The sequence below is a fragment of the Flavobacterium quisquiliarum genome (assembly GCF_019308285.1).
Classification (GTDB): domain Bacteria; phylum Bacteroidota; class Bacteroidia; order Flavobacteriales; family Flavobacteriaceae; genus Flavobacterium; species Flavobacterium quisquiliarum.
The window spans coordinates 1-230,686 of sequence record NZ_WWEM01000012.1; the positions used below are offsets into that span (position 1 = coordinate 1).

174 protein-coding genes and 1 pseudogene (1 of these 175 cut by a window edge) are annotated in these 230,686 nt (G+C 33.9%); 55 read left to right on the top strand and 120 right to left on the bottom strand.

What is annotated here, in order from left to right; all coding sequences use genetic code 11:
* The 3 genes from GSY47_RS03885 to GSY47_RS03895 all read left to right on the top strand — a co-directional run.
* On the top strand, positions 1–531 hold a 531-nt coding region (locus GSY47_RS03885; protein WP_219071107.1), incomplete at its 5' end, for a helix-turn-helix transcriptional regulator.
* 90 nt (positions 532–621) lie between these two features.
* Positions 622–1,635 carry a ferrochelatase gene (gene hemH, locus GSY47_RS03890; protein WP_219071108.1) on the top strand — a complete coding sequence of 338 codons (1,014 nt, stop codon included), beginning with the start codon at positions 622–624 and terminating at the stop codon, positions 1,633–1,635.
* Positions 1,636–1,783: 148 nt separating this feature from the next.
* Complete coding sequence (locus GSY47_RS03895) at positions 1,784–2,338, top strand: fasciclin domain-containing protein (protein WP_095955070.1); 555 nt, start codon at positions 1,784–1,786, stop codon at positions 2,336–2,338.
* A gap of 437 nt (positions 2,339–2,775) precedes the next feature.
* Here the strand turns inward: GSY47_RS03895 and GSY47_RS03900 are convergent, their stop codons facing one another.
* The 6 genes from GSY47_RS03900 to GSY47_RS03925 all read right to left on the bottom strand — a co-directional run bounded on the left by GSY47_RS03900 (position 2,776) and on the right by GSY47_RS03925 (position 7,359).
* Positions 2,776–3,222, bottom strand: a complete 447-nt coding sequence (locus tag GSY47_RS03900) for a hypothetical protein (protein ID WP_219071109.1) — start codon at positions 3,220–3,222, stop codon at positions 2,776–2,778.
* A complete protein-coding gene (locus GSY47_RS03905) occupies positions 3,215–3,811 on the bottom strand; it encodes a hypothetical protein (RefSeq protein WP_219071110.1) in 597 nt (198 codons plus the stop codon). Before GSY47_RS03905 ends, GSY47_RS03900 begins: the two co-directional genes overlap by 8 nt.
* A gap of 137 nt (positions 3,812–3,948) precedes the next feature.
* Positions 3,949–4,476: a TetR/AcrR family transcriptional regulator gene (locus GSY47_RS03910; RefSeq protein WP_219071111.1), complete on the bottom strand. Its 528-nt coding sequence runs from the start codon at positions 4,474–4,476 to the stop codon at positions 3,949–3,951.
* A 198-nt stretch (positions 4,477–4,674) separates the two neighbouring features.
* Positions 4,675–5,088: a nuclear transport factor 2 family protein gene (locus GSY47_RS03915; protein ID WP_219071135.1), complete on the bottom strand. Its 414-nt coding sequence runs from the start codon at positions 5,086–5,088 to the stop codon at positions 4,675–4,677.
* 230 nt (positions 5,089–5,318) lie between these two features.
* The gene (locus GSY47_RS03920) at positions 5,319–5,732 is read right to left on the bottom strand and encodes a nuclear transport factor 2 family protein (protein ID WP_219071112.1); all 414 of its coding nucleotides are present in this window, start codon (positions 5,730–5,732) and stop codon (positions 5,319–5,321) included.
* A gap of 757 nt (positions 5,733–6,489) precedes the next feature.
* Positions 6,490–7,359 (bottom strand): LysR family transcriptional regulator, encoded by an 870-nt coding sequence (locus GSY47_RS03925; protein WP_219071113.1) that lies wholly within the window; start codon positions 7,357–7,359, stop codon positions 6,490–6,492.
* Positions 7,360–7,487: 128 nt separating this feature from the next.
* Here GSY47_RS03925 and GSY47_RS03930 point away from each other — a divergent pair, with 128 nt between their 5' ends.
* The 4 genes from GSY47_RS03930 (at position 7,488) to GSY47_RS03945 (ending at position 11,059) form a co-directional block, all read left to right on the top strand.
* Positions 7,488–8,426, top strand: coding sequence for an alpha/beta fold hydrolase (locus tag GSY47_RS03930; protein ID WP_219071114.1), 939 nt, complete (start codon positions 7,488–7,490; stop codon positions 8,424–8,426).
* 193 nt (positions 8,427–8,619) lie between these two features.
* Positions 8,620–9,483 (top strand): helix-turn-helix domain-containing protein, encoded by an 864-nt coding sequence (locus tag GSY47_RS03935; protein ID WP_219071115.1) that lies wholly within the window; start codon positions 8,620–8,622, stop codon positions 9,481–9,483.
* A 113-nt stretch (positions 9,484–9,596) separates the two neighbouring features.
* Positions 9,597–10,010 carry an OsmC family protein gene (locus GSY47_RS03940; protein ID WP_219071116.1) on the top strand — a complete coding sequence of 138 codons (414 nt, stop codon included), beginning with the start codon at positions 9,597–9,599 and terminating at the stop codon, positions 10,008–10,010.
* A 5-nt stretch (positions 10,011–10,015) separates the two neighbouring features.
* The gene (locus tag GSY47_RS03945) at positions 10,016–11,059 is read left to right on the top strand and encodes an alpha/beta hydrolase (RefSeq protein ID WP_219071117.1); all 1,044 of its coding nucleotides are present in this window, start codon (positions 10,016–10,018) and stop codon (positions 11,057–11,059) included.
* Between the two features lie 1,012 nt (positions 11,060–12,071).
* On the opposite strand, the gene GSY47_RS03950 is transcribed toward GSY47_RS03945, so the two are convergent.
* Positions 12,072–13,178 (bottom strand): S41 family peptidase, encoded by a 1,107-nt coding sequence (locus GSY47_RS03950; protein ID WP_219071118.1) that lies wholly within the window; start codon positions 13,176–13,178, stop codon positions 12,072–12,074.
* Between the two features lie 854 nt (positions 13,179–14,032).
* On the opposite strand from GSY47_RS03950, the gene GSY47_RS03955 reads away from it, so the two are divergent.
* From GSY47_RS03955 to GSY47_RS03965, 3 genes are all read left to right on the top strand, one after another.
* Positions 14,033–14,608: a Crp/Fnr family transcriptional regulator gene (locus tag GSY47_RS03955; RefSeq protein WP_026729722.1), complete on the top strand. Its 576-nt coding sequence runs from the start codon at positions 14,033–14,035 to the stop codon at positions 14,606–14,608.
* Between the two features lie 68 nt (positions 14,609–14,676).
* On the top strand, positions 14,677–15,129 hold the full coding sequence (locus GSY47_RS03960) for a carboxymuconolactone decarboxylase family protein (RefSeq protein WP_066034741.1): 453 nt from the start codon (positions 14,677–14,679) through the stop codon (positions 15,127–15,129).
* A 1,145-nt stretch (positions 15,130–16,274) separates the two neighbouring features.
* Entirely contained in the window at positions 16,275–17,846 is a 1,572-nt protein-coding gene (locus tag GSY47_RS03965; RefSeq protein ID WP_219071119.1) for an arylsulfatase, read from the top strand.
* Between the two features lie 421 nt (positions 17,847–18,267).
* Here GSY47_RS03965 and GSY47_RS03970 read toward each other — a convergent pair whose 3' ends face one another.
* A complete protein-coding gene (locus GSY47_RS03970; RefSeq protein WP_179003754.1) occupies positions 18,268–19,182 on the bottom strand; it encodes a helix-turn-helix domain-containing protein in 915 nt (304 codons plus the stop codon).
* 175 nt (positions 19,183–19,357) lie between these two features.
* Between GSY47_RS03970 and GSY47_RS03975 the strand changes: the two genes are divergently transcribed.
* Genes GSY47_RS03975 through GSY47_RS03985 form a run of 3 tightly spaced genes read left to right on the top strand, consistent with a single transcriptional unit; the run spans position 19,358 to position 21,688 of the window.
* The gene (locus GSY47_RS03975; protein ID WP_179003753.1) at positions 19,358–20,119 is read left to right on the top strand and encodes an SDR family NAD(P)-dependent oxidoreductase; all 762 of its coding nucleotides are present in this window, start codon (positions 19,358–19,360) and stop codon (positions 20,117–20,119) included.
* Between the two features lie 36 nt (positions 20,120–20,155).
* The gene (locus GSY47_RS03980) at positions 20,156–20,599 is read left to right on the top strand and encodes a hypothetical protein (protein ID WP_179003752.1); all 444 of its coding nucleotides are present in this window, start codon (positions 20,156–20,158) and stop codon (positions 20,597–20,599) included.
* Between the two features lie 33 nt (positions 20,600–20,632).
* Complete coding sequence (locus GSY47_RS03985) at positions 20,633–21,688, top strand: aldo/keto reductase (RefSeq protein WP_179003751.1); 1,056 nt, start codon at positions 20,633–20,635, stop codon at positions 21,686–21,688.
* A gap of 667 nt (positions 21,689–22,355) precedes the next feature.
* Here the strand turns inward: GSY47_RS03985 and GSY47_RS03990 are convergent.
* A complete protein-coding gene (locus GSY47_RS03990; RefSeq protein ID WP_179003750.1) occupies positions 22,356–23,852 on the bottom strand; it encodes a S41 family peptidase in 1,497 nt (498 codons plus the stop codon).
* Positions 23,853–23,907: 55 nt separating this feature from the next.
* Here GSY47_RS03990 and GSY47_RS03995 point away from each other — a divergent pair, with 55 nt between their 5' ends.
* Positions 23,908–24,288 (top strand): hypothetical protein, encoded by a 381-nt coding sequence (locus tag GSY47_RS03995; RefSeq protein WP_179003749.1) that lies wholly within the window; start codon positions 23,908–23,910, stop codon positions 24,286–24,288.
* A gap of 182 nt (positions 24,289–24,470) precedes the next feature.
* Here GSY47_RS03995 and GSY47_RS04000 read toward each other — a convergent pair whose 3' ends face one another.
* The 4 genes from GSY47_RS04000 to GSY47_RS04015 all read right to left on the bottom strand — a co-directional run bounded on the left by GSY47_RS04000 (position 24,471) and on the right by GSY47_RS04015 (position 28,308).
* Positions 24,471–24,923: an Lrp/AsnC family transcriptional regulator gene (locus GSY47_RS04000; RefSeq protein ID WP_047775354.1), complete on the bottom strand. Its 453-nt coding sequence runs from the start codon at positions 24,921–24,923 to the stop codon at positions 24,471–24,473.
* A 219-nt stretch (positions 24,924–25,142) separates the two neighbouring features.
* A complete protein-coding gene (locus tag GSY47_RS04005) occupies positions 25,143–26,135 on the bottom strand; it encodes a bile acid:sodium symporter family protein (RefSeq protein WP_179003748.1) in 993 nt (330 codons plus the stop codon).
* Between the two features lie 58 nt (positions 26,136–26,193).
* A complete protein-coding gene (locus tag GSY47_RS04010) occupies positions 26,194–27,225 on the bottom strand; it encodes a methionine synthase (RefSeq protein ID WP_179003747.1) in 1,032 nt (343 codons plus the stop codon).
* A gap of 30 nt (positions 27,226–27,255) precedes the next feature.
* Positions 27,256–28,308, bottom strand: coding sequence for a DUF1852 domain-containing protein (locus tag GSY47_RS04015; RefSeq protein WP_218651406.1), 1,053 nt, complete (start codon positions 28,306–28,308; stop codon positions 27,256–27,258).
* A gap of 268 nt (positions 28,309–28,576) precedes the next feature.
* Here GSY47_RS04015 and GSY47_RS04020 point away from each other — a divergent pair, with 268 nt between their 5' ends.
* On the top strand, positions 28,577–29,206 hold the full coding sequence (locus GSY47_RS04020) for a nitroreductase family protein (protein ID WP_179003746.1): 630 nt from the start codon (positions 28,577–28,579) through the stop codon (positions 29,204–29,206).
* A 330-nt stretch (positions 29,207–29,536) separates the two neighbouring features.
* The gene (locus GSY47_RS04025; protein ID WP_179003745.1) at positions 29,537–31,690 is read left to right on the top strand and encodes a TonB-dependent receptor; all 2,154 of its coding nucleotides are present in this window, start codon (positions 29,537–29,539) and stop codon (positions 31,688–31,690) included.
* Between the two features lie 394 nt (positions 31,691–32,084).
* On the opposite strand, the gene GSY47_RS04030 is transcribed toward GSY47_RS04025, so the two are convergent.
* Complete coding sequence (locus GSY47_RS04030) at positions 32,085–32,978, bottom strand: helix-turn-helix domain-containing protein (RefSeq protein ID WP_179003744.1); 894 nt, start codon at positions 32,976–32,978, stop codon at positions 32,085–32,087.
* A gap of 160 nt (positions 32,979–33,138) precedes the next feature.
* Here GSY47_RS04030 and GSY47_RS04035 point away from each other — a divergent pair, with 160 nt between their 5' ends.
* Both GSY47_RS04035 and GSY47_RS04040 read left to right on the top strand, forming a co-directional pair.
* Entirely contained in the window at positions 33,139–34,866 is a 1,728-nt protein-coding gene (locus GSY47_RS04035; protein WP_179003743.1) for a carboxymuconolactone decarboxylase family protein, read from the top strand.
* A gap of 36 nt (positions 34,867–34,902) precedes the next feature.
* A complete protein-coding gene (locus GSY47_RS04040) occupies positions 34,903–35,319 on the top strand; it encodes a cyclophilin-like fold protein (protein ID WP_179003742.1) in 417 nt (138 codons plus the stop codon).
* 76 nt (positions 35,320–35,395) lie between these two features.
* On the opposite strand, the gene GSY47_RS04045 is transcribed toward GSY47_RS04040, so the two are convergent.
* The 9 genes from GSY47_RS04045 to GSY47_RS04085 form a co-directional block, all read right to left on the bottom strand.
* Positions 35,396–36,430, bottom strand: coding sequence for a sulfite exporter TauE/SafE family protein (locus GSY47_RS04045; RefSeq protein WP_179003741.1), 1,035 nt, complete (start codon positions 36,428–36,430; stop codon positions 35,396–35,398).
* A gap of 235 nt (positions 36,431–36,665) precedes the next feature.
* Entirely contained in the window at positions 36,666–37,070 is a 405-nt protein-coding gene (locus tag GSY47_RS04050) for a cupin domain-containing protein (protein WP_246611253.1), read from the bottom strand.
* Positions 37,071–37,264: 194 nt separating this feature from the next.
* Positions 37,265–38,116 carry an aldo/keto reductase gene (locus GSY47_RS04055; RefSeq protein WP_179003739.1) on the bottom strand — a complete coding sequence of 284 codons (852 nt, stop codon included), beginning with the start codon at positions 38,114–38,116 and terminating at the stop codon, positions 37,265–37,267.
* A 273-nt stretch (positions 38,117–38,389) separates the two neighbouring features.
* Positions 38,390–38,806: a putative quinol monooxygenase gene (locus tag GSY47_RS04060; protein ID WP_179003738.1), complete on the bottom strand. Its 417-nt coding sequence runs from the start codon at positions 38,804–38,806 to the stop codon at positions 38,390–38,392.
* An 11-nt stretch (positions 38,807–38,817) separates the two neighbouring features.
* Positions 38,818–39,486 (bottom strand): carboxymuconolactone decarboxylase family protein, encoded by a 669-nt coding sequence (locus GSY47_RS04065; protein ID WP_246611254.1) that lies wholly within the window; start codon positions 39,484–39,486, stop codon positions 38,818–38,820.
* 72 nt (positions 39,487–39,558) lie between these two features.
* Positions 39,559–40,053 (bottom strand): (R)-mandelonitrile lyase, encoded by a 495-nt coding sequence (locus tag GSY47_RS04070; RefSeq protein WP_246611255.1) that lies wholly within the window; start codon positions 40,051–40,053, stop codon positions 39,559–39,561.
* Positions 40,050–40,409, bottom strand: a complete 360-nt coding sequence (locus GSY47_RS04075) for a cyclophilin-like fold protein (protein WP_179003736.1) — start codon at positions 40,407–40,409, stop codon at positions 40,050–40,052. The genes GSY47_RS04070 and GSY47_RS04075 overlap by 4 nt, the downstream gene beginning before the upstream one ends.
* A 104-nt stretch (positions 40,410–40,513) precedes the next feature.
* The gene (locus GSY47_RS04080; RefSeq protein WP_179003735.1) at positions 40,514–41,269 is read right to left on the bottom strand and encodes an SDR family NAD(P)-dependent oxidoreductase; all 756 of its coding nucleotides are present in this window, start codon (positions 41,267–41,269) and stop codon (positions 40,514–40,516) included.
* Positions 41,270–41,280: 11 nt separating this feature from the next.
* On the bottom strand, positions 41,281–42,477 hold the full coding sequence (locus GSY47_RS04085) for an NAD(P)-dependent alcohol dehydrogenase (protein ID WP_179003734.1): 1,197 nt from the start codon (positions 42,475–42,477) through the stop codon (positions 41,281–41,283).
* 219 nt (positions 42,478–42,696) lie between these two features.
* Between GSY47_RS04085 and GSY47_RS04090 the strand changes: the two genes are divergently transcribed.
* On the top strand, positions 42,697–43,602 hold the full coding sequence (locus GSY47_RS04090) for a helix-turn-helix domain-containing protein (protein ID WP_179003733.1): 906 nt from the start codon (positions 42,697–42,699) through the stop codon (positions 43,600–43,602).
* Positions 43,603–44,118: 516 nt separating this feature from the next.
* Here GSY47_RS04090 and GSY47_RS04095 read toward each other — a convergent pair.
* The gene (locus tag GSY47_RS04095) at positions 44,119–44,517 is read right to left on the bottom strand and encodes a ribonuclease E inhibitor RraB (RefSeq protein WP_179003732.1); all 399 of its coding nucleotides are present in this window, start codon (positions 44,515–44,517) and stop codon (positions 44,119–44,121) included.
* A 574-nt stretch (positions 44,518–45,091) separates the two neighbouring features.
* Positions 45,092–46,294 (bottom strand): helix-turn-helix domain-containing protein, encoded by a 1,203-nt coding sequence (locus GSY47_RS04100; RefSeq protein ID WP_179003731.1) that lies wholly within the window; start codon positions 46,292–46,294, stop codon positions 45,092–45,094.
* 220 nt (positions 46,295–46,514) lie between these two features.
* Here GSY47_RS04100 and GSY47_RS04105 point away from each other — a divergent pair, with 220 nt between their 5' ends.
* A complete protein-coding gene (locus tag GSY47_RS04105; RefSeq protein ID WP_246611256.1) occupies positions 46,515–49,418 on the top strand; it encodes a TonB-dependent receptor in 2,904 nt (967 codons plus the stop codon).
* 25 nt (positions 49,419–49,443) lie between these two features.
* Positions 49,444–50,259, top strand: a complete 816-nt coding sequence (locus GSY47_RS04110) for a tyrosine-protein phosphatase (RefSeq protein WP_179003730.1) — start codon at positions 49,444–49,446, stop codon at positions 50,257–50,259.
* Between the two features lie 104 nt (positions 50,260–50,363).
* Here the strand turns inward: GSY47_RS04110 and GSY47_RS04115 are convergent, their stop codons facing one another.
* From GSY47_RS04115 to GSY47_RS04130, 4 genes are all read right to left on the bottom strand, one after another.
* Positions 50,364–53,480: an efflux RND transporter permease subunit gene (locus GSY47_RS04115; RefSeq protein ID WP_179003729.1), complete on the bottom strand. Its 3,117-nt coding sequence runs from the start codon at positions 53,478–53,480 to the stop codon at positions 50,364–50,366.
* Positions 53,481–53,484: 4 nt separating this feature from the next.
* On the bottom strand, positions 53,485–53,784 hold the full coding sequence (locus tag GSY47_RS04120; protein ID WP_179003728.1) for a DUF190 domain-containing protein: 300 nt from the start codon (positions 53,782–53,784) through the stop codon (positions 53,485–53,487).
* A 67-nt stretch (positions 53,785–53,851) separates the two neighbouring features.
* Positions 53,852–54,862, bottom strand: coding sequence for an efflux RND transporter periplasmic adaptor subunit (locus GSY47_RS04125; RefSeq protein WP_179003727.1), 1,011 nt, complete (start codon positions 54,860–54,862; stop codon positions 53,852–53,854).
* Between the two features lie 52 nt (positions 54,863–54,914).
* Complete coding sequence (locus GSY47_RS04130) at positions 54,915–56,168, bottom strand: TolC family protein (protein WP_179003726.1); 1,254 nt, start codon at positions 56,166–56,168, stop codon at positions 54,915–54,917.
* 185 nt (positions 56,169–56,353) lie between these two features.
* On the opposite strand from GSY47_RS04130, the gene GSY47_RS04135 reads away from it, so the two are divergent.
* Together GSY47_RS04135 and GSY47_RS04140 are read left to right on the top strand one after the other, a co-directional pair.
* On the top strand, positions 56,354–56,866 hold the full coding sequence (locus GSY47_RS04135) for a hypothetical protein (RefSeq protein WP_179003725.1): 513 nt from the start codon (positions 56,354–56,356) through the stop codon (positions 56,864–56,866).
* A 122-nt stretch (positions 56,867–56,988) separates the two neighbouring features.
* Positions 56,989–57,528, top strand: coding sequence for an NAD(P)-binding domain-containing protein (locus tag GSY47_RS04140; RefSeq protein WP_219071120.1), 540 nt, complete (start codon positions 56,989–56,991; stop codon positions 57,526–57,528).
* Positions 57,529–57,618: 90 nt separating this feature from the next.
* Here GSY47_RS04140 and GSY47_RS04145 read toward each other — a convergent pair whose 3' ends face one another.
* The 9 genes from GSY47_RS04145 to GSY47_RS04185 form a co-directional block, all read right to left on the bottom strand.
* Positions 57,619–58,839 (bottom strand): ABC transporter permease, encoded by a 1,221-nt coding sequence (locus GSY47_RS04145; protein WP_179003723.1) that lies wholly within the window; start codon positions 58,837–58,839, stop codon positions 57,619–57,621.
* Entirely contained in the window at positions 58,826–59,587 is a 762-nt protein-coding gene (locus GSY47_RS04150) for an ABC transporter ATP-binding protein (protein ID WP_179003722.1), read from the bottom strand. The genes GSY47_RS04145 and GSY47_RS04150 overlap by 14 nt, the downstream gene beginning before the upstream one ends.
* Before the next feature lie 29 nt (positions 59,588–59,616).
* A complete protein-coding gene (locus GSY47_RS04155) occupies positions 59,617–60,867 on the bottom strand; it encodes an efflux RND transporter periplasmic adaptor subunit (protein WP_179003721.1) in 1,251 nt (416 codons plus the stop codon).
* A 10-nt stretch (positions 60,868–60,877) separates the two neighbouring features.
* Entirely contained in the window at positions 60,878–62,218 is a 1,341-nt protein-coding gene (locus GSY47_RS04160) for a TolC family protein (RefSeq protein ID WP_246611257.1), read from the bottom strand.
* Positions 62,219–62,457: 239 nt separating this feature from the next.
* Positions 62,458–63,186: an alpha/beta hydrolase gene (locus GSY47_RS04165; RefSeq protein ID WP_246611258.1), complete on the bottom strand. Its 729-nt coding sequence runs from the start codon at positions 63,184–63,186 to the stop codon at positions 62,458–62,460.
* A gap of 164 nt (positions 63,187–63,350) precedes the next feature.
* Positions 63,351–63,923, bottom strand: a complete 573-nt coding sequence (locus tag GSY47_RS04170; protein ID WP_179003719.1) for a Crp/Fnr family transcriptional regulator — start codon at positions 63,921–63,923, stop codon at positions 63,351–63,353.
* Between the two features lie 31 nt (positions 63,924–63,954).
* Entirely contained in the window at positions 63,955–65,676 is a 1,722-nt protein-coding gene (locus GSY47_RS04175; RefSeq protein ID WP_179003718.1) for a tetratricopeptide repeat protein, read from the bottom strand.
* Positions 65,677–66,015: 339 nt separating this feature from the next.
* Positions 66,016–66,849, bottom strand: coding sequence for a hypothetical protein (locus GSY47_RS04180; RefSeq protein WP_179003717.1), 834 nt, complete (start codon positions 66,847–66,849; stop codon positions 66,016–66,018).
* 71 nt (positions 66,850–66,920) lie between these two features.
* Positions 66,921–78,929, bottom strand: coding sequence for an MBG domain-containing protein (locus GSY47_RS04185; RefSeq protein WP_179003716.1), 12,009 nt, complete (start codon positions 78,927–78,929; stop codon positions 66,921–66,923).
* 684 nt (positions 78,930–79,613) lie between these two features.
* On the opposite strand from GSY47_RS04185, the gene GSY47_RS04190 reads away from it, so the two are divergent.
* A complete protein-coding gene (locus GSY47_RS04190; RefSeq protein ID WP_246611259.1) occupies positions 79,614–81,617 on the top strand; it encodes a GAF domain-containing hybrid sensor histidine kinase/response regulator in 2,004 nt (667 codons plus the stop codon).
* A gap of 52 nt (positions 81,618–81,669) precedes the next feature.
* Here the strand turns inward: GSY47_RS04190 and GSY47_RS04195 are convergent, their stop codons facing one another.
* The 3 genes from GSY47_RS04195 to GSY47_RS04205 all read right to left on the bottom strand — a co-directional run bounded on the left by GSY47_RS04195 (position 81,670) and on the right by GSY47_RS04205 (position 83,829).
* Positions 81,670–82,044 carry a DUF2141 domain-containing protein gene (locus GSY47_RS04195; protein WP_246611260.1) on the bottom strand — a complete coding sequence of 125 codons (375 nt, stop codon included), beginning with the start codon at positions 82,042–82,044 and terminating at the stop codon, positions 81,670–81,672.
* A gap of 305 nt (positions 82,045–82,349) precedes the next feature.
* On the bottom strand, positions 82,350–83,000 hold the full coding sequence (locus GSY47_RS04200) for an outer membrane beta-barrel protein (RefSeq protein ID WP_179003715.1): 651 nt from the start codon (positions 82,998–83,000) through the stop codon (positions 82,350–82,352).
* A gap of 268 nt (positions 83,001–83,268) precedes the next feature.
* Positions 83,269–83,829, bottom strand: a complete 561-nt coding sequence (locus GSY47_RS04205) for a hypothetical protein (protein ID WP_179003714.1) — start codon at positions 83,827–83,829, stop codon at positions 83,269–83,271.
* A 181-nt stretch (positions 83,830–84,010) separates the two neighbouring features.
* Here GSY47_RS04205 and GSY47_RS04210 point away from each other — a divergent pair, with 181 nt between their 5' ends.
* Complete coding sequence (locus GSY47_RS04210) at positions 84,011–84,418, top strand: helix-turn-helix domain-containing protein (RefSeq protein WP_179003713.1); 408 nt, start codon at positions 84,011–84,013, stop codon at positions 84,416–84,418.
* Positions 84,419–84,536: 118 nt separating this feature from the next.
* Here the strand turns inward: GSY47_RS04210 and GSY47_RS04215 are convergent, their stop codons facing one another.
* The 16 genes and pseudogenes from GSY47_RS04215 to GSY47_RS04290 all read right to left on the bottom strand — a co-directional run bounded on the left by GSY47_RS04215 (position 84,537) and on the right by GSY47_RS04290 (position 99,457).
* Positions 84,537–84,704 carry a hypothetical protein gene (locus GSY47_RS04215; RefSeq protein WP_179003712.1) on the bottom strand — a complete coding sequence of 56 codons (168 nt, stop codon included), beginning with the start codon at positions 84,702–84,704 and terminating at the stop codon, positions 84,537–84,539.
* Between the two features lie 328 nt (positions 84,705–85,032).
* Positions 85,033–85,332 (bottom strand): toxin-antitoxin system YwqK family antitoxin, encoded by a 300-nt coding sequence (locus GSY47_RS04220; protein WP_179003711.1) that lies wholly within the window; start codon positions 85,330–85,332, stop codon positions 85,033–85,035.
* A gap of 104 nt (positions 85,333–85,436) precedes the next feature.
* The gene (locus GSY47_RS04225) at positions 85,437–85,961 is read right to left on the bottom strand and encodes a hypothetical protein (RefSeq protein WP_179003710.1); all 525 of its coding nucleotides are present in this window, start codon (positions 85,959–85,961) and stop codon (positions 85,437–85,439) included.
* 62 nt (positions 85,962–86,023) lie between these two features.
* Positions 86,024–86,485 carry a hypothetical protein gene (locus tag GSY47_RS04230; RefSeq protein ID WP_179003709.1) on the bottom strand — a complete coding sequence of 154 codons (462 nt, stop codon included), beginning with the start codon at positions 86,483–86,485 and terminating at the stop codon, positions 86,024–86,026.
* A 104-nt stretch (positions 86,486–86,589) separates the two neighbouring features.
* Positions 86,590–87,143, bottom strand: a pseudogene (locus GSY47_RS04235) (REP-associated tyrosine transposase).
* A 573-nt stretch (positions 87,144–87,716) separates the two neighbouring features.
* Positions 87,717–88,178 carry a hypothetical protein gene (locus GSY47_RS04240; RefSeq protein ID WP_179003707.1) on the bottom strand — a complete coding sequence of 154 codons (462 nt, stop codon included), beginning with the start codon at positions 88,176–88,178 and terminating at the stop codon, positions 87,717–87,719.
* Positions 88,179–89,132: 954 nt separating this feature from the next.
* The gene (locus GSY47_RS04245; protein WP_179003706.1) at positions 89,133–89,717 is read right to left on the bottom strand and encodes an O-methyltransferase; all 585 of its coding nucleotides are present in this window, start codon (positions 89,715–89,717) and stop codon (positions 89,133–89,135) included.
* Between the two features lie 212 nt (positions 89,718–89,929).
* On the bottom strand, positions 89,930–90,568 hold the full coding sequence (locus GSY47_RS04250) for an MEDS domain-containing protein (RefSeq protein ID WP_179003705.1): 639 nt from the start codon (positions 90,566–90,568) through the stop codon (positions 89,930–89,932).
* A gap of 27 nt (positions 90,569–90,595) precedes the next feature.
* Positions 90,596–91,294 (bottom strand): DUF1826 domain-containing protein, encoded by a 699-nt coding sequence (locus GSY47_RS04255; protein WP_179003704.1) that lies wholly within the window; start codon positions 91,292–91,294, stop codon positions 90,596–90,598.
* 143 nt (positions 91,295–91,437) lie between these two features.
* Positions 91,438–92,115, bottom strand: coding sequence for a hypothetical protein (locus tag GSY47_RS04260; RefSeq protein WP_179003703.1), 678 nt, complete (start codon positions 92,113–92,115; stop codon positions 91,438–91,440).
* 49 nt (positions 92,116–92,164) lie between these two features.
* The gene (locus tag GSY47_RS04265) at positions 92,165–93,592 is read right to left on the bottom strand and encodes an amino acid permease (protein ID WP_179003702.1); all 1,428 of its coding nucleotides are present in this window, start codon (positions 93,590–93,592) and stop codon (positions 92,165–92,167) included.
* A gap of 85 nt (positions 93,593–93,677) precedes the next feature.
* Positions 93,678–94,628 carry an aldo/keto reductase gene (locus tag GSY47_RS04270; protein WP_179003701.1) on the bottom strand — a complete coding sequence of 317 codons (951 nt, stop codon included), beginning with the start codon at positions 94,626–94,628 and terminating at the stop codon, positions 93,678–93,680.
* Between the two features lie 129 nt (positions 94,629–94,757).
* Positions 94,758–98,033 (bottom strand): AsmA family protein, encoded by a 3,276-nt coding sequence (locus GSY47_RS04275; protein ID WP_179003700.1) that lies wholly within the window; start codon positions 98,031–98,033, stop codon positions 94,758–94,760.
* Positions 98,034–98,145: 112 nt separating this feature from the next.
* Positions 98,146–98,547, bottom strand: a complete 402-nt coding sequence (locus GSY47_RS04280) for a response regulator (protein ID WP_179003699.1) — start codon at positions 98,545–98,547, stop codon at positions 98,146–98,148.
* 183 nt (positions 98,548–98,730) lie between these two features.
* Positions 98,731–99,243 (bottom strand): PRC-barrel domain-containing protein, encoded by a 513-nt coding sequence (locus tag GSY47_RS04285; RefSeq protein ID WP_179003698.1) that lies wholly within the window; start codon positions 99,241–99,243, stop codon positions 98,731–98,733.
* A gap of 49 nt (positions 99,244–99,292) precedes the next feature.
* The gene (locus tag GSY47_RS04290; protein WP_179003697.1) at positions 99,293–99,457 is read right to left on the bottom strand and encodes a hypothetical protein; all 165 of its coding nucleotides are present in this window, start codon (positions 99,455–99,457) and stop codon (positions 99,293–99,295) included.
* Between the two features lie 273 nt (positions 99,458–99,730).
* Between GSY47_RS04290 and GSY47_RS04295 the strand changes: the two genes are divergently transcribed.
* Complete coding sequence (locus tag GSY47_RS04295; protein WP_179003696.1) at positions 99,731–100,684, top strand: hypothetical protein; 954 nt, start codon at positions 99,731–99,733, stop codon at positions 100,682–100,684.
* Positions 100,685–100,704: 20 nt separating this feature from the next.
* On the opposite strand, the gene GSY47_RS04300 is transcribed toward GSY47_RS04295, so the two are convergent.
* On the bottom strand, positions 100,705–101,076 hold the full coding sequence (locus tag GSY47_RS04300) for a DUF4440 domain-containing protein (protein WP_179003695.1): 372 nt from the start codon (positions 101,074–101,076) through the stop codon (positions 100,705–100,707).
* Between the two features lie 219 nt (positions 101,077–101,295).
* Between GSY47_RS04300 and GSY47_RS04305 the strand changes: the two genes are divergently transcribed.
* From GSY47_RS04305 to GSY47_RS04315, 3 genes are all read left to right on the top strand, one after another.
* Positions 101,296–102,273, top strand: a complete 978-nt coding sequence (locus GSY47_RS04305) for an SDR family NAD(P)-dependent oxidoreductase (RefSeq protein WP_179003694.1) — start codon at positions 101,296–101,298, stop codon at positions 102,271–102,273.
* Positions 102,274–102,689: 416 nt separating this feature from the next.
* Positions 102,690–103,508, top strand: coding sequence for a helix-turn-helix domain-containing protein (locus tag GSY47_RS04310; protein ID WP_179003693.1), 819 nt, complete (start codon positions 102,690–102,692; stop codon positions 103,506–103,508).
* Between the two features lie 90 nt (positions 103,509–103,598).
* On the top strand, positions 103,599–104,423 hold the full coding sequence (locus GSY47_RS04315) for a hypothetical protein (protein ID WP_179003692.1): 825 nt from the start codon (positions 103,599–103,601) through the stop codon (positions 104,421–104,423).
* Positions 104,424–104,481: 58 nt separating this feature from the next.
* Here the strand turns inward: GSY47_RS04315 and GSY47_RS04320 are convergent, their stop codons facing one another.
* The 15 genes from GSY47_RS04320 to GSY47_RS04390 all read right to left on the bottom strand — a co-directional run bounded on the left by GSY47_RS04320 (position 104,482) and on the right by GSY47_RS04390 (position 135,251).
* The gene (locus GSY47_RS04320) at positions 104,482–105,822 is read right to left on the bottom strand and encodes a hypothetical protein (protein ID WP_246611261.1); all 1,341 of its coding nucleotides are present in this window, start codon (positions 105,820–105,822) and stop codon (positions 104,482–104,484) included.
* Between the two features lie 11 nt (positions 105,823–105,833).
* The gene (locus GSY47_RS04325; protein ID WP_179003691.1) at positions 105,834–106,442 is read right to left on the bottom strand and encodes a hypothetical protein; all 609 of its coding nucleotides are present in this window, start codon (positions 106,440–106,442) and stop codon (positions 105,834–105,836) included.
* A gap of 181 nt (positions 106,443–106,623) precedes the next feature.
* Complete coding sequence (locus GSY47_RS04330) at positions 106,624–107,628, bottom strand: glycoside hydrolase family 43 protein (RefSeq protein WP_179003690.1); 1,005 nt, start codon at positions 107,626–107,628, stop codon at positions 106,624–106,626.
* Between the two features lie 40 nt (positions 107,629–107,668).
* Positions 107,669–109,027 (bottom strand): serine hydrolase, encoded by a 1,359-nt coding sequence (locus GSY47_RS04335; RefSeq protein ID WP_179003689.1) that lies wholly within the window; start codon positions 109,025–109,027, stop codon positions 107,669–107,671.
* Positions 109,028–109,092: 65 nt separating this feature from the next.
* Positions 109,093–111,105 carry a DUF2264 domain-containing protein gene (locus GSY47_RS04340; protein ID WP_179003688.1) on the bottom strand — a complete coding sequence of 671 codons (2,013 nt, stop codon included), beginning with the start codon at positions 111,103–111,105 and terminating at the stop codon, positions 109,093–109,095.
* A 58-nt stretch (positions 111,106–111,163) separates the two neighbouring features.
* On the bottom strand, positions 111,164–112,192 hold the full coding sequence (locus GSY47_RS04345; RefSeq protein ID WP_246611262.1) for a glycoside hydrolase family 43 protein: 1,029 nt from the start codon (positions 112,190–112,192) through the stop codon (positions 111,164–111,166).
* 38 nt (positions 112,193–112,230) lie between these two features.
* Positions 112,231–113,358, bottom strand: coding sequence for a glycoside hydrolase family 43 protein (locus GSY47_RS04350; RefSeq protein WP_179003687.1), 1,128 nt, complete (start codon positions 113,356–113,358; stop codon positions 112,231–112,233).
* 2 nt (positions 113,359–113,360) lie between these two features.
* Positions 113,361–114,215 carry a glycoside hydrolase family 16 protein gene (locus GSY47_RS04355; protein ID WP_218651405.1) on the bottom strand — a complete coding sequence of 285 codons (855 nt, stop codon included), beginning with the start codon at positions 114,213–114,215 and terminating at the stop codon, positions 113,361–113,363.
* A gap of 301 nt (positions 114,216–114,516) precedes the next feature.
* Positions 114,517–118,398 (bottom strand): glycosyl hydrolase, encoded by a 3,882-nt coding sequence (locus GSY47_RS04360; RefSeq protein WP_219071121.1) that lies wholly within the window; start codon positions 118,396–118,398, stop codon positions 114,517–114,519.
* 414 nt (positions 118,399–118,812) lie between these two features.
* Positions 118,813–120,795 carry a RagB/SusD family nutrient uptake outer membrane protein gene (locus GSY47_RS04365; RefSeq protein ID WP_179003684.1) on the bottom strand — a complete coding sequence of 661 codons (1,983 nt, stop codon included), beginning with the start codon at positions 120,793–120,795 and terminating at the stop codon, positions 118,813–118,815.
* Between the two features lie 13 nt (positions 120,796–120,808).
* A complete protein-coding gene (locus tag GSY47_RS04370) occupies positions 120,809–124,141 on the bottom strand; it encodes a SusC/RagA family TonB-linked outer membrane protein (protein ID WP_179003683.1) in 3,333 nt (1,110 codons plus the stop codon).
* Between the two features lie 699 nt (positions 124,142–124,840).
* Positions 124,841–125,995, bottom strand: a complete 1,155-nt coding sequence (locus GSY47_RS04375) for a glycoside hydrolase family 88/105 protein (RefSeq protein WP_179003682.1) — start codon at positions 125,993–125,995, stop codon at positions 124,841–124,843.
* Positions 125,996–126,264: 269 nt separating this feature from the next.
* Complete coding sequence (locus GSY47_RS04380) at positions 126,265–130,362, bottom strand: hybrid sensor histidine kinase/response regulator transcription factor (protein WP_179003681.1); 4,098 nt, start codon at positions 130,360–130,362, stop codon at positions 126,265–126,267.
* A 185-nt stretch (positions 130,363–130,547) separates the two neighbouring features.
* Positions 130,548–133,661 carry a glycoside hydrolase family 2 TIM barrel-domain containing protein gene (locus GSY47_RS04385; protein WP_179003680.1) on the bottom strand — a complete coding sequence of 1,038 codons (3,114 nt, stop codon included), beginning with the start codon at positions 133,659–133,661 and terminating at the stop codon, positions 130,548–130,550.
* Positions 133,662–133,916: 255 nt separating this feature from the next.
* Positions 133,917–135,251, bottom strand: a complete 1,335-nt coding sequence (locus GSY47_RS04390) for a BNR repeat-containing protein (protein ID WP_219071122.1) — start codon at positions 135,249–135,251, stop codon at positions 133,917–133,919.
* A gap of 357 nt (positions 135,252–135,608) precedes the next feature.
* Here GSY47_RS04390 and GSY47_RS04395 point away from each other — a divergent pair, with 357 nt between their 5' ends.
* Both GSY47_RS04395 and GSY47_RS04400 read left to right on the top strand, forming a co-directional pair.
* On the top strand, positions 135,609–136,604 hold the full coding sequence (locus GSY47_RS04395; RefSeq protein WP_179003678.1) for an SDR family NAD(P)-dependent oxidoreductase: 996 nt from the start codon (positions 135,609–135,611) through the stop codon (positions 136,602–136,604).
* Positions 136,605–136,633: 29 nt separating this feature from the next.
* A complete protein-coding gene (locus GSY47_RS04400; protein ID WP_179003677.1) occupies positions 136,634–137,452 on the top strand; it encodes a helix-turn-helix domain-containing protein in 819 nt (272 codons plus the stop codon).
* A gap of 64 nt (positions 137,453–137,516) precedes the next feature.
* Here GSY47_RS04400 and katG read toward each other — a convergent pair whose 3' ends face one another.
* Entirely contained in the window at positions 137,517–139,793 is a 2,277-nt protein-coding gene (katG, locus tag GSY47_RS04405; RefSeq protein WP_179003676.1) for a catalase/peroxidase HPI, read from the bottom strand.
* Between the two features lie 593 nt (positions 139,794–140,386).
* On the opposite strand from katG, the gene GSY47_RS04410 reads away from it, so the two are divergent.
* Entirely contained in the window at positions 140,387–141,181 is a 795-nt protein-coding gene (locus GSY47_RS04410; RefSeq protein WP_179003675.1) for a polysaccharide lyase, read from the top strand.
* A gap of 89 nt (positions 141,182–141,270) precedes the next feature.
* Here GSY47_RS04410 and GSY47_RS04415 read toward each other — a convergent pair whose 3' ends face one another.
* The 7 genes from GSY47_RS04415 to GSY47_RS04445 form a co-directional block, all read right to left on the bottom strand.
* The gene (locus tag GSY47_RS04415; protein WP_179003674.1) at positions 141,271–142,701 is read right to left on the bottom strand and encodes a virulence factor family protein; all 1,431 of its coding nucleotides are present in this window, start codon (positions 142,699–142,701) and stop codon (positions 141,271–141,273) included.
* A gap of 26 nt (positions 142,702–142,727) precedes the next feature.
* Positions 142,728–143,381, bottom strand: a complete 654-nt coding sequence (locus GSY47_RS04420) for a DUF998 domain-containing protein (protein ID WP_179003673.1) — start codon at positions 143,379–143,381, stop codon at positions 142,728–142,730.
* A 17-nt stretch (positions 143,382–143,398) separates the two neighbouring features.
* The gene (mprF, locus tag GSY47_RS04425; protein WP_179003672.1) at positions 143,399–146,026 is read right to left on the bottom strand and encodes a bifunctional lysylphosphatidylglycerol flippase/synthetase MprF; all 2,628 of its coding nucleotides are present in this window, start codon (positions 146,024–146,026) and stop codon (positions 143,399–143,401) included.
* 197 nt (positions 146,027–146,223) lie between these two features.
* Complete coding sequence (locus GSY47_RS04430; RefSeq protein WP_219071123.1) at positions 146,224–147,249, bottom strand: NAD(P)-dependent alcohol dehydrogenase; 1,026 nt, start codon at positions 147,247–147,249, stop codon at positions 146,224–146,226.
* Between the two features lie 134 nt (positions 147,250–147,383).
* On the bottom strand, positions 147,384–148,787 hold the full coding sequence (locus GSY47_RS04435; protein ID WP_179003670.1) for an alkaline phosphatase: 1,404 nt from the start codon (positions 148,785–148,787) through the stop codon (positions 147,384–147,386).
* A 116-nt stretch (positions 148,788–148,903) separates the two neighbouring features.
* Complete coding sequence (gene eptA / locus GSY47_RS04440; protein WP_179003669.1) at positions 148,904–150,424, bottom strand: phosphoethanolamine--lipid A transferase EptA; 1,521 nt, start codon at positions 150,422–150,424, stop codon at positions 148,904–148,906.
* A complete protein-coding gene (locus tag GSY47_RS04445) occupies positions 150,411–151,238 on the bottom strand; it encodes a phosphatase PAP2 family protein (protein WP_219071124.1) in 828 nt (275 codons plus the stop codon). The genes eptA and GSY47_RS04445 overlap by 14 nt, the downstream gene beginning before the upstream one ends.
* 362 nt (positions 151,239–151,600) lie before the next feature.
* Between GSY47_RS04445 and GSY47_RS04450 the strand changes: the two genes are divergently transcribed.
* From GSY47_RS04450 to GSY47_RS04485, 8 genes are all read left to right on the top strand, one after another.
* Entirely contained in the window at positions 151,601–152,278 is a 678-nt protein-coding gene (locus GSY47_RS04450) for a response regulator transcription factor (protein ID WP_179003668.1), read from the top strand.
* On the top strand, positions 152,271–153,536 hold the full coding sequence (locus GSY47_RS04455; protein ID WP_179003667.1) for a sensor histidine kinase: 1,266 nt from the start codon (positions 152,271–152,273) through the stop codon (positions 153,534–153,536). Before GSY47_RS04450 ends, GSY47_RS04455 begins: the two co-directional genes overlap by 8 nt.
* A gap of 72 nt (positions 153,537–153,608) precedes the next feature.
* Positions 153,609–154,034, top strand: coding sequence for a PepSY-like domain-containing protein (locus GSY47_RS04460; RefSeq protein WP_179003666.1), 426 nt, complete (start codon positions 153,609–153,611; stop codon positions 154,032–154,034).
* 10 nt (positions 154,035–154,044) lie between these two features.
* Positions 154,045–156,456 carry a TonB-dependent receptor domain-containing protein gene (locus tag GSY47_RS04465; RefSeq protein WP_179003665.1) on the top strand — a complete coding sequence of 804 codons (2,412 nt, stop codon included), beginning with the start codon at positions 154,045–154,047 and terminating at the stop codon, positions 156,454–156,456.
* Positions 156,457–156,737: 281 nt separating this feature from the next.
* Complete coding sequence (locus GSY47_RS04470) at positions 156,738–157,079, top strand: helix-turn-helix domain-containing protein (protein WP_179003664.1); 342 nt, start codon at positions 156,738–156,740, stop codon at positions 157,077–157,079.
* 10 nt (positions 157,080–157,089) lie between these two features.
* On the top strand, positions 157,090–157,851 hold the full coding sequence (locus tag GSY47_RS04475; RefSeq protein ID WP_179003663.1) for a phosphatase PAP2 family protein: 762 nt from the start codon (positions 157,090–157,092) through the stop codon (positions 157,849–157,851).
* Between the two features lie 155 nt (positions 157,852–158,006).
* A complete protein-coding gene (locus GSY47_RS04480) occupies positions 158,007–160,388 on the top strand; it encodes a TonB-dependent receptor (RefSeq protein ID WP_219071125.1) in 2,382 nt (793 codons plus the stop codon).
* 168 nt (positions 160,389–160,556) lie between these two features.
* Positions 160,557–161,225, top strand: coding sequence for a hypothetical protein (locus GSY47_RS04485; RefSeq protein ID WP_179003661.1), 669 nt, complete (start codon positions 160,557–160,559; stop codon positions 161,223–161,225).
* Positions 161,226–161,340: 115 nt separating this feature from the next.
* Here the strand turns inward: GSY47_RS04485 and GSY47_RS04490 are convergent, their stop codons facing one another.
* Together GSY47_RS04490 and GSY47_RS04495 are read right to left on the bottom strand one after the other, a co-directional pair.
* Positions 161,341–162,036, bottom strand: coding sequence for a LytR/AlgR family response regulator transcription factor (locus GSY47_RS04490; protein WP_179003660.1), 696 nt, complete (start codon positions 162,034–162,036; stop codon positions 161,341–161,343).
* A complete protein-coding gene (locus GSY47_RS04495; RefSeq protein ID WP_246611263.1) occupies positions 162,033–163,679 on the bottom strand; it encodes a histidine kinase in 1,647 nt (548 codons plus the stop codon). Before GSY47_RS04495 ends, GSY47_RS04490 begins: the two co-directional genes overlap by 4 nt.
* A 126-nt stretch (positions 163,680–163,805) precedes the next feature.
* On the opposite strand from GSY47_RS04495, the gene GSY47_RS04500 reads away from it, so the two are divergent.
* Positions 163,806–166,187 (top strand): outer membrane beta-barrel family protein, encoded by a 2,382-nt coding sequence (locus tag GSY47_RS04500; protein WP_179003658.1) that lies wholly within the window; start codon positions 163,806–163,808, stop codon positions 166,185–166,187.
* 103 nt (positions 166,188–166,290) lie between these two features.
* Complete coding sequence (locus GSY47_RS04505; protein WP_179003657.1) at positions 166,291–167,511, top strand: DUF763 domain-containing protein; 1,221 nt, start codon at positions 166,291–166,293, stop codon at positions 167,509–167,511.
* 78 nt (positions 167,512–167,589) lie between these two features.
* Here GSY47_RS04505 and GSY47_RS04510 read toward each other — a convergent pair whose 3' ends face one another.
* Together GSY47_RS04510 and GSY47_RS04515 are read right to left on the bottom strand one after the other, a co-directional pair.
* Positions 167,590–167,784 (bottom strand): hypothetical protein, encoded by a 195-nt coding sequence (locus GSY47_RS04510; protein ID WP_179003656.1) that lies wholly within the window; start codon positions 167,782–167,784, stop codon positions 167,590–167,592.
* Between the two features lie 122 nt (positions 167,785–167,906).
* A complete protein-coding gene (locus GSY47_RS04515) occupies positions 167,907–169,301 on the bottom strand; it encodes an MFS transporter (RefSeq protein ID WP_246611264.1) in 1,395 nt (464 codons plus the stop codon).
* 192 nt (positions 169,302–169,493) lie between these two features.
* On the opposite strand from GSY47_RS04515, the gene GSY47_RS04520 reads away from it, so the two are divergent.
* A complete protein-coding gene (locus GSY47_RS04520) occupies positions 169,494–170,126 on the top strand; it encodes a DNA-3-methyladenine glycosylase (RefSeq protein ID WP_219071127.1) in 633 nt (210 codons plus the stop codon).
* A 180-nt stretch (positions 170,127–170,306) separates the two neighbouring features.
* Positions 170,307–170,483 (top strand): hypothetical protein, encoded by a 177-nt coding sequence (locus GSY47_RS04525; protein WP_179003655.1) that lies wholly within the window; start codon positions 170,307–170,309, stop codon positions 170,481–170,483.
* Positions 170,484–170,667: 184 nt separating this feature from the next.
* Here the strand turns inward: GSY47_RS04525 and GSY47_RS04530 are convergent, their stop codons facing one another.
* The 3 genes from GSY47_RS04530 to GSY47_RS04540 all read right to left on the bottom strand — a co-directional run bounded on the left by GSY47_RS04530 (position 170,668) and on the right by GSY47_RS04540 (position 172,894).
* Positions 170,668–171,690: an LLM class flavin-dependent oxidoreductase gene (locus GSY47_RS04530; RefSeq protein ID WP_179003654.1), complete on the bottom strand. Its 1,023-nt coding sequence runs from the start codon at positions 171,688–171,690 to the stop codon at positions 170,668–170,670.
* A 101-nt stretch (positions 171,691–171,791) separates the two neighbouring features.
* Positions 171,792–172,160, bottom strand: a complete 369-nt coding sequence (locus GSY47_RS04535) for a helix-turn-helix domain-containing protein (protein ID WP_179003653.1) — start codon at positions 172,158–172,160, stop codon at positions 171,792–171,794.
* 104 nt (positions 172,161–172,264) lie between these two features.
* Positions 172,265–172,894 carry a Crp/Fnr family transcriptional regulator gene (locus tag GSY47_RS04540; RefSeq protein ID WP_179003652.1) on the bottom strand — a complete coding sequence of 210 codons (630 nt, stop codon included), beginning with the start codon at positions 172,892–172,894 and terminating at the stop codon, positions 172,265–172,267.
* 301 nt (positions 172,895–173,195) lie between these two features.
* Between GSY47_RS04540 and GSY47_RS04545 the strand changes: the two genes are divergently transcribed.
* Positions 173,196–174,107, top strand: coding sequence for a hypothetical protein (locus GSY47_RS04545; RefSeq protein ID WP_246611265.1), 912 nt, complete (start codon positions 173,196–173,198; stop codon positions 174,105–174,107).
* Between the two features lie 90 nt (positions 174,108–174,197).
* Positions 174,198–174,659 carry a VOC family protein gene (locus GSY47_RS04550; RefSeq protein WP_179003650.1) on the top strand — a complete coding sequence of 154 codons (462 nt, stop codon included), beginning with the start codon at positions 174,198–174,200 and terminating at the stop codon, positions 174,657–174,659.
* A 120-nt stretch (positions 174,660–174,779) separates the two neighbouring features.
* Here GSY47_RS04550 and GSY47_RS04555 read toward each other — a convergent pair whose 3' ends face one another.
* The 7 genes from GSY47_RS04555 to GSY47_RS04585 all read right to left on the bottom strand — a co-directional run bounded on the left by GSY47_RS04555 (position 174,780) and on the right by GSY47_RS04585 (position 187,215).
* A complete protein-coding gene (locus GSY47_RS04555) occupies positions 174,780–177,572 on the bottom strand; it encodes a M16 family metallopeptidase (RefSeq protein ID WP_179003649.1) in 2,793 nt (930 codons plus the stop codon).
* Positions 177,573–177,659: 87 nt separating this feature from the next.
* Positions 177,660–178,790 carry a TlpA disulfide reductase family protein gene (locus tag GSY47_RS04560; RefSeq protein WP_179003648.1) on the bottom strand — a complete coding sequence of 377 codons (1,131 nt, stop codon included), beginning with the start codon at positions 178,788–178,790 and terminating at the stop codon, positions 177,660–177,662.
* A 30-nt stretch (positions 178,791–178,820) separates the two neighbouring features.
* Positions 178,821–179,855 (bottom strand): TlpA family protein disulfide reductase, encoded by a 1,035-nt coding sequence (locus GSY47_RS04565; RefSeq protein WP_219071128.1) that lies wholly within the window; start codon positions 179,853–179,855, stop codon positions 178,821–178,823.
* A 158-nt stretch (positions 179,856–180,013) separates the two neighbouring features.
* On the bottom strand, positions 180,014–181,426 hold the full coding sequence (locus GSY47_RS04570) for a RagB/SusD family nutrient uptake outer membrane protein (RefSeq protein WP_179003646.1): 1,413 nt from the start codon (positions 181,424–181,426) through the stop codon (positions 180,014–180,016).
* Positions 181,427–181,436: 10 nt separating this feature from the next.
* Positions 181,437–184,919: a SusC/RagA family TonB-linked outer membrane protein gene (locus GSY47_RS04575; protein ID WP_179003645.1), complete on the bottom strand. Its 3,483-nt coding sequence runs from the start codon at positions 184,917–184,919 to the stop codon at positions 181,437–181,439.
* 124 nt (positions 184,920–185,043) lie between these two features.
* A complete protein-coding gene (locus GSY47_RS04580; protein WP_179003644.1) occupies positions 185,044–186,195 on the bottom strand; it encodes a FecR family protein in 1,152 nt (383 codons plus the stop codon).
* Positions 186,196–186,666: 471 nt separating this feature from the next.
* Entirely contained in the window at positions 186,667–187,215 is a 549-nt protein-coding gene (locus GSY47_RS04585; RefSeq protein WP_179003643.1) for an RNA polymerase sigma-70 factor, read from the bottom strand.
* Positions 187,216–187,966: 751 nt separating this feature from the next.
* On the opposite strand from GSY47_RS04585, the gene ilvN reads away from it, so the two are divergent.
* Both ilvN and GSY47_RS04595 read left to right on the top strand, forming a co-directional pair.
* Positions 187,967–188,479 (top strand): acetolactate synthase small subunit, encoded by a 513-nt coding sequence (gene ilvN / locus GSY47_RS04590; protein ID WP_179003642.1) that lies wholly within the window; start codon positions 187,967–187,969, stop codon positions 188,477–188,479.
* Between the two features lie 150 nt (positions 188,480–188,629).
* Positions 188,630–190,093, top strand: coding sequence for a glycoside hydrolase family 125 protein (locus tag GSY47_RS04595; protein ID WP_179003641.1), 1,464 nt, complete (start codon positions 188,630–188,632; stop codon positions 190,091–190,093).
* Positions 190,094–190,148: 55 nt separating this feature from the next.
* Here the strand turns inward: GSY47_RS04595 and GSY47_RS04600 are convergent, their stop codons facing one another.
* From GSY47_RS04600 to GSY47_RS04650, 11 genes are all read right to left on the bottom strand, one after another.
* Positions 190,149–190,967, bottom strand: a complete 819-nt coding sequence (locus tag GSY47_RS04600) for an alpha/beta fold hydrolase (RefSeq protein WP_179003640.1) — start codon at positions 190,965–190,967, stop codon at positions 190,149–190,151.
* A 22-nt stretch (positions 190,968–190,989) separates the two neighbouring features.
* On the bottom strand, positions 190,990–191,760 hold the full coding sequence (locus tag GSY47_RS04605) for an alpha/beta hydrolase (protein ID WP_179003639.1): 771 nt from the start codon (positions 191,758–191,760) through the stop codon (positions 190,990–190,992).
* Positions 191,761–192,174: 414 nt separating this feature from the next.
* A complete protein-coding gene (locus GSY47_RS04610; RefSeq protein WP_179003638.1) occupies positions 192,175–193,542 on the bottom strand; it encodes a sensor histidine kinase in 1,368 nt (455 codons plus the stop codon).
* A gap of 146 nt (positions 193,543–193,688) precedes the next feature.
* Positions 193,689–195,113 carry a SusD/RagB family nutrient-binding outer membrane lipoprotein gene (locus GSY47_RS04615; RefSeq protein WP_179003637.1) on the bottom strand — a complete coding sequence of 475 codons (1,425 nt, stop codon included), beginning with the start codon at positions 195,111–195,113 and terminating at the stop codon, positions 193,689–193,691.
* A 12-nt stretch (positions 195,114–195,125) separates the two neighbouring features.
* Positions 195,126–198,314, bottom strand: coding sequence for a SusC/RagA family TonB-linked outer membrane protein (locus GSY47_RS04620; protein WP_179003636.1), 3,189 nt, complete (start codon positions 198,312–198,314; stop codon positions 195,126–195,128).
* A 794-nt stretch (positions 198,315–199,108) separates the two neighbouring features.
* A complete protein-coding gene (locus GSY47_RS04625; RefSeq protein WP_179003635.1) occupies positions 199,109–199,630 on the bottom strand; it encodes a DUF3347 domain-containing protein in 522 nt (173 codons plus the stop codon).
* Entirely contained in the window at positions 199,627–202,065 is a 2,439-nt protein-coding gene (locus tag GSY47_RS04630) for a zinc-dependent metalloprotease (protein ID WP_179003634.1), read from the bottom strand. The genes GSY47_RS04625 and GSY47_RS04630 overlap by 4 nt, the downstream gene beginning before the upstream one ends.
* 5 nt (positions 202,066–202,070) lie before the next feature.
* Positions 202,071–203,495, bottom strand: coding sequence for a RagB/SusD family nutrient uptake outer membrane protein (locus tag GSY47_RS04635; RefSeq protein ID WP_179003633.1), 1,425 nt, complete (start codon positions 203,493–203,495; stop codon positions 202,071–202,073).
* A gap of 4 nt (positions 203,496–203,499) precedes the next feature.
* Positions 203,500–207,147, bottom strand: coding sequence for a SusC/RagA family TonB-linked outer membrane protein (locus GSY47_RS04640; protein WP_179003632.1), 3,648 nt, complete (start codon positions 207,145–207,147; stop codon positions 203,500–203,502).
* 135 nt (positions 207,148–207,282) lie between these two features.
* On the bottom strand, positions 207,283–208,419 hold the full coding sequence (locus GSY47_RS04645) for a FecR family protein (RefSeq protein ID WP_179003631.1): 1,137 nt from the start codon (positions 208,417–208,419) through the stop codon (positions 207,283–207,285).
* 200 nt (positions 208,420–208,619) lie between these two features.
* A complete protein-coding gene (locus GSY47_RS04650; protein ID WP_179003630.1) occupies positions 208,620–209,189 on the bottom strand; it encodes an RNA polymerase sigma factor in 570 nt (189 codons plus the stop codon).
* Positions 209,190–209,376: 187 nt separating this feature from the next.
* On the opposite strand from GSY47_RS04650, the gene GSY47_RS04655 reads away from it, so the two are divergent.
* The 3 genes from GSY47_RS04655 to GSY47_RS04665 all read left to right on the top strand — a co-directional run bounded on the left by GSY47_RS04655 (position 209,377) and on the right by GSY47_RS04665 (position 212,707).
* On the top strand, positions 209,377–210,255 hold the full coding sequence (locus GSY47_RS04655; protein ID WP_179003629.1) for a helix-turn-helix domain-containing protein: 879 nt from the start codon (positions 209,377–209,379) through the stop codon (positions 210,253–210,255).
* Positions 210,256–210,329: 74 nt separating this feature from the next.
* Positions 210,330–211,160 (top strand): Rossmann-fold NAD(P)-binding domain-containing protein, encoded by an 831-nt coding sequence (locus GSY47_RS04660; RefSeq protein WP_179003628.1) that lies wholly within the window; start codon positions 210,330–210,332, stop codon positions 211,158–211,160.
* Between the two features lie 119 nt (positions 211,161–211,279).
* Positions 211,280–212,707 carry an FAD-dependent oxidoreductase gene (locus GSY47_RS04665; protein WP_179003627.1) on the top strand — a complete coding sequence of 476 codons (1,428 nt, stop codon included), beginning with the start codon at positions 211,280–211,282 and terminating at the stop codon, positions 212,705–212,707.
* A gap of 137 nt (positions 212,708–212,844) precedes the next feature.
* On the opposite strand, the gene GSY47_RS04670 is transcribed toward GSY47_RS04665, so the two are convergent.
* The 7 genes from GSY47_RS04670 to GSY47_RS04700 all read right to left on the bottom strand — a co-directional run bounded on the left by GSY47_RS04670 (position 212,845) and on the right by GSY47_RS04700 (position 218,772).
* Positions 212,845–213,294, bottom strand: a complete 450-nt coding sequence (locus GSY47_RS04670; protein ID WP_091495261.1) for a hypothetical protein — start codon at positions 213,292–213,294, stop codon at positions 212,845–212,847.
* A 166-nt stretch (positions 213,295–213,460) separates the two neighbouring features.
* Positions 213,461–214,096 carry a hypothetical protein gene (locus GSY47_RS04675; protein ID WP_179003626.1) on the bottom strand — a complete coding sequence of 212 codons (636 nt, stop codon included), beginning with the start codon at positions 214,094–214,096 and terminating at the stop codon, positions 213,461–213,463.
* A 220-nt stretch (positions 214,097–214,316) separates the two neighbouring features.
* On the bottom strand, positions 214,317–215,393 hold the full coding sequence (locus tag GSY47_RS04680; RefSeq protein ID WP_179003625.1) for an adenylate/guanylate cyclase domain-containing protein: 1,077 nt from the start codon (positions 215,391–215,393) through the stop codon (positions 214,317–214,319).
* 99 nt (positions 215,394–215,492) lie between these two features.
* Positions 215,493–216,317, bottom strand: coding sequence for a DJ-1/PfpI/YhbO family deglycase/protease (locus GSY47_RS04685; RefSeq protein WP_179003624.1), 825 nt, complete (start codon positions 216,315–216,317; stop codon positions 215,493–215,495).
* Positions 216,318–216,353: 36 nt separating this feature from the next.
* Positions 216,354–217,115, bottom strand: a complete 762-nt coding sequence (locus tag GSY47_RS04690; protein WP_179003623.1) for an antibiotic biosynthesis monooxygenase — start codon at positions 217,113–217,115, stop codon at positions 216,354–216,356.
* A 12-nt stretch (positions 217,116–217,127) separates the two neighbouring features.
* On the bottom strand, positions 217,128–218,162 hold the full coding sequence (locus GSY47_RS04695) for an alpha/beta fold hydrolase (protein WP_179003622.1): 1,035 nt from the start codon (positions 218,160–218,162) through the stop codon (positions 217,128–217,130).
* 22 nt (positions 218,163–218,184) lie between these two features.
* On the bottom strand, positions 218,185–218,772 hold the full coding sequence (locus GSY47_RS04700; RefSeq protein ID WP_179003621.1) for an NAD(P)H-dependent oxidoreductase: 588 nt from the start codon (positions 218,770–218,772) through the stop codon (positions 218,185–218,187).
* 185 nt (positions 218,773–218,957) lie between these two features.
* Here GSY47_RS04700 and GSY47_RS04705 point away from each other — a divergent pair, with 185 nt between their 5' ends.
* Entirely contained in the window at positions 218,958–219,758 is an 801-nt protein-coding gene (locus GSY47_RS04705) for a hypothetical protein (protein WP_179003620.1), read from the top strand.
* A gap of 28 nt (positions 219,759–219,786) precedes the next feature.
* Here the strand turns inward: GSY47_RS04705 and GSY47_RS04710 are convergent, their stop codons facing one another.
* The 3 genes from GSY47_RS04710 to GSY47_RS04720 form a co-directional block, all read right to left on the bottom strand.
* Positions 219,787–220,884 (bottom strand): hypothetical protein, encoded by a 1,098-nt coding sequence (locus tag GSY47_RS04710; RefSeq protein WP_179003619.1) that lies wholly within the window; start codon positions 220,882–220,884, stop codon positions 219,787–219,789.
* Between the two features lie 50 nt (positions 220,885–220,934).
* The gene (locus GSY47_RS04715; protein ID WP_179003618.1) at positions 220,935–221,354 is read right to left on the bottom strand and encodes a hypothetical protein; all 420 of its coding nucleotides are present in this window, start codon (positions 221,352–221,354) and stop codon (positions 220,935–220,937) included.
* A 65-nt stretch (positions 221,355–221,419) separates the two neighbouring features.
* The gene (locus GSY47_RS04720; RefSeq protein WP_179003617.1) at positions 221,420–222,010 is read right to left on the bottom strand and encodes a Crp/Fnr family transcriptional regulator; all 591 of its coding nucleotides are present in this window, start codon (positions 222,008–222,010) and stop codon (positions 221,420–221,422) included.
* Positions 222,011–222,132: 122 nt separating this feature from the next.
* Here GSY47_RS04720 and GSY47_RS04725 point away from each other — a divergent pair, with 122 nt between their 5' ends.
* The 3 genes from GSY47_RS04725 to GSY47_RS26125 all read left to right on the top strand — a co-directional run bounded on the left by GSY47_RS04725 (position 222,133) and on the right by GSY47_RS26125 (position 225,357).
* Positions 222,133–222,978, top strand: coding sequence for a chromate resistance protein ChrB domain-containing protein (locus GSY47_RS04725; protein ID WP_179003616.1), 846 nt, complete (start codon positions 222,133–222,135; stop codon positions 222,976–222,978).
* A gap of 86 nt (positions 222,979–223,064) precedes the next feature.
* Positions 223,065–223,559: a hypothetical protein gene (locus GSY47_RS04730; protein WP_179003615.1), complete on the top strand. Its 495-nt coding sequence runs from the start codon at positions 223,065–223,067 to the stop codon at positions 223,557–223,559.
* Positions 223,560–223,752: 193 nt separating this feature from the next.
* Positions 223,753–225,357 (top strand): class I SAM-dependent methyltransferase, encoded by a 1,605-nt coding sequence (locus GSY47_RS26125; protein WP_246611266.1) that lies wholly within the window; start codon positions 223,753–223,755, stop codon positions 225,355–225,357.
* A gap of 123 nt (positions 225,358–225,480) precedes the next feature.
* Here the strand turns inward: GSY47_RS26125 and GSY47_RS04740 are convergent, their stop codons facing one another.
* From GSY47_RS04740 to GSY47_RS04755, 4 genes are all read right to left on the bottom strand, one after another.
* Entirely contained in the window at positions 225,481–226,968 is a 1,488-nt protein-coding gene (locus GSY47_RS04740; protein ID WP_179003614.1) for a DUF1254 domain-containing protein, read from the bottom strand.
* 270 nt (positions 226,969–227,238) lie between these two features.
* Positions 227,239–228,858: an arylsulfatase gene (locus tag GSY47_RS04745; protein ID WP_179003613.1), complete on the bottom strand. Its 1,620-nt coding sequence runs from the start codon at positions 228,856–228,858 to the stop codon at positions 227,239–227,241.
* 104 nt (positions 228,859–228,962) lie between these two features.
* Positions 228,963–230,447, bottom strand: coding sequence for a DUF1254 domain-containing protein (locus tag GSY47_RS04750; protein WP_179003612.1), 1,485 nt, complete (start codon positions 230,445–230,447; stop codon positions 228,963–228,965).
* Positions 230,448–230,639: 192 nt separating this feature from the next.
* A protein-coding gene (locus tag GSY47_RS04755) for a cytochrome-c peroxidase (RefSeq protein ID WP_179003611.1) crosses the window boundary here: on the bottom strand, positions 230,640–230,686 show its final stretch. The gene runs 970 nt beyond the window's last position; 47 of the gene's 1,017 nt are visible here — the last part of the coding sequence; its start codon lies off the right edge, out of view — the gene reads right to left on this strand; its stop codon occupies positions 230,640–230,642.

A 230,686-nucleotide genomic window follows, 5' to 3' on the forward strand; every position in this document is an offset into this window, starting at 1 on the left:
GAAGGGAACATCAGTCCTTCTATGGCTGTTGTTTTGAGCCAGCTGTTTCATTACAGCCTTCACCCTTCCCTAAAGAACCTTTATTACAAAGGAAAAGGATATGAATTATTGAGTCTGTATTTCAATAAAATGGAAGATCCAAACGCAGTGCAATGTCCATTTTTGACTGATGAAGATAACGTGCTGAAAATCAAAAAGGCCAGAGAAATACTTATCGCCAATATGGCCGAACCGCCAGGACTGCAGCAGTTGGCAGATGAAATTGGACTGAATATGAAAAAATTAAAAACAGGCTTCAAACAAATTTATGGTGATACGGTATACGGTTTTCTGTTTGACTACAAAATGGATTTCGCCTTAAAACTATTGGACAGCGGTTCTTACAATGTAAATGAAGTCGGGCTGAAAATAGGATATAGCACCGGAAGCCACTTTATTGCGGGATTCAAGAAAAAATTTTCCACAACCCCAAAAAGATATCTAATGTCCATTAACACCAATCATAAAAACAGTATCGCTTTTATAAATTAGAGCATAAATAAAATATATTGATTAATTTCTAAGAAACGGCAAGCACTTAGTTTGAGGAAAATTAAAACAAAGCTTAAAACAAAAACAATAATGAAAGGCGTATTATTAGTAAATTTGGGATCTCCAGAAAGTCCAACTCCAAAAGATGTAAAACCTTATTTAGATGAATTTTTAATGGATAAATACGTGATCGACGTTCCGTATTTATTGAGAGCATTATTGGTTCGCGGTATTATTTTAAGAAAAAGACCGGAGGAATCCGCACATGCCTATTCAAAAATCTGGTGGGAAGAAGGTTCTCCATTAGTGGTCCTTTCCGAAAGAATGCAGAAAAAAGTGCAGCCTTTGGTAAACGTTCCAGTTTCTTTGGCAATGCGTTACGGAAGTATGACCATCGAAAAAGGACTTCAGGAATTAAGTGATAAAGGGGTTACAGATGTAATGCTTTTTCCTTTATATCCGCAATATGCAATGGCTTCAACTTTGACTATTTTAGTAAAAGCAGAAGAAATTCGCAAGAAGAAGTTTTCACACATGACTTTTACAGATGTTCCGGCATTTTACAATAAACCGGATTACATCAAGAATTTAGCAGATTCAATTCAGAAACATTTAGCCGGATTTCAATACGATCATTTGTTATTCTCGTATCACGGAATTCCAGAGCGTCACATTCGCAAAACCGACGTTACAAAATCACATTGTAAAATTGACGGTTCCTGCTGCAGCACGCCATCTCCGGCGCACGATTTCTGTTATCGTCACCAATGTTACGAAACAACAAGACAGGTCGTAAAATTATTAGGACTTCCCGAAGATAAATACAGTCTGACATTTCAATCGCGTTTGGCGGGAGATAAATGGTTAGAGCCTTATACTGATATTGAAATTGACAAAATGCCGGCAAAAGGAATTAAAAATCTGGCTGTTGTAACACCTGCTTTCGTTTCGGATTGTTTAGAAACGCTCGAAGAAATCGCCATGCGCGCCAAAGAAGATTTTGAGAAAAATGGAGGGGAAAATTTCCTGGCTATTCCCTGTTTGAATGACGACCAGAAGTGGTGCCAGACCGTTAGCAACTGGATTAATGAGTGGGCTGAATAATGCTAAAATAACAATAGGGAATATTGGAGCTTTCATTATTAATATATCAATTCGCCTCTTGTATTCATTTTAATTTATTTTTTTACCTCTTTTAAAACCAAAAAGAATATTAAAGCGTAAATGACTTTATAACTTAAAAAAAGTAATTATGAAAACTAGAAAATTTTTAGCAGCAGCAATCCTGGCATTAGGATTTGGATTGACATCATTTGCACAAAAAACAGTAATGGTTGGTGGAGCAGCTATGTATCCTAATAAAAATATTATAGAAAATGCGGTAAACTCAAAGGATCATACCACCTTGGTAGCAGCAGTAAAAGCAGCAGGATTAGTTGAAACTTTACAAGGTAAAGGGCCATTTACTGTTTTTGCACCAACAAATGAAGCATTTAGTAAATTGCCGGCTGGAACTGTTGAAACATTATTGAAACCTGAGAATATTAAATCATTACAAACTATATTGACATATCATGTAGTGGCCGGTAAAATGAATAGTTCTGATATTGCAAAAGCAATAAAAGCTGGTAAAGGAAAAGCTTCTTTAAAAACAGTTAGCGGCGGAACTCTAACTGCCTGGATGGATGGAAAAGATTTGTACATTAGTGACGAAAGTGGCAATAAAGCTAAAGTTACAATTTCAGATGTAAATCAATCTAATGGTGTCATACATGTAGTGGACACAGTACTGCTTCCAAAAATGTAGTTTGCTGAAAATAAATTACAATTAAGCCCTGAAATTTCAGGGCTTTTTATATAATTACTATGCGACAAAATAGTAATAGTCAATTGTATTAGAGATTTTGATTACCATTTTATTGCCAGCTCAAAACTTTAAATATAAGGAATTGATATCTTTTTTTACAAAAGATTAAGGCTGTCTCTTTTTATTTTTGGTAAAATAATACATAAAACTAAATATATTTTTGCTTCAATCCCCAACAGGACATTTAAAGCAAATTTACAAAGCCAATGAAAGACAGACCTTACATGTAGTGCTGCGCCAATCTCTTCAAATCATCCAAAAATGATGTTGTAATTTGTCCCATCGAGGTCACAAAGCCAAATGGCGCCAATTGAAGACAATTGGCGCCATTTTTTTTAGGGAACACTTATTCCTGTTCAAAAATTAGGTAAATATTTCTATACCCTCTTTATTCTAAAGATCGTTTTTCTAAATAATGCAAATCCATTAGTTAATCTATGCTTTTTAGTAACGATTGGAATACTCAAAATGGTGAGAAGGGAAATGCATGCGGCTGTACCCAGCGCACCTCCATAACCATTAAAAAACCTGCTTGCATTGAGAAAGATGATGCAGAAAACCGCACCTCCCGCTCCTATTGCCCAGTAATTCGAAACCAGTCGGCTTGAAACCATGCCGACAAATGATGATCCGATAAAAACCAAAGGGATATTTTGGGCTAAATACACTTCAATATTTAGAGCATTTAAATGAAAAATGAGTGCAACAGAAAGCGATAAAATCGCAGAGGAGCGAACGGGTCCCTGCTTCCTTTCTTCACTTACATAAAAAGTCATAACTGCGCCGGTAAAACCGATCATGATCAATACTAAAACATCAGACATAATATGAAATAAGATAATAAACAAATGAAGTTATTGCCACCCCTGTGAATGCCAGGGTGCCTAATTTGCCGCCGACTCCCGAAAAAAGACTTTTGGAAACCAGGATCAATACAGCTGTAAAAAAGCTTGCCGCTAGGATAAAAAAGATATCCGGCGCCACACGTGTGTTGGACATTCCAATGAATGCACCGCAGTACATTACTGCCGGCACCTGCTTTAGATAATTAGAGTGCTTATTGATTTCAGGAACAAAAGATCCAAGAGTTCCAATTGCCGCCGCCGCAATTACAGGACCCAATCCCAGATAATGATTAACATAAAAGGACGATACCGCCCCTATAGGAATCCAGGATACAACCAGTATATGTTCGTACTGATGATCATAATGATGAATCTGTCCCTTCAAATAAGTTACCATGATTAAGGGACACATGACTATGATAGAAATCGAAATCCACAATGACTGGAAATTCTCCCTAAAAATAGCAGACAAAAAAGTAATCTGGATAATCAAAAGTATTAAAATGCTTGTCTTCCTGACAAACTTGCTTTTCTTAGCATGATGATAATTTTTATTGATTTCCGCCATTTAATATAATTTAATGAGTGAACGGGAATTTTGACACTGCTTCCAATTGCATTTCAATTGCTTGCTAAAACTTTACCATATTCGCAATTACAGGGTTCAGAAAGCAAAATGGATTGTGGATTAGCTTTTTGATTTGCCTAATTAATCAAATTATTGACAATCACTTTTGATTTCTCTATCAGCTCGTTAGACTTAAACATTTGGCTTTCTATAATAGAGCTTTCAAACAGCATATAAATATGGTCTGATAAACCTTCTTCAGATATGAAATTTGAAAAAAAATGTCGCAGGTCTTTCTTGTGATCCTGAATTACATTCAATATCTTTAAATTATCGGCTGGAATTTCAGATAAAATATTTAAGAAGCTGCAGCCTCTGAAGTTTTCCTTGGAGTTCATATAAATCAAATAATCAAATGAGGAAAGAATCTTTGATTTCATAACTTTTTTATCACTTATAAAGTTATTAAGTTCATTGAACCAATAGACATGCCTTGCATTTAGAAATGCAACGCATAAATCCTCTTTAGATTTAAAATGCTGATAAAAACTGGCCTTGGCTACATTTGCTTCTGAAATAATCTGATTAATACCAGTTGAATTATAACCTTGGCTAGCGAACAGGACCATGGTGACGTCCATAATTCTTTCTTTTGGAGATATCATAAATTAAATTTTAGATAGCAAATATATAAATTAAACTACAAACATACAAACTTGTCTGTCTGCAAAATCCTGTAGAGTGCCCACTTCAAAACTTCTAAAAGCAAGACTTTACTGTAATGGCACTTTTTGTGACAAATCAAGAGTAGAATTAGCCGTCATAAGAACACGACTAATTCTACTTTCCAATAAAGTTTTAGCTTACTTAAACTTTCGATCACTCTCTTTGATTGGCAGATCGTTAATGCTGGCGTACCTTTTCGCCATTAGGCCATTTTCATCAAATTCCCAATTTTCATTTCCGTATGCCCTAAACCAATTACCCTTCTCATCCATGTACTCATATTCGAACCTCACAGCAATACGGTTGTCTGTGTGTGCCCAATACTCCTTTTTAAGTTTGTAATTTAGCTCCTTCTTCCATTTATCAGAAAGAAACTTGACAATTTCCTCTCTGCCGTTGACAAATTTATCCCTATTTCTCCATTCACTGTCAATAGTGTATGCTTTAGAAATTTTCACAGGATCTTTAGAATTCCAGGCATCTTCAGCATATTGTACTTTCTGTAATGCGGTTTCCAATGTAAAAGGCGGTACTGGATACTTTTTTTCTATTTGAGCATTCGAAGAGCTTTGTGCACTTGCCAACCCTGCGGTTAGAAATCCAACTGTTAAAATTATGTGTTTAAAGATTTTCATAAATCGTTTTTTTATTTTTAAATTAAGTGGTAATTATTTTTTGAAGCTCCATAATAAAGCTTTGCTATTCTGCCGGAAATAGACAAAAACGGAATCAGCAAATTCGATAATCGCTAATTACCGATCCCGCTCATCAAAAGTTTAGCTTATTTAAACTTTCTGTCTTCTTCATTGATTGCTAAATCATTAATACTGGCATATCTCCTAGCCATCAGGCCATTTTCATCAAATTCCCAATTTTCATTTCCATATGCCCTGAACCAATTGCCATCAAGGTCCATGTACTCATATTCAAATCTAACTGCGATGCGGTTGTCCGTGTGAGACCAGTACTCCTTTTTAAGCTTGTAATGCAGCTCCTTGGTCCATTTGTTGGCAAGGAATTCGACAATTTCGTCTCTCCCATTAACAAATTTATCTCTGTTCCTCCATTCGCTGTCGATGGTGTAGGCTTTAGAAATTTTTACAGGGTCTTGAGAGTTCCATGCATCTTCAGCAAATTGAATTTTCTGAAGTGCGGACTCCAATGTAAAAGGCGGTAGTGGATGTTTCTGTTCCATTTTTTATAAATTAAATTGTTAATAATCAGTGTGATCTTTTTGATCGATACGTGAAGTACTTTTTTTATAGGACAAACTTATAACAAAATAATGATATAGACAAACCTGTCTGTCTGTTTTATTTTATTTTATTCCTTACTGATATTTTAAGTTTTTACCGTCTCGCTTATAAATATAAAAAACTAAAAAACAGATAGTTATACATAAATAAAGCCTCGTTTATTTATCATAAATAATATTTTAAAAAAAATATGAATTATTAGAAATTACAAATACTATAACAAGATTAATCATTCAAATAATTGGAATCTAATGCAACTTTACTTTTTAATATTAAACTTTCGTGCGAATCAGAACTTGGATGATATTGTCATTTCCAGATCCTGATACTATTCCTTGTCCAATATTATGGTCGCCCTTCCAAATCTAATAGATAATCTTAAGTTGATTTGATCTTGCTTTTGAAGAAAGTTTTTTTTTTAATGTTTTGTAAGCTGCTTAAACTTTTTAAATCACAATTCGTAAATTGGATTAAACAAAACATATCATCTTATTCTGAAGAATAATTAAGGAATGATGGGAATCAGTAGAGTACTCGCAGCCTGCTGGAGAAGATAAGTTTTTAGAAATAGTAAAAATGCTATATATTACTATAAAAAATGCAGGTTTTATCTAGACTCGCTGCAAATATGACAATGGAGCGCGGCAGCAAATATAATTGACTGCACAAAGGCTTTTAAGAAGTTAAATATTGAAATTAAAATGCATCATTTTTACATAATGTTATAAATGCATTTAGTGCTGGTGTGGGTGTAAGATCTTTTCTGTATATCAAAACGGTGGTCATTAAACCTAATTCAGCAGGAAGGGCAAATGTTTTTATAGTTCTTCCGCTGTAAAATTTAGAAATAATATCCATCGGGAGTACACTGATCCCAATGCCAGATTCTACAAAATTAATTACCCCTTCTACGGAGTTCATTACTGTGCTGTGAAATTGAAAAATTCCTTTACTCAGCAACCAGGCCTCCAGTTTTGCTCTAAACACACATCCTTGGTCAAAAACAATAGTCTTAAGCGGATTATTCATTATTGCATCGTCAAGGCTTTTGCAATCTGCAGGAGCCACAATAACAATCTGATCATCCTTAATTTTTAACTGTTCCAATTCTGGTATATGCACAGGAGCAGGAACAAAAGCCGCGTCTAGTTTATGCATTAAGACATCGCTTACAAGTTTTTCCCTCATACCGGACTGCAAAATTAAATCAACGTATGGATATTGAACTGCCAGATAATTGATCAGTTCTGGGCCTTTAATAGTCATCATAGTTTCCAGCGAACCGATTTTTATCTGTCCTTGAACCGTATCATTTTTCACGATTGAACGTTTAGCTTCATCAATAAGATGACTGATCTTTTTACTGTAAAGCATAAGCGTTTCTCCCGATGCTGTAAGCGCTACTTTTCGGTTGGAACGAGTGAATAATGAAGCTCCGAACTCTTCTTCCAAGTTTTTTATGCGTGCAGTAACGTTGGACTGCACGGTAAACATGGCTTCTGCAGCTTTTGTAAAACTTCCATGATAAGCAACTGCCTCAAATAGCTTTAAGTCATTAGTATTCATAAATCACTAATTATGATTTATAGTATCATTATAAATCATTTTTAACGATCAAATATATGCTATACTTTTGAAAAAAAAAAAAAATATGAATCAAATAAAAAAAAATAAAATGGACAGCCTTAATCATTATGGCTGTTGTAACAATGAATTCTTCAATTATGGGACAATCAAAAACAAATTCAAACAAATCAGCAGGCAGTTCAATTACTAATATTCATTATCAGAACACTAAAGTGGATGGCCTAAACATTTTTTACCGTGGAGCAGGTCATAGCGGTGCGCCAGTAATCTTATTACTGCATGGTTATCCGACATCATCGCATATGTTTCGCAATCTTATTCCAATATTAAGCGAAAAATATCATGTAATTGCTCCTGATCTGCCAGGTTTCGGCTTTAGCGATATGCCTGACAGGACTCAATACAGCTACACTTTTGACAATCTGTTCAAGACAATGCAGGGTTTTATTGAGCAGCTTGCCTTGAAAAGATTTGCAGTCTATGTTTTTGATTACGGAGCACCAGTAGGATTTCGCCTTTCTGCCGCAAATCCAGAAAAAATAACAGGGATCATTTCACAAAACGGAAATGCCTACGAAGAGGGATTCAGTGCAGTATGGAATCCTATTCAAAAATACTGGAATGAAGACACACTGGAAAACAGAAATGCGCTTAAGAGCAGTTTTGCTATTGAGGGCACTAAATTTCAATATTTTCATGGGGTTACTGATCATTCATTAATCGCGCCAGAAGCATATACCTTGGATCAGTACTTTCTAAATCGCCCTGGAGCAATTGAAATACAGCTTGATTTGTTAAAAGATTACAAGTCAAATGTAGCTATGTATCCAAAATTTCAGGAATATTTTAGAAATTGCAAACCAAAATTTTTAGCTGTGTGGGGCGACAAAGATCCTTATTTCTTACCTCAGGGCGCAGAGGCATTTAAACGTGACATACCAGATGCATCTGTCACATTTTATGATACCGGTCATTTTGCATTGGAAACTCACGCAGTAGAAATCGGAAAAGAAATCTTAAAGTTTTTACAAGCTCTTCCTAATTAGCAGTGCTGAATTGCATCTGATGCAATATGACCGGGCTGTTCCAAAATTCGCATTGATAATATTATTTTCAATGCGAATTTTTTAGATTAGCATCCTTACATGGTTCACAACACCGGCGAATTTGAAGATTTCTATCCAATTTGATCCAACCAAATCTTAAAAGTTGTAATCTTGCAAAAATAATTTCCAACAAATGAGCAGCTCCACTCCGATTTTTGAATCACACCATAAGAAATTAGGCTTTATTTCTTTCAATTCAAATACTTTGGATTCTGTAAATGGTGAAATTTTCCGGCACTACATCAAAGTCATATTTATACCTGCCGGTTATTCTTTGACAGTTGATTTCAATTTATATCATACTGCCAGTCCCGCACTTTTTTTTGTAAATACCAATCAGCATCTGGATATTCATACTGCAAATAATGAAAATGCATTTCTGATTCACTACAACAGAGATTTTTATTGCATTCAGATTCATGATGAAGAAGTGGCCTGTGACGGGCTGTTATTCAACAATATTTTTGAAATACCCAAAGTTGATCTTTCAGAAGAGGAATTAAATGCGGTTTCCCAACTATTCGGCAATATTAATGATGAGCTGATTTTTCAAGATCTTTCATCAGAGGAAATGATCAGAACTTATTTGAAGCAGATCATTATTCGTGCGACAAGACAATGGAAAAAACAGAATCTTAAAAACCAGCATTCCAATCTCATAACTGCGGAACAGGATTTTTTTCGCAATTTCAGCCGATTAGTCGACATACATTATAAAAAAAAACATAGCGTTGCAGAATATGCTGACCTTTTAAATCTTGCTCCAAAAACAATTTCCAATAAATTTCATAAGCTTAATCTGGAAAATCCTAATGAAATGATTAAAAACAGGATTATCCTGGAAGCCAAGAGATTAATGCTCTACAGCGATTTGAGCATAAAAGAAATTGCTTATGAGTTAGGTTATGAAGACCCCGCCTATTTCAATCGCATCTTTACACAGAAATCAGGCAAAACACCAGCCGTTTTTAGAAAAGAAATTAAAAAACAAACATAATATCTTTCAAAAAGGAAAAAAGTACAATTTTTATCGACTTTTTCATCTTTATTTAGACTGTACAGATGGCATACCTTTGTCTCATCAAAATATAACAATCTAAAAGAAAGATTATGAAACGCAATGCAACTGCCGTTTGGAACGGCTCTATAAAAGAAGGAAGCGGACATCTGACTACTCAAAGTTCCGTTCTAAACCAGACTCAATATTCGTTCAACAGCCGTTTTGCCGATGGAATCGGAACTAATCCGGAAGAACTTCTCGCTGCAGCTCACGCCGGATGTTTTACCATGAAATTGAGTTTGGACTTAACCGAGGCAGGATATTATCCAGAGCATCTGGAAACAAAATCCATCATTACACTTGACAATGGAAAAATCATTCAGTCTAAATTGACGCTGAATGCAAAAGTTCAGGGAATCTCAGCTGAAGAGTTTGAAAAAATTTCAAAAGAGGCAGAAAAGACCTGTCCTGTAAGTTCAGCATTTAACTTCGAAATTATCTTAGATCTTAACCTTCAAAATTAATTATCATGAAAACTATTTCTTTAAAAATATTCGCTTTAGCATCATTATTAAGTTTTAACTCAATCGCAACAGCTCAATCTCTTCCCGCGTCTCAAGACCCTAACATTGGAAAACAGACAAGAGAATTTTTACAAGCATTGAACAGCGCTGGCGGCAAACCGCTAGAAACTTTATCTCCCATTGATGCTAGACTAGTGCTGGTAGGCGCTCAAAAATCTGTAAACTATGTTTATTCTGATATTGAGGAATCTGAAAAAACCATTACAGAAGATGGACAGACAGTTAAAATTCATATTATAAAACCAAAGGGCGCAAAAGCCGGTCTGCCAGTATTCATGTTTTTTCACGGTGGCGGCTGGGTTTTGGGAGATTATCCTACCCATAAGAGATTAGTGCGCGACTTGGTTGTGAAAAGCGGTGCAGTTGCAGTTTTCCCGGATTACACGCCTTCGCCTGAAGCAAGGTTTCCAATTGCTATCAACCAGTCATATGCGGCAACCAAATGGGTATCTGAACATGGAAAAGAAATTGGTGTAGATGGCAGCAGGCTTGCTGTCGCAGGTAATAGTGTCGGTGGAAATATGGCTGCAGTTGTGGCGTTGATGGCAAAAGATAAAAAAGGTCCTAAGTTAGTGCAGCAGGTGCTTTTATGGCCAGTTACTGATTCAGATTTCACCAGAGCTTCATACATTAAATTTGCTCAGGAAAGATTTTTAACTACCCCTTTAATGAAATGGATGTGGGACAATTATCTGCCTAATTCTAAAGATCGAAACAATAAATACGCCTCTCCCCTACAAGCATCATTAGAAGAGCTTAAAGATCTTCCTCCTGCTTTGGTACAGGTTGCTGAAAATGATATTTTACACGATGAAGGTGTTGCTTACGGCAGAAAACTGGATGATGCTGGGGTTCCGACTACACTTACAGAATATAAAGGTTTTATCCACGATTACGGCATGCTAAACCCTTTAGCTCATATTCCAGCAGTTCAGCAATCTGTTTTGGATGCGGCAACTGCTCTAAGAAAAGCGTTATTTGAAAAATAACAGCTTATAAATTACCCTGATTTTTATAAAAAACTTAGTCAATTCCCTTTTATTAATTTGGGATTAAACTGGAGTTCACAACCTTTGGGCGACAAGTCCAAGTTCCATTACATTACATCTAAAAACTGACGCTTGATAGAAAAACGAAGCGTCAGTTTTTATTTTGCACTTTTAAGTTGCATTATAACATAATAAATCTGTGCTATTTACTGTTATTCAATTGATTCGTTAAATTAGTTTATTTCTGAATTTTTACTGTAAAATTTAATGAGGACTCATTTAATCAAACAAATTGTAATTTTCTTTTTTTAAGTTTCGAAAATCAAACGAATTAATTTTAAGACCCCGAAGTAATTCATAAAGCCAAAGAAAGACAATTCTACCTTAACTATAACAATCTTTTTAAATCCTTTATAATATTTGTAGAATTGTATGTAAGTTTAATTCCATAAACCAATTGAGTTTTTATATTTTTTTGCATCAATCCCCAACAGGACATCCAAACCAAATTTACAAAGCCAATGGAAGACATACCCTACATATAGTAAGCCAATTTCTTTAAATCATCCAAAAATGATGTAGAAATTTGTCCTGTCCCTCACTTAAGGAGACAACTAGATATTAGTTGTCTCTTTTTTTATGCCCAAACATATAGATTTTTCAAGCCTTCACAGCCTGATATTTGTGGTTCGAATATTTCACAGGAAATTCTTAGTCTGTTTGAAATAAACAGTCTTAAAGTGGCGCTATCAGAGATTTAATCGAAGCTGAACGTTGGTTCTAAATCCCGTTAAGGATATAGGTTTTCGTTAATCTCATCTTCAATTACTAGCGGTTTTAAAATCCGACAACGTTCGGTGTCTTTCCGATAGGGACAGTCTTCCGGAGATTTTTCTCTCCACCGACTATAAAAGAATTAAAATTAATGTTTTGCGGCTTAAAAATTGTATGTTTTTGCTGCCTCAAGTTGCTACCATGGCGGGAAGCCTCTGTTTGGCATTAATTTATTTTATCACGGTTTTAATAGTTCTTTGATAGCCGTATCTAATACAGGGTCATTCATGTTTAGCAAATCATTTTGGGTATTTAGAACATGAATGTCAACAGGTGCGCCAATTCCTTCATAACAAATCATTTTGTTGTCGTAGTATCGCTCATTAGAGAGTGAAATAAGCCACCCATTTGGAAGCGTAAAACCATACATATTTGAGTAAATGCCGCGTGTGTTTGATCCAACAATTTTTACATTGGGCAGTTCTCTCATTATCGAAGCAAATAAATCTCCTGCGCTTACTGTTTTGTCATTTGTTAGGACTACTACAGGTTTTGTAAATTGAAAAACACCTTTAGGCTCAGTGTACCATGTTTCAAGTTGTCCAAAATCTTCATATCCTCCCTTTCTTATTCTTGTTTTTTTATGCATCCCAATTACTTTATTAGTTGTAAATCTGCCAGCAACTTCATAAGCAAATTCATCATTGCCCCCAATATTATCTCTCACATCTACGATAATTGATTTCAAATCTTTAAAACGTGCAAAAAGTGTATCTAATAGTTTACCTGCAACCACAGCATCAGGCACATTATCGGAATCTTGATCAACGAAGCATCTGTTAAAACGCAGGTATCCTAAACCGTTTGAAGTCGAATAAGCAAACAGATGTACATTATTAAATTCAGGACCTGCGTATTGCAATGCTGTAAAATGTTTTTGCGATAAGGAAGAATTTACCATTTGCCAAAACTTATTACGCAAACTATCCGTTGGGAACTCTTTTACGAACTGCGAAGGTTTCACGGATTTGAATTGTTTTATTCCCGGAACGATAACATTGATATGATTGTCGTTAAAAGGAGCCAGCATCTGAGAAAAAACCGTATATAAAGAATCATCAGAAGTATTGGCGTTTATCAGTGGTCTATATTTTTTATAGGTGGCATGCCAGTCAATATTCCTTAACTTAAAGAAGGCATAGTTGTCTTCGAAAGTATGCCATAACACTTCAAAGTTTAATTCCGGTTTTGAAATAGCAGTGTCTTTGGGATAAGAAATTGGATTTTGAGCGTTAGTTATATTTGCGGTGAAAATTAACAAAATCAAATAGCTAAAAATTTTCATATTTTTTTTAATGATTAAATTTAAGATGGTGTTGATTCAAATTAGCGATAACGTTCTGGCGCTAAACGAGTTTTGGAATTAAAGATGCGAGATTTTTCCCTTATTCACAAATTTTACAAGTACAAAACCAATAAATAAGTTAATTTTAGCCTCAATGGAAACTCTAATATCCTCACCAAATTTTAATCTCAATGATCTTCGATTTAATGCATAATTTTACTAAAAACCAACTCGTTTTCTTTAACAGTAATAAATTTTATTTTCGAGTTTTTTAAAAAACTATTAAACTTCAACATGTTTAAATATACATGTGTTTTAACATTTTTAACTTTTAACCTCTACAGGACAACCAAACCGCTTTTGCATAAAAACTTCAAATAATTATCTTACAAATTCACTTGGAAATAGGCCAATTTCTTTAAATCATTCATAAAATGGTGTGTAAATTGTTCAGTAAGGGTCACTCAGCCAGATGGCGCCAATTGAAGACAATTGGCGCCATTTTTTCATTTACACTAATAAATACGGTGGCTTTGAGTCATTTTTGCTTTTATTTTCTTTCTCTAAAATAATAGAAAAATTGCTTCAGCGTGTATATTTAGATGAAAAATAATACAAATAGTTAATTTATCATTCGATAACTTAACAGGATTCGAACCCCAGAATATTATAGAAATTGACTCTATATAATCTCCAAATTGCTTTCAATTACTATTTAATGACAAATAATGAAATCTGATTTCAAAACGTATTTAAGTATATTATTGCTATATTTGCTTAAGAGCCTGCCAGCGATGCCATTCCGATTAAAAAAGCTGGCCGAACAGTCAAAACCAATATGTCATTTACTCCAGATGTCCAATATACTCAAAAACCATATAGCCAAATTTGCACAGGTATCAGACAATGACTTTGAGCAAATCAAAAAATTCTTCGACATAAAACAAACGTGTAAAAAAGAGAACCTGCTAAAGGAGGGACAGATCTGCCGTCATCATTATTTTGTTTTGGACGGCCTGCTTAGAAAGTTTTATATTAACGAGAAAGGTACCGAACAAACCACGGAATTTGCCATAGAAACATGGTGGCTTACCGATAACTTTGCCTACGAGAACCAGCTCGCGACAGAATTTTATATTCAGGCAGTAGAGAAATCAACATTGCTTTACATCACTTTGGAGAAGCAGCAGAAGCTGCTGGAAGAGTTTCCGGTAATGGAGCGCTATTTCCGTTTTGTCTACCAGAGGGCTTATGCAGCCGCACAGAAACGCATCAAATTTCTTTTCTCGTTCTCTAAGGAAGAGTTTTATTTCCAGGCAGTCAGAAACCACCCCGAATTCATCCAGCGTGTTCCCCAATACCTCATCGCTTCCTATCTAGGATTCACGCCCGAATACTTGAGCGAAATACGCAAAAGGCTTCTTTCTTAAACCAGTTTAAGTTTTTTCCTTTCCCTATTATTGAATTTTGCATTGAACAATTTTAAAAGAATAATACAATGCAAAAACGACTTAACATTAAGCAGGCCGCTCCGGATGCACTAAAAGCGATGATAGGACTTGAAAGCTACCTTTCAAAAATTTCCATATCCAAGACAGCCAAAGAACTCATAAAGATACGTGCCTCGCAGATCAACGGCTGTGCCTACTGCATCAACATCCACACTCAGGACGCCGTTAAAAACGGCGAGTCAAACCAGCGCATTTTTCTCTTGAGTGCTTGGAGAGAAGCTGGGGACATTTTTACAGAAGAGGAAAAAGTGGTGCTCGCGGTAACTGAAGAGATAACATTAATTCATGAGAACGGATTAACGGATGAAACCTATACAAAGGCCTTACAGTATTTCAGTGAAAGCCAGATAGCAGATATAATAACGGCCGTCATAACAATCAATCTTTGGAACAGGGTTGTTCTCAGTACCCATCTCCGAATAGGAGAAAGTCTTGCATAACTTGCAAAAAACTAGTTTAATTACGATGCATCCAAAAGTTTAGAATTATAATTAAATTTGAAGACAATAAGCCCGATTTGTTTCGGGCTTATTGCTTTTACGAAAAACTCATTTAAAAGCACCAATTAGGATAGAAATGCTCCAGTGGAACAACAATCAAATAATTCATACAGCCAAAGAAAGACAATCCTGCCTTAACTTAAACAATCTTTTAAAATCCTGCATAAATTTTGTAAATTTATATATCAGTTTAATGCGATGGATCAATTGAGTTTTTACAATTTTTGCATCAATCCTACTCAGGACATCCGAACCAATTTTTTAACGCCAATGAAAGACAGACATTACATATAGAAAGCCAATCTCTTCAAATCATCCAAAAATGATGTTGAAATTTGTCCTGTCCCCGTCACTCTTAAAAAAAAGTTAAAACGAAAGTTTTAGCTTTTTTTTTGGTCTTTTCTTACCTATTTAATCAGTTAATACCTCTAAAAAGAAGCGGTTTGGTTGTCCTGTAGAGTTAACTTCACAGAACACAAACCACAGTTAAGCAATTGATAATTTGAAAGTTAAAACTTTTAATTATCTTCACATTAACAATAATTTAAGTTTATGGATTTCGATGAAGAATTTACTTTACAGATTTACTTAAGATGCCCCACCGGCACGTTTAGAAAAAGTAAAATTAAGATCAAAGAATTTTCATGTTAATCACCTTGTGAATAACTCCTTTCTCAATTCAGCTTTATAGCTTTTTTCATCACAGATATTTTTACTTTATTATATCCCTGATAAATTTGTTGCATATTATAATTTGCAACCAATTATTTGTAAGGCTCTTATCCATTTTTGATAATTTTATAAATCATGATAAAACTGTTTTATCCAAAACTAAAATTTCAAAAACTAAAATTCCTGACACATTTTACGCAATTGTCAAATTGGAAGTAGAAGACTTAAAAATTTACTGATATTATTTTAGCAGTTTTTGACATATTTAAAATCACTCCGCTGTATGGCTATACTAAAATCATCGCAAGTAAAGCAGAAGCTTCATTAACTTTTAAAAAGCATAAACCTTAGTTGAATTAAAAGATAAACATTAGCGGGCGATAGAATAAGTATTAACAAAAAAAATAGAAATTATGAGTTTGAGAAAAAAAATTAAATTTCGTAGTAAGAATTTTATTGCGTTCACAATCCTAGCTTTAGGAATAATTACAGCTCAGAATACTGCAGCTCAGCAGAATGCTAAAAATGGAAAGCCAAACATTCTTATTATCTTGGGGGATGATATAGGATGGTTTAATCCAAGCTGCTATAACCATGGTATGATGCGTTATAAAACCCCAAACATTGATAGGATAGCTAAAGAGGGCGCATTGTTTACAGACTGGTATGGACAGCAAAGCTGTACAGCAGGTCGTGCTGCCTTAATTACTGGTCAATCGCCTATACGTACGGGGCTGACCAAGGTTGGAATGCCTGGTGCGGATATAGGTCTGCGTGCAGAAGATCCTACCATTGCAGAATACATGAAGGTATTAGGATATGCCACAGGACAATTTGGAAAAAACCATTTGGGCGACAAAGATGAATTTCTCCCTACAAATCACGGCTTCGATGAATTTTTTGGAAATTTATATCACCTGAATGCCGAAGAAGAGCCAGAGCGGGCAGATTATCCTAAAGATCCCGCATTCATTAAAAAATTTGGTCCAAGGGGAGTTATTCGTTCAACAGCAGGCGGTAAAATAGAAGATACTGGACCATTGACTAAAAAAAGGATGGAGACTGTAGATGAAGAATTTACTTCAGCTGCGGTGGATTTTATTGATAGACAAGTGAAGTCTGGCAAACCATTTTTCTGTTATTATAATTCAACCCGAATGCATTTGTTTACCCATTTGAGTCCAAAATACGATGGTAAAACTGGATTGGGAATATCCGCAGATGGTATGACAGAACATGACGATAACGTAGGGGTATTATTAAAAAAACTGGACGATTTAGGAATAACTGACAATACTATCGTTGTGTATACAACCGATAATGGAGCTGAGATCTTAAGCTGGCCTGATGGAGGTGTAACTCCTTTTCGAGGTGAAAAAGCCACAAACTGGGAAGGCGGTTTCCGTGTACCAACTTTGATCCGCTGGCCTGGGGCGATCAAACCAAATACAGTTTATAATGATATTTTTGCGCATGAAGATCTTCTTCCTACATTATGCGCTGCTGCTGGTGACCCCGATGTTGTCCGTAAAACCCTTACCGGATATAAACTTGCAAATAAGACAGTAAAAGTTTATTTGGATGGTTACAACATGCTGCCTTTCTTTAAAGGCGAGATGAAAGAATGTCCGCGTAAAGAATTTGTTTATTGGAGTGATGATGGTGATTTATTTGCTATTAGATACGACCGTTGGAAAATAGTCTTTGTCCAGCAGGAACATGAGGGTTTGGATATTTGGGCCAAGGGTTTTACCAAGCTCCGGGTTCCAATGGTTTATGATATTTTTGGAGATCCTTTTGAACGTGCTAATACCTCAATATATTGGAGTGCATGGCAGGTAGAGCATGCTCCTTTCATCTACCTATCACAGGCCTTAGCATCCAGATGGTTAAAATCATTCAAGGATTTTCCTCCAAGGCAGAAACCAGCTACATTCAATCTGACTGAAATAATGGATAAATTGAATGAGCCAACAAGAAATTGATATTTAAAATTCGATATAAAATTATTTAGTTCAAGACTGTACAAAGCTCATTTGGCAGTCTTGTTTATTTTTTATCCGTAGCTGCCTCCGTTCTTGCTAAAAAAATTAATGCGTTTTTTAAAGATATTTTACTATTCTAAGTTTTATGGTAAATTGTGGCACTTAATTTATTAAAGGTTTGCACTTTTGAACCAAATTAAAACATATGCTTTAACTATTTTAACATTTAACCCTTACGATACATACAAACCGCTTCCAAATAGAAATTCAAAATAATTATCTTACAAATTCACTTGAAAATAAGCCAATTTCTTTAAATCTTGCATAAAATGATTTGTAATTTGTATCGTAGAGGTCACTACATTCAAAATGCGCCAATTGAAGACAATTGGCGCATTTTTTTATGCATAAACTCACCACCTTAATTAATATTAATTTTTATTTTTCCTCTATACTCATTGGGTGTTTGCCCTAATTTCTGCTTAAAAAGTTTAGAAAAATGAGATGCACTTTTAAAGCCTAACTCATAAGCTACTTCACTTATGGATCTGTTAGGATCAGCAACTTTTTGTTTAGCAATGTTTAAAATAACATTCTGTATATACTCCTGAGCAGATTTTCCTGTTTCTTTTTTTATCAAATCACCAAAATAATTTGCAGACAAAAAAAGTTGAGATGCGCAATACTGTACTGTTGGCAACCCTAATTTTAAAGGTAAATTATTCTGATAATAATTTCGAAGTAAATCTTCAAATCGTTCTAAAACACCATAGTTCATTTTTTCACGTGTTATAAACTGACGGTCATAAAAACGAATACAGTAACTAAGCAGCAATTCTATCGCTGCAATAATTACACGTTTACTATGATTATCTATAGGCCTCTCAATTTCTTCTTTTACTTTAGCAAAACAATCCAATATAGCAGCCTGTTCGTTTAATGATAAATGCAATGCTTCTTTCATATCGTAATTGAAAAAACTGTATTCAGATAGGTTCTTTCCTAAAGTTGTTCTGTGAAGAAAATCTGGATGAAAAGCCAAAGCATACCCCATAGGCTGATGCAGTTGTTCAGAATCATCCAGGGTAATTACCTGTCCTGGAGAAAAAAACAATAATGTGCCTTCATTATAATCATAAGAGCTGCGTCCATAACCTAGAGATCCGCAATGTCTATCTTTGAATATAATTGCGTAAATACCCATGTACATCTTTTTGACAGAACTTTTAGGTGCCTTAGATAAATCAATGATACTTACTAATGGATGCAAAGTTTGTTGTCCTCCATAATCATTATATTTTTCAACACTGTCGAAATTTGCTTCTTTTTCATCCATCGTACAATTATTTAAATCTAATCACAAATGTATCAATTAGATAAAACATCTCATTGCCTATACTCGAAAAACAGTAAAACAGGACAGTAATCAAGTAATCTGTATAAGGCATACCTTTTATTATGCTCTAATTTTGCATTTATAAAATATGACATATAATAAAACAACATAAATCATGATTTACAATTTTGAGAGTAAGGTAGTTCTTATTACAGGTGCGGCCTCAGGAATAGGGCTGGAAACTGCAAGGTTATTTGCAAAAGCTGGTGCTGCTGTTACAATGGCAGACTTAAACTTTGGAGCTGTTTCAACGGCGGCAGAATCATTAATTCAAGATGGTTTTAAGGCACTTGCTATCCATTGTGATGTTACGAACGAAGAACAAGTCGCATTGATGGTGCAAAATACCGTTTCTAAATTTGGCAGACTTGATTTTGCCTACAACAATGCAGGAATGCATGTTCCTGTGGCAGAAACTGCGGATGCGCTTTCTACGGATTTTGATAAAGCAATTGCCATAAATCTAAAAGGCATCTGGCTATGCATGAAATATGAATTACAGCAGATGCGCAAACAAGAGAATGGAGCCATTGTAAACTGCTCTTCACAAAGCGGTGTAGTTGGCACTGCAAATCTTGGTGCTTATACTGCAGCTAAACATGGCGTTATTGGACTGACTAAAGCATCGGCACTAGAATACGCCGCGAGAGGTATTCGTATTAATTGTATTTGCCCTGGAACCAGTGATACGCCGATGGTCGCTGATGCAGTTGGTGATCATCCAGAGCATATGGATTCCATTATAAGTTCTATACCACTGGGAAGAATGGGCAAGGCTGAAGAAATAGCAGGAACCGTACTATGGTTATGCAGCCCCTCTGCAGGTTTCATGATTGGACAAGCTGTAACACCTGACGGGGGGTATACCATAAAATAATAAAGTATTATGATTTTAGCCCACAAAATAAAAATTATGAAAAAAATATTTTGTTTCTGTTTTTCACTTTTCTTCCTGATCACTGCTCATTTTTCATACTCCCAGCAAAGCAAGGTAAAGAAAAATATAGAACAGCTGGTGCGTAATGCAAAGATTAAAAATGGTCATGTTGACCTGAAAGCACAAAAAGCTATTTATATTGAAATTCCAACAAGAGGTGGATATCTAGAATTTAAAGCTGATAGTTATAAAGAAATTGTAGCCCTTTTAAAAGAAGTTTTGATTCAATATAAGCGTGAATTTGCTTTTAAATCAAATCTAACACACTCGCCAAACTGTAAATGGAATGCTATACCCAATGCACATCCTTCTACGGCACAGTACCGCTATTGCCAATATTCAGATGTTTTGTGTTATTGGCAGACCTCTAATTGTGCTATTTGTTGTGACAATGAAGAGCCTCCAGTTAAAAAGAAATGAGTTGAAAATTAAATATTAATAAAATATGGAATTATGACAAACCGAAGAGATTTTTTAAAAAAAACAGGTCTTGCCTCGGGAGCTTTGGCGATTTCCGGTGTTTTTACCAAATTGACAGCTTCAGAAAACAGAATTAAAAACAATACTATTATGGAAAATAATAATCCCATAACTTCAGCAAAATCGCCATTAGTTAAACTCAACAACGGTCTAGATATGCCGTTGCTGGGGGTCGGCTCATTTGCGCTGCCTACCATTCAGGCTGCCGATGATATCAGTTTTGCTCTTAAAAATGGTTACAGACTTGTAGATACGGCTTCTAATTATGGAAATGAGAAAGAAGTTGGCCAAGGTATAGCCCGCAGCGGCGTTAACCGCTCAGAGCTTTTTATCACAACTAAACTATGGATTGAAGATTTTGGTTATGATAATGCTCTGAAGGCATTTGATAAGAGTTTGAAATTACTAGGCGTGGAATACCTTGATTTATACCTGCTGCACTGGCCGGTTCCTACAGATTTTGAAAAAACAATAGAAGCATATAAAGCCTTAGAGAAACTTTACGCAGACAAACGAATACGCGCTATTGGAGTAAGTAATTTTACACAGGATCATTTAACCCGTTTAATGGATAAAACAATAATTGTACCTGCCGTTAACCAGATTGAATTACATCCATATCATAACCAAAAGTTGTTAAGAGAATTTCATGATAAAAATGGAATTAAAACGCAATCATGGTCGCCAATAGGTGGAATCTTTACAAATGGAATGGTAAATCCAACTGATCCACTAAGACTGCTGCAGGATTTTACTATAGTAAAATTGGCAGAAAAGTACAAAAAATTTACGTCACAAATTGTTTTACGTTGGCAGATTCAAAATGGATTAATCGCAATCCCAAAGTCTCAGCACTATGAGCGCCTTTTAGGTAATATTGATATTTTTGATTTTGAACTTAGTATTGAAGATATGACTGTAATTGACAATCTTGACCGTAATCTTCGCGGTGGTCCGCAACCTGAATATTTTAACATTCCTTTATTCAAGCAGTTAATTTCAAAAAGGGGGCAAAAGCTTCAACAATAGAGGAATTTTCACAAGAGAAATAGATCAATTTTTTAACTTCAGAGTAACAACATTTAATAAGTTAAATTGATTTTTTTATATCGAAAATTAGCAAAATTAACCATCGTCTTTTGATCTGAATAATCTCCAGATTATTATATAACTTTACAATAAATTAATTCGTTTTTTTTAAATTATACTAAATTTTATTGTCTTGAATTCTATCAAAAACTATTGACTCCAAATAAATTAAATTGCATCTGTTTTAACATTTTTAACTTTTAACCTCTACCACACAAATAAACCACTTCTTGAATTTTTTAAAGGTATTTTCTTATAAATTTACTTGAAAATAGGCTAATTTCTTTAAATCCTGCATAAAATTTGTGTGAATTTGTATCGTAGAGGTCACCAAAAAAGACAACTATTATATAGTTGTCTTTTTTTTATGCTCTAATATATATTTATTTTTCAAGCCTTTACAACCAAACATTCTGTCGATCAGGTTTAAAAGTTGGGGATTATTCAAAAAGATTTGATAATCGGAAGAGAAAAAAATCTATTTTTCTTACTTCTTTAAATGCTTTTATTTTTGCATTAAAGGATTCTGCAGGAGCACTTGTGCTAAATTGAAATAGATTTAGTTGAGATTGATAACTTTAATTTCTAAATTTAGTTTCGTTGTTATTTATTGTTTTTTCAGCCTTGTAAAATCCTGGATATATAAACCTTTGGCAGTATTTGTAGGATTGAATGCAGTAAGATTGTCAATTATTAAGGGCAAAGAAGGATTGTTTGATTTTGCTGTGGTTCTTATAGTTTGGCCCGTAATTAATTCGAGAGCTTTATTCAAATAAGGATCTTTTATATTTCCAAATTCAACCAGATTTAAGAAAGTGCTATATGGATTAATTTCGTAATCAGGTTCAATATTCGCTGGATTTGCGTCTTTGTCTTTGTTGTAATATGAAAAAGTAATGGGTTGCAATTGCCATTTGTGTTTAGTATTTCGATTGGAATAGGATATATAATCATAAGCAGGAGAATCGTATAGTGTGTTTGAGCCTACAAATTTGCCCACGGTTTCTTCGCCTATTGTGATTACATTAATGTATTTTTTTAGACATTGTATGGTGAGCTCGCTGGCGGAAGCGGTTTGAAAACTCACCAGCACATATATTTTTGTCAAAGCAAGACTGTTTATACTTTCTTCTCTCAGAAAAGTTGGTTCGTTATCAACCAAGTTAAAAATGTTTACTTTTTCGGAAAGATTTTCATAGCCGTCTTCACTATTATGTTTATTATTGAAGTCTAAATAAATATATGGTTTATTGGTAAAACTGCCATTAATCATTTGAGCCAGAGCAACTGCCGTTTCTAATGAACCACCTCCATTGTATCTTAAATCTAAAACCAATTCGTTAATTCCATCCGATTTCATTTTAGCAAAAGCCGCATTGAGTTCGTCATTATAATCGGATTTGAAAGCATTAAAAACCAGATAACCAATGTTTTTTGCTCCATATACTTTCTTTTCGTAATAAGCAACCGGGTTCTCATCAATATCAGCTTTTGTTACAGTTACAGTTCCTGTTTTATCTGTGGTTACTAAACTACTGCTTGTAAATTGCACACTTGCTGCCAGGGTAATAGTGACTTGTGTATTTTCTAGCTGGTCATAATTACTTGCAGTAAGCTGGTTTCCATTTATTCTTGTAATTACGTCGCCTCTTTTCAATCCCGCTAAAGCTGCTGGTGAGCCAGGTACAATGTAGTTAATTAAAGCTACCATATTTGTATTGGATGCGTCTTTAGGATAAATTGCATAACTAAAACCACCTTTTTTTTCGACTTCTGCAATTTTTGAAACCCGCACTATCTCATTACTATTTTCAATCCAAGAAAATCTATCGACAGTTCCTCTTTGATATAGGAGTGAATAAAAAAGCGCATCGGGAGTTTTTCCGTTAATAAGATTGTTATATGCTGCGGTAGAAGCGATTTTGCTGTCAGACAAATCGGCAACATTGGGTTGCCAGTAGTACCAAGAATTCATAGCTTTCCAAACAAAGTTGTTAATCTCGTCTGACTCGGTACTTGTATTTTCATTAGAACCAGAATCCTTACTGCAAGCTGTAAAAACCAATCCTATAAGGAATGTCTTAACAATATATTTTAATTTCATTATTTTTTCAATCGTTTAATTTAAGTTAAATTTGTGGGTGTAAAACGCTAAAAGTATGAAAAATAGTATTCCTAAATCCTTCTTTTTATTATTTTATTTTGGACTTTTTTTTCTTTTTTCCTGTTCCGCACAACTTTTAGATATTAAAAACCAGACATATAAAAGTTATAACAGGAATAGTGAGAGAGGATATGTAGTTAGTTTTGAATTAAATGATACTGCTGTTGTTCCTAAATCGATTGTGATTAATGGTATTGTTCAGGATATATCCAAAGCAAATAAAACAGGACATACTTACGAGGTAAATGTGATTGCACAAACTACCATAATTCATAATTACGAGGTAAAATTAGATAAAAGAGAAAACGGAATTTATTTTGAGAAAAATTCAAATATATTTTTTCAACCTGTAAAATTCAAATTAATCACAGATTAATTGAAAAGTTCAATCGAACCCGTTGGGTGTAATATTACAAACATCAGTTCTGTTTTTTTTTGTGGAGAGTAACGGAATAAAAAATGTATCAAAAATCTTTAATAATAATTCCAATATTGTACTTAATACATTTTTCATCACAAAAGCTAAGTAAAATTTCAAATAACTAAGCCATCGCGGCACTATCCATACATATTTTTTATCTCAGACATAACAAAGGTACTTTGGGTACTCCCTATGCTTTCAACTGATCCCAATTTATTAAATACAAAATCCTGATAATGCTTCATATCTTTGGCGGAGACTTTCATTAAAAAATCGTAATCTCCTGAAATATTGTAACATTCCACAACTTCTTCTATTTTCATAATATCACTAACAAACTGGTTCCCAATATTACGATCGTGCTGTTTAAGTTTGATATTACAGAAAACAATGAAACCTCTATTTAATTTTTCTGCATCAAGCAGGGCAATATATTTTTTAATATAACCATTGTTTTCTAATCTTTTAATTCGCTCAAAAACAGGCGATGCCGAAAGATTTACCATTTTAGCTAGCTCTTTTACAGTGTATTTAGAATTATCGTGTAGTATATTTAATAACTGAAGATCAATATCATCTATTTGTTCCATAGAATAATTTGGTTTAATTTATTTCGAATTCAGAATAAAATTCTTCAAATATAATCAAAAACAATACAAAAATCTTATTTTACGCAAGTTAAAAACATAACATACTGTAACGTTTATCTTCACAGTATAAAAATCTAAAAAGCACTATTTTATAGCGGGAACGTTATTCTTGATACCTTTTACAGAAAAAAAGATAAATTGCCACGCCATAAATAAAAATTACACTTCTTTTCGCCGAGCCATACCCTGAGCAATGATGCTCGCAGCAATCAATTGCAAGGCGTGATAAAGCATGAGTGGCAATAATACGATGCCGGTGATGGTACTGTGCTGAAAAAGTACTTTTGACATAACGGTACCGTGTACCAATGACTTTTTAGACCCACAAAATAAGACCGTAATACGGTCTTCTTCTGAAAAACCAAGCAGGCGGCTAAGTAGTCCGACACAAAAGAATACGGCAAAAAACAACGTCATCATCCCTGCCGCTAATCCGACAAGTTCAAGTACAGTAAAGCCTTCGAAAAGATGTTCGGAAAATGACTTGCAAAACGACGTGTAAATAATCGTCAGAATAACTGCCTGATCGAAGTATTTGAGCTGTTTCTTGTATTTTTCGGCAATGGCGCCGAAACGGGAATTGAGGCTTATACCAATGATGACAGGCATCAAGACTTGAAGAATCAACTTTATGACGATTTGAGTAACATCGAAATCGCCTGTCGCAGAAGCTATAAACAGCCCAACCCAAAGCGGCGTAACCACTACTCCAATCAAACTGGAAATACTTGCATTGAAAATGGCTGCGGGAATGTTTCCCTTGGCGATGGAAACCATGACCACGGAAGAGGATACTGTAGACGGTAAAGCTGCCAGAAAAAATACACCCAGCCAAAGCAGCTCGAAGCCGTTATTGATAAACAACGGGCGAAATGCCAAAACAATGAGCGGAAAAAATAAAAAGGTTGTCAACTGGACGACAATGTGCATTTTCCAGTTGGAAAGCCCGACTTTTAGTTTCTCAACACTTAATCGCATGCCATAAAACAAGAAAATCAAGGAAACACCAGTATTGGCAATCTCTTCAAGCGAAACAGGTTCTTTGACCATGCCCGGTTTTGGCAAAAAATAAGCCATCAGAATCATGGTGACTATCATTAAAAGGAAACCGTCGAAACCTGCTTTTTTTAATACTTCTAATAATTTCTTCAATGTGTTTTAAATATTATTCTTCCGTGGAGGCACGGACTCCATTATTAATACATTGGGACTAAATCCCAAGTTCTTTACGTATAATTTCTGCTCCTGCGCTTAAAGCACTTAACTTGCCTCTAGCTACGTTTCGAGATAGCGGGGCCATACCGCAGTTTGTTGAAGGGTAAAGATTTTCGGCATCTACAAACTCAAGAGCTTTACGCAGGGTATTAGCTACTTCTTCTGGTGTTTCGATAGTGTTTGTTGCCACATCAATGGCACCGACCATTACTTTTTTACCACGAACAAGTTCCATTAAATCCAAAGGCACATTGGAGTTGTGACATTCTAAAGACACCACATCAATTTTGGATTTTTGAATTTTCGGAAAAATTTCTTCGTATTGTCGCCACTCAGAACCTAATGTCTTTTTCCAATCCGTATTTGCTTGTATTCCATAACCATAGCAAATATGAACCGCAGTCTGACAGTGTAAACCCTCAATAGCTCTTTCTAATGCAGCCATTCCCCAATCGTTTACTTCATCAAAAAACACATTAAATGCAGGCTCATCAAACTGGATAATATCTACCCCTGCGTCTTGAAGTTCTCTTGCTTCTTCATTGAGTGCTTTCGCAAACTCCCACGCCAATTTTTCACGACTTTTATAATGATCGTCGTACAAAGTATCTACCATCGTCAGCGGGCCTGGCAATGCCCATTTTATAGGCTTATTAGTCTGTTTACGTAAAAATTTAGCATCTTCAACAAAAACGGGTCTTTGACGTGCAATCTCACCTACCACCACAGGAACACTCGCGTCATAACGGTTACGGATTTTTACTGTTTTACGATTTTCAAAATCTACACCGCTTAAATGCTCGATAAAAGTCGTTACAAAATGCTGGCGTGTCTGCTCTCCGTCACAAATAATATCCAGATCTGCCAATTGTTGTTCCTGCAGAGAAATGCGTAAAGCATCTTGTTTCCCTTCAAGCAGCTGATCGCCTTCTAATTTCCATGGTGACCAAAGTTTTTCGGGTGGTGCAAGCCAGGCAGGTTTGGGTAAACTTCCAACAATAGAAGTGGGTAATAATATTTTTTTCATAATAGTATAATTTTAATGCGTTGTAATCAATTAAAGGGTAAAACTAGCAGACCATTGTTCCAGGAGACTTTTGTAAGGTTTAATGAAATGTTCTTCTGCATATTTACCTTGTTCAACAGCCAATCGGCTGCGCTCTTCGCGGTCATAATCCACGCGAGTCAGTGAATAATCTTCGTGTTTAAGACTAGGTTGATAAATTTTCCCAGCCACTGAATTTGCATTGTAAATTTCAGGGCGATAAATCTTCTGGAAAGTCTCCATTGTACTGATTGAGCTGATTAATCCAAGATCAGTATAATCAGCAAGTAGATCTCCAGAATGATAAAAAGCCATTGGTGCCAAGCTGTTTGGAGGCATGAAAAATCGAACTTTTAAACCCATTTTAGAGAAATATTCATCAGTGAGAGAATACTCATTCTGCAGATACTCAAAACCCAGAACTGGATGCTGGTACTCAGTACGAGTATAAGTTTTATTGCTCGAGACACTTAGACAAATGATCGGTGACATCTTAAAGTGCTCTTTGTAAGTATCTGAATTCACAAAACACTTATAAAGTTTTCCATGCAAATCACCAAAATTTTCAGGGATAGAAAAGTTAGCTTTATTTTTATTGTGCTCGATCAATAAAATACTGAAATCATAATCCCGAACATAAGAAGAATAATTATTTCCGGCAACCCCTTCGATTTGCTGGCCAGTCTTACGGTCAATAATATTTGTTTTTAAAACTTCAATCATCGGTAGATCATTACTACCATTCTTATCATCAATACTCATTGTTACTGTCAGGATTTCAAGTTCCAGATGGTAACGATCTCCTTTTGGATTATCCAAATGAGCTAATGCATTAAATCGATTGTTAATCATATTTAAGGCATTGCGCAAGTTTTGCTGGCGATTAGCTCCTCTAGCCAAGTTTGCAAAATTGGTTGTCAGACGCGTTTTACTTGAGGGTTGATAATTTTCATCTAAACAGGTACTCTTTAGTGTGAATCCAAAATCATTCTTGATTGTATTCTGGGAGTTTTCAATATCCTGCTTTTCACTTATTCTTAAATCTTCTTGTATGTTCGCTTTCATCTGATGACAAGTTTTAGTTTTTTTACCCTGCAAATTTTAAAATAAAAGATTTAATATTTTGCTAAACAAAAAAAATCAGATAATTATTCTTTTTTAAATCAATTTTAAAGATTATTAATCTTTTTTAAAATATAATAATAAAGGAAAACAGATAATTATTCTTTAGAGAACCAGAATATGACTGATTTGAAGTTTTTCATGGCACTTCAAAAACTCGAAAACAAAAACTAATAATTTATATTTGCTGAAATTTAAGATAGATATAGTAATGAATTTAATAGAAAATTTAAAATGGCGCTACGCCGCAAAAGCTTACAATAACATTAAAGTAGCAGAAGAAAAGGTTGATCAAATCTTAGAGGCTATAAATCTTTCAGCATCTTCTTGTGGTCTGCAATCTTATCGTGTTTTTGTTGTAAGTAACCCAGAAATCCAAAAAAAAATAGGTGCTGATTCATATAATAAACAGATTAGCTCCTGCTCTCATTTGCTGGTCTTTGCAGCCTTCAATGACATGTCTTCAACTTACATTGACAATTACATCGCAATGACAGAAAAACAAAGAGGTCTTGATGCTGGTGCCTTATTAGGATTTAGGAATGGACTGCATGCCTATTTTGGCGCTATTGACGCAGAGCAAAAAGCTATTTGGGCTTCCAAACAGGCTTACATTGCATTAGGAACTGCGCTTATTGCTGCAGCAGAATTGAAAGTGGACGCCACTCCTATCGAAGGATTTAATGCCGCCATTATTGATAAGGTTTTGGGTTTGAAAGAGAAAGGGTTACATTCAACAGTTATCCTCGCTTTAGGATATCGTGATTCTGAAAAAGACTATATGGCAGCTACGAAAAAAGTTCGTTTGCCTATAGATGAAATGATAACGAAAGTTTATTAATATTTACTCCAAATTATTTTACAATTTTAATAAAAACTAAGTCATTTTCGTTGGATTGTACCATATTTTATTATCAAAAAATTCATTAAATATGCTTTAACATTTTTTAAGTTTTAGCCCTTGCTTTTCCTTAAGATTTCCTTAAGATATTTCATTTTTTTTAAAACCAAATCAACCACAGTAGCAAGAATACTTCTAAATATCAAATACTTACACTTTATATTTAGATAACTGATGGCAACTGTAATCCAAATATCATGATTTTAAGATTGTGTGAACTACTCTATTTGTTTATTTTTGATTATTTTAATTAAGTCTAAATAAGTAAAAATGAAATTCTACCTACCCTTTATGCTGCTTCTTATAGCAGCAAATTCTCTATCCGCACAGACAAACAATAATAATTCAGAACAACAGACTGTTCAAGATACAATCAAAGAAAAATCAAAATCTGATAATGAATTGAACGAAGTTGTAATCTCTGCCACCAGACAGCCTGAAAGTTTGGATCAAGTTCCTTCTTCGGTAACCCTTATTTCTAAAAAACAGCTCCAACAGCAGCTAAGCATAAGCACCAATCTAAGTGACATCTTAGGGGCTTCTGTACCAGGACTTGGATTCAGTACCAACAGGACTTCAAACCTCGGACAGACTCTCAGGGGACGCCGTGTTCTGGTCATGATTGATGGTATTCCCCAATCTACTCCATTAAGGGATGGCGCTAAAGACATCCGTTCACTGGATCCCGCAGCGTTGGACCGTGTGGAAGTCATCAAAGGAGCTACCGCTATTTACGGTAACGGAGCTGACGGTGGTCTAATTAATTACATTACTAAAAAGGCAGACCAGATTAAAACCTTCAGTGGTACCACCGAAACTGGAAGCGCTTTTTCACTGATCAAACCAAAAGAAACCGCTGGATTCTTTGTTTCGCAGCTTTTCAGCGGAAAGGTAAATAAATTCGACTATGTGGTCAGTGGCCGTTATGAAGAAACGGGTCTTTACCGCGACGCAAAAGGAAGAATTCTTTCACCTGAATATGGTATGAATGATCTCAAAAACTGGAATGCATTTGCTAAATTAGGCTACGATTTCAATGCAGATAACCGTCTGGAAATCATGTATAATTATTACAAAAGCACTCAGGTTACTGATTATATAGCGCAGGCTGGTGTTTATGGAAACTTTGACAGGCCGACCATCGGGGTAAAAGGCCAGAGACCAGGAGAACCTGAAGGAACTCCGTACAACCATAATGCAAGTCTGACCTATACATCAAAGAATATTATAGGCCGTACAGATCTTAGTGCTATTTTATATTTCCAGGATTATCTTACACTTATTAATTACAGCGACTTTTTCGAAAACAATGGGCAGCCTGCAACTCAAAGTAAAAAACTAGGATTCCGCCTTAATATGAACAGTCCTTATGAAATGAGCCCCCTTATTAATGGAAACGTAACCTATGGGCTTGACATTCTCTCAGATATAACTGATACCCATTTGACTGACGGCAGACTGGTTATTCCGGAAATGAAAATGTCCAATCTAGCTCCTTATTTCCAGATCAAAAATATGTTTGGGCCAGATTTAGTACTAAAAACCGGCTTAAGACTCGAGAATGTTCATATATCTGTGCCGGATTACACGACAATTGCAATCCGAAATTATGTAACCAGCACTTATGTAGGAGGTGGCATTGCTGTTAGCGGCGGAAATTTGAATTTCAATACGCTTATGTTCAATGCTGGCCTTCGCTACACTAAATGGAATGCCTTCAAACCTTTTGCCAGCTTTTCGCAAAGTTTCAGTGTTGCTGATTTAGGTCTTGTCCTGCGTGCCGCTAAAGAAAACACAGTCAGCAACACCTCAATAAAAGCAGTAGTGGCTAATAACTACGAAGTGGGTTTCTCAGGTGCTGTTTCGGATTTATCCTATGAAGGAGCTGTTTTTTACAGTACTTCTAAACTGGGGGCCTCTTATGTGTATATAGACGGAAACCCGCAGATTTCCCGCTCACCGGAAAAAATATACGGTTTTGAATTTGGAGCTAAATACAAATTCCATCCAAAATTTGACCTAGGCGCAAACTACTCCTATACCGAAGGTAAACGTCAAACTGCCACAGGTGATGTATATCTTGGAGGAGACCGTATCAATCCGCCTAAATTAACTGCTTTTGCTGTTTACAGACCAATTGAAAACTGGTCAATTTTTACCCAGATGATAAATACTTCGGGTAGGGATAGATTTAAACCTGTAAACGGTTCATACACTTACGGCACAGGTCCTATTAAAGCTTTCACGGCTTTTAACCTTTCCACAAGCTATATTTTTAGAAAAAAAACAACCCTTCGTTTGGGAGTAGAAAACCTGTTTAACAAAGACTACTTCTCAGTTATTTCACAGTGGCAGGTCAATAATATGAGTTATGTCAAAGAAAACGGAACCCGTATGACGGTAAGTCTTTCACATTCATTCTAGAATCAATTATTCTCATATAGCGATTTTAAAAGTAATACTTAGTAATTGTTACCTTGTTTTTTATTTTTTTTTGATCAAAAGCTGTCCCTACGGACAGCTTCTTTTTTTTAGGTAATCTACGCCTTTTTAGGATAGTGATTAAACAATCATCCGTATTTTGCATTCAGACTATATTCAGGGCCACAACTTTAACTTTATCCTGTATAATAGAGCATTATATTTAAAAACAACTCAGGACAACACCTATCATATAATACAAATTAAACTGCAGTCTGCCCATAACCATAAAGGATATCTTATTGCAATTCAAGAATAATTCAAAATTGGATTTCTGAAATTTCCGAACCTTAAAATACTACTTTGTTTCATGTGCTTTTGTACCAACATTGTTATTCTAATTTAAAAGCCTATATTCTTTAGGAGCAACACCCACCCGTTGTTTAAATAAACGCGTAAAATGCTGGGGGTACTTAAACCCCAGTTCATAGGCAATTTCACTCAAGGATTTGCTCTTGTCAAATACTCTCTCTTTTGCAATCTCAATAACCTTGGTCTGGATATATTCCTGAGCTGTTTTACCTGTTTCTTTTTTAATTAGATCACCAAAATAATTGGGTGATAAATGAAGATTTTCAGCAAAATATGCAACGGCTGGAAGTCCCAACTTTAAAGGCTTTTCTGAAGAAAAATAACTATTTAAATGTTCTTCAAATTTCTCTAAAACACTTGTATTAACAGTGTCCCTTGTAATGAACTGCCTGTCATAAAAACGTGTACAGTAATCTAAAAATAGCTCAATATTAGCTGTTATCAAATGCTTACTGTGTTTGTCAATTGCATGACGAAGCTCGTAATTTATCTTAGCAAAACAATCTAGAATTATCTGCTTCTCTACTTCGGATAAATGAAGAGACTCATTTGAAGAATAAGAAAAAAAATTGTAGTTCTGTATCTTTCTCCCCAACGATGTACCATGTAGTAGATCAGGATGAAAAACCAGTGCAACACCCTGAGGCTGATAGTATTCATCACTATTCTGTCCTATAACCTGCCCTGGTCCAAGAAAAATTAATGTTCCTTCTTCATAGTCATAATTACTCAACCCGTAACGTAAATCGCCACAGTATATTTGTTTTAAAAAAACGGTATAAAAACTGTAATGCAGCTTTCGATGTTGCCTTGGGGCTGCTTTATCTAGGTACACCAAACTTATTAATGGATGTAGGGTTTCCTGCTTATTAAAAGCATTATATTGGCTTATTGTATCAAATTTTATAATATCCTCCATCTTAAATACAGTTTGATTTACTACAAAGCTATAAAATAAAAGCCCTCATTTTTCTTATATGGAAGCTAATCGGTAATATTGGTAGGTAACTCCGTAATTAATATAAGAATGAGTTCTTTTAATATGCGGAATTTTGTATTATCAATTTAAATACAAACATATGAAACAGCTAAAAGCATTATCCCTCTTGGTATTACTTACAGTTCAATTTGGAAATATAATATCGTTACATGCACAGACCAATATGAAAGCAGACCACCCATTGAATAGTAAAGAGCTAAGTCTTGTTCCAATAGCTGGATTTACAGCAAAGGGAGATATGCCCCAACTGCGAACTTCACTAAACAGCGGATTAGACGCAGGATTAAGCATTAATGAAATCAAAGAAGTACTGATACAGCTCTACGCTTATGCTGGATTTCCACGCGCTTTAAATGCTTTAGGCACATTTAGAACTGTACTTGAGGAACGTAAAAAAAATGGAAGGAACGACTTGGCAGGAAAACCTTCCGCTACATTCATTACCAATGAAAATAGATTAAAGAAAGGCACAGCAATACAGGCCAAACTACTGGGCAGTGACATGAAAACCAGTACTGCTGATTTTGTGCCAATCATAGATGTTTTCCTAAAAGAGCATCTTTTCGCTGATATCTTTGGCCGTGATCTGTTAGATTTTAAAACTCGCGAAATTGTCACTATAGCAGCATTAGCCAGTTTAGGAAATGCTGATCCCCAGCTACGCTCTCATATCAATGTAGGCATTTATAATGGACTGACAAAAAATCAATTATACAGCATTTCTGAACTGCTAAAGGACAAAATAGGTCCCGCAGAAAGCAGTTTAATGAAAGAAATTTTAAAAAATATTTATATGAAAGAAAATGAAAATACAAAAAGCCAGAATAACCCATTTACTTTGGTCTATGACGGAGCAATAACTGAAAACATAAAAGGAAGGGTTAATATTCATCCCGTAAGTTATAAAATTAAAGACATTACTATTGCTGCCAACGTTTATACACCTTCTAATTATAATTCTACCGCTAAATATCCCGCAATAGTTATTGCACACCCTAACGGCGGTGTAAAAGAACAGGTAGCTGGTTTATATGCCCAGTATCTTGCTGAACAGGGATATATAACCATTGCAGCAGATGCAGCATATCAAGGCGCAAGCAGTGGTTTTCCAAGAAACGTGGATAAACCTGCCAACCGAATCGAAGATATCTACGCAATGGCAGATTATATCTCAGGATATGCTGGCGTTGATTCAAAAAGATTGGGCTTGCTAGGTATCTGCGGAGGAGGCGGTTATTCTTTAAAAGCAGCGCAGTCAGATAAACGATTCAAATCAGTTGCTACATTAAGCATGTTCAATTCAGGACTTGTAAGACGAAATGGATACATGAATTCTCAGCTTTCCACCATTCAGGACAGATTAAAACAGGCTTCAGATGCCAGAGCACAGGAAGCAGCAGGTGGTGAAATTTTATATTCAAACAGTAATGCGAAACCATTTACAGATGAACAAATTGCAAAAATGCCCGATTTATATCGTCAGGGTATGGAATATTACGGAAAAACTTATGCTCATCCTAACTCAACAGGCAATTATACTTTGAGCAGCCTCCTTGATTTAATGACCTGGGATGCTAGTACCAATATGGATTTAATTGAACAGCCACTGCTTATGATTGCAGGAAGCAAAGCAGATTCTTACTATATGACAGAAGATGCTTTTGGAAAGGCTGTTAATGCTAAAAATAAAGAACTTTTTCTCATTGAAGGTGCAACCCATATAGAAACATACTGGAAACTACAATATGTCCGTCAGGCGGTCGATAAATTAACCGAGTTTTATACCAAATTTTTGCAAACAAATTAAGGCAATGAACTGCAGGAATCTGAATTATAAATTGATATGAAAAATCTAACAGCCACTCTATTTGCATTCTTATGTACCGTCTCTGTATTCTGCCAGATCCAGAAACTAAAAATAACGACAGGCGAAAATCTATTATATGCCCAGCTTACTGATAATCAAACTACAAAAGACTTTATAAAACTCTTACCCCTGACTTTAAATATGGGTGATCTTGGAAATAGGGAAAAATACAGCGGTATTTCAAGTGAGTTATCCACAAAAGGTAAAGTACAAAATACCTTTAAAAAAGGAGATGTAGCATATTGGCTCGGCGGCGGAATTGCAGTATTCTACAATCAGGACGGTCATGAGATAAAAGCTGGTCTAGTTGTTCTAGCAGAAATTGAAAAAGGAATTGAAATTTTTAAAGAGTCAGAATCTATGAACGTTACCTTTGAACTTATCGATAAATAAAAGCAGAAGCCCTCCATAGTAATGGAGGACTTCTGCTTTTAGTACTACCTGGCTCTAATTTAGATCAAAATTACATTTACTCAAAATCAATTTTATGAATCAGTTCGTTATTTTTAATATAATATGCTTCATAAGAGGTTTTGTTAATTGTATAAACTGCTTCAATAATTATTCGATCTGCTTTGTCATAACTGCTTTTTACAAATAACTGCTGTTGAGCTGTCAAATCTTTCATTGGAATAACCTGTTCAAATTCAAAACCTTCATCATAAGTAAACTCCATTGCAAAATGTGCATCCTGCCATTTTAATTTTGCTTCGAGTCCCTTAGATATAGTAGTTGCAGTAAAGTCTCCGCCCTTTTCCATTGCCAAACTGGAGGTAGTCTTTCCTAGTATTACGAATCCTGAAAGCACCATAGCGTAATAACCTATCTTCTTGAAAATAAATTCACTTAATTTAGGCAGAATCCATTTCATTGAAAAAGATGATAATACCGCGGCAACTGCCACTACAACTCCAATTGAAACTACTTTTATAGATATCAATCCAAAGAGTGTGTATAAAACTATTTTTATTAAGTGAAGAATAATTTCGTTGGCTGCCCTAGTAGCTATTATTTCTTCTTTTGTTAATCCATGGTTCAAGTAAAATTTGTTGAATAGCAGACCTACTACGCCTGTAAGCCCTGATAGAAATCCAGCAGAAAATCCAATTACAGACAAAAACCAGTCTGATGCTTTTTTTTCAGAATTAAGCGCTTCTGGCTTTTTAAAAACAAACGGGAGATTACTTATCAGAAAAAGTCCCATCGCAATTTCTAAATACAATGGGTTTAGGAATTTAAGAAGCCATGCACCTAACCAGACTGCAGGTATAGCGGCCGGAACAAAATATTTAACGATATGCCAGCATATATTTTTCTTAAACAAAATGATTCTTGAAGCAGAACTTGTAAATGTTCCTATTGAAAGAGCAGCAGGAACCTGATTCATCGGCAAAAGCGCACCAAGAATTGGAATAAGCATAAGTCCTGCACCACCACCGCAGATTGCACTTATTGCAAAAGCTAAAAAACTGCAGATAAATATTATTATTAAACCTGTTTCCATACTTATTTATATTGAATTTATTTGACACTAATTCCTTAATACGGAAAAATTAAAGCAAATGTATAAGCGAATCTTGAATAAAACTTGAACACAGTTTTCTATTAGTTAAGTGGTCGCAAAAACCTTAAAAAAATCTTTTCAATCAAAAAAACCTTCAGAATCATTTTGATTCTGAAGGTTTTATTTTTAGAAGTATTATCTTCTGCCTTTATTCTAAGACTTCAAGTATTCTTTATTATTTAACATAGTCCTCTTCACTTACAGGTTCGAGCCAAATTGTCTCTCCTTTTTCTCTTCCTGTTATTACAACTTGAATAAATTTAGCATCTACACTAGCACCATGCCAGTGAGGAATATCAGCTGGACATTTTATAACTTCTCCTTTTTTAACTACCACCTTGGGACTTCCTTTTTCCTGATAATAACCAACTCCATCAAGAGCCAAGATAATTTGTCCGCTAGGATGGCTGTGCCACTTGGTTCTTGCTCCAGGCTCAAACGTTACACTCCCTACAGCATTTTGATTTATACTGTCGGCCTGAACTAAGTTATTCAACCAGACATTACCTGTAAAATTATGACTCGTAATTTTTTCGCCTTTTGAGAAAATTAAATTTTCAACTCCAGACTTATTCGCCATATTTTGATCTTCTTTATTTTTACATGATATCAAACAGATGGCTACGAGGAACAGAAAAATAATTTTGTTTTTTTTCTTTGAATTATTCATTACTCTTATGTATTAATGTTTGGTTATTTAAAAAACTACTGATCTTGACGAAGACTATTCAGAGTTAATATATTTATTTTCAAAAAAATTAAACTAAAAACAATTTATCTATCTAATTTTACCTCACTAAGCCACTTTACCATATTTGGATCTCTGTGGTCAAAAAACAAACTTTCATTTCTATCCAAAGTTTGAATCATCTGCATATCTTCGATAGTTAGATCAAAATCAAAGATGTTGAAATTTTCTGCCATTCTATCCTTACGAACTGACTTAGGAATAGCAACTACTCCTCGTTGAGTCAACCATCTTAATATAATCTGGGCTGTAGATTTGTCATATTTATTAGCAATTAAACTTAAAATTTCATTTTGGAAAATATTATTCTTTCCTTCTGCAAAAGGCCCCCATGATTCAATTTGAATATTATTTTCCGAAAGAAATTTTTGCGATTCGTTTTGCTGATGAAATGGATGCGTCTCTATCTGATTTACCACCGGAACAAAACCAGTATTGACTACTAAGTCAATAACCCTATCAGGATGAAAATTAGAAACTCCAATAGCCTTAACCTTTCCTTCATGATACAATTCCTGCATCGCACGCCAAGAGCCGTAAATATCGCCGTACGGCTGGTGGATTAGATACAAATCAAGATAGTCCAACTGAAGAAGCTCAAGTGATTTCTGAAAAGCTGCTTTTGTATTTTCATATCCGGTATCACTAACCCAGAGCTTTGTTGTTATAAAAAGTTCTTCTCTTGCAATACCGCTTCTCTTTATTGCTTTTCCTACTGCCTTCTCATTCATGTAAGAGGCTGCTGTATCAATTAATCTGTAACCTATTTCAATTGCATCAACTACAGCCTGTTCGCATTCGGCCATATCCTGCATTTGAAATACGCCAAAGCCTAAAACTGGCATTTCAACACCATTGTATAATTTTACATTTCTCATTATCAATAAGTTTAAATTTTTTAAATTTTCCCTTTGCAAAATTCCGAACTAAATAAAATGAAAGTGTTATACAAATTACGGAATCTCTTACCAAGATTACTTATTGGAACAAAAAATTGATTAAAATATATCTTATGGATATTAAGCACTTATCAACTAAATTATTGCTTTAAAAAAAACATCAAAAACTATGAAATTTTAGTACTACTCATATCTATTTAATACAAATTAAAGTGACCGCAGACCAAATTTTTAAAGTCCTGTAATCAATAATTAATTGTATTTTTTGAACATTTCCGGCATTGCTTCTGCATCAAGAGGATCCATATCTACAAGTTTTAATGATTTAACCATTTTAAGTGTAGAAGTTTTGTAAACCAGAAAATGCGGTGTTTTTAAATGTGACTGGTACGATTCCTTATTAGCGTAAATCTCTAAAATTCTTAGCTGATTTGGGTTTTCCTTTTGAAACATCGGGAAAATTGCAATTACTCCAGGTTCTAGCCGAACAGAAGCTTCTGACTCTTCTTTGAGGATCGCTTTATATTCTTCTAGATACTCTGGCACTATTTCAATTTCTGACATACGAACCATTTGATCTTTTTTTTGTGCAGAAATGATGTTACTATTTAACAAAGAGAAAAATAGAATAAGAAACAATCCTTCTGGCGTTATCAATGACTTTTTCATAAACTAATTATTTATTTATTTTGCCTTGCTATAATCACTTTCGCTAAAACTTCTCTAGCTATAATAGCCTGCTGTTTTCCAATATTTTTCTCAATTAAATCGAAAGCTTTCAATATTTGCGTTTCAGTAATTCCAGTGTTCATCCCCATTCCGATATGTGCCTGTAATTGAGGTGTCACGCCAGACATTGAAGCTAGAGCTGCTATAGTTGTCAATTCTCTCTGCTCAAAATTAAGTACATCACGATTAAAGATATCTGCAAATAAGTGTTCTTTTAAAAATGTATCGATTATTGGTGTAAAGGCATTGGCTCCTTTTAATTCCTTTTCTTCAATACCTGTAAGTTGCTGCAGATTTTGTTTTCCCGATTGATATTTATCTAATTTACTATCAATTATAGAGGCTTCTTGACCTTTTTTATCCTGAATACCTTTTATCTTTCTTTCCTCAAGGACAGCCATGAGAGCATTGATTCCGTTTAAACTTCTCGGAAAACCGCAGTAAGCATAAAGTTGAACCAATATCTCTTTGATTTCATTAATAGTAAGACCAGCATCGAGACCTTTATTAAGCTCTATTTTTAAATTATCAATATCACCAATTGCAGTCAGCGCTGCTATAGTTACAATACTTTGTTCTTGAATACATAGCGATTTATTAATAGAATTTTGTGCGTTCATTGTATTTCCAATTAACATGAAAACAAAAAATAGTATCATCAGAAATTTTCTTTTGTTTGTCATGATTTACTATTATTTATTTACATCTTTATAATCTTGATCCGAAACTGGTTCGAGCCAAACCACATTGGTATCACCCTCATAATTTGTAATGGCAATATGAACCAATTTATTTTTTGCCGACGCACCATGCCAGTGTTTTACATTTTCTGGAATGTTTACCACATCTCCTTTTTTAATATTTACCGCCGGTTTTCCTTTTTCCTGATAAAATCCTTCTCCTTCTGTAACAATTAAGACCTGTCCTTTCGGATGAGTATGCCAGTTGGTTCTTGCTCCTTCTTCAAAAGTTACGCTTCCCATTGCAAACTCGTTGTTTTTATCTTTTGCTAATAATGGTGTCAGAAAAGCATTTCCTGTAAACCAGTCATTTGATAATTTATCTCCTTTTGGAAAAATTGGATTGTTGTCTTGATCTGTCATCTCTTTTTTATTTTTATTGATACTGCATCCCAATGATAGTAAAGCTCCGCTTATAATCAGGCATGCTAAAATTGTTCTTTTCATAACTGTTTTTTCTCTAATTCTATTTTTACTACAACCGCATCTTGTGTACTAAAAGCTTCGATGCCACTTGTTATTTTACCTATAGAAATCAAACCAGTGGCATAAGTGTAATTTTTATAAAACAAGGCAAGGTTACCCCAAGGGGCATAGTAAGTTAAATCTCCAACAAATGCGGCATAACCGTTTGGCGCGTTCTGAATCGTAAGCCTTTTATTTAAATCACTTACTTTTTCTGTTCTATTATAATCCCTTAAAGTCAATGTCAAAGGTAGTAAAGCAGCAAAGTCCTGACTTGTTGGATTGTTATACAAAACTGCTTCAACCTGTTTATCTCCTATCTGTATTTTTAATTTCATCACTTATTTGATTTGAATAAAATCCGTTTTTACAGTACAAATTCTATTGATTAAATTTACTAAATATTTAAAAGCCAATAATAATAGAATACAAACAGCTTAAGTTACTGCACTGTGTAACCTCCATCAACAGCGATAGCCTGGCCTATAACATAGGTAGATTCTTTACTGCAAAGCCAAAGTACAACATCGGCAATTTCCTCAGCTCTACCTAGGCGTTTTATGGGAAGCTGCTCTACCAATGCATCCATCGATTCCGCTTGATTAACCATCATATCTTCGACCATAGGTGTTACAATAATTCCTGGACAGACAGCATTGATTCTTATACCCTTAGGTGCAAATTCGAGTGCGGCACTTTTTGTCATGCCTAAAATTCCATGCTTTGATGCATGATAAACAGCACGTTCTGGCAAGCCTACAAGTCCACCCAAAGAAGAGTTGTTCACTATTGCGCCGTTGCCTTGTTTTCTCATCTGTTGCAGTTCATACTTCATAAAATTCCACACCCCTTTTAGGTTTACATCCATAACTCGGTTGTATATTTCATAGCTTACATCTGCAAGCTCCTGTGGTGGCGCCTGTATGCCTGCGTTATTAAACGCAAAATCAATACTGCCAAACTGCTCCACAATTTTCTCTACAGTTTTTTTTGCCTGTTTTTCATCCGCTACATCACAGACAAATGCCTGTGCTTTATAACCAGCCGCTTTTAGTTCTTCTGCCTGCACACTAGCATCTAATATATCTACCAAAGCTACATAAGCACCTGATTCTGCAAATGCTTTTGCTGTAGCAAGTCCCATGCCCATAGAAGCTCCAGTGATGACTGCCACTTTATCTTTAAATTCTTCTTTCATTTTTTTATTTTTTAAAAAGTTGAAGCATCAATTACATAACGGTAACGTGCCTGTTTATTTACTACTTTATCCCAAGCTCCATTAATTTCATCTGCCTTTATAATCTCTATCTGGGGATAAATCTTATTAAGCGCACAATAGTCCATTACTTCCTGAGTTTCAGGAATACCGCCAATAAGCGAGCCATTGAAATTAACACGATTGAATATCATATTGAAATTATTAATTATCAGTTCGCCATTTATGGGCTGGCCAACCTGAGTAAAAAAACCGTTTGGCTTAACACAAGAAATATAGTTTGACATCTCATAAGCGTAAGGAACTGTCGAAATCATATAATCAAGTTTTCCAAAAAGCGGTTTAAGCTGATCCTGTTTTCCATTTACAATAATTACTTCTTTAGCACCAAATGATTTTATATCATTTACTTTATCTGAAGATGTTGTAAAAGCGTACACATCAGCACCTTTTGCTACTGCTATTTTCACGGCAAGATGTCCAAGTCCTCCAATTCCTATCACACCGACTTTATCCCCTTTTTTTATTCCTGTTTTCATCATAGGCGAATAAGTTGTGATGCCCGCACATAATAATGGTGCTGCATATTTTAAGTCTATGTTTTGGGGAATCTTAATAGCAAAATGTTCTGTTACAACAATATTGTTTGAATATCCTCCTTGTGTAATACCGCTTGGTGATGTAGGGTCTGACGCTCCATAAGTACCTACCATTCCAGTAGTTTCGCAATGATGCTCTTCTCCATTTTTACAGCTAGTACATTCCATGCAGCTATTAACCATACATCCTACCCCAGCCTTATCTCCAACTTTAAATTTGGTAACCTTTTGTCCAACTGCTGCAACTACTCCCGCAATTTCATGACCAGGCACCTGTGGGTATTTTTGTGTTCCCCAATGTTCCCTTATAACATGAATATCTGAGTGGCATATCCCAGAGAATTTGATATCTATAAGAATATCATAATCGCCTATTGCTCTTCGTTCGAAATCCCAAGATTTAAGGGGTGATTCTTTATCAATTCCGGCATACCCTTTTGATTTTATCAATTTATTATTCATAGTAACATTTTTAGTTTCCTTATTTTTATTATCGCTTTCGTTTGCAAGCAGACTTGAAACATCTGCAAGCGCTAAACCAGTTCCGGCCAATGCAGTCTGTTGTAGAAACTTTCTTCTTGATTTTTCCATATTGTTTTTTAATTTCTTTTATTTCTGGTACTCGTATCTATCTTAAATTTATACAGAGCACCACCGTAATTCAATGTTTATTTAACTTTTACAAAATTCAGCATTAGCTAAAAGACAGTGCTTATACATACTACGGTTCTACCTACCACTTTTACTGATTCGTTATTAGAAACATAAAAAGGCATATTAGATTCAATACCTTTGCTTAAAATTACTTTTATGAGTTCTGTAGAAAGATTTGATACAGTAAAGCAGTACAATGATTCGGTGGGTGCTGATACTCTTCATCCACTTGTAACTGTGGTAGATTTTAAGAACATCCCGCCGTTTAGCTATTTTCGCCGATACATGGGGGTTTACGCTGTATTCCTAAAAGAGGTAAAGTGCGGTGATATAAGATATGGCTGCCAGCCTTATGATTATGATGACGGAACATTAGTTTTTATTGCTCCGGGACAGGTTTATGGTATAGATACCAAGGGAGAGAAAATTACCCCTAAAGGAAAAGCATTGGTTTTCCATCCGGATCTGATTGCAGGAACTAATCTTGGAAAAACAATAAAAGAGTATTCATTCTTTTCTTATCAAGTTAATGAAGCACTGCACCTTTCTAAAAGAGAAAGCGCAATTATTAATGACTGCTTCTATAAAATTACAACGGAAATTGAACTAAACATTGACAAACACAGCAAAAGCTTAATAGTATCAAATATTGAACTTTTTCTTAAATACTGCATGCGTTTTTATGACCGCCAATTTATTACCCGTACACATGCTAACAATGATATTTTAACTCGATTTGAAAATCAGCTGAGCGAATATTTCTTATCAGACAAACCTGCCTTGATTGGACTGCCATCTGTAAGTTATTTTGCCGACCAGCTAAACTTATCTGCTAATTATTTTGGTGATTTGATTAAAAAAGAAACCGGCAGCACCGCATTAGATTATATACAGTCAAAATTAATTGAACTCGCTAAAGAAAAGATATTAGAGGAGAATAAGACGATCACCGAAGTGTCCAATGAACTTGGTTTTAAATACCAACAGCACTTTACAAGACTTTTTAAACAAAAAGTAGGAATGGCACCTGTCGAATTTAAATCCTCCAATAAATTGAATTAGTAGAATTATTTTAAAACACAATTGTGGCGCAGCATTATTACCAAAATCTAAGGCAAGTAAAACTAGTCTGTCCTAACTTAAGGTTATAATTGCAGATCATCTCTTAGATCTAAATAGAGATTATAAGATATATTTATTTCTTCCCAGCTAGCTAGCCCCACTCACCAAAATAAAAATAAAAAAATCTGGATAAACAAATAAGCTTTAGCCATCTGTGGTTCAGCAGTAAAAGTTAAGGTGCTTTTGATGATATTATGTAATATAAATTTCTATGCCACAATCTTGCATCAGCGTTACTTGAAGCAATTCCTCTCTACCGTAAACTATTGTGGTTATAAAAACTGTCAAAGGTTTTGAATCTGATAATTATGCCCGAAATTATTTTCAGATTAAAGCAGATTGCATAGACTTTTATAAACTGAAAAATCACGATGAATTAGAAATTATAATAAAAAAAAGATGCCATTAGTAAAGGCGCCATAAGATTTCTACAATATTTTCTTGTATTCTAATATTTTATTTCAATTCAGAATCAATGCTCCAGCTATCGAAAATACAGTCATACTCATATCCTAATTCAGACATTTCAGTGACCCATTTACTTAAAGTTTCATGCATCATTTTAATCTTTCCTGTTTTCCCGGAAATTATAAAAAGATTTTTATCATGCAATGCTGTCTCAAAATTTGCGGTAAAATCCTTCTCTTGAATTTCCATTTCTAATGTCTTCGCTTTCTCGCGGGTATTAGCATAAAAAAAGAAATCTATTCTTAATTCATCTTCTTCTTCAATTCCAGCGTCTCGCAGACTTACCAGAGATTCAGTTGCAAGTCTGTAGTGCTTAACTAAATTCGCATTAAAATCATTTTTAGAAACTAATCTTTTTTCCTTTTTAGGCTTTAGAAAACTTAACATAGTTATTTTATTGGCTTATTATTAATATTACTTTTTTAAAACAAACATAGACAAATATCATATCACAAAAATGTTAGTAATAAAAGCTTAACAATGAAACAAATAGAATATAAACTAATCTGATCACATCCTTAAGTTTATTTCGTATTAGATAAAAAAATTTAAATCAATTTAAAACATTAAAAGTCTATAAATAAACACTTTACAAAACAGGTTGCTTTTTAAATAATTTTATCCTTTACACCTTAAACATTAGAGCAAAGTTGTAATACTATTATTGAAAAGTTCCAAAACCAACATTTACATTGATTTTTCTAATCCAGACATACTTAATTAACTATATAACAAGCATTTGTAACTTAATATTTCATTTATTGGATATAATAAAATGATCTGAAATATTAAATTTTCTTTCTTAAAAGTTAAATATTAGTAAAGTCTATAAAAATTAAAACCATTTTGTCCCTTTTTAATAAGGTTATGATTGTAGTATATTTTCAAAAAAACATACCAAAAACATATCCAACTAAATTTATAATCAAAAAAATTTAAACAATAAAAAAGTAAGATTTTTCTAAGACGTTAAAGCATCTGTCATAATCAAGCTGATATATTCTCTAGGCGTATAGGTAGTAATTTCTTTAAAATATCTATTAAATGATGATTTAGAATTGAACCCAGCTTCATAAGCCAATTCAAGAATATTAATACTGATATTTTTTTCAGATAATTTTTTTAGATTCCTTTTAACATGTTCTATACGATATTCATTAATAAAGGTATAGAATGGTTTATGAACGAAATGGTTTAAGGTTTCACTTATATGATATTTACTTAGACTGCTGAGCTTGGCAAGTTTATCTAAAGTAAGATCACTCTCCATATAATAATGCTCTTTTTCCATTGCTTTTTCAAGCTTAAGGAGTATTTTAAACATCTCGCTATGGCTGAGTATTTCTCTTCTTTTTTGTGGCTGTAAAATTTTCTTTTTTTCATCCAAAATATCTTCCATGTCCAAATTACTCTCCGTAAGAGAATTCATCTGATTACTAATTTCTGGCAGAATATTAGAGTCTCCAGCCGATAACAGGAAATCATTATCAACATCTGCCGAAACTGGTTCTATAATCGCTCCATATTTATATGTAATTATTCTAATTGTAATCACTACAAGAAGCGTGTAAATTATAGATCTACTCAAATAATTCAAAGAAAGCATTGAAGAGCTAAAAATCAAAAATAAAACACTAAGCAGACCTATTCCCAAAAAAAGCGAAGCAAGCTGTATAATCAGTATTTTTTCCTGGCTATTTCTTGGCAATTTAGTAATCGCCAGATAAATAATCCCGCCAGAAACGATAATATCTAAAGGCAGTAAAGTATAAAGACTGATAGTGTTGTACCAATATAAAACTAAATAAGCTTTTGGCGATGTAACTGTTAATACACAAACCGTAGAAAAATAACCAATTGCGCCAATAAAAAACGGAATAAAAAGATACCACTTTGAGGCGGCAACCAATTCAGGACGAATAGTTTTTAAGGTATAAAGATATAATAACGGAATATAGCAAAAACCAATAAAGGTATTCATCATATTAAGAACCTGCTGATCTTCCACAAAAGTGAAAATGAAAAATTTTATAGAAAGATGGAGTCCTATACAAACTACAAGAGAAATTAGTAGATCATCTGCATTTTTTCGGTACCTGCTTCTTAAAAGCAATACAGCGGCCAGTAGAGCCTGAAAAATTCCGATAGCGATAATGTATTTCATCTTAAAAATCTTTGTGCTAAAGTACCATGAGACTGTTAATTTAATGTTTAGGAATTGCAAAACAATTGATTCATAACAATTTAATAACAAATTATAAGGCTTTAAAAATCAAGATCTTACACAACAAACAAAAGATTGACACTTCAAAAAAGTACTCCTCAATCGACAAAGTCGTTTCATAGTTTGTTTCGTAGCAATCTTTGCAAAAAAACTATAAAACATGACACCTAAAATTATTCTAAAATCAATGTTCAGAAATGAAAAGATATTTAAAAAATTACTTCTCACTTCTGTATTCATAGTCGGTTCAGTACTATCAGCAAATGCTCAGACCATAAAGGGAGTTATTACCAGTGATGCAGGAACACTGCCGACTGCTAATATTATGGGAAAAACGTTTAATAATTCTGCTATTTCAGATTTACAGGGCGTTTTTACTATTACCGCTCCAGGAGAAGGAGAAGCGGTTATTGAAATAAGCTATATCGGATTTGAGACAAAATCGCTTACCATAAACCTAAAAAAAGGAATAAATGACCTAGGATTAATCCAAATGACGCCAGACGGTTCTGCTGCATTAAAAGAAATTGTAGTAAAGGGTACTATGGCGCCATCACAGGCAAAAGCTTACAGTATCAAGAAAAACTCACTAGCAATTATGGATGTTATGGCCGCAGATGCTATTGGAAAATTACCAGACCGAAATGCTGCCGAAGCAGTACAACGTATGCAGGGTGTTGCGGTAGCCCGTTATCATGGTGAAGCAGATCAAGCAACTGTAAGGGGAACTCCTTTTGCATGGACTTCTGCTCTATTTAATGGAAATCGTCTTCCAAGTTCAAATGTTATGGGGAATCGCTCTTCAGTTTTAGATGCTGTCCCTTCAGAAATGATTCAATATGTGCAGGTTGCCAAAGCGATTACTCCAGACATGGAAGGTGATGCAATTGGAGGTTCTATTAATTTTATTACGCGTACTGCGCCAACAAAACGTGTATTGAATGTGAGTGCAGCAGGCGGTTATAACACTTTCAGTGAAAACGGAACTTATAATGCATCTGTAACTTATGGAGACCGATTCTTTAATAATAAATTAGGTATTATTGTTTCGGGAGCAATTTGGAGCAGACAATGGGGTTCTGACGAATTTGCTGCAACTTATAATACTGGTGCCGCTGTTGTTGAACAAAAGAAATCATTAAATACAGTTCTTTTTAAACGTTATATGGGAGAACGTGAAACTAAAGGTTTAAATGTAGGAGCTGAATATAAACTTACACCTTCTGATAAAATATTCTTTAGAGGAATGGCAAATAAATTTGATGATATACGTCCTGTTTATGAATCTTATATTGATTATACTAATTCCCGTTTCCAATACAATTACAGATACTCTCACTACCAAACAGCTTTAAATGGTTTTGAAGTGGGTGGTGAACATCAGATGAACGAAAAATTCAAACTGGACTGGAGTTACAGCAATCATAAATCTGAATATTATTTGGATACTCCTCCAACTTCAGGCAATAAAGGACTTCCTATTGCAACTTTCCGCCAGAGAATTACTGGAGGTTTCAATGATCTTTCGAGCGATGGAAAACGTTACTGGGGATTTGACTCTCCAAACGGAGTTGGTGGCACGGTAGAAAATTTTGAAACTGGTCTAGCCAATCCAAGCGAGGTAATGGATCCTTCAAAACTCTTATTAAACCAATTGGTAATTGCACAGCTGAATAACAGTGAAAGAGATCAGATTGCACAATTAAACCTAAAAGTTGAAGTAAGCTCTAAAGTAAATTTAAAATTTGGCGCAAAATATCGTCATAAAGACAGAACAAATACTTACGGTTCTAACTTTGTTTATCTCCCAGGAGCCGCTGTTGGGATACCAAACTCTCCAGCTTTAGTACCTCTTTCTTCTTTACAGACTACTAATTTCCCAAATGGAAGCAAATTCTTTGGAAACATGAATGGAGATTTCAGCCAGTTCATTATAAATCCGTTAACTAAGGATCAGTTGTTTAATATGTACGGACAATCGTTCCAAACATCAAATGGTTTTATGGATTTTACTTCTAAAACAAATGCAACCTCATTTTACACAGGCGATGAAAATGTGATTGCTGGCTATGCAATGGCTGAAATTGATGCTACAGAAAAACTGAAAATTATTGGAGGTTTGCGCAACGAATATACTGCTATGACTTTAAACGGAACCAAAGCAACAACTGAAGGAACTCCAGCTGTAATTACATTAAGCCCATCTGTTGTAGAAAACAATTATAATTCGTTTCTTCCGATGCTACATTTGAAATATCAGTTAACAGAAAAATCAAATCTGCGAGCAGCTTACACGCGTACATTTGTTCGTCCAAATTTTGGAGACATGACACCTGGAAGTTCTACCAATACAACTGCTTCTCCTAATACTATCACACAGGGAAATCCTGATCTTAAACCTACTTTCAGTAACAATTTTGATTTAATGGGAGAATATTATTTTGAAAATGTTGGACTTCTTTCTGGAGGTGCGTTCTACAAAAACATTACAGATGTAGTATTTACAGATGTAAGTATGCAGAATATTGACGGGAATGATTATTTGGTTACACAGGCAAAAAACTTAAACAAAGCTTCTTTAGTAGGGTTTGAAGCTGGAATCAATAAAAGATTTGATTTCCTAAATGGCTTCTGGAGCGGATTTGGAGTTGAGTTTAATTATACATTTTTAGATTCAAAAACAGAAGTCCCGCGTGTTAATGGAACAACTGTTGTTAATGATAAAACAAGTCTTCCAAACCAATCTAAAAACCTATTTAATGCAATTCTTTTCTATGAACGAAATGGTGTAATGGTTCGTCTTGCAGGTAATTACCGTGGTAATTCAGTAGAAACTATAAATCAGCAATTAGGCCCTGATTATTACATCTGGTCAGATTCTAACTTCACAATTGACGCTTCTGCAACTGTCAATATCAATAAAAAACTTAAAGTTTTTATCGAGTTGAATAATCTAAGCGATTCTCCAGTTAAAATGTACATGGGGAATGACAAACGCCGCATTACTTCACAAGAGTGGTACGGAAGCCGTGGGCAGGCAGGATTACGCTACGACATCTTATAAAAAAAATAAATTAATTCAGTATAAAATGAAAAAAACAATAATCATAGGTGCAATTTTAGTGCAGGCATTAGCAAGCGCTCAGCTTACAGACAGTATAAAAAGATTAGTTCCAGTAAAAGGAGCATTAAATTTTAGAGATGTTGGCGGTTATAAAACAACAAATGGAAAAGAAGTGGTTTGGGGAAAAGTATTTAGAAGTGCCGGTATTGATAAATTGACCCCTGAGGATATAAATCTTTTAGATAAAAAGAAAATCCATACGATAGTAGATTTTAGAGGTGTTGCCGAATCAAAAGCAGCTCCAGATCGTTTACCCCAAAATACAGATTATACCTTAAGTCCAGCCGGAAGCGACAGTATTCCAAATCCAGCGCAGATGGTTAAGCTTTTGAAAGAAGGAGGTTTTCTTGAAAAATTTTATGGCATAGATGCAGTAAAATACAGTGGAGATCGTTTTCGCCCTTTATTTGTAAAACTGTTAACTGCTGATAAAAAAGAAGCTGTAATGTACCATTGCACAGGCGGACGTGATCGTACTGGTATGGCTACTGCATTGTTCCTCTATGTTTTACAAGTTCCGCAGAATACTATTGAAGAAGACTATGTAGCTTCTAATATTTATTTAAAGAAAATGAACAAAGGCATGATGGCACCTCTGGCAAAAATGAGCGGTTTAACTGAGGCCCAGATTGAAAATGAAATGGCATTAAAACCAGAACTTATCCGTTCTTTTTTTGAAGGGATTAAAACTCAGTACGGAAGTGTAGAAAACTTCCTGCAGCAGGAAATGGGAATTGGTCCAAAAGAAATCAATATTTTAAGAAAAAAATATACTAAATAGTCTTTTCAAATTATTGTTTTTGTTTTGTAAAAGCGATTGAAACATTCAATCGCTTTTATTTTTAAAACATATAATCAAATTTCAAACTTATAAGTATCAAATTTTTATTTCTTTTTTTTCTCATTCAACCAAAAATATAAAGGAGGGATTAGTATTGGTGCAAAAAATAAGGTACTTGTTAATCCGCCTATAATTACCGTTGCAAGTGGTCTTTGCACATCTGAACCAATTCCAGAAGATGTAGCAGCAGGGATAAGACCTACGATAGCCACAACCAAAATTGATAATAGGGCTCTTAACTGCTCCTTTGAAGCCATTAATACGTTTTCCTGCAAATTATCCTTCTTAAACAATGTTTTTCTGTTGAGAGCCGATACAAGAAGTACACCTGACATAACCGAAATTCCAAAAATGCTGACAAATCCAACACCTGCAGAAACATTAAAATAATACCCTCTAAGAAGTAAAGCCATAATACCACCTCCTAAAGCAAACAAAATACAGCTCATGGTAATCATGGTGTGCTGAAAATTTTTATAAAGCATAAACAGAAATAAGAAAACCATAATAATTGTTAGCGGAATAGTGAATGCCAATTGTTTTCCTGCTCGTTCCAAATTTTCGTATTGACCTCCGTAAATGATACTATATCCTTTAGGCACAGTTACGTTTTTCCCAACTTTTGCTTGTAATTCTTTCACAAAACTTCCCTGATCTCTCCCCCTAATATTCGTTCTAACCGTAATCATTCGTTTACTTCCATAACGATAAATATTCGTTTGTCCTTCAACAAAATGTATATCTGCCAATTGATTCATTGGTATTAAAGCACCATTAGAAGAAGGTACTAAAATTTCTTTTATTGCATCAATAGAATTTCTGTATTCTGGTAAAAAACGAACCACAATATCATAACGTTTTGCTCCATCATATAAAGTCGAAACTGTTTTTCCGCCAATTGCTACCTCAATCATATTTTGAATATCGGCCACATTAATTCCGAATCTCGCAGCCTGTTCTCTATTAATATCAATTGCCAATTGCTCTTGTTCACCCTCCTGTTCAATATTAACATTCTCAGCACCTGGAGTATTTTTAGCAATTTGTGCAATGGTTTCTGCCTTTTTTCTCATCATTTCCAAATCGTCGCCTACGACAGAAACTGCAAGGTCTGCGGCACTTCCGTTTACAATTTCCATAACCTGATCAATAATAGGCTGTCCTGAAGAAAATTGTACTGATGGAATTTGCTGTTGCAGATCTTTTTTAATTATTTCGACCAAATCTTTTTTAGCAATAGTATCGCTCCAGAGTTTGTAATCTTTTAATCCCACTAAAATTTCATTTCTATTAGCAGGAAACGGGTCTGTACCATCATCATTACGTCCGGTCTGAGTTATTACGTAAGATATTTGAGGATACTTAGCGATAATTTTTCTGATTTTAGGAGCATACTTTGCATTTTCCTGTATCGAAATTCCGGCTGGAAAATTTCCTCTTAAAAAGATCGATCCTTCATCTAATGTTGGTAAAAATTCAGTTCCTAATTTTAAGCCACATAAAATGAATATTGCCACAATCGAGAAACCAATTATTGTCGTTTTTTTATAACTATTTAAAAACCTTGATAATGTTTTTTCGTATGATTTCGTCAAATAATCCAATACCACATTTTTGTGTTCTTTTATGGGTTTATCTACATCGAGCATTGCCTTTCTGTAAACAAACGAAATTAACACAGGAATAAAGGTAAGCGCTCCCAGCATTGAACCAATAACGGCAAAAGCCAAAGTTAAAGCCATCGGAGAAAACAATTTACCTTCTACTCTAGTCATTAAAAGTATTGGCATATAAGCCAATATAATAATAGTTACAGAAAAGAAAATCTCTCTTCCAACTTCCTGAGCTGCCTGAAGGGTAATTTGCACAATTCCCTCTTGTTTTTCTTCTGGTGTCGCTGTTCTGTATTTCCTTATAAGATGTTCTGCCATTAAACAAGCACCATCTACAATAATTCCGAAATCTATTGCTCCAAGTGAAAGCAAGTTGGCAGGAATACCCGTAAGTCTCATTAAAATAAAGGCAAATAGTAATGCAAATGGAATAGTCAAAGCTACTACTAGTGCACTTCTGAAACTTCCAAGAAACAGAATCAACAGTATAATTACGATAGAAATTCCTTCAAATAAGGTATGCGCAACAGTTTCAAGCGAATGATCAATTAAAAACGTTCTGTCATACATAGGGCGCAGTTTTACGCCTTGAGGCAGATCATTTTCCTGTAGCTCGGCCATTCTTTCTTTTAACAATTTTAAAACCTCGCTTGGATTTTCATATCGCCTTAAAAGAATAATACCTTCAACACCGCTGCTTACATCTTTTTTGTCCTGGGTAACCGTATATCCCATAACACCACTCGGCGGTGGAGGCGTGATTTCGACAGTTGCTACATCACGAACAAAAACCGGTACCCCATTTTCAGATTTAAGAACAATGTTTTGAATATCCTGCTCTGTTTTAATCGCACCTAAACCACGCACTGCAAAACCTTGTCCGCCTCTTTCAATTATATTTCCCCCTGTGTTTAGATTATTTGCATCTACTGCATCCATTACATTTTGCAATGTAAGATTGTATTTTCTTAACTTTTCCGGCGAAGTAATAATATGAAACTGCTTTAATGGTCCTCCAAAAGTAGTTACATCAGCAATTCCTGGAACTTGAAGCAAAGCAGGTTTTATAACCCAGTCCTGCAAATCTCTAAGCTCGGCCTGACTATAGTTTGAAGGTGCTTCTACAACATATCTGAAAATCTCGCCAACAGCGGTAGAAAGCGGTGCTAATGAAGGCGCAACACCATCTGGCAGTTCAGCCTCTGAAAGTCGTTCTGTTACTTGTTGACGTGCAAAATAATCATCGGTACCATCTTTAAAAGTAAGCTGGACTACTGACAAACCAAAAATAGTTCTGCTTCTGCGATCTAAAACATTTGGCGTATTCTGCAAAGCTCTTTCAATGGGAATAGTAACCTGCTGTTCTACTTCCTCAGCTGCTCTTCCATCGTATTGTGCTACTATGATGACATTGGTATCTGCAATATCTGGATAAGCTTCTATTTTTAAATTGGTAAAACACCAAAAACCTATTGCCATTAAAACAACACTGATTGCAATTATAACCCAACGGTTACGAAGACTGAATATGAGTAAATTTTTAATCATCTGTTTACCATTTTTCTACTTGATTCGTAACTATAAAACCTCCTTTATATACTTTTCGCAAAGCTGTTAAAACAGATTTTACTTTTTCATCTTCATCTATAAAATTGATCAGTAAAGGTATTTTATCAAAACTGAACAAATCATGAGGCCTATTAAGATACCGACTGGCTCCATATCCTAATTTACCATGAAATACAGTTGCTCCCATAATTTTGTGTTCAATCAAAAACCTTAAAATATATTCATACAAAGGCTGGGTTCCTTTTAATTCATCTTTATCTATATATACTTGTGCTTGTGTCATTGTTTTTTCTTTAAAGTGTTAGTAAATACTGTTTTTCACTCTCATCTTTTAAACAGAATCTTTGTTTTCAATATCCAAAACTGAGTCCTTTCAGCTGCATGACACCTTTTACGGCTATAGCATCACCACTCATTAAACCATTATACACTACGACTCTGTCTCCTATCTGATTTCCGATTGTCACTTCTGTACGTTCGAATTCTTTATTGCCTTTTTTTACAAAAACATAATTTTTTGCCTGAACCGTAACCAATGAATTTTTATCAATACTGATGTTGTCCCCTTCGCTTACGCCAAAAGAAACTGTCGCAAACATACCAGCCTTAAATTTTCCGCTTGAATTATTCAAGCTTATTCGCAGTTTTACCATTCTGGTTGACTGATCAATCATATCGGCAATGTCATCAATTTTTCCGGAGAATTTTTCGTTAGGAAAAGCTGTAAACTGTACGATACAATTATCACCGTTTTTTATTCTGCTGATCTGATTTTCTGGAATATCGCAAATAATAAATGATGTGCCTGCTCTTGCTTTTTTGAGTGCTTGAGGTTCAAAACCGCCAGCTTTCAAGTCTGTTTCGTATTCAATCAAAGCCGCTTTCTCATTAGCCAAATTGGTCTGTTCTACAGATAATGCTGTCTGTGCTTCCAGTAGGTCTTTGCCTGTTGCCGCGCCATGAGCCAGCAAGTCTTTAGCACGATCCACTTCTATTTGTTTTTGTTTTATGTTTTTATTCTGAATTTGATTAACATTAGCTAAGTGCTGAATAAGCTGTGTATAACTGGCTGCCAAATCTGGATTTTCAAATAAAATAATATTCTGCGATGCTCCTTCTTGAGATTTCATGACTGTTGCAGAAACTTTTGCAGGTGCCATAATTTGATTATTAAGAACAGAATTTCCTATGGATTCTGTTTCGAAGAAAACAGCACTGCTGTCAGTAGGAAATACAATGGTCTTTCCATTATTTGTTACCTGTGGTAAGTTGTTTACTACCTGATCTTGTTTCTTTTCTTTTCCGCTGCAGGCGTAAAGAAATAGAACTATAATACTGCTATACTTTATTAAATGTTTCATATGTAGATAGTATTTATTTTTTTATGAATCTTGAGATGGTTATCTCAAAGCATTATTGTGCGATTTGATTGATTAACCCTGAAGCATAAAGCAGTGTGATATAACTTTTTCTATATTCCTGCATAGAATCGTAATACTGCTGCTGTATGTCGAGCCAGCTTCGCTGTGCTTCCAGAAAATCAATAATGGTAGTACCGCCTCTTAAATAAGAATATTTTACACTCTTTAAAATATTTTCTGATCTTGTCAATAGTCCGATAAAATTCTCCAGATTACTTTTTTGAATTTGATAAGAATTATAGGCATTTGTTATTTCTGTTCGAATTAAACCCTGTGTAGCTGTCAGATTTTGCTCGGCCTGTTGTTTTAGGTAATTTGACTTTTTTATTTCTCCTTGATTTCTTGAGAAAAAAGGAAGCTCAATTGTACCATATAAACCGATATATGGAATCATGTTTTGCGGATTGTAAATCAGTCCCATTTCAGGCTGTGGATAAGCTAATGATTTTTGAAGGTTAATATTGGTATTAGCAACATCAAGTATTGATTTAGAGGCCAAAACATCTGTTCGTTTATCTAAAGCTTCCTTTAACAAATCTTCTAAATTAGAAGGGAGTACAAATACAAAATCATCAGCCGAATCAATATTAATTTCTTCCTGAACACCTAGTAAATATTTAAGACTGAGCAATTCGTTTTTTAAATTTTGTTCCGATTTTTTTATTTCTAATGCATATTGATTCGCCAGCAACGAGGTACGATTAAAATCTGTCTCGGTTATTACCTCATTTTTTAAACGTACTTTATTTATAATAACTAAACTGTCTAAGTTACTGCTGGCTTTTTTAACTATTTCCAATTGTTTTTGTGCTGCCCAGACATCAACCCATTTCAAGCCTACATCCTGAAAAAGATTGCGTTCTATTTCATTATAGTTTTTTTGTGTTAAAACCGAATTCTGACTCGCAAAATCAATTTTATTCTTGCGTGTTCCAGCCAACTGAAAAACTTTACCTAGTTGTAAATTCGTTTGAGTATTAGCGTTATTAAAAAAACCGGTATTGGGTGCATAATTTTTTTCTGATGCAATACCAATATAATTAAATCCTAAAATAAGATTAGGCCTCAATTTCGCCGTAACAATATCACTTTGGGCAATATCTACATCATAATATTGGCCTTTGAGTACGAGGTTGTTTTTTTTGGCTGTTTGAAGGGATTTTTGGAGGCTGTAGTTGGTTTGTGAAATACCATTGACTAAAGGTAAAGTCAACAAAACAAATAAAAGAAAGTAATGTTTTCGCATAGTTTATTCTTTATTTATTATATCCTAAATATACGAAAAAACTTAATTATTAAATAATTATATGTTTAAAAAAAACAGCCTAAAAAAACTGATTTTCAAAAACTTAACCAAAGTCAATTTTATTTCGCTTTCTTCTCTTTAGTTTTGACAGTATCTGATATGTATTACTTAACAAATTAATCCAAATGAGAAAAATCAACAGCATTATAACCTTAACGATTATATTCTTTATAACATCTTCCTCAAATGCTCAGGGGAATTCACAGCAGCTTATTGAAGACTTTCAAAAAGTATTAGGAAACTGGAAAGGAAGTCTGACTTATCTAGATTATTCTTCCGGAAAACCTTATACAATGGCAGCTGACATTGAAGTTAAAAAAATTGACGGTACCAACGATTTTAACTTCATTAATACTTATCCTAAAGAAAAGAGTGCTAACTCCACTCAAACGATTACCATTTCACAGGATGGAAAAAACATTGGAAAAGAAGAAGTGGTCTCAAGAACAGAACTTCCAGATGGCCAAATACAAATTGTTACTCAAAGACAGGGAAAAGACGGTAATGACAATAAGGAAGCCCTGATAAAACAAACGTATACAATAAGTAAAAATGTGTTTTCTATACGTAAAGATGTTCTTTTTGCAGAGGATAAAAAATGGGTACAAAGACACGAATATGTCTATTCAAGAGACTAAAAAAAATCATTTTTATTTAAACTATTTAAAAATTTTATACGCCCTAATCTTTCTAAAAAATAATTTAAATTTTGAAAGTTTTAATATTTAATTTAGTGCCACTTAACCTCTATTTTAAATTAATGAACAAAAAAATTACTGTCGGAATTATTGGAATTGGAATTTTCAGTCTGGATTTTGCCCAAAGAAGCGCTGATGCCGGTTATAAAGTTTTTATTAGTTCATTAGACAGCCCACATACCTTTAAAAATGCTGTAGAGAAAATGGGAAAGAATGACCAGACGGCAACCATTCAAAAAGCGGGATCGGCTGATTTTGTTTTTATCTTTACAGCTAAGGAAAAAGAAGAACTGCTCATGAAGTCTCTTCCCAATCTAAAAGGAAAAATAGTCGTTTATCATCGTTATTTGACTCATAAAGATGATTACACCTCTGAGTTACTAAATATTGCTTCTCCTGTATTAAGACATCCCTCTATTGAAGAAAACAATATTATAAATATATACAGCAATATCGCTAAATCAAACGGTTCTGAAACTGATCATTCGTCACTATATTATGCAGCGCGCACTAAAGCAATAGCCGAAAAAGCAAAGTTTCTGCTTCTCTCTTTAAATTTTACTGCGTTGTATCTCGTAAATATATTAGAAGACTTCTTTTAAATATTTTATTGGACGGAAGCTTAGCAATAACAATGTCAATGTCAATGTCAATATCAATGTCAGTAGTAAGCTAAGCAATAATGCCTGAAGTTATTCATAATGCAAAGCTTCAATAGGATCTAGTTTAGATGCTTTTAAAGCAGGGTAATAACCAAAGAAAATTCCCGTAATTGCACAAACTAAAAAGGAAAGTATTACAGAAGACTCAGAAATTAAAGTTGGCCACTGCAAAAAGAATTGTATAAGTTCAGATGCTAGAATTCCTAATAGAATTCCAATTAATCCTCCTGTTAAACTGATCAATATTGCTTCGACTAAAAACTGCAATAAAATATCTCTTCCGTTTGCTCCGATCGACATGCGTAAACCAATTTCTTTGGTTCGCTCTGTAACGGAAACATACATAATATTCATGATTCCGATTCCGCCAATTAATAACGAAATTCCTGATATTGCGGTTAACAAGACGGTTAACAGCTGACTTGTTGAGCTAAAAGTATTGATTAATTCTGCTTGTGTTCGTACTGAAAAATCATCTTCATCTTTGGCTTTTAAACGATGTGCAGTACGCATAATTTGTTCTATTTCACCTGTCGCAGCTTCTGTATGGCTTTCATCTATTGTTGATGCATATATATTTTGAAGATAAATAGAATTTGTTATTCTTTTTTGCACTGTACTAAAAGGCGCAATAATAATATCATCCTGATCTTGTCCAAATGCATTTTCTCCTTTTGATTGTAAAACCCCTATAATCCTGAACGGAATTTTATTAAATCGGATGATCTGCCCTATAGGATTTGCTCCATACGGGAATATATTGTCTACAACTGTTTGGCCAACCAGGCAAACTTTATTGGCTGTATGTACATCAGACTCTCTAAAAGCAATTCCATCCTTGAGCGGCCAGTCTCTAATTTTCAGATAATCAACACTTACTCCCTGCATACTGGTAGGCCAGTTTAAAGCACCATTAATAGCCTGTCCTTTACTCGATACGGCAGGAGAAATAGCATTTAAATATTTTGATTCTTTTTTAAGTGCATCCACATCACTAAGAGTCAGTGTCTGAACACTTGATATATCCAGACGTGCTCCAGCCGTCACATTACTATTAGGACGAATTGTAATCATATTGGATCCCATGCTGGATAATTGATCCTGAATGCTTTTTTTGGATCCCTGTCCTATTGCAACCATTGCAATTACAGAAGCTACTCCAATAATGATTCCGAGCATTGTCAACAAAGCACGAAGTTTATTACGACGCAGCGCTTTTAAGGCGATTAGAAAAAGATTAGCTATTTTCATATTTATAATCTTCATCCACACGAAAATCGGCCAGCATTTGTTTAGCCGATTTTATGTTTTGGTTATTAAAGTCTTTTGTTACTCTTCCGTCACGAAGTGTAACTGTTCTGCTACTAAATGCTGCGATATCTGGCTCATGGGTCACAAAAATGATTGTTTTTCCCTGCGTATTCAATTCCTGAATTAAAGCCATGATTTCGTATGATGTTCTCGTATCCAAGTTTCCTGTAGCTTCATCAGCCAAGATCATTACCGGATCATTTACTAAAGCTCTCGCTATAGCCACACGTTGTTGTTGTCCACCCGAAAGCTGATTCGGAAAGTGATCCAGTCTGTCGGCTAGTTTTACAGCTTCTAAAGCATTTACGGCTCTTTCCCTTCTTTCTTTGGCAGAAATTTTAGAATTATACAGCAATGGAAGTTCTACATTTTCTATGGCCGAAGTTCTGGCTAAAAGGTTGTATGACTGAAAAATAAAACCAATTTTCGTATTTCGTAATGCTGCTAATTCATTTTTAGATAAAGATTTAATATTTACTCCATCCAATATATAATTTCCCTCTGATGGTTTATCCAGACAGCCGAGAATATTAAGCATCGTTGTTTTGCCTGAACCGCTGCTCCCCATAATGGTAATAAATTCACCTTCTATCACATCAAAAGAAACTCCTTTTAGAGCTCTAACAGTTTCTGCTCCCATAGTAAATTCTCTTTTAAGGTCTTGTATTTCAAGAATCTTTTTTCCCATCGCAATTTCTTTTTTATTCTCACCAGTTATCATCTTTTTCCGCCACCGCCACCACGTTTCGGCATAAACGGACTTGAATTTGTTCCTTTTGATTCTTTGGACTGATTTAATGCATTAACGCCTGTGATAATTTCATCCTTTTCCTTTATTCCTTCAACAACCTGTACATTGATATCATCATCTAACCCTATTCGAATATGTTTTGGAATTATAGAATCGCCTTCTTTTTTCCATACAATCGCTTTCTTGTGGTCAATAGTATCTGGGCTTTTGTTATTCGATTTAGAATTGCCTTCATGCTTATTCTTATTTTTGCCTTTACGATTTCCCAAAAACAGTTTTCTGATTTTATATTGCTTTCCCAAAGTAGAATCCGGCTGAAAAGCAATTGCTTTTGCTGAAATAAGCAGGGTCTTTTTTACTTCATTAGTGTAAATAATAATATTGGCAGTCATTCCTGGCTTGAGTTTTAAATCAACATTCGGAGCATTTATAATTGTGGTATAAGTAACAACATTGGATGAAATTGCTGGCTGTAATCTCACTTCGATCACGGTACCTTTAAATACATCATCTGGAAAAGCATCCACAGTAAAAGTGGCAGTTTCTCCCGCTTTTACATTTCCAACGTCTGCTTCATCTACTGACGCCTGAACCTGCATTTTGGTTAAATCCCTCGCAATACTAAATAAAGTTGGTGTATTTAAACTAGCGGCTACAGTCTGCCCTTCACTAACCTTTCTCGACAAAACGGTTCCGTCTATAGGCGAAAAGATATTGGTAAAAGAAAGATTCTTTTTTGCAGAACTTAACTGTGCAGTTACACTGTTTACATTATCCTTTGCAACATCATAAAGATTCTTTGCAGTTTCAAAATCAGCCCTGCTGATCCCTCCTGCTTTATATAATTCACTCTGTCTGTTAAAATTAGACTGTTGGTAGCCCAAGTTATTTTTTGCTAATTGTAAATTTGCTGTAATTTGTTGTACCTGCGCAATGAATAAAGACTGATCTATCTGAGCCAATAGTTGTCCTTTTTTTACGACTGAATTAAAATCAACAAAAACTTTCTGTATAGTGCCGGAAACTTGTGTTCCAACCGCAACGGTGTCTACGGGTTGTATTTTTCCAGTTGCCGTTACACTGGTTGCAATGTCTCCATAATGTGGTTTTTCTGTTATCAATTCTACTTTATTGTCCTCTTTGTGAAAAATAAAATAGCCTATACATCCTATAAGTAAAACTCCAATGATGATAATTATTAATTTACTTTTTTTCATTTTGTCATTTTTATAGTTTGATTGCGTCACCTTTATAGAAATCGTATATTTTTAAACTTATAACAGCATTATACTTTGCCTGAGTAAAATTCTGAAGTGCCTGAACATATAAATTCTTCTCCAGTAAATAATCTACTGTATTAATGCCTCCTAATCTTAATTGTTCATTTGCTATTCGATAATTTTCTGTGTTTGCATCAAGCTGTTCCTGAGCGGCTGTAAACTGAGATTGTGCATTAAGTACATTAATATAAGCCTGCTCTACTTTTTGAGCAAGTACTGTTTTTGTATTTTCTACATTCAGATTAGACTGATCGATAGCAATTTTTGACTTTTCTACCACTGTTTTAGCTGTTCGGTTATTAAATATCGGAACGCTCAGGGAAAGTCCCAAGCGCTGGTAAAAGTTATTATCTAATTGTGTTGGATAAGGTGTACTTTGATTATCTGAATATCCAGAAGCCAAACTTCCGCTCGCACTAAGCGTAGGTAAAAAACTGGCTTTAGATTTTTGTAATTCTAAATCGGCGGCTTCTTTTTCCAGTAAACTGCTTTTTACTTCAGGTCTTTGTTCCAAGGCTATTTTTTGAGCTTCTTCCAGTTTGATTACCGGCAAAGTTGTTTCCAGGGTTTCTGGTTTCTGAATAGTAAGATCATATCCGGACGGAAGCTGCAGTAATTGTTTTAAAGTCAAGGTATTTTGACGCTCTGCATTTTGTGAAGTAATCAAATTAAAATTATCTGTAGCCGATTGTGCTTTCATCAAAACAAAATCTTTTTTAGCAATACTTCCCGCATTATATTTTAGTTCTCCTAACTTAAGCTGTGCTTTAGAAGTTTCCAAAATCTCATTTAAATACACGCTATTTTCCTTAGCTAACAAAATATTTAAATAAGCCTGAGTAATTTGAATTGTGATATCATTTTCAGCAGCTTCGGCATTAAACTGGGCAGATTTAATAAAGAGATCTTTTTGTTTAATGTCATTATTCAGATAGCCTCCATTATACAAAACCATAGAAGAATTTAATGCATAGTTCCCCGCAAAACTGGCCTGGGTTTGAAAACCTCCTACAACCAAATCTGCATTTTTTGCATTAGTAAAAGATTGCGAAGCATTTCCTAAAAGATTGGGAATCTTTGCTGCTTTTGATAATAGTAAATCCTGTTCTGTCGACTTCGTAGTGAGCCTTAAGGTATTAATCTGAATATTTTGCTGTTTTGCATAAGCGATACACTGTTCAAGATTCCATACTTTTGGCAATTGATTCTGTTCAGTCGTTTGTGCAATACTATCTGACGTATGAACAAACAAAATCACCATTAAAGTATTTATCATAAATAACCTCATACTGAATTTAATTTAAATTGAAAAAATAAATTATAACCTGAGACTTAAATAATAAAAAATGCTTTAAAAGGTATTATGAATTTGATTAAAAGGGGGATTCAAAAAATTATTCATAAATTTTGGTAGGAAAACGAATAACTCTATCAAATATAGTGATTATTTGAATACTCTTAACTATTTAAAGCTAAGTTTTTTATCCTAAAAAAGTAGGATTAAATATGTAATCCTAAGCAATTGCTTTATAGTTTCTGATTATTGAAGTAATTTTCGAAGAGCACCAATTGATTTGACAAAGCTTTGCTCCAATATTCAGTATCGTGTTTTCCTAAAGATTCTGTATAAGAATGTTCAACTCCATTTTTAGTCAACAAGAAATGAAAGTTTCGATTCATATCAATCATTTGTTCATCTTCGGTACCACAATCAAAAATATAATATTGTTCAGAAGTCTTCATCTTCTCTGCCCTACTTTTTACTAAATATTCTGAAGGAAGTTTTTCAAAAGGTCCCAACACATCTTCTACCTGATAGTTTTTATAATTAACACCAAAATAAGTCAGATCTAAAGCACCGCAAGTACTCCCTACAATCGAAAAATTCTGCGTGTAATTTAATCCTACATTCAAAGCTCCAAATCCCCCCATGCTCCAGCCTAAAATTCCGCGCCATTTTCGATTTTTCATTGTTGGAAAATTTGAATCTATATAAGCAACAAGCTCTTTTCCAATAAATGTTGAATACTGAGATTTTTGATTGAGATTACTATCAACATACCAGCTGTTAAAATTACCATCGGGTAGTATGTAAATTGTCTGAAACTTTTCGGATTTCAGTAATAATTCAGGAATGTCTTCTTTATAAGTTCTGTTGGGATTTCCGCTGTATCCATGAAGAATATAAACGGTTTTATAAAGTTTTTCCACTTTTATTTCAGGAGTAATAATGATCGTTTCGATCTCTTTTTCCATTTTTGGACTATAAATCTTTTTCGAAACAATTCTCTGTGCCGACAAAAAACAGGAAACAAAACTAAAGATGATAATAAATATTGCTTTCATCATAAAATATTTTAAAATTAGAAAGCAAAGTTCGTCCTCAAAAAAATGAAAAGAATTTACAAATGTTGACGAAACTATAAATTTAATTCTTTACGAATCCGGCTTAATTGTGTGGGAGTAATACCAAGATAGGAAGCAATTTCATGTTGTTTAAGACGATCGAAAAGTTTTTCGTTTTGATACAATGTAATGTAACGCTGTTTTGCGGTTTCTGATTTTAAATTAATCTCCAGAGGTTCCTTTTTTACCACCCAATTCTTTTCAAGATAAGCTATTTGAAATAATGCAAGATCGTGATGTTCAGAAATCAATTTCCTAAATGTTTCAGCTGGATACATAATTACCTCTGAATCTTCCAATGCTCTGATTGAAAAATGGCTAGGAATTCCTTGTATAATAGAAGAAACTGAAGCACAGAAACTATTCTCTTCAAAAAACAGCTTATAAATTATTTTGCCACCTTCATCAATTGTATAATACCCCAATAATCCTGATTTTACAAAATAATAGTATCGGGCAAGATCTCCCTCCCTTAATATAATTTCATTTTTCTTGAAAGATTTCTCAGAAGAGATTCCTTTTAAAATTTCAATAGTAAGAGGAGATAATTGATGGTAAGAGTTTATTTGACTAATGAATTCATCCATAATTTTAGGATTATATGCTTCAAGATTTTCTTTAACTGTTATAATCAATTATTTCAAACAAAAGATCATATTTATCTCCTAATTTTTTCTTTAATCGCTGTTTGCTTTTTTTGACTGCATCAACTGTAACACCTAACAAATTAGACATCTCATAATAGTTAAGATTTAATTTTTCAAGCATTATTATTTTAAGATTCGATTCTTTTAACTCAGGAAAATTTTCCATTATAGTATTATAAAAATAACTGTGCTGTTTTATAAACTCTTGTTTAAAAGCGCTCCAATTTTCATCTGTCATAAGATGTGAACTAAGCATTTCCCTAAGCTTACTTTTATCTTCTTCGGACTGCTTTGCCGCAAAACTTTTAATGCCTTCAAGTTCATCCTCTAAACTTAATATTTGTTTATCTTTATTTTGAAGATTCTCGGCATAGCTATCGATATTAGAACTTGCATCTTTAAGCTTTTCTTCAAAAATTAAACGATCACTTTCATATTCTTCCACCTTTACTCTTTTTGTATCTAATCTTTTAACTAAAAAACTATAGGCTATTGCACTTGACAGTATCGTTGAGATTAAAATTAAAATACTGATATTTCTAATTCTTTCACCTTGTTCTAATTGTGATCGAATCTGTTTAGTTTCATTTTCATATTTGTTTTTCTGAATAAGCCAATTTGATCTTCTCAATACAGTATTTCCATTTGTTTTAAGTAAATACTCATCAAGTTGCTTTAGCTGTCGTCTCAAAATCAATTCTTTTTGAATATTTCCATTTAAAAGCATAAGCTTTAATTCGATTACTTCCTTTAAAGAACTTCTGTAGTAGGACTTAGTACTGGCAATCTCGCCCGCTCTTTCCAAAATTTTTTCAGCTTCGTTTTTATTATTTAATTTAAGCTGAATTTTTGCTAATAATATTGAGGCGTACATCTCATTTTTTTCACTTTTAAACTTTTGAGAATGTCTTACATCCTGTTTTAAAAGATTTACAGCAGTATTTATATCTCCTTTTTTTTCATAAATAAGTGCTTTATCACCTAAGATTTTAGCATATCTAATACTATCACCTATTTTTAATGCCATAGCCTTAGATTTATCAAAATAGTGCATGGCATTTGTAAAGTCTTTCTTTTTAAAATAACAGTTACCAATTGCGTTTAAAACACTTGCAGATTCTGAAGAAGGTTTTTTCATGTACTGCATTGATTTTTTTAAAAAAATTAAAGCAGACTCATCTTCTACAGTAAACATAATCCATCCAAAAAATTGAAAAGTTTCTGCTGGTAAAATCATTTCAGAAGCATCGATCTGATTAGTTTCTTCCATAGTTTTAAGAACTATCGGAATAAGTTTGTCTATCTGACAATAAAAATATAAGTACTTGGAATAGTTTAACTGCGTCCAGATGATAAGACTTAAATCCTTGCTCTTTTTAGCTTCCTGAATAGATTCTAAATAATAATGCTCACTTTTGGGGTTTATTCTATCAAAGAAAGCAGAATAAGCATTTGCCAACAGTGCATGGTATAAAATATTGTTTTTTTTATCGGATGATCTACTTAAAAAGGCCAGTCTTTTTTTTACTACCGAAGTGTCTTCTTTCTTTGGATTATTCTCTTTTACTATTATAGATTCTATATCCGTTAAATCTGCAGATGTAGGGTACAGCTTTTGAGATTGTAATTTTGTAAAAAAAACAAAGGCACATAACACAAAAAAGAGTCTATTTTTTTTTGTAAAGAAAGTCATTTTGGAAACGGGGCTTATTGAGGTGCTAAATTAAAAAATATAGATTTTATTTTATAAAAAAATTAACATAAAACTACTTTAACAATTGCTTTATACCTCTAACCTAGCTCTAATTCTAGATTTGGCTAGACTTCTTTCTTTCGATTTAAGATATTTTGAAATAAAAAAACAACCTGATTAAGGTTGTTTTTTTATTATTTGATATTAATTTTTTGATGTAATTATGGAATCAATTAACCGCCAAAACGTCTCATAAATTATCCTTAATCTCTATTTTTAAGTTATTACATTTAATTATCATGATTACAAATAATTTTTGACATTCTTCTTAAAAACAAATTATTTAAAATTCCACCCTAATGTCAAACCAAATGCTGCCGGTGTAATTTTAGCATTTTGTTCAGTACTATACAAACCATTGACCTTTCTATCATTGGTTGATGTTGGATTAAATCCTACGTAAGACTGATTATTTTTTTGGTCAAGTATCGTTCCATGTCCTTTTTCGAGAAACATTGCCACATATAAAGAATTCTTTTTTACGATATCAAATGTAAATCCAAACTCAAAAGAACTCATAAAAATTCCTTTTGTTTCATATTCCCCTGATGCTGCATAACTGCTCTCCTGTCCTATTCCATATTCAGGTAAATCATCAATTGTCAAATTAAAATCAGGATAATAAGCAGTACCATTTACATTATCCGCAGTTGCTTTTATTTTATAACTAACAGGCAAAAAATACTTTACTCCTGCTCTAAAATTAAAATCGATTCCTTTATTGATGTTCATTTTTAATTGCAAAAAAAGCGGAATCTGAACGGCTTGTAATGTTTGTTTTTCTTTATAATTACTGGTAGTAACATTGTAAATAAATGCCGAACCAGAAGCATCTACTTCATAATTTGTTAGTGTGCTGGAAGGAGAAACCAAAGACAGGTTTTGCTTGTATTGCGAAAATTCTATTCCTGAACCAATTCCGATATTTTTTGTAAAGGAATAGATATATCCTGCTTTTACAGCTCCTCCCATTTTAGTTTCGGCTATTGTTCCATCTACATTACTTTCAAGATTACCTGCTCCAGCTTGTACGCCTATATAAAATTGAGCATTAGCAACTGTAGAAAATAGTATTAATATAATTCCTAAAATGTGTTTACTATTAAATTTCATGTATATTATTTTTTTACCAGAATAATCAATCCCCATTTAATAAAAATGGGGACTTCATACTCTTTCATTATTTAGTTTTTCACTAAAAGGTTTTTTGTAAATGTTTTACCATTTGCTAAAGTCATCCTAACAATATAGATACCTTCAACTGCTGGAGCCAGTAAAGTTGTCTCGTTTTCATTAGTTGATTTTTGATCTACCAATGATCCGCTTATTCCAAATACCTCAACGCGGGCATTTATCATTTTAGCAGCTTCCAAATTGGTAATCAATTGATAACTAGCATTAGGTCTAACAGGATTAGGATAAATTCTAATTGTTTCCAATGTTCCTGTTGAAGATATAGTTAATGGACAAGACGTTATTACTGTTCCGTCTAATTTTGTTGCAACTGCGTAATATGTACCATTTAAACCTCCAACTTCTTTATAATATTGCAAAGTTTGACCTACAACCAGAATTCCGTCTTTGTACCAAGTATACGATTTAAATTCTTTTGAACTATTGTCAAAGAAAATAACATTATCAAACTGTTGCTTGATCAAATTTGGTTGGCTATTTAAAACTGGCAATACTATAGTTTCAGCAGCATTGTAATTGTTATTACCCGCCTGTGAAGCTGAAACAGTTCCTGAACCAGGATTATTAAAAATCAACTCATCATTAGAAATTGTTACCACATTTTCATTAGAAGAAACATAACTTATCGGTAAACCACTATTCGAAGTAGCCGTTAAAATACTTGTCGTTGCTCCTTCACAATTTGAAACTAAAGTTTGGTTCCAGGTAATTACCTGATCTGCTTTGGTAATTTCAAAGTCTTTGCCATTATAGGTAATCGAATAATTGTTACCTGCAGTCAAGGTTCCTAGTCCTATTGCATAAGTTCCTGTATTCTCTCCAATTGTTCTTTTTAAAACACCTGAGAAAGTATCATTTCTAACTAAACCAGGTAAAACCGAATAGGTTAAAGCTGGATCTACTGTTCCATAAACTTTTGTTTGAAAAGCATCTGCCGTTACGGTGATTGGTTTTGCTGTGATAGCAAAGGTATCTGAACCTGTTAAAGTTACAAGATAGTTAGATCCTGCTGTTAAACTGCCAATAGTATAAGTATAAGTTCCAACATTCTCACCGTTTGCTCTGCTTAAATTACCGCTGAAAGTATTTCCAGTTAATAAAGTTTCGCTTGAAGTATAAGTGAAAACAGAATCTGCATCACCATATACTTTTGTTTGTGAAGCATCTGCTGTTACTGTTATTTCTCTTGGTGTAATTTCAAAATCTTTACTTTCAAAAGTAATGGTGTAATTAGATCCGACGCTCAAATCTCCTTGTTTGATAGCATAAGAACCTACATTCTCTCCAATTGTTCTTTCTAAAGCTCCTGTGAAAGTATCATTTCCTACTAAAGCTGGTGAAACCGCATAAGTAAGAACTGGATCTGTTGTTCCATAAACTTTCTTTTGAGAAGCATCAGTCGTTACTGTAATAGGTTTTACTGTAATCGCATAATCTTTACTTGTATAATTAATAGCGTAATTAGATCCTGCGCTCAAAGTTCCTTGCCCTATTGCGTAAATACCAACATTTTCTCCCGAAACTCTGGATAAAGTTCCCGTAAATGAATCTCCGTTTTCTAAAGCTGGTGTGAATGAATACGTCAAAGCGGCATCATTATCTCCATATACTTTAGTTTGCGAATCGGCAGTAACTGCAATTGTTTTGGCAGTAATTTCAAAGTCTTTACCTGTATAGGTAATTGCATAGTTGGTACCTGCTGTTAAGGTTCCTTGTCCTATTGAATAAGTTCCTACATTTTCTCCAATTGCTCTTTCTAAAACTCCAGAAAAAGTATCATTTCCGACTAAACCAGGAGAAACCGAATAAGTTAAAATCGGATCTGTTGTTCCGTATACTTTTATTTGGGAGGCATCAGCAGTTACTGTGATTGGTTTTGCTGTAATAGCGAAGGTATTTGAACCAACCAAAGTGACAACATAATTCGATCCTGCTGTTAAACTGCCAATAGTATAAGTGTAAGTTCCAACATTCTCGCCGTTTACTCTGCTTAAGCTTCCGCTAAAAGTATCTCCAGTTACCAAAGCTTCGCTTGAAGTATAGGCAAAAACAGGATCAGCATCACCATATATTTTTGTTTGTAAAGCATTAGCTGTTACCGTGATTTCTTTTGGTGTAATTTCAAAATCTTTACTTTCAAAAGTCATTGTATAATTTGCTCCTGCACTCAAACTTCCTTGTTTGATGGCATAAGTTCCGATATTCTGTCCAACTTCTCTGGATAAAGCTCCTGTGAAAGTATCATTTCCTACTAAAGCTGGTGAAACCGAATAGCTAAAAACTGGATCTGTTGTTCCGTATACTTTTGTTTGAGAAGCATTCGTAGTTACAGTAATAGCTTTTGGTGTTATTGTGTAATCTCCACCAATATAATTAACACTATAGTTAGAACCTGCGCTCAAACTTCCTTTTGTAATAGCATAATTACCAATATTCTCTCCCGAAACTCTGGATAAAGTTCCTGTGAATGCATCTCCACTTTTTAAAGCTGGTGTGAATGAATACGTTAAAGCGGCATCATTTTCTCCATACACTTTAGTTTGTGAATCAGCAGTGACTGTAATTGTCTTCGCAGTAATTGCAAAATCTTTACCAATATAAGTAATGGCATAATTAGTACCTGCGGTCAACGTTCCTTGACCTATGGCATAAGTCCCTACATTTTCTCCTGTTATTCTTTCTAAAACACCTGAGAAAACATCATTTCCAACTAAACTTGGTGAAACAGAGTAAGTAAGAGCTGGGTCTGTTGCTCCATATACTTTTGTTTGAGAATCATCTACCGTTACTGTGATTGGTTTTGCCGTAATTTTAAAATCATTAGCAACATAGGTAAGACTATAATTAGCACCTGCACTCAATGTTCCCTGTGCAATTTTATAAGTTCCTACGTTTTCTCCTGTTATTCTTTCTAAAGTACCTGTGAATGAATCTCCAGTTACTAAAGCAGGAGCAACAGTGTAGGTCAAAGCTGGTTCCACTGCACCATATACTTTTGCTTGTGAAGCATCAGCAGTTACCGTGATTGTCTTTGATGTAATTTCACCTATTTGTCCTGAAACAGTCTGAGAATTTAAAATATAATTCGAAACATCATTTCCACTAATTGTTAAGTTTTCAACTGTTATAGTTTTATTTGTTCCTACATTTTTAGTATCATATGCTCCTGATGACGAATTGCTTACAGTTACATTTTCATTTACTTCAATTCCTGTGATTTCAAAATTAGCAGCGGTTAAAACTGCATTAGTTGTTCCGTCAAAGATTTTGGTTGCATTTCCTTTCAATGAAACCTCTATTTCTTTAAGTTTCACTTCTGCTATATTAGCTACTAAAGTGGTTGCACTTAATACATAGTTTTTAGAAGCAGTTCCGGATAGTTTTAAATTGTTAATAGTAACTTGCTTGTTTACTCCAACATTTTTATTATCTAAATCACCGGCAGCAGGATTATCTACTAGTACATTATCACCAGCAACAACTCCTTCCAAAGCAAAATTATTAGCATTTAACGCTATAACAGCATTGGCATTATAAACTTTTGATATTTCACCTTGTACTACCGCATTTATAGTTTTTGGTTCTATAATTAAATCGGCTTCAACTACTTTATCGTTATAATTTGGTTTGCTTAATACAGCATAAACCCTGTAAGTACCAACCTCAATTTTGTTGTTATTAGTATAATTTACAGATACCTGATTAGGAAGACTACCTTGAATCGCTAATGATTTTTCGCTTCCGTCATAAGTAAAGGTATTGGATGCCAGAACGAAATTATCTGTTAGATTGCCTTTTACAATTGTTAATTTAGCAATAAGCTGTTTGTTATTGTAATTTATTCCTCCGTTAATATTAACTGTAACATTATAAGAGCCCACATTGATATTATCATTATTGGTATAAGTTACTGTAGCTCCATCAGGAAGTACTCCATCAATCGATAATCTTTTAGGAGTACCATCATAAACTTCTTCTTTTTCTAATAAAAATATTCCACTTGGAAGATCCGTTTTATTAATTGTCATAGAAGTCGTCAATTCAAACGTGTTGTAATTAGAGCCTGAAATTGTAGCTTTTACATTGTTATAAACACCCGCATTCTTTTGCGTGTTTGAGTAAACTACACTTACTCCTTCAGGCAAAGTTCCTGATACATCAGGATGTTTATCAAAACCATCATAAGTAAATGTATTTGATGGAAATGAAATCCCTAAAAGGTCCTTTTTATTAATTTTAAGTGTATTAGACAATGTAATATCATTATAATATTCACCTCCGTTAATAATTGCTTTAACAATATAGTCACCTGCATTTATTTGTCCGTTTCCTTCATAAGACACAGTAGCTCCTGCTGGTAAAGCTGAAACATTTAGATATTTTGCAGCACCATCATAAGTGTATGTCTCTGGTTGTAAAGTGGCAGAAAAGTCTCCTTTTCCTACTGTAAGTTTAAAGCTTTTAGTTGCAGGAGCATAGATTTCATCTCCATTTTGCGCAACTGTTATTGTCGCTTGCCCAACCCCTACGATATGAATTTTGTTATCTTTTGTAATGGAAGCCACATTAGTATTACCGCTACTATAGGTAAGCGCTGAAAGGCCACTTGATGCTGTTCCAATTACAAAGTCAGCATCTGTATATTTTTTCGTGATATCATCGGCAGTAATTGTTTGCATTACCTTAGACTCATAACATCCCATGTCTATGGTAGTGCTTTGAAAACGAGTGTTACCTGCAATATCTTTACTACCTCCAATTACTGTATCATACAACGTATTATCTCCTTTGTTGACCGCCGCAGATGTTGTTTTTAAAGCAAAGTTAAATGCATTTGCATCAACAAAATCAGCAGGCTGTGCATAGAAATTATTAGCTAATGTCATTGAAGTATATGAAGACTGAGCTTTAGACAGCAAAGAGTTTTTAATTGTAACTGTCCCTCCTTCTCTATTTATATCATTGTTACCCGGAGTATCTCTGAAAGCAGCATTAAATACTTCTAAGTTCGAAGCGCCAATGGTAAAAAGATGAGATGCATTAGTTATATCATCTCCAAAAGTAACATTAACAATTTTTACAGTAGCAGCATTTACCCCTATCGAAGTACCAGTTGCTCCAGCATGATAAGCTGAATTACTATAAAAGAGTGTATTATATATTGAAACATTAGAATTATCTGTAACATACATACCACCAGCTCTAAAACCTGAAGTGTTTTCTGAAAGAATACAGTTTTTTACAATAAGGTTAGAACTGTGTACACGTATTCCTCCTCCATATTCTCTGGTAATAGCCTTTCCGTTTATTGTTACAGTTCCCTCTGTCGCATGTGCCGCGCTTGCCGCTGCACCTTTTACGATACTGAAACCATCAATCTCGTTATTGCCTGTTGAATTAGATACCGTAATAATATGATTGATGATAGACTGCCCATCCAAAATCGTTTTATTCTCCTGAATACGTCTGTCCGTTAAACTCTCATCAGTGATATTTCCGTCAAAACCTCCATATAGTTTTACGCCGTCTAATAATAAGAAACTATTGTCTCTTCCTTCGTCAATAAAGTTGGAGTTATCTCTTGCGCTGTATTTTGGTGTATAAGTACCTTTAGCGACATAGATTTTATTTACAGTATTTGGTGTATTGTTATTTAGAATGGTAGCATGACGTAAAGCTAATGACAAATCGTTTAACGCTAATTCCCATGTAGAACCATCACCGCCAACTGTTCCTTGTTTTACATACAATATGTTATTGGTCAACTTAGTATTAGGTACTATTTTTAAAGTTCCTGCTGCATAAATAAAACTATAATTATTAGAAGATAATCCGCCTGGTACTATACCATCGGTATAAATACCAACTTCTGTTTTACCTACTGCATTACCTGAATATGTAAGTGATCCTGTCAACTTCGTACGATCATCACCGTTAACAAAACCTGTATAGTTTACATCATAATCTGCAGTTGGCATTGCTAAATTATTGGCAAATTTAGTCTTATCGTTTGCTTTTACTGTTAAGGTTGCTTTTCCTACAGTTAGAACAAAAGTCTTTTCTGTTGGCGCATAACTTTCATTACCAGACTGAGTGATTGTAATAGTAGATGTACCCGTATTTAGTATCTGAATTTTACCATCTTTAATAACAGCAACATTCACGTTACTACTTTTAGTATAAGTTAATGGTAAACCACTGCCAACTGTTGCTGACGGATGAATAAAATCTAAATCTCCATAGATTTTTGCTACGTCATCAGCTGTAATGTTTTGAACTGTTCGCAATTCTTCTGCACCAACATCAATAGTTCCTGATAAACGGCTATATCCGTTGATATCATAAGTTGACAGACTATTAAAAGTGTAGTATGAATTTTGTCCTTTATCTTTTGCGTAACTGTCTTCTCTTAACGCTCTAGTATTTGTTTTAAATATTGCATCAAAAGTAACGGTCGCACCATTGTTATAAATACCTTCTGTTATGTTATCATCTTTTTGAACAATACTATTATAAGAAACTATTCCGCTGGAAACCCCTTTGTTGTTATTCATGTATATAGAATTGTACAATGAGGTTACAGAATTTGTAAGATTGACAATTGCTGGAGCATCTCCATTGTTTCCGGATATCGATCTATTATCTGTAATGGTACAGTTATATAATTTTGGATTACTATTATTAACACTGTACATAGCCGAGCCATATCCATAATATCCGGCATTCCCAGCTTCGTTTCCATCGACTCCAACTTTATTATTGGTAATAATACAGTTTATAAGTACTGGATTACTGTTATCGTTGTATATTCCGCCACCATATGTTCTGCTTAAATAGTAAGGGAAAGGAAACAATGAATTATCCTTAATTATACAGTTCACAATAGTAGGAGAACTATTTTTATTATAAATACCTCCTCCTTCATAAGCAATATTAGCAGAAGACCCTCCGATCGTGAATCCATCAATAATGTCGGTATTAGTTAATCCATTATCATTGTTTTCGATTACCCTGTTTCCTCTGGCTCCCTGAACAAGAATAGTCTCCGCAAATTTTCTTTTATGAGAAAGTGTGGTAACACCTTTATCCGGATCAAAACCTCCGTACATATTAACGCCCTTAAGCATATAAAAACTCTTGTTATCTACAGACGTATACTGCCCAACAGATACAAACATTTTCGTTGCTTTAGTTGCACTTGTGCTTGAATTAATTATTCTTGCTATTTCCAGCGCATCTCTAACTTCTCCAAGAGCATTATTCCAGGATGTTCCATTACCTGTTGCTCCTTTTTTAACGTATAAAGTACCATCCGTTAGGGTAATATCTGGTTCAATTCTTAAATTACCATTAGTGTATGTAATATTATACTTAGAAGATGCATATCCTGACGGAATTATGATGTAATTAGTACCTATGTTAGTAGCGTCTACAGCAGTTCCGCCATACGTCAGAGTTCCTGTTAAACTATTATCCGGAGTATCCGCAAAAACAAACCCGGAATAAGACACCGTGAATCCGGTAAATTTAGCACCATCCTGAATTTTAACTTTATTATCTGCACTTACAGTTAACACTCCTTTATCTACGGTTAACAAGAAACTCCCGCTAACAGCATCATATTCAGTAGTATTACCTGGTTGATTTACTGTTATAGTCGCTGTTCCAACATTTAAGATTTTAATTTTACCATTTTCAATTGTAGCGACAGCATTATTATTAGAAGATGTATACTCTAATGGTAATCCGCTTGATGCAGTACCGTGTGTAAATGGCTCATCTCCGTATTTTTTTGTAAGAGCAGCCGCTGTTATGGTTTGAACTTTATTTCTCTCAAAAGCTCCCATATCTACAGTTGTATCAATAATACGGGATTTGCCTTTTAAATCTTTGGTTGGTAAAATCAAGTTAGCTACATTATTTTTACCTGTATTTAGAGCAGGACTGGTAGTTGATAACGAATAATTCGTATCAAAAACTGCAGTTGTGCCGGTAACATTGCCTATACCTTGTATCAAACTGTTTTCATAAGAAGGATTACTGGCATTATTAACAATGTCTGTACTATTTTTTACACTAATTGTATTTACAATTCTTGCAGAAGAACCATTTGCATTATACAATGCCGCTCCTTGCGCACCAGTGTTATCCGCTATAGTAGCATTAAGAAGTGTAGGCAACGATGAATTGTTGTACATAGACGCACCATTTGGCGCTGTATTGCTAATAATTAAGCAGTTAGTCCATGTTGTATTGGCGCTTTCATTATATACTGCACCTCCGTTTGCAGCAGCATTATTTGCTCTGATGATACAGTTTTCAAATTTTGCCGTAACATTTTTATTGTATATACCACCTCCATTAGCGGCATTACCATTCGTAATTGTAAAACCGTTCAAAAGAGCATTGCTGGTTAAGCCATTGCCATCATTTTTAATAACCGAAGCATTATTTCCTCGTAAAATACTTCCATCGTTTAAATTACCGGTAATACGCTGATGTGTTAGATTTGTAATAGCATTATCAGGGTCAAATCCACCATATATTTCTATATTTTTAGGCATTATGTATGACTTTCCTGAAGCCGGTTGATAGGTTCCCTTAGCTACAAATATTTTTTTAACCTTTTTAGGATCATTATCATCTGTATGTACGGAGTTAATATTAGAAGCTCTTGTTAAAGCAACTTCCAAATTACTTAAGGCGCTATTCCATGAAGTACCATCTCCGTTTCCGTTTTGTTTTACATATAAAATGTTATCATTTAAAATTAAATTCGATTTAATTTCTAATGTTCCTTCTTCATACAAAACGGTGTATTTAGTAGAAGTAATTCCTTGAGGAATAATTTTATAAATACCCGGCTCAGTTGCAGTAGCGGCATCACCTGAAAAAGCAAGAGTTCCAGAAATACTATTTGCCTGACTATCACCAGACTCAAACCCTGAATACGTTACAGTATAATTACTATTTCCGTAAACATTTCCATCAAATACTTTTACTTTATTAATAGCTTTAATTGTAAGCGGTATTTTGGTTACATTCACAACTACTTTAGTTCTAATACTTTCGCAATTATTAGCATTAGTTTGACTCACCCAATAAGTAGCAGAATTTTCAGATGACATATTTAAAGAAGGAACTGCTGTTAATGCTGTACCATCTTTTTCTTGTGTATACCATTTTAAATTACTCCCGTTTACCACAATTTTAGCTCCAGATTGGCCAATAATAAAATTTTGCGGAGACTGTGCAGTTGGAGCCTCTGTAGAACTTATCGACACCGTAACACTTGCTCTATCACTCTCACAACTATTAACCGTTTGACTTGCGTAATAGGTATTACCAGAAACTAAAGCTGTATTACTTGCCAACGGACTTCCTCCTACAGCCTGACTATACCATTTAATGTTTGAACCTGTTGCTTTTAAATCGTTTACAATAGCTTCATTACAAAAAGATTGTGCTGCAACAACAGTCGGTATTGTTTTGCCAGACGCACCCAATTCATTTTCATAAGCACCAATATCAATGGTACTTACTTTTCTATTCTTTCCTGCAAAATCGGTATTTGGGTATTCACTTGTATATAATGAATTATTCCCTTTATTTATTATGGAACTACAGCCTGTTAAATTAAAATTATAATTGGCAGCATCAGCAAAATAAGGGTTCGTTTCGCGAATATTATTGTTTTTATTCACAAATTTATTTTGATTATCGTACCTGAAAGAATTATTCTGAACATCGGCAGAAGTATTTGAACCGTTAAGTTCTTCAAGAATATTATTGTAGAGCTTTACTTTTTTACTAAACGTGTAAATACTATAACCAGGTTTCTCATTCCAAACAGTGTTATTTATAAAATCGACAGTTGAATTATCATAAAAAACAGCTGTAAAACTTTCATTTCCTGTGAAAACATTATTATAGAATTTATTTACACCTTCAATCACGGCAATGATACAGCCTGATTGTCCGTTACTATCTAGGGTTCCAACATTATTTTTAACGGTATTGTTGAAAAATTGGCTTTTCTTATACGTTTCAACATCTAAAACAGCCCCTACATTAGATTTATTTCCAACAAATGAATTAGTATGTATATCAGCTGTAATTATGTTCGCTAATAATATTCCCCCACCTCTTTCAACAGCATTGTTGCTTTCGAAATTGTTGTTGTTTATAGTTACCTTAGCAGTAACATTATCCCCAATGGCATTGGCATATATTGCCCCTCCAAATTTGGTAGCAGTATTGGTATTGAAAGTATTATTATTAATAACAGAATTAACTGTAATCGTTTCAAAATTAATTGCACCTCCAAATTTAGTAGCAGTATTTCCCGTAAATATATTATTAGAAATCTTAATATTATTATCATTAGCAGATACTACAGCACCTCCAAATCCAGAAACAGAATAACTGCTTGTATCTGTAACACTATTTCCTGTAAATGTATTTCCGTTTAAAGTAGTTACGTTTTTGTTTTCAAGTAAACACATAGCACCTCCTAACAAAGAACTATTTCCTGAAAATGTGTTTCCTGAAAAAGTAATACCATTTGTTTGAACTATAAACGTTCCTCCTCCTATACTTTTTAAAGCTTTGTTATTACTAAAATTATTTGATGTTAGTTCTGCATTTATAACTTTGCGAAGCATAATAGCTCCTCCACCTCCAGCAATTGTAGTAGAAGCCTCCATCAAAGCGTTGTTACCGGTAAATGCACTATTCGTAATTTTAAGATTACGTATATTTTCGTCAGCATAAATAGCACCTGCAACATCTGCACTATTGTTATCAAAAGTACAATTATTGACAATCCTCGATGACGAATTATCCTGACTCACTTTTTCAATATAAATAGCCCCGCCATAGCCGGTACCAGTCTTAATTTTATTCGCCAGGTTATTACTAAATGTTACATTACTTAGATTTAAAAGTTTTCCATCTAAATCAGAAATAGCTCCCCCCAGAGGCGCGCTGTTATTATTAAAATTTCCTCCTGTAATAGTCAAATAACTAGCACTGGAGTTAATTGCACCACCATTATCTGTCGCTATGTTATTAGTAAACGTACAGTTATTAAGAGTGGCATGAGCACCTTCCTGTAAGCATATTGCCGCACCGGTTATTCCTTTATTATTTTTAAATGTTACATTTTCTAATGTCAAAGCGCCTTTAATATTGTATATAGCACCTCCATTACTTTTTGGGTAAGAAGTGTTAAGTATTTCCGTTATTGTCATGTCTCCTCCCGGAACTGAAGGTATGCCAGGTAAGCCACTAAATCCTGCCAATTGCAAACCAAATGAAGCATAATTGTAATAAGGGCTTTCTGTCATTGAAACAAACCAATCCGGGTATTTGTCTTTGATATTATCATTAATAGAGTTTCCTTTAGTTTCTGTAGATATTTTATAAAAGTCCCATATATCAGCTCTTCCATCACTAATGGTTAGACCGTTTAAATAGTAATTCTCATTCTCTTCAAGAGCATAAATCAGTATAACATGATGTGCGTAGTTTCCACCACCTAGATTTCCACTAAGTATGGTTTCATTTACAGTAATGTTTCTTTGAGAAAGATTTGTTTCATTACCAATAAAACCACCATATAATTGTACCCCTTTTTTTAGCCCAAAAGTGTTGTTCCTGTCCTGTGCACTGTTGTTTGGTGCTAAAGCAACTTTAGGAGTGTATGTTCCTCTGGCAATCCATATTTGAGTACCACTGTCAGATGAACTAATCACTTTCTGTAAGTTGTCAGAAGCATTATTCCAAGAACTTCCGTCTTTATTTCCAGAACCATTTACAGTTACATATTTTATTGTTTGAGATTGTAATAAAACAGTAAAGAAAAAGAAACAAGTTACAAGCGTGTACCTTGACAAATTGGGTTGCTTTCTAAAAAGCCTAAGATCTTTCGTTTTCTCCAGACAGAAATGCCATATAAAAACTAAAGACTTTAAAATCAATAAGTAGTTTTTTTCCATAAAAAGTAAGTAATAAAATTGATTTATATAGTTTGGTTATTTGTGAAACTGTTATTTACAGCGTTAGCTTAAACTGTAAATTTTAGATACATTTAATGAGAAGGAAATTTTTTCATTAAAGACTGCCTGTCTGACATTCGTTTTAAATAATTCTTTATCCAAACTAAACATCTTCTTAGAAGTTTGAAAAGAAGTCAGACACTCAACAATATTTCTAAGACATGAAATATTGGTGTTTTGAAAGGTTATAGATGAACTAAAGCACATCAAAAATAATGGTAGATACATTTTTTTCAAGTAGGATTAAGTTTATTTGTTCTATGGAGGACTAAGATTAAATGGGGCGCTCAATATATACCTCAAAACTAAAAATATCTTCGTTTATCACCCTATTTAATAGGGTGGACAAAAAAGAGACATTTTTAAATGGCTATGCATTTTAGTCTACAAATTGTCTTTTTAAAAAAACGCCAACCTTATAATCAACTCATATTTAGTTATCAAATAAAATGCAAATCATGTCAAACTAAATTTTATCTGGTAATACCGATTCTGAACGTCTTTTCGGTTAAAAAAATAAAAAATACAACTTATGCTTATCTGTAAATTATATAAGAAATACCGTATAAACATATAAGTATTAAACCAGATGATTTTATAAATTTAAAGTTTAATCTACCTGTCATGAGAAATGCCCCTTTATCCATGCCTCATACTGAATCCGAACGTTTAGACATCTTAAGACGTTACAGCAATATGCTGGAAACACTTCCCGGATATGCTTTTGATGATGCCACTTCTTTGGTATCCTACATCTGCAGTGTACCGATTGCCTATATTGCTTTTATAGACGAAAATCGCCAGTGGTTCAAATCTGAGATAGGTCTTGGATTTTCTCCTGTACCTCGTGAGATTACTTTCAGCCGTTATACCATAATGGATTCTTCTCTTGTTGAAATCCATGATACGTTGCTCAGCGAACGTTTTAAAGATGATTCTGACGTTAAAGGAGGTCTAAAAATAAGATTCTATGCCGGAATGCCTTTAATTACTCCCGAAGGTTACGTTGTCGGAGTTTTATGCGCTGCCGATCATCAACCTCGCACTCTAAATGAAAACCAAAGAAGAGCGCTTCATATTGTAGCACGCCATGTTATCACAACCTTAGAACTTGGTATAAAAAACAACGAACTACTTGGGCAGAAAAAAATTGCAGAAAGTGCCATTTTGGCCAAGGAATCTTTTCTAGCCAATATGAGTCACGAAATCAGAACCCCTCTTAATGCTATTATTGGATTTACTGAGCTTCTGGCAGGAACCAAACTCGATAAACAACAACAGGTATTTGTACAAGATGTACAGACGGCAGGAGAAAATCTTCTGTTAATCGTAAATGACATACTCGATCTATCCAAAATTGAGTCAGGTGGACTTTCACTTGAATTACAACCTTTCAATTTAAAGAAATCATTACGACATGTATATGACCTGCTAAAGGTAAAAGTTCCTCATGGTGTCGAATTCAACTTGTTTCTGGATGCCGAGCTCCCTGAGATCATCACAGGCGATCAAGGCAGATTGAATCAGATCATGGTGAATTTGGCAGGAAACGCGCTTAAATTTACAAATGAAGGTGAAGTAACTATTTCTGTTAAAAATAAAGGAGAAACAGAATATGATTATTTAATACGATTCTCTGTTAGAGATACTGGAATCGGAATTCCCAAAGAACATCTTGACAGCATCTTCGAACGATTTAGACAAGGTCAGGAAGGCATTACAAGAAAATTTGGAGGAACTGGTCTGGGACTAAGTATTGTAAAAGAATTAATAGAACTGCACAATTCCAAAATACAGGTTAAAAGTCGTGAAGGAATAGGGTCAGAATTTTATTTCACAGCCGCTTATAAAAAACCAATCAATATAAAAAAGACTCCTAAAATACTTCCTGTAAATGATCTGGGCAGACTTAAAATACTATTGCTGGAAGACAATCGTTTAAACCAGAAACTGGCGCAGAACGTCATTGAAGGATTTGGATTTGAGATTGATACTGCCGAAAATGGAGATGAAGGCATAAAGCTGCTTTCTAAAAATCACTATGATTTGGTATTAATGGATCTTGAGATGCCTGTCCTTGACGGCTATCAGACAACCCGTTATATCCGTGGCGAACTCAAAAATGAGATTCCAATTATAGCCATGACAGCACATTCTCTTGCTGGTGAACAACACCGTTGTCTAAATGCAGGAATGGACGGTTATGTACCAAAACCTTTTAAACAACACGAACTTCTGGAAGCCATCAAACAAGCCTTAAAAAAAGAGAAACGTCCTTTTATTCCTTCCAAAGCCGATTTATCAGCAATTGAACAAACTGACCTTGTAAAACCTGGCTGGAAAAAAGAAGTAACCTCACAGTTTATTGAGAAAGCTCCTCTTGAAATAAAACAACTACAACAGGCTGTTTATCAAAAAGATTTTAGACTAGTATTGCAAACCGCAGAGCAACTTCAGGTATGGCTGCATCTTTTCCTTCTAAAAAGTCTAAGTACAGAACTCTATTTTATTGAAAATCAGGCTCATAAAAAAGAATTTACTGCTGAAACTGCAAACAATCTCGATATACTTCACTGCAGCATTCAGGAAATTATAAAAGAACTGCAAAAAGAAAAAAACAGTTATTAGCAAAAACTTTACAGGTTCCAACCTTATCTTTTTCGATAAATAGAAGTTTATTTTAATGAGAAGTCCCCATCTTGATAGTAATCTTTGTATCGGTTGCACCAACATTAAATTTTGCCTCTTCGTATTTAGGAGGTCCCATAAATCCTTTTGCGTTATTAGAGCACGCTACTGGCTCTTTGGGCATTCCTATAAAATACTTATCCAGTTTGCCATTACTATTCTTGTCTTGATATACCAAAACCGTATATTCTCCAGTTGGAATTCCTGTAAATTGAACTAAAGCAGTATTTACTTTGATTACAGATGAACCCGTTTTGTATGCTTTTTTTAGAAAGTTTTCTTTAGAATTGTATAATTCTGCTACCAATACTCCTGTGTTGTCTTTTAAATTAGAAACATTAATCGTAAGATTTGAGTTTTGTGCCAATGCGAAAGTGCTGCTTAGCAGAAAAACGGAAACGAAGAATTTTATAATGATTGTTATTTTTGATTGTTTAAGGAATAGAAAAATGATAACAATATTACCAAGAACCTTCAACGTCAGCTATGATTTTTATCATGTTGTTTTTCATTCCTTGATAACAAAAAGATTCGTTTCTATTTTTCTAAAATTCCATAAAAAAAGACAGCTATAAAAAATACCTGTCTTAATCTGTAAGCAAATAACATTCAAAATAAATTACTGTTTATACCTGCTTCTATAGCTTTGCTAAGAATTTGATACAGTATTGATTATTTACTGAAATCATAACTTAGTGCAATGCCAAGTCCAAACTGAAATGTTGATACATAATCATTAACAGCCACTGGTCCCCAATAATAGTCCCAGTAATAATCATATCCAACAGCTGCCGACATAGACTGTAGATAAGCATGAAGATTAATTGATACTGGCGAATTGGTTTTTACTTTTACTCCCGCTTTAACCTCCCATGCAAAATACGTTCCGTTGCCACTTCTTGGCGTTTCTAGTATGGCTACCCCTGCACCCGCACCAAGAAAAGGAAGTGCCTTCTGAGAGCTTGAGCCAAAATAATAGGTGTAATCTGCCAGTATGTAATTGATAGCACCTTTATCATCACCGGCATTAAGCTGAGTTCCTGCAGGAATACTGCCTTCGCTTAAAGGAATTTTTGTATACAAAGGCATTCTCGTATCAAGTCTGTTATATTTTAACTCTACGGAAGCATTATCCATTATAAAATATTCCAGACCAATTCCATACTCAAAACCATCTTCTACTCTTGCGTAGGAAGAATCAAAATCTACTCTGTCGGAAAAAGTATATCCTCCGTACAGATTAAGCAAAAACGATTGGCTGCTTTGTGCCGACACCGCAAGCGAAAACAAAAAAAATACAACTAATACATGATACTTTTTCATAATTTTTAATTTTAGTTTGTAATAATGGAGTTATTATTAAAGCCCGTTAGTTAATAGAAAATGAATTAGTTATTGAATTAAGGCCTTATTTCTATCCAAAGTTATTTTACTAAAATAATTTTATGTAAAAATGCGAAGCCAATTAGGTTTCAAATTATAAAATGAAACCATATTATGGGATATTTACATTAAAAACAGGCAACTTATTACAAAACAGTTATTTAAAACTCAATAAAATCAGTTTTTAAAGTTGGAGTAAAAGAATATTTTATTCCGTTGCAGCATCAATCCGATGCGTTTTCTTGATTTTCTCTACTCCTCTTTCTTTTATTAGTTCGGCTGCATCGAGCATTTTGATTAAATGAATGTAAGGTGTCGTTACGTCAGATTCTGGATATCCGTCAATGGGAGACAAAGAATGTTCTAGGATTAGACCTAGAAATAGTTCAAATTCTTCCAACGTTTTTTCTTCAAATGCTTTTTGAAATACAATAAAAGGATTTTCATATTCTTCTTTTGTTAGGGAAGAAAGCTGAAAAACTGTTTCATTTTGTGAAGGCTCTTTTACTTTCCATTTTCTGCTTTTCTCTTTCAGACAAAAACCAACTTTAAAGAATGATTTGATTACCTTATACAAAATGAAAACATCAGAAGGATTGTCCTGTTTATACACTTTTGTTTTATAACTGTACATTAGCATCTCACTTACATTCTGTTTGTAATAATCCAGGTGTGCAAAGGCAAAAAAGAAATGAATGGCTTTAAACGCATTTTTTGCCTCATTCCCAGCCCAAAAACTGGTTTCTAAGGCTATTTTACTCTTTTTCATTCTCAATCGATTTAAAATTTTGTAGCGAAATTCTGTTGTTTAAAAAGAATAATCCATTCTAGAAACATCTATAATATTCTGACAAAATAATTATCGTTTGAGATATTTTTTTATCTTTGAAACTCACGATTGTTAGCCCAAATGGCTTTATATTTGAGCCTATAGAAAACCAATATTCATTATGGAACAGAAAATACATCAGGGAAGAAACGTAAAACGTTTTAGAGAAATGCTTAACATCAAGCAGGAAGCTTTGGCTTATGATCTGGGCGAAGACTGGACGCAAAAGAAAATTTCGATATTGGAGCAAAAAGATGTAATTGAAGAAAACCTGCTAAAACAAATTTCTGCTGTATTAAAAATTCCTGTTGAAGCTTTTCAAAATTTTGATGAGGAACAAGCGATAAATATTATTTCAAATACTTTTCATGAAGGATCTGTTGCTAACAATTCTGGATATATCAATTGTACTATTAATCCAATTGATAAATTGATTTCGCTTCACGAAGAAAAAATTGCTTTGTATGAAAGGATGTTGAAGGAGAAAGATGAGATGATGGTTAGGTTGGAGAAATTGATTGGGAAATAAAACTTATAGAAAAATAGTAATTTTAGAAAGAGGCTTAAAAAAGTCTCTTTTTTGTTTTGGAAGTGTTATAACTCTGAAGCCTGGAACCATTATATAAAAACTCCTAAGAGAGAAGATATCATATAAAATCATACTTTTCGAAAGACAATGAAAATGCACTTGTCCAATCTCCCCAATCTGGCGACTCGTCCAAATATCCACTATAAAAAGTCAATTCCCCATCATCTACAATTACAGTTGGGAAATTAAGATGGTATTCATTAATTAGCTCTATATTTTTTGCCATATCTTTTCCAATAATTTCTAGTATACATACATTCTTATTTTGATCGTTATTATATTTATCGATAAACTTTAATGAAATTGAATTCTCATCGATTTTTCGAACTTCTGTTAGTATTGGATATTTATTTATGATTTTCATTTTTATAAAATATTATATTAAATCTTTGACTAGTAATCCTCTGCTAGCGCGAGCGTCCCGCTCGTGCACAGACGAAGAAGATTAATTACTAATCTCTAAAATCAGTACAAATTAAAAAGATAATTTTTTCAGGACGAGACAACTTTGCGTTCACGAGCGAGACGCTCGCGCCAGCGGGGGCAATTGGGTATTAAGGTTGTGGTCCACAATCAACCTCACTTAATAAATTTCCATTTTCATCCCATTCTTTATAAATGCCATACAAACGATTATCCTTTCCAAAATGTTCATCCATAATTTGGGCGTTATTATAATATAGAGCTATTCTGCCCTCTTTACTGCCATTTTTTGTAATGAATTCTCCTATCAATACTCCATTGTTGTTATATTCTACGATTGTACCTGTAAAAGGAAGACCATCATAATGGTATGTTAATCCCCCTCCCGCATCTACATTGGCAATTTCTATATTTTCAAAATTTACATTCATTTTATTTATTTATAAAAGTTAATAAGTCTGTTATATAAAAACAGTCTACGCATCTTTGTTGTAAATCCGCGCTATCGTTGTGGAGAAAAATCTGCGCAATCAGGTTAAAATTCTCTTTCTAATTGAGCAACATACTGAGTTTGTGTTAAATTGAAATCATTAGATTCTAATACTAAACTAAAAATTATATTATTCAAAGTAATTAAAAAATGAGTATCTGATGTTGGCCATCTTTTATATTTTGATGGATTGACTTTTATTGTAGCAAAGGCTTCACCAATTATTGCTTTATAATCATCACCTGCAAGACATTGTTCTTTGAATTTCTTAAGTTCTATTAAAAAATCTCTCAAGCCTATAGTAGATACTTCATATCTTTCTACTTTGTCAAAATCTCCATATCGAGATACTGCTACTTCAGAAAATACATGAAACAAATCTGTACCCCAATCTAAATACTCTAGGTCTCCAGAAATAACCGCATTTAATTCTGCTAGTGTCTTTGTAATCTCATTTATTGACATTTCAGATAAAGATGATGCTTGTTCTAAATCTGAAGAACCAACTCCAATCATTACATATCTTTGTGTATAATATCTTGTTACTGTTAATTGATACTCATATGACATATTTGATCTTTTAATGTTGCAAATGTGCTATCGTTGCGGAGCTAAATTTACTCGATTGGAGTTTAAAATTCACTTTTTAATTGAGCAACATATTGACTTTCTTTTAAATTGAAATCATTAGGTTCCAAAACCAAAGTAACTGTTATATTATTCAAGGTAATTAAATAGTATATATCTGATGTTGGCCATCTTTTATATTGTAGTGGATTGTTTTTTATTGCGGTAAATGCCTGACCTATTATAGTTTTATAATGATCCCCTGCATGACATTGTTCTTTAAAATTCTTTAGCTCTATTAAAAAATCTCTCAAGCCTAAGGTAGGCACTTCGTATCTTTCTACTTTGTCAAAGTCTCCGTACCGAGATATTGTAGCATCGGAAGATACATAAAATAAATCTGTACCCCAATTCAAATAATCTAGGTGTCCTGCAATAACTGCATTTAATTCACTTAAAGTTTCTGTTATATGCCTTAAACCCGATAGCGCGGATTTGCAATCCGTACCCACAACAGTAAGACACAAAGCAAATCATTAAAACAAAATTTACGTTTTTTTATTTACCGTTCGTTAGCGCAGATTTGCAATCTGTGCCCGCAAAGCTGAGTAAACTCAAAAGTTAGCAAGTTTCAGAATAAGTATAACAAAACAACCTCTAAATCATTTTCTAAGCCTGAATAATTTCTTGCCGAGCTAAAATAATAATCCTCAGCCGAACTGACAGTTTTGTCTTTTACAGGATTATTATGGATGTAATCTATTTTTTGCTTTATAAACTTATTGCTGTAAATATGTTCTGCATGGTAACCATTTGCCATACTTTATAAGCCTGATTCTTTTTTAAATGTTCACATGCTTTCTGGAAATACTCCAGCATCCATTCTCTTCTGCTTTCGGGTTCATCTATTATAGTCTGTATTATTTTTTTTGATGTAAATTTTTTAAAATCTCTAACAATATCAGATAATACAAAACCATTCGTCCCTTTACAGAGCAAATGAATATGGCTGCTCATAATGAAATAGGCATAAATTTCTAAACCTTTATTGTCCTGACAATATTTTAGTGCATTTATTAAAATATTTTTTTGATTTAGTCTTGTAAATATATCTATCCATCCTACAGCAGTTATTGTTATAAAATATGCTTCCTCGGTTGTTGTTGCTTTGTATTTTGTCGACATGTCTTTTTTCCTATAAAAATAAAAAGTATAGCATGAAATTTTACTTTTTATTTGTAGAAGTTTGAAGGAGTCACTTTGCGGGCACAGATTACAAATCTGCGCTATCGTTGCTGAAATATATCTGTGCGAACATTTTTTTTAAAAGAGTACTCTCCAATCTTTGCGGGCACGGATTGCAAATCCGCGCGATCGATGCCGAGATAAATCTGCGCGATCGGGTTGCAAATCCGCGCTATCGTTGCGGAGATAGATCTGCGCGATCGGGTTGTCACTTTGCGGGCACAGATTGCAAATCTGCGCTATCGATGCTGAAATATATCTGTGCGAACATTTTTTTCAAAGAGTACTCTCCAATCTTTGCGGGCACGGATTGCAAATCCGCGCTATCGTTGTGGAGCTAAATCTGCGCGATCGGGTTACAAATCTACGCTATCGATGCTGAAATATATCTGTGCGAATATTTTTTCAAAGAGTCCTCCCAAATCTTTGTGGGCACAGATTACAAATCTGCGCGATCATTGTGGAGCTAAATCTGCGTGATCGGGGTTGCAAATCCGCACTATCGTTGTTTTTTTAATATTTATAATCGATTTGCATATCATAATTTGTTGAAATCCAAGTTCCTTTGATCATCTCTATAAGAGCATTTAATATTTTAGTTAATTCTGAAACAGGAAAGGGGTTCCTACTATATAATCTTTTGAAATCTTCGTCTTCAGTAGGAACTGATTGTAGTTGAAATATGGATATGTGTGTTCCTAGGCTTTGCAAATATGTTTTTATATTTTGTAAAGCTACAATCATAGATTGTTTTTCAAGATTATTTTCTACAAATCCATACCAGCCTAATGAAACACTACCACAAGAATATCCGTCGATTTGGAATTTTATTTCGTCTAATAACTGATTTTTATTGGTAAAATTATATTCAGTTTTTTTTATTTCATCATACATATAATGAAAAGCTAATTGCATAAATGATTCATGTATCCAAAAGCCCTTATGATCTTTATATTCAATAAATGTTGTTGCCATAATATTAATAATTTAATTTTATTAGATAATTATTGTTGTTGTACTGTGAAAAATATGTTTCAACATATAAATCTATTTCATTTTTTAGATAATTCGAATTTTCGCCAATTGATTCAGAGATTTTATCTAAATATTTATAACCCGATAGCGCGGATTTGCAATCCGTGCCCACAACAGTAAGACACAAAGCAAATCATTAAAACAAAATTTACAAAAAGTAATATGCTTTTTTTTTACTTACAACCAAAACTAATCAATCTTTGCGGGCACGGATTGCAAATCCGCGCTATCGTTGTGGAGATAGATCTAGGCGATTGGGATATTGTATGGATAATATGCCCCGAGCCTATGGCTCTCTAAATTAGGGCATATCTATTTTTTAACCGGATTAAAATCCGGCCCTACAAAATGTACCGAGCCTATGGCTCTTCTCAAACAATAGAAAGCCTATTGACAAACATTAAAAAATTCTGTTGCAATGAAAATATATTCCAGCAATAGATTTTATTTCTTTCAAATAATAAATAGCAGTTCACAAAAGTTCCGTAGGAAAGACAAATATTGTAGCAACGGATTTTAATCCGTTGAAATCAATTAAAGCCTTTTAATAAAGTTCCGTAGGAACGATACATTTTGCAATCAAACCCCGATAGCGCGGATTTGCAATTCATGCCCGCAACACTAAGATACAAAACAATCATTCAAACGAAAATTACACAAAGTAATATGCTTTTTTATATTTACAACGAGAACTAACCAATCTTTGCGGGCAAGGATTGCAAATCCGCGCTATCGTTGCTTTCTACATGCAATGATTTTTGCTAATTGTATCGCCCTGAAAAAGTTTAAATAGCTCAAGAATCTCCCCTGGAAAAATAAACCAATTAAAATCATTATAAAAAATTAAAAATCGACTAATGAAAATATAAGCACGAAAATCTATCAAAATATTTTTTACTGTTTAGTAACTAATAAAAGTCCTGCACCAATGTTTACTGTTGAAATTATAAAATTCTCATCATTTTCAATGAGCGAAATAAATTCTGAAACATCATCTTTATGAGATAAAACGTTATCAACGATTAACAAACTTCCTTTTTTATCAAGTAATTTTTTTAGATTAATCCAATATTCTATATAATATTTTCTTTCTGCATCCAAAAATATAATTTCAAAAACAGGATCAGCTTCAATTAAAAAGTCTTTTACATCAGTAGTTATTAATTCAACATTTTCAATTAGCTTAAAACTAGTCAAATATTTTCTTGCCAATTCAGTTCTTTTTGCTTCTATTTCAATTGTAACTAATTTTCCATTCGTTCTTTTTAAAGCATCCGAAAACCATAAAGTTGAAAATCCATTTGATGTACCTAGTTCTAAAACATTTTTACTTTGTTGGGTTCTAATTAGTATTGATATAAATTCAGCAGATTCTGGTTCTAGATTTCTCCACTTTTCAATTCTGTCCACCTTTTTACCATCTTCTTCCTTAAATTGATTATATAGCTGTAGAATTTCCAGTTTAAGTTTTTGTTCCATTTTTTAGTTAAAAATACAATTTATAATATTCAGTAATAGTTTAAATTTACAAGTTTACTTTTTTTTGATTGTCCTCAGATCGCGCAGTTTTGTAATCGGTGAACGCAAAGTATATCGTAACAGATGAAAAAAAACGAAAGGTTTTGGGATCCCACAGCTATCCAGATTAACTCTTTGAAAAGTTAAACTAAGAGAAATAAAAGATAAATGCTTTAAGATTTAAGCGAACCTGACCGCAAATCTGAAAGACTAGAAAGTAATGCCGAAGGCTCAACATACAATGGATTTTTGCTAATCTTTCCATCCTTGATTACGTAAGGATGTGTAAGTAATATATCTTTAAGTGTACTTTCACTGAAACTACTGATATCGTACATACAAATTAAGGAACAAGAATGTTTTGGAGTTAGTAGATTTAGTCTCGCTTCATACTCTAACAGTTCGTCTGTTCCTGGTAGGTTTTTGAGTGCCCACACCATATCACCACACGCTCTAACACTATCATACCCAGCTCTTGAAGATGATAATAAAGACTTTTCCAGCAAATCATACATTTCATCTGCAACAAACTTACCACCATTGATATAAGTGTTTTCAGAAGCCAAAACTTCCAATTGACCTCTAAGCAGTTTTTCAGTAATCGATATTCCGTTATCAGTCAAACAGCGGCAATGCTCACCATGACGGTTTCCTTCTAGAATATTAATTACTTTATCATTCTTTTCCAGTCCCTCCAAAATATAAGGAATAATTACTTCATATTGCTGTTCTCTCGAATCGAAAAAACCACAAATGTGCATTGGAGCTGACAATGATTCTCCACATACCGAAAAAGGTGCCTGTTTGTTCATATATCAAATATACGTAATTAATTTTCATCAACAAATTAACAACAACCGATATTCAGCATCATTTTCTCTAGGTGCTCTATGAACACAAGGCAAAACTTCCTGCTCGGGATGATCTACAGCCAGTCGCCAAAGATGTCCTAATCCTAAATTAATAGGTTCTGCATTTTCATGAAGCTGATAATGTAAATCGAAAAAATTTTCCTTTAAAAAGTCTTCGAAATCTTCGTCTGGTCCATCGTGGAGTTCTTTTAGCTTGGCGCGGATTTCTGGAATCAGAATTTTTTGTTCTGCCTGCGAATTTGCAACAATATCACTTGCAGCTCCGTGATAGGTACATAAAAAAGTATCTGTTGCAATAGGCGAACGATCTACATGAAACGAATACACATCGGTAGAAATGAAATCAAATTCATCATCACGTTCGTAACACTTCAACAAATTAAGAGAAGGTGAAGCACCAAAATCCGTTAATAATTGTAAATCATTTAGGATTATTTCCCTTGCTATATTTCCTTTTTCTGAAAGTTGAAGTGCTACTAAATCTTCAGGAGAAACTTCTGTAATATTTTCTTTTAAGGATAACTTTTCTGCAATCTCTTTGAAATCACCATCCAAATTTCTGTACCAGCAAAGTGCATTCATTTCTCCCTTGAAATTGGTATGTACCAGATCAACGAAAGAAGATACTGTTTGAACTTGATGGTTTTCAGAAAAGGTATGGTTCACTAGTTTTGTTTTTGTTTTAAAAGCTTTATATAATACAAAAAGAATACCCAGCCAAATAGTAATTAATTCTACCTACATCTTCATATTTGTCAGCCACATGATGGTTAAAATACCCAATAAAAATGCGAAACAAATGTAATTGCTTATGGGATAACTATTCTTTTTTTAATTTTACGTTCTATTTCGGGTAACAATTTATCATTTAATAGATTATTCATACTTTCATCAAAATTGGGAAAATTTGGAGGACTCAGTATATTTTTCTTTTTTACATTGCTAATATTCCCAACATTAAAATCCGAAACTACTGCATTCGTTTCTAAATTTATAAAATCATTATTCAAAAATATATTAGTTCTTTTATCTCCATTAAAGACTCCTGCTTTTTCAAACTCTATTCCAAAATACCCATCAACAATAAGCAAAAAGTCCAAATTATATTTCACTTTTGTTTTTTTTACATCGTCGATTACATATTCTCGTTTTGTCCAAACGAAAATTGGGTCATTTGCTTTACTAACTGTATCTTTTATTTGAATAATTTCAACATTTAGTGATTCTAAATTTTTTAAATAGGCATTCACTATTCTTTCAATCGGGTTTCCTTTTCCAGTTTCTAAAAATTTATAAGCACCATTAAACATATCCTTTTTGTCTACGTTTGATATTTCAACCGTATTAGACATTACTTGTCTCGTTATTCTGTATGGACCATTAATATTAAAAATTACACCTAATTTTTTCTTTTCAGGATTTTGCGAATAACTAAAATTAAAAAGTACAGTTATACAAACAATTAGAAAGATATTTCTTTGCTTCATTTTTTTTTAAATTAAATTTTAATTGTGGACACAGATAATTTAGGAAAACCTATTTCTCTTTCGTTTTAAAAACCTTATAAAATACAAAAAGAATAATTAGCCAAATAGGAATTAATTCCACAGATAACTTCATATTTGTCATCCACATAATGGATAAAATCCCCAATAAAAATACAAAACATATGTAATTGCTTACTGGATATAATAGAGATGCAAACTTGGTTTTTATGTTTTCTTTGTCTTTCGTACGTCTAAATTGCAGATGTGTATACGAAATCATAACCCAGTTAATCACTAGGCAAGACACTACTAAAGACATTAAAATACTAAAAGCCTCTTCCGGAATTACTTTATTGATTAAAATACAGATCGCAGCAAAACACGAAGAAATTAAAATAGCATTTACTGGTACTGATTGTTTGTTTAGCTTCTTTAAAAATTGAGGTGCACTACCTTGATCCGCTAAACCAAATAACATACGTGAATTGCTGTAAACACTGCTATTATAAACAGATAAAGCAGCAGTTAAGACAATTAGATTAAGTACATTGGCAATAAGACGTGTAAAATATATTTTGTTGCCAAACAGCTCAAATTCCATTCCGTTTAAATTTTGAAAAACCATTACAAACGGACTACTGTCTGTAGTAATTTGTCTCCAAGGCGATAAAGCAAACAAAATGACCAAAGCCCCAACATAAAATATCAAGATTCTATAAATAACCTGATTGGTTGCTTTTGGAATGTTTTTTTCTGGATTTTCTGCTTCGGCTGCCGTAATTCCAATTAGTTCTAATCCTCCAAAAGAGAACATAATCAACGCCATTGCTGATAATAAACCTTGGAAATCTCCAGCTGCAGTTTTTTCAAATATACCTTTTGGAAAGAAACCTCCATCGTTATACAAATTATGAATCGAAGCGTGCTCACCTCCCGTTCCACTTACTAACAAGTAAGTACCAAAAAGAATCATGGCAATAATAGCCACCACTTTTATGATGGAGAACCAAAATTCTGTTTCTCCATAGACTTTTACGGAAGCAAAATTCAAAGCATTAATCACCAAAAAGAAAAACAAGCTGGATGCCCACAGCGGAATTTCGGGCCACCAGAACTGTACATAAACTCCAATGGCTGTAAGTTCAGCCATACTCACTAAAATATATAAAATCCAGTAATTCCAGCCTGAAGCAAAACCTGCAAAAGAACCGCAATATTTATAAGCAAAATAGCTGAAACTTCCTGATACAGGTTCTTCTACAACCATTTCACCAAGCTGTCTCATAATAAAGAAAGCGATAATTCCAGCAATTGCGTATCCCAAAATTACAGATGGTCCAGCTAATACTGCAGCCGGCCCAATACCAAGAAAAAGACCTGTTCCTATAGATCCTCCTAAGGCAATTAATTGAATGTGGCGGTTAGTCAGTCCACGTTTAAGCTGACTGTCTTGTACATTTTCATGTTCTTTTTTCACAGATTAGATTTTTAAATGAGTGGAATGTACTCATAAATGTATAAACTGCGAAGATAAGTTAAAAAAGGAAATATCACACGATACCTTAGCTCCATTCCGGAAACTGAGTTTTGTTTAAATCCAGCATTTCAATTGCTTTTAGATCTACATCATCCAGTTTAAAATCAAATATGTCGAGATTCTCTACAATATGTACTTTTTGCGAAGATCTTGGAATCGAAACAATACCGCGCTGATAATGCCATCTTAGACTTACTTGTGCTGTAGTTTTACCGTATTTTTTAGCAATCTGAGTTAAAACTTCGTTTGTAAAAAGTCCATTGCGTCCTTCGGCAAAAGGCGCCCAAGCCTGCATTTGGACATTGTGTTTTTTGAGCACATTATAATCATTGATTTGCTGAAAATATGCATGTGTTTCAATCTGATTCACAGCAGGTTTTATTTGGGCATAAGACAAAAGATCAGCCATTTGAGCAGGATCAAAATTACTAATACCAATAGCTTTGATTTTTCCTGCTTTGTAAAACTCTTCCATTGCTTTCCAAGATCCTTTAATGTCACCTCTTGGACGATGTATTAGGTACAAATCAAGATATTCAAGTCCTAATTTTCTAAGTGTCTCTTCAAAACCTTTTTTGGCATTTTCATAACCCGCATCATCAACCCATAACTTCGAGGTCACAAAAAACTGTTTTCTGTCAATGCCACTTCCCTTTATTGCTTTTCCTACCTCTTCTTCGTTTCCATACACTTTTGCTGTGTCAATAAGACGATAACCTGCTGCTATAGCTTCGGCAACAGACTGCTGGCATAGTTCGCCTCTGAGACCGTAAGTTCCAAATCCAAGTAAAGGCATTTTTAAACCGTTATTCAGTTTAACATCTGGAATGCCTCGAGTTCCTTTGTCGATTATTACATTTCCAAATAATTCAGGCATACCGAACATGCCTAAATAAATTCCTGCGGCCACGAATTTTGCACTGTTTTGCAAAAATCGTCGTCGGTTTATTTCATTTTCTTTGTTTTGAGAATCCATGGTTTTTGTATTAGTCAGTAAATCAATAAATAAAAGTAAATATTATATTTTAAATAAAATACTTGTTTTTTCAACACTCAATAATTATTAAAATGGATGAAAAGCAGCGGTTCAATTAACAAAAGGAACTCATTTTACCGTATCTCTCTTTCTAGAATTTGCTGACGACATTCCTAAAGAATCTCTTTCTCTAGATCGTCTGCGTTCTGTGGGTTTTAAATTTTTGAGTTCGCTTTCTTCTGCAAAACTTGTGTCTTCTTTAAATTTACCAGTAGAAATTTCAAAATCTTCCGCAGTACCAGTAATTTTCATTGGAATATTAATAAGTCCCATTGGCGGAAGCCCCAATCGGAAACCTACATTTATTTTACCATCCATTGTAACCTGACCTTCCAGTTTCCCTCTAAAACCAGCCATTTTCATAGTCGTTGGCGTAATCGTCATTACATTGTTTTTAATGGTCGAATGAATGGCGATTTTATTAAAGGAAGCTTTTTCTAAATCGGCTGCATCTGCTTTTTTGGCTACGTGATTTAAAAGTTTAAAGTTTTTGAATTTAATATCTTCCAAAGTCAATGTTCCTTCTCCATCAATGGCTTTAAAATCAATATCCATATTTCGGTCAATACTTCCTCCAAGCTGATAATCAACTGAAACTAAACCGTAGGCATCTTTAGCCATAGAAACCAATTCTGCAAAAATTGGAATCTCTTTATATGCACGCTGAATATCAAAATTACTGGCTTTAAAATTTGCATTATATTTTGCCAATAAACGGTGCTGGGCTTTATAATCTCCCGTCATTTCTATTTTGGTGCCCGCCATATTAAAAGCTGCTTGGGTTACCTGAACTTTGCGCTCGTTCACGACAAGGTTTCCAACAAAATCATTAATCTTATATGTATCAAATTCTAAATCGTTAACCTTTGCTGCAATCTTTAAATCGGCTGTTCGTGGAATTCTAATAACGAAGTTTTTATTTTTATCACCGTAATTTTTAGCAATAGTACTTACAACAGTAGTATCTGTTTTTTGCGCAGCTTCTTCTTCCGCTTTCTGATCGGTATATTTTGCAATCATGTCAAAAAACTCATTGGCATTAATATGATTGCTGGAAAGTTCAATATCCGCTTTTAGCTTTTCATTAGATTGCTGCAAATACTTTCTATTAAAAAGATAACGCAAAACATTATGGATATAACCATTTAAAACAATATCAGATTTACCATAAGTAGCACTAATTTGCTCAAAACGCATTTTATCCTTAAAAAACTTAAAGGTTCCCTTAGAAACTTGAAACGGCTCTGGAAACATAGCACTCTTGATTACTAAATTCCTAGCTTCGAGTTTTCCGCCATTTTTAATATTGTCGTAGTTTTTGGCATCTAAATCTTTCTTAGAGCCTTTAGCAATAAGATTGGTTTGGATTATTCCTGAAACCGTAACATCTTTTACGGGAAATATCTGTGTTAATTTACCAACATCCAGCGTTCCCTGCGTTTTAATATTATACACTAAATCGTAAAGATTAGTAACCTCTCCTTCTACTTTAAAAGGAGATCCTGCCAAAACAAATTCAGCTGGCTGCAATTTTACATTTAAATCTTCTCCGGTACCTCCATTACTGCTTACAGCAGCACTCACATTTATATTCTCAATAGGAATATTAGGGAATTTAAGTGACTTTAAATATCCGTTTTTAATATTTACGATGGTTTTCGATGACGGATATTTTTTCTGCTTACGGTTTAAAATCCCGTGCATGCTTACTTTTAAATTCAAATCACCTTTGACTTCCAAGCTGTCCAAAGGATAAAATTGATGTATGGTGGCTAAGTTAATTTTAGATTCTAATTCCGTATCTACCGTAAAAGGATATAATTTATGAAGTTCGAATTGTCCATGAATAAAATTACCCAGCGCTTCTGCATTCAAATTGGTTATTTTTCCTGAAACATTTCGTAAAATGCTGTCTTTGGCCGTTAAACTCAGATTTAGATTAACATTTTTTATCGCGTCTGGTGTTTTGGTGTTTTTTAAATAGCCGTTTTTTAAGCTTAGGTTCAGCTGAAACTTCGGAATACTTTTAATTATGGTATCTATTTTATTCAAACGCGGACTAAATCCTAAATCTCTTAGAAAAATACCGTCGGCTTTTAAGTCAAGTGCAATATTACCACGAATATCATTATCGTTCAGATTCAGTGCCTCTTTAAATTTCGCTGCATCTAAATCAGCTTTTATTGCTGTTTTAATCTTTAACTTCTTAAAACCTTCTGAATGGAAATTAACTGTTGTTTTCTTTTTATCCAAATTAAACGAAAGGTTATCCAAATCAAATTTTAGCTTATTAATATCTAAATCTCTAACCAAAGCTTTGGCCGAAATAGTAATATCTTTTACCGGCTCTTTAATTTTTTTGTAGGCAATCGTACCACTGTTAATTTGTAAATCTGCTGAAACAACTGGTTTTTCCGATTGATCCTGCATGTATTTTCCGCGTGCGAAAATTCCAAAATTAATATTACCCGTAATAGTCATTTGTTCGCGCCATTGGTCATAAGCCGGTGGTACGAGCGACAACATTTCTTCCAAAGTAGAGTTTTTAGAAATCATGCGTAAATCAAAATCATAACCTCCTTTTATGAAAGCGAAATAACCATTAAACGAAAAAGGAAAATTTTTAATTCTAATAGCATTTCGTTCAAACTTAAATTTAAGCGCTTTTGTATCAATGTAAGTAACAATTTCAGCATTTATGGGTTTACTGCGCACATAATCGATTCCAGCTACACTAAAATCAAACGTCTTTATTTTTACATTAGAATTAAGATCAAAAAAATCGGCACTTAAATCTCCTGTTCCTTTATAGTTAAGATCCTGAACTTTAAACTTTAAAAGGGTACTTTTATCATTGTAAACAATATTCGTTTTGTTGATAACAACTTTCTTTATCTTAAATTCTGTTTGAGTAGTATCTACAGGAGTTTTGGAAGGTTTTACGATATTAAAATTCGCGTGCCCTTTTTGATCTATTTCGAGGTTTAAATTAGCATCATCCAAATAAACGGCATCTAAAACTATTTTACCTTTTAGTAAACTATAAAAATTGACTCCAACAGCTGCCGTTTCTGCCTTAACCACATTTGGCGAAGCAAATTGATTTTTTTTGTTTACAATGCTGACATTTTTAGCATAGAGAATAATTGCCGGAAAATGCTTGAAAGCAGAAAGACCAATTTCATCAAAACGAACTTCTGCATCCAGCTTTTCATTAGCCAAACTTTCAATCTTAGCTGTTATTTCATCTTTAAAAAAATAGGGAACAATTGTCAGTACAATTACCAAAAGTAAAAATAGGGTTACAATACAAATTGCAACTTTTTTTAAAATCTTCTTGATCATTATTGGGGGCTTATTTTTAAGATTTTAAAAATAAAGATTTAATAACTATTGATAGTTATTGGTGGTAATATTAACTCAAAAATAACAATTTCCTCTCCAAATATTCTAGCTACTATTTTTTTGTCTCTGTTTCTATTGTAATTATATCATTTAAAAGTTCCGTGAGCTTTCTAAAATTACCCTGTTTTTTCAAAAACTGCACTTTTTTAAATTTATCTATAGCCTCTTTCAGTAAAGTTCCTGAATGGCCTGAATAAAGCACAACAGGAATATTTTTTAGTTCTTTTACACCTCTAAGCAATTTAAGAAACTCCGTTCCATCTAAATAAGGCATATGATAATCAAGAAAAATCACATCAGGAGATAACTTTAAATCCTGCAGCTTTTTAAGAGCCTCAAGAGCATTGTTTTCAACTGAGTATTTTATCTTGTTATTAATTGCATGTAAAGCGGTTACGAAGATTTCTGCATCATCAGTATCATCGTCTACTAATAAAATATTTCTGTATTTCATACCTCTAAATTAAATTACACTAAAAATCAATATTTTATACAATTCCATTCTAATTTTACACAATTCCCATATTTCGATAAATGGAATAAAATTGATATTTGTGCAATAAAAAAGACCAAACATTTTTTAAAGTTTGATCTTTTTTATCCCATTCATACGTTTTTCAATCTTGAAAAAAGTCATTTATCTTCCATCAAATTCCCTTCGATTGTAAAAAGTATCATCATCACTATTAGAATTAAAACCAGACTCATCTGCAGGATAATACGATCTTAAAACATTTCGTTCATAATCCCTGTCAAAATTATGCAGTCTGTTGTATCTACTTGTTTTTCTAAAAGTGTCATATCCTATGCCATTTGCCATGACAATTTTGGTGTCTTTATTTATGCTCACTGATCCAATTGGAATGATAATATGAGTGTCTCCCTCTGTATACATAAATTCCTTCCCGTTGTCATATTCAATAGCATCATGCACTTCTTTTTTACTATCTTCAATTAATGCTTTATCAACATTTACGTCTAGATAAACAACACGTTGCATATCTTTATTCACCCATAAATTATCAATTTTACCAATAGTGCGGTTGTCTGCATCTACTATCTTCCATCCTGTAACATCAGAATAGTTTGAAGCTACTTTATAATCTGAAAGTTCGTCTAATCGATATAAGTTTTTATCTTTATTTCCCATAAGGTTAATCTTTTTAATATTGTATTTTTCTTGCTTATTGTAGCCTAATTTAATTTATCGTGTCGGTTATAGTTGTATTTTCAACTTCAACCTCTCTTACAGGCTGCCCTTCATCATTTCTTAAAAACATATAATATATAATTGCGCCAATTAATAACAATGCCACAACCCAAGGCCATAAAGGCTTCTTTTTTTCAATTTTAATTTCTGCCATAACTCATTTATTTTTTTGATTGCATAATAGTTTTATAGTAATATTAAAGGTACAAATGAGAAAAAGAGTAAGAAGTATTTAATTTCAAATGGATGTTATACAATTCCCAGTAAATCAAAGTCTTACTTATTTAAATTTACTAGCTTAGCTTAAAATTCTGTAACATATCCTGCAAATAATGTAAGTACTATTTAATGGAAGATTTTATATTCGCATAGTTACATATAATGGATTTCATCTAGACTATAACAGCTAAAATCAGACTAATTTAAAATGAAAACTTTTCTATTTTTTATTAACTGTTTATTGGTTATTCACTGCCAAGCACAGCAGCAGAACTATTCTCCAAAAGTTATGCTGGCAATCGAAACGTATGCTTTCCTAAAAGGACAAAGTTCTGCTTTGCAGAAAGTTGCTCTTCAATTTCCTTCTCTTAAAGATGAAGTAGCATCAGTACAAAAAAGCGCCCAAAAAATACACGGAAGAGCACAACGAAATATAGAGCAGTTTTTAAAAGAAGAATTAAAGGACAATCAATTTAAAATATTGCAAAATAATATCGACTCTTTGGTAACTCAGCAATTAAAGCATCCTATTGAGCAAGAAAAGCAAGCAAAAGATTTCATAAAAAAAGTCAAAGATAAAATCCGTTTTAGTTATGATCCTATTAGTGAAAAGGGCATTATGTCTTTTGCTTACCTTGATGCCCCACATCAGGAATTTGCTGATGGACATACCATGCATTTTTCCACAAAAAATCATCCTAAGGCAGAAGAATCTGTTTTAAAAATTACTATTCCTAAAAGCTGGAATGCTGAAGAAGCACAGATGCCGGAAACCATTCAGCAATTTACCAGTCATGATGGAACCGGAGACGAGAGAATTCTAATTGTAATGTATGAATTAGACGAAGAAGACCAAAATCTTCTCCTAAATGAAAAAACTGTTTCTGAAATGATAGCCCCAGGAAGCAAAATTATTAGAACGGAAAAAGTTAAGATTGACGGAATGCCTGCACTAATGGTAGAAATTGAAGAAACAATACATTTTGATGCGGATAAAAAGAAAATACGAATGCTGCAGTTTATGTTCATGCATAAACAGAAATTATATTGTCTCCAAGGAAGTGTTGGACCAGCGCCTTTACATCATAATTTAGATCATAGGTTAAGAAAATACGAACCTTTATTCCGTCTTGTTGCTGCTGGTACAGATGTAGTTCATTAATAAAAAAAACATTGTATGATTTATTCCTCAGTTAATTCGGTTTCAGTATGCAGCGCACAAACCCATTCATTATTTTGTTTTACCCATGTAGAAGTGCAGGCACATTTCATTATTTTCTTTTGTTTACTATCTTCCAACTCTATTATGTAAGCTGTTACAACGGTAGTTTCTGTTAAGGCTTGTGAGTTAAAATCCGAAAAACCTAATACTTTTATTTTGTCTCCATCTCCCGATTCAAACATTTTTTTAAATGTAGTTTCATCTACGTTATGTACACCGTTTTTGCCAGCTACAATACAAGGAAAGTAAGTAAGATTTTTTACTGTTTCATAGTCATGATTTTCCATTCCCTGCCAGTATTTTTTTTCAAGTTCAATTATCTGTGTTTCCATAATTATCTTCTTTAACAGTTTATACAAAGTTCAAATTAAAATAAAAAGCAAGAAACATCTTTAACATATATTTAATTGAAAATCAACAAATTGAATAGGTTTCTTTAATTATAATTAAACAATTATTGAAAATAATTATATAACTGAAAATGAATATCTTACTCTAATTTTATACTTCCAAAAAGCAAATAAAATTCTAACAATTAAGGAAATAGAATCATGGAAGATATACATACACATAGCAGCCTCAAAGGAAAAATAGTTGTAATAACTGGTGCCAGCAGCGGTGTTGGCCGTGCGGCAGCAGAAGCATTTGCACGTGAGGGCTGTAATTTAGTGATTACAGCAAGAGGAAAAAAAGGTATTGATGAAGTAGTAGATTATTGTCGCGCTCTAAATGTTAAGGCTGTTGGTATTCCTGCAGACATGTCAATTGCAGAAGATGTAGAAAAAGTAGCCGCTGGAGCTCTGGCAATTGGAGGAAGAATCGATATCTGGGTTAACAATGCAGGCGTTATGGCCAGTGGAAAATTTGAGGAGATTCCTCTAGAAGTTCATCAGCAGGTTATTAAAACCAATTTGTTTGGCTATATGCATGGAGCTTATAATGCAATTAAAATTTTTAAGGAACAAGATGAAGGAATTTTGATCAATAATATATCCATTGGAGGATTTATGCCTGCTCCTTACAGTGCAGTCTATTCCGCATCCAAATTCGGAATCAGGGGTATGATGGAATGTCTGCAGGGAGAAATATCAAATCGAAGACATATTCATATCTGCAATCTTTATCCTCAATTGCAAAACTCTACTGGTAATCTGCATTCAGCCAAATATTCCGGATTTGATATGACAATACCTTTTATCGCATCCGATCCTCGCGATACGGCTGCTAAAATAGTTGAACTGGCAAAAAATCCTAAAAAAGAATTGTTTCCCGACTTTAAATCTGCAGCAATCACCAATACGTACAAATTACTTCCCAAAATAATTACTAATGCAGCATCAGCAGTTGTTCGCACCAAAATGAAATTCAACGAAGAAAAAGTGAACAATCCAGGAAATGTTTTATCTAAGTCAAAAGAACCTCTTCGAGTTTACGGAAATCCGTCTTCCAAAGTGGTATCAGATCTTAAGCTAGCATTATTTGCTGGAATTGGAATAAGTTTAGGGCTGTTTCTCTTTAGCAAGAAATAGCAAAATCATCATTACTTATGCAAAAATAAACATGGAGATTCATAAACACGAGTATATCACGTAATTTTTTAAAGTGGTAAGTTCTGGTTTTATCTAATGATTTTCATGACTTAATCAAGAAGTAATAATTAGATAAATTTAGTAAAACAACTTAAATTTACAGCTTTAGCCACAATCTGAATAAATACTTGATTTGATACTTTTTTTGATGCTATTACATTAGAGCTTTTAATTTCTTAATCGGAAATATTCAGTATTTTTAATCTATTTATAATACAAAAAAATGACACTTCTAGTCCTACAATAAACATCTAATAATCAAACATTTGAAAACAATATAATATTAAGAGCAAAAATTTGAATTTGCTATTTTTAGTTTTATCAATATTATTCCAAAAGAATAAACCTTTAAAAAATTGCCTCAAAAAGAACAAATGAATCTGGATTTTTATCAGCCGAAAAACGAAATTTTAAAAAAATATATCGAAGGATACTACTTTATTTCAAAAGATAAAAATTCGGGTTCTGTACAATATCTCACTTTCCCTAATAATTTTTGCATTTTAACCACCAATGAAGATATAGATGTTGAAATACAAAATAACGAAGTCATCATAAAGGCATCGCCAGATAAAAATAGTATGACCTGTGTAGTTTCTCGTTATACCAAACCTATTAAAATTCATTACAAAGAGCTCATAAATGAAGTGACGATTTACTTTAAACCATTAGGAATTAGTCAGTTTTTATCCGATTCAAAAAGTATTTTTTTAGAAAGTACTATTTTGGATTTTACTTTTATGCCTGACTTTAATGCTAAAATGATTGAAATTTTCAATTTAACCAAAGATAAACAAAGCCAAGAACTTGAAGATTATTTGCTTTCTAAATTACAAATCAAAGACTTTTCTTTAATTGAAAAAATAGTTGAAGCAATAGAAAGTGATGAAAAGATTGAAGAAATCGCTCTTAAACATCAAATAAGCAGGCAATATTTGAATAAGCTTTTCACAAAACATATTGGCAAATCTCCTTCAGAGTACCGAAAAATTCATCGCTTTAGAAACTCAATCCTTAAGCAAAAGCAAAGTAAAAATTTTTCTGAGTTATCTCAATACGATTTTTATGATCAATCTCATTTTATTCGAAACTTTAAAGAGCTCACAAACAGGAATCCACAGATCTTTTTCAAAAATATAGATACAGAGAAAGAAAATATCTGGCTTTTTGTCTAAACTGTTTCCATTTGTACAATTTTACGATTTTGGGATACTATACTTTTACTAAATTCTAAATAATGTAAAAACAAAAAAATCCCAAAAAATATGAACTGGCAAAAAATCCATCTTTTTTTACACACCTTTTGCAGATACTTTCTAGCTACAATAATAATCTTATATGCTTACGGTAAAATATTAAAAACCCAATTTGTATCACAGCCAAGCGTATATGATATGCCAATTGGTTCTCTAGATGGTTTTCGGCTTACTTGGTATTATTATGGGTACTGCAATTGGTACCCAATTGTTATTGCCGTTACTCAGATTATAAGCTCGCTTCTACTCTTTTTTAGAAAAACGACAAGAATAGGAATTATTCTCTTCCTTACTTTTATGATTAATATTCTTCTGACAGATTTTGCATATGATATAAATGCAAAAGGAATTGCGATAACATTAACTCTAATGGCATTTTTTGTGCTATTTTCTGATTATGAAGTTTTTATCAAATATTTTTTAGAAGAACCTCCATTGTATCAAAACAGTGACAGACCCAAATGGATAAACAAGATTAGTGCAATAAAATTCATTTACATTCCTGCTGTATTCATTGGTTTCTTTATCATGTTCAGTATTTTGAAAACCAAATACATGTCACAAGATAATTTTTACGGAACTTGGGAAAATCTTCAAACTAAGGAAAGGCTACATTTTGAGAACCTAAATAATTTTCAAATGAACAAAACAGATCGGCTAGAAAGCATTGTAAATGGAGAATACTCATTTACTAAAGATTCTTTAACTTTAAAATCTAACGATAACTCACAAAATAAAACAAAAAACTATTTAAAAGGAAAATATATCATACACCAATCTGATTTAACTATTACAACCAAAACCGACAATCTAAAATTTAGAAGAATTAGATAAACAACTTACTAAATTAAAAGCCGTATCAAACTATCAATTGACACGGCTTTCTTTTTAATTATATTTCTTTTAAGTTAATTTCCTTTTTCTCGCCATCTTTATCAATGCTTACACGCTTTTCAATATTGGCTTTATCGGTGTAGGATTGTCTTGCAGTTCCATAATTTGTTGTAGAACCTTGATAGCCAAAATAATTATAATAATTGGTATATCCTGATACGTACGAATAGTTATAAGAATTAGAAAAATCAAAACTAACCATGACAATATAAGTCCCTGGCATTAGGTCTGCAAACTCAAAATGTCCTTCATCGTCATATACTTTGGCTTTTTTTACAGAGTAACCGAAATTGCTATCCAAAGGAACTTCGGGCATTTTTTTCTGTTTACGGATTTTCTTGTTTACTTCTATCCATTCCTCATAATAAGCTGAACTTGGAAAAAGTGTGATCTCTGTTCCTCTTGGAGCATATTGTTTCTTAGCTGTATTGACTAAACCTCCTAGTCTCTTACCAGAATCCGATCTTGCATAAGCTGTACCAATTATAACACTGTTACCGCCAGAGATTTGTCTAGCCACAGCTTCTTTATCAAATTTATTTTTAATAGGCTGATAATCTAGTTCTTCGTTAACTGTGATTTCCCACATTCCGTTTGCCATAGACATTTCGCGCTGCCACAGACGGCGGTCTTTCTTGTCTATAATATAATTATAAGTGGCATTGGTACTTTCTTCCAAAACCGTAACTAGCCATGTTTCATGCTTGCCAGTTCTAGGAGAGTTATAGATGAAACTTTTTACTTCTTTAATGGTATAATATTCAACAAGTGTATTTGACGATTGATCGTTATAATAGAACTGTGGAAAACGTCCTTTATAACCAACATCTAATGGCAATGTTCCAATTAAATGATCCGTCCAGTTAAAGTCAAAATATGCTACCTTAGGATTGAGCTTTAGTTTTTTATCCTTTTTGGTTTTCTTCGAATAGAAATTACCCGTAATGGTTTCACCAAAATCAAGATTTAATTTTGCGTTGTTGGTATCATCAGAATAGCTAATAGCTTTAAGTGTTTGAGCGTCTGCTGTACTAATACGTGTAGTAGATTTTCCATTGTCTTTCGGTGTATAGGTATTGTTTAACGTTAATTGATTGTTGTTTAAAACAATATCATAAGTCAATGATCCTAAATTTTTCCATTCTGTACCTTTCACGTAATATACTGTGTAGAGTGATTTTTCGGGTTTGATATACTTGGTATTAATATCCTTAATTCCAGGAACTATTTCTTTTTGACTAAATGCAATAAATGGAAGCAAGATTAGTGCGAAAATAATGGGGTATAATTTCATTTTTCTGCTATTATAATTATCGGTTAACGAATTGTTTTTTATCATTTTGAATACTTTTATTTTGTGGTATTAATTATATCTTCATAAGGAAGGTTAAATGTCCCTTCTGTAATTTCTATTGCAACACCTGAATCCAAATTCCTAACCTTTCCAGAAAATGTACCTTTGATGCCATTTTTACTAATAGATTCTATTTTTAATGTAAAAACATCATCTGCTGTTCTCGTACTATAAACAATCGTTCCATTTGTAGTTTGAATAGCATAACGAGCTACCATTTCTGGTTCTGTGGGTGTGGAATATGTACCTGCTTTGATATCTCCTCCCGTTCTCCATATCTCAAAATCTAAAGAAGGTGGTATTAGCTCGCCAACTTTAGTTGGATAAGGTGCCTCGAATCCTCCAACTACAATATGTTCAAATCGATTATCGTTCCCACCGCCTTGAAAATTTACATCGTAAAAATCTACTTTTCGTCCATCCAGACTTGCTCTAAAATAATAATCAGATCCTGAATTATCTGATCCATTATCATCGCTTGAACAGGAAACTAATACTAAAGCTAAAAAGAATACATGAAAAAGCTGCTTCGTAAAACTTGATATACTGCCTTTTAAAAAATTTGATCTCATAACTGAAAAATGGTCTATACTGTTATCTCTCATGATTACTTTTTTGATTAGCTACAAATTTACTGACAACAGAAACAAAAAAAAATACCTGATTTCATGGTACTTTATGCATATTTGAACCAAAATGAATAAATAAAAAAGCTGTCTCCAAAAAATGAGACAGCTTTTTATAGTACAGCACTTTACAAATTCTATATCGAACAGATGTAAAGTATTAATCTTTTTTGTTTTGCATAAAATCAGGAAAACCGCTTTCTGTCCATTCCACAGCACGGGCTCGGGTTGCACGATTTACATCCGACAATTCATCTCCTTGAATTTCCTTGTAATCTCTTGCATGGTAAATCATTATAGTCGTTTTTCCATCCTCAGAAGTTGTAAATGAATTGTGACCTGGTCCATATCTTTTTAGATCTTCATTCGTATAAAAAACGGGAGCTGGAGATTTATTCCAATTAGCCACATTTAGCAAATCGGCATTTTCATTAATCCAAAGTAATCCCATACAATAATTATGATTCGTTGCACTAGCAGAATAACTAACAAATATTTTTCCGTTCTTTTGAATGACAGCTGGCCCTTCGTTTACATTATACTTTTCTCTTTCCCAGCCAAATTCAGGTTCTGTAATAACGATTTCTGGACCTGTAAGCGTTGTCGGATTTTTCATTTCTGATAAAACCAAAGCTGTACCATGCTTTCCTCCTCTTACATTCTGCGCCCAAATTAAATATCTTTTGCCGTTATGCACAAAAGTTGTAGCGTCTAGAGAAAATGAATCTATCTTAGTTTTTATCTGGCCTTCTTCTGTCCATTTGCCTTGCATTGGATCTGCTGATGAATTGGATAATACCCAAATTCTGATATTCCATTTATTTTCAGCCTCTCCAGCTGCAAAATAAATATACCACTTGCCATCTATCCAGTGCAACTCAGGAGCCCAGATATGATTTGCCATCACTCCTGTTTTATGTTTATGCCAGATTTCTTTTTCTTTAGCATCTTTTAGTCCGTTAATACTATTCGCTTTTCGTAGTACAATGCGATCGTATTCGGGAACTGTAGCTATTAAGTAGTATTCACCCGAAGCTGTTTTATGCACCCACGGATCGGCACGTTTTTCTGCTATTGGATTATTGAATTCAATTGACTGTGAATAGCTTTGAAATGAATACATTGTTGCCATGATGGCTAAAATAGATACTCTAATAAATTTCATTTTAGGCTTTTAATTTTTTCTTTAGTTAATATATTTGTTTCTATTGATTTTTTTTCCATTCAAAATTCCCATTCTGACTTATATTAAGTTTTGTCACCTTTCCATTTTCCTTTACAAACTCACATTCTGCCCCCAAAATATTCTTAAACTGGAATTTTGTATCCGATTGAAAAATTAATGGAATTGTTCCCTGTCCAGAAATCTTAGCCCATAATTGTCCATTTTCATTTGTAATTGTTATGGTTCTTTTTGTATCTATTGATAACGTATAAACACCAACATATTCATTTAGTAAAGCAGCATCCACTTTTATTTCTTGTTGAAATGTTTTCCCTAATATAAGACTGGCAATATCAACCGATAATTCATCTTTTGGAGCACATTCACAATTAAATAATGCAACCACGAATACTTTTTCTTCCGGATAATAAATTTCATTAGTTAAAAATCCTGTGATAGCTCCACCATGTTCAATTGATTTTATCCCATTTACATTTTTTAATATCCAGCCGTAACCATATTCTGTCAAACTTCCATCTTTTAATTTAAAGGGTACAAATGCTTTTTCTAAGGTTTCTTTTTTTAGAATTTTATATGAATACAATCCTTCGTTCCATTTTAATAAATCTTCAGCATTTGAAATCAATTCACCTGCAGCATAAGCAATAGTCATACTCCAATAATCAGCATTTTTAAAAACCTTACCGTCTTTTCGATATCCATTTACTCGGTTAGGAATAATGTTGTTGGAATTATCAAAATAAGTGTGATTTAAAGCCAAAGGTTTCAGAATGTTTTCCTGTAAATAAGCACTATAACTTTTACCACTTACTTTTTCGATAATATATCCCAATAAATAATAGCCTGAATTACTGTATTTATATTTAGTGCCTGGCTCAAATTCTAATGGAACGTTTTTAAAAAGGTCAATAAGTTCCTTTGGTTCAAAGTCTCTTCTTTCTAAATAAGGTTTCTGATAATCAATCTGCATATAATCCTTTATTCCTGAAGTATGAGTCAATATATTCTCAATAGTTATGTTTTGAGAATAGGATGGATAATCAGGTATAAATTTTTGCAGATTATCTTGTAGAGAGATTTTACCTTGCTCTACTAATTGCAAAATCGCCACAGCTGTAAATTGTTTCGTTATAGAACCCAGCTTAAAAACCATATCTGGCTTAATCGGTATATTTAATTCTAGATTTGCACTTCCAAAAGCTTTTTTATAAATAATTTCTCCTTTTTTTGCCACCAAAACTTCAACGCCAGGTTCTGATAAGCTAAATTTAGATGAAAGCAGTTCATCCAATTTTTTTTCTAATTGTTTATCCTGTTTAGATTGCCCGTAATTACAGGCAGATCCTAAAATGCAAATAAAAAAAAATAATTTATACATCTTTCCATTAATTAGATACTATTAAACCATTTCATGTAATAAAAATATACAAATGAATTACACCATTATTCATTTTTAAAATCAACCAGCTTTTTTATTCCATTATTAAATTCTACACTGACAGTCCCATTTTTCTGTTCTTGAATTTTTAGCGGCATCAATTCTTTATTCTTCCATTTTTCGCCTGATTTTTTCCAAAGCATCAAAGTGGCATAAATGGATGTTTTTTGGGATTTGGAATCACTACTAACATTAACCACGGCACTTTCTGTACTTTCTGGATGTAATCCATTTGCATTGACAACTTCTGATTTATCCCATCCTGAAAGCGCAACCATTGCTAATTGATATTTTCCGTTATCGATAATGGTAACCTCATGTCCTTCTACGATTTTTTTAGTCGTAATTATTTCTTTATTCAATTTTGGTAAAGCATAATGACCTAAACGCATCGAAATTGGCTTATCACTATTATTTTTATCGACTCTTAAAATTCCATTAACCAAAGGAATATCTGCTAAATTGAACTGAATTTTTTCATCGGTTTCCAAAACTACATCTCTGTAATAAATACCGTTTTCAAATTTTTTAAAAGCATACAATCTAAAAGGTTCCCATTGATTATTTTTATTTTTAATTACGTAATTCATGGCAACTTCGCCATTTTCGCCGTCAGCCTGCCAAAGGAAAGCGCTATTATAAGACAATCGGTTATAATTCTCTGTTGATCTGAATCCCTGCCAATCGTCTTTCTTTTTTTCATGGCACCACGCTCTTATTTCTGATGCGCCAATGTTCGGATAATTTGTAATTAAAATCTTGGAACCGTTTAAAAAATTACTGTAAACATTCTCTTTTTTGAATTTAGTTTCCCAGTCTCCATCATTTTCTTTTGCTGTCCAAAACGGATTATTATCTGGCAGTAAAAGTCCCATAAAAGCTTTTCCCATCCAATACACACTTCCTCTACAGCTATACACTTGAACGGCGGGTTCAAATGCTCCATAAAACCCAAGTGTTGGTACATTTTCTTTCATAAATTCAGGATTTTCTAGAAACTGTTTTAAAACTCCTGATGAAATTCTGCGAAGCCAGCCATTGTTAACCGTTGGATCATTTTCTAATCCCATAAACGGAAAAGCAGCAATCGATGCAATTCTATAACTAATGCTTCTTCCAAACATAATCATTTCGCCATTTTGGCTGAACATTAATGGATAATTGGAATTAAGATCTCTAAAATTACTTTTGAACTTGGTAGCATATTCAGGATAATATTTGTTTCCAAAATATTCAGACCAAAGCGCTCCGTACAATTGAAACCCCCACATACTGTAATAATCGTACGCTGGACTATCATTGTACCAGCCATCGCCTCTATAATCGTTTAAACATTTCTGCAGATATTCTTCTAGCAGTTTTTCGTTGACAGCATAACCTTGTTCTTTAAAAAAGCTTAAAACAAAAATGTTGAAAAACTTCCAGTTTGAAGATACCGTTGGTCCATCGCCATAACTAAGCATTGATTTTGCCAATGCATCTTTTTGATCTTGTGGCAGCGGTTTCCAAAGTACTTCAGGATTGGTAAGCAAGGACATAGCAATTGCTCCATACTCAACCAAATTCTGGCTTGGCCCACCATTTTTAGGTCTTGGTGTAATATAAGAAGGACTATTCGAGTCAACTAATTTACTGAACTGATGTCTGTAATAATCGGCAACTTTGATGTTATTGATGACCAAATTTGGATTTTCTTTAAGAAGCGGAGAAGCAATAAATAATGTTCTACTCAAACCTTCCAGTTTCTCGGTTGGTACTCTACCTTCATCCTGCGGATAACTTTTTCCCGGCTGTTTTGGAAACTTCATCGGATCATCCAAATTATGAATATAACTAAAAGCACCTTCTAACAAATAAAGTCCCGCATCTTTCCAATGCTGTTTTGTCATTCCTGTATAAGGACTCAGTTTATAATCTGGATTAACAATTTTAAAAACGTTATTCGTATTTTGTTTTTGCTGTGAATATAAAGAGAGACTAAACATTGTGGCTAAAAACCACATTTTCAAATTATTCATGCTTACTTTTTTTCTAATTTCTAATACCAACTATTTATCGATTTTCTTTAAAAAAAGACTACTTATTCAAATAAGGTTTTAACACAACTAGTTTATCTCCAGACAAATCGACTTCAAACAATTTTGGAATTCTCACCGTCTTGTTATCAACTTTTTTATGACTATGGACCGACATCAACCATTTACCTTCAAAAGTTTGAAATAACATGCCATGTCCAAAATTTGGCGGTGTAATAGGCTCTTTCTCTTGAATCCATGGTCCATCTAAAGTGCCACTTTTAGAATAAGCAACTCCCTGCGTATAAACATCATAAATCCAGCTGGTCCAAATCATTCCCAAACGTCCAGTTCCTGTCTTAAACAAATAAGGACCGTCTGTAACTTTATTGGGTTTGTCATTTCCATTCGCGTCTTTTTCTCGGCTCCAAGGCGATTCGCTTGCTTTAAAAAGTAATTTTCCCTCTCCTACCGATCCACTTAAATTTGGTTTAAGTTCTATTTTTTCGATTGTTCCATTGCCATTTTGGAGCCATTCGTAACAATAAATCATGTACGGTTTTCCATCTTTGTCAATCCAAAATGTACCATCTAACGTTGGTTTATTGGCTGGTAAATAGGTATCGTCTTTCATTGGTACATATGGTCCTTCCGCTTTATCACTAACTAAAATATGACTCGCACGGCGTTCAATACTAATATCGTCAACTTTATCTATTATTTTGTCTCTATTGGTAAAAGTCGCAAAGTCGTAATATTTATTTTTATAAAAATGAAGTTCTGCAGCCCAAATCATAGGGTTTGGTCCCATCCAAGAATTGGGATTAGTTTTGGTGATTTCATACGGACCGCTCCATGATTTTAAATCTTTGCTTTTCCAAAGTAATCCTCCTGTACCAGTCATATAATACATATTGGTTTTCTTATCAGCTAAAATAGCTGGATCACTCAATCTAATGGAATCTAAAGGAACTGCTTCTTTAATTTGTCTCTTTTTTTGAGCCTGCATCATTGAAAAAAATAAAAAACATAAAAGCACAGAAAAAACAAGACGTGATTTCTGTATACAATAATTTTGGTGTGTTTTCATTTTCATAGTTTATAAATTTACAGATTTACAATTGTTTTTTATTGATTTTCTGTAAAAGCATTTAAATTCCATTTATCCAACCATTTCAAAATTGGTTTTCCGTTTTCAAATTGTATTGGAAGCCAGATATAAGTGCCATCAATTGGATTTTTAGGATTCCATCGATCAGCCATAAAAATAAACTGGTCCTTTTCGCCTTGTACAGGAAGAATATAAGTGCTTTGTGAATGAAAAGTCAATTCAGCATCTTTACCCACACATGGATTTCCTAAAGTTTCCCATGGCCCAAAAATAGATTTCGATTTAAAAGATCTTGCAGCATTTGGATCCCAGCCCGTACAACCTGATGTTATCATATAATAAATTCCGTCTTTTTTAAAAATAGCTGGAGCTTCATTATGTCCTGCCGGTGCTACTCTTGACCACTTATCTGTAAAATCTAAATAATCGTCTGTAAGTTCCGAAATGTGAAGTGTCAGATTTTCTTCTGAGGAATGAATTAAATACGCCTTCTCATTATCATCAACATAAACAGTCATATCTCTAGACATTTGCCCTTTATCAAAATCCCTACGAACCAGCATTCCGTTTTTTATTGCAGTCAGCCATTCGGGACTCCACGATTTTAAAGAAGCTTCATTATTGGACGCCACTTTAAACTCCTCTTTAAAATCAATTGGCCAAACTCCTTTATTAGGACGATATGATTTTTTGAATTGAAAAGGCCCTTTTGGAGAATCGCTTATCGCAACAGCGGCTTTGGCAGCATCATAACCCTGCCCTTTCAGTTCCAAATGAAACCACATTACATATTTCCCTGTTTTTTTATTAAAGATTACTTTTGGACGCTCCATAACGCATCCTTTTGTAATTTCAGATTTAGGGTTTTGTTCGACTTTTAGCACAATACCTTCATTATGCCAATTATACAAATCCTTTGAGGAATAACAGCTGATTCCTTCCAATGAGGTGTTTCCTGAACGGCCAGAAGTTTTATATTCGCCGTACCAATAATAGGTGTCATCAACAAAAACAATTCCGCCGCCATGGGCATTAATATGCACTCCATCTGTATCTTTCCACTGTTTTCCCGAAACAAAATAATTGTTTTGCGAAAAAACAAAAGAACACACAAAACTGATAATCATCGAAAATTTTAATTTCATTTTTACTTATTTTTTTGATAAACCCTTATATAATCTATACTGTATTTTGACGGAAGATCTGCTTTCGAAAATGCTCCACCATTTATTCCTCCAACGGCAAGGTTCACTAACAAATAGTGAGGCTGTTGAAATGGACTTATTTTTTGATCTGCCGATGGTATTGTTACATCAACATTAATTTCATTTAATAATTGGTCATCAACATATAATTTAATCGAATGCGCATCCCAATCCATTTTCCAAATGTGAAATTTGTCTGCCCATGATTTGTCTTTAAAATCACTCAACTTAAACGTTTCACTATCCCAAGCTGTATCCGGCTCGTTTGATTTCCATGCGGCATTAGCCAGTATTTTTCCGGTGTAATATTCCATGATATCTATTTCGCCATTTGCTGGCCAATTGCCCTTTATTCCTAAACTCCAAAAGGCCGGCCACATTCCTTTACCAACTGGAATTTTAGCGCGCATTTCAAAGCGTCCGTATTGCCAGGAATGTTTTCCTCGGGTAATTAAACACGAAGAAGTCACTTTTATGGAATCTCTATTTTTAGCAAAATCTTTATGCGTTTTAGATACAAAATCTGGGTTCGGTTTATTTTCATTTCTAGCTTCGATAATCAAATAACCATCTTTGCAAAATGCATTTTCTTTTTGATACCATTGGTTTTCTTGATTTCTCACAAAACCTATTTCGTAATTCCAATTCTTTTCATCTGGACGGCCATCTGTATTAAACTCATCTGCCCAGACCAACTTATAATCTTCAGAGGTTAAAACTTTTTCTTTGTACCTGATAAAACTAAAAAGCAGCATCAGGAAAATTCCCAACGCCAAAAACTTACCGATAAATCTCATTTTATATCTATTTTTTTAATCCTAAATAATCTCTCTTAATTCTGAGATCTTTCTATTATAACAAGGGATCCCGAAAGATCCCTCGTCAACTCTGCATTAATTAAAACCAAACTTTACTTAACTCTTAAATTAAACACATAGAAACATAGTTGTTCTTTATCTAAAAAAGAAAACAGAAAGAAACCAGTTTCTAACACATAATTTGCTATGTGAATTGATGCAAATGAAATGCCTTTACACGGTTGCAAAAAACTATGTCCCTATGTGTTTAAAAATAATTGCCATGCGTTTTACTTATATCTTATTTTTTAATGATTCGAACTGTCTTATCAGGATGTGACGGAATCTTAACCAAATAAATTCCCGAAGGCTGATTTTCTATATTCAAATGAATTGCACCATTTATATTTCCATAATGTGCTGTTGAAATTAATTTGCCATCCAACGTATAAATTGCAACTGTGGTATTGTCCTCATTTGATGGCAAGAAAAGATCAAACTGACCCATTGTTGGATTTGGATACGCGCTGATTGTTTTAAAAGCTTCTCCTTGTGCATTTATGTCTGCTATATTTGCATTTTTAGCACTCAAAGAGCCCGATGTTGTTAATGTTTTCACTTGTATAGCAGCAGAATATTGGCTTTCTCCTCCCGCATTTTCTGATGCAATCTTGTAGAAATAATCTTTGTTGGCTTCTAAATTGATGTCGGCAAAAATGCTGTCTTTTACGTAAGCGTTTATAATATCATAAGTGCCATTAAGTGTTGTGGCTCTTTTGATTTTATACGATTCCGCTCCTGTTACAAGAGACCATTTCAAATTGATTGCTGATGATGAGACTGCTTCGCCTGTAAAATTGGTTGGAATTGCAGGAATCGCAGGTTGATCGTAAACCAATATCGCCGAATAAGCCGACTCCACATTATCTTTACCAACCACTTTAATTCTGTATTCGGCATGAGTATGAACCTGATCTATTTTTGAAATAATATTATAATCTGTTGATTCATAGAAAACAGAAAATGCATTTTCGCCTGTTAGTTTTCTTTCCAAAACATATTTGTTTACCAACTCCTGATTGCTTCCTGTCCATTTTATGGTAATATTTTTATAATCAGAAGAAAGTGTGTAACTCAACGTTTCTATTTTTGTTTTCCATAATGGAACATATTCTTTAGCCGAATTATAGGCTTTCGCCGATGCATTTTTAGCATAATATTGACCCGCAGGAGTTAAAACTGTATAATCGGTCGCTGTACTAGAAATTACTGGTGCATTCTGAAGCCAAACATAATTTTGCCAATTTGTATTTCTAGTTTTAAAAGCATCGTTAATCGTCACATACATTGCTCGCGCATCTTGCACCCAATTGTATATAGAATAACGTTCTACATAATCGGCACCTTCTAAAACAGCTAAAATTGCGGCTAAATCATTTTTGTGTTTGGTTGCATTGGCATCTGTAAGCGTATTCACATCATCAGGGAAATTGTTGGCCGTCCAGTTTGCTCCAATATTCCATTCTGTAATCCAGATTGGTCTTTTGTACTTGTCATAGATGTATTGCAGATCACTTTTCCATTGTGCCGCTGTTTTATACCAATAACAATGTAATGCTACGTAATCTACGCGGTAATTATTAGCCTCAGCCTGAGTCATGAAATTTGCCATCCAAGGATTATAAGGATCTGAAGTCGCTGGAGAGCCAACTCGTAATCCTGATTTCAAAAGAGCTGGCCAATTGCTTATGGCTGCCTCAACGGTCATATTGGCTTGATCTGGACGATCTGGTTCGTTAAAGCCTAATAAATGAGTATACCCTTCTTTAGTGTAAGCTGGTGCAAAGGAAGGCCACCATTGGGTTTGACGAATTGGGACATATTCTACATTTGGCGTAGTATCCATTCCTGTGTTCCAATTGTAATACCAAGTAATATTGGTTGAATTAATAGCTTCTGTACTGCCGCCTGCAAGTCCTTTTTTGTTAACCTGATGCCATCTCATGGTTCGGACAAATGAAATGGTTCCTTTTAAATTAATGGGTAAAACAGGCACTTCTAAATCTTCATTTTCTGCAATGTAAACTCGACTATAGCCCGAGCCGTCAGCACTTGTTGCGAAAGTTGCCATATATCCTTTTTTTAGTTTGAATGATTTAATGGCATTGTCAAAAGCTCCTAAATTATCAAATGGAGTTACGGTAACATACTGCTGTGATGATCCTGCAAAATTTTCTTCTGTAAAAACCTGCAACGGCTGGTAATCTGCAACATAAGGCGAAACTACAGTTCCTGATCCATAATTGGTAACATTTACATTTGTACCATTACCCGCCAAGATACCGTTTACCGAAACATATTGCAGCTGTGAACTGATTACATCACTCGGTTTTACATTTTCAAAATATAAACTGTTGTCTGTTGACGTTAAGTTGACTGTCGAATTAATTAAAGGATTGTTTCCATTTTTAAGATACAAAGAAGCTGTTCCGCTTAAAACTACTTTTGATTTTGCAAAAGCTCCTGTAGTCGTATTGCTTGAAATATTTATGGTTTGCAGTGACGGGCTAATTACTTTATCAGGAGCATAAGCTACATTTTCAAATGTAACCGAAGTAATCGCCATATCTACAGCACCGCTTGCATAATTTTTACCAATTACAATATTGGCTGTTTCCTGTCCTTGAACTTTTAAATCTGCTATTCCGAAAAGTGCTTTAGCTCCACTTATATTGATATAATAAGTTCCTGCACTTTGCGATTGAAATAACAAATCTCCTTTTCTTAGCTTATTAACAGCTCCTGTCGTAAAATTTTTAGTTGCCAAAACGGTTCCTCCGCCGTTTGTCGCTGTAGAAACCGAAACCGTCATTTGAGAACCTGGACTTAAATTCGAAATATATTCGTATATCCACGAAAACTGATAGCCTTTTGAAGCTTCTAATTGTACTGGAAATGAATAAACGGAGCTTTCAAGTGCAGTGCTGTCCCATCTGATGTACATTAATCTGCCGTTGTAAACTGAATTATCGGATTCAAAACTATGACCAGAAGTTACATCCATAAAGCGCGTTCCGCTGGTACTGTTGGCTGTATTAAAAATAGATGGAGAAGCAACATTGGTCCATCCATAAGCAGCGGGAGTTCCAGCATTATCATTGTAATAACCATCCCACATATTAATTAAATTGGAAGATTTCAGTTTTAAGTCGGCAATAGCAAAAAGTGCGTAATCTCCTGTGATGGTTAGGTAATAATTCCCATCAACATTCGAAACAAAAGATAAATCTCCCTTTCGTAATTTATTGGCACTTCCTGTTGTAAATGTTTTAGAAGCAATAACTCCAGATCCGTCAGCACCTGATGATATTGCCACGTTTAATTTGACACCTGCCGTCGCATTGGAAATATATTCATAAAGCCATGAAAATTCATATCTCAAACCTTGCTCCAGCTTGACAGGATAGCTATAGGTCGCACCTGAATAACTGGCATTATCCCAACGAATGTACATGATTCTGCCACTGTAAACTGAATTATCGGATTCGAATGTATGCCCAGAAGTTACATCCAAATAGCGAACACCAGAGGTTGAATTGGCAGTATTCCAAGGTAAACTTGTTGAAGTACTTGCCCAACCATAATCGTTTGGTTTTCCGGAGTTGTTTCCGGTTACTCCTGCCCATCTTCCTAATAAATTGTCAGCACCGTATGCTACTGGAGCGCCTGAAGTATCATTTAAAAAATCTAATGTTTTAGAAGTTAAATAATGTCCGTCTTGATAAATATTGGCAACACCTTCTTTTATGGCATATCGATACGTTTGTTCCTGAGCATTGTCCACAGAAGTACTTAAATTTTCAGGCGTTGATAAGATTGTAGTACTATTAAAAGTTGTTTTATCCAAAGAAGTTCTAAATCCAAGGCCGATTGTGTTTTTAACTTCAACATCAAATCCTCTTCCAACAGCCGAATTGACTTTGGCTTTTACTTCTAAAGTAAATTCGCTTTGATTGGATAAGGGAAATGATAGAATATCTGGAGCTGTAGCGTTTGTAAAAGTCTTAGAACCATTTAATGTTGTCGCTAAATTTGCCTTTACAGGTAAATTAGGAGCTTGTGCCTGTATATTGAATACAAAAACCGATAACCAGAATAATATAAATATGTATAGTTTTTTCATAATGAAATATTTGTTTAAAAATTATTTTAAAATTTTTGTTGAATGCTTTCATTGGTAACCGACAAAATTATTGGCACAAGAAATCCTCAAACCTCTAAAAACTGGGCAAGAAAATTCCTTCCGCTTTTATTAACGGGCAAAATTGTACTGAAATTTATTGTGGTATTTTATATTGCTAAACACATGATCTTTTGAATCATACTGCACAATATAGTATTCATGCGGCTTATAATGACTGTCTGTATTATCCTCTTTTATAATCGAGGATAATACTTAAACAGTCCGTAATCATAAAAATTAGTATTAAAAAAATGGATATTTAAAATACTTAAAGTATGTATCTTAAACTGCAGCAAAATAATAACCATCCCAATTAAACTACTGCAGTTCAGATACTTTTTATCATAAAGCTAATTAAAGCTGGCTTTCATCTGCGACAGCATCCTGCCATTTATCCCACACCTTAACGCTCGGATCATAACCATCATAACCAAAGTTCTGACTTAATTTACCTTTAATATTGGCTGTAATAGCACTGTTTGGTATTGGCCAATAATTGTTACGTTTGTCCATGGTGTAGAACTTAGTTCCGTTAGGAACCACAATGCCGCTTGGGTATTTGTTGTAAAGGGTATAATGTACAATACGTTGGTACCAATAACTGCCACCTGCGTTATCTGTTCCAGACTGTTTGTCCCAGTTGGTCTTGCTGTAGGTTTGTCCCCATTCATCAGCCTGTCCGCTGAGTGCGAGACAATGTGAAATACGTTTTAGTTCCACATTTCTCCATTCTTCCAGATAAAGTTCTCTTCCTCTTTCAGCACAAATATCACCGATAGTTACTGTTCCATACATTTGTGATGCGCCGGCTCTTGCTCTAACAACATTTACGTCCTGCGCTGCGCCACCAACGTTACCTTGATAAAAACGTGCTTCTGCTCTCAACAAATAAGTTTCAGCCAAACGATATAAGTACCAATGCGCTTTACTTCCTGTACTAGCTCCTTGAAAATCATTTGCATTTGGATTAGTTTCGTTTACAACATCATGCAGATAGATTTTATACAAAGGAAAATCAAACCATTCACGGAGCGTATCTTTTGATAACAAAGTAGTACCGTTTTTCAATCTAAAATTTTGTCCATAATACGCAGAACTTTTATCGCTGTATTTCAGATTTTCCATGTTTACCCAATTACCAACCGTACTATTATGTCTAAGATCTTGTTTGTCTTCCACACCATTAACCACCCACATAGGATGCTGTGAATAATAAGAAGCGCTGATCGTAGCAATACCACGTCCTAAAGCTCTTGCATAATCATAGTTAGCCTGATAATTGGCATTGTTTGAAGCAAAACGATTTGCTGCTTGTTTTCCATCAGGAGTAGTAACTGTCCCTGAATTCCAGTTTGGACCAAAAATTCTCATCGATGCAAATGGTAAAAAAGATTGTACACCACCATTTGGCATTACCAAAATAGCTTCTCTGTTAGCAGCAATAACCTTATTTTCAGGTCGATGTAAATCCCAAATCACATTTCTAGTAATGGTCCATGTTGCTGGATTTCCTCCTGCATCAAAAGTTCCAAAAGAACCCTGCATTAAAGAATAACCAGAAGAATTAATCAATAAATCGGCCTGATTTTCTGCATCTTTAAATCTTCCAGATGCCAAGTAACATTTAATCAATAACTGACGACATGCTCCTTTGTTTACTACGCCTAGATAAGGCAGTTTTGATTGTTCTGGCACCCACTCTACAGCCTTTTCCATATCTGCTGTAATCATTTCAATAATGGCTTCTTTTTTAGTTGAATAATAGCTTTGCTTTGGAACTTCCAAAATCTTTGTTATCAACGGAATATCTCCAAACTGGTATACTAGATTAAGATATCTGTAAGCTCTGTGAAAATAAGCCTGACCGATATATTTACGTTTTACTTCTTCTGTCAAACTTGTTACCTTATCAATATAAGTTAAAACGGTATTGGCATGTTTAATTCCAGTATAGGCTTCCGTCCAGTAAAATCCGAAATAGAAATCATCATTTGTTGACGTTTTATAACTCATGGTAGGCACCATAGTATTAGCAAAATCAGAAATGGTACTGGTATTATCTGTTTTTCCATATTTTGACATATCAGAGAAAACATATTCAGTACCAATAGGTACACTATTACCAGCATTATTGTAATGAATATAGTTATTACGAAGCTGTTTATCTGCACTTGCCAAAACCGCTTGTAATCCAGTTTCTGTAGTAAATGTAGCTTCTGGTTCGTAAAACGAAAGTGGATCTGGCTCCAGAAAATCTTCTGAACAAGAAACAAAAAGAGCAGCAACCGCAACTAAAGGCACTATTCTTGAAATTTTATTTTGTATATATCTTTTCATTATTGACTAATTTTTAAAGTGAAACGTTAAATCCTAAATTGAACATTCGGGTAGCAAGCCCGCCTGTCTCCGGATCACCATAATATTTCCATTGTTTAGAAGCCGACCAAGTTGCCACATTCTGAACAGAAGTATAGATTTTGAAATTTCTCACATGTAAACGGTTTATAAGATCTTTAGGAAGTGAGTACGCCAGCGAAATATTGTCTAAACGAATAAAACTGCGATCGTATAATTTTGCTGTTCCAGCTCCTGCAGGTCCTCTGGCATCAAGACGTGCCCAGTCATTAGTTGGGTTGTCAATTGTCCAATATGGGTTTACAAACGGATTGTAGTTATTGGTATATAAACTACCATCATTGTATGTGTTCATATAACGTCCATCCATAGATTTGTGCCCCATGTATGAATACATATTGATTGCCAAATTCCAATTTTTATAAAACGTAAATTCATTACGAAGCGACCAGTTAATTGGCGGTGTTGTCTGTCCTAAAAATTGTCTGTCTTTTTCGTTATAAGTTGGTTTTCCGTTAACATCATCAGCAGTATAGCTGTTTTCTACTTTTGGATCACCTGGACGCTGTCCGTATTTTGCAGCTTCAACGGCTTCGTCTTTCTGCCAGATTCCAATTACTTTATAATCCCAGATTTGAGAAATAGGTTTTCCAATAAACCATCCATTGGTTTTATCATCTGCTTCTTTTCTTCCAATAACATTTCCATTGGCATCTTTAATATCTTCCATATTGCCATACAATTTGTTAATGGTATTCTTGTTGTATGAAAAAGCGACCATAGTAGTCCATTCAAAGTTTGGTCTCTTCATATTTAAAGTAGTAAGACTAATCTCAATACCTTTATTTTCAACTTCTCCAAGATTGGTTGCAATAGATGAGAATCCTGTAAACTCAGGCAAACGCTGACTCATAATCATATCGTGCGTAACCGATTTGTAAACATCAATTGTAGTTGTAATTCTATCATTCAAGAAACCAAGATCAAGACCAATATTGGATGCTGTTGTTTTTTCCCATTGCAAATTAGGATTTGCCATACGGTCTATTCCTAGATATTTCATATCTACGATGTTTCCTGAAGCATCGATATATCCCATTGTTGCTCCTGTTCCTGAACTTAAGTTGGCTAAAGCTAAATAAGGATCAGCAAGCGATCTGTTTCCATTTTTACCCCACGATAAACGTAATTTACCTGTGCTTAAAGGCTGCCATTTAAACCAACTTTCTTTATTAAAGTTCCATCCCAATGCTACAGAAGGGAAAGTGGCATAAGGATAAGAAGCTCCAAATGCTGAATATCCATCACGACGTACTGTTCCTGTAATCATATAACGATCGTCAAACGAATAGAAAAGTCTTGCCATTAAAGCATCGCCTGTCTGATGTGTATCTGTAGCTGTAAAAGTACTATTGGCAAGTGTCGCATTGGCAATATTGTGGTATCCTAAAGCATCCGAAGGCTGAATATTACGTGCATAAACAACATCTGACCATGTTTTAAGATCTTCAGCTTCTTGAACAAAGGTGGCTATAATATGGTGTTTTTCATTAAATGTATGATCCCATGTTATGGTGTTGTTTATATTCCATGTAAATTTTTTACCATTACCTCTATCCACTCCTATGTTAACTGGATTCCAGTTTTTATTACCTGCTGACTGGAAATAACGATTGTAAAAGAATTCATATCGAGGTGCAGCATTAAACGAGTATGTAATACCTAAAGGTAAAGTTACTTTTGTATTAAATATTGTATTCAATACTGTATACCCTTTATCTAGATCCATATATTGGCGATCATAATAGTAGTTATACCCTCCAATTGTTGGTCCCATTGGCTGTCTTGCGTAATCGCCATTTGCTTCTTTAAAGTTAGCAAACGGGCTGTTTCTTAACATATTGGCATCCCAATAATTCGTTCCTGTTCCCACAGATATATCTCCATCTGAACGATCTTGAAAATTAACGTTTGCTCCAAATTCAAGCCAATCTGTAATTTTAGCATCAACCTTCATATTCGCACGAACGGCAGTATAATCATTACCCTGAATAGCTCCTTCAGATGTTAAGTATCCCATAGACATATAATAATTTACTTTATCACTTGCTCCAGAAACACTTAAATTATTGTCGCGATTGATTCCTGTTCTAAAAGTACTATTGTACCAATCGTGTGTTTTTCCTTCTGTAAAATTCTTCAAAAGCGTTGCGTCAGTAATTCCCAAACGCAATCCCCAAACTTCATTCAGACTTTTTCCTTGTATTTGTGCTGCGGGCTGATAAGCTAACCATTGTGCCTCCGTAATACCGTATTGACTTAATTGGCTTGGACTTGAATAATAACCTGGTTTACCTGCTGCTGTTCCTGTTACCCATGCCTCATAATTTCCCGTTGCAGTATTGGTACCATACGTTTTAGCAGTTTCCCAATCTTGACGGTATTTTATATATCCCTCTGGAGAATATACGTTTCTGTAAGCGCTTTCATTGACAATCGTCATATTGGAAGTGACATTAATAATAGGCTTACCTGTTTTTCCTTTTTTTGTCGAAATAACAATAACCCCAGCTGCCGCTTTAGAACCGTATACCGCTGTAGCAGATGCATCTTTCAAGATATCAATCTGGCCAACATCATCAGGGTTAATTTCTGAAAGCTCTCCGTAGAACTGCATCCCATCCAAAATAATAAGTGGTGAATTATGATTGGCTCCATCAGGATTGTAAACAGAAGTCTGCCCACGAATCTGCAAAGATCCTCCTCCTTTTGCAGAAGGGTCATATCCAACTTTTAGACCTGGAACACCTCTTAATAAATCCTGAACAGTCTGCGGGTTTTGATTGGCTAAAGCTTCAGCTTTAACCTGAACGATTGATCCGGTTAAATCTTTTTTCTTCATTTTACCATATCCCACTACTACTACTTCATCCAAAGAAGCAGCATTTTCTTCTAGTTTTATATTAATATTCGTTCTGCCGTTTACTGCTACTTCCTGAGTTACAAAACCAACAAACGAAACTACTAATACAGAATTCCCATCACCTGCGATAGTGAATTTTCCGTCAAAATCTGTTATAGTACCATTTTTTGTTCCTTTAATTAAAACTGATGCTCCTGGAAGCGGAACACCTTTACTGTCTTTTACTTGTCCACTAATACTGTTTTGTGGCTGTACTTTTTCTGCTCCTATTTTACTACTCGGTTCAGTAGAAAATGCATGTACTTGAGACAATGAAACTAATACACAAAGCAGTGTGAGTTTCTTTTTCAAATCAAATCCAGATCCATAATCAGGAGCCTTAATCTTCCTAATAAAGTTTGTCATTTTTGGTTGTCGTTTTGGTTAAAAGTTTAGTTAATAAGTCTGCAAAATATAGAAAGCAACACTGATAAGTGTGTTTTTTACAATTTTCTTTTTCAAAATTTTTTAAGTAAACATTATCATGTAATTATCAATAGTTTGCATTACAAATCTATAGCAAGAAGCGTGAGTGAAAGGGGGTAATTACAACATTAAAAAAGGGGCAAATCCGCATATTTAAGTAGAAAATGCTGGTTTTTTAAATGAATGGCAAAAAAAGCATATTCAAAATGAACTATACATAATTATTTAAAAACTAGAAATAAACAAGCAAGCATTATAATCTCTTAGTATTTATCTTAAATAACTCTAGAAAAACGAAAAGAGGCGAAGCAACATACAGCATTAATTGTAAAAAAATATAATTATAAAATTAACAGACAACTCATTCAATAAAGCACATTGAGTGAACGCAGATAAAACGGATTTACTTCGTAAAGACGCGGATTTAAACAGATTACTGTTTTTTTTTAGAAAGATTAATAAAAAATCCGTTTTAATCCGCGTCTTCGCGGTAGCGAATCTGTATAATCCACGTCTGATGGAAATGATTGTCAATAATAGCTATATAAAAAAACCTTTACAGCTGTGAACATATCTTCTTTGATATAAAAAAAGCCGCCTTTTTGAGACAGCCTTCTTCAAATAATAAAATGTAATCAATTATTTCACATAACGATAAACCTCTGATGCTGCTAACAAAAAAGCGCCAACTCCAAAATCAGCTGTGGAATTTTTATCGACAACTTGTCCCGGAATCGCTTTTTCGCCAATAGGCTGGACATATCCCAAAGTCCCATCTGGCTGCAGCGCAAAAGTGGTTAAGTAATTCCATGATTTTTGCACTATTGGCAGATATTCTTTTTTATCCAAAAAGCCGTTGTTAATTCCCCACATAAAACCATAAGTAAAAAAGGCTGTACCGCTGGTTTCTGGCCCAGGTGCATGTTCAGCATCTAGAATACTTCTTGTCCAATAGCCACCTTTTTGCTGTGTGGCAGCAAGAGCTTTGGCCATATCTTTAAAACGGCTGATATACTCCTCTCTATGTTTAGCTGATTTTGGTAAATCCTGAATAATTTTGGCATAACCCGCAAAGATCCAGCCATCTCCTCTAGCCCAAAAATCTTTTTTCCCATTAGCACTTTTGTGTTTGGGATACACATATTTAGCATCACGAAAATACAGTTTGGCTTCTTCATCATACATAATGCTGTCAGCATATTGCAAATAAGAATGGAGTTTTTCTAAATACATTTCATTTCCTGTAACGTTGTACAGCTTTGTCATTACCGGCATTACCATATACAAGCCGTCAACCCACCACCAATAATCGTTTTGCGACGTACTCATTTCATATTCCATCACTTCACGAGCACGGGCAATTTTTTTAGGATCATTTTTTCCTGTAAAGTTGTATAAATCAATATAGGTTTGAAAACAAATCTGCCAGTCTCCAAACAATACATGTTTATCTGTTTCTCCGTAGTTGTATTTCCATTCTGATTTATCAGTTGATTTCGCTCCCATCCATTGGTTTTTCTCCGCCCAAGCCATCGAATAATCTAAATATTTTTTGTTTTGGGTGACTTTGTAAGCTTCCATATTTCCGGTATGGTAAGCTGAAACATGCCAAAAAGCATTTCCTGGTTCTGGATGTGTTACCTGCCAATGGTTATTTACTTTGTCGATAATAGCGATTACCTCTTTTTTAGATTCTTTTATCCCGTTTTCCTGTTTTACATTTCCTGTTTTACAGCCAATTGCCCCAAATGAAAGAGAAGCTATTGCCATAAAAATTGATTTTCTAAACTTCATTATTATATTTTTTTAGTTAAATGTTTAATAGTAGTTCTGCTCAAATTTGTTCAAATCTGCAGAAATCTGCGTGAAATTAATCGTAGCGCTCTTTTTGTGCTTATTGAGTTTAAAAATTTTGCGATGCCGCATTTTTTTTCGCCACAAATTCCACAAATTTTCACCAATACATACAGGTAAATTGTTAGTGCAATTAATTTCACTAATTAAATTTCGTGTTAATTCGTGCAATTCGTGTTTTATTATTTTTTTTTAAATATTTTCAACTATCAAGCTGATTTCCAAAAGCTTTCATTCAGTATATATTTATTATCCTTTACGTTTTGATATTTCTTCTTAAACTCGGAAGGATTTATATTGTAAAATTGCTGAAAGTGTTTCCTGAAATATTTAATATCGCCAAAACCAGCAATCGAAGCGGCCTGACTTATCTGTAAATCTGTTGTGATTAATAAGGTCGCTACTTTTCGCAAACGCACATTTCTAGTAAATTCTGAAACCGATTTACCAGTAATCTTCTTAATTTTTTTATATACCAAAGAATAACTCATTCCTAGATGAAATGCCAAATCATGAACGTTGAAATTCTCCACATCCAAATTGGCATCAATTATATCTACAATTCGTTCGATGAGCTTTTTATCTTCATCGGATAATTTTAGATTCGCTTCTTTTTTGGTAACTGAATTAAGCAGATAATTTTGCTCACTATCACGTCGCGCTAATATCCCGCTGATTCTGGCTAGTAAATAGTCATTGTCAAAAGGTTTTGTAATATAATCATCGGCTCCAACTTCGGCTCCTTTAAGTTTCACTTCTTCCGAAGTTCCTCCAGTAAGCAATATCACAGGAATGTGTTTTAATTCGTCATCCGATTTAATATGCTTACAAAAGGTAACACCATTCATTTCACCCATTACCACATCAGAAATAATTAAATCCGGCTGTACTTTTTTGATTATTGATAAAGCTGTCTCCGCATTTTCAGCCAATGTAATATGATATTTTGAGGCTAAAATGCGTTTCAAATAATTTCTTATTTGAGCGTTATCATCTACAACCAAAATACTTTTGGCATCTTTAATTAAATCATTGACATTTTCTGGTTCTTCCAAACTTTGCAATACATTTTCCTGTATCACAGTATCTTCCAAAGCTTCCTCTAAAAACAAGGTTCTGTCGCTTAAATCTTCCCTGATTTCAATATCTCCAAAATGTTCTTTCCCTAAAGGCAGTTTAATTTCAAAAATGGATCCACCATTTTCATTATCATAACAACTAACCGCACCATGATGCTGATTCACAAATTGTTTCACCAAATAAAGTCCAATACCAAATCCCTTCCGGTTGTTTTTTATGTTATTATTGGACTGATAAAATAAATTAAATATTTTCTCTTTATCAGCATCTGGAACACCCTCTCCGTTATCGATCACTTTTATAACCACCTCGTTGTCTTTACAACGCAACGTAACGGCGACTCTTCCATTTTCTTTTTCTGTAAATTTTAATGCATTGGAAATCAAATTAAACAAAGCCATTTCGATTTTTTCCCGATCAACATATACGAATACTCTTTCTTCAGAAATACTGAAACTGTAATCTATTTTTTTGACTTTAGCATGATGTACAAAACAGCTAAAAACCTCTTTCGCAAGCTCCACAATATCAATCTGCCCAATTTTAAGTTTTCCTGTTTCTGTTTCCGTTTTTCTAAACAAGAGAAGCTGATCTACCAAACTCAACAATCTTCTTGAATTGCTGTAAACCATTTCAATAGCACCGGGATCAATCTGTTGGTCGGTTCCATAAATGATATCTTTTAAAGGATTAATAATCATGGTTAAAGGTGACCTGAATTCATGAGAAATATTGGTGAAAAAGGTTATTTTTTTCTCATTCAGTTCTTTTTCCTGTTTTGCCAAATCCTGCGAAAGTTTTACTTCGTATTTAAGTTTGGCCTGCTGACGCTGATATTTGTCAACTACATAAATACCTAGGCAAACAATCAGGAAATAGATAAAATAGGCAAAACCGCTTCTGTACCACGGAGGCAATATGGTAATTGGAAGTGAAATAGCGCTTTTACTCCAAATTCCTTCAGCATTAGTAGATTTGATTTTCAACACATAATCTCCTTCTGTGATTTTGGAATAATTGGCACTTCGAATATTATCGACATAATGCCATTGCGAATCCCATCCTTCTAAAAAATAAGCATAAGAGATTTTTTCAGGAAGACTGTATTCTAAAGCCGCAAAATCAATATTGAGCATTGATTCATCATAAGGCAATTTCAGTTTATCGATTCCAAAAGAAGTTAAATTGGATTGATCATAAACCTTATTGTTTACTTTTATTGTAGTGATAACCAGCTTTGGAAAATCATGAATCTGGGTATTGATTTTTGTGTTTATGACATTAAAACCTTTGATTCCACCAAAAAGGATTTCACCTGTTGAAAGTTTAAGCGCCGCATTATAATTAAATTGATTACTCTGAAGACCATCAGCATCATGATAACTTGTAATATGTCCCGTTTGAGTACTGTAAACAAATATACCATTATACGTACTGCACCAATAATCTCCTTTATTATCCTTTACAATATTTAATACCGAATTATTTGGAATTCCGTCTTTTTGGGTTAGGAATTTCTTTTGCAGCGTCTGCGGGTTAAAAATCAAAAGCCCTCCTCCTTCTGTTCCCACAAGCATTTTCTCAGACGAAACAGCAATAACAGATCGTACAGGATATTTGAGATCAATGACTTTGCGTTGCATTGTTTTTGGATTGAATTCGACTAAATCCGTAAAATTTCCTATCCAAAGATTGGCATTGTGATCTTCTGCAATAGAAATAATTCCTCTAATTTTTGCATCAACAAAATCAAATTTGTCCTGTGTTTCATTATAACGATACAAGCCTTCGTCATCTGGAGAAGCCGCCCACAGAACATTATTCTTAGCACGAAAGAGCACCCAGAAATTCTTTTGATTTGCTCCCACTTTTGGATTAAAAAAGGTGTACTTTTTGAAATTATGCGTCTGTGAATTAAACAAACAGACACCTCCGCCATAAGTCGCAAACCAAGTTCCTCTGCTGTCGGTTACGATTGAAGAAACAAAATTATTAGATATCGAATTGGTATTATTGGAGCTATGAGAATAATTTGTAAACGTATTAGTCTTTCTATTCCACAAACTTGCGCCCGCTCCATCTGTTCCTATCCATAAATGTTCGCTATCTTGTTCTGACAAGGAAAGAATAAAATCACTTGGAATCGTATTTTTTATCTTTTCATTTTTAGAAATGGTCGTAAAAGGACTTTTTCTTTCCTCAATTTTATTAACGCCTCCTCTTAAAGTTCCGACCCAAACTCTATTTTCATTATCCGAAAAAAGTGAAGAAATGGCGTTACTATTCAATTTTTCTTCATCAGAATTGGCATTAAACAAAGAAAAACTATCCGATGCATAACTGTATTTTACTATTCCATTCCCATTGGTCGCAATCCAAAGTTCTTTTTTGTCTGGTTTGCACATCAAATCGGAAATGGGATTTTGCAATTCCTGATTTGCATAAATGCGATGTGTTTTATTTAGGGAATTATACTTTAATAAACCACCATCAACTCCTACCCAAATATTAGAAGATTTGTCGCACAAAATACAGTTCCCTTGCTGAAAATCAGATAAAACTACAACCAGTTTTTTTGCAGTTGCATCCATAGTCACCAGTCCAACTCCCTGAACAAAACACCAAAACTTACCCGATTTATCAAAATCCATTCCCTGAACATGGTAATCCCATTGCAGTTTTCCGTTTACATAAAGCGGAATCTGAATAATACTTTTTTGTTTGGCTCCACAATAAAGCAGTCCTCGACCAGCAGTGCCAATATACATCACCGATTTATAATCCATGATCTTATTGACCACAAAATCTATAGGCTCTGTCTTAGATGTTTTTGCATTTAAATAATATTTACGGCTAAAGTGATTGTTGAGATAATTGTAAACACTGATACCTCCTTTTGTACCAATCCAGATTTCATCTTTGGTTCCGCAAATGCTTACAACCCTATTGTTATTTAATGAACTATAATCGTTTGGTTCATTTCTAAAATTTAAAAAATTATAACCATCATATCTGCTTATTCCATCATAAGTACCAAACCACATCAGGCCTCTTTTGTCTTTATAAACCGAAGTAACAGCGTTATTGGCCAGTCCGTTTTTTATCCCGATGTAGCCAATAGTATATTTTTCCTGTCCAAATTTAGAAGCAGATAATCCCTCAGCGGACTGTGGTTGAGCCGGAAAGCAAACTAAAAGAATTAAAAATAATAGAATTCTATTTTTCAAAATGTGCGGTGGTTAGGTTAGTTTAAGTTTTTGATGAATCTATAAATAGATGTCTGTTATTTTAAAAAAGCATATGTTGTAAAATTTTATTCCTAAAAAAGGTAATTATTCTTAAATATTTTAAAATCAGAAAAACCTATGATGTTTACTCATAGGTTTTTCTTTCCAAAAAGACGAACTACTAACTAATTAATCAATGATATGGTATAGGAATAGCTGTATTTTTTGCCCAACAAACGATATTGCTCATGTGGCAGACTTCCCCAGCTGTCATCGCCTCCAAGACCTCTTTGCTTGTAATCTAAATGCAGGTAAACTGCTTCTTTAGAATCTAAGTTTAAATCAGTCGGATGACGCTGTTCCTTATTTTTTGCTGGATCCAAATCTTCTGTCGAAATATTCAGTGCGCTAAAACCAATTGGTTGTGCACCATCAATTCTTAAACCTTGTCCAGCATTGTTTTTTAAAGTCAGCCAACGGACATCTGTTTTATATCCCGATTCCTGCGGACGAATAAAATTTCTTGCATATTGATTGCTCACCTTATCTGAATATTCTCCGATAAACGCGGCCGAATTTCTATCTGAATAGTTTTCCCAAGGGCCTCTTCCGTAATAACTTAAATTATCAAATGATCCGTTTAGTTTCATACGCATTCCAAAACGAGGCATTTCAGGTAAATCTTTTCCTGTCATGTCAATTGAAGATGTGATTTTAATTTCACCATTATTCTGAATCAAATAATCTACTGTATATGGAACATCAGCTTGCGCTAATTTATAAGCTACTTTTATTCCTAATCCTGCTGTATTTTTTTCGTCTAAAACAACGCTTACAACTGTAGGATTTTTTGATGCTTCTTTCCAGATTCCTAATTTATTTGGCATCCCACTTCCAAAATCATTATCTGTTGGAGCGCGCCAGAAATAAGGTGTTGGAAAATTCTTAATCACATTTTTTCCGTTTTTCGATTCGTATTTTGAGATTTCTCCTTTTTTCAAGTCAAATTCTCCTTTACTATTTTCTGTTTCAAAAGAAAGAATAGTATTTGCTTTTGAATATCTTAATTTAGAAGCGCTATTTGTTTTCGTATTAGCCGCAAAATAATTTCCTTTTGCTATTTCAAATTGTGCTCTAGCAAATTCAAATCCTTTTGCTACTAAAGGATCATCGTATTTTGAAAGGGCAAAAACACTTAAAAAATATTCTGAATTTTCATCGATATCACCTAAATAGATTGCTACTTTTTTACTTTGTTCCGGCTCTAAATCAAAACTAAATTCGCCAGATTTTACCTTTGAACCGTTTTTAATCAATTCATATTTAAAGTTGTAATTGGACAGATTGGTATAATTAAAATGATTTCTAATTATTAATTCCGTTCTGCTGTTTAAAAGAATTTCAATGTTTTGATATACTTTTTTTACTTCTTCTAAAGCTGGTTTTGGAGTTCTGTTAGAAAAGATAAGGCCATCGGCACAACCATTTTCGTCATTTTGCAAAGCAGCGCCTCCCAAATCTCCTCCGTAAGCCCAGAAAACTTGTCCTTTATCATTTTTAGTTTTGATTCCCTGATCTACCCAATCCCAGATAAAACCGCCCTGCATACGTTTGCTATTATTGATAATGTCCCAATATTCCTGAAAATTACCACTACTTTGTCCCATTGCATGTGCATATTCACACATAATATACGGACGTGTTTTATCTGAATTTGCGTAATTTTTCATGCTTTTAATGCTTGGATACATTGGCGCTACGATATCTGTATTTCTATTTTCTCCAGCCTGCTCAAACTGAACCGGACGTGTTGTATCGACTTTTTTTAACCAATCGTAAGCATCATAAAAAACAGGGCCGTTACCGCATTCATTTCCTAAAGACCAGATAATAATCGAAGGATGATTTTTGTCGATCGCAAACATTCTTTCGATACGATCTAAATGTGCCGGCGCCCATTCCGGCAAATAAGCAGGATGTTTTTTCTGGTCAAACCAATTCTGCCATTCTGCTCCCATTGCATGACTCTCGATATTGGCTTCGTCCACTACATAAAAACCATATTGATCGCACAATTCATAAATATGAGGATCATGCGGATAATGACTCATTCTGATGGCGTTAATGTTGTGTTCCCTCATTAACTGAAGATCTTTCAGTGTTAGTTTTTCATTCGGAACGTGACCGTTTACATCATCATGTTCATGGATATTAACTCCTTTTACCATAATGACTTTGCCATTTACCAATAAACGAGCGTTCTTAATTTCTACTTTTCTAAAACCTGTTTTTTTAGAAATAATTTCTAAAGTTTTTCCTTTATCATCTAATAATGTAATGGTGTATCGATATAAATTTGGCGTTTCGTTACTCCATTGTTTTACATTTTCAATTGTTTTTTCGAAGCTTATATTTTGCGCTTTATCATTTACTTTTTTGCTTTCAGAATACATCACTTTGTTCTGATCGTCAAACAATTCAACCTTTACAGATAGATTTTTTACTTTACTTTTTTCAAAATATTTTAGTGTTACATCCAGACTAAAAAGTCCGTTTTTGTATTGATTGTCTAAGTCACTTTTTACGAAATAATCCCAAATCGTTGTTTTAGGCATTGCCTGCAGATAAACGTCTCTTTCGATACCGCTTAACCTCCAAAAATCCTGATCTTCTAAGTAACTTCCATCATGCCAGCGGAATACCTGAACAGCAAGCAGATTTTCTCCTTTCTTTAAAAAGGAAGTAATATTAAATTCGGCAGGAGTTTTGGACGCTTTTGTCATTCCAACTTCTTTTCCATTCAGGAATACTCTCGCATATCCTGAAATAGAAGCAAAATGAAGAATAATTTCTTTATCTTTCCATGAATCAGCCACTTGAAAAGTGCGTCTGTAACTTCCAACCGGATTATAATCTTCAGCTATAAAAGGCGGATTTTTTGGAAACGGATATGTAATATTGGTATAAATAGGAATATCAAAACCTTGCAGTTCCCAGTTAGATGGCACTTGAATGTTTTTCCAATTGGCATCATTCAATGTCGTGGTGTAAAAATCCAGAGGTCGTTCGGATGGTTTTTTAACAATATTGAATTTCCAATTTCCATTCAGACTCTGATACAATTCTGATTTTTGAGGATTATTTCCTTTCAATTCCGTTTCATTACTGAACAACAGAAAGGAACTTCTACCTTTTTCTTTTCCTCTGTCCAGAATCTGAGGATTCTCCCATTCATTATTCTGGGCAAAATTATTTTGCAGACTCCAAAACAAAGCAAGTGCTAATACAATTTTTTTCATTTAACTACACAATGGTTTTTAATTTAATACTTCAAAATTTATTTCAAACCAGCCTGTCAATGCTTGATTCCGAAATAAAAATCAACTTCACAAATTTAGATAACGACCTATAAGATAAGAGGGACGTTACAGTAAATTAGAAGGGGTATATTAGCATAAACACTTAAAAAACGAGTAAACAATACGATATTTCACATTATTCATAATTATTGAATTAAAAAATATTGAAAGGAAAAATTGTATTATATCAAAAAATTAAAGCTTTAAAACAGGAAGTTGTTTTACCTCTAAAATTTGTACAGGTTCTGGATTTACTTTTACCAATCCTTCTCCATCGGCCTGACTTACATTTTGAGAAAAAATATGCAATTGCTTTTTGTTTTTCCAAAGTTCTTTATCCAAATTCGGTTCCCATTGTCCTACTGTAAAACGGCTTAGATCTGTTAACTGCCATTTTTTATTTTCTAAATTAACATAAGCCAATGTTATTTTATTATCTCGTTCTTCATCTCTAAAAAGCAGATACAACATCGATTTATTGACCAAAATTTCAGGACGAGAAATTGGAATTCTTTTCGTACCGCCTCCGCCTAAATTAAATGGTTTGGTATGAAAATCTGTATTGATTAAATTCCATTTTCCGTTAGAAAAATATACCACTTTGTATTGCGGAATACCATTATTGTCCCAATACGTAGTAATGTATGGATTTCCTTTTTCGTCAACAGTCATTGCGGTTTGGTTAATTAAACTGCTGTTTTGTGGTACTTCCCAGGCATGTTCAGCCGTGGCTTTTGTAATTGGTAAACTGTATTTTTCTCCTGTGGATTTTTGCCATTTTTTACCACCATCAGCTGAAAAAGCATAACAAATATCATGGTTCGTTGAAACATCCCAGCTTTCTCTCCAAACCCATGAAATATAAATTCCTTTATCTCCTATACACATTTGCCAATAAGCACTGCGTTGGTTTTCACCATCAATTAAATTATTTTGTAAGGATGTCCATTGCTGTGTTTTTACATCATAGGATTTAATAACCAAATTTCCTCTTCCAGAAGCTCCAGAACGGTAACAAAACAATAAATTTCCATTAGAAAGATTATGGAATTCAGGATAAGTTACTTTGTCTTCATCAACTCCTGTCATTGCTTTTTCTTCGCTTAATTCTAAAGCAAACGGCTTTTTACTTCTCGCATAACGCAAACGCGTATCATGATGATCCCAGCTCACATGAAGATAACCATCGCTGTCTATTGCAATGCTGATATCGTTGTGAGCATCTTTTACATTGCCGCTGTACGGCGTAATTATTTTATCCCATTTGTTTGAATTTAGTTTTCGTTTTGCCAAAACCATTCTGCCTTCCGGATCGTAGTAAGCTGTATATTGATTTCCTTTAAACGAGGTCAGTGCACTATTTCTAAAAATAACCGTATTAACAGAATTGTTACTCCAGCCTAAGCCTACTTCACTTTCTGTGGTTTTTAACTGGGCTTTTGCACTGAATGATAAAAATAGTAATGTTAGAAATAAACTTGTCGTACGAAATGATTTTTTATTTGATTGAGTATATGAATCGATTTTCATTTTTATAAAAAAGTTAATTCAACGGATTAGATTCCATTAAAGCTATAAGTATTGCTTTATTTTGCTGACACTTTATTTTTTAGTTAATAAGTGTAGCAACAACACTTCAAATATAGCAAACTTTTTCAAATTATGTAATCTTAATTAAAAAACACAAAAAAATATGTTTTATAAAAAATTACAACAATTATATTGCGATAAAATAAAAATTAATAACAAGCAACAATCTTTTTCAAATTTAATTTTACAATTTGAAATTATGGACGTTTAAACAAACCTTTTTAGGACGTTTAAACAAAGTTGCCGTTTCTTATTCCCTCTAATTTTGCTTCATCATAACAATTAAAAATTTAAAAAATGGAACAGAATAATTATTACGGAGCATTGCAGCAACCAACAGGTTCTGGATTTAATGCCAAATCAACAACAAATGAAGTGATAAAAGGAATTGATCTTACGGGAAAAACTGCTATTGTAACTGGCGGTAATACTGGGATAGGTTTAGAAACGGTTAAAACACTTGCCGGCGCAGGTGCAGTTGTAATTGTACCCGCAAGAGACATAGAAAAAGCCAAAAGAAACCTCAACGGAATTGCAAATGTAGTCATAGAAGAAATGGATTTAATGCAGCCTGATTCTATTGATGCTTTCGCAGAAAGATTCCTGAAATCAAACCAACCGCTTCATTTACTCATTAACAACGCTGGTATTATGTGGGTGCCATTGCGAAGAGATTATCGAGGATTTGAATCACAATTGGCAACCAATTATCTGGCTTTGTTTCAGCTTACGGCTAGATTATGGCCAGCTTTAAAAAAAGCAGACGGTGCAAGAGTGGTAAATGTATCTTCTGGGGGTCATCAGTTTTCTGATTTTAATTTTGAGGATCCCAATTTCTTTTACCGAGAATATGAAACTTTACTGGGATACGGACAATCAAAAACCGCTGTTAATCTCTTCTCTATGGAATTTGACAATAGAGCAAAAACTCATAAGGTACGCAGTTATGCTTTGTGTCCAGGAGCTGTTGGAGAAACCGAGTTGGCAAGAGAAGCCCCAATCGACTTATTTCAAAAATTAGGTTATTGCGATGCGGAAGGCAATATACTGCCAGAAGTTGCTGCTTCATTAAAAACGATTCCACAAGGCGCTGCGACAACGGTTTGGGCTGCTACCAGCAAACTGCTTTCTACTATTGGAGGCGTTTATTGCGAAAATGTTGATATAGCCTCTTTAAACTCAAATACAGCTGTTATAGGAGGCATTAAACCTTATTCGCTTGACGAAAAAAATGCCAAACAATTATGGAAATTAAGTGAAGAGATGACTGGAATCAAACTTGATCTTAACTAATATTTGTATCTTTATACCACACTAGCATTATGGACTATCAAGTAAATTACATAAATCCTGAAATTAAACTTTCCAATTATACCGGAAAGCTCTTTAAAACGGAAGCGGCATTTAATGATCATTTGCTCGTGTGGTTAATTTCTGGAGAAACGAAAATTATTCAGGCAGATGAAAGTTTTATATTTGGATCGGGAAGTACTTTTTTAATTCCAAGAAATCAGCTGGCAACCATTATCAATGTTCCTAAAGACGGACTGCCACACAAAGCTGTTGCTATGCATTTATCTTCAAAAAGACTTAGGGAATTTTATAATCAGGAAAATATAAAATATAAAAACACTGTACCAAAAATTTTAAGTTTTCACAAACATCCTCTGCTCGAAAGCTGTCTGGCTTCTCTCATTCCGTATTTTGAAATGCAGGAAAACTTTCCAGAAAACATTGCATCATTAAAAATCACTGAAGCCATTTCAATTCTTACCACAATTAATAAAGACATTGATTCGATTTTAGCAAACTTTGATGAACCTCATAAAATTGATTTAATCAGTTTTATGGAAAAGAATTTTATGTTTAATATGTCATTAGAAAAATTTGGCTATTTAACGGGACGAAGTTTGACCACATTCAAAAGAGATTTTTATAAAGCTTTTAATGAAACACCTCAACGCTGGCTGAGCAAAAAAAGATTAGAATTGGCTTATTATCAGCTGATAGAAAAAAATAAAAAACCAGTTGACGTTTATTATGAAATTGGATTTGAAAATTTATCGCATTTTTCATTTGCATTTAAGAAACAATTTGGTCATTCTCCAACCGAACTGCAAAGAATAAAAACCAATATTTAATTTTTCATATATAAAAAAAGACGCCTTTATGGGCGTCTTTTAAGATTTATACTTCTCAGTTGGATTATGCTTTTAAATCGAATCTATCCAGATTCATTACTTTAGTCCAAACTGCAATAAAATCATTTACAAATTTTTCATGAGCATCACTTGAAGCGTAAACTTCTGCTATTGCTCTCAGCTCAGAATTTGAACCAAAAACAAGATCAGCACGTGTTCCAATCCATTTAGGCTGTCCTGTACTTCTGTCGTTTCCTGCATACAATTCTTTATCATTTGAAACTGATTGCCACTGCGTGTTCATATCTAACAGGTTTATAAAGAAATCATTTGTCAAATGACCTGGTCGATTTGTTAATACACCGTTTTTAGAACCATCTGTATTAATATCGAGTACACGAAGTCCTCCTAAAAGTACTGTCAATTCTGGCGCAGTAAGAGTCAATAGATTTGCTTTATCTATCAGAAGTTCTTCCGTAGTTATAACTGATTTTGTTTTTCTATAATTTCTAAACCCATCTGTTTTTGGTTCTAGATATCCAAATGATTCTACGTCGGTCTGCTCGGCAGAAGCATCCATTCTTCCAGGCGTAAAAGACACTGTTGCTGCAATTCCAGCATTCTTTGCCGCTTTTTCGATACCAGCACCTCCAGCCAAAACAATTAAATCAGCCAATGAAACTTTTTTGCCATCACTTTGTCCAGCATTAAATTCACTCTGAATATTTTCTAATTTATCTATAACCGTTTTTAATGCTGCAGGATTATTTACTTCCCAATCTTTTTGTGGAGCAAGTCTAATACGTGCACCATTTGCTCCACCACGTTTATCTGACCCTCTAAAAGTAGAAGCCGAAGCCCATGCCGTACCAACTAATTGTGATACACTTAATCCTGAATTTACTATTTTCTCTTTTAGCTGTGCTGCATCCTGTTCGTTTATCAAAGTATGATTTACTGCTGGAATAGGATCCTGCCACAACAATACTTCTTCTGGCACATCAGATCCTAAGTAACGTGCACGTGGTCCCATATCACGATGTGTCAGTTTAAACCATGCTCGAGCAAAAGCATCTGCAAATTCATCTGGATTTTCTAAAAAGCGACGGGATATTTTCTCATACGCAGGATCTAATCTTAAAGATAAATCTGTAGTAAGCATTGTTGGCAGATGTTTTTTATTAGCGTCAAAAGCATCTGGAATAATTGGTTCCGCATTTTTCGCTACCCATTGATGTGCACCGGCAGGACTTTTAGAAAGCTCCCATTCAAAAGCAAATAAGTTTTCAAAAAAGTTATTACTCCATTGTGTTGGTGTTTTTGTCCAAGTTACTTCAAGTCCGCTTGTAATAGCATCTGCTCCTTTTCCTGAACCGAAACTATTCTTCCATCCAAATCCTTGAAGTTCTAAACCAGCTGCTTCTGGTTCTTCCTGTACGTGATCTGAAGAAGCAGCTCCGTGTGTTTTTCCAAAGGTATGTCCACCGGCAATTAATGCAACCGTTTCTTCGTCGTCCATAGCCATACGTCCGAAAGTATCTCTTATATCTTTGGCGGCTGCAATAGGATCAGGATTTCCATCAGGTCCTTCAGGATTTACATAAATAAGTCCCATCTGAACTGCCGCAAGCGGTTTCTCAAGATTTCTGCTATGGATTTGACCATCTGGATCGTCATCTGATGATACTACTCCATGATCTTTGGGAACACCATCAGAGCCATCTTTATAACGTTCGTCACCTCCAAGCCATGTTGTTTCAGATCCCCAGTAAACAGATTCATCTGCTTCCCATACATCTGCACGCCCTCCTGCAAAACCAAATGTTTTAAATCCCATTGACTCTAAGGCAACATTTCCCGTTAAGATCATTAAGTCAGCCCAAGAAATTTTTTGTCCGTATTTTTGTTTTATAGGCCAAAGCAATCTTCTTGCTTTATCAAGGCTCACATTATCGGGCCAGCTGTTAAGAGGCGCAAAACGTTGTTGTCCTGCTCCTGCTCCACCTCGTCCGTCGTGTACTCTATAAGTACCAGCACTATGCCAAGCCATTCGGATAAAAAGACCTCCATAATGTCCAAAATCTGCAGGCCACCAATCTTGCGAATCAGTCATAAGAGCATGTAGGTCTTTCTTCACTGCTTCAAGATCGAGGCTTTTAAAAGCTTCTGCATAATCAAAATCCTTATCCAACGGATTTGATAATAATGAATTCTGTCTCAGGATATTTACCTTTAACTGTTTTGGCCACCAGTCACGATTCTTTGTGCCTGAAGCCGCTTGCTTGTCCATACTCCCATTATGAAAAGGGCATTTGCTGATGTCATTAGATTGATTGTCCATATTTGAATTTTTTATTTTTTACTAAATTAAGAACTAATGAAAAAGAAAGTTAGGTGAATGAATCATAAATAATACTTACACAATAGACAAAATCTATTTATAACTCTCTTTGTAGTTGTAATTACTTATAAGCTTATTCTTGGCTCTAAAAAAATATTTTACTTTTGGGAAAGGATCAATTTTATAATATGGCATTACATCATATAAATTTAGTAAAAAGAATTTCTATATTAAAAAAATTGGATAACAGATATCAGTTCTATAAAATTTGCTGCTCTTCTTCTATGAAACTTTATTCTCTGTAACGAGGTTAAAGTACTTTCTACCTTATATAATCAATAATTTCACTTAATTTCTATCCAATCAGTCCTTTAATTATCGGGCATTCTCTTTTAATAAATTTCCTGTAACGGTCTTATTTTCAAAAGCTAAAAAATATACTCAAAATATATAAGCTGAATTTTTATGTACGTAAAAACGGACTTAATTACTCCTTCTGTAAACTTTAATTAATCAATTTTACACTGTGAATAATGTAACCACTAATCTATTATTCACTAACTATCAATTCATTAACCTTAAAATTTCAAAAAATGAAAAAAATCTTAAAAGTTACCAGTTTAGTATTTATCTCGCTATTGGCTCTTAGTTCCTGTGAAAAGGAGCAGGATTTAAATGAAGCGCAAAGCATTAACAAAGAAGCTTTAGAAAATGTAGACAAGGAAGTATCACAAACTGCGGACAAAGATGCAATCTCAACTGACATCACTGCAAAAGGCAGTACTGGGGCTAGAACTATTACTTTACAGACAAACACCTTATCCTGTCCTGGCGGTTTGTGTACATCCTATGGTGTTTGGTCAACGGGAGTTTATACTGTTTGGTTCCAAATGAGATTTAACTCTGGATTTTACTGGAGCAGAGGCGGTAAATGCGGTTACGGTATCTTAATTGGTGATCAAAATACTGGCGGTGATCCAGGATGGGACGGAAACGGCGGCAGTGCAAGATTTATGTGGTATTGTCCAAATGGATCTAATAGTGCTAAAGGAAGCGGCGCTTATCTGCAACCTTATGTTTATTACAGAGATCAGCCTGGACAATATGGTAATGATTTCGGAAAAAAATACTACATACAAGAGAACGTAACGTATAATTGTCAAATATCAGTTAAAATGAATACGGGTTCAAATACTGACGGATATGTGAAATATTATGTAAATGGTACAGAAATATTAAATCAAAAAATTCGCTGGGTAACAAATGACTCTAAACGTAATATTAATGCTGTAAGCCTTCATACTTTCCGCGGAGGCAGCCAAGAATATTGGAAAGCTCCTGTTACAAGTTCTATTTATTATCCAAGTGCGTCTTGGGATGCTCTATAATTTTAAACAAATCTTTTTGTTTTAAAACATTTAAGCAAATCAGTCACACAGAAGCTCTAAATCACTGATTTAGAGCTTTTTCAATATCTTTATTTAATTTCTTTAAAAATGCTCTCTGCCAGTTTATTATAGTCATTATTGAAATGATGTGAACCAGGTATTTCAATGGTCTTAATACCAGATTCTGAGAAACGATTGCGGGTTTCTGAATCTTCTTCGGTTCCAAAAAAACAAACTGGATTGTACGCTTTGATTTTTTTCATTTCTGAAATTACATCATAATTATCACTGGAACTTTCTAAGCTCAGCATATCAGCAATATGAATTTCAAAATCAGCTTTTACATCTGGAGACAAAGCATAAACACCTTTTAATTTTTCTTTTAATGATTCCGGAAAATTGGCAGCTGCAAAAGGAACAACCGAAGCTCCAAACGAATAACCTACAAGTAAAAAGGTCTTTTTATTCCATTGCTGCATATAATGTTCTACCGCCTTTGCTATTGCATTGGCAGTTTCTAATGGTGTTTTGGCATTCCAAAAATATTTTTGTGCATCGAGCGCTATTACAGGAATTCCCTTTTCTGCCAGAGCTTCACCAAAAGACTGATCAAAGCTTGTCCATCCTCCGTCACCCGAAATCAAAAACGCTACAGGCAAATCTTCATTCTTGTTTTTAGTCGGAATTAAAGTTAAAGGCATTTCAAATGGAAGCGGTGTAAGATGCTGTTCTTTTAATAAAGAATTTTGTTCTGATTGTTGTTTAGCATAATTAGGCGTACTTAAAACTTCCTTGTAAGCTTCAATGAACTGAGGCAGCCAGTTTTTGGTAACTGAGAATCCATGTCCCACTTTGGATAAGGATATTAATTTTCCTTGTTTTAGTCCATCCATATATTTTTTTGTATCTGCATAATTACAAACTTGGTCTGTAGTTCCCTGCAATACAATAAAAGGAGCTGTTAATTTATCTGTTTTCTCCAAATAATAGGCCTTCCCTTCCTTTAAGACATGAGAAGTTAATCCAGTTCCATCACACAATGTTTTGTCGGTTTCTATGTCTGGACAAAATCCTAAAGCAATAGCTCCGCTGAAAGTGTTTGCGGGAGCCTGAGCCAGCATTCCGTATACCAGAGTTGCGCCTGAAGAATAACCGACCAATATAGGTTTTAAATACTGGTTCATTTTTAGCTTCTTCTGCAAAATCATACTCAGCTCTTCAAAATCTCCAGCTGGATAATAACATTTGACTTTTTGTTTTTTGATGGCCTTAAAATAATGCTGAATATCAATTCCTGCTACTAATGCACCCTGATCGACAATATTTTTTGCCATGTCTACAACACCGCTGTTCCAGCCTCCGTCACCCGAAACAAACAATACAACAGCATTTGGAGCTGTCTTAGGTTTATAGATAGTGACTTTACCAAATGCTCCAACTGTAATAGTATCGGCTGCTGATGCAAATGCCTCGAAACAACAAATAAAAATAGAAAGCGTGAGAATTACAATTTTATTCATCTTAATTACTTTTTAGCATTATGAAATTAAACTATACTTTTCCTATGATACATTATGATGGAAATTACAATAAAATAAACATAGAGATTCAACAGAAACAAGCGCTGCCACAATCCTTTATAGTGTATGATAACATTGGTTTCACCTGAAGAAAAATGAATAGTAAACAACAGCATGGTTATGATTCCTGTAATAAAAACAATCCATGACAATCTATAAAAAAGCGGATTTTCTTTCTTTAAAATCACTTTGTGCATAAACAACGGCAAAAGCAATGCTGCTATAAGACCAATCCCGCCAGCTATATCATGCATTATAAAGGAATTGGTCATTTTACCTCGTATTCTATCGGCTTTAAAAATACCCGAACCTATTCCTTCACCTAATCCGTACAATACAATTAACCCTGAAGCAATTTTTACATTTTTAGCATTACTGTCAAAGGCTTTTCTAAACTGAAATCCGAAAAAAACAAATGCAATTCCAATGCCTATCCACCATGTAGAAAGTATCGCTGATACAGGACTTGCAGAAGCCCCCAAAGAACTCATTGTATTTCTTAAATGACTGTATCCTGGATAGTAATTTCCTAATACAAACAATACGATAAAATCAGCAATGCAAACTATAATACAAAGTAAAGCTGCTATTTTAAACCAATTTGACTGCTTTGTATTCATATCTCTGTAGTTTGTAATTATGGTTTAACTACTTTATTTAAAACTAATGGAGCCTGAAGCAGATCATAATCATGAGAATACACTAAATATTTATTGTACCATACTGGAGAAAATTTTTCCTTAAAATCGCGAAGGCCTTTATAATGCGAAAAGAATTTAATTCGTTCGTAAGCAAACTTCATTGATTTCTCTGGAAAAGTTTCTGCCTCTTCTAATCCGCTCATCGCCGCCAGTCCTAAATTTACTGAGGTACAGCCCTGAGATTTCAAATATGTAAAAAGTTCTAAAAGAATAAAATCCATAATACCATTGGGCGCATCATTTGTTTTTCTGATCAAATCGTAAGTTCCTTCACCATTGGCATAATCCGGAATTACATTTATAAAAGCGACAATCTTTTCTTCGGCACTTTCGACTGTGATAATGGTCTGCTGTTTGAGTTCTTCCCAATCAAATCTTCCCTGCGAAAAAATGATTTCACTTCTTCCTGTACTAACAAGCCATTCATCGCTTACTGCTTTTATTTTCTGCAACAATCCATCCTTAACAGGCGCATTATGAATTGTCGCTGTAAATCCTTTTTCTTTTACTTTGCTTATGGCATTACGAAGTGATTTTTTAGCTCCGCCTTCTAAACTAAATGTATTAAGGTCTACTACTCCTTCCTGACCTATAAATAAACTCTTTTTATGCAGTGAATGAAACAAAGGCAGACTTTCTTCCGGAACTCGATAATAGATGCTTCTTAATCCGTTTTCGTAACAATAAACATCAAATTCTATGATGCATTGTTTCATCTCAGCATCAGATGCAGCGACAGGATTCTCTAAAACAACAGCAAAATTATCGGTTACTCGATAGGCTAAAAAAGATTTCTTATCTGCAGTAATAAAAATGACTTTATCATCATAGGTTTTAAAATAGTCCAAAGCAGAATTGCCATACTTTTTTACAAGTTCATCAGCCGTTACAAAATCATCTTCTACCACTTGTTTTTTGACTGTATAAGGTCGTATTAAAGCAAAAATCAGAAATCCTAATGACAGAAATCCGCAGATATTTATAGAAAGTAAAAAGCGTCTCGCAAAACGATCTAAAGGCACTAAATCAGAACTTCCGATTAAAAAATAATTCTGCAGTCCGTATCGAATCGATTCAAGCCAGTTAAAATCAATATTAAAATGTTTTTTATCCAGAAAGTAAAACCCTAAAATACTGTATACCAACACCGCCACAATGCTGATTAAAACCGTTTTTAAGCCAATACTCTGCAAATGTGAATTACTCTTTATGTAATATTCTTTTCGTGTAAAAATCAAAGTAAGAAGAACTAACAAGGCAATTGAAGCTTCTTCATAATCAATTGCTTTAGTAAGATTTCCAATAATAGAAATTCCAGTCAAGAAAACTGCAAACCACCACGCAGTACGCAATCCTTTGAGCATAAAAGCGGCATTTACGAGCATAAATAAACCAGCGGTTATCACAAAATAATTTGACACTTTAATAGCAGAAATAGGAATAACATTTTCTAAGACATGCAGACGTTCTGAAATTGCCGGAGTTAAAACCGACACTATATTGATTAATCCTAAAATGAAAAGCAGAAAAGAAGGCACAACACGCATCAATAGTTTGTTTGCACTAAAAAGAAAAAGTGATGCCCCTGCCAATAACGGAATCCAAAATTCAAAAAAACGATACAAAAAAGTAATCGCTATAGCGTTGACATTTTCAAATCCATACTGAATAAGTATAAAACTCATTGAAATTTCGATGGCTCCAAGTCCTCGAAGAAAAGGAGAAACAATCAAAAATATAACTGAAATAATATATCCCATTGCTGCTGCCGCTAATGAAGGAGCAAATCCCAGTGCAATCATTGCCACATATAAATGCGCAATTCCAACAAACTCAATAAGTACAGAATAAAAAACAACCTGTAGGAACTTCCTTTTAATTATTTTGTTGTTTCTGAAATCATCAATAAATATTTCTGTTGAAGGAGAAAACTTTAATATCAAACGATAAATAGCTCCTTTCTTGATAATCGAATTGTAAATAAAAAAAACAAGAATGCTTAATCCCACAATTGCTGCAAAAGCGTACCATTCTCCAGATCCAACAGTTCCCTGAAATAAAGAATAAATCAAAGCCGGTATGGCTACAATAATCACCGAAAGAATCCCTACAAAACCATATATCAGAGAAGCAAAATGAATTTGAGTAGGTTTAACACCGCTCTTTTCAATAGGTTTGGTAAAAAAAGCTAAAGAAGAAATGCCGCCTGCGGGCAGAAAAACACTAACGAAATTTCGCTTAAGAAACAGAATAACGGCCTGTTTAAAGGAAATTTCGCTCTGAACTGCTTTAAAAGAAGCAAAATACATTAATGCCTGAAGTGCAATATAAAAGGTTGCAAGTGCAATACCGCATACAACCCAAAAACTTTTGGCATCTGCCAATACATTATTTACCTCTTTTAATTCTGAATTTTCATGTTTGATAAACCAGATTCCAACTCCTATAAAAAAAATGGTGAGTATAAACTGTCTAATAATTTTATCATTTTCACGTAAAAAAGAAATTCCTTTTCTTTCTTTGAAAGAACTCAAAAACCTTTTGGAAACGGCTACTATTTTCATACTTATGCTATAGATAGAATAATTTATTTATGAAAAAAACACAATAGAACTTATATAAATGTACAACAATTTTCAATTAAATTTTAATTGGTCCTTTGAAAAACAGCAGCATTATAAACCTTAAAAATCAGAAAGAAAAAAAGCGTCATTTTTAATGACGCCTTCTATACTATTTATAATAATTTAATTTAAATCATTTATGGAACGAGAACAGCTCGCCCTTTAATTTGTCCATTACGCATTCTATCATAGACTTCATTTGCCTGCTCCAAATTAAACTTTTCAATTTCGATATGGATTTTTTTCTGTCTTGCCAGTCCCACAACTTCCATCAATTCGGTACGAGATCCCCAATACGGATTAGTCATGGTAACTCCAAAAGGCAGACCATTCATACTGTATTGATAATATCCTCCTCCAAGCCCTACAATGGTAAGATCACCATCCATTCCAACAACTTTTGTTCCTAGTTCAATGGTTGGTGTAGCTCCAACGAAATCGAGAATCACTTTAGCTTTTTTCAGCCCTGTAATTTTTAAAATTTGTTCTGCAGCATCTGCATCTTTTGAATTAACAGTATAAGTGGCCCCCAATTCTTTAGCAAATGCCAGCTTCTCTTCTGTTACATCGCAAGCGATTATAGCAGCTCCCGAAGTTTCTCTTAAAATCTGAATCGCCACGTGTCCAAGTCCTCCAACTCCTATAACCACTACATACTCATCGGGCATAAGTTTAGGAAGTGATCTTTTAATAGCTGAGTAGGGCGTTAATGCAGCATCCGTCAATGGTGCAGCAATTACAGGATCTAAATCAAAAATAGGCACTAACAATCGTGAAGATGGTACAAGCATATATTCGGCCATACCGCCATTAAGCCCAAGTCCGCCACCATAACCTAATTCACTTTGATGATCACAGTAATTTTCCTTTGACTGCTGACATGGTTTACAATGTCCGCATCCCCAAGGTCCGTAAACCAGAACAGCATCTCCTTTTTTATAATCTTTTACAGTGTCGCCGACAGCTTCAATCCAACCTGCATTTTCATGTCCAAGGGTAAACGTAAGATTTCCTACTGTTCCTTCGTCTATAATATGCAAATCAGAATGACAGACTCCTGCTCCGCCAATTTTTAACAAAACCTCATCTCCTTTTGGAACTGGTTTTTCTAAATCATTAACTACTCTTACATCTTTATGTCCAAAATAACGTACTGCTTTCATAATTTATGTTTTTAATATCAAACAATTTACGCCAAAATGCCGGATTTATAAAGAATCTGTCTTTTAAACTTATGTTAATAATCCCCTTTAACTATTGAGTTTTTTTCAGAATGCTCATCTCAAACAAAACACATTTAAGCAATAACAGCCGCAGCTTTAAGCATTAAATTATGTAATTCTATGTTTTGTACAAAAGGTTTCAAAAGTTCGCTACCCAGACCATACATTGCCAGTTCTACATAATCTCCTGAATGATCCATACTAATCCAACCCACATTATTGTGTTTTTTCTGAATTTCAGAATAAGCTTTAAAAGGCAGTTTTTTATAATTATAAAGCCCTGTCTCCTGTTTTTCGAGCCCAGAATAAAAGCTTAATAAATGTTTGGCTTCTTCATCGGTAAGGCTGATTTTATTGGTTTGATAGATCCAGTCTTTAATTTGCTGCAGATTAAAATCGGCATGAATAGCGTTTAATATATATTCGTTTGTGTATTTGTAATTGACAATACTGTTGAAATTTTCTACTGCTTCTTTTCCGTATATAAGTCCCGGATTTGCATTACCGTGATCGGTTGTGATGATAACTAAAGTCTCTTTATCTTTTTCTGCAAAATCAATAGCTGTTTTTACTGCTTCATCAAAAGCCAGCTGATCGTGTATTAAAGCCGCAATATCATTGGCATGTGCTGCCCAGTCTACCTTTCCTCCTTCAATCATCAGAACAAAACCATTCTCATTATCTTTCATTTGATTAATCGCTGCAGTACTCATTTCTGCCAGAGTTGGCGTATTTTGCAATTCAGCGATATTGTTTCTATCTATAGTGTACGGAAGTGCGCCCGAATTAAAAACGCCTAAGGTCTTCTGTCCCTTTTTAATATTTTCTAAATCTGATTTTTCTTTTAAAACCTGATAGCCTTTCTGCTCATAAATTTTATAAATATCTTTTTTGTCTTCTCTTTTTGAAGCATTAAAAAATTCATCTCCGCCACCCATCATAACATCCAATCCCAAATCTGCGTACATTTCTGCAATTTCGTTTTCGGCATTTCTGCTGTCTGAATTAACACAAAAACCAGCTGGAGTAGCATGTGTTATCGTTACTGTAGTAACACAGCCTGCTTTTTTACCTGCATTTTTGAATTTCTGCCATATCGGAAGGTATTTTTCACCATTTGGACCAATATTTAAAACACCGTTTTTAACCCGATGTCCACCTCCAAAAGAAGAACTTGCTGCCGCAGAATCGGTCACTGCTGAACTGGCAGATGCGGTATCCATCAAAGCTCTCGAAACTTTATTTTCGGCATACAGATTCATCCAGTTTCCATTTTTTCCTAAAATGTTCTGAGAATACAGATTCGCCATTTGAAGCGTACCAGAACTCATTCCGTCACTTATCAAAAAGATTATATTTTTTGCTTTTTTGCCTTTTTTAGCTATCGCTTCTAAATCATTGGAAAGAATAACCGAAGGACTAAGGGTAAAAAGTCCTGTTAGTACTGTGGTGCCTTTTAAAAATCTACGCCTGTTCATGTATGAATTGTTTTGAATATCTTGTAAATTAAGATACTTTTTGCCAATTAATGAAACTTTGTTGCGTTAATTAATTATTATTTTTTATTCTCACCAATCAAAATTAGTTCAACGCACTATTTATAGATATTCATCCCTTCATTATAAACAGGACTTTTGATATTTAAAAAATTTAGGACGCTATGAAAAACATGATTTTGTGACACTGCTGCATTAGGTTTAAGCTGTTTAGAACCATCTGAAACCCATACTATAAAAGGAATCTCATATTGTTCTTTAGGCGCAAAACTCATAGGTACTCCATGCATATAAAGATTTTTTTCTCCCAAAGATTCTCCATGATCCGAAACAAAAATCATAGTGCTTTTATAATCTTTGAGTTCTTTCAAATCTTCAATTATAGTAGATAAAATATAATCAGTGTAGACTATTGTATTATCATAAGCATTTATAAGTTCATTTTGAGAACACTTTCCAAGTTCAACACTATTACAAACAGGCTTAAAAGTTTCAAATCTCGGCGGATATTTCTTGCTGTAAGTTGGACCGTGGCTTGTACTAGTATGCAGTACAATCAATATTTTATCTTTTTTGCTTTCTAAAATTTGCTCTTTTAATCCTGTCAGAAGAACTTCATCGTAATCACATTTTTCTCCTTTACAATCCTTTTTTAGAACATCTCGGTTTTGGTATTTTTCGATATGAACTGGAGGTTCTCCCCAATTTGAGGTTCTCCAAATAACTTCTACATTATTTCTATATAGATAGTTTGGTAGAATTTCGTATAAATCATTAGAATCTTTGTGTTCTAAAATACATTTTACTCCAGCTGTAGTATATGTCGCGCAAGAGGAAGCATTAAAATGAAATACATTCTTTGTTTTAGAAAGAAGCGGATTGGTGTTTTTTGGATAACCGTAAAGCGAAAAGTTTTGGCTCCTAGCTGATTCTCCAATAACTAAAACCACGACAGATTTTACATGATCTTGTATTACAGCCTTGGGCAGCAGAATTTCTTTTTCATTTTTTTTGTATTGATGAATATAAAAAAGAGAAATGTTTACTGAATAAGACCACGGCATAGCAAGTCCACCCAAACGTTTTGAATTTTTATCGATCCACAACCAATTACTTGCATTGGCAAATGCCACAACAACAATAAACAATAAACTGAGAGAAGAAATGGTTAAAAATTTCTTCAGTGGTTCCTTAATTATCTTTGCTTTAATTATATAAATACTAGGCAATATTCCAAAAAGTATTACATACAAAACTAATTTGAAAGAAAAGAAACTGCTAGATTCTTCATAATTGGTATTCAAAATATTACCGATCATGCTTTCATCTATAATTACACTATAAGTATTAATAAAATAAACAGCTACTGAATTAATGAGAAAAAATAGAACAAGTAAAAACTTTCCAACAAAACGCGAGATAAAAAAGATTAGGTAGAAAACAAAAGCATTTGCCACCAGCATTACAATTATTAAACTAAATACTAAAATTATACCGCTGAAACTCTTATAATCAACATTCCCAAAAACAAAACTGAAAAATGGTAAATGAAAGAACAAAAAATTCAAAAAACTCATTAACAAAACAAAATGAGTTAGTTTTAAATTACCTTTTAACATAAGCTTGAATAATTTTATACAATGAAATGGTTAAACTAATAAATGCGTAATAATAAATTAACAGATTTTCATTAAGTAATCTGCAGATTAAAAGAATAACGCAGATTAAAAACAACACAATCAAAACGGGATAGTATTTTACATTATTAATCCAGTTCCAGATTTTATATTTTCGGCTGATAAAAATACCGAGAAGTCCTGAGATATACCCTATAATACTTCCTACAATAACATCAATTGGATAATGTGCTCCTACTGCCACTCTTGTAAAAGCCAGAATTAATCCGATAATAAGAATTGAAGAAATCCATGGAATTTTAAATTTTATTTTTTTTGGCATAAAGGCAAACAATAAAACGGTCAATACTGTAAAAATGGTTATAGAATGTCCGGAAGGTAAACTGTTATGCCCGCAAACAGCTTTTCCGATGATGTAGAAACTATCGTTATTGAATGTCACAGCCGGTCTTGGAACTGCAAATATATTTTTTAAAGAACAAGAAAATAACAGCGAAATCAAAAGGCCTGAAAATAAACATTCCCAGATTTTTGGCGCATAAAGAATCAGAATACTCAGAAATGATAAAAAGATAAGTGCATCTCCAAATTGGGTTAAATTATACTGGAGTTTCGGATAGTGCCCTAAATGATAATTTATAAAAAAGAAAGCTTTCTTTTGAATTTCGATATATTCAGGTACACGTAAAGCATTCTGATTGTATAACAATAAAGCAATAATTACTAAAAGAAGCAGAGGCAGAAAAAATAAAATAAATCTGAGTCTTGAATAATTATAAATGACATTGGAATTCATTCTGTTTATTTTAAAAAACAGCTCAAAGGAATTGGTCAATTTAGAAGAAATTTAGAATTTGTGTTTTTACTATATATTTTTTAAAAGAAAATTTCAGTCGCTGAAATTTTCTGCAAATTTTTAAATTTACTGTTCCATAAAAGCCTTGTAAAAGTTTTATTTATAATACTATAGGATATTTTGAACCTTACTCTGGACATGCTTAATTTTATTTGTATCTAAAATCTCGTTTCGCTAATCCTGTTTATTTTAAAAAACAGTTCAAAGGAATTGGTCAATTTGGAAGAAATTTAGAATTTGCACATTTTTTACTTATATTTAATATTCAGTTTTTATTCAAAATTCATTTGTAAAATTGCGGGATGAAAATTTTAATTATAGAAGATGAGCAGGAGATTGCTCTAAGCATCAAGAATTATTTTAAGGACAATGGCGTTCAGTGCGAAACGGCCAAAAACTATAAACAGGCATTGAACAAAATTGACAATTATGATTATGATTGTATCCTTTTGGATCTTATGCTTCCTGATGGCGATGGTTTTGATATTTTAAAAGAACTTAAAAGAAAAAACAAAACAGAAGGTGTCATTATCATTTCTGCCAAAGAAAATCTGGAAACCCGAATTGAAGGATTTAATCTGGGTGCCGATGATTATCTTACCAAACCCTTTCATCTTGCAGAACTGTTGGTACGCATGCAGGCACTTATAAGACGTAAAAATTTCAAGGGAAACAATAATGTTGTTTTTAATGAAATTAAAATTGATATCTTTTCGAAATCGGTTACAGTTCATGATCAAAAATTGGATCTGACCAAAAAAGAACTGGATCTGCTTCTTTTTTTAATAGGCAATGAAGATAAAGTACTTTCTAAAGGAACCATTGCCGAACATCTTTCGGGCGATATGGCTGATATGCTCGATAATCATGATTTTATTTATGCTCATATCAAAAACTTAAAAAAGAAAATTCATCAGGCCGGCGGAAGTGACTACATCAAAACAGTCTACGGTCTTGGCTATAAATGGGAAAATGAATAAAAAAAAACTACTTCATAAAACCACCCAAAGTTTCCTAATTTATGCGGTGATTATTCTTCTGGTTTCTGCTCCGGCATTTTACTTTGTGAGTCAGTGGCTGTATGTCTATGAAACCGAAGAAGTACTCCTTATGCATAAAGGAGAATTCCTTAAAGAAAGCCGTAAAAATTTTACTGAAGCAGATATAAAACTATGGAACAAATACAACCGGGATGTTGTAATTGTTCCTGATATGGGCGTTACCAAAGATTCTATAGTAGGTAAAATGATGTTTGATGAAACTGCACAAGAAATGGAACCTTTTTACCTGATTTATGCTCCAGTCGACATCAACGGAAAAAGATATACTTATACTGAAAAAATCAATCTGCTGGAAATGGAAGGAATGGTTTACAGTGTAGCCTTTATGTTTCTGTTTATCATTATTATTCTGCTGATTGGGATTATATGGCTTTCCAAAAGAACTTCCGTTAAATTATGGCAACCTTTTTATAATACACTCCATCAGATTCATGATTTTGAAATTGATAAAAACAAAACACCGCAGTTTCCTGAAACCAACATTGATGAGTTTGACCGACTCAACAAAAGTCTTTTATTACTCACAGAAAAAAACAGGGAAATCTATAAAAATCAAAGAGAATTTGTAGAAAATGCGGCACATGAATTACAAACGCCTTTAGCTTTATTTCAAACCAAAATAGATACTTTATCACAGCTTGGACTTAATGAAGAACAATCTAATCTTGTAGGTTCTTTAAGCACCGATGTTTCAAGACTAAACCGACTTAACAAAAACTTATTACTGCTTTCTAAAATTGATAATGAAATCTATTTTGAAAAAAATGATATTGTTATAAATGATTATATCAATAAACATCTGGATTTTTTTACAGAACAGGCTGTTTCCAAAAAACTGAGTATAATAACTGAATTTACCTTAGAACTTCAAATAAAAGGCAATCCCGCTCTGACCGAAGTATTAATCAATAATTTGTTTCTGAATGCAATCCGTCATAATGAAAAGAACGGAAAAGTCATTATCCGGACTTTGGAGAATGAATTGCAGTTTTTAAACACTGGAGGAAAAACACTTCTCAATATTGATAAACTTTTTAATCGATTCTCCAAAAGCAATCCGTCTTCACAAGGAAATGGACTTGGTTTGGCCATTATAAAAAAAATTGCAGAACTCAACCAATGGGAGGTTCAGTATAATTTCGAGAATAATCTGCATATTTTCAGCGTCAGGTTCTAAAAATTCAGACTTCCTACAGATTCGTGTTTCAAATTTGTACTAGGTTTTTAATTCATTAAAAAAATAGTACCCATGAAAAATACAATCTTAATATTTCTGGTATTTTTTTCCTGCTTTGTTACTGCACAAAAAGTAAGCGAAAAAGAAGTTCCTAATATTGTAAAATCGACCTTTTTACTTTCCAATCCTGATCAGACCAATGTAAAATGGGAAAAGGAAAAAGAAAATTACGAAGCTAGTTTTAAAACTGGCAAAACAGAACGTGCGATGCTTTTAGATTCCAACGGAAACATTCTGGAAACTGAAGAAGAAATCAGCGTTAAAAAACTACCTGCGAAAGCTTTGGCTTACGTCCAAAAAAATTACCCTAACAAAAAAATCAAAGAAGCTGCAATTATAACTGATGCCAAAGGAACTATAACTTTTGAAGCACAGGTCACTTCTATTGATTTAATTTTTGACAAACAAGGAACTTATATTAAAAGCATAGCAGATTAAATCCCATACAATGAAATTAAAGATATTTTTAATACTGTCGTTACTGATAATGAAAATTTACAATGTCACGGCACAGCACAATACAGCCACAATCTCAGGAATAATTAAAGACAAAACTTCACAAATTCCGTTACCGTTTATTAATGTCGTGATCAAAACGGCAAAAGATCAAAAAATGCTTTCCGGCACCGTAACCAACGAAGAAGGCCGTTTTAATATTCCTGCGGTACCATCAGGAAATTATACGGTTGAAATCAGCTCTACAGGTTACAAAACCAAATCTCAGAAACTTTTCGTAGGAACACTTTCCGATTTCTTAGATCTAAATACTATCGATCTAGAAGAAGATATTAATGCTTTATCTGAAGTAGTCGTAACTTCAAAACCTTCTGAGATCAGCAGTAAAATGGATAAAAAAGTATTTTCTGTAGCCGATAATATTGCGCAAAGCGGAGGATCTGTACTTCAGTCTATGCAGAATCTTCCCGGAGTAACACTTCATGAAGGAAAAGTACAGCTTCGAGGCAACGACAAAGTCATGGTTTTGATTGATGAAAAACAAACTGCTTTGACGGGTTTCGGAAATCAATCGGGTTTGGATAATATTCCTGCTTCGGCTATTGAGCGAATTGAGATTATCAATAATCCCTCAGCTAAATTTGATGCTAACGGAAATGCCGGTATTATTAATATTATTTATAAAAAAAACAAACAAGAAGGATTAAATGGTAAGGTTGGAATAAGTTCCGGTTATGGCGCATTGTGGGAACGAAAATCTAACCTTCCATCTATTCGTCCGCAGTATCAAATGACGCCAAAAATGAATCCGTCATTGTCCCTAAATTATCGAAAGGAAAAAATAAACGCTTATATTCAGGCTGATTATTTATACACCGAAACGCTTAACAAAAATGAATTTGTAACGCGAACTTACGATGATGGAACCATTATCAAGCAGCAAACTGTTAGAAATCGTGATACGCATTTTACCACGCTAAAATCTGGAATAGACTGGAATTATAACGAACAGAACAGTTTTTCTTTTTCTGCCCTTTTTGGAAGCGAAAAAATCATAGACAATGGTGATGAACCGTTTTTTAATCAGGATTATTCACAACGTCTGCGTCTTTGGTCCTTTTTGGAAGATGAATTAAAAACAACTGTAATGGCCAGCGCTTCTTACGAACATAAATTCAAACAGCCCGGACATAAATTAAATGCTGGTATTAATTATACGTATCATCGGGAAGATGAAAAGTATTTCTTTACCAACACACTGCCTAATTCTGTCGGACAAGATTCTTTCAAACTGCTTTCTGATGAAAAGGTAATCGATATTAATCTGGATTATATCAAACCTTTAAAATACGGTCGTTTTGAAACCGGTTTTAAATTCAGAACCCGAGAAATTCCAACCAATATGCAATTCTTTCCAGGGGAGAACTCCCCTATTGATGCCAATGCCGGAGGATGGGCGGAGTATGAAGAAATTATTCCTGCGTTATACTCCAATTATATTTATGAAACCGATAAAATTGAAGCCGAACTTGGTCTTCGTTTAGAATATGTAAGTCTCCAATATGATGTTAATCCGGATCATCCAACTTACAAAAGCGACGGTTACAATTATACAGAACCTTTTCCGAATCTTCGTTTTGGATACAAAATAGATGATAAAAACAAACTTACCTTATTTTATAACCGAAGAGTCGACAGACCCGCAGAAGTTGACATTCGTATTTTTCCTAAATATGATGATGCTGAGATCATAAAAGTCGGGAATCCGGCTTTGCGTCCGCAGTTTACCAGCGCTTTTGAAGCGGGATATAAAAAAACAATGTCAAAAGGATATTTTACGTCTTCGGTTTATTACAGAATCATAAACGGAACTATTTCACGTATCGCCACCACAGTTCCGGGAAGTACTTTAATTTATAATGTATTTCAGAATGCCGATAAAAGTTCTTCTGTCGGAATTGAAGCTGTATATTCACAGGAAGTGACTTCGTGGTATTCTTTTAATTTAAACGGAAATCTGTATCAAAATACAATTGATGCTTTTACGGTAACTAACCTCTATCCTGTTCCAAGTGTGTATCATGGAGACCGCCAGCAGATGGTTTCAGGGAATTTAAAATGGAATAATACTTTGCAGTTAGATAAAACCTTAAAAGGACAAATTTCAGCTGTATATCTGGCACCAGATATTATTCCACAAGGAAGAATTGATTCTAGATTTTCTGTTGATTTGGGACTTAAAAAAACAGTACAAAAAGGTAAAGGCGAAGTTTTTGTAAATGCAACCGATATTTTTAATACACTGGTGATTCAGAAAAAAATAGACGGTGTAAATTTTAGCTACAACAGTAAAGATTATTACGAAACACAGGTTGTTCGATTTGGTTACAGTTATAAATTTTAATCTGTTGGAAGATTTTTTAAACACATAGAATCATAAATATTGAAAATCTAAAAAAGGCGTTTCACTTGCATCAATTTATCCCGATTCTTCGGGACTATGTTTGGAAGCTAGCTTCTTCTTTTATCTTTTTTATAAAAACAGAAAAATCTATGTTTCTATATGTTTAAAATTATTTTTTTTTTGCTCTACAAGCATAATTTTAATTTCCATAAAGTAAAAATTCAGAATTAATTCAGAATTGAGATTTAATTTTCACGAGTTTTTCAAATATTAAAACACCATTGAAAAAGGTAAAACTTATCGAAATGCGCTTGAAGCGTAAAATCAGGCAGGATGCAATGGCAGTTCTTGTTAATATGACACAGCCAACATACAGCCGAAAAGAACGAGGACTTACCAGTATCACGTCTGCGGAATGGGACAAAATAGCCGAGGTTTTAGAAGTGGACAAATATGAAATCTATGAAAACAGTCCTCATAATAGTATGCAGTCTGGAAACATGATAAAGCGCAATACTGTTATTCCGCCCGAATTGCTTCAGGAAATTGAATCGCTAAGAAAAGAAAATGAGGCCCTTAAAGAAGAAATTCGTAAATTGAAAAATAAAAAAACTAATAAATAAAAATACCGTAATGAAGAAAATCGGTTTTTTAGTTTTGGTGAATCTGGTCTTTTTCAATGCAGTGTCACAAAATTTAACTGTAAAAGACAGCATCATTATTGATACTGTTCAAAATATCAAATTCAACTACAAGCAGCTCATTATTCCCGGAATCTTGATTGGTTATGGATTCTGGGGAATAGAGAGCGGACAAATCAAAAGTTTTAATTTTCAGATTCGAGAAGAACTTACCGAAAATATAGACCGCAAAGTTACCATTGATGATTTTTCAAGATACGTCCCTGCCCTTTCGGTTTATGCCTTAAATGCTTTTGGCGTAAAAGGCAAAAATAGCATGAGAGACCGTTCTGTTATTCTTGGCACTTCTCTTATCATCATGACGACTACTGTTTTTTCATTAAAATCCATAACCCATATAGAAAGACCCGACGGCAGTTCAGACGATTCTTTTCCTTCGGGTCATACCGCTGTTGCTTTTGCTGGAGCAGAATTTCTTTATCAGGAATACAAAGACAAATCGATCTGGTATGGAGTTGCCGGTTATGCTGTTGCTGCAGGAACAGGAATTTTCAGAATGTATAACAACAGACACTGGTTAACCGATGTTGCTGCCGGAGCCGGAATTGGTATTTTGAGTACGAAGGCCGCTTATTGGCTTAATCCGTATCTTACCCGAAAACTATTTGGTACTAAAGAAAGTAAATCGACTTCTTTTATTTCGCCCATTTATGATGGAAAAGAATTTAGAGTCTGTTTCTTAAAAACATTTTAATAAACAGTCCGTTTTTAGACCTATTTTCCTAATAAAAAGAGTCAAAACCTAAGTTTCCTTAAGATTTCCTTAAAACATAACATTCTTATTAAGATTAAATATAAATAATAAATTACTTTTGCGTGACAAATATAATCCACGTAAAATTTTAATTTATGTATCGAATTTTTAAATGTTTTCTAGTCTTTTTTCTAGTGAGCATCACTACTGTTTATGCCCAGTCAACAGGAACTATTACTGGACAGATTAAATTAGTTGACGGTCAGCCGTTTGCGTCTACTTCAGTTTCCTTAATCGAATTAAACCGATCTACTCTAACAGACGAACAAGGTAACTACAGCTTTAAAAATATTCCAGCTGGAAATTATACAATCAAAATTCAGGCATTAGGAACTGCCGAAAAAGAAATTCAAACCACTGTAAATTCAGGAGAAACTGCTGTTGTAGATTATCAGCTTCCTAAAGAAAATGTTATGGCATTGCAGGAAGTTACGGTTTCTGGTTCTGTAAACCGCTTTTCTAAAAAGGAAAGTAAGTATGTTGCTCGTTTGCCATTGAAAAACCTTGAAAATCCACAGGTTTATAATACCGTATCTAAAGAGGTAATTATGGAACAGTCTGCTGTTGATCTTGGAAGTATTTCTAAAAATGTACCAGGTGCTGGTATTCCAATGATTGCCAATCAGGGACGTGTTACTTTCCGCTCACGTGGTTTTGAAACAGAACCAAATGCACGAAATGGTGTTGCTGGAGCGGCATTCTCTTCTATTGATCCAGCAAATTTAGAGCGTATCGAAGCGATCAAAGGACCATCTGCAACGTTATTTGGTGCCAGTGTAGCCAGTAGTTATGGAGGTGTTTATAACCGTGTAACCAAAAAGCCTTATAATGATTTTGGCGCTGAAGTATCTTTTACCGGAGGAAGTTACAATTTTAACCGTCTTGTAGTTGACGTAAACACACCAGTAAATGAAGATAAAACGGCTTTGTTCCGACTTAACGGAGCTACGACACAGCAGAAAAGTTTTCAGGATCTTGGTTTTACTAAAAATATCAGTATTGCTCCTAGTTTTTCTTATCAGATTACAGACAGACTTTCTCTTTTATTGGATGTAGAATTTGGACAGGAAAAAGGTACTTCTGTAGTTCGTTTTAATCCTTTCAACAGAAGCAATACCACAAGATCTATTGTAGGTATTGCTTTTCCCTACGAAAGAACTTTTATGAGTAACGATTTGGTTTACAATACACAGATGCTGAATATTTTTGCGCAGATCAATTACAAAATATCAGAAGAATGGACTTCACAGACTATTGTTTCAAGAGCTAGATCGACTATTGATGGCTATATTACTGCAATTAATGCTTTAAGTGATACAACAGCCAGAGTTCAGGTTATTACTGGAAATACCAATTTTATTGCAACTGATATTCAGCAGAATTTTATTGGTGACTTTAAAATTGGTCAATTTAGAAACCGAATAGTAGCTGGTTTAGATTATTACAATAATTACAATGATTTTGACCGTTTGACAATCAATACGCCTACATTTGATTTTATAAACCCTCCGGCTAATTCTGGTGCTAACAAACAAATGGTAGATAACCTCGCAGAATCAGGAAGCGGAACATTGCGTAAAGAAAAAAACAGAGACAATACGTATGCTGTCTATGTATCGGATGTTTTTAATGTAACCGATAGATTATCAGCAATGGCAAGTCTTCGTGTAGATCGTTATGAATATTTAGGTGTTTATAATATCGCTACTGGAGTTACTGCGGGTGGACTTGGTGCAAACGGTACTTCTGCGGGACCTTATAATCAGACTTCACTTTCTCCAAAATTTGGTGCTGTTTATGAAATCAGCAAAGACCACTTATCTGTTTTTTCTAATTACATGAACGGATTTTTAAATAAAAGTGGACAGGCTCTTGACGGAACCGCTTTCAAACCTGAAGAAGCGAACCAGGTAGAATTTGGTGTTAAAGGTGATGTTTTCAACCATCGTTTAGTGGGAACTATCAGTTATTATGATATTAAAGTACAAAACTCGCTTAGACAAGATCCAAATGATGCAAATTATTCGATCCAAGATGGAACACAGCAGAGCAAAGGTTTTGAAGCTGAATTTACGGCTAACCCAATTGACGGTTTAAACATTATTGCAGGATATGCTTATAATGATAGTAAATACACCAAAGCCGATACATCAGTTAATGGTTTACGTCCTGCTCTTTCGGGTCCTGCTAATACTGTAAACTTATGGTTGAGTTATCGTTTGCCTGAAGGGAAATTTCAGGGATTAGGAGCTGGTTTTGGTGCTAATTACGGAAGCATGTCTTATGTTGTAAACACACAGACTACTAAAGTTACCATTCCAGAATACACTATTTTAGATGCTGCTTTGTATTATGATCAGCCTAAATACAGAATTAGTTTTAAAGTGAACAATCTTACCAGTGAAAAAGCTTGGAATGTGAGACTTACTCCTCAGGCTCCAGCACAATTCTTAGGTAGTTTTGCTTTAAAGTTCTAATTACTACTTAATAACGAGTTATACTAAAGACTGTTCTTATGAGCAGTCTTTTTCCTTATAAAAGAATAAAAATTACCTAAGTCTATTTAAACCGTTTTCTTTTAGATGAAAAATATATTTTTAATAAAGTTTTGTTTTTTCTGCCTGTATCTTTTTAGTCCAAAAGTAATGGCGAGCGCCTATTGGATTGATGTAAAAGGCAGTAACAAAATTAATACTCCTGTAACAATTGAATTGTGTTACGGCAGTATGGACGAATATGGCATAAGACATAGAGATACGGGAAAAGAACTAAAACTTGCAGGAGATTTTTTGATTTATATCCTAAAGCCTGATGGGACAAAACAAAACCTAAATCTTACCCTTCAGAAAGACTGCTGGTCTACGTCTTTTAGTCCAAAAAGTGAAGGTCAATATCGAATTATCGGAATTAACGATAAACATCCTGTTGTAGATCGTTCTGCTTCGGGTGGCGAAAATGTTCTGCCAATAGATTATATAACAGCTGCCTATATTATTGGCAACGGAATTGTCTCTGATAATGTTCCCGTACAGAAACTGGATCTGATTTCTCTTTTTGAAAATGGAAAAGTTACAGTAAAAGCATTTTTGGATGGAAAACCTTCAAAAGCAGGAACCAAACTTCGTGTTTTTAATCCTGAAAACTGGGAAAAAGAACTTTTATTAAACAAAGAAGGAGAAGCTGTATTTTATCCTACAATGAAAGGATTATACATCATTAGACAAGATTGGACAGAACCTGTTTCCGGCAATTATAAAGATGCAAAATATAGTAGTAAACGCCATCGTTGTAATTATTATTTTTTACATCAATAAACATTTGTAATCATATTTATTATAACACAATCATAAATAAAACGCTCAAAATATTCTTTTATAAAAGACCATTTTTAAGCGTTTTATTTTATAATAGACAGAGGTTTCTAAACTATTAAAACAACTTATTTTTAATTTCTTTATACTTAGAACGCCCAATAGGCAGTAGTTCTCCGTTTTTTAATTGCATGCTATACTTCCCTCCTGCTTCTACAACAATTTTATCAGCCTGATCCCAACAGAGAATATAGGATTTATGAATTCTTTCGAATGTTTCAGGAAGCAGTTTTTCTAAGGCTTCAAGTGATTTATCGTGTAGTTCTATTTTATCATTTGATAAATGTAATTCGGTATAAATTCCAGCTCCTTTAATATATCGAATTTCGTTAATAGGAATAAGACGAAATGTTTTTGCTTTTCTAACCGCCAAAAAACGAACATCTCCGCCAAATTGTTTTCCCGATGAAGTATAACGAGTAAAAGCTTGAGCCAATCTATGTTCATCAAAAGGTTTGGGCACAAAATCTAGTACGCCATAATTGAACGCTGTAATAGCTTTATCTGTGTAAGCTGAAATAATAATAGTCTGAAACGGGCCAGCAACAAAAGTCTGCAGAATCTCAAATCCATCTTCTCCATTTAGATTTAAGTCCAGTAGAAGAAGATCAATCGAATGTTTTTCAATCGTATCTAATCCGGTTTCCAGTGAATCAGAAAGAAGAATCTGCACATCTTTATCAAAGAAATCACAAGTCATTCTTTCGATTCTTTTCGCGATACGGGCTTCGTCTTCAATTATTAATATTTTCATTTTTTGTTAAAAATTTTAATGGTTGTTTCCCATCCTTTTGCTACAGAATGAGAATCGAAAGACCAATTTTCACCATAACTTTCCGTTAATCTCGCTTTAATATACTTAAAACCAGTCCCTTTTGTTTTATTGTTTTTAGTTAATCGATTTTCGGCCAATGTCAGTAATGTATATTTGTTGAAGTTTTTTTCTTTGGTAAAACTTAAAGAGAAAACAATACATCCTTCTTTTGGAGGAAGACTGTGGGTAATTCCGTTTTCAATAATGGTATGAAGAACAGCCGGAGGAATTGTTTCATCTTCATCAATTCCTTCGTCTTTCCATTCATAACAAATTTCTTTACGAAAAGACATTACTTCTAAATGTCTTCGGCACAAATCAATTTCCTGTCTTATTGGTATCAGTGTGTCTTCTGCAATATCATTCATAATATCAAATTCTTCTGCTAGAGCACGAATAAAAACAACACCGTCTTTAGGCGATTCTTCTATCCAGTCTATCAGTGAAGTCAGAGTATTTCGAAGAAAATGAGGTTGAATATTTTTCTTAATCAATTGCAATTGTAATCTTGACGAAAGCAGTAATGATGCATTATGAGCTTCTTCAATTGCTTTTGTGCGTATAGTGTGCAAATAAAGCATGCATAAAACTAAAATGGTAAAAGCAATAAACAATCCGAAATCATAAAACATAAAATAATTGACTGCTACACCGGCCAATAATCCTACTGCCACTATAATTCCTCCTTTGACTTTCCGAAACACAGCTTCTAAAGCGATCACAATAGAAAAAAAGCGGGCAGCTATCGTAAAATAGGCAGCAGATAAATCAAACTGACCATAATAAACAATATAGATTGTTACAAGTGTGATAAATAAAAGAAGTAAAAATAATCTCTTTCTTTTAAACTCAAACTGAAGCATAAAATACCACGGTACGAGAATTGAAACAACAAAAGTCAGCCATCCAATAATTTTTAGACGGGTATAAAACTGGTTGTAAGGAATAATCACATAATATTTTACATATTCCAATATAAGCAAACAGAAGAAAAGCAGACAGATTATTCCGAAAAGCAACACTGACAATTCTTTCCGTGAGCTATTTAAATAAAGGAAAAAATAATATACTGCTGCAATCAAGAAAGCACCAGCCATAAGATTCATAAAAGAATTTACAATGAGTGGCGAACGATGAAGTAATAAGTAACTTTTAAGCTTTACGTGTATATCCCGCTCAGCATCTCGACAATAATGTCTTGTGCCTATTATAGTGATAATATGTTTTCCAATGTTTGAGAATTTCTCAGGGATTTGATAATAGGTTGTTTCTGTTCCAGGTATTTCTGCTAGGCCTGATTTTGTCATTTGACCATTTCTTCCAACAAAAATACCGTCCCAGTACACATCAAAAGCACCAAAAGCATTAACCTGAAGTCCTAATGATTCGGATTCATTTTCGCGTTTTAGTATTTCAATTTCCGTTTCAAATTTAAAAGAAGAACTATCTGCTTTATTCTTTTCATACAGCTGATGATCGTAATCGACATCATAAGCTACATCAGATTTAACATACTCGTTATAATGTTTACATGAGGCAAACAACAGCAGAAATAAAACGATAGAAAACAGTGATTTATACATAAGATAAAGATAAAATAAATATTGAATTGAGAAATGCATTTGAGAAGTCTATAGAGCCGTTCACATGTTTTCAGAAACTCTATTTGATTTTATCCTTTAATCTTGTACTGCAAAATCAATCAAAAAATGAAACAGTTAATAATCAGTATTTTAATTTTATTTATACCCCATTTTGGCATTGCCCAGCAAACCGTTATTTCTGGTAAAGTAAGGGACAATGCCACAAAAGAAGCATTGCCCTATGCAACGGTGACAATCCAAGATAACGCGTCAAAAACAATCATTACTGGCATCACTGATAATAATGGTTTATTACGTTTGGAAGCAAATCTAACAAATACCATAACAATCTTATTGAGTTACACAGGCTATCAAAATTATACTCGAACATTGGAAATTACATCAGAAAAATCAAAAATAGAACTCGGAACAATTGATTTAATTCCCGATGCTGTACAATTAAAAGCAGTAGAAATTACCAGCGAAAAATCCAACATCAGCCTAAAACTGGATAAAAAAGTTTTTGAAGTTGGCAAAGATATACTCTCGCAAAATGGCTCTGCTCACGATGTTTTAAATGGTGTTCCATCTGTTGCTGTCAGTCCAGCTGGAGCAATAAGCCTTCGTGGCAACAATAATGTTTTAGTATTGATTAATGGACGACAATCTGGTCTTACACAAAACAATGCGCTTGATCAAATTGCTGCCGATCAGATTGAACGAATTGAGGTTATCACCAACCCGTCTTCAAGATATGATGCTGCAGGCTCTGCTGGTATTATTAATATCATTTTGAAAAAGAACAAAAAAAGCGGTTTCAGCGGTCAGGTAAGACTAGTAGCAGGTTCACCTAATGACAGTCGTTTGAATCCAAGCATTAATTACAAATCAGATAAAATCAATATTTTTTCAAATTTTAGTATACGTTCAAGTGATTATGAAGGCTTATATACCACCAACCAATCAACTAATACTAATGGTACTGCTAATTTTATGGACCGTGTTCAGAATGAAGACCGCCATGACGATGGCAAACTGCTTTATCTGGGTGCTGATTATTATATTAACGAACATCAAACCATAACTGCCGCTTTTTTAAAGAATGCCACACACGATAATGATAAAACTGATTTATTTTATAATTATAGAAGCAATCCTAACAGTTCTACTCCTGACAGCCTTTTAACAAGACACGGAAAATCATTAGAAAAACGAGATTACAGTCAGTTTGAATTTAATTATACCCGAACCTTCGAACAAAAAGCAAAAAAATGGACTATTGATGTTCAATACGACTGGTGGAACAGCGATAAAAAATGGGATCTTTCTACACAACGTTCTCTTCCTGATCCCGTAGTTTATCCCGGCATACGAACAAGATCAATCGGAAACAGCAGAGATTTTTTGGCTAAGAGTGATTTTATTCAACCAATTGACAGCGTTTCGACTTTAGAATTTGGAATAAAAACGGAAATAAGAAAAGTTTCCAGCGATTATTTAGCAGAAGAACAGCAAGATGATAATTGGGCAATTTATCAAAATATTGATAATGATTTAAATTACAATGAAACTATAACAGGTGCTTATACGCAATTTAGTGACAAAATAAAGGCATTTAGTTATATGCTGGGATTTAGAGCGGAGTTTACAGATATTACAATCAAAGACCTAAATAACACTTACAATGAACAAAAAAAATACAATAAACTCTTTCCTACGGTTAACTTGAGTTATAAATTAAATGCTTCAACTTTGCAGGTAAATTACAGCAAACGTATTAGACGTCCTTCCTTATATGCTTTATATCCTTTCAATGAAGTCACAGATTTAAATGCACAGTATATTGGAAATCCCGATTTGAATCCGTCTTATACAGATGCTTTTGAAATGGCTTTTCTTAAAACTTGGAAAACATTTACTTTAAACCCTTCTGTTTATTATCAATACGAAAAAAATTATATTCAGGATTTTACCTTTCGTCAGGATGATATTTTCCTTACAATGCCTATTAATATCAATTACGAAATACGTAGGGGAATCGAATTGTCTACATTGTACAATCCGTTAAAATGGCTTCAGATCAATGCTGAAATGAATTTTTATCATTTTAAGCAAAAAGGGAATTATATGGAAAAAGACCTAGATTACAGCAGTAATAACCTTACCGGAAGATTAAGTACACAAATTAAACTACCTTCAAAATTCAGTTTTCAAGGACGTTACAATTTTCTCGGAGCGAAACGTGATGCACAAACTACCAACGAAGCATTACAATCTATTGATTTTGGGCTTAGCAAACTACTGCTCAAAGACAAAGCCACTATTGTTTTTGATGTTACAAATGCTTTTAATCTTCGTCAGATTAAAAACACTACAACAGGGAGTGATTATGTTATTAATAACAATATTATCCCCAATGCTGCGAGATACCGTTTGAGTTTTGTTTATCGTTTTAATTTGACTGATCCAAAGGTAATCAGACAGGCTAAAGATGCTAATAGAAATTAATGTATTTTAAAACTTATCAATATCTACATTAAAAACCTCTCTAAATCCTATTTCTAACGAAATGGGATTTTTTATTTACTTTTGTAAAACACAATCAGCTCACATGAAACGTTCCGGCACAGCAGATCTTCCTTTACATTACGGACAAGTGCCGCTATGGCTTTCTGAGCGAATGTCGAAATTGGGACTATCAATAGTCGAAACAATTGCTTTGGAATTTTCGACATCCGAAGTAATAAGCAAATTGAGTAATCCATTTTGGTTTCAAAGTTTTGGCTCCGTTATGGGAATGGACTGGCATTCTTCTGGAATTACAACTTCTGTACTTGGAGCATTAAAAAAATCTGTCAATCCACATTCAAAAGAACTTGGAATTTACATTTGCGGAGGCAAGGGCAAAAATTCACTTTTAACACCGCAGGAACTTTTATTTGTCGGAGAGAAAACAGGCTTAGACGGAATTAATCTTGCCAACTGCAGTCGTCTAACCGCTAAAGTTGATAATACTGCCATTCAGGATGGATTCCAATTGTATCAGCATAATTTCATTGTGGATAATAAAGGACAATGGGCAGTGATACAACAAGGCATGAACCCTAACTCTAAAACAGCCAGAAGATATCATTGGCATTCACAGGATTTAAAATCATTTATAAATGAACCTCACACTTTTATTTATGGAGAAAATCAAGGTACAATCTTAAATCTTACCGCTCAAGCTGCAGAAAAATCGAGAGAAGGTATTTTAGAATTAATACACGAATCTCCTTCTAAAATAATAAAAGAAATGCAGCATCTCTCAATGCCCGCTCATCATGATGTGAGACTAGAAGATGTCAATATGAAGAGATTGGGAGCAATGCTTTGGACTACCCATGAAAACAAACCGGAAGATTTTGAAGAACTGCTGCTTTTGAAAGGAATGGGACCGAGAGCACTGCAGTCTCTAGCTTTAGTAAGTGAAATTATTTACGGCACTCCTACCCGATTTGAAGATCCAGCACGTTTTTCATTCGCTCATGGAGGAAAAGATGGACATCCATTTCCTGTTCCTATAAAAATTTATGATGAGACAATTGATACACTACAACGTGCTATTAACCGTGCCAAAATTGGAAACACGGATAAAATCGACGCGATCAAAAAATTATCTGAAATCTCAAGAAAAGCAGAACAAAGCTTTACTCCCAACACTAATCTTGATGCATTAATTCAAAAAGAAAGAGAAGAATCATATAAATATGGAGGAAAGACCGTTTTTGGAGATGCCAAACCTCCTAAAAATAAACCTTCAAACCCAAGCAATCAACTAGAATTGTTTTAAAAAAATCAAGAAAAATAATTTTTATTATTAAATATAAATTAAAAATGTCCCTGACTTTATCAGAGACATTCTTAATTTTTAATTCTTTTCTTCATTATTCAATTTGTCATCGAAGTCAGGTTCTTTTCCTTTGAATTTATGAGTATCAGTATCATAATTTTCATCATTAGTCAAAACTTCATCATGATCTCTATATTGATGTTTTCTTGTGTCACTTCTATTATCAGAACCACCTTTTTTAGCAGCATCCGGATTTTGATTGTTTGTTTTCATAATCTCCAAGATTTAAATTTCAATAAAATTACTTTAAATCTTAAAACCTATTTTTATACAATCACTGCTAAAAGTTATAAAACTAGCATAATCAACAACATAGTCCTTTAAGCTCAATTTAATTACATGTATCCAGCTCCATCTGTTTTACTCAATCTTGAAAACGTTATGCTGGACAAAATCGTAAAAACAGCAAGAACAATAAAAGTATATTGAAAAGCTTTAGCAGTGTTTAATTCAAAAATTCCTGACTGAAATAAAGACAAAACCAAACTTGCGACAGAAACGCCGAAACTCACCGACAATTGCTGCATAATAACAAGCATTGTATTTCCGCCACTAGCTGTATCCTGATCAAGATCTGATAATGTAATGGTATTCATTGCTGACATTTGAATGGATGTAAAAACCCCATAAAAAATCATCAATACAATATAATAAGGCAGTGGTGTTTCTTTGGTAACAAAACCTAAAACAATCAAGATTAATCCGAGCATTATAGTATTACTAATTAGAACTGTTCTGTAACCAAAGAATTTTATAATGCTCACCATAAAAGGCTTAACTGCTACATTCGACAAAGCAGATGGAAGCAAAAGCAAGCCAGATACTGAAGCTGAATAACCAAAACTTGTCTGGAGCATTAACGGCAATAACAAAGGTAGTCCGCCTATTCCCAGTCTGGTTATTAAACTTCCTTTTAAGCCTATTTTCAATGTTCGAATATTGAGCAGTCTTAAATCAATTATGGGTTTTTCGGTTCTTTTGTAATGAATATAATAGAAAAGAGATAGTAAACCTGAAAGAAAAAGCAATCCTAAAATGACCATCATATGTGTTCTTCCATTACCAATAAGCTCAAGAACCATAGTAATAAATATAAGAGCTAAACTAAAGTATACTAATCCTCTAAAATCAAATCTGCCTACAGCATGTTTGAAATTAGGCATTATTTTGTATGCCATCGAAATTCCGATTAGACCAATAGGAACATTCACTAAAAATATCCAGTGCCATGACAAATGATCAGACAGAAATCCGCCGAGACTTGGGCCTGCAACCATTCCTAAAAGCCCAAAAACAGTAATAAAATTCATCGTCTTTAATAGTTCGCTTTTAGGATATTGATATAAAATAGCCAACCTTGCAATTGGAACCATCATTGATGCTCCAACTGCTTGTAAAACACGAGCTAAATTAAAACTCTGCAAATCAACAGACAAAGCACAAAATAAAGAACCTGTTACAAATAAAAAAACGGCAATCATAAACATTGTCCGAGTTCCAAACTTATCTGCAAGCCAGCCCGATAAGGGTATAAACATTGCCAACGTAAGCGTATATGTGACAATTACAGAATGCATTTCTGTTGGAGAATATCCCATATCCCTTGCAATAGAAGGAAGAGAAGTATTGAGAATTGTTCCGTCAAGGGACTGAATAAACATGGCTATGGCGGTAACCCAAGGTAAAAGATGCACGGCGTTCTGTTCTTTTTTTTCTTCTGTTTTGTCCAAAATATCTGTTTCTTTACGGTAATATCTTAAAATGTCGATTAAAGGCTTCCTAGTTTTTAAGCCCCTTTTTATTGAGTTAAGTTAAATTTAAACATTCTTATTGAAATTTTTTGTCTTTTTAAAATTCAATTTCATTCAAATAATTTCTTTATTTTCTTAATTTAAAAAACACTTTTAAACTCTTCGTAAATTATGATAGAAAATCTTGAAAAATATCCTCATAAATTACCCTTTTCTTATTACCTAAATTCTGATGTAATTTTTCTAGCCAAAGATCTTTTGGGAAAACTCCTTTATACTCAAATAGGCGGAAAAATAACCAGCGGTATTATAGTAGAAACAGAAGCCTATTTTGGTGTGCAAGATAAAGCTTCTCACGCGTATGGAGGCAGACGAACCAATCGAACCGAAACATTGTATACAAGCGGTGGTGTTTCTTATGTTTACTTATGTTATGGTATTCATCATCTTTTCAATATAGTAAGTTCTGTTGAAGGTGAACCACATGCCGTTTTAATAAGAGCAATTGAACCCGCTGAGGGAAAGGAAATTATGGAAGAAAGAAGAAATATGCCTGTTTCTAAAGCTGCAATTTCAGCTGGTCCAGGCTCTGCGGCAAAAGCATTGGGAATAGACGCTTCTTTTAATAAAAAAGATCTAAATGGCTCTGAGATTTGGATTGAAGATCATGGTATTCGATATTCTGAGAAAGAAATTGCAGCTACTCCGCGTATCGGTGTTGCTTATGCACAGGAAGATGCTCTTTTGCCATGGCGTTTTTTTGTTAAAGGAAATAAATACGTTAGTAAACCTAACAAAATATAAACCAAAAAGTTACAACAATAAACAACTGGTAATACTATAAAATTAAAACTTTAAACTATAAAAATAATACTCTCTCGTGTTTGTAGCTTTGGAATAATATACAATCTTAATTTGATTGCATTTTGCAAAACCATTAAATAATGATCAGAATCGTTTTAATTAACTTCTAAAAATCTAACAATGGAAAATTTAAAAACAAACCGCGACAAAAAATACTGCAGTATTTCCCATACTAAAATTTATTCTGTTGATAATGATGAATTAGTGTGTTTGAAAATATATCAGGGAGATTGGGGAGATTGGGACGAAACACCTGAAAATAATAAAAATTGTGAGTTGAATAGAGATGATGTTTAATAATTGGCTTAATTTTATCATTAAAACCTCATTCACTATTTTACCAATTAGAATTTTAAATGCCATAATAAGAAAAATACAAGCCACATATAAAATAGATATACTTTTTTTTAAAGCATTACTGTAATCAAAAAAAAGCCTCTAATCATTAAAATTAGAGGCTTTTCTATTATCTTTTGATTGCTTAACGCCAACCCAGTTCTGGCGCAATATATTCTAATATAGAAGACAATATATGGACATTATACTCAACGCCTAATGTATTAGGAATTGTAAGCAATAATGTATCTGCTTCTTGAATTGCTTCATCTTCGGCCAGTTGTTTAATTAATTTTTCTGGTTCCGCTGCATAACCTCTTCCAAAGATAGCACGTTTATCACTTTCGATATAACCAAAACTATCAGTCGCTTTGCCTTGATCTCCAAAATAAAATTTATCTTGATCATTTACTAAAGCAAAAATCGAACGGCTTACTGAAACTCTAGCTTCACGTTCATGTCCTGCTTTTTTCCAAGCTTCTTTATACAATCTGATTTGTTCTGCCTGCTGAATATGAAATGGTTTTCCATTTTCATCAAACTTTAGGGTTGAGCTTTGTAAGTGCATTCCGTTTTCGGCTGCCCAAATTGCGGTTGCATTAGATGCTGCTCCCCACCAAATACGCTCTCTCAATCCTTCAGAATGTGGTTCAAGACGTAGTAAACCTGGTGGATTTGGAAACATTGGATACGGATTTGGTTCTGCGAATCCTTCTCCACTCAGCTTATCCAAAAATTCTAACGCTTTTTTACGTCCCATATCTGCATCGGTTTCGCCTTCTTCTGGTTCATATCCAAAAGAACGCCAGCCGTCAATTACTTGTTCAGGCGAACCCCTGCTGATTCCTAATTGCAATCGTCCTTCCGAAATGATGTCCGCTGCACCAGCATCTTCGACCATATACAACGGATTTTCATACCGCATATCAATTACACCTGTTCCAATTTCTATTTTCTTTGTTTTGGCACCAATAGCCGAAAGCAAAGGAAATGGCGATGCGAGCTGCTGAGCAAAATGATGAACACGGAAATAAGCTCCGTCTATACCAATTTCTTCTGCAGCAACAGCCAAATCAATAGATTGTAACAGTGTGTCGCTAGCCGTACGAGCTTTATAGGAAGGATGATTGGCCCAATGTCCAAACGATAAAAATCCTATTTTTTTCATAGCTACAGTATATATTTTACAATCTCAAATATACGCATCATTATTGGTTCTTTAATGGAAAAGATCCCAATAGTTAATTCTGTTTTTGAATCCATTTCAAACTAAAGCATTCCAAATTTATCTCGATAACTTTTCAATTCTAAATCCATTTTATATTGCAATTTCTCCAAAAGAATTATTTTATCTTTTAACAACTGACATACAAAAATATAATCTGTACTTTTAATAGTATTGCTTTCACTAGTTCTCTTTTCAAAATACTGTTCGCTTTCAAACTGTATTATACTTTGCATGCTGACTTCCAGCACAGCAGCAATTTCCTGTAATTTCTTCAGACTTACTTTACTTATTCCTTTTTCGATTTTACTATATCCTGCCTGCGTCATTCCTAATCTGTCGGCCACATATTCTTGAGTATAGTTTTTTAGTTCTCTGATGTTTTTTATGCTATTATTTATATTTACTGCCATCTGTTTAAATTTTATAAATTGTACCTCATTAATTAAATTCATATCTATTTACAAATGATAATTGCAAATAAATAATCAAAAATGAACCTTCGCAATAACAAATGTTAATCGTTTGGCGTGTTTTTTATTTTACTGGCATATTTTAAACGGCTTAAATGCACCGAGCTGATATTAAGATAAGATGCAATATGATATTGCGGAACCCGCTGCAGTAAAGTGGGAAACTGCGTATTCATCGTTTCATAGCGTTCTAGCGGAGAATGCATATAGAATGCTTTAATTTTATCATTTAGAATGAAGAAATAATCTTCTGTAATAAGTCTTCCTAATTTTTCGCCATTTCTGAGCGTACTGTATAAGGTTTGAAGCATTTCAAAAGTTACTTCTATAACTAAAGTGTCTTCTACAGCCTGTATGGAAAAACTCGAAGGAATGTTTTTTAAGAAACTTTCATAATCAACACCAAAAGTACCTTCTAGACAAAAATGAAATGTTTTTTCTTCTCCTTTTTCATCAGCATAATAAATTCGAAGTAAACCTCCTGCTACAAAAAAAATCTTGCCACATATTTCATTCTGATTTAAAAGCATGCTCTTTTTAGGAAAAAATGTACTTTTAAGCCTACTGTAACAGTATTCCCATTCCGATTCATCGATTTCAACATAATTAGAAATCAATTTATATATATTCTCTATTCCATTGTTTTTTAAATTTTCAAATTGTTTTCTCTTCATATTTCTAATTTTTGGCGTGTACATTATATGTTTAACTTTTGGATTTAATTCTTAGACAAAATTAAATCATTACCGAATCTTAATAAATTGAAAATTTAAAAGCTTTTGTTAAAGATTAGAAAGATAGCTTTTCATTTTATAACTCAAAAAAAAAGAAGAAAATTGCCCGCCAATATAGATATCTGGCTGATTTTAACAAAAAATGAGTTATATTTAATATATAGAAATAAAAATCATTAATTAAACAAAATCCACAACAATAAGGAAGAATTTTATAATTTCAATGTTAAACAAAATCAATATGAAACAACTGATTTTTTTACTGCTTTCCATTTTTGTTTCTTCTTGTTCCACTGTATTAAACAGTACAAAAATTGATTACTTAACAAGCAATTATTGCCAGCCAACAATCGAATATGATTATTCTAAATTAGAAATCCCCAAACAAAATTTCATTCAGCAGGATAGTATTTTAAACGCGAATCTATCTAAACACGATATCTTGATTAGCAATGCCATTGGTATTGAAGTTTATCTAACAGCATATCTTCAAATAAAAAAAGACACTTTAAAAAAATTGGTCTTAAAACAAAAAATCACTGATCGTTTAATACTTACCAGCATCGAAATAAATGCATTAGCCTCTGAATTGGACTGTAATGGCGAACGTATAAACAAACTAGCCGATTATGTTAACGGCTTAAATAATAAAAAAACTAAAAACCTTACTGTTGCTTCCGTAACTATAGGTGCTTTGACTACAGTAGCTGCCGTTTTAGTCAAAAACAATAATTCTAGCAATGCAGTTGCTGTGAGCGGCGGATTGTTAAGTGCGGGATTGGGAGCTTTGACTATTGCTCCAAAAGGAAAAAAAATAGAATTAAAATTACAACGAAATCTGTTGGGAAATATTTGGTACAATGATAACTCGAATAGAGCTTATCCTAACTCTATATGGATCATTATTAACGAAAAACAGTTTAGTAATTCTGGAAAAAATGATCTACAGGAAAGTATAAAAAACAGATGGCTTCAATATAATTTTAATGGAAAAATAGATGCAAAAACACAAAAACTATTTTTTGATGACGGCGGTATTTATACTGCAGATGATTTGTACACACGAGCCAATATGCTTAATGAATTACAGGCAACTATCCGCTCTCTTGAACAGGATTTGAAAAGTTTATCGCTAAAACTGAATTCTTTATAATCTTAATTTAAAAACACCAATAGGTTTATTTGTCATTCTTTTCTGAAATGATAATTTTGTATCTAATCGAAAATTATATACAAGTAAAAAATGGACTTAAAGTTTAGTCATATCGATGTTTTAGTAAAAGACCTTCAAACGGCCTGCGATTATTATTCAAAAATATTAAAGGCCGAAATTTCAAAAAAGTTTACTTGGCAAAGAGATGATCTTCATGTGACTTATGCTGTTGTAAAAATGGGACAAGAAAAATTCATGCTTGTACAGCCTTTTTCAGGAAATCTTAAAAATCTTTTGGACAGCAAAGGCGAGGGAACTATTTATCGCCATTGTTATTCAGCTCCAGACATCGAAGCTGTTTATGATGAATTGATCGAGGCTGATCTTCAACCCGAAGATGAAAATGGAAATCCGTTATCAAAAGAAAAACTCAATTCACCAAGCGGCGTCCGAATCATTTGGCTACCCAAACGTTTTGGAGAGTTTTCAATTGAAATATTGGAAGAATCAGGACTTGAGGATTTTATGACCGAGGCGTTTGAAAAAAATTAGTGATCAGTGTTCAGATTTTAGTGGTCAGTCGAAGTCGAACGCTGTCAAAGTTTTGAACTTTGACAGCGTTGTATTTTTACAACTTGTACACCAAAAACCTGACCACTGACCACTGAAAACTTATTTCAAAGGATTCCCGCTTTGATCAAGAGAACCGGCTTTAATAACAATCATTTTATCCAGCTTAACATACTTTTTAATCGCATCATTAACCTGCTGTAAAGTGGCTTTTTCAATGTCTTTTGGATATTGGTCAATATAGTTTGGTTCTAAACCTCTTTCGATAAAACCTAAAATTGTTCTCGCCATGCCGCTTGTAGTAGACATTCCTACTTTAAAACTTCCGATTAAATTGGTTTTCTTGTTTTCCAGTTCTTCTGCTGTAATTCCGTCTTTTACCCATTTGTCCACCTGAACCATTGTCGCATCAAGCCCTTTTTGGAATAAATTCGGGTTGAAAGAAGCATTTACATACCAATAACCTCCTGTTTCAATATTTCCTCCTATTCCAGATGAAATGTTATAGGTCAATCCATCATTATCACGAACTGTCTGCATCAAACGTCCAGCAAATCCAGCACCTAAAGTGTAATTCCCAATGTAAAATGGAATATAATCGGCATCGGCTCTTTTTAAACCTGTATATTGTCCAATGAATAATTCAGCACTTGGTTTTTCAGGAATTGTTACTACTTCTGTTTTTGAAGCTGCCTTTGAAGCTTCTTCAAATTTTAATTTTTCAGCAACTCCTCCGTTCCAATTTTTGAATGATTTTTTTAAGGAATTATTTAAGTTCGCTCCTTCTGTATCTCCCACAATTACCAGACGCATTGAAGCAGGTCCAAAATATTTTTTATGAAAAACCTTTATTTCTTCTAAAGTGGCTTTCTTGATATTTTCGATATTTTCCTCAACACTTAAACTATAATTTGGATTTCCTTTTGGATAGATTGCTTGAGACAAAGCAATATCTCCTCTTTCTCCAGGACTATTTAAACTCTGCTGCGTGTTTCCGATAAACTGCTGTTTTAAGTTCTCGAATTCTTTAGCATCAAAAAGCGGATTTCTAAGTTCTTCCGCCAGTAAAACAACAACCTGATCCAAATCTTTTTTCAAACATTTAAAACCAATGTTGATTTTGAAAGAAGAAGCGCTTACATTCAAACTTACTCCTAGTTTCTGAAGTTTTTCTGAGAATTTGAATTTATCATTCAGCGTAGTTCCTTTTGAAAGCATTGAAGCCGTCAACGCAGGAATAATATCATTTTTAGTCTCGATTGCATAATTTCCCAACGAAATACTCGCTGCAACAGTCACAAAATCTTTAGCAGAAGTTTTTACTGAAACCACATCAATTCCTGAAACTTTTTCTCTTTTATAAGCTGATGCTGTTTTTTCAAATGCACTTTCTGCTTTTGTAATTTCCTCCAATGCATTATTTTCTGAATAAGCTTCTAAAGAATTGCATTCTGAGTGATTATCTTCATTTTCTGGATGTCTGTAATAAAAAGGGCCATTTTCTTCCACAAAATTATTTGCTTTGGCCAGGTCTTTATTCTGTGAGCCAGACTGTTTCGGAATAAAATAGCCTGTTGTGCTCTGATCTTCCACCAAATATTTGTTAGCCACACGAAGCACATCAGCTGGAGTTACTTTCTTTAATCGGTCAATGCCTGTTATATAATCTGTCCAGTCTCCTGACGCAATAGCTTCGTTTAATTCTGATGCAATTACACCAGATCCATCTCTCTTCAAGACAGTCTGAGCACTGATTTTTGCTACAACACGATTCACTTCATCCTGAGTCACGCCATCTTTCTGGATTTTAGCTACCACTTCGCTGATTTTAGCATCAATATCTTCGTGTTTTGAAGTGGTTGGAAATCCAACGCCAATAGTAAAAAGTCCAACTTCTTTAAAGTTGGTAGCACTGGCATAAGAATAATTTCCTAAACGGGTATCGACAAAAGTTTTATTCAAAATTGCAGATGGCCCATTTCCAATAATCTGAGCCAGAATATTCAATGCTGGCAGATCTTCATTTAGAGCGCCTGGAATTTTATAGGCTTTGTTGACAACGCCCAACTCCCCAGGTTTTCTTACTACAATTTTACGTGCTCCATATTGTTGAGGTTCTTCCGTGTAAGGCTGAGGCATTACGTGTGGTGCTTTAGTAATTTTTCCGAAATATTTTTCGATCAATTCAAAAACATTCTCTTTTCTAAAATCGCCGATAATAGTTAAAGTCGCATTATCAGGCCAGTAATACGTGTTATAAAAATTCTTTAAAACCTCAATCGGCGCTTTTTCAATATCCGATTTCCATCCTATTGTGGAATGATGATAAGGATGTGCAATATAAGCCGATGCCCAGATTTCTTTGTCCAATAAACTGTTCGGATTGTTTTCGCCTCTTTCAAATTCGTTTCTTACAACCGTCATTTCGGCTTCTTTGTCTTCTTTTAATAACAAAGAATTACGCATTCTATCAGCTTCAATCTTAAGTGCCAACTCGATTTTATCACTTGGTAGTGTTTCATAATAATTGGTTCGATCGTACCAAGTTGTGGCATTTATCTGTGCTCCGTTATTTTGAAGAACATCAGGTATGCTGTTTTTATTCTTTTTATTAAAAGTTGGTGTTCCTTTAAACATTAAATGTTCTAAAAGATGCGTTGAGCCAGTGTTTCCCAACACCTCGTGCTTAGAACCAACGCGGTAGACAATCTGTACGGTTGCAACTGGAGAAGCATTGTCCTGTAGCAGCAGCACACTCATGCCATTTGGTTCGTACAAATATTCTTCAATCCCACCTAATTCTTTGATTTTCTTAAAATTAACCGATTTACTCTGCGCTGAAATCAAGGTGCAGAAAGCTAGTGAGCAATAGCCCAAAAAGATGTATTTTTTCATTTTTTGTTGATTGAAATTATTCGTGTAAATATAAAACTATTCTTACTTTAAAGAATAGTTTTATATTGCAAAAAAAACAGAATTAACTTACTTTTTTATAAAAATTTCTTTTAATCTAGAGTGAAGTGCTTCTTCTCTAAGGTTTTTGTCAATAATTTTACCTTCAGGGTCAATTAAATAGTTGGTAGGAACCATCTTTACACCATATAAAACAGCTGTTTCATTTTTCCATCCCTTTAGATCCGAAACGTGATTCCAAATTAAACCATCTTTTTCGATTGCTTTTTCCCAAAGGTCTTTTTTATCATCCAGAGAAACTCCCAATATATCAAGTCCTTTTTCATGATAAGTATTGTAAGCTTTAACCACATAAGGATTTTCTTTTCGGCAAGGCCCACACCAAGATGCCCAGAAATCGACCAAAACATACTTCCCTTTGTAGTCTGATAATTTTATAATTTTTCCGTTTACGTCTGTTTGAGAAAATTCAGGTGCTATCGCTCCAATCGCAGTTTTTTCAGCAATTTCAATTTCTTTTTTTACTTTTTTTCCATAAAAAGATTGTTGAATTTCCGGTGTCAAAAGAGCATAATATTCTTTTACTTTCTCAGGAGTTCCTAAAGTAACAACTCGTTCGTTAATAATTAAAGCTGCAGCCAATTTATCTTTGTGATCTACAATAAATTTTTCTGTCAACTGATTTCCTTGAGCTTGTAAATCATCCCAACGTTTGTCTAAGATAGTCTTTTGCTCAGGTGTTAATTTTACTTTCCCTTTTTGAGTTAAAGAATCTGCCATTTTGTAAACTGGAGCCGCCAAATCATTGACCTTTTTGAATTCGTTTTTATAATAGGATTTATAAATAGAATCTTGTTTGGCTCCCGAAAATTTGGCTTCCTGAATAGAATCTTTTTTAGCTTCAAAAGTAATCGTTTCGTTATCTAGTAAAAAACGTGTTCCAAACTCTGCTCCTTTTAGTTTTATCACATACAACAAAGGTTCGTCTACTTTACCTTTAAAAGTAAAACTGCCATTGGTTATGGTTGAAGAATCGGTTATTTTCTTTTCACCATCGGTAAATTCAAGATAAACCATTCCATCTTTTACATCTGCAAATTTTCCGTTTATGGTATAACCTTCTTCTTTCTTAGAGCAGGAAGTTATGGTGCTTATCAGCGTTAAAGCCAATAAACCCGATTTTAAAATTGTATTTCTCATAATATTTTTTTTGATTTTATGATCAATTTGTTACAATAAACTATCAAGCAGTTTTACCAATTTTTCATCTGAAGGTCTTGGTGCATTTTGGTTTACAATATTGCCTTTTGGATCAAGTAAAATAAAACGTGGAATTCCTTTAATATAATAACGATCTGAAAATTCTACAGGAGAATTGCCACCTGCCCAAAGCTGCACGCCGCCCATCTTTTTTTCAACAATCATTGCTCTCCACTTTTCTAATTCTTTTTCTCGGTCGATAGAAATACTAACAAATGTGATATTTTTTCCTTTATACTTCTCTTCTATTTCATTCAAAAATGGAACTTCATTTAAACACGGATGACACCAAGTTGCCCAAACGTCTATATAAACATATTTGCCTCGAAGGTCTTTTAAAGAAGTTGTTCCGCCTGCATAATTTAAGTAATTGTTGAATTCCGGAGATGCCATGCCGGGAGCCAGTTCTTTTAAGATTTTTTTCTGTTCTTCATACATCGGCTGCATACTTTCTTTCAATTTTGATACATCTTCCACTTGTTTAGCTGAAAATGCTGGATCAATTTTCCCCTTGTTCTTCTCCACCAAATCAATTATTGTTTTTTTGTAAGCATCTATCTGTCTGTTATACTCTTTTTCTTCAAGACTTAAAAAATCACTATACGGAAATTCTCCGATCAAAGCATTGTTAAGCGAATCCTTTAAGTATAATATGGAGTTTTCGATACTTCCCTTTCCTTCAAATTTTAGTGATTTAGCTTCATTTACAAACTTAACTTTTAAGTCCGATCCGTTTTTAAGATATACTACATTTCCTTTTGCATAGTAAAGACTGTAATAACCCGGCTGATCTAACTTTACAGTTTCTTTAAAAGTACCATCACTATTAATTTTTACTGTAATGTTTTTATTCTCTTTTCTATTCAATAGTTTTAATTCCTTACCTTCTATAGGCTTAGAAATTTTTCCTGAAACTACTGCATAGTCTGCATTTTTAGTCTGAGAATTCACTGAAATGAATGGTAAAGCCAATAGAACAAGTATTTGTTTCAAATTTGTTTTCATTGTTTGATTTTTTTGTTAAAATGTTAAAGTATAATTGATGTTGAAATTTTAAAATAAGGTAATAGTTTAGTGTACCTGATAGGTTTTAACAACCTATCAGATAAACACTAAGAATTAAAAAAAATGAATACTAATTCCGATTCAAGGGTAATGGATATCTAATATCCTGGGTTCTTTTCTAACAATTTATTACCAATCATTGCTTTCAAAGGAATTGGAAGTATAAATTGATTTACAGACTTTAAAGAAGGTTTTTCAGTAAATGCAGAGACATCTCCTAAAGCATGATAACGAATTAAATCGTACCAGCATTCTCCGTTTTCGAAGAACAGTTCTAAGAGTTTTTCTTCTCGTATGTCTTTTAACAGTTGTTCTTTAGTAGTAAATACTTTAGCCGTTGCGCCAGAACGAGCTCTTATATTATTTAATTTAGTAAGTGCTAAACTCGAATCACCATTACTACGTACTATGGCTTCTGCATAGATTAAATACATTTCTGCCATTCTAAGGTAGTAATTGGTGTTTCCAACTCCCGTATTTCCACTTGAATTAAAAGGATATTTACCTTGTTTGTTCGTACCTTTAGTGTTCGCAGAATAAGCAAATAAAAATCTGGAATCATACCCAGATCCATTTCCAGTTAAATTTCCTGCTCCGGCTACCTGTGCATCTGCCACTTTATCTAAAATAGTACTATAAGTCGTTCTGTTGATTTGATTCATAGAAACATCTTTCTCAGTAGTATTAAGATTGGTATAAGGTGCAAAAATTACTTCTTTTGAATTGTAAGTATTTGTAAAAATTGCAGCATAAGTGGTTTCTAGTCCATAATTTTCAGTGTTATTGATTACTTCAAGTGCCAGAGTTGCAGCTCCTGTATAATCTTTAGTAGTCAGTTTTACCTTTGCAAGCAATGCTTTTGCAGCCAAACTTCCTCCATAATAATGTTTTACATTTTTAGGGCCGTTTGTTATTGCATATTCTAAATCCTGAATAATTAAATTATAGGTTTCCTGAACTGTATTTCTTTTTTGAGCCTCTACATCTCGGGAAAATTTAGTTCTTACTACTACTCCATAATTAGAACTTAAATCATAAAACTGTCCAAAATTTCTAAGCAGATTAAAATAAGCCAGCGCTCTGTTAAATTTTGATTGGGCAATCATTTGTAATTTACTTGGTTCGTCAATTCCTACTGCACTGCCGTTTTCTAATTTTTCAATTACAATATTTGCCTGATTGATTATCGCATAGTAATTATTGTAAACTGAAGAAAGATAATCATTGTCAGGATCTACCTGATTCAGATTCATACCTGTAGAACCAGAAATAGCGCCAGTAATAAAGCCTTCATTTCCTTCTGCTGCCAAATGAATCGGTAAAAATCCTGTGTTATATTCTCTCCATTGTTTATACACCCCATTTAAAGCATTTTGTGCAGACTCTTTATCCCTGATGACATTTTCATCTGTCAATTGGTTGATTGGTTTTACTTCATCAATACTACAGCTTGCGATAGAAAGAGAGCAGATACACAGATATATAAACTTAATATGTTTTATTTTTTTCATAATAGCTAAATTAAAATTGCAGATTAAACCCAACCGAAATTGCTTTTGCAAGCGGATATGGATCATTATTTCTAGTTCTTCCTGTGATTGACGGAAGTCCGCTTTCTCCATAAGATTCAGGGTCGCTTCCTGGCCATTTGGTTAATGTCCATAAGTTGGTTCCGCTGACGAAAACATTACCACTGCTTAAATGAAGATTATCTATAATTTGTTTTGGTAATTGATAGGTTAACTGAATACTTTTCAGTCTCAAATAAGAGGTACTATACATTTGTCTGTCAGAAGATCTTGAGTTTCCTGATGGATCCTGATAAGTTGGTTTTGCGAATCTGGCATCTGTATTTGTTGGGCTCCATGTATTGTTGCCGTATTCTGCCACCACATTCTGTCCTAAATAATTGCCTCCTTGAAACAACAGCATATCCCAATAAGCCTGAGCTCCAACAGAATATTGAAATAAAGAACTTAACGATAAACCTTTATAGGTCAGCACATTTGAAAATCCTCCGAAATAATCTGGTTGCATTGTTCCAATAACAGTTCTGTCCAATGAAGTAATTTTACCATCTCCGTTAATGTCTTCGAACATATAATCACCAACACTTAAAGAAGCTCTGCTGTATACACCATCTGGTGCTCCAGCATTTAGTTTGTTTAATTCCTCCTGAGTCTGAATTATTTTAACCACTTTGTATCCTGTTAAAGTTCCAACAGGTTTTCCTACGGTGTAATTATCCGCAATGTTGCTACTTATGGTAGCGCTGTTTAATTTTTCTAAAATGTTTCTGTTCAAAGACCAGTTGATATTAAAACTCCATAGAAAATCTTGTGTTTTAATAATATCTGCACCTAATGAAATTTCAATTCCTTTGTTTGAAACGTCCATTAAATTAGAATAATATTGTGAGGGGCCTAACTCCAACGGAACAGGAGTTTGCGCCAAAGCTCCAGTAGTATTCCTATTATAATAATCAAAACTTCCTTTGATTCTGTCTTTTATAATTGAAAAATCTAAACCTAAATTATATTCTTTGGTAGTCTCCCATCCAATATTTTGGTTCGGTAATGTGCTTGATGCTACTACCGCTGTACTGCCCGCATACAAGTTAGAAGAACTGGTGCTGAAAAATTGCAGATAAGAAAAATTAGCAACATTGGTAGATCCAACTTTACCAATACTACCGCGCAATTGCAGTTTATTAATATAGTCATTGTCTGCTAAGAAATTTTCTTTGGCTAAATTCCATGTCCCAGAAACAGATGGGAAATAACCTCTTTTATTATCTGGACCAAATTTAGACGATGCATCTGTTCTAAAGTTAACGGTAAGATTGTATTTGTCTTTGTAATTATAAGTCAAACGAGAAAACAAAGAGTTAATTCCTGATTCAACAGTCTGATCAGAATATGAAGTTACTCTTTCAGCTGAACTTGCGTTGATTAAAACTTCATCATCTGGGAAACCTGAATAAGCATTTCTCTTATCTCTGTATTTCGTTCTGTCCCAAGAATAACCAACAAGGAAACCAAAATTATTGTCTTTAATTTTAAAATCGTAATTAGCCGTTAAATTGGTGGTAAGGTTACTGTTTACGTTTTCTAAATCAGTTAAAGTTGATTTGTTTGCGTAACCGAAATTAACCATTGTACTTTTTGGCGAAAAAATAGAATTCTGGTTGATAAACAAAGCCGAATTCACATCTGCTTTAAGCGTTAAATTTGAAATTGGAGTTACTTCGATATAAGAATTTCCAATAAAATTATATGAATTTCGGATGTTTTTATTATTTAGTGTCTGCAACGGGTTTGGTGTAAAAGTCTCAAAGCCATACGTGTAATCTGACCACGGAATTAAATTTCCTTGTGCATCCAAATAAGGCTGATCTGGTCTTGCCTGAACCGCTGCTGTATTTACTCCTGCATTTGTTCTTGTAGAAGCTTCTCCAGATTTCGATCTATTATAACCTCCATTCATAGTTCCTCCTACTTTTACATACTTAGAAAGTTTAGAGTCTATATGAAATCTGGTGTTGTATTGATTATAATTATCATTAACAACTAAACCTTCCTGATCTATAGCAGATAATCCGAAGATATAATTGGTCATGTCTGAACCTCCAGAAAAATTAATATTAGCCTGTTGGGTTAGTGCCATATCTCGAAAAACTTTATCATTCCAATTGATATCTTCTTTACCAAACGCATTTTCATTTAAACCTAAATATGTTGGCGGATTTTTGGAGAAATCCATATTGGCAAAATTCAGCATCCCCATATCATAAGGTGACATTGTAGAACTGGAAAGAATCCTATTATAAAAACTCTTGTATTCAGCTGTGTTTAAACTTCGAACGGTATTTATTGGTGTCGCAAAAAAAGTACTGTAATTAACATTGGTGACCGGCTTTCCTTTTTTTCCTTTTTTAGAAGTTACAATGATAACTCCATTTGCTCCTCTGGAACCATAGATTGAAGTTGCCGCTGCATCTTTAAGAATGTTGATACTTTCAATATCATTAGGATTTAAGGTCAATAACGGATTGCTTCCTCCATCATAAGTGCCTGGCATTCCATCTACATTAAAAGGAACTCCGTCAATAACATATAGCGGCTGATTTAAACTTCCTGACAAAGGAGAAGTAATTCCTCTAATGTTTATCATAACAGGAGAACCAGGACGTCCTGAATTTTGAGAAACCTGAACTCCTTTTATCAATCCGCCCAATGCACGGTCAAAACCTGCTACGCCGTTTGACTGTTGTACAAAATCGGTCATTTTAACAGACGAAACTGCACCTGTGACATTAGTACTTTTTTGTTGTCCATAACCAATAAGTACAATTTCATCCAGCTTACTCACACTTGGTTTCAAGCTTACATCGATAATAGTTTTATTTCCTACAGTGATTTTTTGAGTTTCAAAACCCATAAAATAAAACATCAGAACGGTTTGTTCGTTCGGAACGCTAATAGAGTATTTCCCATCAAAATCGGTTACTACTAGTGTAGTTGTTCGGGCTGCATTCATTTCAGAAATTACATTAACACCCGGCAATGGTACTCCGTTGTTATCTGTAACTCTTCCTTTAATTTCTATAGGTGCAGTTTTCTGTCCCGCATTTACTGGGACTTCTTTAATAATTATAGTATTATTTCCAGCAACTTCATATTTGAAATTGCCTGTAGAAAGGCTTTTTTCCAACAGCGTATTGACACTTATGGTTCCTTTTTCAAGCTCAATCTTAGGAAGATTATCAAACATGTCAGAACGATAGACAAATCTGTATTTGGTCTGTTTTTTAATGATCTCGAAAATTTGATCAACGGTTGCTTTTTGGTCATTCTTTATTACAATTTTCACATTTTGGGACAAAAGTTCCAATGGTGTAAAGCTGAAAAGTGCCAGAGAAAGAAAAAGAATAATGGTTCGCATAATTAAAGTTGAAATGCTTTTTCTGGTAGAGAAAACAGCTTTAATAATTTTAATTTTCATAATTTTGGTTTTGGTTTATCAGTTAATCTTGAATTAATTATAAGTCCTATCACGGGAAAAGATGGTTTGTACTTCGACCCACTAACCACTTTTCCCTTTTTTTATTAACTTATAATTTCCTTACTTACTTAAAAATTACAGTCTTTTGGTTTATTTCATACGCGATATTGTTTGTGTTGCTAATAATATTTAGAATTTCTTCTATTTTTTGATCTTTATCTAATATTCCATTAAAGGTTCTGTTTTCTACAGCTTTGTTTTTAAACACGGTTTTAATATCGTACCATCTTTCCAATACTTTCATGATTTCTTTTAAAGGCATTTCCTGAAAGCTAAAAGTCCCGTCTTTCCACGACACTTCATTAAAAACATCTACTGCTGCAACGCGAATACGGTTATTTTCTAATACTGACTGATATCCTGGTTTTAAAATAGTATTATCAAAAGATCCTGATAAATTTACTTTACCTTCTACAAGTGTTGTAAAAATTGCTGGAGTATCTTGATATGCTTTAATATTAAACTCAGTTCCTAAAACTTCAACATTCTGGTTTTTGGTTACCACATTAAAATGAGAACCTTTATGCGCTGTACTTGGCGAAACATCAAAATAAGCTTCTCCATACACCAGTTCAACCTGGCGTGGCTCTCCATCCTCAAAACTTACAGGAAATTTGAGTTTTGATTCTGAGTTTAACCATACTTTGGTACCATCTGCCAATTTGATAAAAAACTGTCCTCCTCTTGGAATGGTCAAATAATTATAAGCTATCGCAGTTTTAGCGGTTTCATTATTGTAAATAATTTCTGTACCGTTACTGTGAACTCCTTTTGAACTGTACTGCGAACCTTTTCCAAGTGCTACTTGTTGCCCATTTGCTAAAACTAAAATAGCTTTGTCTGTTCCCGGTTTAATAACTGGCTGCGTTAACACTGCTTTTATCGGCTGCTTTTCGTTTACATCATTTTTATAAAAATAAATCGTTGAAACAAATACTATAACAGCTGCCGCTGCTGCATATTTCCAAATAGGAAGTTTTCTAACTGGAACTTCAATTTTATTCTGAATCGCTTCCCAACCTTCTTTTTTATTTATCTGCTGCAATAACGCGGAACGCTTTTTTAAAAGTTTTTCGTCGGTAAGATGCTCCAATATATATTGTTTATCTGAATCTGTAAAAAGATCAGAGTCATTCATCGCTTCTGGTTTCTCACGCTTTAAAATAGAGGAAGCGGTTTGACTGGAAATTTTAAGTATTTTCTCGAAAATAGACATCTTAGTAATAGTTATATATTGCTAAGACGATAAAAAGAAAAAGGGGGGTGAAAAAAAAGTTTATTTTTTTTCGCCACGAATTCACGGATTTTCTCTAATATATTCTTTGCCTTTTATTTCTCTGATTTATTGCCAAAGTATAATTCGATTAATTTGCAGCAAAAACTACGTATCGTTTATAAAAAATAATTCGTGAATTCATGGCTATTTATTTTTCGCCACAAATTCACGAATTTTCTCTAATTATTCTTTGCACTTTATTTCTCTGATTTATTGCCAAAGTATAATTCGATTAATTTGCAGCAAAAACTACATATCGTTTATAAAAAATAATTCGTGAATTCGTGGCTATTTATTTTTCGCCACGAATTCACGGATTTTCTCTAATTTATTCTTTGCACTTTATTTCTCTAATTTATACTGAAAATATAATTAGTGAATTGCTTTGTCAGTTCGTGCTATCTCAATATATCAATTTCGAATCTCAAATATGAATGCAATAATAAAGAAACTATCTTTCAATAAAGGTTTTAAACGTTTGTAGGCAATTTTTTTCTGGGTTTTAATGGTATTTAAAGAAACTCCTAGTTCTTCAGAAATTTCGGTGTTGCTAAGTCCTTTGATACTCAATTTTATGATTTGCGCACATTTTGCGGGTAGTGTATTTACAGCTTTTTCTATTAATAATGAAGTTTCAGAAATGACTACTTCTCTTAAAAAAAAGGGATCAGTTTCCATTTGGGCAAAATCTGTTTTCCCTATAGATTCGGTCACTTTATAATGTTTGCTTTTTAAATAATCAAGGGAACGGTTTTTTACAGCAGTATACAAATAAGACTTAATCGTACTATCATTATGAAAATCGATTTTATCTTCCCAAACTTTTATAAAAACTTCCTGAACAATGTCTTTCGATACCTCAAGGTTCTCAACATACTTGTTCGAAAACAGACACAATGTAGGGTAAAGTGTATTGAAAACGTTTTTATATTCCTTTAAACTTAAAGACTGCACTCCCATATTTCCTTTTTGAAAGTCTTAAAAATTTCAGCTCAAATCCTTTTTATTCTTTTTTGTTTTGTTAAAAAGAATCATTTGTATTATTATTTTGTTGCTAATATAAATAAATTGTTAATTGACAGGTAAAATATGTTTCAATAAAAAATTTACTTAACATATTCCTGATTTTAAAAATTTAGAGTTAAAACTTTAAATCACTTTAGAAAAATCAACTTAATCAACTCATATTATGAGAATTAGACTTAAATATTTTTCAAAAATTGAAATAACAAATTCGTTTATTTTAAGAGATTTTGTTAAGTGAATATTTATCTTAAGATGTAGAGAAATTCTTCTAATCTAAAATTTTCTTGTAAAACAGAAATAAAATCTATTGTTTAAGAAAAAATAATATATTTGCCATCAGAACAAAAGAAAATGAACAATCAAATTATTACCCTTATTATTAGCAGCGCTATTATTATCAATCGATATTAGTAAGGGAAATTTTTATATAAAAGTATTACAGTACAATTTTAAAAACCTCCCGCAACGGGAGGTTTTTTCGTTTAGAAGCAACATGAAAAATTTAACATCAATTATTATTATCGCAATTATCATTATTCATTCCCCGTGATGAGTCAGGATTGTATTATATAATAGAAACCTTTCTCAGTAGGATGAGAAAGGTTTTTTTTTTGATCCAAACTGAAACTGAATACACAACAATAACTCAAAAATATTTCACTAACAAATAAGCATTAAACATCCAATGAAAGAGCAATTCACGCTAACATTTTACACCGAAGATCAAATGGGATTAGTCAGCAAAACCGCTGTTATTTTTTCGAGAAGAAAAATCAGCTTTGAAAGTTTTAATATTTCATCTTGTGAAATTAATGGCATGTACAGATTTACCATTGTCGTTATAGAAACTTTTGAGACAGTAAGAAACTTAGCGTTGCAAATTGAAAAAATTATTGATGTTTACAAATGTTATTTTAATACAAATTCTGAAATCGTACACACACAAACCGTTTTGTTTAAACTTCCTATTCATGAAGTTACTAAAGATAGTGTTCAAGAATTATTACAAAAACATAATGCAACTTATAAAATTCTTGAAAGGGATTACACCATAGTAGAAGTTACTGCACAAGAAATTGAAATCGATCTTTTAACAAATCTCTTAATGCAAAACGGACTTATTGAATTTGTCAAAAGTCCGCTCATTGCTTTAATTAAATCAGGAAAAAGTTTTAGAGAAGAGTTTGAAGGTTTTTAAAAGTATTTTTATCTTGAAAGTGGTCGTTTAAAGTACCGTAAACGTCATTTGTCTAATTTTAAATGAAATGATGAAAAAGATTGTTTATTTAGTATAATAAAGTTTCGATTATCTTTAAACTACACTAAACCATTTCTAAACCAAAATTTTATGCAGTCTCGTAGAAAATTCATCAAAAATGCCGGCATTTTTTCTGCTGGATTACTAGCAATTCAATCGGAAGCTTTTGGGTTTAATTCCAATATTTTCGAATTTCCGTTAAAGGATTTTGTATCCCAAAGACCACTTTTGGCAGAGCGTAAATTTACCAGTAAAGCAATTGAGGCTGCTATCGTAAAAGTTAAAAAACAAATTGCGAATCCTGAGCTGGCTTGGATTTTCGAAAACTGTTTTCCAAATACTCTTGATACCACGGTTGACTTTGAAGTTATAGACGGTAAACCAGATACGTATGTTATTACAGGCGATATCGATGCGATGTGGCTGCGTGACAGTACTGCACAGATCTGGCCTTATATTCCGTTTGTAAAACAAGACCCGAAACTAGCCGAATTGGTAAAAGGTGTTATAAATCGTCAAGCGAAATGCATCCTTTTGGATCCTTATGCTAATGCATTTTACAAAGATTTCAATAAAGAAAGTGAATGGAAAAATGATTTAACAGACATGAAACCAGGAATCCATGAACGAAAATGGGAAATTGACAGTTTGTGTTATCCTGTTCGGTTGGCTCATGGTTATTGGAAAGAAACTGGCGATATTTCTATGTTTGACAGCCATTGGAAAGAGGCCATGAAACTAGTTCTAAAAACCTTTAAAGAACAGCAAAGAATGGACGGCAAAGGCGGTCCGTATAGTTTTCAGCGTCAGACGGCTTGGGCTACAGACGGCGTTCCGTTATCGGGTTATGGTTATCCTGTAAAACCATGCGGCTTGATTGTTTCGACTTTTAGACCTAGTGATGACTCTACTTTATTTGGTTATTTGATTCCAAGCAATATGTTTGCGATTGAAATATTAGGGTATCTGATTGAACTATTTTCTCTTCCTGCTTTAAAAGACGACGATTTGGTTCATCAAGCAAAAGAACTTAGGGAACAAGTTCAAAAAGGATTAAATGAGCACGGTATTATAAATCATCCAAAATTTGGAAAAATTATTGCTTTTGAAGTCAATGGATACGGCAGTTTTCATATGATGGATGATGCCAATGTTCCCTCTTTATTATCGCTTCCATATTTGGGTGCAATTGCTCCAGATGATCCATTGTATCTTAATACGAGAAAAGTTGTTTTGTCTGAGAATAATCCATTTTTCTACAAAGGCAAAGCTGGAGAAGGTATTGGAGGCCCGCATACAGGAGTAGACACCATCTGGCCTATGAGTATTGTTTTGAGAGCCATTACAAGTATTGATGAAAACGAAATAAAACAATGTATCAGCACTTTAATTAAAACTAATGCTACCACAGGTTTTATGCACGAATCTTTTCACAAAGATGATGTAACTAAATTCACTCGCAAATGGTTTGCTTGGGCGAACACTTTGTTTGGCGAAATGATTGTACATACCAGTCAAAGATATCCAAAAGTTTTAAAAGATAAAAACTTATAAAAACAAAGCCTTCGTCATTAATGAAGGCTTTGTTCTTTTTTCAAATATTTCATCTTTATTGAATAAAACTTAAAATATCGGCATTAATTCTATCTGCGTCTGTTGTGGGCATGCCGTGGCAAAGGCCAGGATAGGTAATTAATTTTCCGTTTTTCAATAACTTTTCTGCTCTCAATGCTGTTACTTTATAAGGAACAATCTGGTCGTCTTCTCCGTGAAGAATCAAAACTGGAAAATCAACACTTTTTAGATCTTCTGTAAAATCAGTTTCAGAAAATGCTTTTATACAATCATAATGTGCTTTAATTCCTCCGTTCATTCCTTGACGCCACCAATTGTCCTGAATTCCTTTTTTGATATTAGCCCCTTCTCTATTGTAGCCGTAAAAAGGAAAAGTAATATCCTGATAAAACTGTTGTCGGTTGTTTGCCGTATTAAAACGAATATCATCAAAGACTTCAATAGGCACTCCATCTGGATTATTGGCATCTTTCACCATATATGGAGTTACTGCACTTATCAAAATTACTTTAGAAACTCGGCCTTTGCCATATTTAGCTGCATAATGAATTGCTTCTCCTCCTCCTGTTGAGTGACCAATATGAATAGCATCTTTTAGATCTAAAAATGCTGTCAGTTCTGCTACATCTGCTGCATAAGTGTCCATTTCATTGCCTGTAAACGTCTGAGTAGATCTTCCGTGACCTCTTCTATCATGCGCAATAACTCTAAATCCTTTATCCAAGAAAAATAACATCTGTGCGTCCCAGTCATCTGCCGACAAGGGCCAACCGTGATGAAAAAAAATAGGTGTACCTGTTCCCCAATCTTTGTAATAAATCTCTGTTCCGTCTTTTACTTTAATTTTAGCCATTTTAATTTCGTTTTAATTGTTATTATAGATTTTCATACCATTCTAAAACATAATCTGCGACTGCTTCCCAGCCTGGTTCTCCACAGATAAAGTGACTTTTTCCAGGAAAAATTTTCAGATCAACCTGACTATTTCTGTCTTTATACTTTCTCGCCAGTGTTGTTGTAAGTGATGCCGGAAAAATAGTATCGCTAGCGCCTCCAATAAATAAAATTGGTTTGTGTGGTTTGCTGAAGTCAATATTCGAAAAAGAATTTAAAACCAATTCACGGCTGACTTTATAACTTTCAGGCACTGCAATAGTATCAAATGCTTTCGCTCTGTCTCTATGCTGTAAGGTGTTAAAAAAACATTTGTCATACCATTCACGACTTCCCATAAAATATTTACTGGAAGAAAAGAATCCAAAAGCAGGAAGCACTGATTTTAATGTTGTAAAAGGTGGGAATACATTTTTTGGAGGAGCGCCATCTATACTTACTGCCGCAACTGCTTTATCTAATTCTAATAACTTCATTGCTGCCATTCCTGCCATAGAATGTCCAATTATTAATGGTTTTTCGGGCAGGTTTTCTATCAGTTTTACGATATTATTTACTACATCAATAAAACCGGTTTTGGTAAGATCAGGGTGAACTGTTTTTCTTAAATCTGAAGGATTTCCTTGATGACCAGGATTGGCTGGTGTGTAAACCGTATAGCCTTTCTGTTCATATCTTTCTTTCCACTTTGCCCAGCTAACGTCGTTTACAAAGTTTCCATGAATAAGAATAATGGATTTTGATTTTGTCATAAAATTGATATTTAATTAATAAACAGCTTTTTATAATCATAGAACAACTCAGTTTAATGTAAACTGTATCGAAAATCAAATTTGAAGACGCGGTTTATTACAAGAAAAAAATCACGCTTTTTTTAGCTAATCTGATAATGAAAAGAAAAAGCAAGAAGCGTGCTAAACAACTAATTTACTAAAAATCAAATAAATACACTTAAAATTAGTATTAAGATTAGTTATATTTCGCAAATTCATCATATATCGCATATTATAATAACGGATAATACAACGTAAGCAAACAGAACAAAAAATTTAATATATTAAATGGTTAAGAAATTACTGAATATGCAAGTCTTAAGAAGGTTTAAATTAATATTTGAAGAAAAAAAAGAAGTTTTATTCGATTAAAAAATTAGAGATATGGTTTTCTTATTTTTCTAATGGCAGTATAAACTTAAAAGTACTTCCCTTTCCCAGTTTACTTTCAGCCCAGATTTCTCCATGGTGTTTCTTTATAAACTCATGACATAGCAATAACCCTAGCCCGTTTCCAATTTCATTTTCGGTGCCTTTCTGAATTACTTTTTCATTAATTTTAAAAAGCTTTTCCTGTATATTGAGCGGAATTCCGATTCCATTGTCACGAATTGATACTTCTGCTTTTTTATTTGTTTTATAAAGACTAACTACAATTTCTCCGTGCTGTTCTGTAAACTTAATCGCATTGGTTAAAAGGTTTCTTAAAACAGTATCAATCATATCTTTGTCCAGCATTGCACTGACAATTTCTGTTGATTCGAATCTCAAATCAATATTTTTATTTAACGCGATATTTTTATGGAGTTTGATATTTTCTTCGATCAGGTTGTTTAATTCTATCTTTTTGGGATTGTATTCGATCATTCCAGTCTGCATTCTGGACCAATTCAATAAATTTTCGAGCAGTTTATAAATATTCTTGTTGGAATCATGGAGCAATTCTGTAATCTCTTTGATTTCTTCACGGCTGTAAGTATCAATTTCCTGAGACAAAATTTCTGATAAGGCAAGTGACGAACCTAACGGTCCTTTTAAATCATGGGCAATTATGGAGAAGAATAAATTTTTGTCCTTTAATAATTTCTGTATTTTAAGATCCTGCTTTTCTTTCACCAGCAATAAAAAGCCAATTGTTCCAATAAGAGTCAACAAAAACAATCCGATGCTGTATAAGCTGTCAAATGTACTTTGTCTAAAGAAATGTTTCTGCGGACTTACATAAGTATATATTGCTCTAAGAAAGATCAAAATTTCAAAAAAAACATAACAAAGCAGGTAAAATATACGAAACAAATTTGTCGCTTTCTCTCTAAAATAACCAATTGTTGGAGGCAGATATATAGCGAATATGCCAAGAGAAATAATTATAATACGAGTATTCATTGATCCTCCAAGGAAAGCCGCTGTATTAAAAACCACAATTGCAATAACAGTCAAAATAGCTTGTATTTGATAACGTCTATTGAATTTAGCTTTATTCATAGATATTATCGCTATGGTTTCATACCAACAGCCTGAAAGAATAATAGTATTACCAAAGTTGATCGAAATAAAATCAGGAACTATACCTCTCAAAAAAATACATATCCAGCCTATGGTTAATAATACTTTTCCAAAACCAAACGTATTTAACTTTTTTCTATTTTCTGTAGAAGCATACGAAAAGGAATAGCTGAAAATAAGAATGCAGACAAATAAATTTCCCCAAAAATAAAGAAGAAAAATCGTTTTAGGATCTAAGGGTAACAATTTGAGCATTTATATATTTAGAATATTTTAAATAAACACAAATATACAAATTCGAAATAAAAAACCCCGTATCGTCAGGGCGATACAGGGCTTAATATAAGATTTTTCTTTCTTAAAATCAATTTGTCTTTTAGCGAAAAAACAAAAAAATTAGATTATTTAGCATCAAACCATAATTTAGTCGTCAATAGATCTTTTCCTTGATCGGCTATTGCTGCTTGATAGCTTACACCATTTAATGACTGCTCAGTCCCAGGATAGAAAAAACGTGATGGTATTTTTCCGTCCAAAACTGTATCTGGACCAGCTGTTAGAACAGGGAAATCTAATCTTCTCCACTCTGTAAAGGCATCCAAACCTTGCCCGAAGAAAGCAATCCATTTTTGTGTTCCAATAGATTTAGCATAATTTGAAGCATCATATTTTACAACTGCTTGATTTAAATAATTAGAAATTACTGTATTATCTGTAATTCCAAATTGATTGAATGAGGCTGTAATGGCATTTTTATAAAGTGCTTCGGCATCTCCAGAAATAAATCCTCTGGCAGCTGCTTCAGCAAGATTAAATAATGCTTCTGAGTAAGAATAAATTACAGCTGGCGAAGCTGAAGTTAGGAAATAAGTTCCAGGTTTAGATGTTTTAGCAAAACCTTGGTTATTAGCATCACTGTTTGACAATCCGTTACCACCTCCAACATAAGTACCAACGCTTGCATCTGATGGTAATTGAGCGTAAACTGGTAAACGAGGATCCGAAAATTCTTTTAATTTATTAACCATCGTTTTTGAAATACGGAAATCATCACGAGTTTCAAACCAAGCCGAAGCTGGATTTTGCTGAGGAGAAGCAATGTATGTAAACTTAAAAGTATCGTTATTACTACTTAAAACTCCTGCTGGATCAGTTGTTGCCTCAATTGCAGCTTGTTTTGCTAAAGCGGGTTCTTTATCAGCAATTCTTAATGCAATTCTCAGACGAAGAGAATTTACATATCTTTTCCATTTTGCAACATCTCCTTTGTAAACCAAATCACCTGTAACAGTACCATTTGTTGTGCCTAATAAAGACTGCGCTTTTGCTAAATCTTCCAACAAACCTGTGTATACTTCTTTTTGAGTATTGTATGCTGCTGTAACTTTTTGCCCTGCTTCTTTATACGGAATACTTCCGTAAGCATCTGTCAACAATAAAAATGTCCAAGAACGAAGCGTTAAAGCAATTCCTTTGTAGTTTGAATTGGCCTGAGCATCTGGAAAATTAATAATTGTATTCAAATCTGTGATTAAGGTTGCATAACCTGTATTCCACAAAGAAGTGAATGAAGTATTTGAAACATCGTATCTATCTGGTTCAGTATATTGGATTTTAGCCCAATGCTGTACAAATAGTAAAGAGGAGTTAAAGTTATTTTCTGACCCCCAATATAGATCAGCTCCTTGTTTTAAACTTCCAGTTAATAAATAAGGTGCTAGTGGAGTTTCGGTTGCATTTGGATTTTTATTGATGTCATCCAAAGTATCACTGCATGAGGTCAGTGTCAATCCAAATAAGATTATATATGATAGCTTTTTTAGCATGATTTCGTGTTTTTAGAATTTAAGATTAACATTAAGACTGAAATTTCTGGTTGTTGGTAAAGACAAGCTTTCCAAACCTTGTGCATTTCCAGTATTGAAAGCCGTTTCAGGATCAATATTCGGTGCATCTTTATATATAAAGAATAAGTTACGACCAACAGCAGTAATACTTGCTCCTTCTAATCCCAGTTTTCTTGCAAATGACTTATTGAAATTATAAGCCAATTTAATTTCTCTCATTTTTACAAAAGTTGAGCTGTAAATGTAAGCTTCGCTGATGTTGTATGATGCTTTGTAATATTCCTGAGCACTAAGTACTTTTGTGTTTGGAGTTCCATTTTCGTACACTCCTTTAAAAATCATACCGTCATCATAAACCGTTACACCGCTTGGAGCAGTTCCGTTCACCAAAGTTCTTCCATTGGCAGTATTGTTATTTGGATAATAATAACTTAAACCTCCATTTTCAGCACCACGTCCTGGAAGCGTTGAAGCCAATACCCCTGTATAAGTTCCAGTTCTGTTTGTTCCTGAGAAAATTTCTCCACCAACACTTGCATCAACTAAAACTGATAATTCAAGATTTTTATATGTCAAAGTATTAGTAACACCAGCTAAATAATCTGGAGTGTAATGCCCTAAAACTCTCTTTGTTGGATCAGCTTTTGGCAATCCGTTTTCTCCTACTACAATGTTGCCGTTTGCATCACGTAAATAAGCCGTTCCATAAAGTGCTCCATAAGCCTGTCCTACAGATGCCAATACATCTACACCTCCTGAGGAACCAATTGTATAATTTTGAATCTGTTTTGCATAATCCAAAATCTCTACTTTACTTCTGTTTCTAGAATAATTTGCTCCAATATTCCATTTGAAATTCTCTGTCTGAATTGGGCTACCGTCCAATTGAATTTCTAAACCTCGGTTGTTTACTTTTCCAGCATTGATTAATTGTGAGTTGTAGCCGCTCGAAGCTGTTGTTTTGATTTCTAAAATCTGGTCGAAACTGTTTGTGTTATAATAAGCCACATCAAAATGCAATCTGTTTTTCCAGAAAGTAGCCTCTAAACCAATCTCCGTTGAACGTGTAGTTTCTGGTTTTAAATTCTCATTCAATTTTCTTTGTGAAGAAGTTTGAATTGGATTTCCATCAAATGCTGTCTGGAAATTATAAACTGTTGCTAATTGATACGGATCTGCATCATTACCTACTTCAGACCAACCACCACGTAATTTTAAAAAATCAAGTGTATTGCTTTTTAGATTTAATGCCTCAGACAAAACTAAACTTCCATTAATAGATGGGTAAAAATAAGAACGATTGTTGCTTGGTAATGTAGATGACCAATCGTTACGAGCTGTTACGTTCAAATACGCATAGTTTTTATATCCTAATTGTGCAGAAGCATAAGCACTATATACTCTCAATCTTGATAATGTATTTGATGATGTCAAAGGGTCTCTTGAATTCGTCAAAGTATATAGATCTGGTACTGCTAAACGTGGTGCTTTTTGATAATTGTTAGCATCACTGTGATTACGGATGTTGAATCCGGCAAGAGCATCTAAACTAAAATCATCATTCAATTTTTTAGTATAAGTAAAAATACCTTCTGTGTTTTGTTCGTTTACTGTGTAAGCATCTTCAGCGTATGATCCGAAAGGCGTTCCGTTTGTACCGTATTTGATTGTATATTTTCTACGGTCATTGTAATAATCAACTCCTGTACGGAATCTGAAATTAAGTCCATCAGCCAATGTAGCATCCAAATGTACATCTCCAATAAAACGGTTACGCTGCTGACTTGTGGTATTATAATATGCATTCCAATAAGGGTTGCTGTAATAACTGTTATTCCAGTTTACATTTCTGTTATTTTGAAGCTCATTAATATCAACCTGACGACCGAACCATAAAAACTGAAGCATTACACCCGCAGCACGATTCCCTTGTGGTCCACCTGGCAACGCTGGAGCATTAGTTGTAATATAATTACCTGTAACTCCAACTTTTATGCTTTTTGAAATTTGGTAATTCGTGTTAATGGTAAAGTTTGTTTTGTTTACTTCACTATTTGGCACTGTTCCCAATTGTTTTTGATTGTTTACTCCCAAACGAAAATCTGATTTTTCATCTGATCTTGCTACAGAAACACTATTGTCATAGGTAAGTCCTGTATTAAAGAAATCTTTCACATTGTTAGGATGAGCTACAAAAGGGACTGCTTCTCCATTTGAGAAAAATTGAGGTATAAGACGTCCGTCTAATCTTGGCCCCCAGCTTTCGTCAACACCATCATTTACACCGCCTCCTTTTCCGTCAACAAAGCTGAATCTTCCGTTTGAACCTTGTCCATATGAGTTTTGAAAACTAGGTAAAGTCGCTACTTGAGAAATTGTGATTCCTGAATTTACAGTAATTCCCAATCCTTTCTGGCTTTTTCCAGATTTCGTCGTAATCAAAACCACACCATGTGCCGCACGTGATCCGTAAAGTGCCGCCGCGTTTGGTCCTTTTAATACCGTTAAAGTTTCAATATCATTTGGATTTAAATCGGCTATAGCATTTTTAAAGTCACGTGTTGCTCCTCCTACACTTCCTAATTGTGAGTTATCTACAGGAACTCCATCTACCACAAACAATGGCTGATTGTTTCCTGCAATAGAAGTTTCTCCACGAATGATAATACGAGAAGATCCCATATCTCCTTGAGAATTTGTAATACGTACACCCGCTAATTTTCCGCTAAGACTGTTTAAGAAGTTCGTTTCTTTTGTCTCAGCAATATCTTTGTTTTTAAGCGCTTGAGTCGTATATCCTAAAGATTTCTTTTCTTTTGAAATACCAAGCGCTGTAACCACTACTTCAGATAATTGATTTTGTTCTTCTGTAAGATCAATTACAACTGAATTTTCATTAATGGTAAACTCTCTCTTTTTGTATCCCAAGTAACTTACTATTACGGTATATGGCAGTTTCTGTCCCGTTTGGAAATAAAATTTACCATCAAAATCGGTTTGAACACCATGCGTAGTACCTTTAATCACAATTGATGCTCCAATAATAGGTTCTTTAGTAACGGCATCTATCACTGTTCCGCCAACTTTTGACTGAATCAGTGGTTGCTTTTCCTGAGCCGTCGCACCGATGGAAATCAATAAAATACATAATCCAATATATCTATTTAATATTTTTTTCATTAGTTCTTTTTAGTTTAATAAATCAAGGATTGCGTTAAACAGAAAAAAATCTGTTGTCGCTTCCCTTCTAGAGATGTATATTTTTTTTAAGCTCGACCATTTCTGCGACTACAGGAATGGCATATTGTTTTACCGGCTACACATTCGTTTTTTCATTTTTTCTTCTTTTTTTGATTACTATTATTTGGATTGGCCTATACAAGAGCTGCCCTATTGCTAAGGTTCACTCTAATTAAAATTTGTTGAAATTGGGAATTGAAGACTTTTAACAGAAGCTGCACATGAGATCGAAACAGCTAAAAGATTTCTGTTTGTTTGAAAGTGAAATGTTTTTACTCGTCTTCATTATTGGGAAAATTTTAAACTCTACTAATTTGATAGAACAAAAGTATGTTAAAAATTTTAATATAAAAGTATTATTGCATTTTTTTTGCAAAAAAAATGTTAACGAAAACGATAAAGAAATTATAAATAATTGATAAACAATAAATTAAAAACCATAATGATTTTTGCTCCTTAATAAGAATTTTACTAAACAGCAGGAATTTCAATTGATAAAAAGTCCATTTTAAATGCTTTTTAACCGTTTTAAATGTTTTTAAAAATGAAAAAGTGTCTGAAAAGAAAAATCTGAAGTCTAAAAAATAGCTATAAAAAAATGCCAAACCTTTCGGCTTGGCATTTTGATTTTTTCAATGCTTTATAAAAAGCATTAAAGAAAAATATAGTAGAAACGACAAATACGGCTTCAGTTAGAACACCGTATTTATCAAACTAATTCAAATTAAAAAAAACTACAAACTTGCTTTTACTTCTCCACAAGTCAGCATATTTTTTGGATAATAAGGATTCTTTATTTCCTTACTATCACTTGTCCAAACAGCGCCTGTCATTGGACAAACCTGTAAATATAATGCCGCATCAGCTGCTTTGAATTTTGAAGCCACATCCCAGTATTTCACAGAAAGTGATTCAAAAATTTTGCGCTGTTTATTAATATTTTTAGTCGCTGCCATTTCAGCTGCTAAATCTGAAATTGCTTTTCTTGTTGTTGTCGCCGCATTCATTTGTTCTAAAGTCAGTTTTTTAAATTTGAAGCTTTTCAAGGAATTCTTTAAAGCTTCAGCGTTTTTTACAACGGCAAGACTATCTGAAGTGATTAAACTGTTTTTTAAAGCCAGATAATTTTTAGTAATTTCCTTTTTTTGTTCTTCCCTTTTTTGAACCAATTCTGGCGCTACTTCTTCTTTTGAAGTTACTTGTGCCTGAGCAAAACCGCTTAAGAAGATTAGGGCGATAACTAATAGTTTTTTCATATCGTTGTAGTTGAATTTAATTTTGTACTTATTTTGTCTATTTCAATCAAGATTGCTTCGAAATGATCTTTATTTATTCCTGTTGCACTGTTCATTAACTTAACAACCTCCGCTCTCAATTTAACCAAGTGCTGTTTACCATATAATCTAACATCGCTTCGCTGTGCTGCATTTAATGCTTTTCCTGGTTCCGTTTCTTTAGGCAGTAACAACATGCCTATTTTTTCGATGTAACCACGCTGTAAACTTCTTCTATAAAAATCTTGTTTCTCGTCACCACTGAATTTTATCCAAACCGTTTGCTGTAAATCGTTTAAGAATTCAGGCACCGTATAAGCGCCTTCAAACTGAATTGCTTTTTGGCTGATGTTATAAAGCATTCCTGAACTCAACAACATATTCAACACTTGATTTTGCTGATCTGAAATCTGCTCAGATGTTTTTAATGGAATCAATTTATCTAATTCCTGTGGATACATCCAAAGCGGTGCAACAAATAATTGTCTTCCAACATAATCTACTGCTGCTTTTACTTTTGCTTTAGGAACCGGCTGAAAAACTGATCCTTTTTCGTCAACAGTACGTTTAGTGATGTAGTTGCTTCCAATATTTTTAAGAACGTGATACAAATAGCGGCTGTATTGCGACACCACTGCTTTATGCATCTCTTCTAAATTCTCATAAGCATCATTTGGCTGATACGTCCATTCGATAAGATTTGGAACTACGCGTTTTAGGTTTTTAATTCCGTAATCACTTGCTAAAACAGCATCATCACCAATGTCTTCTTTTTGGCTTCTTGGATCTTCATCTTTTCCTTCTCCACCAAACCATAATTTAGGATTAGCTGTTAAACTATCTGTGGTTAATTTGGCAAGAATTTTTTCTTCCTCAAACTCATCTTTCGCTTTTGGATAATAACCATAGCCCCATTTCACAGCCCAGTTATCATAAATTCCAATTCTTGGGTAAATTCCTTTTGGACTGATATTATCTTCTGGCTGTGCTACATAATTGAATCGGGCATAGTCCATAATCGAAACTGTATGTCCGTTAGCTTCAACCCATTTTTTGTCTCTTAATTTTTCAACTGGAGTCGCACTGCTCGCTCCCATATTATGACGAAGACCAATGGTATGACCAATTTCGTGAGAAGAAACAAAACGAATCAATTGTCCCATTAATTCATCATCCAAATGCATTTTTCTAGCTCTTGCATCTAATGGTCCAGCTTGAATCATATACCATCTCTGTACTAATTTCATCACATTATGATACCAGCCTACGTGACTTTCAATGATTTCACCGCTTCTTGGATCACTAATTCTTGGTCCGTAAGCGTTTGGTGTTTCAGAAGCATAATAACGTACAACAGAATATCGTGCATCTTCCAAACTCATCGTTGGGTCATTTTCCGGCCATTCTTTACCTACAATGGCGTTTTTAAAACCTGCTGCTTCAAAAGCTTTCTGCCAATCATTGATTCCGGCAATTAAATAGGGTCTCCATTTTTTTGGTGTTGCCGGATCGATATAATAAACGATTTGCTTTTTTGGTTCAACCAATTCGCCGTTTAGATATTTTTTGATGTCTTTATCTTTAGGCTCCAAACGATAGCGCTGAATAATATATTTTGTTTGAGCACGTTGTTCATCATCATCAAACAGAACATATTTGTTAGCAAAATACCCTACTCTTTCATCAAAGAAACGTTTACGCATAGGCGTTTTTGGAAGCAGTACAATTGAAGTATTCAAACGTAATGTTATACTACCACTACTGGCTGTTGAACTTGTGTAAGTCTTTGTCGTTTTTACCTCAATATTGATTGGATAAGTATCTATACTTTCAATAAAAGATTTGTCATCTGCAAGAGAAGTTAATTTTTTCTCTGTTTTCTCTTTGCTATCGATAGCAAACATTGGATTGTCTTTCTTAAAAACATCCGTTACCTCGATAACGACTTCTTTTGTATCAGGATTCATTGTTTTAATTGGAAAAGCGGCAACAATTGGATTTTCGTTGCTTCCAGCTAATGCTTTTGCCAACATTGAATCGGCTGAACGAACGTCTTGTCTGTATTGCAGTGATCTTAAATAAACGGTGTTGTTGGCTCCTTTTTCAAAATAAATAGTCTGTTCGTTGGCTTTTTCTCCACCAAAAACTCCCATTCCTTCTGGTGTAGAAAGAAATCGGGTTACCACCAGCATGTATCTATTGAACAAGCTGTCTGGAATTTGAAAATAGTATTTGGTATCTACCTGACTTACCGTAAAAAGACCAGCTTTGTTTTTGGCTTTATCGGTAATTACTTTGTTATAAGCCAGCATGCCTTTTGGCTGAGTACTGGTACTGTCGGCTTTTTTTTCTGGAGTTTGAGCAAAACCATGCTGTCCAAAAGACAGCATGATCAGCATTATAAATAATTTCTTCATCTCAATTAAAATGGAAGTTTTTCGTCTGTATTTAAAGTCAATTTTGGATTCTTTTGCAAAGCAGACAAAGGAAATGGAATAATATACAATCGAGAGTTTGGCTGTAAAGTATATGTTTTTTGAGGAACCGTTTTATTCACGATTGGGAATACTCTTGTAACCGTTTTGGCGTATTCTGTTTCCGTATTTAATCGTTTCAAATCGAAAAAGCGGTTAAAACCTAAAAGCAATTCTTTTCTTCTTTCATTAATCACCAATTGCATTGTTTCTTTTCGAGTAGCCGGAACTGTTAAGTTTACCGTACCTGAAAGAATACGTTTTGCTCTTAATGTATTTAAAACGGCAACTGCTTCGTTCAATTTATCTTGTCTCGCTAAACATTCTGCCTGCATCAAATACACTTCGGTTGTTTTCATCCCCACTGTTGGATAGAAAAATCTTGTGTACTGAGTGCCCCAATACGCTGTACCAGAACCTTGATCTAAATTGGTTGTGCTGGTAGAATTGAAGAATAAATTAAAACGGGCATCATTTGTTCCAAATAACGTTCTTAATTCTGGACTAATGATGTATAACTGGCCAAAATTCATTTCGTTGTAACCCGTCATATACATATAACTTAATACTTCAGTATTATTTGCAGCAGGAACAGCCAAAGCAGTTGGTCCGCCTTGTGCGTTATAAGCTACCATATCAAATATCTGATTGTTGTAGCTTAATGATTTTTCAGCGGCTTCCTGTGCTTTCGCAATTTCTCTTTTAAACAAATGCACTTTTGCTTTAAAAGCATAAGCAAATGCCAATGAAGGATGATAAACATCGGCCGGTTTCTCTAAAAGATACGGTAATGCTTCATCAATATCTCTTTGAATAAAGTCATAAACTTGTGCCACAGTAGATTTTGAAGGCTGTGCTTCTAAATCAAATTTGTCCATAATACAAATTCCTCCATCTGTAGCTGCTGTATTGGGGTCATACCCTTTTGCATAAGTATTTACTAATAAAAAGTGATCGTACGCTCGGTAAATTCTAGCTTCAGCTTTTGCTAATCGTTTGATGTTTTCATCTCCTTTGCTATTATCTACTAAAGTAATAATGGTATTCCATCTGTTGATATAACTATAGGCTTGATTGTAAAAACTCGATCCGGTCATTAATGAAACTCGATCAACACTTTCATCAAAAGTAAAATTAAGAATATCGATGTTTGGGGTTCTACCAATTACATTGGCTTCTCTCATCCATTGATCATCTGACAAGTATTGAAAGTTATTAATTGGATAACCACGTCCAGGAAGCGAAACCAATTCAAGAAATTGCTGTGGTGTTTCAATCACTAAAGCTCCTTTAGGTGTTATATCTGTATAATCGTCACATGATGACACTGTTAGCATCATTAAGGAAAGCAGTGTTATATATATCTTTTTCATTTTTTTAAAGAGTAAGATTAAAACCAAATAGGTATGTTTTTGGCAATGGTAAATTACGTGTACCAGAATTAGCTGTATAAACTTCAGGATCAATACGATTTCCAGCAGCACTCCAATACCAGATATTATTCATTTGAAAAGTAAATTTTGCCGATGTAATATTCATTCGAGTTGCAAAAGCTTTTGGAATATTATATCCTAATGAAATGTTTCTTAGTTTAATATAATCGCCATCTACAACATTTGCAGTTGAATATCTCCATTGACTGCTTATAGTTGGTGCATAATTTCTAACACTTTCGTCAAAATCTACAAATAAACGAGTATTTCCATTTCTGTTTGTGTCAGTGTAACGATCTGTGATACCAGAAAGGTTTACAGCATCAGAACTCATATCGATAGTTTCTTTACGCATTACATTTCCTCCAGAGAAAACAAATAAGAAGTTTAAATCGAATTGTTTATATGAAAAACGCTGTGACAATGAACCTGTGTAAGTTGGCATTAAAGTTCCCATATTTACTAAAGCATCTGGATTAGTAATTGTTTTTATGCTTGTCGAAACTGGATTTCCATTAGCATCAAAAGTAATCGATGGATTTCCACTTTCATCCAAAACATACGGATAGCCATTTACCATTCCTCCGTATTGGTAAGCATATAAACTATTGAATAATTCACCTTCTAAAAAGTAATTACTTGGCGAAGAAACGTATTCAGAAGCTCTAGCTTCAGCTCTTGTTACTTTTTTAACTGTCGTTTTATTGAAGGCAAAAACCAAATTCGAATTAATACGGAAACTGCCATTATTATACCATTCAGAACCAGCACTAAATTCTATACCTTTATTCAATAGTGCTCCGGCATTGATTCTTCTTGACAATGCTCCAACAGTAGGGTCAAGATCTGTAGTTGCTAATAAATCGCTGCTATATTTACGATACACATCAATAGTACCATTTAATTTAGCACGGAACAAACTATAATCTACACCAATATTGGTACTTTGAGTTTTTTCCCATCTCAACATCGGATTAGGCTGAGCAGTGATATTGGTATATTGTAAAGACTGATATAAGTTGTCATTTCTTCTCGTAGCAGTTATATAAGGTGTAGTGCTTTGATCTACGTTTCCGTTAATACCGTAAGTAGATCTCAATTTCAGCATACTTACCCATTTTACTTCTTTCATAAAATCTTCATTGCTGATGTTCCATCCTAAACCTGCAGACCATAATGGGCGGTTTTTGTATTTTGGATCTACTCCAAATAAATCGGCTTTATCAACACGGTAACTTCCAGTAATGTTATATTTAGATAAATACGTATAACTAACAGTACTAAAAATTGAAAAGTAACGGTGTAATATTTCCTTCTGCGTTCGTCCCAAAGCCGCCAACGTTCTGTTGCTGCCAAATATATAGCTAGAAACTCCTGTCTGGCTTAGTGCAAGATTATTTAATACTGCAGAACTAAGTGTAACAGGATCATAACCATATCGCAATTGTTCGATAGATCTTGGAACGAAAGTTTCGCGCATTTCAGTACCAACCAAAGCATTAACAGAGTGTTTGCCTTCTGCAAATTCTTGATTAAAATCTAATTGATTTCTAAAAGAATAATTACTTGCTTGAGAACTTGTCTGCATATATCTTCCTCCAGTTGAGAAACCGTCAACATAAGTATATACGTTTGTAGTTGGATTATAGCCCGTCAGCGCATTGATTGCAGAACGCATTCTATAAGAATTAACATCAAGATACTGCTCTCTATCATTTTTTCTTACTTCGTACTGAAATTGTGTACTATAACTTAAACCTTTCCATAATTTAGCTTTTATATTAGCGAAGGTTCTTAAACTCAATGAATTTTGTTCTTCAATACCTTCTCTAAGTGCATCTAAAACATTAAAATTCGTTGATTTAAAGCCACTTAAACCAGCTAATTTTTCAACCATGGCCGGATTAAGAGCGCCACCAGATGTAAAACCGTCTCTAATTGATGCAAATGACGATTGTACTAAATTTCCGTTATCGTCTGTAATACGTTCGTATCTTTTTTGAATATCATAATTGCCAAGATCAAATTCCGTAACATCATCATTACTATAAGTTCCATTTACTCCAAAAGTAGCATTTAACCAGTTGTTTACCTGAAAACTACTTTTAGCATAAAGATTAAAATTACGCCCCTCATTGTATTTAATACGGCCTAATGATTTATCATAATTAAGTGACACATAAGTATTCTGCTTTGTGGTACTGCCTGAAAATGCAACATTGTAACGTTGTCTGAATTCTTTCTGCCAAACATTATCACGATAATCTTTATTATAATCGTTCTTTCTCCATTGTGCTAGAGTACTGCTATAAGTTGTATTATCAATTTTTCCCTCTTCCAGATTTCTATTTAACTGATAAAGCGGACTATAATATTTCGGATTACTGTTCCCAATATCTCCATAACTGCTAAACATGGTAGCTGTATCGGCAAATCTAGCTCTTTCTCTATTGTAAACCGCTTGCTCAAAGTCAATCATATCGCTAGTTGAAGCGTAATTCATATCTCTAAGATTTGGTTTATCTGAAATAAAGAAATCAGAGTTGATTGTTACTTTTAATTTGCCATTTCCTTTTTTAGTTGTTAAAACGATAATACCATTTGCCGCTCTTGAACCGTAAATAGAAGCCGCCGCCGCATCTTTAAGAACATCCACACTTTCAATATCATACGGATTAATTTCATCTAAAGTCAACTCTGTTGGCAAACCATCTATTACCACAAGCGGACTGTAGCCAACTTGATCAGATGAAAAAGTACCAATACCTCTTAATATAGGCTGATCTGAACCAATGCCGCTTGGATTCTTTTGAAACATCAAACCCGCAACACGTCCTTCTATCGCACTTGATAAATTGGAGTTGATGTTTTCGTTTAACGTTTTTTCATCAATTTTAGAAATTGCACCAGTAAAATTGCTTCTAGCAATAGTTTGATAACCAGTAACGACTACTTCTTTCATAGCCGCAATTTTGTCTTCAACAATAATCGTAAAAGTATTTCGGCCATTAATAGCAATAGACTTTGTTTCAATTGTTAATCCCGAACACTCCAAAATTCCGTTAGAAGGTACATTTTCAAAAATAAAACCACCATCAAAATCGGTAATGCTTGTTCTATTCGTACCTGATAAAGTTACAGTAACACCCGGAAATGGCTCATTTTTATTGTTTGTAACTTTTCCGCTTACGCGGATTTGCTCGTTTCCCAAGCTTTCTGCTTTTTCTTTTGAGGAAGCTGCTACAACAATAGTCTGATTAGCCAAATTGTATTTTAAATTCTGACCGCTGAAAATTTTATTTAAAGCTTCTTTTAATGTAGAATTCTTAACATTGATTGTAACCGGCTTAGCATCTTTCAGCATTTTTTGCGTGTACAAAACTTCGTAATTCGCTTGTTTTGCCACTTCTTTCAGTACCGTTTCAAGTGATGCGTCTTTAAAATTAATCGTAACATTTTGCGCCTGCCCTGAAAAACTGCAAAACAGCATAAAAAGCACAGCAAAAACATTTAAATAATTGGAAAAATTAAATCTGGGAATCTTTTCTCCAAGATTTTTGTAAGGTTTTTTTGGTTGTAAATTTAATTTCATACATTTACATTGGTTATAGTTAAACAATAGGTGGACAACTTATACTGGCTATACACTTTTATAACAACCAGAAGCATCGCAACTGCTTCTGGTTTTTTAGTTTATAGTCTCAGTATATTCGAATAAACTTAAAATTTAGGGATATACAATAACTGTTTTTCCTTCAACCTTAAATTTGATATTACTAAACTCAAGTACTTTTAATACTTCAGATAAATTTTTATTTCTAAACGTACCGCCACTAAAACGAACATCAGAGACATCGCCGTGATATTCAACTTTAATTCCGTACCAACGTTCCAGCTGTTTCATTACAGTTTTTAAATCAGCATTGTCAAATTTGAAACGGCCATTTTTCCACGCAACCGCTTCTTCCGTATCTACTTCTCTCACTTTAATTTTAGAAAAACTCTCCGATACGTCAGACTGCTGTCCTGGTTTCAATATTGATTTTTGATTTTTGTACGTAACGGCTACACTTCCTTCGAGCAAAGTAGTTTTCACAACCGCTTCATTATTATAAGAATGAACATTGAAATGCGTTCCCAATACTTCAATTGACTGGTTATCCGATTTTACAATAAAAGGTTTGTTTTTATTTTTGGCCACTTCAAAATAAGCTTCCCCTTCTAACTCAACGACTCTTTTATCTCCGTTAAACTGTGTCGGGTATTTAATTGATGACACCGCATTTAAATATACTTTGGTTCCATCAGCCAAAACAATATTGTACTGTCCTCCTGTTGGAGTTGAAAGTGTATTAAATGAATTATCATCTTTAGCACCAGCTGCATTTGGATTGATGATATAAGTAATTTCTCCATTTGCGTTCATTTTGATTGTCACTTCATCTTCTTCTCCTTCTTGGGCAATAGTATCTTTTGCTGTAATTTCAGAAAGTACAATTTGTTTTCCGTTCGAAAGTGTCAACACTCCTCTTGTACCTCCCGGAGCAATTTCCTGTGGTTTTGCAGTAACTTGAACCGCTTTTTCTTTTTGTTGTGAAAAGTAAAATATTCCTGTGCCTAATACTACAGCAATTGAAGCTGCAACAGCTATACGAGGCCAAAGACGGACTACCTTTGTTTCTTCCTGCAGTGGTAATTTCGATTTTAAAAGCTGATAACTATCTTCCAGCTCATATTCGTTAAGCTGTAAATTGTTATTAGAAGCTTTATGCAGATACCAAGCATCCAGTTTGTCTTTATCTTCATTTGATAAAGTACCGTCCTGATATTTTTTAAGCAATTCTGAGATTTGGGTTTTATTCATAATTACAACACGAAATTTTGTCTTGTTTAATAGTAAGACAGTTAGAAAGTGCTTTTGTCATAGACAAAAACAAAAAAAAATTAAAAAAACATTATTATATCTTTAACAAATTGAGAAAAACGTTAGCTTTCTATTTACTAATGAACGAGTTACAGAATTGAAAAACATTCAAAAAAATTAAGAAAAAGCATGAAAATAATTTACCAAACAAACAGATTCATCATAGATTTTAGCTTTTCTCGAAGAATTTTAAGCGAATTATACACTTGTTGCTTGGCTGTTTTATCCGTAATATTCAATTGAAGTGCAATTTCATCATACGAAAGCTCTTCCACTTTTCTTAACAGAAAAACTTCACGCATCTTTTCAGGAAGCAAAGCAATTTCTTTGGCAATAATAGCTTCTAATTCCTTTTCTCGAAGATCAGAATCGGCAAAAACATAATCATCTTCTATGAAATTTGAGATCGAATCAGCATAACGCGAAACAACTTTTTCATGCGCAATATGATTGAGTACTCTGTTTTTTACCGCTTTGTATAAATAAGAAGAAAGTGATCCTGTAATGTTTAATTCAGAGCGTTTATTCCAAATAGAAAGAAAGACTTCTTGTACTACATCATTGGCTTCATCTTGATTTTCAAGAATTTTATAAGCATGATTAATTAAAAGTTTGGAATAACGCTCAAAAATTTCTGTATACGCCAACTGATTATCTTCTTTGAGAAGATTTAATAAGAAATCATCAGTATATTCGTTATAAACAGACATTAAATTGAAGGGTTGCTAATCAAAAAGGCAATATTAAACATTTTTTATGTTAAAAGCTAAAAGATGATGCAGTACAAATTTTAGTTTAAAATAAATCTAAATGAATTTATACTGAATTATAATCTATTTAGACTCTAAAAAATAAATCTTAACTTTTCACACATTTTACCCGAAAAAACATTATTCCATGACAACCGACATCCTTGAGCTTAACGATTGCATTGTTTTAATTGAACATTCGAACACAACAAAAACTATAGTTCAAAAATGCGAAATAGACGGCGACGCGCTTGGCTTTGCCTTTTATGGATCAGGAAATGTTGAACTGGAAATCAAACACAATAATCAGACAAAATACCTAATGAACACCACTGGTTTGGCGATTTGTTTTTTCGGCAATCAAAAAGTCGAATTCTCCCATAAAATTGAACCCGATAAACCTTTACAGTCTATTAGTATTTTTACCAAACTGAAAAATCTCAATTCACTTCCTCAAGCAGAAAAAGAGATTTTTGAGAATTATTTACCGCAATTATTGCGTCCAAAAGAACATTTTGTAAAAGGTCCGTCATTTTACATGACACTCGAAATGCAATTGGCTGTCCAAAAAATTTTCAATACATCCTACACAGGAAACGCACGTTTACTGTTTTTAAAAAGTCAGGTCAACGAACTTCTTGCTCATTTTTATGCGCTTCTGGCTTCTGAAAAAAAACCTGATTTATCTGAAACCGATAAAAACAAACTTTTTCAAGCGAAAGAAATTGTCACCATCAACTACTCTTCTCCACCATCTATTACTCAATTGTCTCAAATGGTTGGGCTCAACAGTAATAAATTAAAGAAAAATTTTAAAGAACTTTTTGGAATTCCGGTTTTTAAATTTGTTCAGGAAGAACGATTAAACAAAGCATACGAATTACTCCGCGAAAGCGAAAAAACAGTTCAGGAATCCGCTTGGGAAGTCGGCTACGAAAGTCTGAGTTCTTTTTCGAATGCGTTTCATAAAAAATTCGGCATGCGTCCGAATGAAGTGAAACAGCAATTCTTTTCAAACAAATCATAATTCTTTTGAGACAAATGATTGTATTTTAATCTAGGCAACTTTGTATCAGTAATCATCATTAAAAAACTATTGATATGAAAAAGAAAATTTTAGTTCTAGGATCCAATGGAAAAACAGGACGCAGAGTTGTAAAAAGATTAGAAAATAATCCTGAAGTCGAAATTCGTTTAGGTTCAAGAAATGAAACCATTCCTTTTGACTGGGAAAATCCAGAAACTTGGCAAAATGCTGTAAAAGATATCGATACAGCTTATATCACTTTTCAACCTGATTTAGCCGTTCCTTTTGCAGCAGAAGCTATAGAAAATTTTACCAAACTTGCCACAGCATCAGGAGTGCAAAAAATCGTTCTGCTTTCGGGAAGAGGCGAAAAAGAAGCTCAGGTTTGCGAAGAAATAGTAAAACAAAATGCTAAAAACTGGACTATAATTCGCGCCAGCTGGTTCAATCAAAACTTTAGCGAAAGCTTTTTCTTGGATCCAATTCTCTATGGAATTGTAGCTTTACCAAGAACAGAAGCACTAGAACCTTTTACCGATGCAGATGATATTGCTGATGTTGCTGTTGAAGCTCTCTTAAACGAAAACCATAACGGAAAAACTTACGAATTGACTGGGCCGAGATTGTTAACTTTTAAAGATGCAGTAAACGAAATTGCCAATGCAAGCGGCAGAAATATTAGCTTTCAAGCATTAAGTCTGGAAGAATATAAGCAAATGCTACAAGAATATCAGGTTCCAGAAGATCATATTTGGTTAGTAAATTATCTATTTGAACAGGTTTTAGACGGAAGAAATTCGAGTATTACATTTGACATTGAGAAGATTCTAGGAAGAAAAGCAAAAGATTTTAGCGCTTACGCAGAAGAAACAGCTAAAAGCGGAATTTGGAATCCTGAAAACTAAAAAACTTAATGCTGCTATACCTTCAAAATCCATAACAGAATTATATTCTTATAGTCTTAAAATATTTCTCTAATTTTGCCCGCCTTTAGGAACTAATTTTCAAAAGGAAAAACTTCAATATGTGGACTATTTGTGAGGAATGCCAAGGACGCGGTAAAAAAAGCCGAAGACTCAGCAAAAAAGTACGGCTTGATTATCAAATTGAGATGGAACAGTTTGAAAAATCAGATCAACAAGGCACAGAACCTGTTCGTCCTAAAGCTCCTTTATACACCTGCCCAAAATGTCACGGATCTGGTTTAACTGCTTCTGGTACTTATCCTAAAGCAGATATTGAAAATTTTCCTCATGTTGCTATTATTGGTGCGGGTATTGGTGGTGTTGCGCTGGCTGTTGCATGCTTACATCGTGGCATTCCTTTTAGCCTTTATGAACGCGATCTTAATTTTGACGCACGTTCTCAAGGTTACGGACTGACTTTACAACAAGCCAGTAAAGCAATGGAAGGTTTCGGAATTACAGCTTTAAATGAAGGCGTAGTTTCAACGAAACATATTGTTCACAATACAGAAGGAAAAATAGTTGCTGAATGGGGTTTTAGAAAATGGCTTGAAAATGACATAAATGCATCGCCAAAACGAACAAATATTCATATTGCTCGACAAGCTTTGCGTCAAGCTTTATTAAATCAGCTTGAAAGCAGTGACACAGTAAAATGGGGACACCAACTATTAGATTTTACACCATCACCAAAAGGGATTGATTTACGTTTTCAGGTTAACGGAGAAATAAAAGATGTTAAGGCAGACATTCTAGTCGGTGCTGATGGAATTCGAAGTGCAGTTCGCAGACTTTTAATTGGCGAAGAAAAGACTCCCTTACGTTATTTAGGCTGCATTGTGATATTAGGAATTTGTCCTTTAAATGCTTTAAAAGACATTGAAAGTCCGTTATTAGATTCGGCTACTGTTTTTCAGACTGCCAATGGAAACGAACGTATTTATATGATGCCTTATACATCTGATTCGATTATGTGGCAACTTAGTTTTCCAATTCCTGAAAAAGAGGCTAAAACTTTAAGCATCCAAGGAACAAAAGCTTTAAAAGAAGAAGCCTGTAGAAGAACACAATGGCACAATCCAATTCCGAAAATATTAGAAGCAACGCAAGAAGCTCAGATTTCAGGTTATCCTGTTTATGATCGTGAACTGATCCATAGAGAATTACTAGAAAACGCAGGTTCTGTAACGCTTATTGGTGATGCAGCGCATCCTATGAGTCCATTTAAAGGTCAGGGAGCTAATCAAGCTTTATTGGATGCACTTTCGCTGGCTCGTGAAATTGCAAGAGGCTGTAAATCCCCGATGCATTGGAAGGAAAAAGGCGTTAGAGAAAGTGCTTTAGAACAATTTGAATCAGAAATGATTGAACGAAGTGCTTCTAAAGTGAAAGATTCTGCCGCTGCTGCTGCATTTCTCCATTCTGATATAGCCCTTTATGAAAGCAACGAACCAAGGGGAAAATGTCTAAAAAGAAACCGGAAATAACAGTCATAATTTTCTACAGTAATTACAATAATCAATCAAGAATCAACAACTAACGTTTTACAGCTATCAAATTGGTTTAAAATAAAAAAAACTCCAAAATCTTTGACTTTGGAGTTTTTTAATATTATTTGTAAATCTTACATTTCGTTCAAATCGTTGAACTCGTGTAGAGATTTTAATGTGTTTTCGTAGAATAAAATCGCAGCGATTAGATTTCCTTTGTCAGAGTAAGGCATCATCTTTCTTTGGAACTCTACTGTAGTATCTAAGAAAGTTGTTGTACCAGCTGCTTGGTTATCTAAGATTTTTTTGTGATCTCCATCGTCTGGAATACCTAAATCAGCCATAGTAACACCTGGTTTAGTAACCAAAGCGATATAAGGAAGAGTTTTTACTAATACTTTAATACGCTCAATGTACAATTCTAAAAGCTCTCCTTTTTGCATACCACTTAATTCTTTTTGATCATGGTATTTACGGATTAACGCTGTTGTACTAATAATACTTTTAGGAGCATTTTTCGCTTGTGCTGAAACAGCCTCAGTTGCCAATAAGAAAAGGAAACTTAGTAAAATTATCTTTTTCATGTTATGAATTTGATTTGGGTGTTGTTCGACGACAAAAATATGTATTTTAACTTAATTTACAAGTTTATTATTTTCTTTTTTTGATAAAACTTTAACATTTAATAATATTATCAGAATTTACTTAATTTAATATATTTATTTTCCTACTTTAAACAAACTAGTTTTATTATGACTTTATAATTCTAAAACGTCCTGGGTATTTTATCCAGATACTTTTTTTATTACCATAATAATCCATAAATTCTTCGCATACAAAAACAGCATGTGCTTTTGACCATGCAACAACGCCGCAATACTCACTTCCAGATTCTCTTTTTAACTTTTGAACCTGCTTACCTATTGAAAATCCTAAGTATTTATAGATTGTTGGTGTATAAACTGTGCCGTCTTCTAAATCTTCCAGCGCTTTATCAAAAGTAGATTCCCTATCAATAATCTGTTTGTATTTCGCCATTACAGCATACGTAAGTACAGCATAATCGGTTATTTTTTCAGTATCGCAATTATCTTTGATATATACAAAACCAGCAGAAATTCTGGCTCTGTTCAATTCTTCATCTTTAAGGTCAAATGAAGCGTTATTTTTTAAGGTTATCTTGAACAGCTTATCATTTACAGTGTCTGTTACAAATAGATTGTCTAATCCGTAAACATTTAAAGAAGCTTTGATAAAAGCAATAGAAGAACAATTGGTCCGTTCTCCCTGCTTAAAACTTTCAAATATTTTATCCGAACTTAATTGGGAATAAGAATAGGAACAAACAAATAGTAAACAGATAAATAATAACCTAAAAGACTTCATTGAATTTGCTTTTTAATTTTTCTCCAAATTATTTAGTGGTAAACATAAGAGAGTCTACAAATCTATAAAAATCAATTCATAGTTTTTTTACTTCTTTACTTTTAACTTTTAGAAAAATAGTAAAATCCGATTTTACTAAAAAAAAATCTTTACAAAATCACCTCTACAATCTAAAAATGAATCGGTTATATCTCTTTTTTTATTGCAGAATTATTTCCATTTAAATTTTAAAATCAACAGTAAAAAGCTGCAAAGGTTTGGCTTTTCCTCTCAATTCAATTTCTCCCTGCTGTATATATAGTATAGATTGATCTACTAAGACAGCATTTCTCATCGATTCTGAAATCACAAAATCGTGATTTAGCTCGTTGCATTTACATTGAATCCTTGAAGTTGTATTTAGAAGATCGCCGTGATACACAATTTCTTTTTTTACTTTTCCAACCCAGGTTGTTACTGCGGTTCCAATGTGCATTCCGGCTTTAAATTTTGGAAAAATATTGTATGTTTTGAGATAATAATCCTGTCGTTTTTGAATACTTTCTTTAAGCAGATAAAAACAATATAAACAGCGATTTTCTTTTATTCCTGCAGCTGATTTCCATGTTAGTATAATTTCATCTCCAGCATATTGATAAACTTCGGCACGCGAAGCCAGAATGGCATCTGTAAAATCATTGAACAAATCCTGCAATAAACCGCTGTATAAAATGTCTCCCAGTTGTTCTGCTAAAGTTGTTGAAGATTTGACATCAACAAACATAAAAATACGTTCTTCCTGAATTGGGCGATGGTATTTTCCAGTAAAATAATTGAAAAAAAAACCGGTGCTCAATAAACTGCTGATTTCTAAGAAAAGAATTAAAAATACAGAAGCGCCAAGTGAAAAAATAAAATCACCACTTAAACGCTTATAAATGTATTGATTAAAAGCTTCTTGTAAAGCAATATGTTCTAAAATACTGGTAAATAAAACCACAAAAAACAATAAGAAAATCAAAATACTAATACTGTAAATTACAGCTTTCAACAACATTGCCTTGACAAAAGAATATTGATTTAAATAGATAAAATATTTTTCAAAAGTAACCACGACTAATCCAAAAGAAATCCCAATAATCAATCCTAAAACTAATTTCAAACCTATATTTTCAGAACCAGAATCTGTGATTGCAGTATATAATAATCCTAATATACCGCCAGCAATAATGGCTTTAAAAATTAGGTTGTACTTTTTGTAAAAAGACAGTTTTGGCAATTCCATAATTGGATTAATTTTCCATATAAAAATAGCCAATTTTAGAATATAAACTATTATCTATCAAATAAGTATTCCCTAAACACAATTCTGCATTCAGGGAATACTTACAGCCTATATTTTTATTAGTCGGTATAATTATTTCTTCACTAACCAGCTTTCAACCGCTCTAGAAAAATCGGCTACATCAATTGGATGACGGCTTGTAATAATGTTGGCATCAGTTACGACACTTTGTTCTACCACATTTCCTCCTGCATTTTTCAAATCAACCTGAATATTCCAATATCCAGTTAGTTTTCTTCCTTTCAAAATATCGGCAGAAGCCAATACAACTGGAGCGTGACAGATTGCTGCAATTAGTTTCCCAGCTTTGTTAAAATCTTGGATGAACTTAATAACATCTTTGTCATAACGAAGATTATCTGGATTCCACGCACCTCCAGGAATAAATACCGCATCATAATCACTTACTTTGATTTGATCTGCTGTACGGTCAAATTTAATCCATCCAACTGGCTGTAAATATTGAATCGCCATAACATGTGTTTTTGACATTTCAGGATAAACCAAACCGTATCTTTCTGGAGCTGGATTGTATTTTGGCGCTACGATATCAACCTGAGCGCCTAATTCTTTAAAATACCAAACTGGTCCCGTTAACTCAATTTCTTCAAATCCATCGGCTACGATCACGGCAATTTTTTTTCCTCTTAATGCTGATTTATCTTTTACAGGTGTAAAGAAAAAATCTCTTAAAGCTTCATTACCCGGAGCGTTTAATAGTTTAGTTACCGGCATATTAACCACAGCCGACTGGGTTCCTAATTGGTTTACAATCTCGAATTCTCTAGTTGTTGTTGTTTTCATTTCATTTGTTTTTACGGTTACTTGTCCTTCTGCATTCAATACTGCAAATACAGTGGCTAGACCTGCAGCGATCATTTTACTAATTGTTTTCATTTTTCTTAGGTTTAAAAATTTGTATTTTATTTATAATCATTCCCTGATAAGTGGCGCAAATTCAATCAGATTATGAATTCCGTCCTGAAAAGGCTGTTTTTTAATACTTGTATTCAGATAGTCAATTACGGGTTGAATAGGCGGAAAATTCAAATGGTATTGAAATGCTTCTTTGTTTCTAAACTTTTCAAATGTCACGAACTGAGAATTATCTTCTTTTAACTGCGATAATTGATAGGTTACAACACTAGGCTCACTTCTAAACTCGGGCATGGCTTTATGATATACTTCCATGAAGTTGTTTTCTGTCCCTTTTTTAGCATCTACAAAAAGCATGATGGTTAACTGCTCCTCACCTTTTTTACTGGTTTTGCGCCATTGTTTTTTGGTTAAAGGCTCTAAGTCTTTTACATAGATCATTTTCTGCGGTTTTACTAGAACAGTTTTAAGTAAGACCTCCAGTTGTTTAGAGTTATTTCGGAATTTATCCAATTCGTTTCGGTTTTTCCACCTTTCAAAAAGCCAGATAATGGTATGATCCTCCTGCTCAAAATAAGCTTCTGACATGATATTGTTGCTATTTGAAATAGATTGCTTCACATAATCGGCAATGACTTTTTGAAATTTCTCCTGACTTTCTTTTTTGACTTCATAGCGAGTCATTTTTGCAACTATTTCCTGATTTCCAGCAGTAGTTTGATCTGCTGTTTGTGCCGTAGTTAAGGAGCCGTTCATAAACAGAACAGTAAAAACGCCCAGCATTCCTTTTGAAATTGAGTTCTTGGTTTTCATTCTCATGATAATTGATTTTTAAAGTTGTTTTCCTATTTGAATCAATACATCTGAAACTGCTTTTGGCTGTGATAAAAAGGGAGAATGACTGCTGTTGATTTCGTAAATCGTTTTGATTCCAGCTTTAGAAATCATTTGATCTTGCAGTCTAGGCGAAATAACAATGTCTTGAAGTGTTTTGATATATACTTTTTCGACACTTCCAAAGTTCTGAGAAGTTAGTGTAACGGCGTTAGAAAACGGAATTGCAGGTTCAGCGCGATAATTATCGATTACTTTTTGTTTGGCCGCAGCTGTGCCATCATTAATAAACAAACGAGTTAATTCATCAGATTTGACATCGAGAGTCAAATGGTCCGCAGCTTCAATCAGGGTAGGTCCTAACTGCGAATCTGGATCGGTTTTGGCAATATCGGCAATAGCCTGCCTAGATGTTGGTAAAAAAGCACCAATATAAACGAGTCTGCTAATCTTAGAAGGAATACTTTCGGCAACGGCCGTAACGACCATTCCTCCCATGCTATGTCCTACTAAAATAACCTTTCCATTTACTTTAGAAAGTGCTTCAATTACCTTGTCACGATATAAATTTAATGATAAATTTTGATTTGGTGTATGGTCTTTTCCGTGTCCTGGAAGTTCTACGATAATTACTTGATTACCGTTTTTAGTTAGATTCAATTTTACCTCATCCCAAACATAAGGAGCCTGCCAAGCGCCGTGCACCAAAACATACGTTTGAGGTTTACCATTTTGATTTTCATCATTGCCTGTACAAGATGCAAATGCAGAAAATGAACTAAATGCTAATAAAGTTGCTAAAAACCTAGGAACTGCTGTTTTACTTTTAAAAACGTACACTCCTAAATAGTGAAATACTATTCCTATTGCCCACGCAGTATTCTGCCAAAGCGGCCATACATAAGTCTGATTTGTAAGCAACAAGATGAACCAAAGTATTGGAACTGTAAGTACAAAAACTAATAAGTGAATTTTAAATCCTTTTTTAGGATCGATGTGAGCTGTTTTATGCTCTTTTGCTAAATTTTTCATGATGTGTGATTTTTAATTGTAATTATTTAAGTTGTGTTCCTAATTGTTCGACTTTTTGAAGCCATTTATTGCGTTGTTTGTCAGTCGATTTTCTCATAAATCCGAAAGTGGAAAATTGGATCGGATCAAAACCAACGTAACCAAACACAATATTTTTGAGAATTTGATATTGAGAGGCACGATAGATCAGATAGAACCACCATTTGGGTGTGTCCATCGTAACTAAAAACCTTAGGCTTTTTCCTTTTAAAAGTTTTTCTGGAAATATTTTTCCTGAATGATGTTTGAATGCAAAATCAGGAAGCAGGATTCTGTCTATAAATCCTTTGGTAATGGCAGGCATAAATCCCCACCAGTTTGGATAAGCTAAAACAACATGGTCAGCCCATAAAATAAGTTTTTGAGCTTCAACTAAATCGGCTTCGAGTTGTAGTTTTTCTCCCGTTTTGTATCCGTCAGCAAGATTGACATCAAAATCTAATTCTGATATGTAAATTGTTTTGCAGTTTGCACCTGTACGCTCTACCCCTTTTTTATAAGCATTAAGCAATGCATTACAAAAAGAATTTTGAGAAGGATGCCCAAGTATAAGTAAGATATTCGTTTTCATTGCAGTATCATTTAATTTGACACTGCAAAGATTTTAAATATCACAAAGGCTTTCCTGACACAAATGTGTCAAAATTATTTCTCCTTTTTAGAACAAATCTCTTTTTCAGAAAAAAAGACCAAAAAAGAGAAAAGAATAGACAATTACTTTAAATTTGATTTATAAAAATTTTATCAGCCTGCCCAATGAAACTAAAACTGCTTCTCTCCATTATTACGGTTGGACTTTTAATTTCCTGTAAAGATGCTTCAAAACAAGAAAAAAAATCGGTTACTATCGATTCAGTAAAACTGAAACCAAAAGAAATAATTACTGAAACGGAAACTGCAGATTCTTTAAAAGGTTATAAAATCGTGGATCTTATTAGCCCAAAAAAAATTCCGGCTACAAAAGAGCTTATAAATTATCTTGGGGGAAAAATTGAGAAGACAGAAACCATTGATTTTAATGGTGACGGTATTCTCGATTATATATGCCAAACCAAAGCAGACAGTCTTGGCATTGGAAATGAATACTGGATTTCATCTGATTACAAAACCATTAAAAAAACAAAATACTATTCAGACGGTTTTTATTATCGCTGGTTTATCAATTTAGATAATGACCCCGAACCAGAAATGTTTGAAGTCATAGGTGATGAAGACGGAGCTGATTATATTATTACAGATCAAAATCTGGTAACAGGAAAAAATACAACTTTGCAGTATATAAATCCGATTATTATTGAAAATAACAAAAAATACTGGGGTTATGCCTGGGATATCAAAAGTATTATAGCTAGAACCAATGGAACTGTTACTGAACTGTTTTGTTCTTTAAACCATACAATAATAAGAGACGGAAACGAAGAATATGATCCTAAACACCAAAAGCAGATGCCTGTACTATTTTTTACAGGACATCATACTCAGGAAAGCGGAGATCATGATATACAAAAAGCGCAATGGCTCACTCTGGAGGAAATTATAAAAAGGACTAAAAGATAAAGCTTTTAAAGTCTTTTTTTATTTAAGATTATCTCCTACGGGTTGCTATTTCCCAGTTTTCTGCCTGATGAGCGTTGTATCGTCTTTCAATATTAATTCTTATTGAAAATGTTTTTTTCTTTCTATTGTAATCCTCTTTTCGGGCGAAAACATTAAATAGCAAATTATGATCTATTGTTGTCTGTTCCTCTGTTATTTCATTTTCTTCATAATATGCTATAATTGGATTAATATCATTAGAAAACTGAGTATTTTTTGCTAAAAAAGTTAAAGCAGAAACCACCTGATGCTTAAAAAAATCAGGATTACTCAACTGTTCTTTTGCCACTGGAATGGTAAATTCAAACTCAAACAGCGGATTATCACAACCAGACAAATCTGCATGAATAAGCGTATCTTTTACCTTATAGGTCTCACTAATCGTTTCTGTATAATTATGTATATCTATACTTCTTTCTCTTCTGGAAATATTCGGTATTGAATTAAAAATAGTTTTACTTTCCAATTTTGCCAGTTTACATTTGGTTAAATAAGACTCTTCATAAAGATTACCATTTTGATACGAAAAAACCAGATTGGCAGATTCGTTATTTTCATCTTCGGTCACATCATAAGTTCTCCAGTTCTTCGTGGCAACCGTGGTAATCTTCTTTGAATTATATTTCGTTTCATCTAAATTATTATAAGAAAAAGGTGCATATTCCAAAACATCATGTTGTTCTTCAATGTTTCTCTTGTCTTTCATAATAACAAACACAAAACGAGAACCAGCCATCGAATCGGAACTTTCGCTTACAACATAATCTGTAATCCCATCATTATTAAAATCATCCTTCGCTAAAATGGAATAATATATTGTTGACCTGCTTTCTGCCTCATCTGTAATACTCAGTGCAAACGGATATTCTCTTAAATCCATTCTTGTCCCTTCATTTGCCTTGTAAATTTCATATTCATCAGTCATAAGTTTCTTTAACAGATTAAATTCTTCTGCTGAAATAGGAATCGGCTTCTTTACTTCTGTTTTTTCCGTATGTTTCTTAGGAACTTTGGTTTGTTTCGGAGCTTCCTGTTTACAGGAAATGAAAAGTGTTAAAAATAAAGTGCAGATCAAGCAATGTTTCATTTAGAATGTTTTTTGTTGGTTTCGGAATTTAGAACAGATTAGTATCGCTTCTAGTCAAAAGTAACTCTACCAAAATTTATCTTTTCGGTTTCATGCAAAAAACCGTTATAAAAATCAGCTGTCCATTCTCCATTTCTGTAAATAAACGATAACTTTCTGTCGTAACTACTAGGCGCAAAAATTTCAAGATTATCACCTTCATTCGGATTGTACTCAAAATCAAAACAATTTCTGCTGTTGAGTTCTTCCAACATTTTCTCAGTCGAAAAATTTTCAGTTAAAGCGTCCAGCGGAAAAATAATCATTCCGTCCATCGTGGTATTAGCATACCCAACATATCTTTTAAGTACCCAGATATAATCATTACGCTTTTTACTTTTATACTTCGTGAATCTTTTATGACTAATAATAGTATCGTTATCATTAATGATACAAGTACATAATTTAATTTCTTTTCCGTGTTCGCACATGAGGTTTATTGAAGAAATGGTATTATTTCAAGGGTTGAATTTAGTCTATTTTTTTAAGTAAAATACTACTGATGCGCTATTTTTTGACGAATTCTGGTCAATGTCTGTCTTTCAATACCTAAAAAACTGCACAAATGAGAAATAGAGATTCTATTAAATATACCGAAATGGTGTTTTACAAAATCAATGTAACGTTCTTCGGCAGTCTGAAATATAAAACTTTCAATACGTTCCTGCTGCCGTTTTAGAATTTCCCCTGCAATCAATCTTCCGTATCTTTCTAGGTTAGGAATGTTATCATAAACCCACTGCATGTTTTCGTGAGAAAGACAAACCATAACTGTTGGTTCTAAACATTGAATGTAATATTTACTGGGCTGTTGTTCTATAAAGGCAGAATAATGTGTAGCGTAATCGCCTTCGGCATAAAAACCTACCGTAATTTCATCTCCATCTTTATCTATAAAATAAGAGCGGACTAAACCGTTTGCAATAAAACCAATATTCTTTTGTACGTGACCAAACTGAAGAAAGTACTCTTTTTTAGAAAACTCTTCAATAGTAAGTTTTGTAGCATATAGAGCCAATTCGTCATCAGTCATTTTAGGACATATTTTTTTGACGGAATTTAGAAATGCTTCTATTGCTGGTTCCATACTTCTTTGATTTTATTTTGGTTATTGAAGTATAAAATTAAGGAAACTCATCATTAAGTGTTTCGGAAAAACAAAATAATTAAAGATAAAATGTACATTAGCCAATATTAAAATTTTCAGTAATGAAATGGATTACCAGAGAAAGACCTAAAATAGATCGAATCGCCTGTCCATGGCTGATCAAGAAATTTATAGATTTCGAAGCAGAATTTATATATGTACCTTATGATCAGGTTTTAGAAAAAGCAAAAGAATTAGACGCCATTCCGTTTGATATTCCTGATGTAGAATACACACATTATGAGGAACAATGTACTTTTGATTATTTCGTAAAAAAACATGAAATAAAAGATCCCGCCATATTCATTATTGCCGACATCGTACGTGGAGCAGATACAGACCGTCATGAAATCGCCAAAGAATCGGCTGGACTTTGGGCAATATCAGCTGGTCTTTCTTATAATATTACCGATGACTACAAACTATTAGAAACTGGAATACTGCTTTATGATGCTCTTTACAGCTGGGCAACTCATTTGTACCAGCAAAAACATCTACAAAACAGTCCTTTTGAAAATCTTCTTCATGAAGTTTACAATAAGTTTTTAAAAGATAAAAAAAACAATGCCAAAACTCCTTCATGGGTTAAAGATCTTAAAGAAATTATACAAGATCAGATTGATGCACAATTTACTCTTGACTTAAAAAAAATATCAAGCGAACTTGACCTAAATCCGTCCTATTTATCAAGGGAATTTTCTAAACATTTTGAAGATCTAAATTTTGGCGAATATGTTCGAAAACAACGCATTGAGAAGGCTATAAATCTAATCGAAAATTCTTCGTACACCCTCACTGAAATTGCCTATATGACTGGTTTTTCTGATCAAAGTCATTTCACGAGGATTTTTAAGGCACATACTGGAAATAATCCTTCCGCCTATCGCAGAAAAATCCGTAAAAAGTAATCCATATACAAAAACGTAAAAAGCGTTCTATTTAGGGAAAACACAGGGAGCTAATTTTGTTTTTACAACCAATAAAACAAAACTCCATGTTTCGATACACCTTTCTTTTTTTATTACTGCTTTTTAGTTCCTTTACTTTTTCTCAAACTACTTACCCAAAAATTACAGGTTATTTTGGTATTATGCATCCAATTGTTACTGTAAGCAGAGATGAAACTGCCGTTAATTTTAGAGATTATTATGCTGTATCATTTCCTACTGGAATCAACATTTGGAAAAACAGTAAAATAGGTTTCTCGTTTGAAATTGTTCCGAACATTAAAGACGATAACGGATCTAGTAAAACTACAAGTTTATTATTTCATCCTGGAATTCTAGTTGCTTTGGGAAAAGGATACAGTTTTGCAGGACGAGTTGCCTTCGACAGTAATGGAAGATACGGCTTTACACCTGTATTCAATAAAACATTAATCAAAACAAATAGTGTGAGCTATTATGCTGCTGTGCCACTTCCTATTCGTTTTGGCAACGATCATCCCGCTTCATTTACCGCAGGATTTCAATTTGGAATAGCTTTTTGAAATAGTTTTAATATCTTACTTACATCCTCCAGATAGCCATAGCCCGTGGTTTCAACCACGGGCTATGGCTATCTTTGAAAATAATGATAACAAAATGAGACCTTCAACAGATGTCGCTCTGCTGGAGCAAACTTGAATACAGTTAGTTTCAAAAATTTTCACTATTTTTAAGCTAAACCTTCATTCTTGTATTATGAACGAAAAATCAAAACTTTTAAGTTCTATTTTCAGGCATCTTGACGGATTGGTTACTGCGCCTGTAGCAATTGCATTAAAGAAAAAATCTGTTTTAGAATTCATTCTAGAAAAAAAACGAATGCATTTATCTGAGCTTGTAAATGCTTTTAACGCCAACGAAGGTTATCTGAATATTGGTTTGCGAATTATGGCTTCTCAGGGTTTTCTTGAATATGATGTCAATAACCAAACCGAGGAAATTACAATTGCTGTAAATAAAAAAACCAAAACCGCTTTTTCGCTGTTTTATCTTTACGAAGATGTAGTTGATTTGCTGAAATTATCCACTCAGTTTCATCCGAGACAATTTGAAGATGTGCCTTTTGAAAAACTCAATATTATTTTTGAAAAGTATAAAAAAGGATACGGAATCGAACTTTCAGACGATCCTTTAACCAATGAAATTCAGAACCAGATTTTAAAACATATTGAAGGTTATTTGATTGGCCCAACCATTGTTCGTTTGGCGATGAATGGAATGTTTCATAAATATTTTATGGAGACTTCTTTCCGTCCTGAAGAATTTCATAAATCACCAGAGAATTTTAAAAAGATTCTAGACTTTTTTGTACATCTCGGATGGTTCTTAGAAAAAAACGGCAATTATCAGTTTACCGAAGCAGGTTTATATTTTGCCAAAAGAGCCAGCGCTTATGGCGTGACCGTTTCTTATCTGCCGACTTTTGCCAAAATGGATGATCTTCTTTTTGGTAATCCAAATGTTTTACAAACTGCCGAAGGCGAAACCGAAATTCATGTGGATCGTGAAATGAATGTTTGGGGAAGCGGCGGTGCGCACGATACCTATTTCAAAGTCGTAGACGAAATTTTAATTCAGCTTTTTAATCTTCCAATTGAAGAACAGCCAAAAGGAATTCTAGACATGGGATGCGGAAACGGTGCTTTTTTACAGCATGTTTTTGAAGTAATCGACCGACAAACTTTAAGAGGGAAAATGCTCGACGAATATCCGTTATTTTTAGTTGGTGCCGATTATAATCAAACGGCATTGAAAGTAACAAGAGCCAATCTGATAAAAGCAGATATTTGGGCAAAAGTAATTTGGGGCGATATTGGAAGACCAGATATTTTATCAAAGGATTTAAAAGAAAATTATAATATTGATTTAAAAGATCTTTTGAACGTAAGAACATTTCTAGATCACAATCGAATTTGGTCAGAACCTCAACATATTGACATTAATAGAGTCAGCAGTTCAACAGGCGCGTTTGCTCATAGAGGAAAAAGGATCAGCAACAATCTGGTTGAAGATAATTTGTTAGAACATTTGAAAAGATGGTCGCCTTATGTGCATAAATTTGGGTTGCTATTAATAGAACTTCATACTATAAATACGAAACTAACTGCCGAAAATTTAGGAAAAACCGCTGCAACGGCTTACGATGCCACTCATGGCTTTTCAGATCAATACATTGTTGAAATTGATGTGTTTCATAAAGTTGCTTCAGAAGCTGGTTTATTTCCTGATCAATCCGTTTTTAAAAGATTTCCAGATGCGGATACTGCAACTGTGAGCATCAATTTATTGAAAGGAAAATGATTTCATAAGAAAACCTCCAAAATCATACAATCTTAGAGGTTTTCAGCTTACTAAATTCAATATAATTATTTGTAATTAACTCTCGGTTTTTAAATATAAATTCTGAAGCATATTTTTCAGTCATCATTTTACTTTAACAACAGCCGGCGGATTCCAGCTGTCATTTAAAACTGCTTCTTCTGGCCAATACGCTCTTATGTATAATGAAAATTGTTCTTTTGGAGCAGGAAGCCAATTGCTTGCTTTATCTTCAGAAGGCGGTGTACTTTGCACATATAAAGTCAATGAACCGTCGGCATTTTTCTTTAAGTTTTTATTCTTTGTCCCTAGCGAATATCTGTTTAAGCTGTTTGGAGTAAAAAAATGTTCAGCATTGTATAATGTAAGAGACCAAAATCCTTTTACTGGCGGAATTTCTCCACTTGCAAAAGTAACCGTATATTTATTTGCGCCGTTTAGTCTAGCGCCATTTTCATCAAGATCTTGATAAAAATATCTTGTTTCGTTAGGTTTGTTTACAAAAATATTGGCTTTGGCACAGGAAAGTCTGGTCAAATAATCGTATCCAAATTGTGCTCCATTTCTTTGTGTGGTCCAATTGTATTTTATTGGGTAACCAACATTTTGGAACTGAAATAATGGTGTAACATAATTTTTCTCTGCTTCAAATGCGGCACTTATCGCAATTTGTTTCAATTTTGAATCTTTTTTTACAGCATCTAATAATGATTGGATTTGAGCATATAAACCTTCTTCTCCTTTCATAGGCGGCACTTCTTTTAGAATATCTTCCAGCTGATCAAAAAATATTTCTGGTTTCACCCATCTCGTTTCTGCTTTTTCTCCTTTGGCAGCAGGTGGAGTAGATTTTATTTTTTTCCACTCTGTCGTTTTTGGTTTTCCATCATAATCACTTAAAGGATAAACACCTATCTGATTTATTAATGGCTGAATGGCTTTCTTGTCACTTGGATCATCACTCTGAAATACACGCGGAATTACTATTCCTCGACTAGTCGTTGATCTAAAAACAGAAATAATTCCGTCTGGCACTGTGCCTTTCCAATCTTTTGAAGCTAAAAGGTAAAATCCTGGTTTTGTGCCATACATTTTTCCTAAACTCGCAAATCCGTCTGTTCGTTGATCGCATACCTGATACACCCAAAAACGATCGCCAAAATCTGGTACTTGAACTATAACTGGACCTAAAGTTAAATCTAAGCTTGCAATGCCATACACCACATCCTGATTCGGACAAGCTACAGCTCTTTCTTCAGGTTTAACATAATCGTTTAACATACACAGATGATTTGGCGGTGCAAGAGGGAGAATTCCTTCCCCATAAACGGGTTCAGTCAAAACTTTAAAACTTTCGACACGATTATGAATGTTTATCATTGGCCAAGCCCATCCGTAGATGTAGGTAGTAAGATTTTTTACAATAGCTTCTGTCATAATCGTATTAGGAACAGGAGCTGGAGGTAATTTTTGAGCTCTAACCGAATCAACAGCAGTCGAATCTTCTAAATTTGGATTTACAGCTACTTCCTGTTTCTTGCATGAAATTAAAAGTGTAATTGCCGTAATTAGTATAAAAATTTTATTTTTCATGGTAATGGATTTAGTTATGGAGATCCTTTATTATTTCATTTTTGAAATTATCTGTACTAAAACCTAAAATTTCATTGAACAAGTAAAAGTGTTTCTCTACACTAAATTAGGCATAATCCATTTTTGATTTTTTTTAAACATGTTGCAAATTATAATTTGGAACATAGTTTTTAATTCATTTCTAAAAAATTAAAAAACAAACACTTAAAACAAATAAACCGTCCCAATAGGAGACGGTTTATTTTAAACTTCATAAAATGATATAATTTTTTATTGTTTCGGATCAACACTCAAAGGTGGCAAAGCCAATTCTTTACTATTTAGTAATTGTTTTGCCTGCTCGATAGTTCTGTATCTGCCAATTTCCATTGGTCCGCCATAAGAACCACTTTGCTGTGGTCTTGGAGGAGTTGCTGCATACGTTTTCATGAGCTCTAGAGTAACCTGATCAAAAATTACCATCGTCCATGTTTTTTCTGTAAAACTGTTCATGAAAAGATCGTAACGCTCCTGAGGATCTTGCCACAAATCATAAACAGCTGGAACGGTTGCTACATAAGTCTGATCGCCTCTCCAACCTAATTGTTGCCCTGGTGTATCGCTTCCCGCCTGTGCTCCGTTATCACCTCTTGTATTAAATACCGCTTTCCATTTTCCTATACGTACAGCTCCTGGAGACAATTCATTTTCTGTAAAATAAAACCATCTGTCACGAAGTGGTTTTCCTTTTTTGAATAAAACATTCGACATATCGTAGCTGTCAAAAACCATCGGTTTGCCTTCTTTGTCATTTTTAGGAAGTTCAACTCCTGCAAGAGCGGCAAATGTTGCCATCAAATCTAAACCTCCCACAATATCGTGGCTTACACTTCCTGCTTCAATTTGTCCCGGCCACCATGCAATGGCAGGAACTCGGCTTCCTCCTTCTCTATCCGTTCCTTTTGAACCTCTAAAAGGTGTGTATCCTGCATCTGGATGAACATCCTGCCAAGCGCCGTTATCAACTGTATAAATCACGATTGTATTATCTGCAATTCCAAGAGAGCGAATTTTATCCATAATACGTCCTACGTTATAATCCATTTCTACAACAGCATCGCCATATTTACTTTTGGCCGGCGATTTACCCACAAATTGCTTGGATGGTAAGTTAGGCTGATGGTTTTTCGCAAAATTGATGCACATAAAAAATGGATCTTTGGATTTACCGTATTCATCAAGCTGTTTCAAATTATTATCAACCATATTAATATCCAGTTCAGCAATATTTTCTTCCGTAACTGGGCCTGTATCACGAGCTGGTTTACCTGCTTCTCCTTCTAAAATTCCTTTGGTCGATTTTTTAATAAAAGCAGAAATCTCAGGAGCCATATCTGGATTCCACGAAGGAAAACAATAAGTGTAAGCATTTAAATGATAGAGAACAACATTCTGCATTTTATCAAAACCATGCGCAATCGGCATGGCGTAATCTGCTTCTCCTAAATGCCATTTTCCCGAAAAATAGGTTTTGTAATTTGCTTTTTTTAGTACAGAAGCCAAAGTCCATTCAGCAGCTGGAAGTCCGCCACCTTGCCCTTGAAAAGCAACTGTTGTCATTCCGCTTCGATTTGGAATTCTTCCTGTAATCATGGCGGCTCTTCCCGGCGTACAGCTTGGCTGTCCATAAAAAGACCAGAACTGCATTCCTTCTTTGGCCATTCGATCTAAGTTTGGAGTTGGCATTCCACGACCTACGCCACCGCCGTATACGCCTAAATCTCCCCATCCTGTATCATCTGAGATTACCATAATGATATTTGGTTTCTTCTTTGTTTGGGCATTCATTAAGCCAATAAAACTGAGGCAAAACAAACACGCAAAAATTAATTGTAAGACATTTTTTTTCATGATTTTTAAATTTAATTGATTAAAAAATGAGTTGAAAAATGGCATATAAAACTTTGCAGGCGTATAGATGGGGATTTTTTTGTGCGTCGTAAAGAATCAACAAATTATTTTACTTCTTCAAAATCTCCTGGTTTCCAAGTACCGTTAAAAGCTGCAGCTTCTGGTCCATATATACGGATATAAGCAAACCAACCTTTGTTTGGCAGTGTTTTTATCCATTGCCCTTCTTTACCTGCAGGAGCTTTTGGTCCAAAAAACAAATCAATGCTTTTTCCACCTATTTTATCTTTTAATTCAAATAGTGAACGTAAAGCCGCTTTGTTTTGATCTGTAAGAACTTGACTGCGGGTTTCTGCATCGTAGATTGTAATAGACCAGAATAATTTGGCAGGAACTGGTGTTGGAATAGTCAACTTATAATTTTTACCTCCATCGACATATTTTCCTGTATTATCTTTAAGTCCAAGCCAGTATAATGAACCTGAGCCTTCTTTTCTTCTAAACATTGAAGGAGATGCCCCAATTGCCTGATAAAACCAAGTTTCACGACCGTCAAGATCTACATAGTCAGTAGTGTTAAAATCTCCATCCTCAAATCGAAGTGCTACCCATTCCCATTGGCGGTCTTTCCAGACAATTCGGTCTGGACGGCGATCGGCAAACGATTGTACTCTCATTTGAGCATTGGCAATTTTTGCAGCTTTCTCAAGAATTTCTTTCATTCTCGCATCAGGTTTAAAAGCCTGTCCTTTTTTGATACCCAATACAGCAAGATCTCCATAATAATTTCTGTAACCTTCAAAAGCAGGCTCACGCTGTATTACATCATTTAGATTTTCCCAATATTTGATGTTATTTTCCCAAGCAACGGGTGTTGTATTTTGCGGTTTATTGCTCAATTCCAGCCAATCTGGCTCTTTCCAATCTGTTGGTTTATTTAATGGATATACTTTTACTGTTTTAATTCTATCCATGGCCGCTTTAACATCTCCTCCAACAGGAAGAGAACGAATTCCAACGGTTAAATTATTTGACGATGATTTCCAGACATGATATCCAGACGCAGGCACAACGCCTTTATAATCTGGTGAAAGCAGTAAATGTTTTCCTCCATTTCCTGCATCAGGTCCCGGAATTCCCATATCTGCTACCCAACGCTGGTTAACATCCATTGCAACAACAATCAGTGGACCTTTAGGGATATCAATAACCATTGGCCCTTTTGACAGATCAATTGGTATAGGTCCATAAGGCGTATCTGAATTTAATGTAAATCCAATTTGTCCTGGCTTAGTATCCAAAGTACCAAATGAACTATTAGACTTTATTTTAATACTGTCATTCCCTTTTACTATTGCTTCTCCAGAAACTGTAGGATAGAAAAATTTATAAACTTGTATAGCACGAGTAAGATCGGCATCATCATAAGCTTTTTTAATGGTAGCTTCTGTCGGATAACCGCCAACAAATTCATATTGTTCTGAATTAGAAACAGCAGGAACGTTAGAATCTTTTTTTATTTCAGATTCTTTCTTACAGGCGCTAATTACAAACAATAATAAAACATGATATAAAACTATTTTTTTCATAAAACTGATTATTAGATGATTATACATAAAACCAAAATCAAATTTAGGATGGATATCAGAATCATATTACTTTTTATAAGATATTTAGGTTTCAAATTATAATCTGCAACAAACTTTTAATCTAAAAGGCAAAAAAAAAGCTAAACTTTTCAGTTTAGCTTTTTTTTTGCCTTTTATAAACCTGATGTTTTATTATTTTTTTAAAAATTCTGTATCGCTCAGGGTTTTCATAAATGCAA

Coding starts and splice junctions, on each gene's coding strand:
- hemH (WP_219071108.1), top strand. CDS start 622: ATGAAAGGCGTATTATTAGTAAATTTGGGATCTCCAGAAAGTCCAACT.
- GSY47_RS03895 (WP_095955070.1), top strand. CDS start 1,784: ATGAAAACTAGAAAATTTTTAGCAGCAGCAATCCTGGCATTAGGATTT.
- GSY47_RS03900 (WP_219071109.1), bottom strand. CDS start 3,222: ATGTCTGATGTTTTAGTATTGATCATGATCGGTTTTACCGGCGCAGTT.
- GSY47_RS03905 (WP_219071110.1), bottom strand. CDS start 3,811: ATGGCGGAAATCAATAAAAATTATCATCATGCTAAGAAAAGCAAGTTT.
- GSY47_RS03910 (WP_219071111.1), bottom strand. CDS start 4,476: ATGATATCTCCAAAAGAAAGAATTATGGACGTCACCATGGTCCTGTTC.
- GSY47_RS03920 (WP_219071112.1), bottom strand. CDS start 5,732: ATGGAACAGAAACATCCACTACCGCCTTTTACATTGGAGTCCGCACTT.
- GSY47_RS03925 (WP_219071113.1), bottom strand. CDS start 7,359: ATGAATACTAATGACTTAAAGCTATTTGAGGCAGTTGCTTATCATGGA.
- GSY47_RS03930 (WP_219071114.1), top strand. CDS start 7,488: ATGGCTGTTGTAACAATGAATTCTTCAATTATGGGACAATCAAAAACA.
- GSY47_RS03935 (WP_219071115.1), top strand. CDS start 8,620: ATGAGCAGCTCCACTCCGATTTTTGAATCACACCATAAGAAATTAGGC.
- GSY47_RS03940 (WP_219071116.1), top strand. CDS start 9,597: ATGAAACGCAATGCAACTGCCGTTTGGAACGGCTCTATAAAAGAAGGA.
- GSY47_RS03945 (WP_219071117.1), top strand. CDS start 10,016: ATGAAAACTATTTCTTTAAAAATATTCGCTTTAGCATCATTATTAAGT.
- GSY47_RS03950 (WP_219071118.1), bottom strand. CDS start 13,178: ATGAAAATTTTTAGCTATTTGATTTTGTTAATTTTCACCGCAAATATA.
- GSY47_RS03955 (WP_026729722.1), top strand. CDS start 14,033: ATGTCCAATATACTCAAAAACCATATAGCCAAATTTGCACAGGTATCA.
- GSY47_RS03960 (WP_066034741.1), top strand. CDS start 14,677: ATGCAAAAACGACTTAACATTAAGCAGGCCGCTCCGGATGCACTAAAA.
- GSY47_RS03965 (WP_219071119.1), top strand. CDS start 16,275: ATGAGTTTGAGAAAAAAAATTAAATTTCGTAGTAAGAATTTTATTGCG.
- GSY47_RS03970 (WP_179003754.1), bottom strand. CDS start 19,182: ATGGATGAAAAAGAAGCAAATTTCGACAGTGTTGAAAAATATAATGAT.
- GSY47_RS03975 (WP_179003753.1), top strand. CDS start 19,358: ATGATTTACAATTTTGAGAGTAAGGTAGTTCTTATTACAGGTGCGGCC.
- GSY47_RS03980 (WP_179003752.1), top strand. CDS start 20,156: ATGAAAAAAATATTTTGTTTCTGTTTTTCACTTTTCTTCCTGATCACT.
- GSY47_RS03985 (WP_179003751.1), top strand. CDS start 20,633: ATGACAAACCGAAGAGATTTTTTAAAAAAAACAGGTCTTGCCTCGGGA.
- GSY47_RS03990 (WP_179003750.1), bottom strand. CDS start 23,852: ATGAAATTAAAATATATTGTTAAGACATTCCTTATAGGATTGGTTTTT.
- GSY47_RS03995 (WP_179003749.1), top strand. CDS start 23,908: ATGAAAAATAGTATTCCTAAATCCTTCTTTTTATTATTTTATTTTGGA.
- GSY47_RS04000 (WP_047775354.1), bottom strand. CDS start 24,923: ATGGAACAAATAGATGATATTGATCTTCAGTTATTAAATATACTACAC.
- GSY47_RS04010 (WP_179003747.1), bottom strand. CDS start 27,225: ATGAAAAAAATATTATTACCCACTTCTATTGTTGGAAGTTTACCCAAA.
- GSY47_RS04015 (WP_218651406.1), bottom strand. CDS start 28,308: ATGAAAGCGAACATACAAGAAGATTTAAGAATAAGTGAAAAGCAGGAT.
- GSY47_RS04020 (WP_179003746.1), top strand. CDS start 28,577: ATGAATTTAATAGAAAATTTAAAATGGCGCTACGCCGCAAAAGCTTAC.
- GSY47_RS04025 (WP_179003745.1), top strand. CDS start 29,537: ATGAAATTCTACCTACCCTTTATGCTGCTTCTTATAGCAGCAAATTCT.
- GSY47_RS04030 (WP_179003744.1), bottom strand. CDS start 32,978: ATGGAGGATATTATAAAATTTGATACAATAAGCCAATATAATGCTTTT.
- GSY47_RS04035 (WP_179003743.1), top strand. CDS start 33,139: ATGAAACAGCTAAAAGCATTATCCCTCTTGGTATTACTTACAGTTCAA.
- GSY47_RS04040 (WP_179003742.1), top strand. CDS start 34,903: ATGAAAAATCTAACAGCCACTCTATTTGCATTCTTATGTACCGTCTCT.
- GSY47_RS04045 (WP_179003741.1), bottom strand. CDS start 36,430: ATGGAAACAGGTTTAATAATAATATTTATCTGCAGTTTTTTAGCTTTT.
- GSY47_RS04050 (WP_246611253.1), bottom strand. CDS start 37,070: ATGGCGAATAAGTCTGGAGTTGAAAATTTAATTTTCTCAAAAGGCGAA.
- GSY47_RS04055 (WP_179003739.1), bottom strand. CDS start 38,116: ATGAGAAATGTAAAATTATACAATGGTGTTGAAATGCCAGTTTTAGGC.
- GSY47_RS04060 (WP_179003738.1), bottom strand. CDS start 38,806: ATGAAAAAGTCATTGATAACGCCAGAAGGATTGTTTCTTATTCTATTT.
- GSY47_RS04065 (WP_246611254.1), bottom strand. CDS start 39,486: ATGAACGCACAAAATTCTATTAATAAATCGCTATGTATTCAAGAACAA.
- GSY47_RS04070 (WP_246611255.1), bottom strand. CDS start 40,053: ATGAAAAGAACAATTTTAGCATGCCTGATTATAAGCGGAGCTTTACTA.
- GSY47_RS04075 (WP_179003736.1), bottom strand. CDS start 40,409: ATGAAATTAAAAATACAGATAGGAGATAAACAGGTTGAAGCAGTTTTG.
- GSY47_RS04080 (WP_179003735.1), bottom strand. CDS start 41,269: ATGAAAGAAGAATTTAAAGATAAAGTGGCAGTCATCACTGGAGCTTCT.
- GSY47_RS04085 (WP_179003734.1), bottom strand. CDS start 42,477: ATGGAAAAATCAAGAAGAAAGTTTCTACAACAGACTGCATTGGCCGGA.
- GSY47_RS04090 (WP_179003733.1), top strand. CDS start 42,697: ATGAGTTCTGTAGAAAGATTTGATACAGTAAAGCAGTACAATGATTCG.
- GSY47_RS04095 (WP_179003732.1), bottom strand. CDS start 44,517: ATGTTAAGTTTTCTAAAGCCTAAAAAGGAAAAAAGATTAGTTTCTAAA.
- GSY47_RS04100 (WP_179003731.1), bottom strand. CDS start 46,294: ATGAAATACATTATCGCTATCGGAATTTTTCAGGCTCTACTGGCCGCT.
- GSY47_RS04105 (WP_246611256.1), top strand. CDS start 46,515: ATGACACCTAAAATTATTCTAAAATCAATGTTCAGAAATGAAAAGATA.
- GSY47_RS04110 (WP_179003730.1), top strand. CDS start 49,444: ATGAAAAAAACAATAATCATAGGTGCAATTTTAGTGCAGGCATTAGCA.
- GSY47_RS04115 (WP_179003729.1), bottom strand. CDS start 53,480: ATGATTAAAAATTTACTCATATTCAGTCTTCGTAACCGTTGGGTTATA.
- GSY47_RS04120 (WP_179003728.1), bottom strand. CDS start 53,784: ATGACACAAGCACAAGTATATATAGATAAAGATGAATTAAAAGGAACC.
- GSY47_RS04125 (WP_179003727.1), bottom strand. CDS start 54,862: ATGAAACATTTAATAAAGTATAGCAGTATTATAGTTCTATTTCTTTAC.
- GSY47_RS04130 (WP_179003726.1), bottom strand. CDS start 56,168: ATGCGAAAACATTACTTTCTTTTATTTGTTTTGTTGACTTTACCTTTA.
- GSY47_RS04135 (WP_179003725.1), top strand. CDS start 56,354: ATGAGAAAAATCAACAGCATTATAACCTTAACGATTATATTCTTTATA.
- GSY47_RS04140 (WP_219071120.1), top strand. CDS start 56,989: ATGAACAAAAAAATTACTGTCGGAATTATTGGAATTGGAATTTTCAGT.
- GSY47_RS04145 (WP_179003723.1), bottom strand. CDS start 58,839: ATGAAAATAGCTAATCTTTTTCTAATCGCCTTAAAAGCGCTGCGTCGT.
- GSY47_RS04150 (WP_179003722.1), bottom strand. CDS start 59,587: ATGGGAAAAAAGATTCTTGAAATACAAGACCTTAAAAGAGAATTTACT.
- GSY47_RS04155 (WP_179003721.1), bottom strand. CDS start 60,867: ATGAAAAAAAGTAAATTAATAATTATCATCATTGGAGTTTTACTTATA.
- GSY47_RS04160 (WP_246611257.1), bottom strand. CDS start 62,218: ATGAGGTTATTTATGATAAATACTTTAATGGTGATTTTGTTTGTTCAT.
- GSY47_RS04165 (WP_246611258.1), bottom strand. CDS start 63,186: ATGGAAAAAGAGATCGAAACGATCATTATTACTCCTGAAATAAAAGTG.
- GSY47_RS04170 (WP_179003719.1), bottom strand. CDS start 63,923: ATGGATGAATTCATTAGTCAAATAAACTCTTACCATCAATTATCTCCT.
- GSY47_RS04175 (WP_179003718.1), bottom strand. CDS start 65,676: ATGACTTTCTTTACAAAAAAAAATAGACTCTTTTTTGTGTTATGTGCC.
- GSY47_RS04180 (WP_179003717.1), bottom strand. CDS start 66,849: ATGAAATTTAATAGTAAACACATTTTAGGAATTATATTAATACTATTT.
- GSY47_RS04185 (WP_179003716.1), bottom strand. CDS start 78,929: ATGGAAAAAAACTACTTATTGATTTTAAAGTCTTTAGTTTTTATATGG.
- GSY47_RS04190 (WP_246611259.1), top strand. CDS start 79,614: ATGAGAAATGCCCCTTTATCCATGCCTCATACTGAATCCGAACGTTTA.
- GSY47_RS04200 (WP_179003715.1), bottom strand. CDS start 83,000: ATGAAAAAGTATCATGTATTAGTTGTATTTTTTTTGTTTTCGCTTGCG.
- GSY47_RS04205 (WP_179003714.1), bottom strand. CDS start 83,829: ATGAAAAAGAGTAAAATAGCCTTAGAAACCAGTTTTTGGGCTGGGAAT.
- GSY47_RS04210 (WP_179003713.1), top strand. CDS start 84,011: ATGGAACAGAAAATACATCAGGGAAGAAACGTAAAACGTTTTAGAGAA.
- GSY47_RS04215 (WP_179003712.1), bottom strand. CDS start 84,704: ATGGCAAAAAATATAGAGCTAATTAATGAATACCATCTTAATTTCCCA.
- GSY47_RS04220 (WP_179003711.1), bottom strand. CDS start 85,332: ATGAATGTAAATTTTGAAAATATAGAAATTGCCAATGTAGATGCGGGA.
- GSY47_RS04225 (WP_179003710.1), bottom strand. CDS start 85,961: ATGTCATATGAGTATCAATTAACAGTAACAAGATATTATACACAAAGA.
- GSY47_RS04240 (WP_179003707.1), bottom strand. CDS start 88,178: ATGGCAACAACATTTATTGAATATAAAGATCATAAGGGCTTTTGGATA.
- GSY47_RS04245 (WP_179003706.1), bottom strand. CDS start 89,717: ATGGAACAAAAACTTAAACTGGAAATTCTACAGCTATATAATCAATTT.
- GSY47_RS04250 (WP_179003705.1), bottom strand. CDS start 90,568: ATGAACAAACAGGCACCTTTTTCGGTATGTGGAGAATCATTGTCAGCT.
- GSY47_RS04260 (WP_179003703.1), bottom strand. CDS start 92,115: ATGAAGCAAAGAAATATCTTTCTAATTGTTTGTATAACTGTACTTTTT.
- GSY47_RS04270 (WP_179003701.1), bottom strand. CDS start 94,628: ATGGATTCTCAAAACAAAGAAAATGAAATAAACCGACGACGATTTTTG.
- GSY47_RS04275 (WP_179003700.1), bottom strand. CDS start 98,033: ATGATCAAGAAGATTTTAAAAAAAGTTGCAATTTGTATTGTAACCCTA.
- GSY47_RS04280 (WP_179003699.1), bottom strand. CDS start 98,547: ATGAAATACAGAAATATTTTATTAGTAGACGATGATACTGATGATGCA.
- GSY47_RS04285 (WP_179003698.1), bottom strand. CDS start 99,243: ATGGGAAATAAAGATAAAAACTTATATCGATTAGACGAACTTTCAGAT.
- GSY47_RS04290 (WP_179003697.1), bottom strand. CDS start 99,457: ATGGCAGAAATTAAAATTGAAAAAAAGAAGCCTTTATGGCCTTGGGTT.
- GSY47_RS04295 (WP_179003696.1), top strand. CDS start 99,731: ATGAAAACTTTTCTATTTTTTATTAACTGTTTATTGGTTATTCACTGC.
- GSY47_RS04300 (WP_179003695.1), bottom strand. CDS start 101,076: ATGGAAACACAGATAATTGAACTTGAAAAAAAATACTGGCAGGGAATG.
- GSY47_RS04305 (WP_179003694.1), top strand. CDS start 101,296: ATGGAAGATATACATACACATAGCAGCCTCAAAGGAAAAATAGTTGTA.
- GSY47_RS04315 (WP_179003692.1), top strand. CDS start 103,599: ATGAACTGGCAAAAAATCCATCTTTTTTTACACACCTTTTGCAGATAC.
- GSY47_RS04320 (WP_246611261.1), bottom strand. CDS start 105,822: ATGATAAAAAACAATTCGTTAACCGATAATTATAATAGCAGAAAAATG.
- GSY47_RS04325 (WP_179003691.1), bottom strand. CDS start 106,442: ATGAGAGATAACAGTATAGACCATTTTTCAGTTATGAGATCAAATTTT.
- GSY47_RS04330 (WP_179003690.1), bottom strand. CDS start 107,628: ATGAAATTTATTAGAGTATCTATTTTAGCCATCATGGCAACAATGTAT.
- GSY47_RS04335 (WP_179003689.1), bottom strand. CDS start 109,027: ATGTATAAATTATTTTTTTTTATTTGCATTTTAGGATCTGCCTGTAAT.
- GSY47_RS04340 (WP_179003688.1), bottom strand. CDS start 111,105: ATGAATAATTTGAAAATGTGGTTTTTAGCCACAATGTTTAGTCTCTCT.
- GSY47_RS04345 (WP_246611262.1), bottom strand. CDS start 112,192: ATGAAAACACACCAAAATTATTGTATACAGAAATCACGTCTTGTTTTT.
- GSY47_RS04350 (WP_179003687.1), bottom strand. CDS start 113,358: ATGAAATTAAAATTTTCGATGATTATCAGTTTTGTGTGTTCTTTTGTT.
- GSY47_RS04355 (WP_218651405.1), bottom strand. CDS start 114,215: ATGAGATTTATCGGTAAGTTTTTGGCGTTGGGAATTTTCCTGATGCTG.
- GSY47_RS04360 (WP_219071121.1), bottom strand. CDS start 118,398: ATGAAAAAACTATACATATTTATATTATTCTGGTTATCGGTTTTTGTA.
- GSY47_RS04365 (WP_179003684.1), bottom strand. CDS start 120,795: ATGAAAAGATATATACAAAATAAAATTTCAAGAATAGTGCCTTTAGTT.
- GSY47_RS04370 (WP_179003683.1), bottom strand. CDS start 124,141: ATGACAAACTTTATTAGGAAGATTAAGGCTCCTGATTATGGATCTGGA.
- GSY47_RS04375 (WP_179003682.1), bottom strand. CDS start 125,995: ATGAAGTTTAGAAAATCAATTTTTATGGCAATAGCTTCTCTTTCATTT.
- GSY47_RS04385 (WP_179003680.1), bottom strand. CDS start 133,661: ATGAAAAAAATTGTATTAGCACTTGCTTTGTTTTGGAGTCTGCAAAAT.
- GSY47_RS04390 (WP_219071122.1), bottom strand. CDS start 135,251: ATGAAAATCGATTCATATACTCAATCAAATAAAAAATCATTTCGTACG.
- GSY47_RS04395 (WP_179003678.1), top strand. CDS start 135,609: ATGGAACAGAATAATTATTACGGAGCATTGCAGCAACCAACAGGTTCT.
- GSY47_RS04400 (WP_179003677.1), top strand. CDS start 136,634: ATGGACTATCAAGTAAATTACATAAATCCTGAAATTAAACTTTCCAAT.
- katG (WP_179003676.1), bottom strand. CDS start 139,793: ATGGACAATCAATCTAATGACATCAGCAAATGCCCTTTTCATAATGGG.
- GSY47_RS04410 (WP_179003675.1), top strand. CDS start 140,387: ATGAAAAAAATCTTAAAAGTTACCAGTTTAGTATTTATCTCGCTATTG.
- GSY47_RS04415 (WP_179003674.1), bottom strand. CDS start 142,701: ATGAATAAAATTGTAATTCTCACGCTTTCTATTTTTATTTGTTGTTTC.
- GSY47_RS04420 (WP_179003673.1), bottom strand. CDS start 143,381: ATGAATACAAAGCAGTCAAATTGGTTTAAAATAGCAGCTTTACTTTGT.
- mprF (WP_179003672.1), bottom strand. CDS start 146,026: ATGAAAATAGTAGCCGTTTCCAAAAGGTTTTTGAGTTCTTTCAAAGAA.
- GSY47_RS04430 (WP_219071123.1), bottom strand. CDS start 147,249: ATGAAAGCAGTACGTTATTTTGGACATAAAGATGTAAGAGTAGTTAAT.
- GSY47_RS04435 (WP_179003670.1), bottom strand. CDS start 148,787: ATGAACAGGCGTAGATTTTTAAAAGGCACCACAGTACTAACAGGACTT.
- eptA (WP_179003669.1), bottom strand. CDS start 150,424: ATGTTAAAAGGTAATTTAAAACTAACTCATTTTGTTTTGTTAATGAGT.
- GSY47_RS04445 (WP_219071124.1), bottom strand. CDS start 151,238: ATGAATTCCAATGTCATTTATAATTATTCAAGACTCAGATTTATTTTA.
- GSY47_RS04450 (WP_179003668.1), top strand. CDS start 151,601: ATGAAAATTTTAATTATAGAAGATGAGCAGGAGATTGCTCTAAGCATC.
- GSY47_RS04455 (WP_179003667.1), top strand. CDS start 152,271: ATGAATAAAAAAAAACTACTTCATAAAACCACCCAAAGTTTCCTAATT.
- GSY47_RS04460 (WP_179003666.1), top strand. CDS start 153,609: ATGAAAAATACAATCTTAATATTTCTGGTATTTTTTTCCTGCTTTGTT.
- GSY47_RS04465 (WP_179003665.1), top strand. CDS start 154,045: ATGAAATTAAAGATATTTTTAATACTGTCGTTACTGATAATGAAAATT.
- GSY47_RS04475 (WP_179003663.1), top strand. CDS start 157,090: ATGAAGAAAATCGGTTTTTTAGTTTTGGTGAATCTGGTCTTTTTCAAT.
- GSY47_RS04480 (WP_219071125.1), top strand. CDS start 158,007: ATGTATCGAATTTTTAAATGTTTTCTAGTCTTTTTTCTAGTGAGCATC.
- GSY47_RS04485 (WP_179003661.1), top strand. CDS start 160,557: ATGGCGAGCGCCTATTGGATTGATGTAAAAGGCAGTAACAAAATTAAT.
- GSY47_RS04490 (WP_179003660.1), bottom strand. CDS start 162,036: ATGAAAATATTAATAATTGAAGACGAAGCCCGTATCGCGAAAAGAATC.
- GSY47_RS04495 (WP_246611263.1), bottom strand. CDS start 163,679: ATGTATAAATCACTGTTTTCTATCGTTTTATTTCTGCTGTTGTTTGCC.
- GSY47_RS04500 (WP_179003658.1), top strand. CDS start 163,806: ATGAAACAGTTAATAATCAGTATTTTAATTTTATTTATACCCCATTTT.
- GSY47_RS04505 (WP_179003657.1), top strand. CDS start 166,291: ATGAAACGTTCCGGCACAGCAGATCTTCCTTTACATTACGGACAAGTG.
- GSY47_RS04510 (WP_179003656.1), bottom strand. CDS start 167,784: ATGAAAACAAACAATCAAAATCCGGATGCTGCTAAAAAAGGTGGTTCT.
- GSY47_RS04520 (WP_219071127.1), top strand. CDS start 169,494: ATGATAGAAAATCTTGAAAAATATCCTCATAAATTACCCTTTTCTTAT.
- GSY47_RS04525 (WP_179003655.1), top strand. CDS start 170,307: ATGGAAAATTTAAAAACAAACCGCGACAAAAAATACTGCAGTATTTCC.
- GSY47_RS04530 (WP_179003654.1), bottom strand. CDS start 171,690: ATGAAAAAAATAGGATTTTTATCGTTTGGACATTGGGCCAATCATCCT.
- GSY47_RS04535 (WP_179003653.1), bottom strand. CDS start 172,160: ATGGCAGTAAATATAAATAATAGCATAAAAAACATCAGAGAACTAAAA.
- GSY47_RS04540 (WP_179003652.1), bottom strand. CDS start 172,894: ATGAAGAGAAAACAATTTGAAAATTTAAAAAACAATGGAATAGAGAAT.
- GSY47_RS04545 (WP_246611265.1), top strand. CDS start 173,196: ATGAAACAACTGATTTTTTTACTGCTTTCCATTTTTGTTTCTTCTTGT.
- GSY47_RS04550 (WP_179003650.1), top strand. CDS start 174,198: ATGGACTTAAAGTTTAGTCATATCGATGTTTTAGTAAAAGACCTTCAA.
- GSY47_RS04555 (WP_179003649.1), bottom strand. CDS start 177,572: ATGAAAAAATACATCTTTTTGGGCTATTGCTCACTAGCTTTCTGCACC.
- GSY47_RS04560 (WP_179003648.1), bottom strand. CDS start 178,790: ATGAGAAATACAATTTTAAAATCGGGTTTATTGGCTTTAACGCTGATA.
- GSY47_RS04565 (WP_219071128.1), bottom strand. CDS start 179,855: ATGAAAACAAATTTGAAACAAATACTTGTTCTATTGGCTTTACCATTC.
- GSY47_RS04570 (WP_179003646.1), bottom strand. CDS start 181,426: ATGAAAAAAATAAAACATATTAAGTTTATATATCTGTGTATCTGCTCT.
- GSY47_RS04575 (WP_179003645.1), bottom strand. CDS start 184,919: ATGAAAATTAAAATTATTAAAGCTGTTTTCTCTACCAGAAAAAGCATT.
- GSY47_RS04580 (WP_179003644.1), bottom strand. CDS start 186,195: ATGTCTATTTTCGAGAAAATACTTAAAATTTCCAGTCAAACCGCTTCC.
- GSY47_RS04585 (WP_179003643.1), bottom strand. CDS start 187,215: ATGGGAGTGCAGTCTTTAAGTTTAAAGGAATATAAAAACGTTTTCAAT.
- ilvN (WP_179003642.1), top strand. CDS start 187,967: ATGAAAGAGCAATTCACGCTAACATTTTACACCGAAGATCAAATGGGA.
- GSY47_RS04595 (WP_179003641.1), top strand. CDS start 188,630: ATGCAGTCTCGTAGAAAATTCATCAAAAATGCCGGCATTTTTTCTGCT.
- GSY47_RS04600 (WP_179003640.1), bottom strand. CDS start 190,967: ATGGCTAAAATTAAAGTAAAAGACGGAACAGAGATTTATTACAAAGAT.
- GSY47_RS04605 (WP_179003639.1), bottom strand. CDS start 191,760: ATGACAAAATCAAAATCCATTATTCTTATTCATGGAAACTTTGTAAAC.
- GSY47_RS04610 (WP_179003638.1), bottom strand. CDS start 193,542: ATGCTCAAATTGTTACCCTTAGATCCTAAAACGATTTTTCTTCTTTAT.
- GSY47_RS04615 (WP_179003637.1), bottom strand. CDS start 195,113: ATGCTAAAAAAGCTATCATATATAATCTTATTTGGATTGACACTGACC.
- GSY47_RS04620 (WP_179003636.1), bottom strand. CDS start 198,314: ATGAAAAAAATATTAAATAGATATATTGGATTATGTATTTTATTGATT.
- GSY47_RS04625 (WP_179003635.1), bottom strand. CDS start 199,630: ATGAAAAAACTATTAGTTATCGCCCTAATCTTCTTAAGCGGTTTTGCT.
- GSY47_RS04630 (WP_179003634.1), bottom strand. CDS start 202,065: ATGAAGAAATTATTTATAATGCTGATCATGCTGTCTTTTGGACAGCAT.
- GSY47_RS04635 (WP_179003633.1), bottom strand. CDS start 203,495: ATGAAAAAGATATATATAACACTGCTTTCCTTAATGATGCTAACAGTG.
- GSY47_RS04640 (WP_179003632.1), bottom strand. CDS start 207,147: ATGAAATTAAATTTACAACCAAAAAAACCTTACAAAAATCTTGGAGAA.
- GSY47_RS04645 (WP_179003631.1), bottom strand. CDS start 208,419: ATGAATAAAACCCAAATCTCAGAATTGCTTAAAAAATATCAGGACGGT.
- GSY47_RS04650 (WP_179003630.1), bottom strand. CDS start 209,189: ATGTCTGTTTATAACGAATATACTGATGATTTCTTATTAAATCTTCTC.
- GSY47_RS04655 (WP_179003629.1), top strand. CDS start 209,377: ATGACAACCGACATCCTTGAGCTTAACGATTGCATTGTTTTAATTGAA.
- GSY47_RS04660 (WP_179003628.1), top strand. CDS start 210,330: ATGAAAAAGAAAATTTTAGTTCTAGGATCCAATGGAAAAACAGGACGC.
- GSY47_RS04665 (WP_179003627.1), top strand. CDS start 211,280: ATGTGGACTATTTGTGAGGAATGCCAAGGACGCGGTAAAAAAAGCCGA.
- GSY47_RS04670 (WP_091495261.1), bottom strand. CDS start 213,294: ATGAAAAAGATAATTTTACTAAGTTTCCTTTTCTTATTGGCAACTGAG.
- GSY47_RS04675 (WP_179003626.1), bottom strand. CDS start 214,096: ATGAAGTCTTTTAGGTTATTATTTATCTGTTTACTATTTGTTTGTTCC.
- GSY47_RS04685 (WP_179003624.1), bottom strand. CDS start 216,317: ATGAAAACAATTAGTAAAATGATCGCTGCAGGTCTAGCCACTGTATTT.
- GSY47_RS04690 (WP_179003623.1), bottom strand. CDS start 217,115: ATGAGAATGAAAACCAAGAACTCAATTTCAAAAGGAATGCTGGGCGTT.
- GSY47_RS04695 (WP_179003622.1), bottom strand. CDS start 218,162: ATGAAAAATTTAGCAAAAGAGCATAAAACAGCTCACATCGATCCTAAA.
- GSY47_RS04700 (WP_179003621.1), bottom strand. CDS start 218,772: ATGAAAACGAATATCTTACTTATACTTGGGCATCCTTCTCAAAATTCT.
- GSY47_RS04705 (WP_179003620.1), top strand. CDS start 218,958: ATGAAACTAAAACTGCTTCTCTCCATTATTACGGTTGGACTTTTAATT.
- GSY47_RS04710 (WP_179003619.1), bottom strand. CDS start 220,884: ATGAAACATTGCTTGATCTGCACTTTATTTTTAACACTTTTCATTTCC.
- GSY47_RS04715 (WP_179003618.1), bottom strand. CDS start 221,354: ATGTGCGAACACGGAAAAGAAATTAAATTATGTACTTGTATCATTAAT.
- GSY47_RS04720 (WP_179003617.1), bottom strand. CDS start 222,010: ATGGAACCAGCAATAGAAGCATTTCTAAATTCCGTCAAAAAAATATGT.
- GSY47_RS04725 (WP_179003616.1), top strand. CDS start 222,133: ATGAAATGGATTACCAGAGAAAGACCTAAAATAGATCGAATCGCCTGT.
- GSY47_RS04730 (WP_179003615.1), top strand. CDS start 223,065: ATGTTTCGATACACCTTTCTTTTTTTATTACTGCTTTTTAGTTCCTTT.
- GSY47_RS26125 (WP_246611266.1), top strand. CDS start 223,753: ATGAACGAAAAATCAAAACTTTTAAGTTCTATTTTCAGGCATCTTGAC.
- GSY47_RS04740 (WP_179003614.1), bottom strand. CDS start 226,968: ATGAAAAATAAAATTTTTATACTAATTACGGCAATTACACTTTTAATT.
- GSY47_RS04745 (WP_179003613.1), bottom strand. CDS start 228,858: ATGAAAAAAAATGTCTTACAATTAATTTTTGCGTGTTTGTTTTGCCTC.
- GSY47_RS04750 (WP_179003612.1), bottom strand. CDS start 230,447: ATGAAAAAAATAGTTTTATATCATGTTTTATTATTGTTTGTAATTAGC.